Raw genomic sequence first — 230,686 nt, 5'->3', positions numbered from 1 at the left:
CATCAGGTATTTGAGATCAACAAATTACCGCCAAGAGCGAGTTTTTTTGCCCATAGTAGTGTGCCTGCAGCCATGCTCAAGCAGCCACACAGTAGTGATCGCTACCTTAATCTAAACGGCATTTGGCAATTTCATTTTGCTCGCAATCCGCAGCAAGCCCCAAAGCACTATAACGCGTTAACCTTGCCCGCAACCAACCCGTCAAACACCGCTTGGCAGTCGATAAAAGTGCCCGGTAATTGGGAGACACAAGGCTTTGGTCAGGCAATTTATCTCGACGAGCGCTATCCGTTTACGACACAGTGGCCTAAGGTCCCCACAGACTACAATCCTACCGGCAGCTACCGAAAACACTTTAGCTTGCCAGAGCATTGGCATGGTCAGCAGGTCATATTGCACGTGGGTGCAGCACGATCGGCCTTAACGGTTGCCCTTAATGGCCAGGAAGTGGGTTATAGTCAGGGCGCGAAAACGCCTGCGGAATTCGACTTAACCCCGTACCTAAAAAGCGGGGATAACCTGCTGGCAATGCAAATCATTCGCTGGAGTGACGCAAGCTATCTAGAAAGCCAAGACATGCTGCGAGTCAGTGGTATTGAGCGCGACGTTTACCTGTATGCCCGGCCTTTGACCCATATCGCCGATATCGATGCAAACTATCAGTTAAACAGTGACTTTAACCGCGTTGATTTTGACTTCAAGGTGGCACTAGCAAGCCCATCAAAGCACGCCACCAAATTAAACTATCAACTACTTGATCCCTATGGCAAACAGGTCAAACATGGCAGCCAAACATTGGCGCTTGATAGTCAAGCGCAAGTGCAATTTAAAGATAGCTTAACTGAGCCACGGCTTTGGTCTGCAGAAACCCCTGAACTCTATACGCTATTAGTCAGTTTACATGATGCTGATGACACCCTTTTGCAAGCAAGCAGCATAGATATAGGCTTTCGCGATGTGCGTATTGCCAACGGACAACTGTTGGTAAACGGAAAAGCCATTACCATACGTGGTGTTGACCGCCATGAAACCGATCCCGAAACCGGTCATGTGGTCAGTCGAGCCAGCATGCGTAAAGATATTCAATTGATGAAACAAAGTAATATCAATGCAGTGCGCTCTAGTCATTACCCCAATGACCCCTACTGGCTAAGCTTGACGGACCGTTATGGCCTGTATGTGATTGATGAGGCAAATATCGAATCCCACCCACTGGCCGTCAATGAACAGACCCAAATAGGCAATGAGATGAGTTGGTATCCAGCCCACCTTAGCCGAGTGCAACGCATGATGGAGCGAGATAAAAACCACCCCTCTATCATCATTTGGTCAATGGGAAATGAAGCGGGTCACGGTCAGTTATTTAGCCAGCTTTATCAGTGGATGAAGCAGCGCGATCCTAGCCGTCCAGTACAGTATGAACCCGCAGGTAAGGCAGAATATACCGACATTGTCGCCCCTATGTACCCATCAATCGATAAACTGAAAGCTTACGCCAGTGAGCCGCAGCAGCGACCCTTAATTATGATTGAGTACGCCCATGCCATGGGGAACTCGGTCGGGAATCTGCAAGATTACTGGGATGTGATTAATGCCCACAAACAGCTACAAGGTGGGTTTATTTGGGATTGGGTCGATCAATCTTTGGCATTTACCAATGCCCGCGGTCAGCGCTATTGGGCCTATGGCAAAGACTATCATCCCGATATGCCCACAGACGGTAACTTCCTGAACAATGGTCTAGTCAACCCTGACAGAGAGCCACACCCACACCTTGCCGAGGTCAAAAAGGTGTATCAGCCCATCGGCATAGATGATGCTAAGTTAGTGAACAATCAACATAGCACTGCTCGCCAAGTTAAGCTCAGGCTCAGCAATCGTTATGACTTCATCGACACCCGCGGGCTGCAACTGCAATGGCATGTGCAACAAGATGGACAAACCATTGCCAGCCACAGCCAACCTATGCCCACTATCGCAGCAGGCGCTGCATTGGACTATACCCTTGCGCTGCCTGCCCAAGTTTGGGATCAGCACAACGACTACCACTTGCTGGTTGAAGTGACGCAGGCTAGCCAAGTGCCACTCATTGCCGTCGGCCACCGCATTGCTTTTGAGCAATTTGAGCTGCAAACCGCCAAAGTAGATCCGCAGCAACTCGTCACCGCTGCCCTCAAAGGGGATGCAACCGCGCCCAATAGTAGCTTGAACCTAGAAAGTGGCCAGACTCAATATCAATTCTCCACTAAAAATGGTTGGCTCACCCAGATCCTATCGCAGGGCAAGCCGCTGTTAAAAACACCGTTAATCAATCAATTCTGGCGCGCCCCCACAGATAACGATCTGGGCAATGATATGCCCCAATGGGCAGGTGTGTGGCAAGACGCAGCCAAGCAACTTGAGTTGCAACAGATCACTGCCACTGATGGCGTGATCAGTACCCGCCATTATCATCCGCAGCTGCAATTTAGTATCAGCAACCGCTATCAACTTACCCAAGCTGGCGCGCTACAAATAAGCAGCCACTTCCAACCGGGGCAGCAGGCATTGCCCGACCTGCCCAAGTTTGGCTTCAGCACGCAACTGCCGTTCTCACAACGTTTTGTCAGCTACTTTGGCCGCGGCCCCGATGAAAGCTACGCCGACCGAGCCTCTGGCAACCCCCTAGGCTACTACCACTACCCGGTTGAATCAGGTTTTCATCGCTATGCGCGGCCACAAGAAACCGGCCAACGTACTGCAGTGCGTTATGTGGCTGTGCGTGACATTCACCAGCAGGGCTTGTTGGCTGTAGCTGAGCAGCAATTGCAAACCAGTGTTTGGCCCTTTGCACTCAGCGACATCGATTTTCGCCCCAATGATGCACAAGCTTCTGCTTCGGGCTTAGTGCCCGTGACCACCAATCACGGCAATGAAATCCCTTTTCGTGAATTTGTCACTTGGAACATTGACGCCAAACAGATGGGGGTGGGCGGTGATACATCTTGGGGACGTCCTGTACATGAGCAATACCGTATCAAACCTCAAGCCATGGACTTTAGCTTTACGCTGATGCCCATAGATGCAAGCCACGATATTCGTCAACAAGCCAGACAATCGGCCAACAAGGAACACTAATCGTTATGCAACAGCACATTCAGTTGGCTATATTCATTGGTCTCACGGCGTTAGTCGCTTTGATCACCTATCTCAAGTGTCGACGCATCAGTCGCGACCCTAACGACAGTAAAGATTACTTTCTCGCCGGTGGCGGTCTCTCTTGGGTGGTTGTCGCAGGCTCACTGATGATGACTAACATCAGTGCAGAACAGATTGTCGGCATGAATGGCGCCCAGGCATTACTGGTCGCCTGGTGGGAAATTGCCGCAGCTGTTGGCTTAATCATTTTAGCCAAATGGCTTATCCCTATTTACTACCGCTATAACTGCACAACCACCACAGAACTTTTGGAGCGCAAATATCAAGATAAAGGTATTCGCGCCATGGTATCGGTCCTATTTATGCTCGGCTATGCATTTATCCTACTCCCTGTGGTGTTGTATACCGGCTCGTTATTTATGAAGTCGATGTTTGGCTGGCAGATCTCCATTACCGCACTCGCCGTTATTTTTGCCATTGTCGGTGCCATTTACGCCATCTTTGGTGGCTTGCGCGCCATCGCCATATCCGACAGTTTAAACGGTATCGGTTTATTGGTGATGGGCGTGGTTGTGTCGATGTTGGCAATGAACGCTATCGACTGGGATCTATCTGGCATTCCGATTGAGCGTATGACCTTAATTGGTGATGCACAGTCGAGCATTCCCTGGACCACCTTGCTAACCGGGATGATTTTCATCCAAATTTTTTATTGGGGCACTAACATGGTGATCACCCAACGCGCATTGGCCGCCAAATCAGTCAAGGAGGCGCAAAAGGGCCTGTATGCCGCGGTGGTATTGAAGCTAATCATCCCCTTAATCGTCGTACTTCCGGGCATTGTCGCCTTTAAACTCTATGGGGATGTTGGTGATGTCGCCTACGGCAAGCTTGTTAGCGAGCTATTGCCGCCATGGTTATCTGGCGCTTTGGCCGCGGTAATGGCTGGCGCGGTATTAAGCTCGTTTAATTCCTGCTTAAACTCTGCTGCAGCGCTATACACCTGCGATATTCATCAAAATTACATTAATGCCAATGCTGATGTGAGAAAAATTGGCACCCGGGTAGCATTGGTATTTACCTGTGTGGCGGTGGCATTGGTGCCGCTGTTTGCTCAGTCTGACAGTATCATCGCCCTGCTCCAGCAATTAAATGGCCTGTATTCAATGCCGGTATTGGCAGCCTTTATCTGCGCTTTAGCCTTTAACAACGTGAGCGCCGCCGCCATTAAAACCGGCTTAGTATTTGGCGTCATCATCTATGCCATATTTACCTTTGTATGGACACCGCTGCACTTTATTCACTTAATGGCCATTACCTTGCTCGCCACAATCCTGCTAACGCTGTTGCTAAACCGCACCGTATTTAGTCATCACAGCAGCCCCAACTTTTCGGCAGTAAGGTCATGAGCAGCATCAGCGACCGCCATAGCAGTGCTAGGGACAGTGCTGTGCAGCAATTTGATAGTAGCGAGCACTCTCACCGCCGCTACAACCCACTGACCGGCAATTGGGTAATGGTGTCGCCACACCGAGCCAAACGTCCATGGCAAGGACAACAAGAAGCCAGACAGCCGCTACCGAGTCTTGCTTATGATGAGCATTGCTATCTCTGTCCAAGCAATAAACGCATTAGTGGTGAGCACAACCCCCACTATCAACAGCCGTTTGTATTTACCAATGACTTCGCCGCATTGCAGGCTGACTCACCAAATTTTAGCTCTACAGATCCCTTGTTTGCGTTGCAAGCGGTCAATGGCACCAGTCGGGTGGTCTGTTTTAGCCCAGATCACAGCAAAACTTTGCCTTTACTTAGCCAGCAACAAGTCATCCAAGTTATCGACACCCTTTGTGACCAAGTCGCTGAACTAGGCCAACAATACCCATGGGTGCAGGTGTTTGAAAACAAAGGGGCTGCCATGGGGTGTTCCAACCCCCATCCACACGGACAAATTTGGGCTGTCAGTGAACTTCCCAATGAAGCAATCAACGAGACCACGCATCAGCAGCAATACTTTGACAAACACGATCGACCACTGCTGCTAGATTATGTTGAGCGAGAAATACGCCAAAACCAGCGCGTTATCGATGTGAATCAACACTGGGCAGTCATCGTACCTTGGTGGGCCAGTTGGCCATTTGAAACCTTGTTACTGCCGCGCTTTGCCGTAAATCATCTAGATCAGCTCAACAGCAACCAGCGCGAGACATTAGCCAGCATACTGCAAGCGATTACCTGTCGTTATGACAACTTATTTAACACCAGCTTTCCTTACTCTATGGGATGGCACGGTGCGCCATTTGATGGCACTCCCCACCCAGAATGGCAACTGCATGGCCATTTTTACCCACCATTATTGCGCAGCGCCAGCGTGAGAAAGTTCATGGTGGGTTATGAAATGCTGGCAGAACCGCAACGCGACCTGACCCCAGAACAAGCCGCCCAGATGCTGGCACAGCAACCCATAGAACACTATTTAATGACTTAGAGATAAAAACCGGGTTACAGCCTAGATAAAGTCGTGATATAAATTTAATTAGTATTGTTAACAACAATGCTAGGCAAGCGGTCAATAAGTACCGTCACGTAAACTACTGCCTGCATAAGGCATTTTTTAAGAGAAGCTTTTAAGCATGTCTAATCCCGCACAGCGCGCGAACAAACTTTTTGTGCAAACCTTTGGCACCAACGCCGATGATCTCTACCTGGCTCCGGGTCGAGTCAATTTGATTGGCGAACACACCGATTATAACGATGGTTTCGTGCTGCCTGCCGCCATTAATTTCCATACCATCATTGCGGTAAAACGCCGCGATGATGATAAATTTCGCGCCGTATCTGACGCCTTTGCAGGCGAGATAAAGTCATGGCAGTTTGGTCAAGAAGGCCAACCTAACCCTGATGATGGTTGGGTTAATTACCTCAAAGGCTTCACCTCGGCATTGGCCACATCGGGATTACCTGCCAAAGGATTAGATCTGGCCGTGGTGGGCAATGTACCACTCGGCGCCGGACTATCTTCATCTGCGGCACTTGAGATAGCCTTTGGCACCGCTGTTAATGATTGCAGTCAGTTAAGGCTATCACCTTTGGCGGTGGCGCAAATGGCCCAACGCGGTGAAAACCAATATGTTGGCTGTGCTTGCGGCATTATGGATCAGATGATCAGTGCCCTTGGCGAGCAAGATCATGCCCTGCTTATCGACTGTGAAGACCTAGACAGTGAACCTGTGCCTATCCCTGAAAGCTTAAGCCTGATTATCATCAATTCTAACGTACAACGCGGCCTCGTTGAGTCAGAGTACAACCTAAGACGCGAGCAATGTGAAGCAGTGGCCGATCACTTTGGCGCAGACAGTTTACGCCATGTCAGCTTAGGCCAGCTCGAAGCTGCTAAAGCACAATTAGATGAAACCGCTTATCGTCGCGCACGTCATGTATTGACTGAAAATCGCCGTACCCAACAAGCCAGCCAAGCATTAGCCAGTAATGATATCGCCAGATTAAGCGAATTAATGGCCCAGTCTCACCAATCCATGCGTGATGATTTTGAGATCACCGTTGAGGCCATCGATCAGTTGGTCGACATGATAGCCAAGGTGATTGGTAACCATGGTGGCGTACGGATGACAGGTGGTGGATTTGGCGGCTGTGTGGTGGCCTTAGTCGATCACGATTTAACCGATGCCGTGGTGGAAACCGTTGAAACTAATTACGCTAAACTGACCGGCCTAGAAGCAACCGTTTATTTATGCTCTGCCAGTGATGGGGCGACACGTATTGACGAAGATCTGTATTAAAGCGACGTCACATACGTATTCATCCTGATTGCTATGACAAATATGACATCATTTGCCAACGCCAGTTATTAACCTAAATTAGGCCCACAAGGATTGAGAATATGATACGAGTTCGCCCACTAAGTCCATGGCAAGACCCGCGCGGTGGCCAAATAGAGCGCGTATATATCGACAATGGCACTATCGCCATGGAAGTGATTAGTCTAGGTGGCATTATTCGTTCTTTGTGGGTACCGAATAACGCCGGAGACCGCGGTAATGTGGTGTTGGGTTGCGACAATGCTGAAGACTATTTGCAGCAGCAAGCGCATTTGGGCGCCATTGCGGGTCGATACGCCAATCGAATTGCAGGTGCGCGCATGCAGTATCAAGGTCAAGACTACGCGCTTAGCAATAATCATCAAAGCAATTGCCTGCACGGCGGTGAGCAAGGTTTTAATCGCAAAAACTGGCATATGGGCGTCTTGCCCGATGGCGTCAGGCTGAGCCTGCTAAGCCCCGACGGTGATATGGGTTTTCCAGGTAACTGCAATGTGCAGTTAGACTATCGTTTGGTGGGCAATAACCTCTATGTCGAGATTTTTGCCGCCACAGATAAGGCTTGTCCCATTAGCCTTACACAACACAGTTACTTTAACCTTGGCGGCATCTTAGCAACCAGCAATCAACAGCATCAAATACAGATTAACGCCTCGCAGTGCTTGGCACTCAACCAAGAAGGCATCCCGTATGATGTCAATGATGTTGAAGGTTCGATACTGGATTTGCGCCAGCCACAGTGTTTAGGTAGCCGCCAACAAGCCAGTGAGCTTGCTAGCACCAACGGCTATGATCATTGTTACTTGCTCGAGGGTAATAGTGATGAACTGACTAAAGCGGCGGTACTCAGTGAAGCCAGTCAAGGCCGCAGTATGACTTTATACACCAATCAACCTAGCGTACAACTATATGGTGCTAACTTTTTGGCCGGTACACCGGGACGCAAAGGCAAACAGTTGCAAAGCCATCAAGGGGTATGCCTCGAACCACAACAATTGCCTGACGGGCCCAACCAAAGTGATTTGCCAGGCAAACCATGGGTAGAGCCGAATGAGTGCTACCATCATATCAGCCGGTACCAATTTGATACCTTTTAGTCGCATAACAGGCTAGCACTGTGGTGGCGCAATACGCCAAGTGGTTTTGAGTTGCCGGTAACGTCTGTCACCGCTGTGAATTAATAAGCACCACTTAACTAAGTGTTAAGTGGTGCTCTTTTGGTCGGTCAAGCGAGTCGATTGAGTTAGTCGGCTATGGTTAGTCCGCTGTGTTAATCATCATCGGTGGACCAGCTATCATCAAAGTCGTCATCAATACTGTCGACTTCAAGTTCTGGCTCGTCACTATCTTGGGCCACAGGCTCTTCAACTACAGGTTTAGCTTTTTTGGCAACCGGTTTCGATTGCGTTGCTTCAACCCATCCTTCATGCTTTTGCATAAACGCTTCACGAGCGGCTTGCCAAGCTAAACCATACTCTGCTTGAGCAGCTTCAAGCTCAGCACCATCAAGGTCATGTAAGTTAGCCGAGACGATATCTTCGGCGTACTCTATGATTGCGTCGCGCGTTGTATTGTAAAAATAAACACGCCCCTGACTGGCCTCAGGAAACTGCTTGTCGTGGACTAATACCGTGTTACCACGCGGTGTGCGTAGTTCACCGAACCACACTGGATCTTGTGATGTGTTATACATATATGCCAATACCCTCAAATCAACACATACCTGAAATTAATGAGTGTGCAACTCATGTAGACACATTAATTAAGCAACTGATGTTGCTCATCAATATCGCCCTACTTTTGATTAAATGATTTAAAAAATCAATAGTGAAATGCTGAAATTTGCGCCGCTTCACTGTTGATTGAACAGCCTTAAACCACTTGTATCGAAATTTAGCCGAAAGAGTCATTTATTCAAGTTTTATTTGTGAAAAAAAATCTCAATTTCACGTAATTTTTAAGGATACTGGACAAGATAATTGACATTGCGATGGCAGCAATATGGCAAATTGATGACAATTATCTGTAGTTACACGGCTTCAAAGCCATGGCAAACCAGTGTGCAATCACTTGGTTAGTTCACTTTGAGTACCAACTTACCTTTGTGCTGCCTAGACTCCATCAGTTGATGGGCCAACGCTGCTTCGGCAAGTGGATAAATTTTTTCTATCGGTGGCACGAGGGCGGCCTGTGGCACTTGAGCAAACAAAGGCCATACATGCGCTGAAAGCTCGGCAGTAATTTGCGCTTTAGCGGCATCAGACTGCGGGCGTAAAGTGCTGCCAAACCAAGTGATGCGTTTGGCCATAATGCGAAAAACATCGACCTGTGCTTTCGCGCCCCGTTGCAGCGCTATCGACGCTAACCTGCCATCGCTGGCCAACATCTTCAGATTAAGGTTAACGAAATCCCCGCCAGCCATATCCAATATCAGATCAACCCCACGCTCTTCGGTCGCACTATGCACCTGTGCTAGCAGCTCATCAGATTGATAACTAAAACTAAAGTCAGCACCGAGCTTACGGCAGTAATCAAGTTTAGCGGCAGTTGAGGCGGTCGCAATCACAGTGGCACCAAATTGCTTGGCTAACAAAATCGCCGTAGAGCCGATGCCACCCGACCCACCATGCACTAAAAAGCGTTCACCACGGCAAAGCTGGCCGCGCATAAATACGTTGCTCCAAACGGTAAAGAAAGTCTCGGGTATTGCTGCAGCTTGAGCCATTGACACCCCGCTCGGAATGGCTAAGCAATGCGAGGCATGAGTCAACACATATTCGCTATAGCCGCCACCAGGTACTAAGGCACATACCTTATCGCCCACTTGCCATTGATTCACCGCATCACCACAAGCTACCACTTCACCTGAGACTTCAAGTCCCAATATGGCACTGGCCCCTGGTGGTGGCGGATATATCCCGCGCCGCTGCGCAATATCGGGACCATTCACTCCCGCATAATGCACTTTTATCATCACCTGCTCATCCATAGGGGCCGCAACCTCAGTATCTGTGAGGTACAGTACATCGGCCTCTCCCGCCTTATCAAAATGTATTGACTGGCAGCGAATGGGAGTTGCTGGCAGGGAAATATCAGACATAAATTAACCTCTTGGGTAAGCAGTACCCTCAGAGTTTACTGTGCAAAACCTCATCGTCAATGTCTCTCGGCTGCGGTCAGCTCGCGAGATGCCCCTGCTGGCCTAACATCCCCTTACCTGTGTCCGCACAAACTTTTCATGTCAAAAAAATTTGACACATAACTGAATGAAATTCAGGCAATTACCGTTATCCCCTCACCAAACTGCTGCTAAAACAAACAATTTTATATTGTATATTTTATTTAAATGACTATATTGTTACATTATTGTTAAAAGTGAAGTGTGTGGTCTAGTAGTCAGCGTGGTCGCTTCATGAGTTAAACCCTAAAAGATCTGCTCAGCAGACAAAACTATCGGCAGATAAACGCTGCCGCTCTATACAAGCTAATGGAGATTTCATGAAACTTAATACCCTGGTCGTCGCGTTGGGCTTAGCCACAAGCCTCAGCGCCCACGCTAACACGTCGATAACCGCACATCAGACGCCTTACCCTGAAATGCGATCGGCAATTAACAATAACCATCAGCAAGCTTTGCCTCTGGCCGCATCAGGTCCTATAGGTAATGTTGGCCCACAGGCTGAAGCGGATTGCAGTAGCTTTGTCGGCTTAAATGGCTGGCCGTTGATCGATAAACTTGCAGCTTCTGACCCACAATGTGTCAGCCCGCTCTACAACCTTAAAGGCGCAGATGCCACCGCACTATTTAGCGAGTCAAATATCCGTATTGCTGCCGCAGCCGTGCGCGATAGAGCTTTAAATTACACCGGTACCGATACTACTGGCATCGAAGCTATCATCTACTACATCCGCGCAGCGTTGTACGTGCAATTCTATAGCCCTGAAGACGTGGCGCCCTATTCTTCAGCGGCTACTGCAGACTTTAAAACAGCGTTAACTAACCTGTTTAACAACGGCAATATCTGGACGGTATCTACCGAGAACTCCGGTGTGCTAAAAGAGGCGTTGATCTGGATAGACTCGGCTCATTTAGGCGCTGACTTTAACTATGTCACTAAGCGAGTGCTTAGCGAATACAATGCCGACTGGGAAGTGAACTGGGGCATGAATGCGGCAGCCAACTCAATTTTCACCACGCTATTTAGGGCGCAGTGGGATGACCCAATGAAGGCCCTGTTTGCCACAGACCAATCTATCTTAGATTCGCTCAACAATTTTCAATTGGCAAACCGACACTTGGTAGGAACCGACGCTGAATACGTGCTTACTAACGCAGTCCGTGAAATGTCGCGTTTGTACTACATTCCTGAGATGAAAACCCGAGTAACCAGCTTAGTCAAAGCGGTGCTTGATAGCTCCAGCAAAGATGACAGCTCACGCGTCGTGTGGATGGCAGCGGCAGGTATGGCCGATTACTATGATCGTGCTAACTGCAACTACTATGATATCTGCGGTTTTAAAGCGCAGCTTGAAGCTGAAACACTGGCCTTTAACTGGCAATGTTCTAATACCCTAACCATGCGCGCGCAGCACATGTACCAAGATCAAGCCAAGTGGGCTTGTGATGTGCTTGGTGATCAAGAGGTTTATTTCCACAGTAAATTGGCCACCAACAACACCCCGGTTGCCAATGACAATAACAGCGCGCTTGAGCTCGTGGTCTTTGATAGCTCTAGCGACTACCAATCTTATGCCGGCACCTTCTTTGGTATTGCCACTAACAACGGCGGTATGTATCTAGAAGGCTCGCCAGCGGGCCTCAAAAACCAAGCTCGCTTCATCGCCTATGAAGCTGAATGGCGTGTACCTGATTTCCATGTTTGGAACCTACAACATGAGTATGTGCACTACCTTGATGGCCGCTACAATCTACAAGGTGACTTTGGCCGCAGCATTTCTGCTAACACCATTTGGTGGATTGAAGGCTTGGCTGAGTACATCTCATACCGCGATGCCAACACACGTGCAATTGAAATGGGTGAAACCCAAGAGTTCGATCTGTCCACCATCTTTAAAAACAACTACGATTCAGGCCAAGATCGTATCTACCGCTGGGGTTACTTAGCCGTTCGATTCATGTTTGAAAATCATCGCGCCGATGTCGATCAAATCCTCGCATATTTGCGTAACGATCAATATGAAGAGTACCAGACCTTCATCAACAACATCGGCACCCGCTATGACAATGAGTGGCGTGGATGGCTCACTAGCGGCCTAAGCATTGCTGATGATGGCATTGTTGACCATGGCCCATCCGATGCTGAAGCGTTAGCGAGCGGTACCGAAGGCAACTGGGCAGGTCCAGTATCAACCATCAGCAAAGACTATGCACCATGTACAGTGAGCAGCGAAGCCTATCGCTATTCTCCTGATGCCAGCTTGATCATCGATCAACCCATGGAGTGTATTGACTCACAAAATGGCCGTGCTAGCTTTGCCTTTGCTAACGTCGATGGTAGCGCCCAAGAGTTGTGGATTAAAGTGGGTGATGGCTGGGGAGATGCTGACATTTACTTTAGCTCGCAAGGCTGGGCAAGTGGTGAAAGCAATGAAGGCTATGGTATTGGCAACGGTAACCATGAAGTCATTAAGGTACAACTAAACCCGAATGAATACTGGCACTATCTCACGCTATCAGGCGAATTCGGCGGTGCCGATCTATTGGTCAGCACCACTGAAGTGGTTGCTGATGAAGATCCCGCTCAAGGCGGTGGTGATGGCGGCGGTGACAATGGTGGTGGCGACGGCGGTGGCGATAACGGTGGTGGAACTCCAACACCTGATTGCGGCGCAGCCACCATTAGCAGTGGTCAGTTAACCTATGGAAATGATGAGTGTGTCAGTGGCGGACGAGGCAGCTTTTATGTCTATGTCGACCAAGACAATACCACGCTGAGTATCACTACCTCAGGCGGTAGCGGCGATGCGAATATTTACTACAACGCTGACACTTGGGCAACCAGTAGCAACGCACAAGCCAGTGCAACCAATGCGGGCAATGAAGCCAGTGTTCAAGTTACCGCTAATCGCGGCTGGCGCTATATTAGTGTTGATACCGACACACAATACAGCGGGGTAACTTTGAGTGTCACCACCGGTGATACAAGCACTCCCATTGACCCACCGGTTGGCGATATTGAAGATATTTGTCAAAGCCAAGGGGCACAAAGTGGTGGACGCTTAACGGCAGGCCAAGCAGCGTGTTCAGCCTCTGGCACCAACTACTTCTCGTTGTGGGTTGATGCCGGCACCAGTGAACTTACGGTAACCACCGGACACGGCAATGGCGATGTTAGCCTTTATGGCGGTCGTAGCTGGCCAAATGCCAGCAGTTACGAGCAAGCCTCTGTGACCAGCAATAGCACATCAGAGAGCTTTAGCGTCACTAACCCGCAATCTGGTTGGTACTACATCACGACTATCGATGAAGGTAATAGCAATGGCGTAGCCATTAAAGCTACCTTGCAATAAGCCTAAGGTCTGCACAGGAGTGTGAGTACTCCTGTGCAGCACTGTTTTCGATTTCCCATTGACTTAAGTTAGCCGACAAGGAGACGCCATGTACCTAAGACGTTTATCCATCCTAGTATTACTCTGTTGTGCTGCCAGTACACTCACTCATGCCAGTCCACGCCTCAACGCGCAGCAGTTAAGCGCTGCAGCAAGCAGCCACCAAGCCGCAGCCAAAGCCCTATTGCAGGCCACCTATGCCGAAGATGTTATCGACCAAGCTCTCTATCAACTCAAGTCTAGTTACGCCCATATGCTTAAAGATATGCCTCTTAAACGCCAACACCGCGAACTAGAAACCGCTTACCGACAACGGGCGTTTGACCTCGCTAAACAGCAACTCGATTGGGCCAGTATAGAACCCGCATTCATTGAGCTGTACATGCAAACCTATAGCGAACAAGAATTACTTGAGCTCAGCGCGTTTTATCGCACCGAAACCGGTAAAAAGTACCTTAAACATATGCCTGCTACACTACGCCAAACGAGTGCCATCGTGCAGCAGCAGATGCAAAGTATTAATCAACAGTTTAGTCAAATCGTTACCGAGTTGGCCACAGCAACGGGGATCGAAGCCACCACTAAGCACCAGCATCAACACTAGCCTTTAGCTAATACCAATCAGCCTCAGTACCGCTAAACTCTCGCTGAGTGACTAAATGTTTATACTGATTGGTATAAGTATTTACCCATAAAAAAACACCGCATTTACTGCGGTGTTTTAAATGTTATACCCGCTAACAGCATGGGGCTAATGCAAGCTGGCCATTAACGTGACTTTTCTACCATACGTTGGATCACTTTCATATGAGTGACGTCATCAGGAGCTTGACCAGTAGCCGTGATCTCATCACTGCCATGACAAGCTAAGCACGTTCCAACTCTTTGAATACGTTGCATCTCGTCCTTATTGAACGGTCTAGCGCCGTCATGCGAGGTTGATTGCAACTGATTACCCTCTTCATCAACAAAGCGCTCTAATTCAAAATTAACTGGCGCCTGACCATCAGGAAAGTTACGCGCTATATCGTACTGACCTGAGCCCAAACCTAGCACTTTAGGATTGGTATGACACTCTTCACAGGTACGCGATTTTTTACTCATAGTATGGGGCTGAATAGGGTTGTGTGATAAACCGCTAGTGCCGTCTTTAGTGACATAGGTTTTATTGGCTACTATCGCTTTGTCACCATTGACCTGAGTAAGGAACACCTGACATCCGGGTACAAAAGTAGACACCTTTCCTCGGTGGTTAATACCAAGTGCCGGATTTTCCCAACGAACATAAGAACGGGACTCACTCCAGCTAAAGGCTTGCTTATCTAAATTAGCCTTCTTACCTAATTGTGAGATATCACTGTGAGAACCACTTAACCAATCACCATTAGGTTTGCCAACATCTTGTTTCGCGTGGCAGCCATAACATTGAGGCGCCCAGGCAGCGTGACAAGTCGAGCACTCCATTTTCTCCATGTGGCTAGCAATTTTTACCATTGCTACTTCACCTTCAGGCGATAACTCAGCTCCATTAAGCTGTGGCACTTTAAGCTGCTTGCCATCAATTTTAGTTGTCAAAGTTACGCTATCGCCAGATCGAAATAAATTGGTCATCGGATTACCGCGAGCAGTTTTTAATGTCGCATCTTCACTGATCGTGCCGTGACAAGTTTCGCAGCGCACCTCTAATGCAAACTCTTTTTTAGTGTATAGATAGCCATCGCCGTGCATCTCATCTTTGGTATGGCAATCAATACAGCTCATGCCCGCATCATAGTGCAAGTCAGCCTGCAAGAAATTGTAATGCTTACCATGCAACTTACCTTGCTTACTGCCATCTTCTTTATACGGCGTACCGTAGCCATCTGATTCCATCATCCCCATGTAACTAACACCAGTACGACCGCCACGATTATGACAATGCTGGCACTGCTCAACCGAAGGCGCTCGGGTCATTTTGTGTTGTCTTGGGCGATCTTTTTGCGTTTTATCAATGGCTTTATCGCCACCTTCATAGGTTGCGGCATTACTATATTCGACATGACATGCGGCGCAGCCTGACGCGCGATAATCACCATCTCGTTGGTGACCATCACTCCATAAGTGACAACGCAAACATTGGTTACGCAAATAGTCATCGCCAGGAGAGTTAGTATCTGACTCTGGTTGGCTAGGATCGTAGCTTGGCAGTTGTGTCAGCTCAGCCACCGTACCTTCACGCCCAGTTTTGAGCGCTTTCACATCATAAGTAGCATGAATTGAATCACGGCTTTGACTACCAAAATTATAACGCGTGCCAGATATCATCCCTGACATCGTGGCATGAATAGAGGTTTTCGCATTATCTACTTCTTCGTTATGGCAAGTACCACAGGTCTTATCAACAACCCGCAGATCAGTCGGGTTCGACCACATATCCTTATGAGCCGTAGCCAACGTGGTCGCATCGCCGTCACCATTGTGACAATCAACGCAAGTTAAATAGGCCATCGTATCAATATCAGAAAACTGCTCTATGCCCTCATGGCAAGTTAAGCAGCCCTTATTTTCATCCCACTGCGCAATAGCATTTGACATCCCTATGCCTAAAATAACCGGTATAGCGATGAGAAAGTGTCTTTTCTTCATCATCTTCATCTCCATTTCTTGTACCTCACAGTACAAATAACCTTATTATTTATGTGCCTATTACATTTTGATACTTAATGAGAGGTGTGTAAAAAATCAGTTAACTAGATGTGACCTCGATCCGAAGTTGTTCGACAAAATGCGCTAGGGGTTACAGAAGCAAAAAATAATTGAAATTAATGAAATTTTTTTGGAAATGCTCAAATATTACTTTGCGAATCATCCTTGTATTAACATTAGAAATTCACAGCTAATTAATCACTCAATAACAATTCAAGCTGCAGCAATAACAAGTATAAAAAATGCTTTAAATATAAGGACTTGAAAACAGATAGCTCAACACGTTAAGATGCGCGCTTTCATCAAGGATAGAGACTTAAACCAATGAATAATAAACCGATTGTGGCGGCATTACTGGCCATTTTTTCGAGTTACCCAATTCACGCTACAGCTGCTCAAAGCATCGACGCGATTGAGTTCGCTGACGCCAATTTCAAACAGTGCGTGCAAGTCCATCGCGTGACTGACCCTAGCCAAACCAGAAAGCTCAACTGTCGTCACTTGCCGATGCAAAGCCTTGCAGACCTGAAGTATTTTCCAGCGCTTGAATCAGCCACCTTTGCCGGGCCTGAGATCAGTAATATTGATTTGAGCCACAACCCTGTGCTTAAAAGCCTATCGGTGAGTAGTAAGCAGCTCAGCAGCATCGATTTGAGCCACACACCGCAGCTTGAGGTGCTAAGCCTTGATGCCAAACAAATCAGCAAGATTGATCTGAGTAATACGCCTAAACTGAAAGAGTTGGCGGTTATGTCAGCGCAGCTGCAAAGCATTGATTTAAGCCATACCCCTATGCTCGAAGAGCTAAATGTCTCTTTCAATCAGCTCAAAAGCCTTGATTTAAGTGCTACACCAAAGCTGACAGACCTCAGTGTCGTCGGCAATCAATTGACTCAGCTGGATGTTAGCCATACACCGGCATTACGCTACTTATGGGCCAAAGAAAATCAACTAACCACTATGGATTTCAGTGCTAATAAATCACTGGTTCAAATCGGTTTAGACAGCAATCAGTTAACGGCGCTGACCTTACCTGCCAATAACCAAATTTCTAGCCTAGGCGTGATGTACAACCAATTGACAAAACTCGATGTCAGCCAAAGCCCTAAGCTTAGTAAGCTGTATATCACTGACAATCAAATTAGCAGCCTCGATGTCAGCCACAATCCAAAACTACGTAAGCTCTGGGCGACAGGTAATCCAATCAAAGCCGTAGACATTAGTCAAAATGACAGTCTCAGTGATTACGAGTTTGATGACAGCACCCAAGTCAGCGAATAACTGAGCTAAAAAACGATGACTAAAGGCCGCCATACCGGTGGCCTTTAATTTATGTCCCATCTGAGCATTCTTCGATTTAGCACTTGCTGTTCAAAAAACAAACTTGTTTACATTCAATTAACTGGCTTACAATCAAGTAATATCAAGCGGTGTTTCTGCTTCAACCAATCTGAGATGGCCACCAATGACAAGAACAATATGCGCGTGCCTACTTTCACTTTTACTGATCGCCTGCAGTAGCCAACCCGAGCGGATTGTCGCGCCTTCTCAACCTGACTCCATCACTCACTTGCTCAACGACCCGACGATACGCCATTGGGGGGATGTGCCATTTACCATCGAGCAGCACACCAACAATGAAGCCCAACGTCAGGATACTTTTGATATTTCGCTGCTGGTCGATGAGCACAACAAGCTTAAAGACCAACACCACCTCACAATCTCAGGCGGTGGCGCCAACGGAGCCTATGGCGCTGGATTACTCAACGGCTTAACCCACAGTAAAACAAGACCTGAATACCGACTCGTCACCGGAATAAGTACTGGAGCAATCATAGGCTTATATGCATTTTTAGGGCCAGATCACGACGATAAACTAACCAGCTTTTACACTCAGCTATCAGATAAAGACCTGTACGAGAGCCGCTATATTTGGCAGCTGTTTTCCAGCTCTTCACTGCTTAATACCGCCGCTTTTGAAGCTAGAGTCAGAAGCGAGATAAACCGGCCACTACTCGATAAAGTGAAACAACAACACTTACGCGGTAGAACCTTTCTGGTAAAAACCACCAACCTTGATGAGCAAAGACCGGTTATTTGGAATATGGGTGCCATCGCCATGCATGAAACAGCAGAGGCTGAACAGCTGTTTGAAGATGTGATTTTAGCTTCCGCCTCAATCCCCGGCATATTCGAACCTGTCCTCATCCCAACCTTAGTTGATGGTAAATCCTTTGATGAAATGCATGTGGATGGTGGCGTCGTAGCTCAAGTATTCTTCATGCCAGAGGATATGGATATTGAAGCGTTCGAACAGCTTGAAAACCACAACCTCAGCCAACTTGGCCACCAAAATCAACCCCGTGTCAAAAACCATATTTGGCTTATTAGTAACTCTCGCATCGCTGCCAATTGGCATCCAACCAAGCTATCGATTACTGACATCATGGGACGTTCTATTGCCACCATGATCAAATATCAAGGCAGAAGTAATATCGCGAAAATATATCAACAAAGTCAGTTAACTAACTCATCGTTTAACTTGTCTTACATGGACATTAAAGTGCCATCAGGCCCTGCAAGCGCCCCTTTTGATCAACAATATATGCAACATATCTATTGCTATGGCTATGCCCAAGGCCTCAATGGTCAGCATTGGAGCAATCGCACACCCGATTATGGCAAGCTGCAAACCGCCAATGGCAAACTCACGACAGAAAGCTTGCAGGTTAACAACGCCAATATCAGCCAGTTTAACTGGGAAACTGTCGACATTGGGTTATCGGCGAAAATTGCAACGTGTTTAAAAACCCTTAAAAACGACTGATCTCTGCAGCGCTTAACCACACTGGTATTTATTGGCTACTACTGGATGAGTTAAGCGCTTGCCTGTTCAACATCTTCGCACTAGGTGTATAACTACATACCATTCGATCTTTTATATTGTTTAAATTCAACGTCTTAATCTTAACCTTGTATTAGCAAATGCAAAATTGAATAGCTCTTATTCGTTGTCCCTCAGCGGCAAAACTTTATCATCCTCACATCGCTACAGATAACACCATATCTGTAAACCAACTAGCCAGTGAGCCGACAACATGAAGCCATTTTCGCAACTTAACTTAGCTAAAGCACAATCTAAAGAAGCCATTTCTCAAGCTAAGGCCGTTAAGCGTCTAATGCTTGCCACGGCTGCGCTACTCGGTTCGGTTGTCTATGTCCACGCTGACGATACAGAGTTGGTCATTCATGCAAGTCATGACACTGAGCAAACGAAAGAGACCGTGATTATTCCCATTATTGGCGCAATGGAAAGCACAGGGTTATTAGCAGGCTCCGTGGTCGCCGTAACTGGCCTTGGTCAACCGCAAGCTCAAGCTGTCGGCTTTGGTGCATACTCTGTCAACAACAGTTATATCAGCTATTTAGGCTACTTCAATTACGCATTGTCAGCGCGTTGGACATTCGATATCTCAGCCCTACAAGCGGACTTTACCGATACCGAAATGTACTTAGGTGAGCAACCTGATGACCCTATCGATGTACCAGGCGACGCATCTTACTTACAGCGCGACTGGCAAATGACGTTTCGCTATTTGATTAATCAAACACCCGCTAAGCCGGTGAATACGATAACGGGTGTGCAAGCGCAGCCAGTGACAAGGGTATTAGAGGTTGAACCCTTCTACAAAAGTCGTGAGTTCCGCTCAGATAACGTCGCCAATGTAGCGGGTGAAACCTACGGTATTAGCGTAACGCTAGATCAAGACGCACGAGACTACACGCCCTCGCCTAGCCGCGGTTATCACAGCTACGCCAAGGTACTAAGAGATTGGGGCGGCAGCGAACGAGCCAGCTACACGCGCTGGGAAGTCCAACACAGCCAGTACTTTGATCTGGGCAGTAATCGCATCAACCAACAACAAACACTGTCGTTAACCGGATACCTCTCTGATATCCCCACTTGGCAGAACGATAAAGCCCATCGTCAACCCGATTGGTTTGCCCAATCTGTGTTAGGTGGCCCCGATAGAATGCGCGGTTATGGTGACAATTACATGCATGATCGCAGCGCGTTGTTTTATGGTGCAGAGCTTAGAATGATCCCTAAATGGCAACCGCAAAGCCGTGTGCCTGTATTGAGTCGTTATGATTTTCCGTGGTGGCAAACTGCCGTCTTTGCTGAGCTTGGCAACGTCAGTGACAAGCTCGACTTTAGCGCACTACACAACAACATGAAGTGGAGCGCCGGTGTCGGCATTAGGGTATTTATTGAGAACATCATTGCCCGAGCAGATTTCGGTTTTAGCAAGGATGATTCCATTTTCCGTTTTACCGTCAACCAGCCTTTTTAACCAAACATAAAAAAGCCGCTAATTAGCGGCTTTTTTATGTTTAGCAATAACGGACGTAATTCCTAGAATGGAATATCGTCATCCCAACCATCGTCAAGATCTGGGGTAAAGTTTTGCTGCGGCGCTGCTTGTTGCTGTGGTTGCGGCGCTGGACGCTGCTGTGGCGCTGCTGGTGCATTTTGTGGCTTAGGCGCGTAAGCAGGTTGTGCTGCAGGGGCAGCTTGCTGCTGTTGACCGTAACCACCTTGCTGTTGTGGCGCTGGCGCTGCAGGTTGCTGTTGACCATAACCACCGCTCTGTTGTGGAGCGCTAGCTTGTGGTGCAGCCTGTTGTGGTGCTGGACGTTGCTGCTGTTGCGGTGCGTTGTAACCACCACCTTGCTGCTGTTGACCGTAACCACCGCCACCTTGCTGACCACCTTGACCACCTTGACCACGGCTATCTAGCATCTGCATTTCACTCGCATTAATCTCAGTTTTATAGCGGTCTTGACCCGTTTGCTGATCTTGCCACTTACTGGTTTGCAGTTTACCTTCTAAATAAACTTTTGAGCCTTTTTTCAAGTACTCACCAGCCACTTCGGCTAAGCGACGATACATCACGATGTTGTGCCACTCTGTGCGTTCTTGTTGTTGACCCTGTTGGTCTTTCCAAGACTCACTGGTAGCCACTGTAAAGTTGGCTACGGCATTGCCATTTGGCATGTAGCGTACTTCAGGGTCTTTCCCTAAGTTACCGACCAAAATTACCTTATTGACACCACGACTGGCCATTGAAATCTCCTGCGATATTCTTTCAAAATCTAATATACATACTCATGGGACACGCCAACATGAGTTAATTGACAGAGCCTAACACAGCTCGCGCCTCACTCAAATCGAAATGCTCATCTACTTTTAAATAGGCGACTTTTTCTTCTAGCACCACAATGGCTTCGGCCACCCCTTTTAGCTGAGATAGCTCTGTGGCCATCGCCTGTGCTTGGGCTTTACCTTCAACCACAGCTTCTAGTGTATAACTTTTTAATAGCACGGGATTTTTCATGCCAATCGTTAATACTAGCCACAATGCCATTAGTACAAATGCCACGGCAAATACACCGGCTGCGCCCAGTAATTGATAGGCGCCGCCACCTAATAAACCACCGCAGAATGCCCCTAAAAATTGGCTGGTTGAATAAACGCCCATCGCCGAGCCTTTATCACCAACCGGACAAAATTTGGCAATCAAGCTAGGCAGTGATGCTTCTAGGTAATTAAAGCCGGTAAAGAACAACACCACCGCAATACTCAGCACCACTAAATTGTTGGCATACATCGCCATTGCCGCTAATGCCAACATCATGATCATCAGCGCCACTTGAAAGGTCGCTTTGGTATTTTTCTTCTTCACGCCAATAATAATCAGCGGCACCATCAAGAAAAACGCGCCCATAAAGGCGGGGAAATACAACATCCAGTGTTTTTCTTTGGCTAAACCGGCATCGACTAAGTCCAGCGGTAGCGCCACAAAAACGGCGGTAAGCACTAAATGCAAGATAAAGATGCCCGCATCGAGGCGAAACAGTTGTGGGTCAAACAACATGGCTTTTAGCTTAGCGGGGGTAGCGACCGTGTCGCCTTTTGGCGCTTGGCTAATGGGTGTGGGCACCATTAACTGCACAATCAACATGCCCACTAGCGCTAACCCTGCCGTCATGGCAAACAGGCCAGACAGTCCAACGGTTTGTGCCACAATAGGGCCAACTAGCAGTGATAGTGCAAACGAGAAACCAATGCACATGCCGATAATGGCCATCACTTTGGTACGTTGTTCATCACGAGTTAAGTCAGCAGCCAGTGCCAGTACCGCAGCGGCAATCGCCCCCATGCCTTGCATCGCCCGCCCTGCTACCACGCCGTAAATCGTGTCAGCCATCGCGGCCACCACACTACCAACGGCAAATAACAACAGACCGGCCATAATGATCGGTTTACGGCCATACTTATCGGACAAGATGCCCATTGGAATTTGTAACAGTGCTTGAGTTAAGCCGTAAGCACCAATAGCAATACCCACCCACAAAGGTGAAAAGCCTTCGAGGTGCTGACCATAAAGTGCAAAGACAGGCATGATCATAAACAAGCCCATCATGCGCAAACCAAATACACTGGCTAACGAAAAGGCGACTTTTTTCTCAGTCTTTGAAAGTCCGTTATTAGCCATTTCCCGCCCTGATCTGAATACATAAATAAGTGGCGCATGTTATCACGAAGCATTTAGGCAGCTCAAAAGAAAATCTAAATCTAATGCACCTATAGGAAACTGGCTGGGTCATGACATGATTTTGATCACGTTTAGATAGGATCTATTCCTGCTTTTGTGCGATAATTACGCTCTTTTGTTTTCGGTAGGATTGACGATTTAGATGGACACCATTGAAGTACGTGGCGCACGAACCCACAACCTGAAAAATATCAATTTAACCATACCCAGAGACAAGCTTATTGTGATCACTGGCTTGTCGGGTTCGGGAAAATCATCACTGGCTTTTGATACACTCTACGCCGAAGGTCAGCGTCGCTATGTTGAATCATTGTCGGCCTATGCACGTCAGTTTTTAAGCTTGATGGAAAAGCCCGACGTTGATCATATTGAAGGTTTGAGCCCCGCCATTTCAATTGAACAAAAGTCCACGTCCCATAACCCACGTTCAACCGTGGGAACCATTACCGAAATCTACGATTATCTGCGACTGCTGTTTGCCCGTGTCGGCGAACCACGCTGTCCAACCCATCAACAACCGCTAGCGGCACAAACCATCAGTCAGATGGTCGATAAGGTGCTGGAGTTACCGGAAGGCAGCCGTCAGATGTTACTCGCCCCAGTGGTCAATGATCGCAAAGGTGAGCACGTCAAACTGCTGGACAACCTCTCTGCCCAAGGGTTTATCCGTGCCCGTATTGATGGCGAAGTCTGCGATCTCACCGATCCTCCAGAGCTTGAACTGCACGTTAAGCACACCATTGAAGTGGTGGTCGATCGCTTTAAAGTGCGTGATGATTTAAGCCAACGTTTAGCCGAGTCATTTGAAACCGCGCTAGAACTTTCTGGCGGCATCGCCACCGTCGCGCCAATGGAAGCCGGTAGCAGTGAAGAACTGCTGTTTTCAGCCAACTTTGCTTGCCCTCAGTGTGGCTATTCAATGGCGGAACTTGAGCCGCGCATCTTCTCGTTTAACAACCCAGCGGGCGCTTGCCAAACCTGTGATGGCCTTGGCGTGCAGCAGTTTTTTGATGCTGATCGCGTGATCACTAATACCGAACTGTCACTGGCCGGCGGCGCAATCCGCGGTTGGGATAGACGCAATTTTTATTACTTCCAGATGTTAAGCTCGCTTGCTGAACATTATAAATTTGATGTTGAAAAGCCGTTTAAAGATCTGAGTAAAAAAGTCCAACAGATTATTTTGCAAGGCTCGGGCAAAGAGAGCATTTCGTTTAAGTACATTAACGATCGTGGCGATGTGGTGGTACGTAAACATCCATTTGAGGGCATCCTCAATAATATGGATAGACGCTACCGCGAAACCGAATCGAATGCGGTACGTGAAGAGCTGGCCAAATACATCAACACCCAGTCATGTAATAGTTGTGGCGGTTCGCGCTTGCGCGAAGAAGCCCGCAACGTATTTATTGAAGACTTAAATCTGCCGGTGCTAACCCAATGGTCAATTGGCGAGGCGATGGACTATTTCAGTCAGCTACAGCTCAGTGGTCAACGTGCGCAAATTGCGGAAAAGATCCTCAAAGAAGTGCGCGATCGCTTGGGCTTTTTGGTCAATGTCGGTCTTAACTATCTGAGCTTATCGCGCTCTGCCGATACCCTATCAGGCGGTGAAGCGCAGCGCATTCGCCTCGCCAGCCAAATTGGTGCCGGGCTTGTCGGCGTGATGTACGTACTGGACGAGCCTTCAATCGGCCTGCACCAACGTGATAACGAGCGCCTACTGAAAACCCTCATCCATTTACGCGACTTAGGTAACACCGTAATTGTGGTTGAACACGATGAGGATGCCATCCGCATGGCCGACCATATTATCGATATCGGTCCCGGTGCTGGCGTACATGGGGGTGAAGTGATTTGTGATGGGCCGCTACAAGCGATCACCGATTGCAAAGCCTCGGTCACCGGCCAGTATATTTCTGGCAAAAAGAAGATTGAGATCCATGAAAGCGTGGCGAAGTACGACGGCAGCAAACTTATTGAGCTGTTTGGCGCATCAGGCAACAACCTCAAAGATGTGGATCTGCAAATTCCAGTGGGCCTATTTACCTGTGTCACCGGTGTATCAGGCTCAGGTAAGTCAACGCTTATCAACGATACTTTCTACAAAATTGCCCATCGCCAGCTAAACGGCGCCACGGTCGATGAACCCGCGCCTTATAAAGAGGTTAAGGGCATGGACCACTGTGACAAAGTGGTCGATATTGACCAAAGCCCCATTGGCCGAACACCGCGTTCTAACCCGGCTACCTACACAGGTATTTTTACGCCTATTCGTGAACTGTTTGCCGCCACACAGGAGTCCCGTGCCCGTGGTTACAAACCAGGCCGGTTCTCGTTCAACGTCAAAGGCGGACGCTGTGAAGCCTGCCAGGGTGATGGTTTAATTAAAGTTGAGATGCACTTCTTACCTGACGTGTATGTGCCCTGTGATAGCTGTAAGAGTAAGCGCTACAACCGCGAAACGCTTGAGGTTAAATTCAAAGGCAAGAGCATCCACGAAGTGCTCGAAATGACCGTTGAAGAAGCCCGAGTATTTTTTGATGCAGTGCCCGCCATCGCCCGCAAACTGCAAATGCTGATGGAAGTTGGCTTGTCTTATATCGGCCTTGGTCAAAGTGCCACCACTTTATCCGGTGGTGAAGCCCAGCGGGTCAAGTTAGCCAAAGAGCTGTCTAAACGTGACACAGGTAAAACCCTGTATATCTTAGATGAGCCCACAACCGGCCTACATTTTGCCGACATACAACTACTGCTTGATGTACTCCATCGCCTCAAATCCCATGGCAATACTGTGGTGGTTATCGAGCACAATTTAGATGTTATCAAAACCGCAGATTGGATTGTCGACCTAGGCCCAGAAGGCGGCTCAGGTGGTGGCACCATTTTGGTTACTGGTACCCCAGAGCAAGTGGCGGAGCATCCGACTTCGCATACAGCGAGGTTTTTGAAACCTTTGCTTGGTTAAGCTGCTTTTCCTTCATCAGTGGGGATGATTGTCATCCCCACTGATGACTATAGGGCAAACTTTCGCCTCCAGCGGGGATTGGTAGTCATCCACCTGATGAATCACGGGGAGTATTTCGCCTGCCCGGCGAGGGATGTGCAGATGTGACTGCGACTCGCCGTGAACCCATCCATGGGGGCTCTGCGACCACGTCCTGTGGTCGAAGGTCGCAGACGCATCTACACTGGGTTAACTGTTTCTTCGATTTAAGTGTGCTTGTTGCTGCTGTCTAAACAGTTACTAAATGGGATTATTGATAACCTGCTGAGAGCTGGCAGGCTTTCGCCTCCAGCGGGGAGTTGGCAGTCATCTACCCGATGAGTAGCGTGTTGGTTTTCGCCTCCAGCGGGGTATGTGCAGATGCTATATCGGGACGCCTATTTGTTTTCAAGAGAATCCATTCATGGCCGGTTGACGGTGGCATCTGATGTGAATGGATTCACAAATGCCGCGGTGACATGGATGTCAAAGAGCGGCCATGCCACCAACACCCTCAGCCGCATCTACACTGGGTAAATTATCTCTTCGAATTGGCATTTTAGTTGCTGCTGAGTTTTAGGCACAAAAATGCTAGTGCAAGAAGCCTATAAGTAGACTTAAGGTGAGTAAATCAAAAGACTCGAATGAAGTTGAGACTGACCCCCACATATCTCCTTTTTATAGCGCTTTAAGCCAACACATTAAGCGGTTTCCTGCTCTACTACGGTATCAACTTTGGCGCTTGCGGTAGTAATGAAGGGCTTATCGAGTGTGCCATCAGTTAACTGCGGTGTTGACGCTTGGGGCGTATAATCAGTCAATGACACTTGCTCCATCACCCGTTGCTGGGTTTTATTAGCCGCCTTGCGCCACTTCTTGTATTTATCTGAGCGATCCACTCGGTGATTAAAACGCACCACTAAAAAGTGGTTTTCATCCAACCCCAGACAATACATGTCTGTGCGACTGTGCTCATACGGTTTCACTAATTGATGAAACACCCATTCAACCCCCTTAATGTTGACAGGGCTGGAATCGGGAATAGGCGGATAACCCCAATTATTAATTGACCCCTCCAACTGTGCAGCCATCACTTCATCAGAAAGGGTCGTATGTTTACTCATATCCTTTCTTAGATAGGTATTTCTTCCCTGTGAATTTTCACCCTCTATAGGGTGGTTATAGTGCTCATCGTATTCACGGTTAAGCCAGTCCCCTAACGCCTGATTATCCAGCGCATTGACCCTATCAGGGGTTTGTTTAACCCTGAACACACAACTCAACATGCCGTATTCACAGCTAGGTAAAATAGGGATAATTGGCAAGTACATCCATAACTCAGTGTAAATGTGCACATAGGTCTCATGGGTGTGAGTTCTTTGCTGTTCACTAAACCAGTGGCGATTACGATATGGATAATTAATCTCTTTTGGCGGCTCCACAGAGGCAATATTACTGGCGGGTAAAGTAATGGTGAGTAATTTATCTTCTAAAATAAACCGCTCGGTCACCTGATAATTGAAATCAGCGCCGCCCAAAAAGCCTTGCCATAGGGCTTTCAGCCAACCCATTAAGCGGTTTCCTGTTCTACAACGGTGTTTGCTTTAGCGCTTGCGGTCGTAATGAAGGGCTTATCAAGTGTGCCATCAGTTAACTGCGGTGTTGACGCTTGGGGCGCATAGTCAGTCAACGACACCTGCTCCATCACCCGTTGCTGGGTTTTATTAGCCGCCTTGCGCCACTTCTTGTATTTATCTGAGCGATCCACTCGGTGATTAAAACGCACCACTAAAAAGTGGTTTTCATCCAACCCCAGACAATACATGTCTGTGCGACTGTACTCATACGGTTTCACTAATTGATGAAACACCCATTCAACCCCCTTAATCTTGACAGTACTGGCATCGGGAATGGGAGGAAAACCCCAATTATTAATTGACCCCTCCAACTGTGCAGCCATCACTTCATCAGATAAGGTCGTATGTTTACTCATTTCTTGGCGTAACTCAGTATTCCTTCCCTGCAATTTTTCCCCAATTTCAGGGTGATTATAATATTCATCGTATTCAAGGTTAAGCCAGTCCCCTAACGCCTGATTATCCAGCGCATTAATCCCTTCAGGGGTTTGTTTAACCCTGAACACACAACTCAACATACCGTATTCGCAGCTTGGTAAAATAGGAATAATAGGTAAGTACATCCATAACTCAGTGTAAACGTGCACATAGGTCTCATGGGTGTGAGTTCTTTGCTGCTTACTAAACCAGTGGCGATTACGATATGGATAATTAATCTCTTTTGGCGGCTCAACAGAGGCAATATTACTGGCGGGTAAAGTAATGGTGAGCAGTTTATCTTCTAAAATAAACCGCTCGGTCACCTGCTGATTAAAATCAGCGCCGCCCAAAAAGCCTTGCCATAGGGCTTTAAGTAATCTTTTCATCATCATGAGAGGCTCCGCTCTGTTTGATTAATATACTTTTTAACCTGCGCAGCACGCTTATGGTCACCTATCATCAACAACTGTTGATGATAGGTTTTTATCCCTAAATAAGGCAAGGTGTGAGGGCTCACGCCCGGATCAGCCAATAACGCGCTAGCAAACTTAACAGATCGGGCAAAGCTACTTCTAGATAAATCGTTTCTACCGGCAATATTGGGCACCGCATCAAAGGGGTTATTGCGCGCTTGATGGGTTTTTAAGCCTAACTGTTTAGCCGTGTGTACTAATGTTGCTACATTGGCGCCGCTACCGTGGATCGCCAGCTCCTGCCCAGTAAGAGCACCTTGGTAGTTAATCCGGTAATACTGCAACGCCGATAAAAAAATAATCGCCCCTTGACTATGGGCCACCCATTTAACCTTTTTACCTTGCTGCTGGTTTTGTTTCAGTACTGCGGCCAAGTGTTGGGCATTGTGGGAGGTGTTACTGTGCTTTTTATCAAACGCGCACTCAATTAAGTCCCGCACCGCTTTATCGCTGGGGTTATGAAACAGGGTATAGGCTTTAATGACGTCACTTTGGTAGGCGGTGTCTAAATGGGTGCCCATTAACCACTGCGCCTTAGTTAACTCATTGAGCATACCATTGACTGCCGCATGCGGGGTATGTACTTGAGTTTTAGGTGCTGCACCTCCCCATTCGGCAGTCAGTTCTTGTATTTCATCTCTCGTTTTAGCACCGTCATATTTGGCACCGCTACCAGTCCTTTGCACTTGATACAGCATAGTGCGCTCATCGGTATGGCGATCCTTTTTACCATATAACTGCTTATCAAACAAAATATCGCTGATTTGTATTTGCCCTGAACTTGCTAATTTGTAATCGATAAAATAATGATAGTTGCGAAACGGGATATCGGTGCGGCGCATATGCCTAAACGGGTTGCGGCTTTGTTTGATGGATGAAGCAGCGCTAGGGTGCAAGCTAATAAACTGTATCTCCTTAATCACTAGACGTTGGTCATAGTCATTGAGGCTTTTTAACATCACCAAGGCTTGGTAACTAAATTCTACTTTTTGAGTATTAAAGTCATTAGGCAGTTGAATACCATGCTCTAAAGCCATTTGCTGGTCGAGCCCCATTAGACTATAGGGAGATTGCGGTTGTTGCGCGCTGGCAACAGCACTGCGTTTTGTCCAGGTCATAATTATCATCCTTGATAATGAAAACCCCATGATAATAGGTATTGGCTTTTTCTGGTATAGCTCCAAATAATGGCTTATTAAGCAAACTTATTCCCAAGGGGAGCGTCATCACGGTATTTATGAATCCCTTCACATCAGATGTTTTCGTTAAGCGGCTATGGATGGACTCTCTTAAAAACAAATAGGCGCCCCGAAATAGTACCTACACAACGCTACAAAGAAAAACCGCCCTCAGCTTGAACCAATAACGTTAATTCGAAGAAGCAATTAATCCCGTGTAGATGCGGCTGAGACCGTCCGTGACATGACCGCTCTTTGACATCCATGTCACCGCGGCATTTGTGAATCCTTTCACATCAGATGCTCACGGCAGAGCCCCCATGGATGGGCAGATCTGAAAAAATAAGGGCGAGTCGCAGAAGCATCTACACATCCCCCGCCGGGGGAGGCGAAATTCTCCCACCAACTCATCGGGCAGATGAAAACCAAATCCCCTGCTGGAGGCGAAAGTTGAATACCCCCCCCCTCATCTGGCTGATGAAAACCAATCACTTTCCCTTATTACCAATTAGTCGCTACACTGAAGCAATAACAGTGCGTATAACCATTTGGTATAACAAGGAGATAGTGACAATGGGGATCTGCAGGTATCGACCACGGATACTAGGCGCACTACTCATATGCTGTATGAGTACCTTACTGGGTTGCTCCAGCCGTCCTCCCTGCCCGACCGAATTTCAATTGCAATGGACACAACCCAAGCAACTGCAAACCGATATTGAGCAACTCGCCTCGCCCGCCATGCAAGGGCGTAAAACCGGTACAGCGGGCTCCTTGCAAGCGCAGCAATACATTATCGAGCGTTTTCAATCAGCAGGTCTCAGCCCTTGGCAAGGCAGTTTCAGTCATCCCTTTGAGTATCAACAAAACTTCAGCAGCAAAACTGGCACTAACTTGATTGCGGCCCATTATGCACAGCGACCTAAACAACCTTGGCGGATCATTTTGGCCCACTATGATCACTTAGGTGAAAAAGCGGGCAAGGTACACCACGGCGCCGATGACAACGCGTCAGGCGTTACTGCCTTACTCGCGCTCGCCGCCCATATCTCACAGCAAGCCAGTGACGTGAATGTGCTGTTTGTTGCCACTGATGCCGAAGAGCCCGGCTTGTTTGGCAGCTATGCGTTAGTGGAGCAGTTAAGCCAAACAAATTCACCCATAGCCCTTAGCGATATTGAACTGGCTATTAATCTCGACATGATAGGTCGCCCAGATCGCCCGCATGCTATTTACTTAGAAGGCCGACGTAACTTTGCACAGTTTACCAGCATAAAACAGCAGATCAGCCAGCCATTAGGGCTTTGTATTCGTAGCCATCGTGCACCATTGGCGGGGCGCAGCATCGAAAAAATTGATTGGTTGCGTGCCTCAGATCACTATCCTTTCCACCGTGCCGATGTACCTTGGCTGTACTTTGGCGTGCCCACTCATGGTGACTACCATCAACCTTCAGACACCGCTGACAAGATAGATATCACATTTCTGGCGGCTGTCACCGAATCTGTCTACCAACTGGTAATTATTGATAGTTATCTTCTACAAAATAACTCATAAGCTACAAATTGGCATTAAAATTGAAATATTTAACACATTGTTTTTAATTGATTTATTTATTGATTGGTTTAAATTACAAGCAAAACGTGCTTTTTTAGATGGCGAATATTGAAGTTTATTGTTATACTAGCGGGCTTACTGATAAGTTTCGGTGCGGGAAGTCGACACGGGGTTGATTTTCTGTCTATAGAACCTGTAAGTGCATCAAACGCACTTTGTTATACCACAAGGCTACAACCCATGTCATCCAGTGAAAAAACTTTCCGCGAACTCGGTCTTGCCGAGCCTTTGTTGCGTGCTCTTGACGAGCTAGGCTACGAAAAGCCAACGCCAATTCAATCTGCCAGTATCGATCCATTAATGGCAGGTAAAGATATTCTTGGTCAAGCGCAAACCGGTACCGGTAAAACAGGCGCATTCGCCTTACCGCTACTTAATGCGATTGATGCTACTAAGAATGCCCCACAAATTCTTGTCCTTGCGCCTACTCGTGAACTTGCTGTGCAAGTTGCCGAAGCGTTTGGTAGCTATTCAAAATTCATGAAAGGTCTGCATGTACTGCCAATTTATGGCGGTCAAAGCATGCACCAGCAGCTCAATGCACTGCGCCGTGGACCACAAATTATTGTCGGTACACCAGGCCGTGTTATGGACCATATGCGTCGTGGAACGCTTAAGCTTGAAACACTACAAGCTATGGTACTGGATGAAGCTGATGAAATGTTGAAAATGGGTTTCATCGACGATATCGAGTGGATCCTAGAGCACACCCCACAAGAGCGCCAACTTGCTTTATTCTCGGCAACCATGCCAGAGCAAATCAAGCGTGTTGCTAACAAGTACCTCGATAAGCCGACGCATATCAGCATCGCGGCCAGCCATACTACGGTTGAATCAATCGAGCAGCGTTTTGTACAAGTGTCACAACACAATAAGCTTGAAGCATTAGTACGCGTTCTTGAAGTGGAAAACACTGAAGGGATTATCATCTTCGTACGTACTCGTAACAGCTGTGTTGAACTAGCAGAAAAGCTGGAAGCCCGCGGTTACGCTTCTTCACCACTACACGGTGACATGAACCAACAAGCCCGTGAGCGTGCCGTTGAGCAGCTTAAGCGTGGCAAGCTAGATATCCTTATCGCAACTGACGTTGCGGCACGTGGTCTAGATGTTGAGCGTATTGGACACGTAATTAACTACGATATCCCATACGATACTGAAGCTTACGTTCACCGTATTGGTCGTACAGGTCGTGCTGGCCGTACCGGTATGGCAATCTTGTTTGTGACTCACCGTGAAATGCGTATGCTACGCACCATCGAGCGTGCCACTAAGAGCCGTATTTCGCCAATGAACGTGCCTAGCCCAGAGACTGTGACCGAGCGTCGCTTATCTCGTTTAGGTGAGCAAGTCGCTGAAACTATTAATACCGATCTCGATTTCATGAAAGATGCCGTTGCACAACTGTGCCAACAGCTGGAAATCGATACTGATCTGCTTGCAGCCGCGTTGCTACAGCAAGTTCAGAAAGAGCGTCCACTACAACTGCCTCCAATCCAAGAGCGTCAACGTGATAGCCGTGATGAGCGTAACAGCCGTGACCGCAATCGTCGTACTACGCCAACGGATATCGGTAAAGCTGAGTCGCTTAAAGATAACCCAGATGTGAAAATGTGCCGCTACGTACTCGATGTGGGTCGTGATAATGGCGTTGGTGTGGGTAACATCGTTGGCGCAATTGCTAACGAAGCGAATATCGACAGCCGCTATATTGGTCAAATCCAATTGTTCGACCAAATGACCTCGATTGACCTGCCTGACGGCATGCCAAAAGATGTATTACAGCACCTTAAGAAAGTGCGCGTGTGCGGTCGTCCATTGAACATTCGTGAAGCCTCTGGCACAGAGAACGTATCGAACTCAAACGATGGTCGACCACCACGCCGACGTAAGCCGTCTGGTGATCGTCGTGACCGTCGCCCTGGTGGCGGTGAAAAGCGTTCTCACCGCAAAGGCAATAGCAGCCGCGACAATGGTTAATCTTTAAACTTAATCAGTTTAGAGCAAAAGAAAAGGAGCCTTATGGCTCCTTTTTTGTTGCCAGACAAATCCCACTGCTCAACCTCTGTTGTACCAGCAAGTCGCACTATTCCACTACCGGAAAAAGCATTAAGGCAATGTCTGTTAGATTTAACACCCGACCTGTGTAGGCAATAATGCAACATAAACACGAAAGCAAAACTTGTACAAAACATAAGCAAATCAAACATAAAAACAATAAATAACAACTGTTTAACCTAGTGACTTTTAACGTGATCCAGATCACATTTTAGCTGTAACAAAGCTTAACAACTCAAATTAAGTCTTTAGGATGGCGGCCGCAATTTAGCCAAGGCCATTCGCAAGGACTGATTAACATGTTAACACTGCATGAAGATGTACGTATCGACAGCTGCGATATGAGTTATCAATATCATATTGTTGATCTCAGTAAACCTGTGGTGCTGTGCTTTGCGCCTGGCAATAGCGGTACCGACCGTATGGATATGCAGCAGAATCTGTGGGGATTCGACTATCTAAAATCACGCAAAATGAATGTGCTATCTATCACCCATAATGGCCAACAGAACTTCTACCAAAGCCAAGCTTGTATGGACATTTTCAGCGCTTTAGGCGAGTGCTTAGCGGTTTTTCCAGAGCGAATTGCCTACGGTTCTAGCCGCGGTTGTTTTGCCATTGGATTACACGCGAAGCGTTTAGGCCTTGATAGGGCACTGATGATGATGCCTGTCAGTTCAATGAATGCCGAGCTTGCCCCGCAAGAGCCTAAAGTTAAGCAGTATGGTGCGCATCCAAACTGGCAAGGCCCCCATAATGACGCCGCGATTTGTGACATTCCACTCACCGTCATTTGCGACTCGCTCTACCCTGCTGATCACCACCATTGTCGCCGTTTTAGCAATGTGGTGCAGTTCTTACGCCTGCCGGGCGTGGGTCATCGTGTCCCAAGTGTACTGAATAAAATGGGCATGCTCAGTAAGGTCGTCATCGACTACTTACACAATGAGATTGATACACAGGCTTTCTATAAAGAGGCGAGAAAGCGACGCCAGCTCAACGTGTATTACCGCCAGCTGCTGCGTGATCCAACCGGTAAACTCACCACAAAACGTAAGTTTATTTTACGCAAACACCAAACCCATGTTGCCGTTAGTAATTTAAGCCAGCAGCTGAGTGCCAAAGGCAGCGCTAAAGTGAGTGCTGCAAAACAGTGGTTAATTGCCAAAAAACCTAACTTGTCACTTATCAAGTAACCGAGCGACATATTCGGCAATCGCTAATGATGCGGTTAACCCCGGCGACTCTATGCCAAACAGATTAACCAAACCGTTTAATCCATGGGTTTGGGCACCTTGAATGATAAAATCATCGCTACCATTACCTGCGCCATTATGTAGTTTGGGCCTCACGCCACTGTACGCCGGAACTAATTTACTGCCATCAAGCTGGGGAAAATAATCGCTAATTGCCTGGGTGAACTTTTCTTGCAACGCGGCGGGCATAGCATAATCTACCGGCAGATCAGGGTTCACATCGATATATTGGGTATCTGGGCCAAACTTAAGCTGACCACCCAAATCCAAAGTACTGTGAATACCCAAACCGCTGCCATCACTAGGTGGCAAGGGGTAAACTAAATGCTTAAACGGCGACGGTGCCTGATAACTAAAATAGTGGCCACGGCACCAATAGGCCTGAGGAATATGCGTCGATGCTAACCCGGTTATGCGCTGCGATACACTTTGCGCCCACAGTCCGGCGCAATTAATCAGCTCGCGACAATGCAATTGATAGCGCTCGCCATCAGTTTCAAGCTCAACATCAAATCCGTCATTTAACGGCCTTGCTGTGATGAACTCTGTTTGGCTAACCAGATGCCCTTGATAGCGCTGCAGCTGCCCCAGCAGGCTGGTCATAAAGCCGTGGCTATCGATAATCCCAGTTGAGGGTGACCACAATCCACCACAAGCGTTAATCGCTGGCTCTTTAGCATGCACTTGCTCAGCAGTCAGCAGCTGAGTGTCCATCACCCCGTTGCGCTGTGCTTGTTGCTGCAATGCCGCTAGCTGTGGCAATTGCGTGGTTTGCTGCGCGACTACTAGTTTGCCTAACCGACGATAGCCAACCTGGTTGCGCTGACAATACGGGTAAAGCAACTGATTACCGCGAACACAAAGCTGAGCTTTGAGACTCGCAGTCGCATAATACAGCCCAGCATGGATCACTTCGCTATTACGGCTACTGGTTTCCATGCCAAACTGCGGCAATCGTTCAACCACCACCACCTCGCGACCTTGCTTGGCCAACTCTGCGCCAATGGCCAATCCCACGACGCCAGCGCCAACCACTAAGGTGTCGATGCTATCGCTAGTTTTTTGCATATTTTATTTTTCGCTTAAACAACATCTTAAATGACCCTAAGCTAATACTTTGGTTTACATGGTTGCTCAATATACAAGCTGTTCTATACTAAAAGACCCTATATCATCATACGAATTGACGACAACAAATAGCATATTTACCTATTTGGGTAGGCAAGGAGGCCATATGTACCAGCTTAGTTTTGGCTGTGAAATTAATAAAATAGAGCAAAATATTGCGTCAGTCACCATCAATGATGGCGTTGAGATTGATTTAGATATGATCACAGAATTTGATCAGTGCCTAGAACAAATTTTCAGTGGTCCCTACGGCTTACTTATCGATAAACGTCACCACTACACCTATAGCTATGAAGCACAACTGTGCATGGCCTCATCGCCCAACTTGATTGCCACCGCTGTCGTCGGCCACGCCCCGGTTGAACCTAAATTGCCACCGGCTTTCTATACCGTACGCCAAGTGGATCGCCTTAATACTCGGGTTTTCCGTGGTCAACCACAGGGCAATGCCTTGGCTATTACTTGGCTCAAATATCAACTTGCCAAGGCCCAGCCCACTTTCAACTAATCAGCGGTTAATAAAGTACTGATAGGTTAACGCTTGTGTTGGGTTAATGCTTGAAAGTAATCCGCTAAGTAGCGCTTGCCTGTCGCAGGCGCGACCGCGTTGTCCCCCATCATAGTCAAAAAGAATTCCGGCGGGCCGACCCACTTTTCCGGCAAGTGTTTTATCATCCATAAGGCTACCCGCCGAACGGTATCGGGAATATAGCAGATGTTAACCTGCTTTCCTTGCGCAGCAAATGCCTGTTCGGCAATCTGCTTGACCGACAACACCTGTGGACCGCCGATATCAATTTGTTGCTGTGTTGAGGCCATTGCCTCAACACAAAACTTGGCTAAATCCACTCCGTGGATAGGATTAAGTTGCATCTCTCCATCACCAAACAGATATACCCGCCCCTTGTCTGCCATGTGATAAAACTCCTGTAGATCGGAAAAGAAGCCATTGGGTCTAATCACACACGGCTGCAATTGGTTTGATGTTAGCAATCGCTGCGCAAAACGCTCTTTAGCGGCCAATAAACGCACCTGAGGGTATCGCGGGGCGTTAAATGCTGAGATATAGATAAACTGCTTTACCCCGGCTTGTTCTGCTTCGTTAAGCAAGTTGAGATTGGCTTGATAGTCCACCTCTTGGTAACTCAAACCATCTTGTTGCTTAGTAATTCCAATGCAACTGATCACCACATCGATGTGCTGACAACAGCCCATTAAGCTGCTCGGCTGCGTCACCTGTGCGTTGATAATCTGTTGCTCATTGAGCCCTAAGGCGCGTAACTTATCGGGCGATCTTGCCAATGCCTTAAGCTCGTAATCGGTATTCAGCAAGTATTTGACAATATGTGAGCCTAAATAGCCGCTGGCACCGGCAACCAAAATCCGCGGTTTATCTAACATAAATATGTTCCTATGGGTCAAAGTGACTCTGCATTAGGCCGATAAGGTTCTTCGCGCAATAGATGGCTTATCAACAATTTGAGATAGAACAGCGGTAAAAACCATTCCAGCCCAGCTGGCACGGTTAAGTAGTAGCTTGAAAGCACAATACTGCCCGCGTAAAAGATCAGCGCCACAGGCCGTTGTAAGTACAAGTTGGTTAATAAAATCGCCATACTCGCCAGCAGCATATAACCGCCCGCAACCAGTACCCACTGGAAGTCAAACTGCAAAAACGCCCAGCTAAATAACGCTAGCTGTGCAAAGTGGATGCTAATAAATTGCATATGCTGCCACAATCCTTGCCCAGTTCGATGAAACCAGCGTTTTGCCGTCGATGTAGCATTAGTGATAATTCCACCGACAATATCCACGGTTAATATCACGGCGACAATCACTTGCCAAACTTGCCAATCCCATTGACCTAGATAAACACAGGCTAACAGCACGCCCGCTGCCAGTAGCGGCACAATCGACTGCAAATACTTCTCTGCAGCGGTTGCCCCAGGACCGATTAATTTATCAATGTTGGCGTTAAAACCCTTACGTAATGGCGGAGTTGACCACTCAATTTTCATGTTCTCACCTTAAATAGACCATGCGGTCTTTTTAAGGTAGCGTGAAAATTGACCGGAGTAAAGTTTTATTGACCGAACGGTCTAAATAAATAATACTGATATAATCACCGAACTTCCGCACCTATGTCAGCACAGAGCTCAGCTATGCCAAAGATCGTCGACCACAATGAGAAACGCCTACATATCGCCATGAAAGCCACTGAGATATTTTTGCAACAGGGGTATAAGAACGTGGGCATGCGACAGCTATGCGAATACCTCGGTATGAGTAAGAGTGCGGTTTATCATTACTACAAAAGCAAAGATGAGCTGTTTATTGCGGCCACAGAAGCGATCATTAATTATGATGCCAGCGCATTTGCAAGCCCAGTCTTGACAGCGGATGCCACCCGACAACAAAGAGTCGACAACTTTATCAGTTTATTCGCAATGCTCGCGCCGAGATTTTTTCAAGAAATGAAACTGGTTGCGGACTATATGGAAGTGATTGGCCTAGACAATGTCAGCGATGATCCCTGTATGAACATCGCCAATGACAAGTATCTTAGATTGCTATCCGACTACGTTAGCGCTGAACATTCAGCGCCGTTATACACCTTACTACTTGGCCTATTGAACCATCAATTGATGCTAGGCAAGCCATTGGAGCCCAATTATATTGCTGAGCAAGTGGGCTACTGTTTAGCACAACCAAGTTAACATCATCATTTTATATTAGTGAGTTACCACAATATTGTTAACTCACTAACCGGTTGCGATGTGTGACGGGCTTTACATCACACACTCTTTGGCTGCCTCGGCTTTTTCGACGCTTTTCTCAATCAAGCTCAGTGCATTTTCATCGCTAATGGAGGCGGTAACCTCATTGATGATCTTTTCAGCCGTTGATTCCGATGATGCGTCCACTAAGCAACGGTAAGCGTTGGCGATATGCTCTTTGGCTTCGGTGACAACCTGAGGGTTAGCCAGATCAGACTCGAGCGCTTCCTGCACGCTGGAAACTAACTCTTTGGCCTTATCTGCAGCATCACCAAATTGGCCGAGGTTCAGCTCATCTAAGTTAAACTGTTCTAGGTCGATAGCTTCCATTTTCTGCTGAACACTATCTACCGCTTCATTGGCAGCTTGTTGCGCATCATCAATCGCTTTGGCGGCATCTTCACAGCCGATCAGTGCGCCGCCACACATCATCGCTAACATTAACTTTTTCATCATCGTCCCTTTAGGTATTACTCAATTGATAGTAAGTCAACTTGGGCATGAGGCCAACACAAATAGTCTTAACAAGTGTTAATCAACATGGTGACCCAGCCCTAATATGTCAACAGCCTGCACCCAGTGAAGATGGCTTTGCTTAGTCTAAGCGTTTAATCCCTTGGCTGGCCTCTTCAAGTAATCTCTGCACACAAGACTGGCATAAGCACTGCTGTGACGGCAAGTTACGCCCGGCCAGTGTCGCTTTAGCTGGAAACGTTTGCTGCATACACCAACACTGTGCAGCGGGCTGTTGCTGCGTTAAGGCACAGCGGTTATCTTGCTGGCATAACGGACATATTGATGATGACATAATATCCTTAAGCTAATCCATTGTTAGCAAGTTGATTGAGCACCGCGGCGGTTCATAGTCGATAAGTATAGAGTATCGATATTAACCGCTTAGGAGTAATGCCATTCAACCAACCTTGATAGAGACAAAAAACCTCGCACGGTGGCGAGGTTTGAGTATTCATAGATTCAAAATGCCTGCTATTTAGCTGGACGAACCCCAAGAGTGTGGCAAATTGCGTAGGTAAGTTCGGCTCGGTTTAGGGTGTAAAAGTGGAAATCTTTCACGCCTTCGCGCGACAAGACTTTAACCATATCAATCGCCACGTTAGCGCCAACCAACGCGCGGGTCGATGGGTCGTCATCTAAACCTTCAAATTGCTTATGCAACCAGCCAGGAATCGACACATTAGTCATGCCTGCAAAGCGCTTCAATTGCTTAAAGTTAGTAACCGGCAGGATGCCAGGTACGATTTCCACGTCAATACCAGCGGCAACACAACGGTCGCGGAAACGTAGGTATGACTCAACGTCGTAGAAGAACTGAGTAATCGCACGGTTAGCACCAGCATCAATCTTCTTCTTGAGGTTAATCAAATCCGCTTGGGCATTGGTGGCATCAGGATGCACTTCTGGGTATGCAGCAACTGAGATATCAAAATCAGCAACCGAGCGCAACAAGCGCACAAGGTCATTGGCAAAACGCGTCGGTTTAGGGCTGCCATCAGGTAAATCACCACGCAAAGCAACAATATCGCGTATACCAGAATTCCAGTAATGTTTCGCCAACTCAATCAGCTCTTCATCGCTGGCATCAACTAATGTTAGGTGAGGCGCGGCAACCAGATCAGTCTCTTTTTGGATACGCTCAATCACCCCGTGGGTTCTATCACGTACGCCAGAGTTTGCGCCGTAGGTCACTGACACAAATTTAGGGTTTAGCGGCTCTAAACGACGAATTGAGTTCCACAGTAAGGTTTCCATTTCTGGATTAGCAGGCGGGAAAAATTCAAATGACACATTAATATCACCATTAAGCTCAGATAAGCTCTGGTTTAACGACGTTGCATGTTGTGCGTGATGAAATGCCATTTCTTTTTCCTCAAACCGACTAATTTAATTACATATGGACGTTTGGACGTCTATATGTCCATATACTAGAGAAACTGAGGTTGAAGTCAAGCGTAAAAATGCCTGATTGGTGAAATATCTATTCATTAGACAGTACAACGATTGGTTTATACTGATTGCTATTACTGACCTTAGCGGAAAAATGGCATAAAAAAAGGATGCCGCAGCATCCTTTTCAATAGTTTGTATCGCTACTCTTGCAGTAGATCGCGACAGATCTGCGCCAGATCCGACTGCACCGCAGCCGCAGTGACCTCTCGGCCAGCACCTGGTCCGCGAATAATTAACGGGTTGTCTTGGTAGAACGCACTGCGCACCACAAACACGTTATCTCCCGGTGTGAGGTTGGCATAAGCATGATCCCTATCAACCCACTGGATACCAACGGCCGCTTTAAGCTCGCCATCGATTTGATCCAACGAGGCAACATAACGCAACACTTTATCTTGCTCGGCAGCCGCTTGGAATTGCTGCAGCATCTGCGCATCCAGTTCACCAATACGTTCGATAAATTGCTCAGTAGAAATATCAACCAGCTCGGGTGGGACTAACGAATTAAGTTCAATATCCTCAAGCTCAATTTCATGGCCGATCTCACGAGCTAAAATAAGCAGTTTGCGCTGCATATCACGGCCGGAGAGATCATCGCGAGGATCGGGCTCTGTGATGCCTAAACCTTTGGCTTCTAACACCAACTGCGAAAACGGCTTGCTGGCATCAAAATGCTCAAACAGCCAACATAGGGTGCCAGAGAAAATCCCGCCAACCGCTTCAATTGAATCCCCGCTGTTATGCAGATCATTGAGCGCATGCTGTACCGGCAGCCCGGCACCGCAACTGGCATTGTAACGCCAAAATAAGCGACGATTACCCAGCTGCTGCTTCAGTTCACGATAAAACGCCAGTGGGCCAGAACCGGCTAACTTGTTGGCACTGACCACATGGATTCCACGGGCAAAAAACGCAGGATATTGCAGGGTTAAATCTGCGCTAGCACTGATATCGAGCGCGACAATCTCATCGCACTCTAGGCCTTGTAGCTTGTCAAACAACTGGCTGTATTGCCAAGCTTCAGCTTCGCTATCAAACCGCTGTTGCCAACTGTCTAGGTCAATGTCGGTATCTGATAGCAGTGCCTTGCGCGAGCTGAGCAAACCGATGAGTTCAACGCTGGCCTCTAGCTCTTTATTGAGGTTAGGTCTGGCCTGTTTAAACAGATCAATCCACGCTTCGCCGATATTACCCACACCCAACAGCAACACGCCAATGCGCTTTCTTGGCCCAGCACAGCGACGATGCACCTTTTGGGTCAACAGGTTAACCTGTGACTTCGGCACTAAAGTGACTAAGCTCAAGCCATCATTGCACAGCGGCCGAGCTTCGCGACTCAACAAGCGGGCAAAACCACGGCGATACAAATTGGCGTCAGCGCTCACTAATGCCACTAAGCCTAAATCTTGCTTCACTGATACTTCGCTCACAGCCAATTCGTTGCTGTTAGACTCAATCACTGCCAGCGCTTGTTTCTCGTTTTCATGGGTAAAAGCTAGCTCAACACGGTTTTGCGTGAGCGGCCAATGCGCTAAAGGCGTAAGCCCTGCTTGAGCAAAGCTTGCTAGCAGCTGTGGCAGTGGTGCACGGGCAGTTAATTGCAGTAATGACACTGAAGGTAAGCTAGTCACCACAGGCGCACTTGCTTGCGAGCTTTTCGGGGCAATTAAGGTAAAGTCAGTATGCGGTGCGTAACTTGAACGTACCGCTAAGCTAACCTCTGTATCGAACAGCGGCTGTAAGGTGCGATTATGCAGCACAGGAGAGCCTAAATGCGCTAAACGGTTAGCTTCGGTTAACGACATGCTCTTAAGTAGTTTGGCATCATTGATACGGTTAGGGTCTGCATTGAACACCCCTTCCACATCGGTCCAGATAGTGACGCGTTCAATATCCGCTAAGCTTGCTAACAATGTGGCACTGAAGTCTGAGCCATTACGGCCTAGCAGTAATGTATCGCCACTGTCGTTGGCACAAATAAATCCGGTGATTACAATTCGTTGATTGGGGTGAGCGCTCAGCGCGGCCTGCACTTTGTCTTTCGACTCTTGCAACCGAATTTGCGGCACCGCTGCTTCATCAGCCACGAGTAAAGTGCGCGCGTCTACATCAACAGCCGCCACGCCAGATTCACGTAGCAATGCCGCCAATAAACAAGACGACCAGCGTTCACCAAAACTCACCACTTGGTTGCTTTGATATTCACTTAAGCGCTCTAATGACAACAAGCTGATTAGCGTTGCTTTGTCGGTGGCTAAACGTTCACGTAGGCTGCGGGCTTGCTCATTGGATAGCAGTTGTTCAATCAGGTTTTGCTGATAACTCATCAGCACCTGCAGCTCTTCTTGCCACAGTTCACCATTGTCACGTAGCGTAAGCAGTTTATAGAGAAAATTAGTACTCTTGCCCGCTGCTGATACCACAATTAAATCATCGCTGTGACCATGAGTCAGCAAAATATGCGCGACACGGCGATAGCAATCAGCGTCAGCTAGGCTAGAACCACCAAATTTATGTAAATGACATCGTGTCATCTGTTACTCCTACTAAACGAGCTTAACAACTAGCCGCATTGGCGGCATCTAACGCTGCGCTGATATCAGCCACTAAATCTTCGCCATCTTCAATACCGACAGATAAACGGATGAGGGTATCGTGTACGCCCGCTTCTGCGCGCGCCTGTGCATCCATCGCTCGGTGTGTCATGGTGGCAGGCACAGCCACTAAGCTTTCCACACCGCCTAAACTTTCGGCCACAGAGAAATAGTTTAACGCATCCAGGAAGGCAACAAGTTGCGCTTCGCCACCTTTTAATTCAAAACTGAGCATGGCACCAAAGCCTGCTTGTTGTTTAGCCGCAATTTTATGTCCTGGGTGATCAGGCAAACCTGGGTAGTACACAGTATCAACCGCATCATGACGTGTTAATACGGCCAGGACTTTCTCTGCATTAGCTTGGTGCTCACGAATACGCACGGCTAAGGTGCGTATACCGCGCAATGTCAGGTAACTATCAAAAGCAGATCCAGTTAAACCTAAGGTATTTGACCACCAGTGCAGTAACTCGCCCACTTCTGCATCTTTAGCCACCACGGCACCACCGACAACATCACTGTGGCCGTTGATATACTTGGTGGTTGAGTGGATCACAATATCAGCACCCAATAATAAAGGCTGCTGTAGGATGGGCGAAAGGAAAGTGTTGTCAACAACGACTTGAGCTCCCACGTCGTGGCTGGCCTGGGCAATCGTCTCAATATCAACAACACGTAAAAGCGGATTAGAGGGGGTTTCTAGCCACACCATTTTAGGCTTTTTACTAATGGCTTCGGCTAATGCAGCCTCATCGGTTTGATCGACAACCACTAATTTAAACGCGCCCTTTTTGGCCAAATTAGTAAACAGTCGATAACTGCCACCATAACAATCATGGGGAACCACCAGCAGATCATCTGGCCCCAATAAGCTAGTAACTAGGGTAATGGCAGCCATACCTGTACAGGTCACAACGCCAGTCGCGCCCTTTTCCAGTTCGGCGATGGCATCACCTAAAATACAACGGGTAGGGTTACCTGAGCGACTATAGTCAAAATCGCGTGGATTTTTATGCCCATCAAATGAGTAGTTGGTAGAAAGATAAATAGGCGGTACAACTGCACCGTGCTGAGTATCGGACTCAATACCTCGACGTACTGCTGCGGTGGCCAATTTACGCTCTGTCATCATCTACTCCTAAAATATGAAAATAGACACCTAAGAGATGTCTGGACGTCTAAATGTACCGAAGGTGGTGGCCCTCGTCAACCAATTTTAGCCATTTAGACGTCCAAACATGTAGAAATCTATTTGCAATTAACAAAAATAAGAGGCAATAATTTGACTGTAGTTTGTAAGGGTATAAAATCTGCCCCGAATTTGAGAATTTACAGGTGAGTCGATGACTGAATGGAATGGCGATTATATAAGCCCATATGCTGAACATGGCAAAAAAAATGAACAGGTAAAAAAAATCACTGTTTCAATTCCGCTTAAGGTTTTAAAAGTATTAACTGACGAACGTACTCGCCGCCAAGTTAATAACTTACGCCATGCCACCAACAGCGAGCTGTTATGCGAAGCATTTTTGCATGCTTATACTGGCCAGCCATTGCCTAACGATGAAGACTTGTCTAAAGATAAGCCCGATAGCATGCCAGCAGAAGTGAAACGCTTGATGGACGAAATGGGCATCGAGTGGGAAGAACTAGAATAGATCAACCGCGTTTGCTCTAGTTTACCTACTGAGTTTGAAATGTTAGCCAGGCCATCTCGGCTGACGTTTCAACCTGTTCACGTTCCACGTTTTAGTTTTCCACCGCAGCCAATCACAGCAAATAGTCGTACTGAAAGATCAGGCTCTACCTGATCGCTCATTTATCTGCAGAGGCGCTCTATGTTCGACTTGATTGATCCGACAACCTTATTACTCGCCTCATTGATTATTTTTGCTGGCGCGTTAACCCAGAGCCTCATTGGGTTCGGCTTAGCCGTGGTAGCCTCACCTTTGCTGTATCTGGTCGATCCCCAGCTTGTGCCGGCGCCGGTGATTTTGATGGGCTTTTCTATTTCTCTACTCACTTTGATGCGAGAGCGCGCCTCGCTGCAGTTTAATGGTCTTCAATATGCTTTGCTGGGGCGTGTGCCCGGTGGCTTTATTGGCGCAGCCCTACTGCTGTTTGCCCCAGCGCCGATATTGGGATTAGCCATTGCCACCATTGTATTAGTTGCGGTATTGCTCAGTGTGCTGCGGTTTAATTTGGCAATTAACAAACAGAGCTTATTTGCTGCGGGCGTATTATCTGGGGTGTTTGGTAATATCGCTGCCATTGGTGGACCGCCGATGGCGATATTGCTTGCTGGTAAAGATGCCAAACAGTTTCGTGCTGCCCTATCAGCATTTTTCATTTTCAGTTCGATGATTGCACTGGCTATTTTGGCTGTCACGGGCCTGCTCACTTGGCAACATATCAGTGTGTCGGTATTACTGCTGCCATCGGTCGTACTTGGCTATCTTGCGGCAAATAGAATGGTGGGCCATGTCGATAAAGACAAAACTCGTTCAATGACGTTGCTGTTATGCTCGCTCAGTGCATTGATATTAATTGCAAAATCAATATTTGAACTCGCGAGCTAAGCCGCGATTATCGAGTAGCTGAATCACAGACGACAAGCAGCCGCGTGGCGACACTGATTTTATCGTGACGTCTTGCTGGTGAGTTAGAAATAATAAGAAGTTTTAAGCACGCCGCCGACTGCAGCATCACTATCAACCAAACCGGTGAAATCAATACTAAAGCTAGGCCCGAATGACATGCCAGTGCCAATGGTGTAAATATCTGCTTCGTGCTCAAGCATATCATGTCGATAGCCTAGGCTAACGGAAAGCCAGTCAGTGGCCTTTAATGCCCCTGCAAAACGAACATACTGACTATCTTCGATATCGGTAAACCCTTGGTTGGCATTAAGGTCGATGTCAGAACTGACACTCAATGCGCGCCACTGGTAAGCGATACCCGCGTTATACAGCGGCGCTAATTGATAGTCATACGCCTGCACACTAAAAGGGTTATCAACGCTGATGGTTTGCGGGACTAAATTACGCCCAGATACGCCCACAACCAACCCATCAACAGGTTCGAGTGCGAGGCCAACATCAAGGTTGGATGTCACTTGGCTATCGCCTGCTAGCGTATCGCTGTTACTTCGGTATGCAGACAGGCTATCGGCGATTGTATAGCTTTCTATGGTTTGCAGTTTGGGAGTGACCTCTACTGCAATCGGTAAATTAACGATCGACAGCGGCATACTCATCGTCAGATTATGCTCTGTGGTTTTTGCTGCCGCCAATGCTGGCTCAGCACTTAATTGGCTTTTGATATCACCACTTACCGCCCCGGCGTTGATCCAATCAACTGGTGGCTGCTCAATATCATATTGCAGCGACAGGTTAGCTGCATAAGGCCAAGACTGACTGTGACTGACTGTGGCAGAGCGCTGCCAAGGGTTATCTGATGTGTTTAGTGTGCTGACTAGGTTCACCCCATTGGCTTGTGGCTGAACACTGAATATTTGATGCGCTAAAGGCGAGTGCTTTAAGTGCTGAGTGTTGGCATAATCTCCCCCTTCGGCATACAAATTTGCCGAAAAAATCAGGGTTAACGCCATGCTAAAACAAAGATGAAGTGATCTCATTTCATTCAGCCCTTATATTATTTTTGTTGTAGTGATGTCTTTTACTACGCATCGAATTTAAAGATAGTTCATCAAAACTCACTACGGCAGAAAATTTTTATTATTTCAGCCAAAAATGATCACCAAAATCGCTGCAATCCGCCACCTAAAAGGCGTACAGCGAAACGATCATTTTTTGCGGTAATTCTCCTCACTATAGCGCTGAAATTCTTCGACCACATACTGAGCAAACATGTTAAACCTCAGGGCACGATGGGGATCTTGGTGGTAAACCAAGTACACAGGGGTATCGGCCACTTTCCAGTCACTAAAAACCGGAACTAAGGTTTGATTGGCCAGCTCGTCAGGACAGTACAAGGTGGGTAGCCTGACAATACCATTGCCAGCGATCGCACTGGCGATCATCGCTCGGCCGTTTTTGCATTTAAATCCGCCTGAAATCGCCACCTCAGCATGCAACTTAGGATCGCTGATGTGTTGATAATGCCAATGGTCGATACTGCCCGTAATGCAATAATGCTGCTTTAACTCTTTGGGGTGGCTCGGCGTCCCTCTTTGTTGCAGGTAAGCTGGCGCAGCCATGGTTTCATTGCTCAGAGTAAGCAGTTTTCTCGCGATCAAGTTAGAGTCAGGTAAACTGCCCATTCGAAATACAAAATCAAATTGATCCAACAGCAGATCCACCCGTTGGCTGCTGAAATCCAGCTCGACCTCAATATCTGGGTAACGTTTTACGAAGTCACTGACCAACGGCGCGACAATTTCCTCACCAATGAAGCCGCCCACCGAATTGATTTTGATTTGTCCTTTTGGCGAGTTAGTTATGTCCATCGCTTGGGCGCAGGCAGCATCAATGATATTCATCGCTTGACGACACTCTTGATAAACCAACTGCCCCTGCTCTGTCAGCCTCTGCGCCCGCGTGGTCCGCATGATCAGGCTCACCCCCAACACTTGCTCCAATTTAGTCAGTTGCTTGGATAAATGGGAGCGGGAACAATTAAGAACCTCAGCAGCATGGGTAAAACTGCCTGATTCCGCAATCACCAGAAAAGTTTGTATTAATGATAGGTCCGGTGCCATAACGACCTCAATTTGCAATCATATGTAAACAATCATATTCCAATGAGGCCATATATCAACAATAAGCTTTTCTATAATCTTGTCTGCATTGAAATACAGTCAACAAGTGAGACAACAATGAAATCATTAATCGTTATTACCGGCGCCTCATCAGGCATAGGCGCCGCGATGGCAAAAGCCTTCTGTGCCAAAGGCCATCCATTATTATTACTTGCTCGCCGCCTCGAGCCTATGCAAGCGTTGGCATTAGATAACTGCATGACCATCAGTGTTGATGTCACCGATGGCGCGGCCATTAGCGAAGCAATTGCCCAAGCTGTGGCTAAATTTGGCCCAGTTGGATGCCTAATCAACAACGCAGGCGTCATGCTACTTGGCCAAGCAGACCAACAAGATCCAGCGGAATGGTCGTGTATGCTCAACATCAACGTCATGGGCGTTCTCAATGGTATTCACGCGGTACTTGCTGATATGAAACAGCGCAAAACTGGCACCATTATCAATGTAAGCTCGATTGCCGGTCGCAAGACTTTCCCAAATCATGCCGCTTACTGTGCCACTAAATTTGCAGTACATGCACTAACGGAAAACATTCGCGAAGAAGTGGCAATGGATGATGTTCGCCTCATTACTATTGCGCCTGGTGCAGTAGAAACCGAACTACTTAGCCATACCACCAGCGATGAAATTAAAGCGGGTTATGAAGACTGGAAGCAAGATATGGGCGGCGTTGTTGCGCCAGAAACCATTGCTGATGCCGCCCTGTTTGCCTATGAGCAACCGCAAAGCGTTTGCGTACGTGAAATTGTGCTCGCTGCGACACGTCAGCAACCTTAATGGCAACTTAGGCTGATTTTGTTCAGTTAGCTAGCCAGCAAAATACGCGGTGAAGCAGCAATGCTCACCGCTTTTTTATCCCTCTAATGACTTAGCGTTTATTTCTCCAGCAGTAAATCTTTAAAATCCAGCAAAAAACAGTACAAAAACATAGCGCTTTGACTAAAGTTACTGTTAACTTAGTAGCAACAATTGCCTAAAAATTGTTCCCATAATCACGCCACTGACCCCATAACAAGGAAGTAAGCGATGACAGAGAACTTTAGTCTGCTAGCAAAAAACCGCGCTTGGGTTGAGCTGCTGTTTTCCTCCACATTTATCAATTTACTGTCATTGGCACTGCCATTTACGATGCTGCAGATATACGACCGTATTCTGCCTAATCAAGGTTATGGTACCGCAAGCGTGCTGGCATCTGCGGTAGCGGTCGCAATTATACTGGAGCTACTACTGCGGTATGCCCGCAGTTGGATGCTCGCATCCAGCGCCGCTAACTTTGAGCTACAGAGCACGACCCAAACCGTCAGTGCCCTACTCAATTCTGATTATCGTAAGATTGAGTCTTTAGGCTCTGGCGTGGTATCCAATGGCCTCAACAGCATTGCCACCATGCGAGAAATCTATTCAGGGCAAGCGTTGGTCGCCTTGATGGACTTTCCCTTTGTACTGATATTTTTAGCGCTTGTTGCCTACATTGGTGGCCCCTTAGTGTTCATTCCTATTGCAGTATGGGGGGTTATCGGCGCACTAGTGTATGTGATTGGCAAACAGCTAAATCAAGCGACTCAGGCTTTAGCGTTAACTGAAGGTGAGCGCTCACGTTTGTTAATTCAGGTGCTGTCGGGACTCACCACTGCCAAAGCGCTAGCAATGGAGACCAAACTGTGTGGAATGTATAACGATATAAACTATCAACGCTTGGCAGAACAGCACCGAGTCGACTGGCTGTCATCTAAGCTACAAGAGTTGATTCAAGGTGCTTCGCAAGGAACTACCTTACTGATTGTATTAATTGGTTGTTTAGCAGTGTTAGATGGCGAGCTGACTACAGGTGGACTGGCGGCCTGCTCCATATTGGCCGGTCGTGCCATAGCACCGCTTAGCGCCATTATCAGCCTGCGCTCACGTTTAGCTGTAGCCAAAACCGCAATGTCTCAGGTAGCAGAATTAAGCGAGCTGCCACCAGAATTATTTACCGGCACCAAGCAATATCAACAAAAATTGCCCCTAGGCCCAATCCGCTTTGAAGCTGTCAGTATTGAGCAAACCGCTGCCAAGTTAAATGAGGTCAATATTGAAATTGCCTCAGGCAGTCTGGTGACGGTGACCTCTAATCCATTAACCCAAGCCAGCTTATTGTTAAGTTGTATTGGTGCTTTTCATCGCGTAAGCCAAGGTGAAATTACCATAGCGGGTATTGAGCAAAGCCAGCATAAGCGCAATGAGTATCGACAGTCTGTTGCTTATGTCGCACCTTGGCCAATCTTATTGAGCGGTAGCTTAATGGAAAATATGACCTTATTTTCTGCCGATAAAGAAGCCGAAGCAATGGTGGTTGCCGAAGCGCTGGGACTAACGGATACCATCGCTCAACTACCTGCAGGTTACCAAACTTTAGTCGGTAGCAGTGACAATCAGTCACTCAACAAAGGCGCCATTAAGTTGATTGCACTGGTGAGAGCACTGGTGCAGTCGCCGTCTATTTTGCTGCTTGATGAGCCCATGGTTTCTCTCGATGCTGACTCGCAGCAGCGTCTTATTAACGTGCTGCAGGCACAACGTGGGCAGATGACCATTATCTGCGCCAGTTATTTTGACAGTATCAAGGCTATCAGCGATATGCATATCCACCTTGATGCCGAAGGTCATAACCATAATACGGCCAAGGAGGTATCAGTATGAATAGCGCCAACGCTACCTCAGCAACCTCAACACCAAACGAGCTAAAACTTGCCGCAATAAGCTTGTTTCAACAATTGGGACTGTACGCCCAAGCCACTCACCTTCTAAATGATGCTAAATCACAGGAGTTTGACACCTTAGCGTTAAACCAACTTCTTAAACATCATCAATTACGTTTTAGAGTACTGAACTTTGCTCCACACGTTATGGCCCAAACGAGTCACCCCGCGATACTGGTGCCAAAGGATGCCACAGCCAGTGTTATTAGAAGACGAGGTGAGCAGCTAGAGCAACTTGATGGCAATGATCAGTGGCAAGCCGTCACTTCTGCTATGAGCGGCCATGTCATAGTGATAGATGGCCTCCCTTCTGATAAACAAACCAGTAAAGCCTTTGCCAGCGAACTGAGTAAAAAGAGTAAATGGTATCGACCGGTGTTTTGGCTCAGTTTGCTCTCTAGTATTACTGGGCTAGCCGTGCCGTTGTTTACCATGGCGGTTTATGACCGCGTTATTGGGGGACAAAGCCCGAGTGTACTCCCCACTATCGCACTGGGTGCGGTATTGGCTGTGGTTATTTTAGTCTCTAGTCGACTATTACGCGCCAATGTATTAGCCAGCACGAGCAATCGCTTTGCGCGAGATTTATCTAATATGACCTTTGGGCGCTTACTCAATATGCCGTTAATGGTGTTGTCACGGGTAGGGCTGTCGAATCATATTGCGCGTATGCGTAATGCTGAAAAGGTTCGTACCTTGCTTGCAGGTCCAGGCGGCGCCGGATTGGTCGACCTGCCCTTTACCTTGATAGCTTTAGTTACCATTGCGCTGCTCAGCGGTTGGTTAGTGGTTGTACCCTTGGTGATGTTAGTGCTGTTTTATTGGGTAATGAAACTGCTCAATAAGTACACCCAATCGGCGTCTCCCACCATAAGTTCAGACTACCAGCAATCACTCAATGAACTCGCCAAGAACTTACTCCAAGTGAAAACCAGTGGTAATAGTGATGGTTGGTTTACTGAGTTTTCTCGCCAATGTCGAGAACATTGCCGGCAGAATTTCATTTATGCCAAACGTAACGGCCTCAATGCTGCTATGGCCCATGCTATGAGTTTGTTTACCGCACTTATTACCGTATTTACTGGGATATTTTTAGTATTAAATCAGAGCATTAGCCCAGGAGCACTCATTGCCTGCGTCATGTTAATTTGGCGTATCACAGGTCCAGCACAATTAGCATTTTCATCGAGTCAAAAAATCACCATGATGCGCGGCGCGGCGGAGCAGTTTGATCGCTTCATGTTAGCGGGTACCGAGCATAATGAGCTGCGACTGGATACTCCTAAGACAGATCAAGCCCCAAAGGTGAGCTTTCAGCATGTGACTTTACGATACAGTGCCGAAACAGAACCTGCTTTATCTGGCATAACCTTAGATATCGAACCCGGTGAAAATGTGGCTATTATCGGCCCGAATGCCTGCGGCAAGACCTCCTTATTGCTGGCAGCAATGGGGGTTGTAGAAGCCCAAGCGGGGTTCATCACGATTAATGGCAAAAATCTCAGGCAATACGACCCACAAGCCTTCAGACAATGGGCGGCTTACTGTCCGGCACAAGCTGATTTATTGCCCGGTACCCTGGCAGACAATATTCGTATCGCGAAACCTAATGCCACTGATGAAGAGTTGATCAACGCACTAGATGCCGCCGGTGGCAAAGCGTTATTTGAAGCACTTGGACAAGACATTCATTGCGAGCTGTTTAAAGATGGCCATAGCCTGCTATCACCCGTTGAAGGCGGATATATTAGTTTAGCCAGAGCACTGCTAAAACAGTCGCAATTGCTGATACTCGATGAACCGATTGCCAACCAAAACCCCTACGCCAAAGCGCAGCTGTTGCAAACCTTTGCCAAGCTAAAGGGCAATACAACAGTGCTGTTTACCAGCCACGACTCCCAGTTAATTCAACAAGCTGACAAAGTGGTCATTTTAGATAAAGGCACAGTGGTTTACGCCGGGCCAGTACCTGATACAAACACACCGAATTCGGCCAACAACAGCCACGCGACTCAGCAGGAGACTCACAACCATGGATAATCGTCAACTCGCCAATCGCACTTGGCCGGCCCATGAATTTGCTGAAGCAATTGAAGCGCCATCAGAAAGAAAGCTGATTAAGCGCATCATCATGCTAATTGCCGGCTCAGTGCTTATTATGTTGCTATGGTCGATATTCACTCATGTTGAAGAGATCTCGAAATCTAAGGGCCAAGTTGTGCCATTAGGCCATAGGCAGGTGATCCAAAGCCTTAGTGGCGGCACCATCGCTTCTGTGGTCGTAGAAGAGGGAGATGTCGTTAAAAAAGGCGATGTGCTCGCAAGTTTTGTTGCCATCGATAGTCAATCGGCTGAAGAGGAGCTGGAAAGTAAACGCGCCAATTTATTACTACGCATAGAGCGTTATGATGCTTTCATTGGCCAGCGTGATGCTGACTTTTCACCGTTTAGCGACAACTACCCGCAACTAGTCAAATTGCATACGGCTTCACTGTTACGTATGAATCAAGAGCGCGAAGCCATGCAACAATTATCAGCCTCTGAGGTTGCCAAGTCTCAAGCAGAACTTGATGGTTTGAAAACCGAAATCCCTCCACTTCGCGACCAAATTGATACCGCTGAACAGACCTTGAAAATGATGCTTTCAGTCACTGCAGAACAAGCCGTATCTAAGCTACGAATTTTAGAGTCACAACAAAAATTGGATGCCTACACTCGCGAGTTAAAAAGCATGCAAAGCAAGCAGCAAGTGTTGGCAAAGAACCTAGTAAACCTAGAGCAGCAACTTAAACAGAAACAGGCCACTCAGCTCAAAGAAGTGGAAGAAAAGCGCACCGAAACACAAGCACAACTGCTGGGAATTATTGCCCAGTTAAAGTCTTCTGGCTCATTAGTATCGCAAAACACCGTTACCGCCCCCGTTGACGGCATCATTCAGTCGATTCCCTCATCATCAACGGGCAGTGTCATTCAACCCGGCGGGACAGTCGCAGTTATTGTTCCTATGACTAAAACAGGGCTAATGGAAGTCAAGTTATCGCCCAGAGATATTGGTTTTGTGCGTGAAGGCCAAGCAGCAAGAATTAAAATAGATGCGTTTGATTATAGCCGCTACGGCGCATTGGACGGCGTAGTAAAACGTATCTCACCCAGTACCGACACCGATGAGAAAGGTGGTGTGTTTTATAAGGTACAAATTAGCATCGACAAGCCTTATTTTGGGCCACAACCCGGCCAATTTGATTTAATTCCTGGCATGACTGGCGAAGCTGACATTGTCACTGGTGACAAAACCGTATTTCAATACCTTTGGAAGCCAGTATTTACCAACGTAACAGAAGCTTTTGGTGAGCGATAGGAGTCTAGTACTATGTCCCAAGATGATAATCGTCCACAAAATGAGCGCGCTAACACTAAGCATGACGATGATGCTAAGCAGCAAAAAAAACGCGAGCAAGTTGCCAAAAGTAAAGCCAGCAAACATGACCGCGATGTGGCAAACCTTAAAGCCAAAGAGTTCCGCGATAGCCGTACAACTCAGATAGGTAATAAGGATTTAGTTGCCGATAAGTCATGGCAAACTCAAGTGACTAGCACAACAGAAAAACCAACTGATGCCGAACCTTTATCATCAGAAATTACGCAGTCGGATACTAACACGGCTAAGCAAACAACGGATGCTGACCAAGTTGTCCATGAGCCAGCATCAACAGCAAGTAACCACGCTAACCAAGCTAACGAAAGCGCCAAAATTACAGTTGCCGCCAGCCCTTTGGTGGTCGAACATGGCAGTAGCGAAACCACAGGTATTGAGTCACAGCAAGTCAGTATCTCTCGCGGACAAGCACCTGAACTATCATCGATTAGCCTCACACTAGCACCCAGCCCACAGACGCCTGCTAGCTTTACCGTTTCAATGACACCAGATCTGACAGAGCCTATGGTTGGCGCACCGTTAACCACAACTGACCATACTGGCACTGGCACTGGCACTGGCACTGGCACTGGCACTGGCACTGGCACTGGCACTGGCACTGGCACTGGCACTGGCACTGGCACTGGCAGCCATGAGAAGCCACTTGTTGTTGATAGTCAACAACAAACTCAACAAATTAAAGAAGATAGCTCAACAGATACCGTTCAAGGCACCCTAGTAGCCCACGGTGAGGGTAGCCAAACCGTAACCTGGTCAACCACACAAATACAGGGGCAATATGGCTATTTGCAACTAGATAGCACCACCGGCCGATGGCAATATCATCTCGATAACACCTTAGCCAGCACTGACGCATTAAGCGAAGGCGAACACCATACCGAGCAATTTGTCATTACCGCTACAGACAATCAAGGCAATCACATCGATAGCCTAATAGCCGTAACGGTGGAAGGCAGCAATGACCTACCGACGATCTCCGGCAGCCATCATGCCTCAATCAGTGAACAAGGCAGCGTAGATACCGTCACGGGGCAATTGCTAGCAACCGATGTCGATCACAATGATACTGCAAGCTGGTCACTCGCTAACACTCAAGGGCAATTTGGGCAACTCACTATCAACCCACAAACTGGCGAATGGCAATATCATCTAGACAATCAGTCAGCCCATACTCAGGCGCTTAAACAGGGCGATAATGCGCGAGAACAGTTCATCGTCAATGTCACTGATAGCTCAGGGCAAAAGGTTAGCCAACAGGTCACTATCGATATTCACGGGCACAATCAGGTCGCTCAAATTCAAGGGGTCAACAGTGCCAGTATCACTGAAGATCTGCACTTAGATAGCCGTGGCATGTTACATACCCAAGGGCAGTTATCAATCGTCGATCCTGACTCTGGTGAAAACCAATTTACCGCGAGTAGTCTGCAAGGACAATTTGGCCAGCTCAGTATCGATACCAATGGCCATTGGAGCTACACCGCAGATAATTTCCAGACGGCAATTCAAGAGCTAAAAACAGGCGAGTTACTGACTGATACCCTACTCGTTCGTAGTGTGGATGGTACCGAGCAACAGGTTACCATCACAATTAATGGTACTGATGATAAAGCGGTGATTGCTGGCACCAGTACTGCTACGCTCACCGAAGATAAAGACGTGCATAGTGGTCAACTGCGTGTTGATGGCGCACTTAATGTCACCGATGCTGACAACGGCCAAGCTCAGTTCCAAGTCAGCTCACTGCAAGGTCAATTTGGCTATTTATCAATAGATAACAGAGGTAATTGGACTTATACCGCCAACAACTCAAACCCGCAAATTCAGGGGCTCAAAACTGGCGAGTCACTCACCGATACCCTAATCGTTCACTCAATTGATGGCACTGAGCAACAAGTGACTATCAAAATCAATGGCACAGACGATAAGGCTGTCATTACCGGCAGCGCAACAGCCACAGTAACCGAGGACAAAGATGTTCAGCAAGGTCTACTACAAACCCAAGGCCAGCTAACCGCTACAGATACAGACTCGGGGCAAGGGTATTTCTTGGCTCAAACGAGTACAACCCAATATGGCCAATTTCAAATCGATGTCAATGGTCATTGGCATTATCATGCCGACAATAGCCAATTAGCCATTCAATCTCTCGCCCAAGGGCAAAAGCTCACTGATTCCGTCATTATAAAAACGGCTGACGGTACAGAACAAACCTTATCGGTAGATATCCTGGGCAGCAACGATAACGCTGTAATCAGTGGCAATCATAGCGCTACCATTACCGATGCAGCCAATGCGCCTAATATCTTACTCGCTAACGGGCAATTAACTGTTACCGACACAGACGTTGGAGAAAATCACTTCCAAGCTCAAGTGATAGCTGGCAGTCATGGTAGTTTCTTAACCATTGATGCAGCCGGTGCTTGGACATACAGTGTCGATAGATACAACACCGATATAGTCAGTTTAAAAGCAGGCGAAAAGCTCAATGAGAGCTTCACTGTAACCAGTGTCGATGGGACTTCTCAAGTTATCACGGCGACCGTATTAGGCAGTAATTCTCCAGCAATTATTACCGGCCAAAACGTGGCGCTGCTCAAAGAAGATACGGCGCAATTATCGGCTAATGGGCAGCTTAATATATTCGACCCAGATAAAGGTGACATGCAGTTCACAGCTGAAACTCTGCAGGGAAAATATGGTCAACTGCTGGTCAATGATAAAGGAGAATGGCACTACCAACTCAACAACAGCTCGCAAGCGGTTCAGTCATTACAAGAAAACCAGCTCGGATTGGAAACCTTTTTTGTAAAATCTACTGACGGCACTCCTCATGGTATACAAATTCAAGTCCTTGGCAGTAATGACAGAGCCGATATTCAAGGTGTTGATACCGGGACAGTGACCGAAGATAAACTCACTTCAGGATTATTAACGACCTCAGGGCAACTGACGATTACCGATGTAGACGCCGGGCAGAACATTTTCCCGTCAGGGACTCAAGATGGCCTATTTGGGCAGCTCGTCATCAGTAATGATGGTCATTGGCAATATCTCGCAAATAATCAACAAAATGCCATTCAACAACTCCCAAAAGGTGCCACCCTTCAAGAAACATTTATTGTTCACTCAATTGATGGGACCGAGCATAAAATTCAGGTTAATGTCGCCGGGGAAAACGATATTGCCACAATTAGTGGTGATAAAACGGGTTCAGTGTCGGAAGATTTACACGTTAATCATGGCTACCTGCAAACCGATGGGCAATTAACGGCTTTAGATGTAGACATCGGGGAGTCGCAATTTATTGCCGCCTCTTACACTGGCACTTATGGCACAGTAAGCATAAATACTTCAGGCCATTGGCAATACACAGCTGACAACGCACAATCTGCTATTCAAGAGTTAAAAGCCGGTGAATCACTAACAGAAAACATTTTGGTTAAATCAGCTGACGGAACCGAGTCCCGTCTTAGCATTACTATTAACGGCACAGACGATAAGGCAACCGTCACAGATGCTCAAACAGACAGTAATTTACGCGGCGTTACTGAAGATCGCGGCTATATAGATACCCATTACGATCTGCACTATGACGGTCAATTAAACATTCAAGATCCCGACAAAGGCGATAACAGTTTTGACCCTAATATAGGTCCGCAAACTTTCCAAGGGATTGGTTACGATACTAAACTCGGTGGGCATATCTTACTCATGCAAGATGGCCACTACACCTATACGTTGGACAATCGCCACATTCAAGACCTTGCCGCCGGCGAAACAAAAACAGATTCGGCGATTATCCGCACCGCTGACGGCACTGAGCATACCATCGAACTTAGTGTACACGGCACCAATGATACCCCCACAGTGAGTGCACAATCACACTCTGTCACTGAGGGTGGCGCCATCCTAAATGGGCAGATGATAGGCCATGATATTGATACTGGTGCACAACTGCGTTATTCAGCACCACAGGTAGATGGACTCACATTAAACCCCGACGGCAGCTACAGCTTTGACCCTAGCCATGCAAGTTATCAATCACTAGCCTCTGGGGTAACAAAAACACTTACGATTCCTGTCACCGTCACTGATGAACATAATGCCAGCGCCACACAAAACCTTTCTATTAGCGTAACCGGCACCAATAATGCCGCCGTCATTGGTGGAGTTGATACTGGCGATGTCAGCGAGGGAACTGCTGGACAAGATATGTCGCCAGATTATGCTCAGCCAGGCATGGCTAAGTTAGGTCAAGCAGCACTAACAGCTGATGGCAAGTTAGATATTGTTGACCCCGATACAGGAGAGTCTCAGTTTGATCCTAAAGGCGGTGCCTGGAATAACTCTTACCATGGACAATATGGACACTTACTATTAAATCCAGATGGAACGTGGCATTACGATGTTACCGTAGGGAGTGTTGACTGGGTCGGAAATAGTAAGACAACAATCGGCACTGCCATTGATAAATTAGGTGAGCATCAAACGTTAACGGATACCATTACTGTATACGCTAAAGATGGTACATCTCACGACATTATTATTACCATTCATGGTGATAATGACCGCCCATATTGCTCTTCAGAAGTGCTGCTAGCTAGTGGCAAAGAAGATCTAGCGCAGACCATCTCTGCCGTTGATCTGTTAGCAAACACCATAGACGTGGATGCCAATGATGCAGGCAAACTCACCATTGCCAATCTGCATGCTGATCATGGCTCTATTCTCACTAACCAAGATGGCACCTTTACCTTTACCCCAGACAAAGACTACAACGGTCAAGTCCATTTCAGTTATGACGTGAAAGATGCCCACGGTGGCATCACCCACACCGGAGCGACAACAACGCTTAGCGCGGTGAGAGACAGTGCTGTCATCACAGAGGTCAGTAGTGGCAGTATTACTGAAGATGGGGCCCACAGTAGTAATGTTAATGGCACCGTCACCGAGATTGCTAATGGTACCCTCAATGTCGTTGATCCCGATAGCGGTGAAAATGCATTTAGATATAGTCAATTTGGCGAAACAAAAATTCATGACCCGTTTGGTGGTCAGCTACGCATTGACAGTGCTGGTAGCTGGGCCTATAGCGTTGATAACGCCAACCTGCAGCATCTAGCACAAGGTCAAACTGAAATCGTAGTATATCGTGTGCATAGTAAAGACGGTACGCCTTACGATCTGCATATTAATGTTACCGGAACCAATGATGCACCAACGATCAATCAGGTACATTTAACCAACGGTACTGAAGATGTCAGTTACCAGATGCAAGCAAGTCAGTTTGGCTTTACTGATATTGATACTGGCGACACCTTACAGGCTATTACCTTAACTAACTTGCCAAGCTTAGCAGCAGGTAAATTTGTACTTGATGGACGTGATGTGTCTGTAAATCAGATTATCGATGCCGGAGATATCAGTAAGCTGCAGTTTGTTCCAGCGAAAGACTTTAATGGTGATGTTCATTTCAGTTATACCGTGAATGATGGCCATGCCGATTCCGCTCCCGCTCAGGCATCCATCAATATCGCAGCAGTGAATGACCCATTAACTGACAGTGGTGCCCGCAATTTAGGCACAACGGATGAAGACCATTCGATTCATATTACACAGGCGCAGCTACTTCAACATTTGTCGGATCCTGACGGTTCACTGCAGATTGTTGGTACCCCAACTTCATCCCACGGAACCTTTAGTGGCGACGCAATTCACGGCTACACGTTTACGCCTACTGCCAACTTTCATGGCGACAATGTCGATATTATTTACCAAGTTACCGATGGCACCAGCCAGAGCACTGCTCTGGCAAGTATTGATATTACCTCAGTGACCGATCCTGCTACGGTAAGTCTACATATTTCTGCAGAACAACAAGTCATGAGCTTTGGTTCTGGTGATAAAACAGCTTATGCCAAAGTAGATGGTATCGATGCCGGTGGCCCCATGCATGCAATGTCAGCCGAAATCACCTTCGTGCTCGACAATGGCCATCCGCCAAGCAATGCAGCGGTGCTATTGAACTACTCTGTACCCGGTGGCCATGATCAACAAAATACTATTACTTTTTGGAATGCCAGTAATCTGCAGTTTGCCTTTATGGGGCCGACAGTAGACACGGGAGTGAACTTACTTGATGGCAATACACATCGCTTAACGATGACATGGGATTCAGGTAGTGGTCATTTAGTGGTTTTTGATAACGGCCACATAATAAAACAACAAACGGTTAATCAAGGCGGTACATTCCCTAACGGCGGTACTTTTATCGCTGGCACACGAGACAATTCCGCGGGGGCTGATAATCCAACAGATTATACCGCTAGCCTTTCAGCAGGAGGCCGAGTGTTTTCCGCAACCATGGTCGATCATGCCGTGACGCCTGCATCTGTTGCTTTAGGTACCATAGCCCATGAGCCTAGTGGCGTTCTAACCAATATTATGGCCGATGGTAAAGGTAACTTTATTGATACCACGGGCCATCATACTGTAACAAGTGGCCCAGGTGCTCATACCGTAGTTGTGCCTGTTGATAGTAACGCAGGCACTATCCCTAGAGGTGCGTTATTGCATCTACACCCTAACGCAGCTGTCAATGCCCCTGACGATGTTGTCACTAAACTCGAAATTAGCGGCTTAATTAAAGGCACACTCTTATCGGATGGTCACGGGCATCAGCACACAATAGCCAGCCTCAATGATAAGGTGGATATCCATGGCTGGAATACCGCATCGTTAACTGCGCAGTTGCCCCATGATGCCGCAACAAACATGAACGTAGCCCTTACTGCAACAACCCAAGCTCCTGATGGAAAAGAAGCGATTTCAATTGAACATGAAGGATTACAACTTGATCCTAACAAGCCCATTCCAGATGCAACAATCACTGGTGATTCAACCGGTAATACCGATGAAGATCACTCAGTAAGCGGACAGCTTACGGTCATCGACAATGACGCGAGCCAAGCACACTTTGCAGCCAACGATATTAGTGGCACCTATGGACACTTAGCTATTAATTCAGCTGGCCAGTGGATCTTTACTCCAAATGCCACCGCTAATGCGTTAACCAAAAATGATCAGGTACACGAAACCTATACCGTTTCTAGTATTGATGGCACCCAACACCAAATCACCATCAACATTGATGGCCGTGACGATAACCCAATCGTTACTGAACTCGCAGCACCTAAAACCGTTATTGAAGACGGCGGACACGACCACGTTCGCACTTCAGGCATGCTAAGTATCAGCGATCCAGATACTGGCGACACCCATAGCATTACCGAACAAACCGATGTGTTGGGTACATATGGACACTTTACAATTGCAGCCAATGGCGGCTGGCATTACGAACTTGATAATGCTTTAGCTGCTACTCAAGCCTTAACCGAAGGGCAACACGTTACCGAAACATTTAATGTAGTCGTTACCGATAATGAAGGTGGTCAAACAACTCACACCATGCACTTTGACGTACAAGGTAGCAATGAAGCACCAACGATTGCGACACAAGTCATCCATGCTATTGAAGATGTTAGTTATCACTTTACTGATGTTGACTTTGGTTTTACTGACAGCGATGGCGGCAGTTTAAGCAGTATCACCATTACGGAATTACCCGCTGCCAGTTTAGGTGTGCTGCATCTAAATGGTGCTGCCGTAACGGTTAACCAAGTCATTAGCCAAACGGATATTGCTAACCTGATATTTACCCCTGAACAAGACGTTAACGGTAGAGTTAACTTTAAGTACTCAGTTAATGATGGCCATGACAACTCATCGGTAGCAACGGCTGAAATTGATATTGCAGCAAGAAATGATGCACCGACCTCAGTTCATCTAAGTGTTAGGGATATTGAAGACCATAGCCATACTTTCAGTAAAAATGAATTCAGTTTTGCTGATGTTGATACGGGCGATACATTGCAGCACATTACCATCACTCACCTGCCCAACCCTGCACACGGTAGTTTATTATTAGATGGTCGAGCAGTGGTTGCTGGCCAGCAAATTGATGCTGATAACATTGATAAATTGGTCTTTACGCCAGTAACAGATTTTAATGGCGAGTCTGCGTTTAAGTACTCAGTAAGCGATGGCAGCCTAGACTCGAAAGAGTACACTGGCGCAATCCACATTTCAGCAGATAACGATGCGCCAACTTTCTTAGCAGGTGGGCAATTTGCATCACTGCCCATCTCGGCGGCTTACGAATTTTCGGGTAATCAAGGCACCGATCTATCAGGCCGAAATAATCATGCCGTGCTAAGTGGCACCATCACTGCCACCACAGGTGCTGATGGCACGCCAGATTCAGCAGTGCAATTTCATGGTGATAGCGGTGCCAAAATCGAAGTCCCGGATTTACAATATGGCCAAGGTATTACGGTATCCGCCAGGGTAAAATTTGACTCAATAGCTGACAGTTATTCCAGAGTGTTTGATTTTGGTAATGGCCAAGCCAAAGACAACATTTTGCTCACCCATAGTGGCACCACCGATACACTACAGCTCGAATTCATCGACGCTGCGGGTCAAAAGCATGACCTAATGGTGCCTCATGGGGTCACCCCGGGCCAATGGATGAAACTGACCGCGACCATTAGTCATGATGGTCATATGGCACTGTATAATAATGGCCAGCTATTAGGGGAAACCGATAGCGGCGCAGAGCTTCCCGCTACCGCTAGAAGTCAAAATTTCATTGGCAAGAGCCACTGGTCACAAGATGGTAACCTGCATGGTGCTTTTGATAATTTTGCGGTGTTTGATCAGGTCATTTCTCCTGCACAAATTAAAGCACTTGCTGCAGCAAGTAACTTGAATGATCTGCTACATAAGTACGATCAAATAGACCACGACCAATTTCACGCAACAGTTAACGTCAATCAAAGCTTTACCATCAATCAAGATGATATTTTAAACCAAGCCACTGATATTGATGGTGATACCTTATCGGTATCCCACGTATCCATTGCTGGGAATCACGGCACGATTCACGATAATGGTGATGGCACCTGGACCGTTACCCCTCAATCCAACTATCGCGGTGAATTGAAAATCGAAGTCGACGTGACCGATGGGCAAGAAACACTACCTGCGCACCTAACAGTTCAAGTGGGGAATGCCAGCATCACCGGTGATAGCAAGCTAACTACCGACGAAACCCATGCCGTTTCGGGTCAACTTACGGTGACCGACCCCGATACCAACCAAGATCACTTCATCGCTCAAGTGCTGCCTAGCAGCCACGGGGAATTCAGTATCGATACCAGTGGTCATTGGCAATATACGCCTAACAAAGCCGCACAAGCGCTGTCACAGGGCCAAAGTGCCACCGATATCGTTACAGTTAAGACTGCCGATGGCACCCAACATCAAATCAGTGTCGACCTCACTGGTAGCGACACCGCGCCAACCACCGTCACCACCGATTTAGGCAAGGTTGAATCTGGCCACACCCACGATTTTCAAGCAACTGATTTACTTGCTAATGTTACCGATGTCGATACCAGCACCGCGGGATTATCGATTGTGGCAGGTTCAATGATCTCACCCCATGGAACGGTAGTAACCAATCCTGACGGCAGCTATAGCTTTACTGCAAATCCAGGCTTTGTTGGTAACGATTTAGCCATTAGTTTCAAAGTCAGCGATGGTCATAACACGATTGATGCCAACGCCATAATTGATGTCACGCCGCCTCTGGCAATTACCCGGTTAGAATATGATACCGGTGTCAGTGATAGTGACTTTGTTACCAGTGATGGCCACATTATCTTATATGGTACTGGCGAGCCCGGTAGCACTATCATGGGCAGTGGGGTTCTCAGTGGCCCTAAAGCAATTGTCGATGCAAATGGTCATTGGAAATTGGATGTTAGCGCAACAGATCGCGCCGACGGTACCTATACCATGACCGTATTTGAAGCCAAAGCCGACGGCAGTTATGCCCAAGTCCATCATAAAATCACCATAGATACAGCTAAACCCACTCTATCTATCGACCCGATTTCGGACGACGATTGGGTCAACCACCATGACCACCAGCAGGATTTAACCATTACAGGCACCACGACCCATGTGGCAGATGGCAATTCGGTTGATGTGATTGTGGCAGGCACACACTATAACGCCACCGTAAGCAACGATCATTGGCAACTGATCATTCCTGCCAACCAAGTTGCTAATATTGGTGACAACGCCTATCAAGTTCATGCAGAGGTGGTCGCGACAGCAACTGGCGATAGCGCTCATGACCAGCGACAACTGGTGGTTTCAGCCGATCTCAGTACGCTGATAAAAACTCAAGCCGTCGAGGAGGACAGTAAGACGACTGCGGCGGGAACGTTATTTGCTGTTGGCGACAGTGAAACCGTGACCACTACCGGGGTGCTACAGGGCAACTATGGCACGTTACACATGAACGCCGATGGTAGCTATCACTACACATTGGACAACCAAACTGCCGCGATTCAGCAAATGGGGCAAACCGATAGCCACGCAGATAACTTTTTCATCAGTTACACCAATAACCATGGCGACACCAAGCATGCCGTGGTCAATATTGGTATTCATGGCACCAACGACGCGCCGCTACTAACAGGCACTTTTGAGATATCCCGTTCAATTACCACGGGCTCAATGACCAACACTCACTCTTACGGCTATATCAATATTGATGACATTGATAACGCTGACAACCTCAACGTCGAGTACATAGATAGTCAAGGTGGTCACCATCAATTGGATTTCACGCCAGGCAACCGCAATAAAATTGATGTGCAGGGCATTGGTCACTTTAATATTGATGCTGACGGTCGCTGGGATTTTACCTTTAGTCACAGTGGTCCAGAACGAGACAAACTCAATCAGGAGGTGGCTGCAGGTAAAATTCATACCGAAACCGTCACCATCAAAGTGACCGATAGCAGCGGTGAGAGCCGGGAAGAACATCTGACCGTGCATATTGGTGACGGTAAAACCGGTCCGCAAATTTTCGGCGCTTCGGAGTCTGTAGTCACTGAAGATAAAGTCACACGCTCGCACGGTTTACTCGATTTATTAGTGAGTGATGTCAAAGTCGCCAGCGGTGTCACATGGGCATTGCAAGCCGGAACACGTCCGCAATATGGTGACCTAACCTTAAATAGCGATGGCAGTTGGCAATATCAGGCCCACAACGATTCGGCTCGTGTGCAGGCCTTGGCTCAGGGTGAGCGACTTGAAGAAACAGTCATGGTGACAGCAACCGACTCCCTTGGCCACAGTGTTGATCAAGCCATGAAGTTAGTGATCATTGGCACCAATGACATGCCCGTTATTGGCCACGCGCTTTCGGGTACTGTAGTTGAAGATCATCTGCTGACACTGAACAAAGCTGATTTACTGGCTAACGTAAAAGACGTCGATAGTCTTGATAGTTACTCAATTAGTCAATTACAGCTTGAAGGTGGCGGCAGCATCAAACCCCAGGGCGATCACTGGATAATTAACCCTGGAGTTAACTTTAGTGGTGAATTAAGACTGACTTACAAAGTTTCAGATGGCCACGCATCAGTCGATAATAGTATGGCTGTCCATGTGTCACCTGATGCTGACACGCCCACCATGATATTCACTAAACATGTCGGAGACTTATCGGCACCATTGGATAGTTTTGCAATTCAAGGTAATCAAAATACCGAGCTTGCACTAAACATCAATGTGGCCAGCCCAGATAGCAGTGAAACGCTTACTGTAGAGATAAGTGGCCTTCCCTCAGGTGCGAGCTTATCTGCCGGCACAGAACATAATGGCGTATGGACCCTACAACAAAGTGAGTTGACCAACCTGAAACTGGTACCTGAAACAGATTTTAGTGGTCATTTTGATATTCAAGTTGTTGCCACAGCCCACGATGGCAGCTCAACGGCAACCAGCAGTCAGGCGCTTGGTGTCGATGTGCTTCCGACTATCGCGGCTGTTGCACAAGCTTCTGCAGCTGACGAGCCTGCCGAGCAAAGCCAAACCAACGTTGTTATTGATGAGGTAAGCGCCGCCATTGAGCCTAGCTCACCTGTCGATCATTACTTCCAAATGCTCGGAATCACCCCGACAGAGGATACGCTTACACCCGCTAATTCACCAACAGAACCGATAACCGAGTTGACCCATTTAGTCCAATCGGGTGCAGATGCGGATATGCTAGATGTGACTCAATCAGATGGATTTGAAAACCCGTTGGATGACGACCACCATCATCAAGCGAGTGATCATCTAATGGACAATGATCCACAAATGGATCAGCCAGATCACTACGCCAACGATGATGACTTGCTGCATCAAGCGCTCAATGACATGCACAATCAAATCTAGTCGTAACGGCTTGCCGATGGCTAACCTGCTATTGGCAGCACCTCACTGACTTACCTAATATTGATAATCGCTTATTAGCGATTATCAATATTAGTCGCCTTGTCCCACCCCAATCCATAAGTGCGTCAACTTGTCTCACTATAAGGTGAGTTAATGGTGCCATAACACTGTAATACCCTTGTTTTTACTGGGGTATTGAAACTGGCATTTATCTTGCTATCACTAAAGTGATCTTTTTCCACGGCAAGTTATATGACATGTAAGTATTCTTTTTTAAACCGTTGTGACCGTTTAAGTGGTGAGTTCAGTGGCGCATTTGCTGATCTCGGCACCTTCCTGCCTTTAGTGCTGAGTTTAATTGCATTAAACCAGTTTTCGCCCCAAGGTATTTTTATGGGGTTTGGCTTATTCGCATTGTTTATCGCGATGTATTATCGCCGCCCAATTCCCGTACAGCCCATGAAAGTGATTGCCGCCTTGGTCATCGCCCAGGGGTTAACACCCGGCATGTTGCAAGCCAGTGGTATTTTAATGGGAATAATTTTGCTGGTGTTGGCGTACTCTGGCGCCATTACTTGGATGGCGAAGCAGCTTTCTCCAGCCGTCAGTATTGGTATTCAACTTGCTATTGGTTTGCAGCTCATCTGGATGGGCGGCCTGATGATGAGCAATACTTGGTCTATCGGCCTAATTGCCCTAGCCGTTATCTTCTTTAGCCGTTTCTTACCGTTACGTTATCTCGCCATGCCCGCAGTGTTAATTGGCGCCATGTTGTGGCAGTACTACACTGGCAGCGCAGATAGCTTTACCCCAGTAGTGCAGTCCCAATGGCAGTTAGCTTGGCCAACCATCGATGAATGGACCGCAGCAGCCGGCCTGTTAGTATTGCCACAGCTTGCTTTAACCTTAACTAACGCCGTAATAGCCACCTCGGCTATGGCTAAAGAAAAGTTCCCCGAAGATGGTGACAGACTGGCGCCAAAACAGCTCGCAAAAACATCAGGTTGGGCTAATTTATTGCTGGCACCATTTGGGGCAACCGCTATGTGTCATGGCGCAGGAGGCTTAGCGGTGCAGCATCACTTTGGTGCTCGCACTTGGATTGCGCCAGCCATTTTTGGCAGCAGCTGCATTATCATCGCGCTTGCATGGGGAGACGGAATGGCAAGCTTACTCGCGCTTATTCCGTTGGCGGTACTTGGTAGCTTACTCACCATTGCTGGCACGCAATTAGCGTGGTCGCGCCGTTTTATTGATGGCAGACCATTCTGTATTTTTGTGATTTTTTCAACTGCCGCAGTGTGCTTGCTAATCAATACAGCAGCAGGATTAGCGGTAGGGGTCGTGCTAGAGATGGGTCGTCGCCAATGGCTGACCGTATCGGATCTTAAGTCTTAAAAGCCACACGTAATATTGAAAACTAAACCGCAACTGCGACAAGGTGTCGCAGTTGCGGTTTTTTCCTTTGCCAGCTTAGGCTTAGATTGCAACAATCTCAATTAGGCCTCGGCCAAGTATTGAAAATTTTGGGAGCTTTACCACTGCAATTACCCACCCCGAACCGGTCTACTCTCCTCTAAGATAGCCTTCGGGGTTCTTTTCAATGAACCTTATCGATTACATAACACTATTCATGCACGGGTTTTTTTAACAGTTTTCGCTGCAATGTACGCCGATGCATTCCTAGCTGCCTAGCGGTCGCTGATACGTTACCACTGTTAGCCGTCAGCACTTGCTGAATATGTTCCCACTCCACCCGTTTAGGATTAAGCGGCGTATCATCAAGTTCGCTCGCGGCCAACTCATTAGGTGAAGCATTGAGTGCGTTAAGTAAAGTTTGGGTATCGGCCGGTTTAGCTAAATAATTGTCAGCCCCAAGCCTGATTGCTTCAACAGCAGTGGCAATACTGGCGTACCCAGTTAACAGCACCATAATGACATCGGGCAAAGAGCGCCGAAGCGGCTCGATTAAGGCTAAACCATTGTCTTGCGCCAATTTCATATCTAAAAGAATATGGCTAGGCTTAAACTGCCGAGCCAGCAATAGGCCTTGGCTCGCATCATGACAAAACTGACACTCAAATCCCTGTTTGCTCATTCGCCGCGCTAATACGCCAGCCAAAGCAACATCATCTTCAATAATGAGTAGTTTTTTTGCTAACTTTCCCATACTGGTAACTCCACTTGGGCCACGGTGCCGCCATCTGGAGGACTACTCAGTAACAGCCGCCCACCTAAACGCTCAAAACTGGCATGACTCAACATTAACGCGATTCCCATCCCCTTTGGCTTTTCGACAATCTTATGTCCTAATTGCGTCAAAAGCGCAGGCGGGATCCCGCAACCATAATCTTTTACCGACACCACTAATTGCTGAGTCACATCATCGTACTGCAACGTCACTTCAACTTGATAATGACCGCGATTCTCAAAACTGGCCCGCGCACCGTTCTCAATTAATGACAGCAATGCGGGTAATAAGCTTGCATCACTACTTAGCTGTAATCCTTCGCTTTGAACTGGCGCTGTGAGCGACAGCTGCACTTGGGGCATTAACAATGTGACTTGCTGTTGTAAATCTAAACCAAGATCGTTTATCGCCTGTAACTGTGGCTCACTTTCACGGATAGACTCAGTGGCAATGCGCAGATCCGCTAAGGTCTTTTCGCACACGCCTAATGCTGTATTCATATCGGACAACATAGGATCATCTGCGGGCAAGTCATCCCCAAGCTCGTCCACTAATAGTCTTAAGCTGGCCAATGGAGTGGCGAGCTGATGCGCCATCTGCGCTGATGCCGTCCCTAACGCCAGTAACTTTTCTTGGCGTAATTGCGCCTCACGCATATAAGCCAGTTCGGCATCTTGGCGCCGCATACGCTTAGCAATATAGGCCACGGTAGTGGTTAACACGAGCGATGAGATCACAAAGTTAAACCACATACCCAAATAGTGTGAGCTCATGTCCATACCATGATGATTCATGGTCGATTCCGGAATAGAGAACACCATAACCGAATAAGCTAACGTCGATAAACATGCCAATATCCATGGCGCCCAATAAGGCAGTAATATGGCAGAGATGGCGATGGGCATTAGCAATAATGAGATAAATGCATTGGTTGCCCCACCAGAGAAATACAACCAGCTAATCCAAAAACAGCTATCAATCGCTAAGGCAATAAACAAGCGTTTATCACTACTTAGCAGTGGCTTTCTATTCCAAATCACGACCACCAAATAGATGGCTTCAATCGATAAGGTCAAGTTAAGCAGCGGGCTGTGCAAAGACAAACCAAAGGTGTCAGCAAAAATAAAGGTCAGACATAGTTTAAGCACTAACCCCATGGTCCAGAGCAGCGCTAACTGCTCGCCACCACGATAGACATTACTCAATTGCATTAAGCACCCTCTGCATTAGTGAGCTGCAGGCCTATTGCCGCCAAAGCTTGCGAAGACTGCGTCAAAGCATCGGTGGCACCTTGAACAAAATCTACATCGCTGCGAATATTTAGTGCCTCAAGGCGTTGGCACAACAAGCTGCAATCTCGTGGTCGTTTGGCACTATCATTGGGGGCATCCGCGGGTAAAATGTGCTCGCTTGGCTTACCGACCAGTTTCGCCAATGTGAGTAACATATCGTACTTTGTCATACGCTCACGGGCGCTAAAATGATAGATACCATGCACGGGTGTCTGGTTGGCTTTATGACTGGCCAGCTGCAATATGGCTTGCGCAATATCAGCGGTACTGGTTGGTGAGCGTATCGCCCAATTATCAATGTGTTGCTGGGAGAGATGATTAAGCTGGTTAAGCAGCACCAATACTGCTGACTCATCGACACGCTCAACCTGGCCATACAAAATGGGGAGCCGCAAAATGGCAAAATCGTCGCTGACGGTTTGTACGACTTGCTCCCCCTGCCATTTAGATTGACCATAAAAATTCACTGGATTTGGCAAATCGGACTCAGCATAGTTTCCCCGCTGACCATCAAACACATAGTCGGTAGAAACGTAGAGTAGCCAGACGTTGTGGCGCTGAGCCGCATGAGCTAAGTCTGCGCTTGCCTGTACATTGAGGTTCAATGCCGCCTCGGGATTTTGCTCTGACACATCAGGCCGCCGCTCGGCAGCGCAGTGGATAATCATATCCGGTTGCACCTCAGCCAAACAGGCATCAACAGCCTTGCTGTCGGTAAGATCTAACCGATAATCCCCTGCATTTGCACGGCTAAAAGCCGCGGCTACCACTTGAAACTGAGCTTGCTGCTTAAAGGCGGCTACAACCGCCCTGCCCAACAAGCCACTGGCGCCGGTCACAAGTAATTTTGTCATGAGTTTTCCCTAATTAGGCTTTCCATGACGCTAGTTTAGGGCGTTTACGCGCCAATGAATAGCCACGATTACCACGGATGTGACCAGCCGCTTATGCGCATCATTACCAAGGCAGATATTGGAAAATCCGCAATCATGGGTTGCTCAGCGGTACGAGTTAACATCAGCTTGGCAATGCGACCTGCTCAAACTCACCCCATGAAATAACTGCGTTAGCCAGCAAGACTAGTCAATAGCGCTAGCGAGTATTGGCTTTCAAAGCTGAACATTTTTTATTCAATTCAGAAGGATGACTCACAACCAAAATTAATGTATACAATATTTAAAATACAAAAATAATAAAGATTGCTATGTTTAATAAAATTAAGTCTTCAATCGTCGCCCAATTAACCTTAGGTTTGTGTATCGCCTTGTTTAGTATTACGGTGCTCAATGGCGCCATTAACTTACAACGCGTCACCGAACAAACCGAGTCGTTTTACCAACAGGCGGTGCAGCAGTCTTTGGATCGCGTGACCACTGAACTAGGTAATATTTTATTAACTAAAAAGCTGCAGTCAGATGCGTTATTTCTAAACCCCACCAGCCTGGACGCCATTGCTAGCCTTAAGATACGCGGTGCCTCGTACGAGGATAATACGCAGATCACTGATCTACTTGAGTTCATCAACCAGATAGCAGCGATGGATCCTCTTATCGTGACTCCCTATTTTTCATCGGCGGTGACCCATGAATACTATGATATTTATGGTCGCTACCTAGATAATGATTACAACGTATCGACTCGCCCATGGTGGCAAGAACTGTTAAAAATCAATCGCCTCTATATTGAAGATCCGCAGCGAGATCTTTCCGGGCGATTGGCTGTTGCTATGCGCCAGCCCCTTTATCGAGACGATGTTTTACTTGGTAGCGTTGGCCTAGATATAGAAATGACAGGATTTACTCAGGAGTTGATGCACAAGGCTAAAATTAACGGTGTCGGCGAAGCCTTTCTAATGACCGACAAAGGCACTGCTGTCGCCTTTCCAGATATAGATCAATTTACCGGTAATAAGTTACGAATTGCAGATGTCGACCAGCATTTCAAGCAAGCTAAAGGGTTTAATGATTTACAACAAGCAATGCTCGCCGGTACTGTTAGTGACTTTCCTGTGCAGTGGCAGGGCCAAGCCTATCGAGTATATAGTCAAGCCATTACACTCACAGCCCCCAAGCTTGACTGGCAAGTTGCTGTCATGCTTCCAGAAAGCGCGATTAGCCAACCGCTGGAACAAGCACAGCTATCTGAATTGCTGCGAATCGTGGTTATCTTAGTCATTATGGCACTGGCTATTGCTTCATATAGTCGTTGGCAACTTAAACCTATAAAACAATTACTTGATGGCCTACAAACCATCGCTAGCGGTGATGCTGATCTATCGCAACGGATTAAATTAAATCGCCAAGATGAACTCGGTGCACTCGCGCAAGCCTTCAACCAATTCGTCAGCCAACTGCAAAACTTAGTACAAGACACCCGAGACTCAGCTGGCAATGTCAAAACTCAAACCGAGGAGGCGCAATCCTCAATCAATCAGTCTCAGCAACACATTACTAGTCAGAAGCAGCAAATAGAGTCTGTTGCGAGTGCTGCAACGCAGACAGCACAAACCTCTGAGCATGTCTCAACACGTATTGGCAGTGTTTACGATATTGCGCAGCAAACTGATAGGCAAGTGCAAAGCGGTCTTAAGGTGGTTCGCCAATCTGTACAGGGGATTGAGCAACTAAACAACCAAATTAGCCAAGCTTCCGATGTGGCTAGTCATTTAAAGGCTGAAACAGAGAATATCTCTGAAGTGCTGGATGTGATTAAGGCCATTGCCGAACAAACCAACTTATTGGCACTTAATGCGGCAATCGAAGCTGCAAGAGCCGGAGAACAAGGGCGAGGTTTTGCAGTCGTGGCCGATGAAGTACGTTCTTTGGCATCAAAGACACAAGATTCTACCTCTCGAATCCAAGATATTATTGTGCGTTTGCAAAGCAGTGCAAACGACACTGTAGAGGTAATGAACGCCAGCCAACAAGACACCCGCCAGTGCATGCAGCACAGTGATGAAATTGCCGATACCTTCAATGCAATTACCGATGCACTGGGTCAATTCCAACAACAAACCAATGAAATTGCCAGTGCCATTACTCAACAAACAGCAGCAGCGCAGCTGATCAGCGAAAACATTTGCGCTGTTAGTGACAAAGCCGATGAAAGTGTCAATCAAATTCAACGAGTGACACGATCGATTGGCACCGCTGAATCACAAGCCACTCAATTACAACAGTTGCTCGGCCAATTTAAGGTGTAACACACTAAAACATCATCACCAAAGACAATAGCAATAACGCCGCCATGGTAATATTAAACCCGCGTAAACGCTGGTCGCAACTGAGCCAGCGTTGCAGTTTTTGCCCAGCGTATGCCCAAATACTCACTGAGGGGATGTTCACCAGTGCAAAACACATTGACACAATCAACACCCCTTGCCAGGTGCCACTAACGTTATAAACACTCACCGCAGTCAAGGCCATTGACCAAGCTTTGGGATTGATCCACTGAAAATTTGCCGCAGCAATAAAGCTCATTGGCTTATAGGCGCAATCATGACGACTGGGTTTGCTTAAGGCGATTTTCCCTGCCAAATAGATAAGATAACCAATACACAATACTTGCAATATTTGCTGTAGCAGCGGCCACTGCTGAAACAACTGCATCAGACCAACGCCAACTAAAACCACCATAAAGCTAAAGCCTAGGGTGATACCCAACATGTGCGGAATAGTGCGAACAAATCCCACATTGGCACCCGATGTCATCAACATAATATTGTTGGGGCCTGGCGACACCGTTGAGGCAAACGCAAAAGTTAATAATGCAATGAGACTTTGTAGCTCCACAGTGATTCTCTCTCGGTAAACAGTAGAGATTGAATTTTACCGCGTATACAGGTAAATTTTATTCCTTATTGACGACGATTACGTGCTTTTAAGCAACAAATTAACATTATGGATAGATTTGACGAAAGAATATTGCAAGCGCTAAAAGTGAATAGCAAATTGTCTAATGTCGACTTAGCTCAACAAGTGGGTTTATCGCCATCTGCAACGTTAAGAAGAGTGCAAGAACTCGAACGCAGTGGCGTGATAAAAGGCTATCGGGTTATTTTAGATGCGGGGAAAATGGGCATTGGCTTTATCGCCTATGTCACCATTGGTCTGTCTAATCACAGCAAAGCAGCGCAAAAGGCATTTGAAAACGACGTAATGCGAGCAACTGAAGTCACTGAGTGCCACAACGTCACCGGCGCCAATGAATATTTACTTAGAGTTGAGACCCGTGATCTTAACGCCTATAAGCATTTTCATACCGACATACTCGGTGATATTGCTAACGTGAATGCCATCACCACATTGGTGGTAATGGATACCCCCAAAGATGAGCGTTAAACCCAAAAACGCTGAGCAGCCCACCATTGCCTTTTTTGATTTTGACGGCACTATCACCGATACCGACTCGTTTACCGCATTTATGCGATACAGCGCTCAGCCATGGCGTGTTGTCTGTTTTGGTCCTCTGCTTTTGCCACTTTATCTTGGTTATAAAGCCGGCTTTGTTCCAGCCAGCCCACTACGCCGTTTAGTATCACTGCTCGCACTGCGCGGCCGACACTATCGAGAGTTGAAACATATTGGTCAGCAATATGCCGCGCGTTGCCTGCCTAAGTTTATCCGACCAACGATGTTGGCTAAGTTAGAGTGGCATCTAGCTCAAGGCCATGAAGTGGTTGTGGTCTCTGCCTCATTAGATTTGTATTTGCAGCCATGGTGCCAGCAACATCAACTGGCGTTACTGTGCAGCGAAGTTGAACAGCAGCAACAGCGACTGACCGGCAGCTATGTCAATGGCGACTGCTGCGCACAGAGAAAAGTGAGTCGAATTCAGCAGGCGTATAACCTCAGTCACTACCAAAAAATCTATGCCTACGGCGACACCGATGAAGACCTGGCAATGCTTGGCCTCGCTGACGAGGCCTACTTAAATAATAAGCTTTATCAATCCAAAGCTTAGCGCATGGTATTGCGGGCAATGTCATTGTTAATCTGGTCATATTCTGTGACGATTATTATTTTGCAAAACCAGCCCAATTCGCTAACCTGACAGCATAGACCCGCACTTTGCTAGGATTTGACTCGGCATGACGCCAGATAATTTACCACTTATCATTGCAGGCCCCATTTTACGTCACTGTGATAACCATCATTTTACTTTGTGGTTTGTTAGCCGTGAGCCTCTTAGCAATTTAAGTGTCGCGTTAACTCAGCAAGGCGATACCCCTGTTGAGCTTTTTCAACAAACATTGACCGAACAGCAGTATTTAGCCCTTCCCTTGGGTCAGCGCGCCTACCAGTATCTAATTCAGCTCGAACAACCTGAGTTACTCCCCAGCAATCAATCGATTGCTTATCAGGTTTATGCTGATGATGCAGCCTTGTTTAGCGAGATCGATGACATACAGTACGACGAGCAAACACCAGTCAATTTTATAGTCAAACCTAAGATTGAGCATATGCTGCATGGATCTTGTCGCAATGCACATCATCACAGTGGTGATGCTTTGGTGGCCGCCGATACCCAACTAGGCCAAGATTTAAGCCTAGCCGCCAGACCAAGTCTGTTAATGATGAGTGGCGATCAGGTCTATGTGGATGATATTGCTGGACCTATGTTATACGCCATTGGCAAAGTCATTGAGCTACTCGGTTTGCATGATGAACATATTGACGCGCAAATGCTTACCCACAGCAAACAGATTAGCTATCAACCTGCTGCGCTGTACCAACGTCATCAAAAGCTGTTACCCCATACAGAATATCCTGCTAAAACGGCCCTAGGTCGCTGGTATCGTAACCACCCAGTGTTCACTTCATCACTGGCCGAAAACCACCTTGTCAGCCTGTCAGAAGTGATGGCGCTATACTTACTTACCTGGTCACCTGAGCTGTGGCAGCAAATTGATATCCCCAAAGAAGTGGCAGGATTAAGCCCGAAGTTGCAGCAACGTTGGCAGCAGGAGTGGCAGCATTTACTTGAATTTAAAGCCGGCTTACACCAGGTCAGACGTTTGCTTGCCCATATACCCACCTATATGATTTTCGATGACCATGATGTCACCGACGATTGGAACCTAACGGCTAAATGGGAAGAAGCCGCCTATGGCCACCGGTTTTCTAAACGGATTATCGGCAATGCACTGATAGGCTATACCTTGTTTCAAGGGCTAGGTAATGCGCCAGCCGTTTTTCAACCCACAATAGCTACCAAGCTAAAGCAATTTCTTAGTGACTATGATGAGGCCAGTCACGACAGTCTGATCGACGATCTACTTAAATTTGAAAACTGGCACTATCAACTCAACACTAGCCCCAAAGTCGTGGTACTTGATACCCGCACCAATCGCTGGCGCAGTGAATCTAACTTGGCAAAACCTTCCGGCTTAATGGATTGGGAAGCCTTAATGGAGTTTCAGCAACAATTAGTCGGCGAAGACAAAGTCATTATTGTCTCTGCCGCCCCCATGTTTGGGGTAAAACTGATTGAAACAATACAAAGAACGGCCACAGCTTTTGGCGCGTCATTATTGGTTGATGCTGAAAACTGGATGGCCCACCCCGGCACCGCAAATACCTTGCTTAGTATTTTCCAGCACCGCAAAACCCCACAACAATTTGTGATTTTGTCCGGTGATGTACATTACTCTTTTGCTTACGACATCCGCATCCGATTCCGCAGAGGTGGACCGAGGATCTATCAAATTACCAGCAGTGGTATTCGTAATCAGTTTCCTGAAAAGTTACTGCCCTGCTTCGATAAGCTTAATGGGTGGCTTTACGGGCACTTCTCACCACTTAACTTCTTTACTAAGCGTAAACGCATGTCTATTCGTGGGCGCATGCCCAATGGTGAGCGCAGTCAGCGTTTGGTGAACAACAGTGGAATTGGCCATGTCTATTTTGGTGAGAATGGTGAACCAACAAGCATACGGGTTTTACATGCTGATATGAGTATCACTCAGTTTGATCCGCCAAGAAGTAAGCGCTAGTCCTTTTTGGCACTAGCGCTGCTATCAGAGATAAGTGGGCTTACTGCTCTGGCTTAGGCATAGGGCGACTAACAGGTGCACTGGTGGCTTGTTCACTACTTTGATGCTTGTGATAAGCGTAGTCTTCAGGGCTATGAGGTGGTTGAGTTGGTGCCCGCTGAGCACTAGGTGCATCTGGACGAGGCACGGGTGCTTTATGTTGACGCTGTTGCACCACTTGTTGCTCAAACCCATCTTCATTAACCACTCGACTTGGACGCTGCTCAACCGGCGCCGTTTGCGATACCGGAGCGCTAATAACCTTGGCCGCCACTGCAGGGGTTTGTGCAGAAGGAGCTGGCTTTTGGGCACTCGATACTGGCGAGTCTGCGGTTGAGGATAGCTCAGCGGCAGGTTCTTGCTGGCTATAGAGTGCCACGGCAGCTAACGAAACGGCCACCACGGCAATAGAAATCAGTCCTGTTTTATTCATATTATTATCCTTTTTATAGGCATAAACTCAGGATAGCGATGCCTTCAGTGTCAAATCAGCATAATCTGATATGGTCTAAAAAACAACAATAGAATATTTTATACAAAACTACAAAGTCAACGGCTCACAGCTGACATCGATGGGTTTAGCTGTGATAGGGTCGTTAAATTGTAGACGTTGGGCCAATAGTTGTAGCGGCTGGTTATAGTCGTCATCCTGCGCAGCTTGCAGTTGCGGATAGCATAAATCATTAATAATTGGCATGCCTAAGCTGTGCATATGCAGTCGTAATTGATGGGTTCGACCAGTAATTGGCGCTAGGCTAAATAGTCCAAGTCCTGCCTTCACTTGTTCAAGCTTAATGATCGAATGGCTATTGGGTTCGCCATCAACCACTTTGCGGGTAAAACTCGGTGTGGCTTTGACAATACGATTACGCACCTGCCACTGTAGCGGCAGTGTCAAAGTGTTATCTTGCCAGCACTGAGATAACTGCGGCGTGAGTGGCGCAATTGCCTGATAGGTTTTAGTAATTTCACCGTCGCGAAATAATCGGTGATAGGCATCACGCCCAGAAGCGGTTTTACTCAGCAATACTAAGCCACCCGTAGCCCTATCAAGCCGGTGCGCCGGTTCAATATCCATCAACCCAGTTTGCAGGCGTAGTCGGTTGACTAAACATTCGTTGATCACCTTGCCACTTGGATGCAATGCCAAAAACGGCGGTTTATAAGCAATGATAATCTGCTCATCTTGATAAACGATGCGATGTTGCAGCGGTATCTTGGCTTCAACGGCCACTTCTCGGTAGTAGTAAAGGCGTTGGCGACGACGCACCAAACTGTCAAGCGTAACCGGCTGTTTATCATGCCAATACACGTTATTGGCCTTGATTCGCGCGCGCCATTGCTCTACATCGATATGTGGAAAGCGCTGGCACAAAAACTCCACCACAGTTAAAGAAACTGACGCGTCGGCTGGCACCGCGACATAAGATGCTTGTTGGGCACGCACAGTAGAATGGGTTGCAGCAGGGGAAGACTTGGACATGACTCGCTCAAATAACCGTTAACGCCAACATTGTAACAGCAATCATGACATTATGATCTGCAAGCAGAGGTACTCGTTCAGACAATGGTTTGCAACAAGCCAAACCAGCTAGGTCGCGTGAGATTTGATTAACTCTAAAACAAAATCCATCGTCTTATGACAATCAGGTTGGCTCAGTAATAGCTGCTTGTCTTTATTGTACAGAGGTAACACCTCTAGCCAGCGCTGACTCACCCAAGTCGCATCATCAAGATGCAAGTGCACATACAAACCGAACAACTCAGGATTCACTTCATAAAACTGCGCTAAAGCCTGACTAATGAGCTCAAATTCGCCTTCAATAGGTTCATGCTGCCAATTATTAGATGCCAATGTACGGGCAATCCATGCACCATCACGGCGCTGGGCGGCAGACAACACTTTTACTCGCTGTCGTCCCTCAAGCACTAAACCTAAACTGTCGTCATCAAGTAAATTAAAGTCGATAATATCGCACTCAGTCGCCAGTGGATAACAGGGTATGACTTGCTGCTCTCGTTCCATAGCAAAGGCTAATCGGTAGTCGCCTTTTAACACTTCGGCTATCACCGCAAGCTGGCCGGGTTCGACCACGCGGATCTCGATACGACCGCCAGGCAATAGCAGATCATCTCGCGCTATTAGCGCCATCTCATGAGTTAGCATCACTACCCCCTTCCCGCTTTGGGTCGGCTACAGTGTATGAATTAATCGCAATAAAAGTTGCTTAGCTCAGCCTTTGTTTGTCGCTTTGCTATGACAGCGATAGTTAATGCAGCCGCTGCAATTGAGTTAATCATTGCAGTCCTTGGCCTCGCAAACACGCCATTACTTAACCAGCGGCACCTTTAAACGATTAGTACAAAAATCAGACAAATTTAATCGATCATGTAAAGTGTAGCAGCTTCATTCAAAGCTGCTTAGACACAGTAGGCCAACGATATCGCCGCGGCGATCATCCATCGTCACTACTTAATTAGACAGGGGATATTACGATTTCATTTCATGATGCAGCGTGAGTGCTAGTACAAGTCCTCTAGATAATCACTTACATTGCCTTTAACTACGACTTCGGCAAACTCATCGGCAAGTTGCTGGCTCATTTTTAGTGCCGATTGCCAGTATTGAATGCGCTCATCGCTACTGAGGCGGCTAAAGTCTTCACGGTCGGGAAGCTTGCCATAAGGCAAACTGTCGATAAATCCTTGGCTGGGCGCTAGCACCAACGCATCGTGATAATTGCTTGATGCACGGCGCCAACCGAGTGCTTTATCAAACCAACCAGGTTTCATATGGGGATAGAAATGCGGATATAAGGTGAGTCCATCGCGTCCGGTATGGGGAATATCAAAATGATAGTCACTGATACCACCATCAAAATAAGCCCCCGCAGGTGCGCCACTGATATTGTGTACTGGGGCAATCACCCAAGGTATTGCCCCGCTAGCCACAAGCACTTGCTGTACATTGTCTGCGGTTAACGCGACCGTTGTTGTCGGTAGATCTGCCAATTCGCTAAACGGCGACGTGTTAGGGCTAGTGGCAAACACTGTACGCTGAAAATGTAGCGCGATACTGCGGCGGCTCAACAAATTACTTGCTGCCGCCCCCAGCAAACCCGCGGCCAGTTGCGCTCGATGCTGCCCGCCATTTAGATGCCGGCCACGGCAGGCAATAAAATGGCTATTTACCAGCGGCTGAGTCACGATATCGGTCCCGGATTTAACGCCCACGATGCCGCTAATAATCTTCGCGACATTAGCACTAATTTGCTCCGGTGAGGGTTTAGTATCGTAACGCTGATTAATGTACAGCGCCTCAAAGCGAGAATAAGCAGCATCAATATCATCTTGGGCAAAACAGCATAAACGCCACGCGCCAGATGAAGCACCTAAGGTATCGATAACATGCTGACGATTAGCTAAAAACTGACTAAAAATATACCGGTCTAGTGCAGCAATCCCTATCCACTTAGGTCCACCGGATGCGGCTAATAGTCGGGTAAACAATTGCGGATTTAAGCCTTGTTGTTCAATGACTTTTCGCGCTGTCGGTCCAACTAAAAATCGTAATGACGCCAAAACTACTCCCTGATATGATGAGTGCTAAATACCTATCTGCCGCAATGAAAAAGGACTTTTTATGGCTGACCCAAATTGCCCTGCATCAATTATAATTCGACCTTTTCGCCAGTTTACACTGGGCTTTGCTATTTTCTATTTATTTTTACTCGGATTGATGTTTATCCAGCGGCTAGGTAGTAGTTGGGCAGAGTGGCTTAATTGGGCTGTTTTCCCCATTATGGGCATCGTCGCTGTCAATTATATGTGGCATAAAAGAATGGTTTTCGATCCGTCTCAACTCCACTTTATCAATATGCCACTTGATCATGGTCGCACTACAACTAAGAATCTTAGCGTCCCTTATCACGATATCGGCTCAGTACGCTTACTCGGTGACCAACTTTATATCGATACTCGTCAAGGAAAAGTCAGCTTTCCACTTAAACCGCAAAGCCGAGTCGCCACAGAGCTTCAGGCTGCATTTGCACAATTTGATATCACAATGATTGTGCAGTCCTCATTGGTCACCAGTGATGATTAAAGCGGGCTGTGGCTCTCTAGACGATATGTGCCATCGGTACGTATATAAATAATGCTTGCTTCACCATTTGCTGCCACTTCATGGCTAAAGTTACCTTGAGATGCAAAGTAGCTACCACTGTTCAAACTGACCTGCCCGTTGGACTCCACGGATTGATAGTTAAGTTGACCTTGAATCACTACAGCACGAAATTCAGCAGCATCGACTGTAATCCGCCCCTGATAATCCGCAGGCAGTTTCAACAGCAATCCGCCAAGTTGCCCGTCAATGGGGCTGCCCCAAAGTTGGCTTAATTGCACATTAGAGTCTTTGCTAGCACTGGTGTTACTTACGGGTTGCCAAACTAAATTATCCCGGTGCATATTCAATGCATGCTCACCACTAACAAACTGCTCTGCAGATGGTTTAACCAAATAAGGCCCCGCGTCGATTTCTAAGTAAATTAGATTACTTTCGCTGTTTGCAGCTGTTATATGGTTCTCACCCGCTGGCTGGGTCCAAAAAGAGCTGACTGGCATCCACGCTTTAGCCGCTGCGGGATCATCGTTATGTAATTCACCTTCAATCACGATACCTCGGTAGCTGATATTATGAATGTGTGGTGGTGAAGCAAAGCCACGATTAAATCTCACCAACATACCCGTTGCTTTATTCTGGGTGCGATCTCCCCATAAATTAGCAGCCGCGGGACTTTTATCTCCTCTTAACGGATTAAGGTATCCCCATTCAATCGCATCGCTGCTTAGCCAGGATGACTGCTTATACTCAGCGATAGGAACAGCGTCATTAGCAAATGTTAACTGGCAGCCAAATGTCACCACCAACAGCACAGCTTTAGCGATTACGCGCCTAATCTTCATCATTCCACCTTAATCTCATCCCACATATTCAAAACAAACAACATCATAAGCGAACCAAAACAGTTGATAAATGCCGCCTGACTTTAAACACTATCAATAAATTATTGATAATTTCCCTGGCTCAAACCACTGTCAACTTCCGTTGCCATACACAGTAAATGTGATCTTGATCAATATCACCAAACTGCTAATATAACCAAATCGAATTAGTTATCACCAAAAGAAATAAAAGAATAGGTGATGAATTAAACCCACATAACCATAAGAATAAGAGTTACCCATGAGCCAAAGCCAATCACTGAGCCAAATTTACCTTGATGCTAACGCTACCACCCCAGTACTGCCCCAGGCAGCAGACGCCGCAGTAGCTGCAATGCAGGAGTTATTTGGTAACCCAAGCAGTAGCCACATTACGGGCCTGAAAGCCAAACACTTGATGGAGCAAACTCGCCAAAAGGGGCAGCAATTACTCGGCAGCGGCAATGGCAAATTGATCTTTACCAGTGGGGCGACAGAAGGTATTCAAACTGCAATCCTGTCGGCACTGATAGCCGCCAAACAGCAGATGCAAGCCGACAAAAGCTATAGCCTACTTTACGGCGCGACAGAACATAAGGCGGTGCCCAACTCACTGGCACACTGGAATGAGATCCTTGGCATCAACGCTGAAATAAAAGCCATTCCGGTAGATAAAATGGGTAATTTGGACAATGACTTTATTGCCGAGCATGTGCCTTCGGCATTGATGATTTGCACCATGGCGGTCAACAATGAAACTGGCGTGTTTCAAGACCTCCCCGAACTCGATCGCTGTATTCGTCAGCATAATCCTGACGTATTTTGGATGGTCGATTGTGTACAGGCGTTAGGAAAAAGACCACTAACACTCGCTAACACCAGTATCGACTATGCCCCATTTAGCGGTCATAAGCTCTACGCGCCTAAAGGCATTGGTTTTGTATATATCAGAGACAACGCCCCGTTTACGCCTTTTATTGCCGGAGGCGGTCAAGAAGGAGGGTTACGCTCCGGAACTGAAAATCTGCCAGGTCTAGCAGCATTATCGGTGATCTTTGATATGCTACTTCAGCCAACAAATAGCCCTTTTGCCGATTTGCAAACCCTTGATAGTTTTCGTCAGCAGTTAGCTGATAGCCTCACTCAGGCTTTCCCTAGCATTGTGTTTAATCACGACTTTAGCAACAGCGTGGCAACCACATTGAATTTCGCGATTCCTGGATTCAGTAGTAAAGAGATCATGGATCTCTTTGATGCGGCCCATATCCGCGTCAGCTCCGGATCAGCGTGTAGCTCAAAAGTCACCCGCAGTTTCGTACTTGATGCCATGGGACTGCCGACCTGGCAGAGCGAAAGCGCGATAAGAATGTCTTTTGGACCCGCCATTAGCCAACAAGAGATAGACGCTGCATGTGCTCGCATTCAAACGGCGGCAAATGCGTTAGGCCAAAGCTGCTTGCGGATTAACCCTGAGCAAATCGATGACAAATCACCACTCAACGGCCTAGTAGAACTGCGCGCTGGGGCGAATTGTTGTTGGGTATATACTGACCAAGCCAGTCAACAAGCCGTGGTCATTGATGCCGTGCCGGAGCTGGTTGAGCGAATTGACACGTTATTGCAATGCCAGCAGCTACAAGCTGTTGCCATACTCGATACCCACGGCCATGCCGACCACGAATCTGGCCGCGTTGCGCTGGCAAAGTTACACTTAGCCAAGCAAGATTGTGATCACTTAGGCTGGCCAGCAGACAGCGATAAACTGGATTTACAAAACAATCGTTTTGACATGATGAAAGTCGGCACCCTAAAACTAATTAAGGTGCCCACTCCCGGCCATACCGATGATAGCGTGACTTTTCTTCTAGCCAATGATGAACGGATTCACTTTGCCTTTTGTGGTGATACGGTATTGATGGGCAGCCTTGGGCGCACTAACTTTGATAGCAGTAGCGCCGAGCAGATGTTCGACAGTCTCAAATCTTTGTATGCATTGATAGGCCAAGATACTTTGCTGTGCGCCAGCCATGATTATCACAACGAGTTCACCACCAGTTTCGCGGCGGAAATGCCCCGAAATGCGCTTTTAAAAGCGGTGTTAACCGAATCCATTGACCGTAATGAGTTTGTCAGTCGTAAGCAGCAACTTGATGCCCACCTATGCGATGAAGTTGGCCAAACCATTATGTGTGGCGCCTACACACAAGATTGCCAGCAACAACACATCATTGAATATACCAGCCAGACGCTAAGACAGGTGCTATCGCAACCTAACGATCTGAAAATTGTTGATATACGTGAGCCCCATGAATACGCGTTGCAACATGATCTGGCCGACTTAGATAACTGCGATCTCAACATCCCGCTAACACGCCTAGTGCAATTCATTGAAGAAAATAGCAACGCTAAACAGCAGCAGTGGGTATTAGTGTGCCGTAGTGGCAGCCGATCAATGGTAGCTGCACAGGCCATGCATCGCCTTGGCTTCAGTCAAGTGGCCCATTTGAAAGGTGGCTATGCCCTAAGCGCCTAACCCTATACAGCTAAAAAGGGCTAGAAGCATTCAGGACAATAGGTGCTTCGCCCTAATTTGCTTTCTAAACTGGCTAGGCGTACAGCTCTTTATCGATAAAAACTGTCGGTTAAAATTGGAGATGTTGTTAAAGCCACATTTGTCACTGATAACAGCAATGGGGTGATTAGAGGTGATCAGTAATTTACAGGCTTTACCGATACGCAGTTGATTAATAAATTCGGTCAATGTGCGTTCGGTGCGGCGTTTAAAAAAGCGATGAAAATGATTGGTGCTCATATGAGCAAGCTTGGCCATATCATCAGCATAAAGCGCTGAATCGAAGTTCTTGTAGATGTATTCAATCACCCTATCTAGCTTATCAATGCCGGCATCGGTTTTATCCCCATAGCTAAAAAAGCTACTCGACAACGGCTGAGGGTCTTCATCTTGCAGCATGATATTAAACAGTTCCAAGAGTAAAATATAACGCTGGAATGTATCTTCTTGGGTCATGCGCTCAAACAAAGCCTTAGCACGCTCGCCGCTATGACTAGAGAATAAAAGACCGCGCCCAGAGCGCTTCAGCATGGTTTCTAGTGCGGTCATTTCTGGATGATCTGCACTTAAATTTTCAATCCAAACTTTGGGGATTTGCGCCACATGGACAACTTGCATAGAGCCATCTTCATTAGGGCTACTATGCCAAGTATGGGGCATATTAGGCCCCACTAGCACTAAGTCGGCATCAGCGTAATCAGCAATATTATCACCAACATAGCGTAAGCCTTGACTGTTAAGCGTCAAACAAACCTCGTACTCAGGATGGTAGTGCCAATTAAAGTCAATTTGAGGGATATCATACTTAACGTACCGCCAAGAGCTATTGGTGGACGGTATCACCTTCTCGCACATGGGTTTCATCGTAAAAATCCGTTTATTTGTAATCCGACCTTGGTGCTAATTCAATAAAAAGTGAAGCGCTCTCTCCAGAAAGCTTAGCCAGTTTATCTAAATACCAAAGCAATGATATTAGACCTTAATATTATATTATTCTACGCTGTTCGCTAGCCCGCAACTCATCGTACCAGCACCACTTTGCAGATAATTTGACATATTTAATTATTATTTAAAATATACAAAAAACCACCAGTAAAAAGTAACATCAATAAACCTAGAGCAGACAAGCCATTCAGCGATAAAATTAATAAAAGCCCGTCAAAGTAACAAGTTTATTATCCGATATTTAAAAACACTGAATTACAATATTTAATATAAGAATAACTTGATAGAATAATATACCAACAACCTTGATTCGTATAACTGACCCTCACATAAGTCGATAGGTTATTTATGGCCAAACATATAAAAAAATATGGCAATGAATAATTACCCTGAAAACAATAAGGACGATTTACTGTGAATATAAAACCCCTAGTGACCGCACTCACCCTTGGCTTAGCAACATTGGGCCAAGCAAACGCCGCCGATAAAACTATCTACCTCACTTTTGACGATGGCCCAATGAATGCTACACCAGCACTGCTTGATACCCTCAATGCCGGTGGCATCAAAGCTACATTTTATGTCAATGCTTGGCACTTAGACGGGATTGGTGATGAAAACGAAGATTTGGCTTTAGTCTCTCTTATCGATACCTTAAAAGGTGGTCACGTGGTTGGTAACCACAGCTACGATCATATGATCCACAACTGTGTAGAAGAGTTCGGCCCCACCAGTGGCGCAGACTGTAATGCGACCGGGAATCATCAAATCAACTCCTATCAAGATCCTGTGTACGACGCATCAATGTTCGACAAAAACCTAACGGTGCTTGAGTCATATATTCCTAACATTCAGAGCTACCCTAACTATAAAGGTGATACGTTAGCACGCTTACCGTATACCAATGGCTGGCGTTCTAGCGGCGAGCTAAAAGGTGATGGCTTATGTGCCACCTCTGATGACTTTAAACCATGGGAGCCAGGTTATGTGTGCGATCCTGACAACCCATCAAATAGCTCAGCAGCAGCCATTGAAGTGTCCAATATTCTGGCCAATAAGGATTATCTCATCCATGGTTGGGATCTTGACTGGGCGCCGGAAAACTGGGGGATTGCTTTCCCCGCTAACAGCTTAACGGAAGCATCGGATATGTTGGCCTATGTTGATGCCGCCTTGAATGCTTGTGCACCGGTCACAATTAACCCGATTAACTCTAAAACTCACAACTTCCCATGTGGCGACGCGTTACATGCAGATAAAGTGATCATCCTTACCCATGACTTCTTATTTGAAGATGGTAAACGTGGCCAAGGCGCAACGCTTAACTTACCTAAGTTAGCGGAGTTTATTGAACTGGCTAAGGCTGCTGGTTACGCCTTTGATACCATGGATAACTATGCTCCTAAATGGCAAAACAACGTTGACTACCAAGTGGGTGATTATGTCACCTACCAAGATGTGGTCTTTAAAACAGTGATTGCCCATACCGCACAAGATAACTGGGCACCCACAGCTAACTCTAACCTTTGGGTGAAGAGCACACCTAGCGCGGTTTGGTCGGCTAATGTCAGTTATCAAGCAGGTGATTTAGTGACTTACATGGGAACTGAATACACGGTTATTGCTGATCATGTATCTCAAGCGCTTTGGACACCGGCTGCGAGCGATACACTGTTCGCGGTTAACTAAGTCCCAGCGTTTTAGCGTACTAAAAGTAAAAAAGGCCAACAGTTTTCGCTGTTGGCCTTTGTCTATTTGTCTTATTAGTTGCTGCAATAAGTTTGTAGACACTGTTGATATAAATGATTGAACAGTGGCTCACTAGCAGCACAGGCTGATTGTTGACCTGAACACATGGTAATTTGCTGTTGCTGAGCGGTTATAACACAAGAGTCAGCACATGATGCTGCAAACGCGATACTTGCCTGTGCGCCCAAAAACAACCCAAAAGAAACCATCGTAAGTTTTAGTCTATTTATATTATTCATTTTGTTTCCTTATTAATTTAGCTTCTTCATGAAGCATAAAAAACCTACATTCAATATTTTATAAACATCAACAACTAATATTAAATTTGATATTTACCCATCAGCAATCAATAGAATAATACAACTCCCCGATATTAATGTCGGTTTCATTTTTTGCAGCAAGATGGCTGCAATAGAAAAGTATTAGTATTTGATAGTTGTGTATATCACAGACTCCTGAATCCTGTGCACACTAAGTTTGCTAGTCAATTAGCGTTGATAACTATCACTAGGAACTGTCACTAGGTAGGCAAGTGTTTTGCTAACTTAGCTTGCTCAACCAAGGAATTACGGGTCATGAAGACAAACAAATTTATCGTAGCGTTAGTGCTAGTCACTTTTTTTGTAGTGTCTTTTATCACCAATATTATCGGCCCAATCTTCCCGTCACTGGTTACCGATTTCGACATCAGTCTCGCCCTCGCTGGCTTTTTACCGTTTTCCTTCTTTGCCGCCTATGGCGTCATGTCGATTCCCGCGGGTATTTTAGTTGATAAACACGGCGAAAAGCCTGTCATTATTGGCGCATTTTTGCTGGCTTTCAGCGGCTCCTTACTGTTTGCACTGCTACCGACTTTCACTATGGCGATGTTGTCGCTCTTTTGCATCGGCATGGGTATGGCCATGCTTCAAGTGGCGATTAACCCGCTATTGCGGGTAGTGGGTGGAGAAGAGAATTTTGCATTCTATTCAGTATCCGGCCAACTGCTTTTTGGTATAGCAGGCACCTTAAGTCCCATTGTTTTTAGTTACTTTGTCACAGAACTCAATGCCCCCGCAGCAAGCGGTTTTACCTCAGTTGCCCAATCCGTTATTCCTAGCAATATGCCTTGGTTGTCGATGTATTGGTTGTTTGCAGCAATGTCCATTTTTATGGTGGTGTTAGTCAGTAAGGTACGTCTGCCTAAAGTCAGCCGTAATGATGAAGAAGCGACCGGTACCTTTGCTGTCTACAAACAGTTGCTGAGCAACAAACAAGTCATGCTATTTTTTATCGCCATTGCCGCCTATGTGGGGTCAGAGCAAGGCATTGCTAACTTTATGTCGCTGTATTTACAACAAGCCCATGGTATTGACCCTCTCACCCAAGGTGCCGGTGTTGTCAGTCAATTTTGGTTGATGCTCACAATCGGCTGCGTGTTAGGTTTAGGATTAGTGAAAATTCTCGATAGTCGCATCGTACTTATTCTATTTTCAACTGCAGCAATTGCTGCACTCTGTTTCGCCCTCTTCGGTTCGGTAGAAGTAGCCTTGATCGCTTTCCCTTTGACAGGCTTTTTCCTCTCCGTTATGTGGTCAATCATCTTTTCACTGGCACTTAATTCAGTAAAAGCGCACCACGGATCCGTTGCGGGCATTTTATGCACAGGTATTATTGGTGGTGGCCTTGCGTCACCGCTAGTGGGCCTGATTATTGACCTCACCGGAAACTTAAAATCGGGGATGGTCGTGGTATTTGTGCTACTCGCCTACATCTGTAGCATTGGCTTTTGGGCTAAACCATTAGTCGCCAACAAAACCATTAAACTGTTCAACAAACGCGCCACACCGGTCAGCTAGCTACCTGTTATATAGCGCTAACTCTATAGGTTCCCTATGCGATCATCCCCTATTGTCACTTTAGATATCGGTGGCACAACGATCACTGTTGGTCGCTACGACCAACAGCAAATTACCGCTAGCGAAACGTTGGCTTTTCCGGCAACGGCTGAACTCGACACCATTACCGAGTTCATTATCCACTGTATCGACAAGTATTTTGAGACCGATACTCAAGCCATCACGATTGGGGTGCCCTGCATCGTTAATACCCAAAAGGGCATCATTTACGATGCGGTGAATATTCCTGCATGGCAAGAATTTGCGCTCAAGCAGGTCTTAGAAGGTCACTATCACTGCCCGGTTTATATCAACAATGATGTCAATTGCTTTACTGCAGGTGAGCACCGCTTTGGCGCAGGAAAAAGTTACCACGACATTATCGGACTCTGTTTAGGAACCGGTGTCGGATCAGGCTTTATCATCAATAATCGACTCCATGAAGGCCATAATTGCAGTGCCGGCGAAGTGGGTGAAGTGAGCTATAAAGATGCCACCATCGATGATTATGCGTCAGGGCGTTTTTTTGATCGTTATATCGGTGATAAAGGCGCAGTGTTAGCGGATAAAGCACGCCAAGGAGATGCTGACGCTCAGGCAGCCTTCGAACAATTTGGTGAGCACGTCGCTTACGCTATATCGCAGTTATTACTCATACTCGACCCACAAGTGATAGTGCTTGGCGGATCTGTGGCCAAATCTTTTGATCTGTTCAGCCACAGTGTATGGCAGTCGCTCACCCAGTTCCCCTATCAAAAGGTGATTGATAACCTGCAAATCGTCACCGCCAGCGAACCCAATAGCGCGCTACTTGGGGCGGCACAACTGTATTTAGATAGTCAGTCAAACTCAGCGCCAGTATCGATGGCGAGCTAACAATAACTTATCGTTAAAAATAACAATAAAGAGATTAAGATGATAAAAAAGACACTCACACTTATCGCCAGCTTACTCAGTTTGTCCGCCAGTGCACAAACCAGCGTCACGCTACTCAGTGAACAACTGGACATCGACTATCAGCTGGTTGATAGTCAGCCACAGCAATGCCCCGATGCAATTTCTAAATACCATGGGATCAGCAGTTGCTACCAATCAAAGTTGCACCTCACTTTGCCTAACACACTCACAGCAACTAATTGGGACATTTACTTCAGCCACCTCATGCCAGTTGTTGAGGTGCACTCACCAGCGTTTACCATTGAGCACATCAACGGCGATTTACACAAAATCAGCCCTAAAGCGACATTCAGCGGTTTTAATGCGAAACAAACTTACACCATCGACTTTGTCAGTGGTGGCAGCCAAATTACCCGCAGTGAGTTTATGCCTAACTTCTTTGTGCATAGCTCAGGTCAGCCAGCGCAAATTATCGATAGCACCAGAATCAGCATCGACCCTGAAACGGGACTCGAACTGCAACCCTATTTGCTGCCTTTTACCGACAGAGAACACCAATTTAGGCTCAGTAGCGATGACAGGACCACTTGGGCCGATACTCAAACAATCTATCAAACTCAGCCTCAGTTCAAACAGCCAATCGATGTTCGTCATCGACTCATTCCGACCCCCAAGAAGCAAGCTTTACTCAGCGATGTTAAAGCCGGCGACTTGAGCAACGGCGTTGCCGTACACGTAACGGGTATTGACCAAGCAGAGCTACAAGTCGCTTTAGAACGCTTGGCGAGCCTTGGGGTGGTGCAACATCCACAAGGGCTAGCGCTCAATGTCATCGTTGATAGCAAAGCCAACATGGAAGCTGAAGGCTACCAACTGGATATATCTGCAGATGAAATCAACATTCGCAGTAATGACAAAACTGGTGCTTTCTATGCGCTGCAATCGATATCAGCCCTACTCACTAAAGGCGACTTAAGTCTGCCAGCAATGAGTATTGAAGATGCGCCACATTATCCGTTTCGTGGCCTACATGTCGATGTGGCACGGAACTTTTTAAGTAAAGCGTTCATCTTGCAAACCTTAGAGCAGATGGCTGCTTATAAGCTCAACAAACTACACTTACATCTCGCTGACGATGAAGGTTGGCGCCTCGCGATTGATTCATTACCGGAACTGACTGAAGTAGGAAGCCGCCGCTGCTTTGAAACCACCCCCAAAAACTGCTTACTGCCCCAATTAGGCAGTGACATTGAAACCAGTGATAAGCAATATTTCAGCCAGCAAGACTACCTAGAAATCCTCGCATATGCTAAGGCTAGACATATCCAAGTAATCCCATCTTTAGATATGCCTGGTCACAGCCGTGCAGCTATCCATGCAATGGAAGCTAGGTATCAACATTATTTGCAACAAGGCGATAGCCAAAAAGCCAATGAGTACCGTCTGGTCGAGCCGCAAGACACCACCCATTACTACTCCATTCAGCATTACACCGACAATACTTTAAACGTATGTATAGATAACACTTATAAGTTTATCGATACCGTGATAACTGATGTTCAAGCTATGCATCAACAAGCCGGTATGCCTCTGGATATTTATCATATTGGCGCGGATGAAACCGCCGGAGCATGGCTTGAATCACCGGCATGTAACCAGCTAAAAAAGCGCCTAGGGGACCAGCTCGCAGGCCTAAACACCTTGAACGGTTATTTTATTGAACGAGTCGCCACCATGTTGCAGCAAAAAGGCATTCAAGTTGCTGGTTGGAACGACGGTATGGGTGAAACTCGCCCTGACAACATGCCTGCCAAGGTGCAAACCAATTCTTGGTCACTACTATACAGTGAAGGACATATCCCAACCCATGAGCAAGCCAACAGAGGTTGGCAAACTGTGGTATCAACCCCTGAAGTGACCTACTTCGATTTCCCTTACCAGGCACACCCCGAAGAGCCGGGTAACCATTGGGCGGCTCGTCATATAAGCACCCAGAAAATTTTTGAATTTATGCCGGACAACTTACCAGCCCATGCGGAGATTTGGCGAGATACTAAAGAACATGCTTACCAAAGTGACGATAGTAAGACACAGCTAAAACAAGGCAACGAATTTAAAGGCATTCAAGGGCATTTATGGAGTGAAATGATCCGCACCGACGAGCGGGCGCAATACATGCTCTACCCACGTTTATTAGCGCTTGCAGAGCGGGCTTGGCACCTACCCGAGTGGGCATTAGCCTACGATTACCAAGGCAAGCACTACCATGAAAAATCTAACTATTTTAGCCAAGATTCACAAAAGCGACGCGACCAACAATGGCTGGCATTTGCTACCACGTTGAGCCTAAAGGCATTGCCTAAATTAGAGCAAGCTGGGGTGCTGTATCGTATTCCAACCGTGGGATCGCAGCGTGAGGGTAACACGCTCGCCACCAGCACCAGCTTACCGCAGCTACCTATCGAATATCAGGATAAACAAGGCAAGTGGCATCAGAGCCCACCGCCGCTAGAGATTATTCAAGCTGTGCGTGCCACCAGCCATGATGGTTCTCGAAAAGGACGCAGCTTAAAGCTATAACAGCCTGTGGTGGCTCAATCACTTCGCGTTGGGCCACTATCAGCCATTTAACATGGCTCTGCACTGGGGCTGCATAGGTTTAGGCTTAGCTTTGGGCTTTTGCACCGTTTCCGTTTGGGGCTTTTTTGGGGCAGTGATTTGTTGCTGCCACCAAGCTAACTCGTCACAACCGTTACCCGCCGATATCTCAGCTTGATTTTGACATAACGCATCACCAGCAGGACACCGCAGCCTCACGTGCATATGTAGTGAATGTCCCCACCATGGCCGTACTCTTTGCAACCAACTGTCATCTTGCCACTGCATAGAACATAACTGATGTTTTATCGCGGGATTAACAAATATTCTGGCAACTTTTGGATTGAGCGCCGCTTGGCGAATCATATCCGCATGCGACTGATGCCAGTATTGATTCACACTAAAGGTACCAGCTTGCACTACATCTAACTTGCTGGGCTGCTCTCGCTCATCATCGGACAATAATCCGCCGGCCTGACGAAACCATATATCAACATCTAAACCACTTTGATGACTACGGTGCCCTGACTGAAAGCGCCCACCTCGAGGCATCGACATATCACCTATCAATAAATATCCGTCATTGCTTTGATGTAGGGTTTTACTTAATTGCTCAATAAAATTTACCAAGTCTGGGTGACCATAGTAACGGCCTCGCTGTGTGCGAATCACTTGATAGCCCTCCCCCACCAATGGCAACGCCTTAGCTCCACTAATGCAGCCGTTCGCATAGCTGCCGATACTCGCTGCCTCGCCACTTACAGGCGTGTCAAATGTATCCCATGATCTCGCCGTGACGTGTGAGGGCAATAATCCAGTCAGCAGCATCAATAGCATTGTGCGAACAAACACTCGATATGAGCTGATATCAAACATACAAGGCTCCTGTTGTTCAGGCAGAGACTCTTCAAAGTGCAACTTATCTCAGTACGGATTATGAGCAAAAAAAAAGGCCATCTCAATGATGGCCTTTTTCTGTCATAAACTCAAAATGGATTTGAGCTCAATGCCAGCTTGTCTCTGGTGAGTCGTTAACTGCTTTTTAGAAGTTAACTACTTGCTCGTTAGAACATGCACCTTCAAGCTCGCAAACTTGATAAGTTACGCTGGTCACGTTCTCGTCTCTGAAGCGGTCGGTATAACGAGATGAACCCGTAGTACCCACTTGTACACCGTCACGTAGCACAACGACATCACCTGCAGCGCCGCTCCACTCTAGGCTCACACGGACTGAACCGCGACGAGACTTGTTCGCACGCGTCACTTCAAGATCAACGGTCATCGCTGGTACTTCGACATCATATGCCGTAGTCACTGAATCAGTTGCACCATCATCATCGGTCACGGTTAGCGTCACGCTGTAGTTACCAGACATAGTGTACTGGTGCGATGCCATTGCGCCGCTGCCCATGCTACCGTCACCAAAGTCCCAGCTATAATCTACAATCGTACCGTCACTGTCAGTACTTGTGCTAGTAAATGTACCAACACCTAGCGCGAACGCGGCATCAAATGAAGCCTCAGGGCCCACATTAGGTACTTCATCACCAACAAAACTACCCGTTAGAGTGGTATCAGCATACGCTGACCAACCGTTTAGCATTACCCAGTAAGTGCCGGCTTGAGCTGGGTCGATGTCACAGGTTTCTTCGTTACCCGCAGCATATGGACGGCAATCGTAATCACCTGTAGTCGGTGCTTCACCAAAACGTACGTACATGTCAGCGTCACCGCTACCGCCTGTCATAACAAAGCTAAGATCCGTTGCGCCAGCAGGAACCTCAAGTGTGTAATAAGACTTTTGACCCGCACCACCTGATGACATTACGCCTACGCCATTTTCAAGAACCGTTGGCTCCGGTAGTGGCTCTGGCTCAGGCTCAACACAAGCCTCAACACCTACGGCTAAGAATGCGGCTTCAACATCTGTGACCGTGTAACCTAAATCACTTGCTGCTGTAGTCACACCACAAGCACCATCCCAAAACTCACTATCGGCAGTCCAATAAAGTTGGTTAGCAAGTACCATTACGTCAAAGGCTTTACGCGTATCCCAGCCCGCTGTGGTAGCCAGTAAATAGAAGGCTTTATTGAATACACCCGAGCTGTAATGCACATCTAGACCATCATAGTAGTCATCTGCATGGCCAATAGATACACCATCTAAAGTTGGATCATCCATGTAGCGCAATGCACCAGGCGCTTTAAAAATATCCGCACCCACTTGCCAGTCATTCACACCGTGCATGAAGAACTCAGCAGCTTCACCGGCCATATCCGAGAACGCTTCGTTCATACCACCTGACATGTTGGAATAGATAAGGCCAGAGTTTTGCTCAGTGAAACCATGGCTAACTTCATGTGCAGAAACATCAAGACTTACTAACGGGTGGAAAGTGTTTTGACCATCACCAAATGTCATGGCCGCACCATCCCAGAACGCATTCTCATAGTTGTTGCCGTAGTGAACACGCATGGTCAATTGGAAGCTCAGCGGCGCGGTGTTGTACCACTCGCTATACATGTTATAAACCACATTACCAAAGTAGTGCGCATCGTTTAATGGTGAATATGCACCATTAATTTCTTTCACTGTGTTACGCGGGCATGTGTATTCAAACGCTGTTGTACCGCTAGTACCATGATTCAAGTTAACAGTTTTCACGTTAGGCGAATTCATAGTACAAGTATCGACGTTTTGCTCAACGTCTAAGAAGCCAAAATCAGTACCGTATTCATACTGACCTACTTTCTCGTTACCACCTGGACCTGTACCAATTTCAGCATGGGCGATACCATCCCAACGTTTTAGTACTTCACCACTGTGTGCATCAACAATCGTAAATGGACGTGATGGTGAATCACCGTACTCAACATAAGAGGTGATATAAACTAAACGTGCTTGACCCGCATCGTCTTGATAAACGAAAAGTTCGGCCTTTTCATTGTGACGAGCTTTGCTAACAACGTTTTTTTGCTCACGTACCGATGCGCGCATGGCATCTTCGGCTGACAATTTAGCTTGGACAAACGCTTCACCCTTGCCAATGTTGTTAAGTACTTTACCTTTTAAATCACTGTAAAAACCCATTTCTGACTTAGCAGCGCTAATGCTGTGACCGTATACTGGCACACCATGAAAATACTGTTGTAAACGCTGTTTGCTACCAGACTTAAGCTTAACTTCTTTTGCCACTTTGAAATCGCTGCCCGCTTCAAGAGAAACGACGCTATTGATGTTGTTGCTTGCAGAGAGGTTTCTCAAAGACGATACGTCTGTACGGTCAGCTGCCATAGCTTGTGAGCTAAGTGCCGCTGTCACCGCGAGAAAAACCAAAGATGTTTTGTTTTTTAGCATCATGCTGTTTACCCATTATTTTGAATAATCAAGAGAGTGTAGAGCGGCTTTGCCGCACTATGTCCTTTTCTCAGATGACTTCCATGCCACAGACACAACGTAAAACAGACTGTTGAACACAAACTCCATCGATGTCCCCCACTCACATCCTCATCACTCATTGACGTAAATGTTAGAGATGCACTCATGCTATAGAGCTAAGATTTGCCAAACAATTAGAAGAAGGAACTAACTTAAGGGGCTTTTACAGCGTGAAATATAAACTTTTGGGTAATAGCAGGATTTAACACCTCGCTAACATAGCTGTGGCGGGTGTTTCGATTTATCACTCATCAAGCCACTACAAACATGAGCAAAACTAAAGTATGAGTACAATAGACACATTTGAACCGTTGAAGCGATTACGATAGTTGATGGCAATTCAAATAGGCATACATAGAACAAGCCCGCACCAATTTGGGGCGCGGGCTTGTGTTAGACCTATGCTTCACAGCGAGTTAGTATGTATAGCTAAACTGCAGCGTGTACTCAGTGCCAGGATCTTTGGCGTATACCTTGATGCCTTGCTGCTCATACTCGGTTTGTTCACCTAAGATATTTTTCGCTTTAAACTTAATCGCAAAACTCTCTGCGGGAAAAAAGCTATAGGTAAAGTCCAAACTATGGAACGGCTTTTCGTACACATCATCAAGGCCGCCGCGACCGCCATAGGCGATACGTTCACCAAACACGTTATACACTAGCGTTGCACTATGATAGTCATCTGGCGAATCAAAGCTAAGCTGCAAATTAGTCACCCATTCTGAATGGCCCGTCATGCGACGCGTTTCATTGGTGGGGTCAATCTCACCATTAGGTGAAATATCAATTTCAGAGTCACTTAGGGTTAAGTTACCGGTAATGAAAAAGCTTTCCCAAACACTACCATCATCGCCAAAGAAGCTCAGATCTTTAAGGAATTCAGTTTCAATACCATAAATATAACCCGAATCAGCATTGTAGAACTTAAGTTGACGACCTGCCTCTGAAATACGTTGAATCGGCTCAATCGGTGCAGCAATGTCTTTATAGAAACCGCCAACACTGAGGTTAGTACCCGACTCGGCATACCACTCCCAACGTACATCAAAGTTGTAGATGTCCGAACTTTCCAGCTCTGGGTTACCAAAGAAATCGAAACCTGTGACTGGGTCTTGGAAACGTACTGGCGAGACTTCACGTAAATCTGGACGCACAATCGTTTTACTTAGACCTAAACGCCATTGGGTAGTATCGGTATCTTTCCAAGTTACTGACAACGATGGGAACCAGCCATCTTCGGCAATAGCATAGTCACTCATGTCGTAACGGCCGCCCTCATCGGACACTTCGCCTTCTGGATCTATGGGTAACGTGACTCGTCTAAAGTCTTCATAGCGTACGCCAGCATAAAGTCGCCATACATCATCAAAGTCGATATCCACACTCACAAACGCGGCATCATTCTTCTCTGCGGCAACATAATCTTCGGTGTCGGTAGAAGCATCTTTGAGCTCAATATCTAAGGTATCATTGGCAATATTTTCATCGCTGAAAATCTGGTCAAAGTCACCTGATAGAATATCGCCATTTGGATCGGTTGGGCTCAAGCCCACATCGAAGCCTAAACGAGTAGCATAGCTCTCACGCGTGCGTTCAAAATACTCATAACCCGCCTTAATGGTCGCCACATTATAACCAAACTCGATAGGCAGCGCCGCACTCCAGTTATAGTTGACCGTGTCATCTTCAAGCTTGCTATAGACATACTTAGGCGCATCTTGGGTATTGAGGTTCCGCGAAGTGAGATTGCCGCCATCATCAAACAAAACATTGTAGGTGTAAGACAGCTCGTTTGGCGCGTAGCGCTCAGAGCTCGCATCAGAATACATCCACTCAACTTGCAAGTCCCATAACATCTCAAAGAAGTGATGCCCTTTGATCTGATTACTTAACAGTTCACGTTCTTCGTAATCAACTTGGTAAACCTGCAACGCGTTAGGCTCACCTAGGGTGTCAATGGTCTCTTCAATCGCCACCGACACATCATCAGAAGTGTCGCGTAAGTAGGTAGTGAAAGTCTCAATCTTATGGTCTTCGGTAAATTCAAAACCTAAGTTCAGCATCCCAGATAACTGCACAATAGAATCGGTGCCCACCACATCTTTGGCATTTTCTACTTGTGCTTGAGACTCATCACCGTCAAGTTCCACATCTAACTTAGTGTAGTTTTCCGCTTGCTCTTTGTATGAAGCAGCCGCCATCACGCCAAAAATGGCATCTTCACCGATGTCCCAGTTACTACCTAGGGCGATATTGCCGCGAAACCCTGGATCGGTTGACTCGGTTTTTACCGTCATGTCACGGTAAATGTCACCGGCCAAATCACGGTTCATCTGTTGCGCCGAAGCAAAATCAATCTGGCCATTTGAACCAGTTACAATATCAATCGGGCTAATGCCGCCATATTGATTAACTGTTTGAGTGATGCTCCCTGGCATTGCTCGGGTGCCATCATCTTTACCTTGCCAGTCGTCACCGCCACCATTGTAGGTGTAGGTATCTTGACTGTCGTTGGTATTGTATCGGCCACCTACCGACACCTTAAAGAAGGTATCTGCTGGAATCGATTTGGTACGAATGTCCACATGACCACCACCAAAAGCAGCAGGCATATCGGCTGTACTGCCTTTTTGCACCGATAATGACTCAATAATAGATGCTGGGAACATATCCAAAGGCACCACATTACGGGTCGGATCCGGAGACGGAACGGTAGCACCGTTGAGTGAGGTGCTCGAGTAGCGCTCACCCAATCCACGTACATAAATAAATTTGCCATCTTTGAGCGTTAAACCGGTTACACGTCGCAGTGCTGCGGCAGCGTCGCTATCACCCGTTCTCGCAATCTGTTCTGCGCCCATTAAATCGGCTACCGCAACTTGTTCGCGGCGCTCTTCCATGGCGGCTGAAGCATGGGCACGTAATCGGCCAGTAACTTCAATGACCTCAATAGGGAAGTCTTCACCTGGGTCAACATTGTTTTCATCTTGTGCAAAAGCAGGCGAAGCTGTAAAAAGCGTGGCCGCTGAAATCGCCGATGCTACAGCTAGACTTAGCTTACTTGCAGTAAAACGCGGCTGAGTTTTCATAGAATTTCAATCCTGTAGGAGTTCAAGGAATAGAATCAATAAGTGCAACAATAAAGGGGGGAGCACTGGCTCCCCCGTGCTATCACTTATTGTGGGTAGTAAGCCCAACCTTGACGCCAGTCAGTCTGACCATCGAATGCACCAATGTAATCAGTTGACTCAAAGAAGCTATCTGCCGTGCTCATGTCAGTACCCGTACCTAACAACACAGTATCGGTGCCTGCTGGCATACCATCTGTTAAGCTCACAGCACTCGTGCTGTTACCAGTCTGACCAAGGAACCAAGTTTCAACGTTTACCGCATCTGCTGTTTCAGTATTGTCAGAACTATACTTAAATGGCTCATTACAATCGATGATTGAGTGGGTCATCACCAGCTGGGCATTGTTAACGTTATCAACCAAGTCAGCATAAGTACCATCAAGCTCTAAACACTCACCTGTTTCAGTCTCAGCAGTCGCACCTTTACGGCCTTGTACAAGCACATTGTGCAGTTCACCCGCTGTTGCTACGCGAAGTAGAATACCTTCGCCTTTGTCACCGCTGGCGTTTTCGATATCCATACCAGGTAAAATAGTCACGTTTGATAGCGTCGGTTTAGATACTGGCGTATCACCGCTGCCTTTATGGCTGTCCGCTTCAATACCACGGTTAGCAGCACCGTCTTCGTGAGTGATATAGACAAACTGCGCCTTACCTTGCCAACCGTTAGTCCAATCTAGGCTGTCATCGAAGTTTTCAGTCAGGTAGACATATTTAAGGTTGACCGCACCACCCCAGAACTCAACACCATCATCGCCGTTGGCGTGAACTTGGATATGGTCAACTTGTGTGCCGCTACCTACCGCTGCAAACGAGATACCGTTCATTTCCTGAGTATCGTTAACTTTGAAACCAGCGTACTTAACTACGACATAACTTAGCTGACCACTGCTGTCGGTGTTGTCATTACCACCATATGGGAAATCACCCACTTCGAAAGCAACATCACAGCTGGTGGCATCTTCACACTTGTTTGTCAGACCATTACCCAGCAGAACTAGACCGCCCCACTGACCACGTTGACCTTCTGCCCCCATAATCACGTCTTGCTCAGAGGTCATCACAATAGGATGTTGTGCATTACCCTGTGCCATGATTTTTGAGCCACGGCTCACTGCAATGTAGCTGTTATCTGTGGCAAACAAAGAGGCACCCGCCTGAATCCCAAGTGTTGCTGAATCCGTGTTGTCACCGCCAACCACGACAGCTCCGCCATCAATTTTGTACATGACGTTTTCACCGGCAAGCAGGGTGATATTTGAAGTGACGTTACCTTCTAAGGTACATACTAGGTTAATGTCTTCATTCTTGTAGATACCTGCTACAACGGTTTCAGCAGCGGTGCCTACCGGGCAAGAGGTCAGGGTCGGCAAACTTGTTACCGGTGGAGTCGTATCGCCATGGATGGCGGTTGTCCAACCTGTAGTCCAATCGTTGCTGCCATCAAATGCACCAATGTACTCGGCATCCACCAAACGGTCATCCATGTTGCTCAAATCGCTTGCACCACCCGTCAGAGCGACTGAAGAAGCATTTGGTATGTAACCGTCAAGGTCAGATGCACCGGCTAAGTTGCCATTTTGCTCTAAGAACCAAGCTTCAACATCTAACGCTAATGTGCGGCCTTCTTCAGCATCAGGCTTAGCATCTTTAAATGGCTCAACACAATCAATTAAGCTGTTTTGCATGGTCAAGTTAGCATCTTGCGCACTCACGACTGTGTTGTCATCGTTGATTTCTAAACATTCACCTGAATCAACGCCACCTTTAACCAGTACGTTATAGGCATGTGCGCCGGTGCCTTTACGGAACAAAATACCTTCGGCAGCATCACCACCTGCATTTTCACCGTTAGCCACTTCAATTGTCACGTTAGCCAGTACCGGCATTGACTGTGGAGTCGCGTTAGCATCACTGTTGCTATCCGCTTCGATACCACGGTTAGAACCGTTATCGGCTTGGCGGATGTAAACGTGCTGGGCAGTCCCTTGCCAGCCGTTTGTCCAATCGAGAGAATCATCAAAATTCTCGGTGAGAACCACGTTAGAAATGGAAACGTTACCGCCCCAGAACTCAACGCCATCATCGTTGTTCAAATGCACTTGGATGTGGTCTACAACAGTCCCGCTGCCAACCGCACCAAATGAGATACCATTCATTTCTTGGGTATCGTTAATTTTAAAACCACCAAACTCAACGCGAACATACTTCAGCACGCCAGAGCTATCTTCAGCGTTGTTACCACCATAGTTGTGGCTACCAACCTCAAAGGCCGCATCACAAGCATCCAAATCAGGGCAAGTGTTCACTGGCGCATTACCGAGTAAGACCAAACCACCCCATTGACCCGCTTCACCAGCTTGGCCAATCGCGCTCTCTTTTGAGGTAAATACAATCGGTTGAGTTTGCGAGCCTTCAGCGTGAATGCTTGAATCACGGCTCACTACCAAATAAGAATCACTGCCGCCGATAATTTTTGTACCCGCTCGTACTTCAAGCTCAACGCTGTTTTCTTTGTCGCCACCAGCAACAACAGCGCCATCAAGCTCCCAAACCACATCGTTGCCTAAAACGATTTTGGCTGCATCTTGTCCACCGGTGTCGCCAGAGCCCATAGTTGAAGCATCGGTTGTTGGCAGTAACGAACCTTTCAACGTCCATACTTCTTTACCATCAACAGATAAACTGGTGTTACGCTCAGCAAATCCACTATAAGCGGCCTCTTGGTCACTTACCGTAGGTGTAGTTGGGTTAGTTGGGTTAGTTGGCGTCTGCGTTTCTTCATTGCCAGTATTGATATTAATATCACCACCACAACCCGCTAAGGCTAATGCTGTAGAAAGCGCACCAAGTTTAAAAATATTTTTCAGGTCCATTGTCATCTCCGGGGACGGATTAAAGCTATTGAGTAATTAGGCAGCAAAACCTAACGATCAAAAATGACAAAAAGACTGCGCCAAGGTGTCAGAAACATTTCATTAACATGTCAAAATTAATAAATCCTTATTGAGCAAGGGATTGCAAGGTGATCGGCAAGTAAAAAAAACAGCAATTGATTAACAAAAGTTTCATGACGTGCAAAAAAAAATCAGCTAACAACTCATTATAAACAGTTTATTTTGGCAATTATTAGCCGGTCATAGTCCTAGTTGGTGATGCTGGTTTACGGTCTAATTTAAGCCGGTTCTGCATAGCTAAACACCCAAATAAAACCATGGCTAAACCAACCTATGTGACAGGGTGAATGACTACCTAAAAGCAGCATTTATGGCCTTTTTTGCCCACCAAAAGTAGGAATCATTGCACCGACAATAGCCTTAGCTGTAATCACTAAGCTACCATCGCATTCCCTGAGTAAAATCGCTTTAAATATAAGGATATAGAATGAATAAACCGACTCTCCTACTTGCCGCTATCGCTGCATTATCACCACTCTCTACAGCGCAAGCTTTAATGTGTGCGCCTGGTGAGCAATATTTACTATCAGCATTTGCAGTAAATACCTCCGAGCCGAGCACGCAGCCCAGTAGTTTTAGCTCTGATGAGCCCAATGGATTTGTCAGTGAGTTTGGTCAACTCAATTTACATATGATCGATTGTCATACCGTGGAAATCACCACTTTCGGCGAACAGGAAGAAGTGTTTACTGTCCGCTCGCCTAAGCTAGATTTGTGTGACAGTAATAACATGAAAGGCAAGATCACCCTTAAGGGCAAAGACGCCAAGCTCACCATTGATGTCGCCAATGGCAAACAACCGCTATATCAATTTAGCTATCGCTCTTATACCGATGAACAGCAAAAGCACTTATTTGCCAACAATGTCATCAAAATCAGCCAATAATGACAGTGATATGACAATGGCTTTAAGCTAAAATAACTAAATGAGCCGATAAAAAAACCCAGCATATGCTGGGTTTTTTTATCGTTATTTAGCAGCTATAAACCGGTTAGTTTTTGGTTACCGTTAGTCGCGGAGCTTTAGCATCCGGCCCAGTCACGGTGAAGCGATAACTGCCCGCTTCAGCAACATCAAGGTGCATATTTGCCCCTTTTACCGCTAAGGTTTGCCCAACATTCAAACTGACATTTTCTTGCTCGGCTGCCGCGCCCAAATCAACCGTGCTCCAGTCACCGGTGGCAATTTTGAACTCATTGTCGCCAGCTGCTAAGTCAATATCAACGCTATACACTGACATGCCTTGGTAGCTCAATACATCCACCTCACCCCAGCCGTTCATGCCACCGCGAACATAAACCGTATTGCTGCCGAACATTTCCGCTTCATACACGGTCAAGGTCGGTTCATTGCGGTTTGATGCATCAAAGATGAACGCATAAGTGGTATCAACCGGCGCATCAAAGGTCATATTTGCGCCGCTCACCGCCAGTAGCTTCTCTTGCATCAAGGTCACCACACCATCGGCTTCACCTGAGCCGTAATCGACAGTAGACCAGTCGCTTGATGCAATTTTGAACTCCTGTGAACCTGCCGCTAATGTGATATCAGCACGGTAAATACCGCCGCCCATATAGCTCAACATGTCATCGGTGCCCCAGCCATTCATGCCACCACGCAGGAACACCTCAGTGCCAACAAACGGCTCTTCATTGAACACAGTTAATACCGGAGCTTCTTTATCTGAAGCATCAAAAGAGAACACATAAGTGGCGTCGATTGCTGCGCTAAAGTGCAAGTTAGCCCCTGAGCGAGATAACGGCTCGGCAACTCCCTCTTCTACCTGAGCTTCAGCCGCTGACAGGCCACCAAAATCAACACTGCTCCAATCGCTCGATGCAATCTTAAATTCATAGTCACCGGCCGCTAAGGTAATAGCAATGCGATATTCGCCATCACCAACATAAGTCAGCATGTCGGTTTCGCCCCAACCGTTCATACCACCACGAACAAACACTTCGGTACTACCATAAGGCACCACATCCGGCGCGCCAACTGTTGCATTGGCAGCCAGACCATAGCCGCGATCCGCACCTTGCGGTTTAACAAACACCGCAGTGGTATAAGCTGGTACGGTAAAGGTGCCTTCCTCTTCGCCGGCACTAAAGCTAGCACCTGTGACAATGGCATCAATAGAAGCGCTTAACGTTGGATGAAGCTCAAAGCCTGCCGCAGTGGGGATCGTATGGCTGACGGTTTCGGCGCTAGCGTTAACCATCACCACCATGGCATCGTGCATCATATCTACGTCTGCTAACTGCTCGCCGTCATCAATGCTCATGACAATCACGCCCTGAGTCTGGCGTTTACCGACATTATGGAAACCAACCCGCTCGATAATATCCATCTCATTGGTGAGACGCATAAGTGGGCTATCGCGGCGAATACTTAAGAACTCATTAAATACCTTCGATGCCATCTCAATCTCACTCATTGAGGCAGCCGCATTAGGGTTAGCGGAAATGCCCGCTATCATATCCCACTTTTCCCCGTTGTCTTGCTCACGCGGTAAGCCAACATTCCAGTTATGGCTTTGTTTGGTAAAGTCTACCCAGTTAAACCAATCGCCCGAATCATAGCTGTTACGATCCATTGATTTAGAGCGCAGCAAATCGCCGCCCATTTGTAAGAATGGGATCCCTTGGCTAAGCAGTGGAATGGTGGCAGCTATGTTCTGCACCCGAACGCGCTCGTCTAAACTCATGCCCACTGGGTTTTTATATTGCAAGTTGTCCCACAGGGTTTCATTGTCATGTTTAGAGACATAGTTGACGCTGTCGGCCGGATCCGCTGCATAAGCGGTTGGCTGACTGTTCCAACTAAAGCTACTGCCTTTAGCTGAGTTGCCATTAAAATCTTTTAGAATAAAGTTTTTAACGTTACCCGCCATAGAAAGGCGCAGGGTATCTTGGTCGCGAAGTGCTTCATCACTGGCCTCGGTTTTAAAGATATTGGCGCTGCGGACACTTTCACGAATACGGTCATTGAAGGTACCCACTTCACTACCTGCCATGTTGGCTTGTGTGGCTTGTTCAAACAAACGGTTATCGGCCACTTCGCCAAAGTTCCAACCTTCACCATAGAAGTAGTTATCTGGGTCGACTGCTTGCACAGCATCACGCGCATTTAAAATGCTCTGTTTAGGCATATGCCCCATTACATCAAAACGGAAGCTATCAAAACCGTACTCTTTGGCGAGTATCACCATAGAATCACTGACAAACTTATCCATCATACGATGTTCAGTGGCGGTGTTTTCACAGCACGTAGAGCGCTCAATATCACCACTCTCTTCGTTATACCTGTGGTAATAACCCGGCACCATTTTATCCAGCACTGAGTTGTCCCACAGCCCTGATGAACTGGTATGGTTATAGACCACATCTAGCACAACGCGTAGCCCCATATCATGTAGAGCCTTGTTCATTGCACGTAGTTCAAGCACTCTTGCGGTACCTTCTGGCGAGCTAGCATAGCTACCTTCAGGGGCAATGAAATGGTGTGGATCGTATCCCCAGTTAAATCCATCATAGCCGCGCATCCCCTCTACAATCGCTTGCGCATCGGCCGAACCAGGCAAGGCATCGGCCAAAATGCTCTCAATGGTGGCCGACTTATCTTGGGTACTGCACGCATCTGCATTGTCTTCTATCTTGTCACACAACATGCCTAGCGTATCGGTCATTTCGACCCGCTCGCTGACATCTTCATTAATGCTAGCAATATCGGTTACTGGTAATACGTGGAAATGAGTTAAACCATGTTCAACCAAAGATTTCAAATGCATCACTGGGGCGCTGTTCATCTCGGTAAACGCTAAGTACTTACCGCGATTAGCCGCTGAAGTGGTTTCATCCCGAACACTAAAATCTCGTACATGACCTTCATAAATCACCGCATCTTCAGGGTTAGTGATAGTGGCGACTTGATGACCATCCCAATCTTCTGGCTTGAGATCTTCATCAGCTAAATTAATGAACTGACTATAACGGCCATTAGTTGACACGTTTAGCGAGTATGGATCGGTGGACTCTATGGTTTCGATCTGCTTGCTGACTGGGTGATACACCGTCACTTCGAAACGGTAATACAAACGGTCGACACTCATATCAGTGTTATAACCCCAAATGCCGGTGGCCTCATCTAGGCTCATCGCTTCACTGCGGTTTAGTGTCTTGTCACTGTTATAAATATTCACACTGACAGATTTAGCCGTGGGCGCCCACGTTGATAACATAATGCCATCGTCGCTATACACCACACCAAGGGTGGCTTCGTCAGCGTCATTTTCACCTAGGGTATATAAGGCATCTAACACCTTGGCGTGCTGCACATAAGTCGCCGCAACAGGCGTATCGTCGCCGTTGTAAGCCGCGACCACTAACTGAGCTTTTGCCACAGCCTTGGCCTCATCTTGGCTCAGGCCAGTGCTATAAGCAGGCCAGTCGGCTAAGTGGGGCACCAGCGCTTTTTGCTCATCAGTTAATTCAACTGCGGTGAGCTCCACCGATTGACTGTTAACAATACGGTCTGGCTCAGCCTCAACGGCTAAATCACCATTTTGACTATAGTGCAGTTTGAACATGCCAATACCGGCATCGTCTTGATTCCATACGAGTGTATCGGCATCAAGCCAGTGAGCACTCATACCACTAATAGATAATGGCTGCGCACCTAAGCTTAAGATTGGATATTCGAAAACCGAAGGCTCGCCATGCAAGGTAAAGTTCATTCGCACAAAGGTTTCATCATCTTGCATTAGGGGCATTTTTAAATCGACATCCCCCATGGCTTTACCCGAACCTTCAGTGCCAATATGGACAATAAAGTTAGCACATTCGTTGTAGCCATCTTTTAGCTCAACAATCCAGTAGGCGCCGTAGTTAGGATCAATCCCATCAAACTGATGACCATTGGCCCAATCTGTTGCATCAAATGGCGCCGCGTAAGCATCACACTCGTCGTTATTCCAAGTATGTAATTTATAACCGTCATAAACGGGATCATTTGCACTGTTGGTCGCGTCATTAGGGCGGTTGTAGTACACCACAGCTTGATTGTCACCGGGAGTAAACACCGGGTCGGGCAGCGTGGGATCGGCGCCGACGATACATTGCTCATTATTTTCATCGGGCACGGTAGGAGCTGGGCAGCTTATTGGCTCTGGCGCCACACAACTTGTACCCGCAGCATTGGGCACCATAGGCACATTACAGGTCAGTAAAACTTCGCCAGGCTCTGACGAATCGCCGCCACAACCGCTTAAGGCCACAGCACTGACAGCAAGCGCCAGTAAAGAAACCGAGTTAGAGATCCTCATCATGAGTGATGTCTCCTAAGTAATTAATTAAGTTCAACAACGGACTGTGCTTTGTATTTATATGCAGTGCTCAGTCCGCAGAAGCTGATGTTCGTCGCGTTTATAGTGCGAAGGTCATACCGAGATAGAATTCACGTCCAAAGTACTGCAAGGTGCCGGTTTTACTTTCGGTACCAAAGTAACTTTTAGTGGGTTCATCGGTGACGTTATTCACTTGGAACAACACGCCTAACGCGTCGGTTATTTGGTAAGAAGCTTGATAATCAATCACCGTCTCTTCGGCAAAATTGACCACCTGCTCATTAATGGCCACTTGCTCAGAAACAAACTCGTCACGATAGCGGGCACTGACACGGGTTTCGAAACCTTCATAGGAATAAAACAGCGTGGCACTGGCAACGTTATTTGATAATCCAGGTAGTGACTGAGTCACGCTCTCACCACCTAAATCAGTTTGAGACTCAACTTCACTTTCGGTGTAGGAATAACTGAGGTTCAAGCCAAGGCCAGACCAAACTTCAGGCAAACTAGTAAATACTTGGGTGTAAGCCAATTCGAGACCACGAATATAGCCACCTTCCGAGTTGTTGACTGCGGTGGTATAGGTGCCATTGGTGGTTTCAATTTGCTCGCCGCTGACAGGGTCAATGATGTAGTCGGGCACGTTGAAACCATTGCCCTTAAAGTCAAAATTCTCTATGGCAACGGTATCGATAAACGAATCGATATTTTTGTAGAACAGCGCCGCAACTATCGCGCCATCATCAAGGTAGTACTCGTATGAAATATCATATTGGTCAGCGTAGAAAGGACGTAGGAACGGGTTGTTAGTACTCGAACCATTGATTTCACCATCATCATTGACCGAAGCGCTCGCATCACCTGCCAAACGGTTAATCGGTGGACGAGACATCACTTTAGCCGCAGCAAAACGAATTTGTGATTGATCGGTGATTAGGAAATTAAGGTTTAACGAAGGTAAATAATCGGTGTACTTCTCACCTTTAACCGTCGGTGCATACAAGTTATTAATGATGCCCACTTCATCGATGATATTTTGCGAGCCCAGTTCTGGATCGCCACCGACATTTTCAAGCAAGGTTGCAGATTGATCGGTTTCTACCGCACGCACACCAAAGTTACCCGTAACCGGAATTCCGCCAATTTCAGCATCGATATTCACCATCACGTAGGCAGCAAGAATTTTCTCGTACACTTCACCACTTTGCAGTACCGACCATGAATAGTTGCTGGTGTAACCTTTAGCATCGCTCACGCCATCTGCATTACCCCAAGTTTGCACCGGCTGAGGCACGCCTTCTGGGAACCACGCCGCCAGCGCTTTATCGAGATCAACCGCTAAATAGTCAGGGAAATAATTGAAATCGCCTTCCCAGCCAACCACGGTGGTCATATCGTCGGTTAATCTTAATGGTGGCTCGGTAGATGAAAAGTCGCCATCATTGCCGTACTCGAATACGGAGCGGTCGTTAGAATAGGTGCGATCAGAATAGCGCGCCCCCACTTCAATCGACGCAATGTAGTCGTTATCCAAATCATATTTAAAGTCTAAACGGTAAGCATTGACCTCATCTTCATTCACAAACGGGTAAATACCGTATTTACTCACCATGACTTTATCAATATCAGAAAAAGCCGCCGCCTGATTGAAACCGACATTGGGCAAATCTAAGCCGTTAAGCTGATAGTTAATCGCCACATTTTTATCAAAGATTGGCGTTTCTGCAGTGGCATCTTCCGCAACATTGGCCCACAACAAACCGTTACGGAAATCACTTTTGGCTGACGAGTAAGAGATATCGGCAGACACACTTAAACGCTCTGTTGCTTGCCATGTGCCATTAATACCAAAGCTGTCGACTTCATCAAAGTCTTGATTGTCATCATTAACAATCTCAACCCGAGTAAAGCTTTGCGAGGTGCGGTTAAAGTTGCCACCAATCACCGCGTTGCCATCAAGCACGGGATTGGCAACTGCTGCAGACGGGCCGCCTAACTTTACCCGGTAACCGCGGGCAAACGCTTCACTGTCAAAGCGTGAAATGAATGCATCGGCCTTTAAAGTAAAGGTATCGGAAGGTGCCCACTCCAGCGCGCCCATATAACCATTACGGGTTTCAACGCCGCCTAAATGCTGTACCTCAAAGCCTTCACTGATGTACTCATTTGCAGGATTATCTTCTGGGCCGTTGGTATCATTCGCTAAGCCATCAACATCTTTATTGCCGTTATAAGCCAGACCAATAAACTGGGTGGCAACACTCGGTTGCTCTAGCCTTGCATAGCCTAATGCCACACCTAAGGTGTCATCCAAGTACTTACCTTGATAAGAAAAGCTCAAGCGATGGCCGTAGTCTTGTGCGCCATAGACTTCATCGGCGCGGTCGTTATACATGCCGCGGGCGTTGGCAATAAAACTGTGCTGTTTATCAATCGCTAACGGGCTCGCTGTCGCCAGCTCAACGGTACCGGCCACGCCGCCCTCAATAAGCGATGCTTTTGGCGATTTGTACACTGCTGCTGAGGTAATTAACTCTGAAGGATATTGGTCAAACTCGATGCTGCGGCTACCACTGGTAGAGACTTGCTCACGACCATTTAAGGTTGAAAAAACAAAGCCACCTGACATACCACGAATATTAATTTCAGCCGCTTGCCCACCGGTTCGTACCGCAGAGATACCGGGCAAACGTGTCAGTGCATCAGCCATCGACACATCCGGCAATGCCCCTAAATCATCGGCGCTAAGTTGCTCAGATACGGTATCGCCATAACGCTTTTGATTCAGTGAGTCTATTAAGCTACGGCTATAGCCGGTGACCGCAATCCGCTCGATCTCTTGCTCACCATCCTGAGCGTCATTGCTCGCTTCTGCCGCTGTCGCGTCAGTAGCCTTGTCGTCAGCAGATACCGTTTGCGGCGTTGGCTCTGCGGCAAGTGAGTTCAGTGGATAAAAAAATCCGCCTAATCCTGCCGCTGCTAGCGCTAAAGTGAGAACACTTGGTTTAAAGTGTGACATTGGTTTAATCCCCTTGGTCTTGCGACTTTTATTACCCAATATCCACTTATACGGCTCGGACTAATCTGACATTAGGCTTATAATTTATCAGCCATACTAGCCAAGGTTGTTTTTTGAGCACAACTTAATGCATACGTATTCATAACATAGAAGCAACATTGCACAATCACGAAAACCGACTCAAACTATTGATTGGAAGTGCTTTATACCAGAAATACAGAACAAGTTAATTGTAACCAAGTTGTGAATGGTGAATTGGACTACTGACATCACACGAAGGGAAGATTGTTAGAATGGACGCTTATAGCAAAGAGAGCGAGTAATAAACTGGGAGTTAAACAGCTGAGCCTCGCTAGCAGCGCAGTAACTTAATCGCATTGTTTATGCATAGTTAGCGCTGCTAAAGGTCAATAGTAAATGCGATTTATGACTTTAGAAAAAGCTAAGCGTTAGACGCTAAGTTTATAGGCCTTAATTAATCGCAAGTACATATTGCACTTGCGATAAATAACTAAATTAAAACGCTGCCAGTTCTTGCTTAACCGCCTCAACCACGGCTTGCGGATCATTAAGGTATTTAGAGTGGTCGATAAATATCGCGTTGTCATCTTGGGTCATGATCAGTGCGGGGAAGTGCTGGGTGCCAATCATCTGCTGGATTTCAGCAATATCACCTAAGGTGATTTCTGCATCGACACTCAGTTCATCTTTAAAAATTTTGTTTGATGGCGACAACTTAAATTGGCTGACAATGTCATTAAAGTTGTGCTTACCTTCCAGTGGGTTACCTTGGGTAAAATGGGCTTGCTGCAAGGCATTAAGCACAGCAAGTTGTTTTTCTGGCTGTTTATTTTGCAGCCATTTCATTAAGTTGGCGGTTTTAACCGAGTTTTTCGGGCTATTCACATAGCGCATATGCTCATCGGTAAATTTGACTCGGCTAACTTTTTTAACCGCATTAACTTGCTGCTCACCGGCACAATCCTTACCAATATAATGAGCCGCATGTAGCAAATTAATTGCCATATCGGGAAAAGCTTGCTGCAGTGCATTGACCAATGGGGTTGTTGCGTAACTCCATGGACAGTGAGAATCGTAGATAAAATAGAGCGCTTGAGTCATAGCCTATACAGATATTAGCTTACAGATGGGCCGATCCTAATGAGTTTGCCGCCAATATTCAATCACGGTAACGCTTTTAACAGGCTGCCAAGGTGCAGCAGCCTAACTCATGGTGACTAAACTACAGGCACAAATATTGGTACTGGGTAGAAAATACAGTAGCGCGGTATTGTCAGCCTCATTACGACTAACAATTTGCACCGTGAGATTGTGCACGCCTTGCTTACTGATATTTCGATTGGCAAATGCTTGCAGGTGTTTGGCATGCATCGGCAAAGACAGCTGTTCATGGTGACGTACCAGTTCACTGCTCACTAAGTTGAGAATGTAGGTATCTTGTCCCTTGTTGGCACTTAAAATATCGCCACTGAGGTGCAAAGTCGCTATGGGTACACCGTCGGAAGTAAAATAACGATAGCTGATACTAGCCGAACGCTTTTGTAACGCAAAATCAGCAATTAAGGCGTGGTGCTCTATCTGCTGAGTTTGTGGGTTGGTTGCTACCAGCTCATTACGGCAGGACAGTACAATGTCTACCTCGGTGGCGCGAATATGTTGATAGATAATGATAACCGCAATCACCAATATGCCTATCGCGAGACCGCTTTTAAGTGTCGATTTAGTCACAGAGCGATACCTCACTCAGCCATTGCTGACTAATAAATTTTGGATTTAAGCTAAAGTCACTGGTTTTGATATTACGCACCAGCAGCTGACCTTGTTCGCCTTTGCCCATCATAGAAATATTGAGAACTTGCATGTCGTTCGACAACGCCAAGTACACTTGCTGCCACGTGACCTCAGGGCAGGTATTGATTGCCGCCACCACCTTAGCTTCAATGGTTTTCCCTTCCCGCGGTTGAATAGACGGCGACTCTAGCCACGTCACGGTAAGTGGCTGTGAATTATCCAGTATCACCGCTTTGTGATGCTTAATCGGCATGGGTTCTTTTTTAAACCAAATATACTGATGCATGGCCATCACGCTGACTGTTAGCAGCAAGATAGCCATAGTCGCAAAGCCAACCAGCATGCGCTTACGTTGCTGCGCCTTAATGGCCCAATCACTTTTTGGGACTTCAAGATTTAGCCGATAACCTTTACGAGGTAAAGTTTCAATCAGCTCAGCATGGGCTTCGCCAAAATGTTTACGCAGGGTAAACACCGCCTTAGCTACCGCCGATTCGCTCATCAAGGGCTGTTGTGAACCGGCACAGGCAAGCTGACTTTTAGACATAACTTGATTGGGGTGCAGTGCCAATTGCTCAAGCACCTGGCATTCTGTACGCGTAAGATGAAACAAAGATTGAGTTTCACTGTTGTATAGCTGGCTATTTGCTATATCAAACTCAAAAATTTTTAACCGCATGTCTAAGATGCCTAACAAGAATTATCGTCATTATTTTACGCCAATTATCAACCCGCAAATATCAAGCTAGTCACGTTTTAACTATAACAACACCACATCTATTATCAGTTATTAACCCTGCATGCTGACCACTAGCCGTATACCTCATGTGTTGATTGCAACAAAGCAAACAACTTAAAAATGTCACCATTTGGCATTAGTTTGATTAACATCAACTTTAATTTTGCATAATCGATTTCGTAAAAAGCCGTAATCAGCATTACATACCGCAAAACAAAAATACCCGATATATCACTTCAAAAATCAAGCGAGGTAAAGACAAAAAACCTAAAAGCATTGCATGCAAAAAATCTAATCTTAGGTGCAAAAATTACTTTGATCTCGGTCTCAATAGCGCGGCTTGCCGTCTGTCATTGTTAACTCAAGCCACATCGCGGCAAACATGCATCACCACCCACACTATTTGGGTATCGCACTGATGAAAGTGTTGCCAAGCGAGCGGTAAAAAAAAGAAAACACTAACTTTAGGATGTGATGACAATGAAAACCTTAAACAGAAGACAAGCACTCAATCGTATTATCGGCATCTCTTCTGCTGCGGCAGGAAGTGTATTAGTCGCTAACCCATTACTTGCAGCCACCGCTAGCGAAGGAGATTGGAAACTCGAAGTCGGCACTCGCCTAGCTTACGCCAAATTAGACCCGATGACCGTTGCTAAACTCGCCTATGAAACCGCAAACGGCTGTATGTACCAAGTATTTGATAGCATCATCAAAAGCTTAGCTGCGTCAGATTCAGTCGATGCCGATAAGTTTGCCCAAGTGCCTACCGCAATGGCGCACTACGGTTACGCTGGCATCCTCGGCGAGGGCACAGTATGCGGTAATATCAATGCCACAGGTATGCTCGTTAACATGCTGTCCATTAATGGTGAGCCAGCCAACGCCTTACTTAGTCAAACCATGCGCTACTACGAGAGTGAAGCCCTGCCCTTACAAACAGCAGAATTTATCAGCGGTATTGGCGCGGATATGACCGAAACGCAGACGCAAGTGGGCACGCCAACGGTGGCCAATAGCATCCTATGTCACTCTTCTATCAGCTTATGGGCCAGTGAAAACGGCAAATCATTTAGCCAAAAAGGTATGCGTTGCAAACAGTTATCAGCATCAATCGTGTATGAGCTTGTGACCATGCTCAACAAAGCTTTCGATGGTGAGACGGTTAACGATCACCCGGTTTCAGACACCGTTGAAAGTTGCCAATCTTGTCACACTGCAGAATCGACATTTGCGCCAAGTGTGAAGACCAATATGTCATGTGATACCTGCCACGGCGGTCATTAATCAGTAGGAGGATTCACTATGAAACCGACGACACGCTATTTAGCTGTGGTACTAAGTTCAGTATTATTATTTGGCTGTAACAGCTCAGATGATGATGACAACACCACACCCGTACCGCCACCAGTGGATGACACTATTGGCATTAGTGACACCACCACGTTAACCGCCAGCATGCAAGCTGCTAGCGACTTAGAAAAAGGCCAAGTCACTGTGCAATTGCTGGGTGATGGCGACAAAGCCGTCACCGACGCCAGCGCATTTAACCTGATTGTGATGGGCTATCCAAAAGATGGGCAGACCACCAAATACAAATTAGCATGGCATCAAGCAGAGCAAGGTAACTGCATTGATACCGAAACCTGCAGTTTGGCCATTGATGAAACCGATGCTGGCATATATCAGTTAACCTTAGACAGTGTTGATTGGAGTCAAGATGTTGAAAGCTATCGCGTTGCCATTGAAGTGAAGGGTGAGCAAGCTCATCTACCACTGGACTTTATGGAGTAAAGTTCAGCGCCGCAGCCGCGACAAAAAAGCACAGTGTTTTTCATCTGCAAAACACTGTGCGTACTAAAGATGTGTTCTCTTTGGTGCCGCTAAAACCGGCAGGTTAGGCAAACTGTTTTAGCTCATCTCCATGACGCAAACAACGCCACTGGCGCACCACTTTTTAGGCCACAAACCGTAACTAAAACTCGCGAATTCATGGTATTTATTTGCCATGAATTCGCACTTTTTTTTACCACATGTTACCGCTGATGATGGCGGTCTTGGTAAATCCAGTGATAAACCGTCGGCAACACCAGCAAGGTCAACGCCGTTGAACTGAATAATCCGCCAATAATCACCACCGCCAACGGCTGCTGGATCTCGCTACCAACTCCCGATGACAGCAAAATGGGAATCAAGCCCAATGCAGAAGTCAGCGCCGTCATCAGTACCGGCCGCAAACGGCCCACACTGCCCTCATAAACACTTTGACTCAGCCCTTCACCGGCGGCGCGGCGTTGATTGATGGCATCCACCAGCACCACACCATTTAACACCGCCACCCCAAATAGGGTAATAAAACCAATGGAGCTAGGGACTGACAAATAGGTACCGCTAACATAAAGCGCCACTACCCCGCCAATCAAGGCCAACGGCACGTTGGCCATAATTAGCCCTACCTGCTTAATCGAACCAAACGATAAAAACAGCAGTAGCGCGATCAAGCCGATGGAAACCGGCACCACCAACATCAGTTTTTGCTGCGCACGCTGCTGATTTTCATATTGGCCGCCCACCACAACGGTATAGCCTGGCGGCAACTGGGCTTGTGGCACCGCCGCATAAATGTCTTCAACCACCGAGCCCATATCTCGCCCCGCGACATTAGCCTGCACTACCACACGTCGCTGCACATCATCACGGCGAATATTCGGCGGTGCCATCTCAATGGCCACCTCTGCCACTTCGCCAAGGCGAACCGTCGCCCCAGTTACACCGCTTAACAGCAGATCTTCTAACGCATCTGGCGCATTGCGATAACGCTCGGCAAGACGAACATTGATATCATAACGAGCATTACCATCAATCACTTGCCCGGCGCTAGCACCGCCCACACCTTGGCTCACAAGACTCATCACCTCATCGACGCTAATGCCGTAACGGGCCAGTTGATCGCGTTTAGGGCGCACCACCAACTGCGCCTCACCGCTCACCTGCTCTAAAGACACATCAACCGCACCGGGGATTCGCGCCACAATATCGGTAAGCACCTGACCGCGCTCAGATAATACATCCAAATCTGGACCGAATATCTTAATGGCAAGTTGCGCCTTTACCCCAGACAGCAATTCATCCACGCGGGTGGCAATCGGTTGGGAGAAGGTAAACAGTAACCCGGGAAATGCACTGAGCTTCTGCTCCATTAAGCGTTGCAACTCGAAACGATTTGCGGCGCTCTGCCACTCGCTCACCGGTTTTAGGCCAATGTAGATTTCTATGTTACTGACAGGCTCTGGATCGCCGCCCAGCTCGGGCGCACCGATACGGCTAAGCGCATAGTCAACCTCTGGAAATTGCAGTAATATTTGCTCCAGTTTCGGCGCCACATCAAGTGAGGTAGCTAAACTGGCTGTGGGCGCTAAGGTAACCCGTAAATTGATGGTGCCCTCTTCCAGCTCAGGGACAAACTCAGTGCCTAGGCGCGGCAGTAACGCCATGCTCATGGCAAACAGCAACGCCGCTGCAGACATCACCCGTTTAGGCTTAGTCATCACACTCGTTAAAATGGTGCGATACCCCGCCTCGATAGGTCGTAACACGATACTTGGCTTCAACCTTACACCGCGGTTAAACAGCAATACTGCTAATGCCGGCACTGCTATCAAGGCCACCAACAATGCTGAGATCATCGCCAAAATAATACTTACCACCATCGGCTGAAACAGCTTGCCTTCTACGCCCTCTAACGCAAACAAAGGCGCAAACACCACAATGATAATTGCCGTAGCAAAGAAGATAGGACTGCACACCTCCTTAGCCGCCAGCTTAACTCGCGTAACAATGTCACTACTCAGCGGTTTGGCCGCGCTATCGCTGTGACCACTACGGCGCTCGGTCTGGGTGAGGTGTTTAAAGATATTTTCCACCATCACCACCGAGCCATCGACCAACATACCAATTGCCACCGCAAGCCCACCAAGGGACATCAGGTTAGCCGACATACCAAAGTAAGCCATCACCATCAGCGCTAAGCCAATCGAGACCGGGATCGACAACAACACCAGTAACGTGGCGCGGATGTTGACTAAAAACAGCGCCAAAATCACCACAATAAACACAAACGCCATCAACAGCGCATCGCGAACCGTTTTAACCGCCTGATTGACTAAATCAGCTTGATCGTAAAACACTTCAAACGACACACCATCAGGCAAGGCTTGTGCTATCAGTGCGCTGCGCGCGTCAATATCATCAATGGTCGCTTTAGTATTGGCGCCCATCCGTTTTAGTACGACCCCAGCAACCACCTCACCAAGCGATTCAAGCTGGCCATCATTGCCGCGGCGAGTCATGGTCACTGCGCCGACACGAATTTCACTGCCGTAAGCCACATTGGCGACATCAATCACTCGTACCGGGGTACCACCCGCTTGAGTCAATGGGATTTGGCCAATGGCTTTTAACCCCGCTTCACCGGCTGGCAACAGGCCATAGCCACGTACCACCAGTTGCTCTTGCCCTTGGTCCATAAACCAGCCACCGGCATTACGGTTATTACTCTCTAATGCACTGGTCACCTGTGCCATCGATAAGCCATAACTGCGAAGTTTATTGGGGTCTATCTGCACTTGGTATTGGCGAACCTCACCGCCAAATGACAGCACTTCGGTGACCCCTGCCACCGGCATCATAATCAGCTTCACCAAGTAATCATTAAGACTTCGAAGTTCAGCCGCATTGACACCAGAATCTGGCGTGGCGCGCAATATGTACTGATAAATTTGTCCTAAACCTGAAGTATTAGGGCCAATCTCGGGCACACCAACGCCATCGGGAATCATCTCTCTGGCGGCTTGTAACTGCTCAAACACCTGCTGACGGGCAAAGTAGATGTCAGTCCCTTCATCAAACACCACGGTGACAATTGATAAGCCGGTACGCGAAAGTGAACGCACTTCATTCACCGCAGGCAGCGCATACATCGCCGACTCCACCGGATAACTGATCAGCTTTTCAACTTCTTCAGCCGCCAACCCTTCAGCAGCAGTATTCACCGTCACCTGAACGTTAGTCACATCAGGAAAAGCATCAAGGTTGAGTTTAGGTAACATCGCAAGACTGGCGATCACCGCGCCTAGCAAACCAAGTACTACCAGCAAACGCTGCCTCAAGGCAGCATCTATGAGTTTATCTAACATGCTTGCCCCCTAGTGGTTGTGAATATCAAAGCCAGATTTCGCTTGCTCTGATGCCAGAAAAAATGCCCCCGAAGTGACCACCTGGCTGTTGGGCACAATGCCTTTCACCAGGTTCATCCCCCGTTGACGTTCCACCACTTGCACCTCTTGGGATTGATAACCTTCGTCAGTCAAAACAAAAACTTGCCAATCGCCATCACTGCTTTTGGTTAATGCAGCATCGGGTAATATCACCCCGCCACCAATCGCACTCGGCAAATACAGCTCGGCAAACTGACCGGCGTGGATAACATGGCCGGGATTTTCTAGGCTGACTAAGATTTGCTCGGTGCGGGTGACGCTATCTAACTCATGGGAGCGACCAATCACCGTGGCTTCCAACATGCGACCATTGATACCCACCAGCGCTTTACCACCCACTTTGACAGATTCAGATTGCGTCGGTGTCACTTGGGCTTCCACCCATAAGTGCGACTCATCGGTGAGTTGCATCAGCGGCATTCCCGCAGCAATCACTTGGCCTAACTTGGCTTGGTCTTGCTGCACTCGGCCACTGATGGGGGCAAGCAATTGATAACGACCTATGGTTTCAGGCTTGGTAGCAAGCTGCGCAATCTGCTGTGGGGTCATTTTCATCGCCTCCAGCACCGCCCGTTTTAACTCAGCGTCAACTTGCGCTTGTAAGCGCCTACTCGCACTAACAGCGCTTTGGCTCATACGTTTGACTCGGTCCCACTCTGCTGCGGCATTAATAAAGTCCGCCTGCGCTTGTGCAACCGCTACGCCACCTAAAGTCAATAATGGTTGGCCGGCGTTGACCTCTTGTCCGGGGACCACATGTCGCTGCTCAACACGCACATCGAGTTGAGGCACTAAGGCCATGGTTCGGTCACGGTCAACCACCATAGTGGCAGTGGCGACAGCCTCAAGGTTGAAGCTTTGCTCAGACAAGGTCGATACTTTAATACCAGCCAACTTTTGTTGTGCTGCTGATAAGCTGATGCCATGAGACGCTTCATCACCATGATCATCAGCGGGGCTATTTTCAGCACCAGTGAGCACTGCACTTGGTGGGTGTGCATGGCCCTCACCAGCACGGGCTTCACTGGGCACCAATGCTATTACCGATAAACTGACCACAGCGGCAAAGCCCAGTGCTCGCAAAATGGCAGCGGAGACGGTGTTCAAAGCTTGAGGATATTGGCTTATTGATTGATTGTTCATGTTACTCACCTAAATTGTTCATCAACACTGCATCCGCCGCTGATGGCGTACCTACAGTAGAAAGTTGTGACTTGAGAAAAGTTTCTAACTGGCCGCTTTGTCCCATCCAATCGAGCCAACTGCGATACAGAGCCGACTCCAGCGATAGTCCAGCCAAATAGCTGCTGGCGAGCTGACGCTGACCCGTCAGGTAGTCACTGGTACTGATATCGCCTGACTGCCACTGCTGATCCATTGCTTGGTCGGCGCCCTTAACAGAAGTAAGTACTAACTCTCGCCAATCACTATAACGTTGCTGTAATCGTGGTAAGCTCAGCGAAAATAAAGCATGCCCTTGGGCAATTCGACGTTCATCAATCAGGTAGGTGTGCTCTGCCACTGCAATACCTTGGCTTGCCACGGCGATATCTTGCTTGTAGGTGTTACGAAATTGCAGAGGAATAGACACGCCAATGCCAATCTTATTCTCATCACCTTCGCGCTCAGCACTGAGGCTCAGCGTTGGATCGGCTGCGGTATCGGCTTTAGCTTGCTCTACAGCGAGTCGGCTCAACATCACTTGTTGATAAGCGCTCTTTAACGCAGGCAGCTGCGCGGTGACCTGCGCGGCAGAATCAGACAACGACAGTTGCTCAATAAAGTCATCAAATGCGATATCTTGACGGCCAAAAATCATCACAACTTGAGAGTCAGCACTAATAGATGCTTGCTCGGCGAGGGCAAAATCAGCCGCTTTACTGGCCAAGTCAAGTTGCATCATTTGCAGTTCAGCCAGCGATAAATCGCCCACTTGCACTTGCTGCTCAGCAATATCTAGCTGCTGCATAGCGGCATCAAGCTGGCCTTGTTGAAACGCCAATTGCTTGCGGCTTTGTGACTGCTCGACCAAGGCGAGTAATGCCTGCGCTAATGACTCGCTACGTGACACTGCAATCTCAGCTAATTGGATCTGTGCTTGTAGCTGCGCGCGACGAGTAGCGATACCGCGTTTATCGCCCCAGTCCAGCGTTTGGCTAATATCCAGTGAATAGGTGTCTTGGTCTGCGTTTTGGTAACCCAAACCTAGTTCGGGGTTGTAGACAGCCTGGTCGGCGGCCTGCACCATTAACTTAGCTTGTTGGTACTGCGCTTGCTGCGCCTTAATTTCAGGTTGTTGCTCAAATTGCTGCAACATTTGTGGCAACCAGCGCGCAAACGTTGGGTTAGCACTGTGTGCCTTAGCAGCGATGGGGGGCTCAGCTGCTACAACGGCGATCGACATACTTGCCGGCATTAATAGGCCTAACATTAGGCCCGTGATGATATTGTGTTTCATCTTAAATCCTAGCGCTTATATTGCCTTTTAAATCACCGCCACAAAGGGCTGTGGAAGATAAAAAGCAATCAATACGAGATATCACCGCAGCTGAGCACGCACGCGAACGCGCACATGACCGGCTAAGGTAATAGTGGTTTTTTAGTTAGGATTTAAGCTATTGGGGGGCGGTAAGTAGGTTGCTGCTCCGGCGGGAAATAATCTTCAACTAAATTATTGTGCCCCTGCGACAGCGGTACCGATGGCACCACAACCACTTGTGATATCAGTGTCAGATGGCCACCGTGGCATTGGCAATCTAAACATAAGTCGAAGCTTTTAGTTTCGACTTTAGTCACTAGATGTTGATGCTGCTGGGGTTCAAGCTCTGTGGCTTCACAAACGCAATCAACGCACTGCTGCAGGCTTTCCACTTGTGCTGTAAATTGCAGGTGTGGGTGATTGTCTTCCTCTTGGTCATGGGTTCCCAAATGCAATTGATGCGCGCCTAAGTTAGCACCAGCAAATTGCAGTGCCACTATCGCGACCATAGCAATGGCGATTTTGTGGAATAGTTGACGCAAAAAGTAGCTCAAACAACACCTTTAAGGAGTGGTAGTAACTAATGAGTGTTCATTAGCAATGTTATTCAATCTGACAGGTAGTGTAAATGTAAGTTCATTTAGCGCAAACAAATTTGCGCTAAAAGTGCCAATTTGTGATGCAATTGGCACTTGCACATCAAGCCACAATCACTGTGTTAAAATACGCAGTGCTTAGTGTAATCAGCGGCCTCATTGGCAGTCCAATCACCTTTGGGCTTTTCATCCATCTGCTTACACCACTTCTCGCTGCCGACTTCAGGTGCGCAGCCACTTAAGCTCAGCGTTAACAGCGCGGCAGAGGCTAAAACTGTAGATTGACGTACAAACGAAGATAAACCTGACATGATATTCCCTTAATACTAAAAATTGTCGCGCAGTAACGACTGCGACATACTAGACGAGTGGCTGTTTAGCACTGATCCAATCGATGGCGAGCTGCTTGTCATCCAGTGGATACCAAGCCACCTCAGCTTGCATAAATGGCCCCATTAATCTGACCGCATTACCAAACCAGTCGGGCCCACCGACGAGCACCAATGCATCACATGGCGGTAATTGTACCTCACCTACACCAGAAAGTGAGTCACTTTGCCAACCTTCTAACAATACGTCAGCCTCAATATACAAACACACCTTGCCGTGCTCTTGTCGATACTGGTCAATAATGGGCACAATTTGCTTACCATAGTCTTCGGTCGACAAACGGCCGCTGGCAAATAAACTCAGCACGCCTTTGGTAATATCGGCGATTTGACATAACATAGCTGCACTCCCACAGGGATAACGAAACGGGCTGCCCAAAAGCAGCTTAACCGGCCTTAGGTCAAACAGGGTAAACTAAAACCGACATCGAACACCATGATAAAAATCACTAATCGAGTACAACTGGCAGACAATGAAATCGAATGGCAGTTTATTCGCTCAAGCGGCGCAGGCGGCCAGCACCTCAACAAGGTATCGACGGCGGCGCAGCTGATTTTTGATATTCGTCAATCGTCACTGCCTGAGTTCTATCAGCAAGGTTTACTCAACAAGGCTGACCATCGCATCACCAAAAGCGGCAAAGTGATCATCAAGTGCCAAGCCAGTCGTAGCCAAGATGCCAACCGCCAAACTGCCCTTAATCAATTTATCGAACTTGTCGCCAGTGTGGCGCAGGTGCAAAAAAAGCGCATCGCTACTAAGCCAACCAAAGGTAGTCAAAAACGCCGAGTAGAAGCCAAAAAACAGCGTGGTGCCACCAAAGCCTTACGACAAAGTAAGCCCAAATACTAAACCGCTACTTGCTATCACCACGAGTTGCGCCGCCCCACTGACGTCAATATCCCTTGTTATGATAAAAATTCAAAACCTGCTTGAAATGGCTGCGATTTATTAGCAAATAACGTACATTAGGGGTAATACTAGAGTTAACTTAATAACGTACAAAGGGATGCACAATGAGCAGTCAGGCTAAAATATTATTGGTTAATGGCCCAAATTTGAATTTACTTGGCCGACGTGAACCCGATGTATACGGCCACCAAACCTTAGATGATATTGTTGAAGAGCTAAAACACAGTGCCCGTGAACGCGGTGTGGTGCTTGAACATATACAGTCTAATGCCGAACACATGCTGATTGATGCCATTCACGGCACCGATGCGGATTTTGTCATTATTAATCCCGCCGCCTTTACCCATACCAGTGTAGCCCTGCGTGATGCACTGCTGGGCGTTGCTATCCCGTTTATCGAAGTGCATTTATCTAATGTCCACGCCCGTGAGCCCTTCCGCCACCATTCCTATTTATCTGATAAGGCCATCGGAGTCATTTGCGGTTTAGGGGCTAAGGGTTATCACTACGCCTTAGATAGCGCAATTGGCCAACTTGATACAGCACCAACGTTAACGGCGCAAAGGTAACTCCATGGACATTCGTAAAATTAAGAAACTCATTGAGCTGGTCACCGAATCAGGGATTGCCGAGCTAGAAATTACTGAGGCTGAAGGCGCAATTAAGATTAAAAACCAGCCCAACAGCGCCCTACGAGTCACGCCTCAAAGCGTGCAGACAAGCACTGATGATCAGCTTCAAGAACCTGAGTTCGGCAGCAAACAAGTGAGCGTGGATGATGCCAATGTGGTGGTATCCCCTATGGTTGGCACTTTTTACCTCGCACCAGAACCCAACGCCGAACCAGTGGTGGCCATTGGTGACAGTGTTGAGGTTGGCGATACCTTGTGCATTATCGAAGCCATGAAAATGATGAACCAGATCCAAGCCAAGTATGCCGGTACCGTAGCAGATATCTTGCTGCAAAGTGGTGATGGCGTAGAGTTTGACCAGCCACTGATGATTATCACACCACGTCAGTAGCAGCGAATATTGCATGGATAGCTTAGCACCAATCAAACGAGTACTGATTGCCAATCGCGGCGAAGTGGCCCTGCGTATTCTACGCGCATGCCACCAGCTCGGTATCGAAACGGTGGCGATATATTCAACCGTTGACAAAAACCTGCCCCATGTGGCGCTGGCCACATACTCGGTATGCATTGGTAACGGCCCCAGCCAACAAAGTTACTTGAACTCGCAAGCCATTCTCGCTGCGGCTGACTTACATCAAGTGGATGCCATCCATCCGGGTTATGGCTTTCTGTCAGAAAATGCCGAATTTGCTGAGCAAGTCGAGCAATGTGGTTATCGCTTTATCGGCCCCAGTAGCGATGTGATCCGCACCATGGGCGATAAGGTCAGTGCCATTGCCACAATGCAAGCCCATGGCGTTCCCACCACACCGGGTTCAGATGGCTTGCTGGGTAACGATTTAACCAGCAATAAGCAGTTGGCAACCGACATCGGCTATCCAGTGATCATTAAGGCCACTGCAGGCGGCGGTGGCAAAGGGATGCGGATTGTTAACCACAGTGATGAGCTCGGTGCGGCCATTGAGCTAACGCGCGCCGAAGCTGACGCAGCCTTTGGCAACAAGGGGATTTATTTAGAGAAATACCTCACCCAGCCTCGCCACATCGAGCTGCAACTGTTAGCCGATAAACACGGCAACGTTCTGTGTTTAGGGGAGCGTGACTGCTCTATGCAGCGCCAGCAACAAAAAGTCATTGAAGAAGCGCCCGCCATCAATTTTAGCGAAACACTGAGACAACAGATCAGTGAGCTGGCCATCAAAGCGTGCCAAGCCATTGGCTATTGCGGCGCAGGAACCATAGAGTTTCTCTATCAAGATGGCCAATGTTTCTTTATGGAGATGAATACCCGCCTACAGGTCGAACATCCAGTAACTGAGCTAGTGAGCCATATCGACATTGTTGCCGAGCAACTCAACATTGCATCAGGTAAGCCATTAGCGTTATCTCAGCAGCAAGTCAGGCTTCAAGGCCACGCCATTGAGTGCCGCATTAATGCCGAACACCCACAGAGCTTTTTACCCAGCAGTGGTAAAGTGACTCACTTAGTCATTCCCGGCGGAATAGGCGTGCGTTGGGACAGCCATTTATATACTGGCTATGTGGTGCCCCACCATTATGATGCCATGGTGGCTAAGTTAATCACCTACGGTGACAGTCGTCAGCAGGCCATCGAGCGTATGCAACAGGCCTTGAGCGAATTACACATCGCCGGAATAGACACCAATATTGCCCTACTACGCAATTTACTCACCGACCCAGGTTTTATTGAAGGTGGGCAAGCTATTCATTATTTAGAGCATTGGTTGGCAAATGTTACTCACGCTTAACCACCCAAGCAGCCTTTTGAGTTGCGGCCTGCTGAAAAACTTAGCTGCAATGTTGCTACTGTGCATGCTAATAAGCTCACCGCTATCGCTCCACGCCGCTGTTAATAAACCCGACCCACTGCAACAACTCAATATCAGCGCCTATGATGGGGCGGCTAAAGACTATGTTGATGACAAGGCCTGTGCTACCTGTCACGCCAAACTGTTTGAAAGCTATCAAGATGTAGGTATGGCGCGCTCTTTTGCTGCCCCCGCTGATGCAGTGTTAATGGAGCGCTTTGGCGAAGAGTATTACCACGCTGAGTCATCACGCTATTACCGCATCGACAATCAAGACCGTGAGCTTATCTTTCACCGCTACCAAAAAGATGACCAAGGCAATCGCATTAATCACTTCAGCGTTGGCATTGACTGGATTTTGGGTTCGGGCTATCGCGCCCGTAGTTACCTCTATCAAAATGATGCCGGTGAGCTGTATATGTTGCCCCTAGGCTGGTACGCACAAACCCAGCAATGGGCCATGTCGCCAGGATTTGAAACCAAACACCATTTTGGCGTACAGCGCCAAGTTAAGCGCGAATGTATGTTTTGTCATAACGCTTACCCCGATGTCGAAGCAAAGAGTGATAGTCCTTTCGCCGCGCACTTGTTTCCAGAGCAATTGCCACAAGGTACAGGGTGTCAACGTTGCCACGGGCCTGGTGCCAATCACATTCGCGCCGCATTAAACGCACAACCAATTAGCCAAATCCATGGCAATATCATCAACCCGGCAAAGCTGGCGCCAGAGCAACGTGACTCGGTCTGTTTTCAATGTCATATGCTACCTGCTGTGAGTATGGTCGGCGTACGGGATTTCGACAGCCCAACCTACAGTTTTCGAGCCGGTGACAAACTCAATGATTACCTTGCCCATGTGGAAGTGACCCAAGCCAATGCCGACAAGAAACAGCATTTTGAGATTAACCACCATGGTTACCGTTTTTGGCAAAGTGAGTGTTACCAACAAAGCCAAGGGCAATTGGCTTGCATCAGCTGCCACGACCCCCATGTTAAACCTCAGTCACAAGCCTTTCGAGCCCAAGTCTCACAAACCTGCCAACAATGCCACCAAGGCATTGAAGCTAAGCATCCCACTGTCAGTGAGCAGAAACACATTAGTACTAGCAGCGATTGCGTCAGCTGCCATATGCCAACAACCAGAACTCAAGATGTGATCAACGTGACCATGACCGATCATAAAATCAGTCGCGGCCCGTTTGATCTTAATGCGCTGATCGCACCGATCAACAAGCAAGACCCGATTATTACCGATATCAATTTATTGCCATTTGGCGAGGTGGCAACGGGCGTAAACGCACAGTTAATCCGGGCCACAACCGTACTAAGAACCAAAGCCAATGCAGATGCGGCGGATGCGTTAAAGCACCTGTTAGTCAAACACCAGATTGACTCGTTTGTCCCTTATGTCGATTTGTTGGCTGCTGAGGTAAAACTTGAGCGCTATCATGCAGCTATCAACACCGCCAAGCACATATTAAACCAGCCCAATGCACCGCAATTTACCACGCTATCTTACCTTGGCATCGCCCTACTTGCAGAGGGGCAAACTGAGCAAGCCATCAAGGTGTTGTCACACGCCATCACCTTAGAGGACGATCCTAAAAACAACTACAATTTAGGCGTCGCGCTATTCAATCAGCAGCAATTTACTACGGCACAAACTCAGTTTGAACGTACCATAGAACTGCGCCCAACCATGCACAGTGCCTGGCTGTTTTTAGGTAAAGTACACCAGCAACAAGGCCAAGTCGCATCCGCCATAGCCGCCTTTAAACAAGCCCTGGCAATTGCACCCGACTTTGAAAAAGCCTACGCCGAACTGGTTCAGCTTTTAATCAAACAACAGCAACTGAGCGAAGCAAAACGCTATCTACAGTTGGGGCTGAAATCAGCACAATCAACAACTAAGCTGCAGGATCTGCAAGATAGCCTTTAACTAGGTTTCACCACGGTGAGATTATCCATAGCCTGAAGGGTAGTTGCAGGGAATCGCCCTCCCAACGGGGTTTGGTAGTCATCTACCTGATGACTATCGGCAGGTTTTACCTCCAGCGGGGTGGGATTATCCATGGCCTGATGGATAGTGGCAGGTTTTCGCCTCCAGCGGGGGTTATCCATGGCCTGATGGATAGTGGCAGGGTTTCGCCTGCCCAGCGGGGAGAGTTTTACCCATGACCTGATGGATTGTTGCAGGTTTTCGCCTAGCCAGCGATGGGGTTATCCATAGCCTGATGGATAGTGGCAGGGTTTCGCCTGCACGACGGGGAGAGTTTTACCCATGATCTGATGGATAATTGCAGGTTTTCGCCTCCAGCGGGGTGGGATTATCCATGGCCTGATGGGTGGCTTCAGGATTTCGCCTCCAGCGGGGTATGTGAAGATGCTATTTCGGGTCGCTGCAAGCACTTCCATGTGCGCTCGACGGTGGCATCCATGCCACCAACGCCCTCTGCCGCATCTGCACTGGGTTAATTGTCTCTTCGAAGTGGGCCTTATGATTGGAAAGGCGCAAGGCATAAATTTATGCTTGCCCTGACCCAACATATCATCGACACTTACTAAAGTTAAAAAGTTATCGAGAACGGAACTTACCCATTCGATATTGATTTAACGAGCTAGAGGCTGCTATTTCATTTAGCGCTTCTCCAACCTTTTCGGCCAGTTCTTTACTACCGGATGAGAGTAGCATACAAGCTCTTATATAAGAGGTTAACTCTTCACCCTTAAAGCCTTTAAATAGCTGGACAAATTGCTCAGATGAGAGCTTATTTAGCACTTCAACTTCTGACAAGTTGTAACTATTAGAATCTTTTCTAGACTCTAGAATATCCATCACAGTAGGCTCTGGCTTGAGCTCTAAATATGCCTCTCTTAGCTTTACTACAAATTTTTCGTCCTCAATTCCAAAAGGATTTGTAATAATACTATCAACATTAAATATTTCAGGGTTATCACTTCTTACCGTTATAAAATAATTTATAAGCTCATCAGATTTTTCATCTTGACTTAGAATTCTTAGAAGTTTTAGGCCTGTTGCATATTGGGAGCATGAAGTAGTTGAAGCAATATCTCTCATTCCCGCCTCCAACGCCTCCACCACAATTTCTTCATCGTCATCAAAAGATCCGTGAAGAATATTCCAAGCCTCGTCCCACTTTTTACTTTCCTTTCTAATATTAATTTCACGCTGTCTATGGTCACACAATGGGACTAATGATTCATGATCTAAAAAGCCTTGCTCAATTCCCTTTGCAACGGCCAAATCAATTTCATCAGCAAATATGTATCCATAAGATTCAAGAAGAGTATTCCACTGTTTAGTTTTTTCTTCAGTCCATCCCAAATTATCATTTGACTTTCTTAAACCTGATTGAGCTGCAAATTGGAACTCCGGAATAGACTCCTTATCAGCTCCATTACAGTAATAACACCAAGCAAGAACTATTGTTGTATGAATTACTTGCTTTTTAAGCTCTTCATCATACTTATCAACAAAGCCTAAAAAATCATCAACGTGTTCAAGTACTTTTTTGATCACCCTTTTGTTCTTGATAGCCAAACCGACACAACAATCGCGAATGTATTCTTTAAAGTCAATGCTGTAGCCTTCCGACATTGTATCGAAACACTGTTCGGCAGTTGGTTCAAAATGCAGCTGTCTATCTACAACCTTTTCCTTGTATTTTTTGTAGTCTTCAAAAGTTTCATCATCAACGTTCTCATTAAGCAGTAAAACAACTTTACAGTCTTTGCGTTCCTTAAAATATGAAACAAGGCCCATAAAGTCCTTAATTGATATTTTTTCACTATGGCGTTCTAAGTCATCAAAACAAATAATCGTCTTATTCATTGCTAACTGAGAAACGGACTCAATAAAACCACCTATTCCCCCAACATACTTACTTAGATAGGGAATTTTACTATCTTTAACCAATTCAGCTACTTTACTCGAGTAACCTTTAATATTAGGTGATTCTCCAACTTTTTTTGTATCAACAGCATTTAGAAAAGCAACTTTCTTGATTTCATCAATAGAGTGAATACCAAACAAAGACACATAAGAGTATGAGTTTAAAGCACACTCCCCCTTAAACTCCTCTATATACTTATCCCAGCTATATGTTTTTCCAACTCCCCACCCACCTTTTATCGCAAGAACTTCAGGTGTATCTGAAGCAAGAAATCGTCGTATTTGCTGCTCAACTAAATCAACTGACATAAAAAAATATTCCCTATAAAACAGAGTCATATTCAAAGTTGAATATTTGTAGCCAGAGTAAACTTTATTTAGCTTGAAGACACTACCTATTTCAAAAAACCATTCCTCATTCTTTAAACTAGCACATTACTACGTACAAAAGTTCAATCGAAGAAAGTTAATCATCCAGTGTAGATGCGGCTGAGGCCTTCGACAGCATGGATGCTGTCGCAGAGCGCCCATGGATGGGTTAACAGCGAGCCGAAAAAGCATCTGCACATCAGCCTGCTGCAGGCAATAGTGACCAATGAAGGTCACCACCTTCTAATACATTCCCCGTAGGAAGCGTCGAACTCCTGCTACACCTATCAAACTATGATTAATCTACTGTACTAGGCAATAAGCCTCGAGTGGCAAATGAAGCTAAATCGAAGAAACAAGTAATCCAGTGCAGATGCGACTGAGAGTATCGAAAACATGGATGTTTTCGCTAAGCGGCCATGGATGGCGCAAAGCGTCCCGAAGCAGTATCTGCACATCAGCCTGCTGCAGGCAATAATTATCAATAAAGAGAGCTACCATCAAACACATCCCCCACTGGAGGCGAAAATCTGCCATACCCATCAGATCATGGGAAACATATATCCCATCAAACCATGGGTAACCTATCCCCCCTTTACAAACCAAACAGTTAGGCACTTTTGGCCACTGGCAGTGGTTGCAAATATTTATCAACATCCACCTCATCAATTTGGCTGGGGTCTAAAAACTTATGGGCATAGTCGAGGTAAATGCCACTGCTGAGAAACAGCTTAAATAAATCCATATCTAAGTGTTGATCGAGTGCCATCTTGTGCAAGATATCCACCGCGACACTAATAGGTTTGGCTTTCTTATAAGGTCTGTCTGCGGCGGTGAGTGCTTCAAAAATATCTGCAACAACTAAGACCCGTTCTGGTATCGATAGATCATCTGCGCTCAACTTACGCGGATACCCAGTCCCTTTTAGCGTTTCATGATGGGTAGATGCGTAGCGTGGCACCCGCGCTAGCTCTGGTGGGAACGGTAGATTTTCTAACATCTTAATGGTACTGGTAATGTGTTCATTAATTTTAAAGCGATCTTCGGCGGTTAAGGTACCGCGGGATATCGCTAAATTATGTAGCTCACCTTGGTTATAAAGGTGTTCTGGCACCTCCATTTTAATGCCAAATTTGGCATCAAACTCCACCGGAAAATCACGTTTAATAATATGTTCTGGCTTGTTACTTAACAGCATTTCAGTGACCGGCAGCGGCTGGGATGCCTGTTGATAGCGCAGCTCTTCCACCGGAGAGAGGCCGAGCTGGTCGTCAAAGTGACGCTGCCAGGTTTGCTGAGACAACTGCTGTAACTTGTCGACATGTGCTTGGCTCATAAACTCGCCTCCCACATTGGCGTTAGCGATAAACTCAAAGTCCTCACTAAGTTGCTGGTAACGCGCCTGCAACTCAGTATCGAGTTGTTGGCGGTTATCAGGGTTTTGCGCCAATTGCTGTAGGTAGTCAATATGGGCATCGCGTCTTAGCACTTCAAAGCGCATTCTGATCTCATGAATGCGGTTATAGATGGCCTCTAATTTACTGCCCTTATCGACAATATGTTCAGGTGTGGTGATTTTTCCGCAATCGTGCAGCCAAGCGGCAATCCGAAACTCGCGCTGTTCATCTTCGCAGGTAATTTTAAAGTCTTTAAACGCATCTAGGTCACTGTCCGATGCCTGCTGCACTAACATTAAGCCCAGTTCAGGTACGCGGTTACAGTGTCCGGCGGTGTAGGGAGACTTATCATCAATCGCCTGTGCAATCAGGCGAATAAAGGCCTCCATTAACTCTTTCTGGTCGGCTTCATATTGCTGTATCGACGATGACATAGACACCATTGAACTTGCCAGCTCATCAATTTCAGCAATATTGGTCTCTATATGTTTAACGCTTTTAAATCGGCGGTGCTTAATTTTCTCATTTTCAACCGCTAAGGCATTGATGGGTCGAATGATGGGCGAGGCAAACAGCCAAGAGATGGGCATGACGATAAATAAACAAGCGACGGTGATCAGGATTGAAGTGCGAATTTTTTCATCACTGGAGGCAAACAGCTTACTTGCCGGCACAACCACAGCATACTTTTCACCACTTTGTTCGCTACCAAACGAAGTGACATAAACAAAGGTATCAACGCCGTTTAGCTGGGTTTTAATCAGCTGGTTTTGCTGAGACTCATCTTCTGCAATCGCAATTAACTGCTCGTAAGGCACGGTTCCTTGTGGTTTAAAACTATCTTGATCGCCTTTAGCAAACCACTTGTCCGCCAGTGCACGACGTTGGCTATCAGAAATATTGTCTATAGCGGCATTTAGTATGGGAATAAGCGGGGTGTTTTTGCCTTGTAGCACCATGTAAAGGCCTGTCGGCGGCACTTGGTCACCAAAACTCACTTGTTCGTGATACTGCAAATTATCGATAAAATAGCTCTGAGCGGTATAGTGCAAAATAATGCTGTTATCTAGTGCAGCAAACACTTCACCGGCCTCAACGGCTAACAAAATGGCTTGAGTAGAATCCAATTCGACGATTTCAATCGCGGGAAATGATTGCTTAATCACCTGAATAATCGACCATCCCCGTGGTATGGCTAGCTGCTTGCCTTCAAGTTGTGCTAAATGGGTCACCTCGGCCTCGTTGGGCTGGGTGACGACCGCATAATGTAAATCGAGAAAAGGTTGCGTAAATTCACCTAGGCTTTCATTTTGCTCAGTTAGCATAATGGAGTGCAGCATATCGAGCTCTTCCAGCATGTAACTGTCAACCAGCTCGTTCCAGGTATAGCCATTAACAAAGTTAAACTGCAGCCCAGTCATTTCCGCGACCATTTTCAGCAGGTCAATACTGTAGCCCTGAGGCTCACCCGAAATAGTAAAGTCAATGGGCGCCCAATCATTCTCGTTGGACACCATTAGCTCACCGGTGTTGAGTACAACAGCTTGCTGCTCGACACTTAGCAGAAGCTGTTGGCTCTGCGGCAATACAGTGTTGAGCTGCGGTTGGCGATTTGAAGCGATAAGCTCACCACTGTTTTTGTACAAGTAGCTTTCTAATTGAGTTTGATCGCCTTGAGAAATGAGGTAATCACTTAAAGTAGACAGGGCAATATCAACCGCTAATACGGCGCCCGAGTCGGGCAGTTTGATGGAGTAAGTTTGCCCCGGTGCTTGCAGGTTTTGAAACAAGTAGGGTTCGGTTTTGTTCACCCTGTCACGCAAAGCACTGCTAAACCACGGTCGCAGGCGGGCGTCGTACTCTGTTACTTGTTGATGACTGGTGCGCGGCTTAAATTCACTGTCTAAGTATTGATAATTCTGAATCCGTTCACCGCCGTCTTCGGTTACTGTGATCACCACCCAGCGGTCTAAATGCGACGCTTGCAACTGGGCGCGTACAATCGGATGCGCATCAAGGTTGATCAACTCATAAAAGCTGCCGTCCGCTAAGCCCACATATATGGCATAAAACAGTGGGTTAATGGTCATCACTTCTGCAAAGGTATTATAGGCTTCGGGATTGAAGTTGCCGTCGATCACTAGGTTATCAACACTGGCGAGCAGCTTAGCGACGTTATTGGCCTGAATATCGATTTGGGTAATGTACTGACTGGTGCTGTCTGCCGCTTGGTTGTAGTGCTTTAATGCAGACTCGGTGGCCATCTTGTGAGAAAAGTAATACTGCAAACCGATGGCGATGGCGGCCGTCATACAGGTGGCCAATACAAATATCCCTACTACGGTAAACCGAATGGTAAACCGTTTACGCTTGCCGTTCCCCTGCACGCTCATGTTATCTCCCTATAGTTCAAGGCAATCCTTGAATACTATTTAGTCTATTGAAAGAATAACATTTGGTCAATTTAGCCTTTATTCGCGTAATTATCCAAAAAAAAGCCGATTTAATGCAGTTTTCAGTTGGTTAGACTGCCCCTTGATTCAGCCAATACTACGGACTTTTTTTGCGCCAGCTTTCAGGTAACTGCATCTGTCCCCAAAGCGAATCACACAATTGCTGACGTTCGTGCCAGCGCCCTTGCAATAGCCAAGGTACCAGTGAATCTCCCACTTGCGGATAATCGATTGGCGCAGGCATGGGTGACTTAAGCCAGCGCCGCAATGCTTGGCTGTCGAGAAAGGTCATACTGTCTGCGGCGCCGAGTAGCTCTAGCGCCGCCACATTTGAAAGCTGTTCAAACTGGCCATGTAGTGGCTTCACCAACAATTTTTTGCCCAAAGTAAGCGCTTCGCTTGCCAATTCGAACCCAGCGCTGCTAATCACGCCACCACTTTGGGCCAGTTTGTGTTTAAAGCCATCGCGATTAAAACCCGACCACTGAATATGTTCGGGCGGCGCCTGACTAGGTTCACTGCCATGAAACACTGCAAACTGATAATCATCAAAGGGGCTTAATAGCGCCACAATATCGTCGGCCGCCTCAAAAGGCAGATAAACAATGATCTTTTGCAGGCAATGACTGACATCGCCATCAACTTCAACAAACGGCGGTAAGATAGGAAAACCAAAGTGATGCCAATGACAACCTAGCGCGATATCCACTGGGGCAAAATAGTTCAGCAACATGTCGTTAAACCAGTTGTCGCCAACTTTAGGCACCGCAAATTTCAATGCCGCTTGATGACTCACACCAATTGAGGGGATCCCCTGACGTTTAGCCGCCCAGGCAGAAACAGGTTCAAAGTCATTGAGTACCACATCATAGCGGCTCAAATCGAGGGCGCGAATATCATTCATTAACGCCAGCAGCGAGTTCTGCATTGCGGTTTTGGGCACACTCACTCGACCACTTTGGGTAGCAAAGGTCAGCCCGGATTGCACTTGATAGTCACCAAAACATTGCATATCAAAAAATTGTGATGCTTGGCGACCAGAAAAGAAGAAATCGACGTCAACGTTATGTTTCTTCAACGCTTTAGCCATCACTCTGGCGCGACTTAGATGGCCATTACCCGTCCCTTGTACACCGTACAATATACGCATAGTTACAGTCCTGATTATGAAGCTAGAAAGGGAAAAGCAAGATAGACGCTAGTGATGCCTAATAGCGCACCGGCAAGGATATCTAATGGGTAATGTACCCCTAAAATAATGCGAGACAAGCCAATGACTGCTGCCCAAGCAAAGGCTAGAACACTCCAATCTGGATAGATCAGAAATACCACGGTAGCCATGACAAACGCCGCACCAGTATGACCTGAAGGCAAACTAAACTTATCTGATGGCTCAAATGCGGCTAGCTGCACGTCAAACTCATCTGACATAGCAGCGTGGCAAGGGCGAATTCGTCTGATGCTATTTTTTAGCAAAAAGTACAGCGGTAGCTCCAACATAAAAGCCGCGAGGGCTAAACCGAAGAAGTTTTCACCTTGGTGGCTGAGCAGTAACAGTACCGTACTGATATAGAGATACATAGGCCCATCACCGGTCGATGAGATCCGCTTGGCGAGTGGACGCAACCCATGGCGTAAGCCAATTTGAGTTACTTGGCAATATATGTGTCTATCAAGCTTGGCGACAGACTCAAACATAAAAGGCTCTCAACTAATTGCAGTTATTAGTTGAGAGCCTAAAAAATGACCGTGACGCCGAGGTGACAGGCAGTCTAAAGTTTTGTGACAGTCTTTACGCCGTGGCGACGGCTTTATGTGAACGCTCGCGGTACAACTTAATGAGATGATAGATATTAATGCAGGCAACAAAGGCATTCATTCCCGCTACAGGCCATGCTGAGATGTAGACTCCGTAAATAACGAAAAGTGTACAACCAGTAAAGTTAAGGCAACGTAACCAGATGATATCTTTCATCATTAACGAGATAGCCACCATCACTGACGCAGAATAACCAATGAGTTCGATTGTTGAAGCTTCCATAAGGCACCTTTTTCGAGGCCCTCTGCCATCCCTAAGCTAACTGGGGGATCCGTGCCCCTAAAGCGAGTAAGTTAATTCAAGACTGCAAACATTCTAACAAACGATCAACTAAGTTGTAATTAAAATACGTTATTTAATGACCTAAATCATGTTTTTTGCCCAATTAAACACCAGTGGGTAAAAGTTAACAACATCGAGGCAAAACTCAGGGTGGATCGGCCATAGCGTGATTGATAACGCTTTTCTTTTTAAGAAACGCTTATATACTGGCAGTAATTAAAGAAATACTGCGAAAACTCAGTAGATTGCCTTTCAACAGGAGTATGACTTATGGAATACAACACCTCAGAACTTTGCGATAGCAACTTAGACTCAGTCGATGTTGTCGAACCCATGTTCAGTAATTTCGGTGGTTGTAGCTCTTTTGGTGGTTCTATTAGCACAATCAAATGCCACGAAGACAATGGCCTTATTGCCGATGTATTAGAGCAAGAAGGCGAAGGTCGTGTGCTGCTGATTGACGGTGGCGGCTCTCTACGCCGCGCATTAATTGATGCCTCTTTAGCTGAAATAGCAGTGAACAATAACTGGGAAGGTATTATCGTTTATGGTGCAGTGCGCGATGTTGATGCCTTGGAAGATTGCGATATTGGCATCCAAGCGTTAGCTTCTATTCCGGTTGGCGCTGATGGCCATGGCATTGGCGAGTTAGAGATTCCGGTTAACTTTGGTGGCGTCACTTTCCTACCACTCGACCATGTCTATGCAGACAACACAGGAATTATCCTGTCGCAAGATCCGTTAGATATCGACTAATCTAACCGCAAAAACAGTAAGGATGACGGCTTTCTCACAGCTTGGTCATCCTTTTTTTGCACGATGATTTTTACTATAAGTGTTTACTCAAAAACGCTTCAAATGCTTTTAGCGTGGCCATCCGGTTTTGCTCTATTTCTAAATGATGGTTGCCATTTTCTAGCTCTAAATACTCCACATCTTTATCATAATCAGTCAGCTCATCAAACATTTCCCGACTATGGTAAACATCCACGATTCTATCTTTATCGCCATGAATTAACAGCATAGGAATATTAACTTGCTTAGCAAAGTTAACCGGGGATTGCTGTTCTAATTTATCAGAGTCATCGCCTAGCTGCTTTTTAACGACTTTATAGTTAGTGAATTTGCGCGCTTTTCTAATAATATGCTCTAGATCTGAGACCCCTGCAAAACTGGCGGCACATTTAAATGGTTGTTGTTGCGTCACCGCAGCTTGCATGGCGGCATATCCACCATAGCTGATCCCAAGTATACAGATCTTATCTTTATCAATGGGATAATGCTCTGCTAACCAGAATGCTGCATCAGCAAGGTCGTGCTGCATCGCCCCGCCCCACTGCTGAATCGATGCCATTTGAAACTCGAAACCATAACCCGATGAGCCTCGAAAGTTGGGTTCAATCACGGTATAACCGCGGCTGGCAAAGAACTGACTGAACCAGTTAAAGCCACTATAGTTTCTCGCCATTGGTCCGCCATGGGGGATCACCAATGCTGATTGCTTAGCCTTTACGTTGCTTGGCGGCAGAGTGACATACGCTTCCAATTCAAGACCATCACGGGCCTTAAACACCACTTTTTGCTTATCAGATAACGGCTGGTCCACTAACAGCGGGTATTCATCAAGAATATAGTCAAGACTTTTAGCTTTGCGGTCTCCAAGGTAGAAAGCACCGGGGGAGCGTGGGTTACTGGTGTACAAGATATAACGGTTTCCATCAGCGCTTAAACTCATGATGTTGTTGTAGGCATCGGGAATCGCCTTATTTAAGGCTTGTTGAAAGCGTGCATATTTTTCATCAAAAAACACTTTACCGTTAGCGGCTTCACCATGGCGCACTCCGATAACCTCTTTAGTCTTCTTAGAATAAATCAGTGACCCTTCTACGTCATAGTTTTCATCGGCATAAACCAGTTCACGTGGCAAATCAGCCTTAGCCAAGTCAACGGTAAAGATGGCGTAACGGCCATTATGCAGCGCGCGGATATACAAGGTATTAGGGTCAACCCCAAAGCCTAGCGGGGTAATATCTGGGTTATCAAATAATTCATATTCCCAGATTCTGTGCCACTCCTTGCTATCGATATCATAGAGACGAAAAAACACTTTGGTGTCGTCGATACCATAACCAAGTCTGAGTCTATGCTGTTGATCTGTTATCCAATAACTAATCCCTGAGCGCCCTTTTTGAATCAACTTGCGTTTAAGCCTGGAGTTGATGTTCACCTTATATACGTCTGGTTGATTGGGCGCCTTCAAATCTAGGGCCATCAAAATATGGTCGGGCTCATCGGGGAGTATATCAATGATGGTATCCTGAAATTGCGGTCGATGTTCTCCATCTTTCAATTTCAAAACGGTACGAATTTTTTCTCCGCCACTGGCAATCACCTTCAACAATCGAGATTCGGAATATTTTACGCCCATTTTATCAATAGGGTAGCTCGCGCTTACCAATAGCACTTCGTCATTGGCCCACACGTACCAATTTATTTTGAACTTTTGATTGTCAGTAGAGAGTATGTAGTTAACATCATGACTACCAAGGCTTTTGATACCTAAGTAGCTATTACCCTTATTATGGAAAATAAAAGCAAATTGGTTACCATTAGGTGCAAGTTTTACCTGCTCTGCTTGCGGCAATAACCCAAAGGCCTCAACTGGTAGGGGTTGTGCCTGTATTGTCGCACTTATCGACAATAACCACACAATAATGACTATTCTTAGCATCCTTTCCTCGTACAATTTTCCCTGCTTGCAAGCAAACAATAGTAACAACCTCGATGAGGTAAATCACTATCAAAGCCAAAAAACTCTTTTTTTACAACTAGGTAAGTAGGTAGTGGTTTCAAAAATGAGCGCCAAGATAAGATTCAATTGCACATAAGCGTGCAGATCCGCCACAATACCGCTATCTAGCCTTTCAAGATAATTTGTGACTATGCCACTACTTTTACCTTTTACCGACCACGAAGTTAATACCTTACTTAGCCCTAGAAGTGGTGAACAAAAACTCGGTCAAACCCTCAGCACATTCCCATGCGCCTTTGACGATATTGCCAGCTATGTTGCAGCCCTAGAACAAGCCAAAGCGCAAGGTATTCGGTTTGTTATTATTGGTATTGGTGAAGATATTGGCCCACGAGCGAACTTAGGTCGCGGCGGAGCCAATGATGCTTTTAATGCGAGCATGGCGCAATTTGTGAATTTGCAAGCTAACCGTTTTTTAGATGGCAGTCAGATTTTAATTGCCGGGCAACTTGATACCAGCGCTATTCATGTTGGCAGTGATCTCAATACTGATGCGCTGCGTAATGCAGTAGAGCAGCTAGATGAATTAGTGATTCAAGCGCTCAGCCCAATATTCAGTGCTGGACTTGAACCTATAGTGATTGGTGGCGGCCATAACAATGCTTTCGGCCTACTGACTGCCGCTAAGCAAGCAACAGCGAAAAAAGTAGCCGCGGTCAATTTAGATCCACATTCAGATTTCCGCCCCCGTGAAGGGCGCCATAGTGGCAATGGCTTTAGCTACGCAGCAGCGTCTGGGGCACTGGGGTTTTATCATGTACTAGGACTACATGAATTGAAAAATAGCGAGCAGACATTTGCACAATTGGAAGCATTTGGTGGTAGCTGGCATTCATTGCAATCTATATGGGTAAGACAAGAGTTGAGCCTTAATCAAGCACTGGATGAGATTGTCGGCATGGTCAAAGACAGTCAGTTACCCGTCGCGATTGAGTTAGATTTAGATGCCATAACCAATATGCCAAGCAGCGCTGCTACCGCAGCAGGCATACCTTTACTGGATGCACTGAGGTATGTGTATCGCCTGGCTAATGAAACTGGCGCCCATTATCTGCACCTCGCAGAAGGCGCTCCACAATGCCATGCTGCGGGCGTTGATGCAGGCTATAGAGAGGTGGGACAAAGTGTCAGCGAACTGATATTTGCTTACATTCAAGGCCGCAACGCTTGCCAATATTTAGGCTAGCACGCAGTTATCCATCAACCGGATTGGCTTTATCACGTTTCTATGATGTAATGCGCAGTCCAAAAATTTGAAACTCTGCGCTAAGCCGCATTTTTTCAAACTAGTTAAGGTTTTTATTAACTTCGATCACAATGTGACCGACAACAGATTCAGTAGGGTGTATCAATCACATACACTCGCTACTTACATTTGCCATATACAGGAATACATAGATGTCTGAGGGTCCACAAAACAGTACACATTTTGGTTATAAAACTGTCGACACTGAGCAGAAAGCCGATCTGGTTGCTGACGTATTTCATTCTGTCGCTGCAAAATACGACATTATGAATGACGTGATGTCATTTGGTATTCACCGTATGTGGAAACGCTTTACTATTGAAGCTGCCGGCGCACGTCCGGGCATGAAAGTATTGGATCTTGCCGGGGGTACTGGTGACTTAACGGCAAAGTTCTCTCACCTTGTTGGCCCTAAGGGCGAAGTGGTATTGGCTGATATTAATGATTCAATGCTTAAAGTAGGCCGTGAAAAGCTACGCAACAAAGGCGTGGTAGGTAACGTGAACTACGTCCAAGCCAATGCCGAAGCACTGCCATTTCCAGACAATCACTTTGACATTATCACTATCGCGTTTGGCTTGCGTAACGTAACGGATAAAGATTCGGCGATTCGTTCCATGCTACGTGTACTCAAGCCGGGCGGAAAGTTACTTATCCTTGAGTTCTCTAAGCCTCAGCACGAAGTGATGCGTAAGGTTTACGATATGTATAGCTTTAAAATTCTGCCAAAAATGGGCGCATTAATCACCCAAGATGCAGACAGCTATGAGTACCTTGCTGAGTCGATTCGTATGCACCCAGACCAGGAAACCCTTAAGGGCATGATGGTTGAAGCGGGCTTCGAGCAGGTGGAATACACCAACATGACCGATGGTATTGTCGCCCTTCACAAAGGCTACAAGTTCTAATTTGAGCAGTAATATTGGGTTAACCATGAAACGCGACGTATCTTTACTGGTCTGTGGCGCTATAGAAACTGCGCTCGATAAAATCTTAACCCAATCCCATGAAGCCTATGCCAAGTCGCATACGCTTCATGGCAAAGTGCTTTGCTTGCAGTTAAGCCAATTAGATTGGCCAATCTATCTCATTTTCTCGAAAAACGTTCAAGTCTACAGCCGCTATGCCGGTGACGTGACCACCACGGTTTATGCCGATATCACCACCTTATACCAGCTTACTGAAGGCGCTAATCTTACTGAACTCATCAAACAAGATAAGCTGCGACTTGAAGGCGATTTAAACTTACTGCAAACCTTCAGTCATCTATTGCAGAATATCGACATTGATCTCGCGGAGCCTATTTCCAAGTATCTCGGTGATGCCCCCACCCACCTGTTGCAACACGGGTTTTCGCAGGCTAAGCAGACCTTAACGCAAGTTTTTGTCAAAAGTCGTGACCATGTAGGGCAATTAACCACCGAAGAATACCGCTTAGCACCGCATAAACTCGAATTTATCCATTTAAGTGATAGAATCGATGAGCTTGTGGCGGACGTAGATGCCATAGAGCAACGCATATCAAGGTTAACTAATAGGACGTAACTCTCGACATGACCACCACCAGTATCAAGCGCGCTTATCAGGTCGTCAAAATCGCCCTTCAATATGGCTTAGATGACATTATTCCCGCTAAACTTAAGCCTTGGTACTTCAAACTATTGCGTGGCTGCTTCTTTTGGCTAGGCAATAAGCATAAAGACAAAGCCGGTGGTGAACGTTTAAAACTGGCAATGCAAGAGCTCGGGCCGGTTTACATCAAGTTTGGCCAAATGCTATCCACCCGCCGCGACTTACTCAGCGACGAATGGGCTGAAGAGTTAGCCATGCTGCAAGATCGCGTGCCGCCGTTCGATACCGCCATTGCTCGCAGTATGATTGAAGCTGAGCTCGGCACAGATATCGATACCTATTTTGAAGACTTTGACGATGTGCCATTGGCATCGGCGTCCATTTCTCAGGTCCACACCGCGACATTAAGGTCCAATGGTAAGCCAGTGGTGCTTAAGGTGTTGCGCCCCAATGTGGAAGAGAAGGTTCATGCTGACATTCAGTTGATGTCTCAAGCTGCAAACTTTTTAGAAACCTTGCTAGGCCAAGGCAACCGCTTACGCCCTGCTGAGGTTGTTGAAGATTACCGTACAACCATTGAAGGTGAATTAAACCTCAAACTTGAGGCCCTCAACGCCATTAAGCTGCGCAATAACTTTCTCGATTCTGGCGCGCTTTATATTCCTTACATGTATGAAGACTTGTGCTTTACAAGGCTTATCGTCATGGAGCGTGTTGACGGCATTCCGGTTTCGGACCGTGTTGCACTGGAAGCGCAAGGCACCAATTTAAAACTGCTGGCCGAGCGCGGTGTGGAGTTGTTTTTCACCCAAGTATTTAGAGACAACTTCTTCCACGCCGACATGCATCCTGGCAATATTTTTGTTAGCCGCGACCACCCAAATGATCCGTATTATATCGGCCTCGACTGCGGCATCATGGGGACCTTAACCGATGAAGATAAACGCTATTTAGCCGAGAACTTCTTGGCCTTCTTTAATCGCGATTATCGCCGCATTGCTCAGCTATATATCGAATCTGGTTGGGTGTCACCGGACACCGATGTCAGCGCGTTTGAGCAAGCGGTAAAAGTTGTCTGCGAACCCATGTTTAACAAACCACTGGATGAAATCTCCTTTGGTCACGTGCTGTTAGAGTTGTTTAGAACAGCCAGACGCTTTGACATGGTGGTTCAGCCGCAACTGGTATTACTGGAAAAAACCCTACTTTATATTGAAGGCTTGGGGCGTCAGTTGTATCCGCAACTCGATTTATGGCAAACCGCCAAGCCGTTCTTAGAGCAGTGGATGTCTGAGCAAGTTGGCCCTAAGGCTATGGCAAATAAGATTAAAAAAGAGCTGCCATATTGGGCGGACAAACTGCCAGAAATGCCTGAATTGATTTATGACAACCTGAAGGTTGGTAAAAATTTCGTCAATTCACAAAACCAAATGCTTGACCGCTATCTTAAACAGCAGCAAAAAGCACATAAAAGTAACTTCCTTTTGCTCACATCAGCTGTTTTAGTGATCTGCGCCACTATATTGTTTAGCCAACAAGTTACACTAGTGGCCTCTTATGGCGCAGGTGGTCTTGGGGTCGTACTCTGGATACTCGGATGGCGATCTAGGCCAAAGAATCGCAAATTTTAGCTAGCACTAAATAACCAAAGGTTCATAATAGAACCAGAATCAAATTAATGAGGATCGTTTCATGGGTGGCATTAGTATTTGGCAACTTCTAATTATTGCTTTAATCGTGGTATTGCTTTTTGGAACAAAGAAGTTACGTTCGCTAGGTGGTGACCTAGGCGGCGCAGTTAAAGGCTTTAAGAACGCCATGTCTTCAGATGAAGAGAAAAAAGCACTAGAAGACACTAACGCAGAAAAAACTGCTCAAACTGAGCAGAAGAAAACTGAGTCCAAGGATAAAGAACAGGCGTAATCCCTTATGTTCGACGGTATCGGCTTTATGGAGCTACTGTTGATTGGTATTTTGGGGCTAGTGGTACTTGGCCCTGAAAGACTACCAGTTGCAGTGCGCTCAATTACAGGCTGGATCCGCGCCATGAAACGTATGGCGAACTCGGTAAAAGACGAACTTGAGCAGGAGCTTAAAATTGAGCAACTGCACTCAGATTTAAAAAAGGCTGAGAATCAAGGACTCAAGAATCTTTCTCCTGAGTTACAGGATTCAATCGATCAATTAAAAGAAGCAGCTCAATCTGTGAATCGCCCCTATCAGGTCGAGGACGTGGCTACTGGTGACAAAAAAACCAGTGATGACGCACCAACGACTCAGGCCGCGCCAACGAAGCAGAGCGCTAACTCTGATAAACCTAACGGGTAATTATGTCGCAACAGCAGCCCTTAATTAGCCACTTGCTAGAGCTCCGCAATCGTTTGCTTAGGGCGATAGGAAGTGTGCTTCTTGTTTTTATCTGCCTAGTCTATTGGGCAAATGACATTTATCACTACATGGCCACACCGCTGATGCAGGCGCTGCCTGAAACCAGCAGTATGATCGCAACCGACGTTGCCGCGCCATTTTTTGCTCCGTTTAAACTGACTTTGGTCTTGGCATTTTTTATCGCCATTCCTTATGTGCTTTATCAAATCTGGTCGTTCATTGCACCGGGGTTATATAAGCATGAAAAGCGCTTGATGATGCCACTGCTAGCAAGCAGCACACTGTTGTTTTATTTAGGTATCGCTTTCACCTACTACATTGTCTTTCCGGTGGTATTTGGCTTCTTTACCAGTGTTGCACCTGAAGGCGTTGAAGTTGCTACCGATATCAGTAGCTATTTGAGTTTTGTACTGAAACTGTTTTTCGCATTCGGCCTTGCCTTTGAAATCCCCATCGCGGTGATCTTATTGTGTTGGGCAGGCGTCACGACTCCAGAAGAACTCAAAGCTAAACGCCCTTATATTGTTGTCGGAGCATTTGTGATCGGCATGATGTTGACTCCTCCAGACATCATCTCGCAGACCATGTTAGCCATCCCTATGCTGATATTATTTGAAGGGGGATTGATTGCAGCGCGTTTCTACAGTAAAAAGGACGATGAAAACGAAGAGCAGCAGGATGTTCCTGAGCAATAGGCCCTAGCTTGGCACTGTTGTAGCGCTCTGATAATAAAATAAAAGGAACTTTTTATGCGCTCAGTTAAGCCATTGCGTCTACTTTTTATCGCTGTATCATCGCTAGTCATTACCGCTCAAGCCCAGGCCGGGCTTGAGCAAAATCTTGCCCAATGTGCCACCATCACCGACAAGTTAGACCGACTAATTTGTTATGATAATTTGGCAAAAACGGTGAAACCTCAAAAAGCTATTGCTGCTCAGTCAACTGTACCGACTTCAACAATCCAAACCACAAATAATATTGCAACACCTCAAACCAATGTTGCAGCCCCCGCTGCAGAATCCGTATCTACAGTAGAACAGCAGTTTGGCAACTTAAAGCCCGTTGAGGAAGAAAGCATCGACAAACTCTATTTTACAGTCAGTAAAGTTGAAAAAGATGCATACGGAGCGCTGAAAATTAGCTTCAACAATGGTCAGGTGTGGAAGCAAACTGATAGTAAAAGATACAAAGTAAAATCAGGTGAAAGGGTCTATGTTGAAAAAGGTGCCTTGACCTCATTTTTCCTCGGGAGCGACAATAAGAATGCAACCATTCGAGTAAAACGCCTCAAGTAATGTCTAGGTATATGGATATCGCTGTTAACTTAGTTGGCAGCGCACTTGAAAAAGATCTCCAAGGTGTTGTCGCTAGGGCGGTGCAAGCGGATGTGTCGCCACTTATTGTTATTGGTAGCAACATAGAAGAAAGCCAGCAAGCGCTACAAGTTTGCAGCGATTATCCGAGGCAGCTGTATGCAACAGCAGGCATTCACCCACACCACGCGAAAGAATGGGATAATCAGTCAGAAGCAACAATTAAGGCCCTAGCGCAAAGTCCATCTGTGCTCGCCATTGGCGAATGTGGACTGGATTATAATCGCGACTTTTCGCCTAGGCCTCAACAACGACAGGCATTTGCTGACCAACTGGCTATAGCGTGTGAACTCAATATGCCGGTATTGATGCATGAGCGCGACGCCCATCAAGACTTTATTCGCATTCTTAGCGAATACCGCCCTCACCTACCTAAAGCCTTACTACACTGTTTTACCGGTGATCGCGATGCGTTAATGCAATATATTGATATGGATTTATACATTGGCGTAACAGGCTGGGTCTGCGACGAGCGCCGTGGACAAGAACTGGCACAAATCGTCCCAGATATTCCAAATGATCGTATACTGATAGAAACAGACAGCCCCTATTTACTGCCGAGAAGTATGCGACCTAAACCTAAGTCGAGTAAAAATGAGCCACAATACCTGCCCTATATTGCAGAGTATGTGGCGAACCTTAGGCAGCAACCGCCAGCGGTGTTCGCCAACCAAACGTATCAAAACAGCTTAGACTTTTTTGGATTAGCACAATGATGGCGAAGTCTTGGTGCTGGCTGCTACTCTCTATCATGACGAGTGCCCTGCAACTCGCCCATGCCGAAGTGGTTTTGGCGATTGATACCAATGAGGAACGCGGGCTTAACCTATCCCAGTGGGCCTATTACACCAATGATATACCTGAGCTTAATATCCAGCAGGTATCCAGGCTAAGTTCCAGTCGTTGGCAAAAACTAACCCCAGATGTCACCAATCACGTTGGCAAGCCAGCCTACTGGGTTAAATTTACCCTATACAACCAAACACCCGATATAGTGCGACGCTTTATATCGATAGAGAATCCGCATATCGATAAGCTCGATCTCTACCACCTTGTCAATGATACGCTGTATAAACAAATCGCCATGGGTGATAGCCTGCCATTTGATCAGCGGCCGATTATTAACAACAATTTTCTCTACCCATTTGAGTTATCCCAAGACCAAATGCACAGTTTTTACATTCGCGTAGAAACTCAAGGCAGTGCCAACTTACCCCTTAATTTATACAGCCCCAACGAGCTTGCGAAACGCACTGAAGCACAATCTCTCACCCACGGCTTTCAATTAGGCGCCTTGACCGCCATTGGCTTGTTCAGTTTGTTTATTGCAATTACCACAGGCTCTTTCAGCTACAGTTACTATTCTGGTTATGTGCTCAGTGTGACTCTACTGGTGGCGACACTGCATGGATTTGCTTTCCGCTTTTTGTGGCCAAACTGGCCGCATGTGCAACAGCTAATGCTCCTGTTGTTAATCCCATTAACTATCATGTTTGCCTTGCTGTTTACTGAAAAAGTGCTGCAACTCAAATACCACGGGGTGAGATTACTGAGAATGTGCCGTTATGGCGCTGCAATTGCGGCGCTGATGGTTATCATCACACCGTTTTTAGACTATAGCGTCGCGTTAGTATCTTATATCAGTGCCGTGCTTATCTCTTCGGTTCTATTGATGGTCATCGCTATCATTCAAAGTTTAAAAGGCCATAAACTGGCGAAGCTATTTACCTTAGCTTGGTCTGGATTGCTGGTTGGCTCTTTTATTACTGCATCTATGTATCTTGGGTTGTTGCACCTGCCTATCGCTCATCAAACTCCATTAATGATGGGACTGAGCTTTGAGATTGTATTTATGGCGGCGATTTTAGCCATTCGCTACAACGATGAACGCAAAGCCAAAATGCGCATACAGCAAGAGGCACTTAAACAAGCAGAACATCTGCGCCAAAGCCGTGAAGAATCTTTGCGTATGGAGGCACAGTCCAATGAAAAGCTTGAGCAAATGGTTCAAGAGCGCACCCTAGAGTTAGAAATCGCCCTGCGAGAGCTCAATGAAGCCAATCAAAAGCTCACTGAACAAACCACCATTGACAGTTTAACCGGCGTCAAAAACCGCGCGGCGTTTGACAAGCGATTGCAAGCCGAAGGCCGATTAAGCCGCCGTCAGCAAACGCCAATGGCAATTTTAATGTTGGATATCGACCGTTTTAAATCCATCAATGACAATCATGGCCATTTGGCCGGCGATCAGTGTTTACGTTTAATCGCCCAAGCATTAAAAGCAAAATTAAAACGCCCAGCGGATCTGGTGTCACGTTTTGGCGGTGAAGAGTTTGCTATCATCTTGCCTAATACAGCACAAGATGGTGCACTGCAGGTGGCGGAATCTATCCGTGAAGCCATCGATGAGTTGCCGCTAAGTTGGGATAACCAAACCATCCCTTTAACCGTCAGTATCGGCGTTTGTGCTGAAGTCGTTGAGGATGAAGACCATACTCAGCTGCTACTTGATCATGCTGATAAAGCGCTTTATCAGGCAAAGAACGAAGGCCGGAACAAAGTCGTATTATTCGGGTCTGAAGAAGAATAAATCACAACCCAACCCTGTGTCAGGCAGACAGAGTCAAAAATGCCATGCTGTCTTCACAAGGTATTTGCAGGAGTCAAAAGTGAATATAATCACCAGTGCTTTCCCACAGCGTAGAATGCGTCGTATGCGTAAACATGAGTTTAGCCGTCGACTAATGGCTGAAAACCAATTGTCAGTTAACGACCTAATCTACCCAATGTTTGTGCTTGAAGGTAACAACCGCACAGAGCAAGTGGCTTCTATGCCAGGTGTTGAACGCTACTCAATCGATTTACTGCTTAAAGAAGCGGAAGAGTTAGTAAAATTAGGCATCCCACTGATTGCACTTTTCCCTGTTACTCCAGCTGAGAAAAAAACCTTACTTGCAGAGGAAGCCTATAACGCCGATGCACTCGCCCAACGAGCAGTGCGTGCGCTTAAAGAGGCATTCCCGGAGCTAGGCGTGATGACAGATGTCGCACTGGATCCTTTCACTACCCATGGCCAAGACGGCATTATTGATGACGACGGTTATATTCTTAACGACATCACCACTGAGATCTTAGTTAAACAGGCTTTGTCACACGCAGAAGCAGGCGCAGACATCGTTGCCCCATCTGACATGATGGATGGCCGTATTGGCGCGATTCGCCAAGCGTTAGAAGAAGCAGGTCATGTGAACACCCAGATCATGGCGTACTCAGCGAAATACTCGTCGAACTATTACGGACCGTTTCGTGATGCTGTCGGATCAGCCGGTAACCTTAAAGGTGGCAATAAACACAGCTACCAGATGGATCCTGCCAATAGTGATGAAGCACTACACGAAGTCGCCCTCGATATTCAAGAAGGCGCTGATATGGTAATGGTAAAACCTGGTATGCCTTACCTAGATATTGTTCATCGGGTTAAAACTGAACTAGCAGTGCCGACATTTGCCTATCAAGTTAGCGGTGAGTATGCGATGCACATGGCGGCGATTGAAAATGGTTGGTTAGCAGAAAAGGCCATCGTGATGGAATCACTACTGTGCTTTAAACGCGCTGGTGCCGATGGCATTTTGACCTACTTTGCTAAACGCGCCGCACAATGGTTGCAAGAAGAGCAAGCCAAATAAATTAGCAATCCAGATACATAGCCCCCTCAAATAGGGGGCTTTTTTATACCTAGCCTTTATTCACATGGCTTTCAAATAGTTAACTATACTTATTTCACTATCTCAAACAGCAAATTGAGTTGTAATCCTGACAATTCCTCATAGAATAGACTTGAGCTGCTAGTTTTTTAATCAAAACTAATGCTGATGAGGATTTGTACACGAATAAGGAAGTGACTATGGCGTCAACCAATGGTGCGCAAGTATTGTACTACGTCCAATCAGGGGAACTGATTTGGGCTATCACAGCTGACGGCCGCTGGCTACCTGTTGATGCCAGTCAACTTTCTGATGCCATTGTTATTCACTTCGTCACGCCTGAACAGTTAGCTGTCATCATCAATGGTGAACAAAACCAGATAACCATTGATGGCAATAGCATCGATATTTCTACCAGCACCGTCAATGAGTTACGCCAGTCAACATCTCATACGCCCGCACTCAATCCGGCAGCCAATCAAGTTGTCGGTCAGCAAGGTATCAATTTGGGCTTTCAGCTCGTTAACCGCGATGGTGAAATCTCACCTCCAAGCTCAGGTTTTGATACCTTTTCAGACCAACAAAACGCCACTACCGGTACCTTATTTAGCAATATTACGGAAGACAGTTTTGCGACACTCACACTGACAGTCAATATCAACAGTAACGGTGATATCTATATCAATCGCTTTGAAAGTCCGGCTGTTGATCTTGCAGGTCTCGCACTTGATGCAAGTGACGGCCAACAATTAACCCTGTCGTTAACAGACATCAAAGGCAAGCAATTACTCTTTGAAGTGAGCGTCGAAAACCAAGCTTGGACTCTTGCAGATATAGACTGGAGCCAACTTGAAGAAGGGCAAGTTATTGCTACAATCACCGCCCCGCTCTATCCCGGTGAGGTCAATAATGGGATCGATGACGCAATAAAAGATACCTTGGCTGATATCAGCATCACGGTAGACTACGGTTCAGATAATGTGATCAATGCCAGCGAGGCAACGGTGACTCGGCTCTTTGGCCAGGTACAAGATGTACAAAATGGTCAACCCGTTACGGTCGAATTAACCGATGAACAAGGACACTCGCAATCGTTTACCACCACCGTTAGCAATGGCCAATGGGAAATTATAGACGCCGATTTGTTGGCCTTTGATAGCAATACCTTAATAGCACGGGCAACGACCATCGATATTGCGGGTAACCCAGCAGTTGTAGAAACCACCATAGCCCTCGATGTTGCTGCCAGTATCACTATTAATGTTGATACCGGAAATGATCAAGTTATCAATGCAGTCGAAATGCTGGCTACTGATATATTCGGTGATGTCAGCGATATTGAAAATGGTCAAGATGTGGTCGTAACGGTCACCGACCAATTAGGTGCAACTCTAAGCTTTATTACCAGCGTTGTTGAACAATCATGGCAACTTAACAACGTTGACTTGTCTTCACTAGCTGAAGGCCAACTTATTTTTACTGCGACCTCGAGCGATCTTGCTGGTAACCCAGCTCAAGATCAAATCAATTATCTAAAAGACAGCTTAGCCAGTATTACTATCGAATTTGTCGATGATGATGGCGTACTTAATCAGCAGGAACTTGCCCACACCCAAGTCCAAGGTCAAGTCGCTAACATCGAAGATGGACAAGCGGTGACTGTCACCTTTAGTGACGCCAATGGCCAGCAATCGAGTGCAACAACAGTCGTCGTCAATGGAAGTTGGCAACTTAATGATGTCAATCTATCTGATTTTGATAGTGCGAAGCTGATTGCCACCGCATCATCAGCAGATATTGCCGGCAACCCCGCACAAGCCAGCACCGATATACTTGTAGATAACCTTGCAGTGATTACCATTAATGTTGATACCGGTAATGACGACATCATCAATGCAATGGAGATGCTAGCTACCAATATATTCGGTGATGTTATCGACATTGAAAACGGTCAAGATGTAGTCGTGACTGTCACCGACCAATTAGGTGCAACTCTAAGCTTTATTACCAGCGTTGTTGAAGAATCATGGCAGCTTAACAACGTTGACTTGTCTTCACTAGCTGAAGGCCAACTTATTTTTACTGCGACCTCGAGCGATCTTGCTGGTAACCCAGCTCAAGATCAAATCAATTATCTAAAAGACAGCTTAGCCAGTATTACTATCGAATTTGTCGATGATGATGGCGTACTTAATCAGCAGGAACTCTCGCAAGCTACGGTCCAAGGCCAAGTCAACAACATCGAAGATGGCCAGCCCGTTACAGTAACCTTTAGTGATGCGAGTGGCCAACAATGGAGCACAACGACCAATGTCGTCAATGGCGGTTGGCAACTGAGTGATATTGATTTATCTGCTTTTGCTGCTGATACCCTTATTGCTACGGCTTTATCAATGGATATTGCGGGTAACCACGCCCAAGCTAGCACGCAAATAAATGTTGATGACCTTGCTCAAATAACCATCAACGTCGATAGCGGTGAGGATACGGTATTAAATGCCACCGAAGTCGTAGCGACAGATCTCTATGGTGACGTCACTGATATTGAAAATGGTCAAATTGTTACCATAACCGTTACCGATACATCAGGGAATAGTTTGAGCTTTTCGACCATCGTGGTAGACCAAGCATGGTCAATTGACGCTGTCGACTTGTCAGAGCTTGAAGATGGGCCACTCATCTTTAACGCATCTAGCACCGATATTGCCGGTAACACTGCTATCGCAGAAACTGACGTATATAAAGAAACCAAAGCATTTGTTTCTATCAACGCTATCGATCTCGACCAAGTGCTTAGCAGCGCAGAGGTCAGTACGGCGACGCTTGCGGGGCTGGTTCATAACATCGAAGATGGGCGACCCGTTGCCGTTACCGTCACCGATAGCCAAGGCAACAGCTTGAGTTTTAATAGCACGGTGCGCAATGGCACCTGGATTATCGATGATGTTGACCTCTCTACACTGGCAGACGGAACATTACAGCTGTACGTCACTAGTTCAGATTTTGAAGGAAATATCGCTGAAAATACTTCAAGTGTTCTCAAAGACACTCAAGCTAGCATCAGCATAGAAATCATTGATAATGATGGGGTTATCAATGCCAGCGAACTATCTAAGGTCAGCGCTAGAGGCAGCGTGGCCAATGTAGAAGATGGTCAACAAGTTACCATTACCTTTACCGATTCTATCGGCAATATTGTCACTGCAGTTTCCGTAGTCGTCGCCGGGCAATGGCAGATTGATGATGTTGATTTAACCACATTGGTTGACGGCACAATATCAGCCTCTGCCTTGGTTTCAGATCAAGCGGGTAACTCAGCACAAGCCAATACAACAATTGAAATAGACACTCTCGCCAGTGTCGGTATTTTTGTTGAAACTGGCTCTGATATTGTCATTAATCAAACAGAAGTCATAGATACCAATATCTATGGTGTGGTCGACAATATTGAAGATGGTCAAACGGTCATCATCATAGCCCGTGATATCAACGGCGATGAACTATCCTTCACCGCCCAAGTCATAGCAGGGCAATGGCAACTGCTGGGGGCAAACCTCGCGAGTCTCGCCGAAGGACCATTAATTTTTACGGCTTCGGCGTCTGATGCAGCAGGCAATCAAGCCAGCTCAGAAACCGAAGCTTATAAAGAAACCAAAGCTAACATCACCATTGCTGCCATCGATGCCGACGGAGTGCTGAATAGCTTAGAAAGTGAAGAAGCTTTATTAGCAGGCTTTGTGCTCAATGTTGAAGACGCCAGTCCAGTATTGGTAACCGTAACCGATACAGCCGGCACGAGTTTGACTTTTGAATCTGTTGTGGTCAATGGCATTTGGCGTGTAAAAGATGCCGACTTATCATCATTACTCGATGGCACGTTGCAGCTTTTTGTTACCACTCAAGATTTTGAAGGTAACGTCGCTGAGGCCAACAATACGGTCGAGAAAGACTCTAGCTTTGTTGAGATACTCATCAGAATTGAAACTGGCGAAGACAATACCCTCAATCAGTTCGAAACGCCACTGAGTCAGATATATGGGCGAACTTTAAACATTGAAGATGGCCAAGTCGTCACAGTATTGGTCAGTGATATCAATGGCCAACAACTGAGTTTTCAAACTACCGTGACTGACAATCGTTGGCAGTTGGATGACCTTGATCTTAGCAGCCTCGCTGATGGCGCAATAACCGCCACTGCCAGTGTTGATGATATCGCCGGAAACTCTGCGACCTCAGTCGATATCAAAAACAAAAATGTGGTCGCTGATATTGATTTCAGTGAACGCTCTAGCGACAAAACTCTTAATGCAGACTCTATCAGTAAAGCCATCTATTTTGGCCAGACCAACGACGTTGAAAGTGGTCAAACGGTCAATATTGTGTTTACCGACAGCGCCAATAATAGCTTAAGTTTTGAAGCGATAGTTGTCTTAGGTCGCTGGCTATTTACTGGACTTGATTTAACTAGCTTAATTGACGGTGAAATTAATGTATCGGTCAATACTATCGACAGGTACGGCAATGTGGCATCACAAACCACATCACTTCAAAAAGACACACTCGCCACCGTCAGTATCCAGTTTGATGACAACGACAATGTCCTCAATAGCGACGAAGTTAGCGCGGCAGCCTTAAGTGGCGAAGTCGTCAATGTCGAAGATGGTCAAGTCGTCAGCGTCACAATAACCGATGGTACAACGGAGTTAACATACACTGCCGAGGTAACCGGCGGTCAATGGCAGCTGACAGATTTAGATCTATCCAGTTTGGCACAAGGTCAGATCACAGCAAGTGCGGTGGTTACTGATTTGGCGGGTAACCTAGCCCAAAGTGATACCAGTATTGAGATTGATACATTAGCGCAAATAGCAGTCAGTGTGGATACTAATCAAGATGTTGTTGATAACATCCTCAATGCTGCAGAAATGTCGCAAGTGACCCTGTTAGGCACGACTCAAGATGTTAATAATAATAGCCAAGTAAGCATAACCGTTACTGATATTAATAATATCAGCCTAACCTTCGTCACCACCGTATTTGATGGCAGTTGGCAGTTTGATGGGGCCAATCTGCAATCATTAGCCGATGGTGCACTTACGGTCACAGCGACGACTACGGACAATGCAGGCAATACAGCAGTTGCGACCACCCAAGTCATTAAAGACAGTCAAGCTCAAGTATTTATATCTATAGGTAGCGGAGATGATGAGTTAATCAATGCTGCAGAACTCAGCGCGTTAGTGATATCTGGTAGCAGCAACTTCATTGATGTAGGCCGGCAAGTGACTGTCACTATTACTGATAGTGCAGGTACAACAATGAGTCGCACTGCCACAATCGATAACAACGGTAACTGGAGTTTAGCCGCTGAAGACTATCTAACACTTGGCTTTGTAGATGGCGTGATTAGCGCCACAGCCACGGTGAGCGATAGCGCCGGCAATCCAGCTTCTGCAGTAGATACCGCGACGATAGATAGCCAAGTCAGTATTGACATCGACACTGGGGCAGACGGCTTCAACGCAGCGTTATTTATTTATCAAATTCAAAATAGCCTGTCAGGGAGTAGTAGCGGCGTAGAGCAAGGACAAGATGTCACTTTAACTATCACCGATGGCGATCAGACCTTAGTTTTTGTTTCCCAGATAGACAATGACGGTAATTGGTCATTTACCAACCTAGATACCAGTAGTTTGGATAAACTTGCTAGCTGGGATGTCGTCGTTAGCACCGCTGACCAAGCAGGCAACACCACCTCCGATGCCATGCCGACACTGGTTCAGCCCCACCCTGCATTGCTTTTTGAACTGCTACTCAATTTTCAGTCGACAACCAGTGTTAGCGTGCCGTTTGCCATAGACAATGCCGATGTCAGTATCAGTTTGGACCAAGCAAGATTGACAAGCCTCACTTCAGAAGGTCAAGCACTCACCGTCGCGGTAGATGGCGATGGCCAAGCATTTACGCTAACGCGCACAGACGGCGAGATTGTCATGCAGGGACAGCTGGTGAACGATCAATTGCAAATTACTCTACTGCAGCCTCTCGATGAGTCATCCGGTGTCAGCACCACCACATATGTGCAGTTAGAAGCGCTACAAATTGACGATGACGGTACGCAAGAAAAGGTATTAACCTATGCAGTATTGACCATCACCGACACCTTCTCATATGTTGCCAACGACCAATACCGCGTAGCAGAGCAATCAATTACCTCGGGATCATTAATTGCCAATGATTACACGATTGAAGGGCCGCTCACGGTCACTAAAATTACGATCGATAATGTTGACTATCAAGTCAATGCAGCTGGCCCAACGGTTGTTAACACCGCTTATGGGCAATTGTCGGTCAGCGCTAACGGCGTATGGCAATTTGTCGCCGCAAGCAATCTAGATAACAACCTGATTCAACAACTTAATTTTGTATATCATGCAGTCGACATTGACGGCACACCAGGGTCGGCGAATGTCAGTATTGATATTGTTGATGGTGATGCAGGCTCAATGGCAACGGCGACAACGCAGACTGAAGAAGCCATAATTGGTAATGCGGTATCACAAACTAAAACCTTCGTCATTGAAGCTGGCTCAGATACCGTTATTGCCGATAGTGTCGAATTTGGCGCATTAACCCCATTTAACCTTGCCAATATGCAATTAACCAGCAATGGCTTGCTAATTAAATACAGCTTATCGGCTGACGGCAAGACCCTAACGGCATCCACCAGCTCTCCCGAATTAACCATATTTACCATTGATTTATCCGCCGTAAATGATGGAGACGATGTCAACGTTAGTGCCATCCTTAATTTATTCAGGCCACTAGATCATAACCTTGATGATGTCATCAACTTAGCCTTGACCATTGTCGCAGAAGATCTCGATGGCACTGCTATTAATAAAGGCATACTCAACTGGCAAATCGCTGACGGCGACAACGCGAGTATCAGCAATATTACTTCGGTCAGCTTTGATGAAAACAATGTGTCAGCGACACCACTGAGTCAAACGGGCAACTTTGATTTGTTCGTAGGTAGTGATGCTATCAGCGATGTAAGAATAGCCAGTGTTGATGAGCAACCTCAATTAACTGCGGCCAATCAAACTATTATTTATCATCTGAGTGCTGATGGCCTGACACTCACAGCCCATACTGGTGATGTTGGCGACCCAGTTTTCGTGCTTTCACTTTCTAATAGTTGGAGCAGTGAGACCAATAGCTTAAATCAAGACTATACCTTTACTCTCTATAAAGCCTTCGATCAGACCGATACTGAGAGTTTTGATTTTGCCATGGTCGCCACAGATAAAGATGGCGATATGAGTCAGGCAAACATTACCGTGACGGTACAAGATGCCGATGCGGCTAACATCGACGATATCAGCTTGACGGTCAGTGAAGATCCCAGTGTCACTGCGTTTGATGATTCAGATAGCGGCCAGTTTAATGTTAGTGCCAGTAAAGATCCCATTGTTAACGTGCTATTTAATCTAATCGACGGTGATGAAGTACAAAACAGCCTTGGCGCAACCCTCACCCATAACGCGAGCAAACTCTATTGGTCGATTTCAGACACCGGGGCAACAGCAGAAGCGAAAACTGCAGACGGCCTAGTAATCTTTAGTCTGTCATTACCCAGCACCATCCATATTGATGCTGAAAGCTCAGCAAATATAGATATTAGCTTTGATTTACATCACCCTATTGATCACCTCAACAGTGCAAACCTCCTTGATACCCTCAATGTGGGCGTCAGCGTCATCGACAGCGATAATACTGCCGCAACCGGGAATGTAGCCATTAACATTTATGATGGTCAAAATCCTAGCTTGCCAGATGCACTGACCCTCAACCTCATAGAAAGTGGCTTACTGACCTCGACACCAATAAGTACCACACAAATACTTGAAACCCTTGCTGGCAGTGACGATATCGCAACAATTGAACTCACACCGGGATTTAGTTTAGGCACATTTTACAGCGCCGGCCACTTGATCAGCCTCAACACCACTGCGAATGAGAATGGCTGGTATGTCGCCAAACGTGACGGCGATAACCAAAAGGTGTTTCAAATTAAGTTCGACAGCAATGGTAAAGTTGAATTCAAACAGTTTTTGCCGCTTGATCATAGTTATGGTGACAATGGTGAGAACCTACTGAATATCGATTTTAGCGTAACAGCCACCGACGCAGATGGTGACCCTTCAAATAACCAGACCGTTACCGTCAAGATTACCGATAGTGTTCCGCAAGATACCAGCCGCGAACTCAGTTTCACCGAGGCAAGTAACGAGTCCTACAGTATTGAGCTGTTTAGCGCATTTGAGCAAGGTGCTGATGGCGCAACGGTCACTCAAATAGATTACCCAGGCGGCCCTTACTTCCCTGGTGATGTCATCGATTTGATGACCGATGCCAACCCCGATGTGGTCAAATATGGTGAGTTAGTGGTCAATAGTGACGGTACGGCCACTGTCTCCACTTTCATCTTTGAGTATGCGGCTCCCTCCTTTAGCGAAAATATCGTCATTACGTTTACCGATGCTGACGGAGACGTCGCCACCAGCACATTGTCACTAACCGCTCGTGATGCGGAAGGCTCAATTAAAATATTCACGACTGAATTTGTTGAAGACACTACTGCAACTGTGGCGATCCAAGCTTCTCCAGGCGATCTTGATGATGGTGAACTGATTACCAGCATAGTGTTTAACACTGCTGCACTACAAGGTGGTGTACTGGCATTAGATGGCATCGAACTCCCCAAAGACGGCAGTGGAAATTATATTCTCCAGGGAAGTGACCTATTAATCGATATTGAGGGCGTGGCAATTCCCAACGGTGATTTGACCTACACTCCGGCAGAGGATGCCTCAAACGCGACCGTTAGCGCCTCATTTGATGTCACCGTCAACATTGTTGGTAAAGGCGGCATCGACACATCAGTTGCGATTAATATTGAATCAGTAGCCGATACCCCTCAATGGGATGGCGACAGTGTCTTTAATTATGAAATGCTAGAAGATGCCGCAGCAATCGGATTAAATCTCGGTGCCAGCTCTAAAGACCAAAACGGCGTAGATCCGCAAGGCTCAGAAACCCTCAGTTACATCATCGACAATATTTCCGACGGGCTAAACTTAGTCGCCTTTGGCATCACCTTAACCAGCGGCACGAGTATTAGCCAAGTCCAACTTGATGCCATACAGCTGCATATCGATGACAACCTAGCAGGCGAGTTTAGTTTTACCATCCAAGCAAAAACCCAAGAAAGTGACAATGCCGATACCGCCTTGAGTACAGTCGAAACTGTATCAATTATTGTCACGCCAGTGGCAGATACTCCTAGCGTATCTGCGCGGGATATACGCAGCCAAGAAGATCAGCCCATCGCCATACAAGATATTGTTTCTGGGGAGCTGAGCGATACATCTGGCAGTGAGAGTTTGAGCTTTGAATTTACTTTACCTGTAGGCTGGTCAATACAAGCGCCCTCAGCAATAGATCTTGGCGGCGGTGTTTGGACAGTCTCGGCCGACGATGTCGACGCTAATAATGCTTGGCTAATTCCGTTAAATGACGCCAGCTCAGCAAACCTAGGGACGTTTAACCTAAGCGTACGCAGTTTTGCTACCGAATCAAGCCAAGATGGCGTTGCACCGGACAACACCCCTGCACACCCAAATCCGGCTTATAGTGATAGCGAACAGTTAACCATTCAACTGTCGGGTGTGGCCAATGATGCGCCAAGCATAGTCGATAATCAGGGCAATTGGAGTATCGATAGCACCAGCAATACTATTAGCAACCTTGCCCAGTTTGATGAAGACCAAGATATTGCATTAGATTTCACCATCGTGAGCTCAGATATCGACGGTTCTGAGTCGTTAGACCTGCGCCTATCTGGCGTACCTGATGGGGTTATTTTTGTTGATTCTAATGGCATGGAAGTGCAATTAGATGTGGTTGGCTTTAATAGTGGCCAACCTATATATGCCGTTTCAGCTGCGCAATTAAGTACCCTGAGTTTGCGTCCAGTGGCTGATTTTAGTGGTACTGTCAGTTTAACTATTTTAGCCCAAAGCACTGAACTTGATGGCGACAGTAGTGACTACCAGATGACACTCAACATTGATATTACTCCGGTTATTGACGCTGACAGCCAATCACTAACCACCTTAGTTAGCGGCCGAGAAGATCAAGCGATAATTTTAGATCTCAGCCCCAGCATGCTGGCAGACATGGATGGTAGCGAAACCGTTGTCGGCATCATCATTCCAGCGCAAATCAATGGCTTAATTTTATTACTCGATGGCGCACCCGTTGATATTGGTCCACAAGGTATTGATCTTGCCAATTTAACTGACACGACTAGCCCAACATTAGATGCGCTAATCAACTCAGGTCGGTTGGCTGTTTTACCACCTGAAGATGCGGATGGTATTTTCAACCTTGCTATTCAATACCAAGTCCAAGATACCTCAGATTCTGGAGAAGTCGTCACCGAGTTTGTGTCATCACAGGTGAGTATCAATGTTGATGCGGTGGTCGACCTTGCAACCAATTTACAGCGTGAGCAACGAGTATTAACCAGTGCTGATGGCAGTCCAATCGACTTAACCCAACAAGTTACCTTTAATGAGCAAGATATTGATGGCTCAGAAGTGCTCGACTATGTAGTGATCATCGTACCGGATAGTGATGGCTGGTATGTTGAACACCCGAATGGGGCAATAAATGATGGTGACGGCCGCTGGATCATTCCACTATCCAACCTGACCAACGACAGCACTCAAGAATGGGGCTTATCTATCCTCGATGGCGCAACCATCAGCAGCGCGTCAGCGACTGGATTAGAGAAAATAACCATTGAGGCGCGCGTACTCGATAGAGATGATGCCGATATCATCAGTACTGATTTCTACGTCCAATTTGATCAAGGCAGTGGCGCGAGCGATGCCTCTAACGTTAACAGCCTACAACTTTCTACAGTAGACGCTATTGAAGATAACACTATCGACTTTGCTGGCCACCTAAACGCTAATATCACCAACGACAGTAACGACATTGTCAGTTTCAAAGTCTTGGCGGCGGACCTCCCCCAAGGCGGCTACTTTAGCGGCAGCGATGTTATTGCCGTTTATGACAGCAGTGGTATGAATGTCATTGAGTACGTTTTCACTAGCCAATCATTGGCTAGCCTGAAATTGCATAACATTAGCGATGATTACGCCGGTGACTTAACTATCCCAATTACTATCATTGCAACTGACCCAATCAGCGGTGATACCCTAACCGATACGAGCCAAAACTTAGACATCAATATCAGCCCTGTCGTTGATGGCGCAGAGTTAACGATTGCCAACGACACTATGCTGGAAGATCAGCCCATTCCTTTAGGCATAAGTTTGCTATTTGCAGACGCTGACTCAAGTCCCGCCAGCGGCGGACAAGAACAATTGCTCATTGGTGACCCCACGCAGCCCATCACGTTGACCTTGCTTGATGGGGGCACGATTAACGATCCAACGGGTTTTTGGGTCGCACCGGCTGGCAGTAGCAATACTTGGCAATTTAAAGGATTTACTCAAGCTGATTTAGACGCCGCGCTTGGATTGGTAGAGTTTGTGCCGCCAACCCATTTAAGTGGTGACTTCCAAATTCAAATCAGCGGAACCATCGAAGACACCGCCAACATTGATGGCAGCCCAACGACAGCAACTGATACGTTTAGCACCACCAGCACCATCACAGTGCTACCTGTCGTGGACGCAGCCAATACGCCAGGTGGTATTGCTACTTTTGTGGGCGCCGAAGATAGCGATATCGACTTATCGGGGTTAAGTAGTAGCAATCTTGAATTGATTGACCAAGACGGCTCAGAAGTTATTTACCTCACCGTTCAGGGTGTACCTCAAGGTGCAGTCTTGTACTATCAAGATGGTGGCAACTTGGTCCAACTGCCGAACAATGGCGAAGATGGCGGGACCTTCGCTGGCAAACCAACTTTTTCTTGGTCGGTCACCGAAGCACAGCTAGCCAGCTTAGTTCTGCGCCCTCCCTTAGACTTCAATGGCGATATTCCGCTGACGGTACAAGCAATCACCCAAGAATTAGGCACAGATCAGTTTGCTACCACCACGACAGAGCTGATTGTGGGAGTCACTCCCGTTGCTGACGGCGCACAAATCATCCAAGCGCCTGATGCACTCTATAACAGCGTAGAAGATGACATTATCAGCATCGATTTAAATGCAGAAATTCTCGACACCAGCGGTGATGAGCTAGTGCAGTTAACGATAACCATTACCTCAGATCAAGCCAGCGCTTTGGTCGACCTTGACGGTATCGCCATCGGTGATCGCTTCGCCTCATTTACCTACAATGCCAGTGACGATAGCTATAGCGCGCAAATCACGACTAACAGTGCATCACTGTCTCAATTTGAACTGCACCCGGGACCACTGGCCTTTGGTACGCTCAATGTACAAATGGATATTAGTTCAGTCGACGCCGCAATCGTATTAGGAGTGGCCTCGATAGATACTAGCGATGCGCAAACCGTGCATTTCGATATCGAGATTGAGCCACAAGTCGATCGCCCCATTTGGACTCAAGCAGCCGATGTGGTTGCCACTGACCCCAATAACGTCTTGCTCAACTTAGGTTTGGAACTACAAAACCCTGCAGCAACAGAAGCCGGTTTATTAACTATTTTTGGTTTACCGGATCACCTCACCCTGTCTCACGGTGACAAAGTAGGCAATAAGTGGCTAGTCAATATTGATGATGTGGCGGCCTTGAGTGTAAATGGCGCCAGTGATGGCGATAATTTCACCCTCTATATGGAGCCCCTCGCCACCTACGAAGGTGAATTTGCACTGGGGGCGTTGAAAATCATAACGGTAAGCGTAGACAGCAGCGCAACAGTATTTAGTACTGGCAATCAACTCCTAGATGATGGTTCTGAGTTCTTGGGCGAAATAAGAGACATGAGAGTATCAGCTATCGAGACGCCACCGGCTATTCAATTTTCACAGTCTAGCGATATGATCTATAAGTTTACCCATTGGATAACACCGATAAAGTTGACGCCTTATCAATTTGAAGCTGACTATATTACGCCTATAAACACCAATATAGACATTACCAACTACCCGCTATATGACGCTAACTCAATGCTGATCCGGTCCAATATTGAACTTTCACTCTCTTATTTGGAAATTGATACGCAGCGAGATATCGGACTAAGCTTGCCGAGTGAAATCCATAAACTCAAAGGAGATAACATCACTCCGATCAAGTCTATTGAGAGCGAGCTATTAGCACTAAATGCGGGTCGCGGTCATCAAAATATCGATTCTATGGCTCTTGCCTCATCAATGGCTGTTACAATAAATAATCTTCCGCTTGTATCAACAGAGATTGCCCATTTAAATCCAATTTATCCACTATTGTTCGCTGACGACACGCCCCCTAAAGGCGATCACATTACGCCGATAAAGCCAGAAGCAGACAGCCACAGCGAAGAGCATGTCACTAGTCAAGCAGCCAGCGAAAATGACACTGGTCTCAGCAACAGTCATGAGCGGCTTGCGCCGATTAATGATGAGCAGACGGCAGAAGCCCATCAACTGATAGCAGACATTACCACGCCGCCCAAAGGCGATCACATCACCCCAATAAACCCAGAAGTAGACAGCCACAGCGAAGAGCACGTCACTAGTCAAACAGCCAGCGAAAATGACACTGGTCTCAGTAACAATCATGAGCGGCTTGAACCGGTTAATAATGAGCAGATGGCAGAAGCCCATCAACTGATTGCAGACAGTATCACGCCCCCCAAAGGCGATCACATTACGCCGATAAAGCCAGAAGTAGACAGCCACAGCGAAGAGCATGTCACTAGTCAAGCAGCCAGCGAAAATGACACTGGTCTCAGCAACAGTCATGAGCGGCTTGCACCGATTAATGATGAGCAGACGGCAGAAGCCCATCAACTGATAGCAGACATTACCACGCCTCCCAAAGGCGATCACATCACCCCGATAAACCCAGAAGTAGGCAGCCACAGCGAAGAGCACGTCACTAGTCAAACAGCCAGCGAAAATGACACTGGTCTCAGCAACAGTCATGAGCGGCTTGAACCGATTAATAATGAGCAGATGGCAGAAGCCCATCAACTGATTGCAGGCAGTACCACGCCTCCTAAAGGCGATCACATCATGCCTATTTCAACCGAGCTAAACGCTGAACAATTACAAACCTTAACCACGGCCATTCGCCAAGCCGCGGAAAATCTATCGGAGCCCACGTACCTGTCCGCCACCCTTGATACTCAATCCGATATCAATGCCGTTGACAGTATTAGTCAGCTCGAAGATGAGCAACAATTATTGGGGCAGAACTTATGAGTAATACCAAGCCCAATGAGACATTGTTGTTAGCTCATGTTATTTGCCGGCACCTGGCGGTTTACGCCGATGACAACCAATTGCTCAATGGCTTACCCACATCCCAAAGCGCCCTCGCCCCGACACTCTTACCCCAAGCTTTAGCGAACGTAGGGATTGACGCTGCGCAGCAACAACTACCAATAAATAAAATGGCCCTACCTGCGCTGGTCATTGGTAATCAAGGGCAAGCCGCGGTGCTGATAAGTCGTGGTGATAACGGTCTTGAGATACGACATAGTAATGGCAGTACAGAAACCATTCCCGCAGCCGATTTCAGCCAACATTATCAAAAAAACAGTTGGTACTTGTGTCGCCAAGCCAGTTTGGATGATCGCGCAAAAGAACATAGTTTTAACCCCCACCGCCATTGGCTACTCCAAGCATTTGACGAAGTGAAACCGTTTTATGCCAGTTTTCTGCTGGGATCATTTGCCATTAATATCTTAGCGGTCGTCACACCGCTTTTTACCATGAATGTGTATGACCGAGTGGTGCCTAACCAAGCCATCGATACCCTATGGGTGTTGGCCATTGGAGCCTCTATCGCCATCATGTTTGACTGGTTGCTGCGCCAAGCACGCACTAAGCTGGCCGATGTTGCGGGCAAACATATCGATATTTCCATGTCGAACTTGTTGTTTAGTCGGGTACTCGGTATGAAGCTAACCCACCGTCCAGCTTCCGCTGGCGCATTTGCAAAGCAGTTACAGGAGTTCGATAGCATTCGAGAGTTTATCACTTCTGCTACGCTAGTCAGTGCAGTGGATCTGCCATTTACACTGCTATTTTTGGCCTTAATAGCTTGGCTTGGTGGCCCCATGGTATTGGTGCCGCTAACCTGCATGGTGGTGTTATTAGTCATCAGTTTTGTAATGCAAAAAAGGTTAGTGACCACCATAGAGCAGACCTCTAAATACTCTACACAACGTCAAGCACACCTTGTTGAAACCTTGAACCTACTCGTCGAGACCAAACAAAATAATGGTGAAGCACGGGCCAAGCGAATTTGGCAAGATGCCGTTAGTCATCTAGCAGATTGGCAAAATGAATCCCGCATCGCCTCAAACACCTTGACCCACAGTGTCATGAATGCCCAACAGCTGGTAACAATTGGTCTTATCATTAGTGGGGTATATCAGATTCATGCTGGCAACCTCAGTATGGGCGGTCTAATTGCAATCGTTATGTTAAGTGGCCGCGCTGCCAATGCGATTAATCAAATTGCCATGCTGGTGCTTAAATATAAGCAGACTCAATCAGCTGTGGTCGCGGTTGAATCAATCTTGGCACTTCCGCAGGAGAACAGCCAAACCCTGCAAGCCAACAACCAGGTTAGTTTTAACGGCGAGTTTAGGCTTAGCCATGCCAGCTTTAGCTATCCAGAGCAAAATATGCCGGCCTTTAATGATATTGATTTACTGGTGAAGCCGGGCGAACGCATTGGCCTTTTTGGTGCAGCTGGCGCAGGTAAATCGTCGCTTATAGCAGCCATTGCTGGCCAATATGAACTTAGCTCTGGACAAATTAGTTATAACAACTTAGCGGCGAGTCAGTGGCCAGCACATCGCTTACGTCAACATATAGGCTGGATGTCGCAGCAGCCCCAGTTGGTGTATGGCTCAGTACTTGAAAACCTGATATTCGGCTTACAGCACGTTGATGAAAATCAATTAGCCAAAACCTTAATGGCGACCGGCATCGACAAGTTAATGGCTCGCTTGGGTAGCGGCCTTGAAAGCCAAGTGGGTGAATTTGGCCGCCAGCTTTCTGGTGGCCAGCGTCAAGCGGTCGCATTATGCCGCGCACTATTGAGGCAGCCTAAACTACTGCTGCTCGATGAACCCACCAGCGCAATGGACGAGCGTGCCGAAAACCAAATCCTTGCTTGCCTTAAATCTCAACCGCGAAATTGCACTATGGTAATTGCCTCCCATAGCCCCAAAGTGCTCAGTTTATGTGACCGTATTATCGTGATGGAAGCGGGAAATATTTGCGATGAACGCACAGCAACAGACATGCAAGATAGCCAAAAAAGACGCATTAAAGCTGTCTCAATCAATAAGCGCGCGCCTCAACAAAGTTCAGGAGGCGACTCATGAGTGCTCAACTCCATATTAAGCATCTCGAAGGTGCAAGACGGGCCAAACAGCTTATTTTACTGGTGATGCTATTAATTATCGCCACAATCACATGGGCTCATTTTGCCACATTAGATGAAGTGGTCGTCGGTGAAGGCAAAGTGGTGCCAACCCACTCGGTGCAGCAAATAGAAAGCTTAGATGGCGGCATTCTAAAATCTGTTGCTGTTACCGAAGGCCAATCCGTAATAGCAGGGCAAACGCTATTAGTACTTGATGAGTTACGCTTTGCCTCGGCCTACGATGAAGCACAATTAAGCCGTATTGCGCTCAAGCGTCAACTCGTGCGTTTAGAAGCTGAGCTCGCATCAGTGCAGATGCAACCACAGCATCAAGATTGGCGCCAACAAGTGCAAGTACAGATACAAGCCTTACCGACAGCCCAAGGGCAAATCAGTCCCCGCAGCCAGGCTATCTATCAAGCTAGGATGTCGCAATTAATCTCACAGCTCGCTCAGGCAGAACAAGCTGTCGCACAAAAAATAGAAGCCAGAGAAGAAGCACGCATTACCACTGAGGCCCAACTTAATGGCCTTAAGCTCGTTGAGCAAGAGATCAACATGACCCGTGAAGCCGTAGAAGAAGGTGCAGTTGCTGAACTTGAGCTACTTAAGTTAGAGCGCGACGCGATTCGTTTACAAGGTGAACTGGCGGCCTCTAAAGCCAATGAGCGCCAGTTAAAGGCTGCACAAAGCCAAGCGGTTGGTGAACGGCAGTCATTGGCACTAGAGTTTTTGTCTCGCAGCGAAGCTGAACGCAATGAAGTGAGCAATGAGCTAGCAGGCCTACAGGAGAGTATTAAAACTCTCGCTGACCGCTTAGAGCGAACTAAAATTACCTCGCCTATCGATGGCAAAGTCACCAACATTCTTGTGCGTTCTATGGGAGCGGTTATCGAACCTGGGGAGCCCATTATGGGCATTGTACCAAGTGACGGCGCACTCATCGTCGAAAGTCGCATCGCCCCTAAAGATATCGCCTTTGTCAGAACGGGACTAAAGGCGACGGTGAAGTTCACCGCCTACGATTTCGTTATTTATGGGGGTCTTGAAGGTGAGGTTATTTACGTTAGCCCAGATGCGCAGCAACTTGATGATGGCAGCACCTATTATGAAGCTCATATAAAAACTCGCGAAAACGTATTAAATGGCTGGCCGATAATTTCCGGCATGCAGGCAAATACGGATATTTTAACGGGCAACAAAACTGTTTTGAATTATTGGTTAAAACCGCTATTACGAGCGCGTGCAAATGCACTACGTGAACCTTAAGGTAAGGATACTATGCGACAATTGTTACTGATCCCCATACTCGCTTTAGCACCACATGTTCAAGCGTTAACACTTGAACAGTCTGTGGCAGAGGCGATTAATCATCACCCTTCTTTGCAGCAAAAATATGCCGCATTTGAAGCCGCCGTTCGTTACCGACGCGCTGCCGTAGGCGACTATTTACCCCAAGTTAAGCTCTATGGTGGCATTGGCTATGAAGATGTCAGATATAACAGTGGCCAACGCATCGATTCTGAATTAACCAGAACAGAAATCGGTTTAAAGGTGTCGCAGCTATTATTTGACGGCTTTCGCACCACATCAGAGATCGACCGATTAGAGTTTGAAAAAGAAGCAGAACGCTTTGGATTGCTGTCAGCCGCTGAGAATCTTTCTCTAGAGGTCAGTCAAGTTTATCTAGAACTGGTGATGGCGGATAAAGTGACGGAACTGGCACAGCGCAACGTTGAAGAACACAAAGAGATTCTGGCAAATATCGACTCTCGCCTCAATAAAGGCCTGAGTAGTGAATCAGACGTGGCGCAAGTTAAGGCCCGACTGGCGACCAGTCAATCGGGTTACCTAGCAGCACGTAACAATCAGATGGATTTACAGGCTAAATACTACGACCTTGTAGGTCAGTTTCCACAAGACCTCATCAGTCCACAGCCAGATTTTGACTACGTACCCACCTCATTGTCACAAGCTTTGGAGTTAGCCAAGAAAAATCACCCTGAAATTGATGCGGCAACCTCAGATGCACAAGCGGCCAGTGCACAACATGAAAGGGAAAAAAGTGACTTTTGGCCTAAGTTATCTATCGAGCTTCAAGCTAACAAGAACGACAATATCGGCGGCATTGAAGGCCCAGATGAGGATGCCCGTGCAATGTTAATGCTGAGCTACGATCTGTATAACGGCGGCTCAACAGTGGATCGCACCGAAGCGGCCGCATGGCGCTATCAGCAAGCTATTGCGGTAAGACAAAGCACTGAGCAGCAGGTAGAAGAAGGCACCCGACTTGCTTGGAACGCATTTGACTTTGTCGGCCAGCAGCGCAGTTTTTATCGCGAAAATGTCGATCAAGCCGTGAAAGCCGAACAAGGTTATCGTAAACAGTTCGATTTAGGTCGGCGCTCATTACTCGATGTACTCGATGCTAAAGTTGAGGTATTTCTTGCACGAAAAAACTACCTTAATGCCCATCACAACTACTATATTGCCGCCTATCGATTAATCAATGCCACGGGCTACTTAATGGAGTCGTTCCGAATTGACCAACCTCAACCTTGGTCACAGGAGAAATAGCATGAGAAACTTTAACTTATTAATATTAATTGCTATTTGTACGATACTTTATGGCTGCGCTGATACCGCTGCCCCCTATGAGCAACAGCAACAGAGCCGCAATCTTAATGACCAAGACTTCGATGGTGTTGTGAATGCCCGTGACGAGTGTGCTGATACACCTATTGGCGCCATTATTGATAATAAGGGCTGCAGTACCACAGAGGTGGCGTTCGCTGAACAAACCAAAATCATCATGTTTGGCTTCGATCAAGATACGCTTAGCACCGCTGAGCGCAATAAGGTTGCCGAGCTTATCGACAAGCTTAAAGGTTTGCCACAAGCAAAACTGCTGTTAGTCGGTGATACCAGCTCGGAAGGCAGTGACAACTATAATCACCAACTGGCATTGCGACGTATCGAAACGGTTAAGCAAATTGCTTTAACACAAGGCTTCCCGCTACAACGCATTGAAAGCGAGACTTATGATGAGTTACGCCATATTGCTAATCCGGTTAGCGGCCGCCAGCATCGGTTAATTGCTATAGGCCAGTGGCAGCACGACACCGTTGCTAAACAATGGAATATTTTCAGTTCTGAACAAAAATAGTGCTTTACGGCTCACAGATTAACTCAAACTTAAACCTAGCGTTGATTCTGTGAGCCACCTAGCTAATTAGCTTATTGGTCAGTGATCAAGCTAACATCCTCTCGCCTCGCCCCTTTCACCTCAAGCTTGCTCATTAGATAATGCTGATAGAATAAATTTAGCTAAATTTCTGTGACCTGAGGTAGTATCATGACCAACAATATCAAAGCACTTATTGCCACCACTGCATTAATTTTCAGTACTCAAGCCATTGCTAACAGTGGTTGCGCCTTTGAAGACGAAAACGGTGGTTTCATGGCAACATGTAGTGAGGAGAAACAGGAAGTGATTTTAACTGGTCTAGTAGACACTAACACCATGATGGCGGAAGTAGAAGAAATGACCGCGGGTTATGAAGAGTACCAAGTCGATACCGCAGCTATTACCCCGCTAAAGAATCTACAAGAGCCCACTGAAATAGTGGTCATTATCGGTACTTGGTGTCCAGATTGTCACCGCGAAACACCGCGTTTTATGCGCATAATGGAAGAGATCAATAATCCAAATATCACCGTTAAGTACATTGGTGTTGACCGTCAAAAAGCCGATCCAGAAGGTTTAGCGGCGAACTACGAGTTTACTCGTATCCCCACCTTTATCGTGATCCAGCAAGGTGAAGAGATTGGTCGTATCGTTGAGAGCCCAGAAGTCTCTTTAGAAATTGATTTAGCAAAAATCCTTAACTAATCTAATGGGTTGTTAAATAATAAAAAGGCACTCATAAGAGTGCCTTTTTTTGATGCTAAACCAACAAAATCAGCTTAGAATGTCTGGGTAAATGACACCCAATATGAACGACCAATTGTGTCGTAGATTGAACGGTTGTAGTCACCGTTGGCTTGGAAGCGCGGCTCTTCGTCAGTCAGGTTGTTGATACCCGCTGAGATAATATTGTTCCAAGGCATGTTATAAGAATAACTTAAGGTGTGATAAACCACTGAATCAATTGAGTAGCTTGAACCATCTTCATTCTCATCCGTTGTAGACTGTGAATCAATGTAGTCCGCTTGATAGTAAAGGCTATGATCGCCGACCAAGTAATTGGCAGTAAAGTTAACGCGATCATCAGGATAATCCTCAGTGCCCGCCCAGTTGCGCGATACCGTTCTTACACCACCTTCTGGCATCGAGTCGGTGTACTTCAAGTAATGCGACCAAGCTAAACCAAGTTTGAAATCACCAATATCTGTTTCAAATGTCGCTGCAAATTTAGCATCAACACCTTCGCGCTCACTTAAACCAATATTTTGCATTACATTGGTCATACCCGTCAGTTTGCCAATACCATTTTGGCTAATTGAAGTTCCAGGATATACCGCACTAATATCTGGACGAGGTTGACCCGCTGCATCAGCGCTTTCCCACAACTGTGCTTGAGTATAAGTAATTTCGTTGTTATCAAGCGTAGCAATTAAACCATCAGTTTCCAGTGACCAGTAATCAACAGTCATGTTGAAATTATCAGTAATATCCCACACAACACCAAAGTTATAACTTTCTGACTCTTCTGGGCCTAGATTTTCGTTACGATCTATCGAAACCGGTACATTATCTTCAATTGAACAACCATCGATGCCTAAGCCATCTTCATAGCATTTCATGTAGTTGACTACATCGTTATAACCAACACTGGTAGATTGATTTAACTGCTCAAGAGTTGGTGCACGGAAACCGGTACCCCAAGACGCACGCAGTAGTACTGGCTCCAATACGTTATAGCGAACAGACACTTGTGGGTTGAAGGTACCACCAAAATCGGAATATTCATCATAACGTGCAGCAAGGTTAACTTCTAAGTTATCCAGTACAGGGAATGCCATTTCCATGAACACAGCTGCGACATCACGATCACCGCTTCCGCCGGCTCCGCCACTACCACCAACAATTAAACCTGCTTCATCAAGGGCATCGACTGCCGAGTCAAGTTTCTCTTCACGGTAAGAAGCACCTAAATAGAGGCCTGTTGCACCACCAGCAAGTTCAAACAGTTCCATGCTGATACCGGCATCAACTTCAAAGGTGCTGCTGGTTAATTTAGCATCTGAGTTAGCTGTCGCGCCGCCAGGAAGTTCAGAATTAGGATCACGTGGATCCCAGCCTTCGAAACTATTGGTATCATCATTCCACGAACCAACTAAATCTGTCGTTGCACCTTTAAGTTGGTAGCCCGTACCCCACTTAAATACGTCATATTTGTTATATGATGCCGATGCATTCCAATCAAAATTATCTGTGGTGCCATCTAAACCAATTAAGAAGTCATAGATGTTATCGGTACTTTCACGTACACGATTACCGGCGGTATTGAAACGGAACAGCATTGCGCCGCCTTCTGGTACAGCGCGCAGGTTAAGACCATCGGCCGTGGTATAAGCTGGCATCGCCTCATCAAATGTAATGTAACCCGGTACTGGCGCAGATACATCAGTGGTGGTATTCGATGCCCAATATGCACGTGCAGTTAGCTCGATATCATCATTAATGTTGTAAGAGTAATTCAACAAGGTTGAGGTACGCTCTTGGTCCACATCGTTGTACGCCGCTTTGGTGTAATCAAATGAACAAGAGGTGTCACCAGGATACTTACTATCGTTCAGTGGGCCAACAAAGTTTGCCCCATAGACTTCACTACAATCTAAATCGTTAGTGTAAGGCGTGGTGTATAACCAACCGCCATTAGGTCCCATATCGATAGTACGACCAGTTTGGCTCAAACCAATCCAGCTACGGAAATCACTTGGATCTTGACCATCTTTTACGTGCGCTGCTGTATATGGACGCTCAGAAAATAGAATGCCACTCTTTTTGAAGTGCTCAGCGGTAAAGACAAAGCTCCCCATGTCAGAGCTTAGGCCACCAGTAAATGACGCTGAGTGATTGTCTCCGCCACCTTCTGCATCAGGCTCTTCTGCGCGTACTTTCACTTCAACACCCTCAAAATCTTTCTTGAGGATAATGTTAATAACACCGGCAATTGCATCAGTACCGTAAACCGCCGATGCGCCGTCAGAGAGGATTTCAATACGCTCTACAGCTGCTGTAGGAATGGTATTGATATTAGTTGCACCGCCACCTAAAACTGGGGATTTTGCCATACGCTTACCATCAAGTAGCGTTAATGTATGGCTCGGGTCTGCCCCTTTAAGCTGAATCGTAGCTTGTGATGACCAGCTATTGTTAGACGTACCACCGTATGAGCCAAACGAGTTTAAGGTTGACGCACGCAAAGCTTCACCCACAGTTGAAAAACCTGCGGTAGCCATATCGTCAGCGGTAATAGTAGTAACCGGTGAAGCGCCTTCCATATCCACACGCTTAATACGCGAACCAGTAATAGAAATACGCTCTACCGTATCAGCGCCGTCTTCGGCAGCTAATACAGCAGGTGCGGTAAAGGCCAAAGCCCCACTACACGCTAAGCTCACTAGCTTAGCAATTTGATTAAATTTCATGGTGATCTCCCAAATATATGCTTTTTGTTATACCGGTGAATCTCATGAGCTACAGCAATGAAAAAACACATGGTTCACACAAGTTGGCAACGTTTATATCACATACTTTATTTTGTATGCAATATACATATCTGGAGGTGTTTTGACTAAACTGGCGTTAATTAGTCATAAATATTCATATGAAAAATTAGCGAAATAGAGACAAAAGTCTTTATAAACAATGAAGTTGAAAGTTGTAGAGCTGGAAGGGTATATCGAGATTATCGCTATAAAGTCATTTAAACCAATTTGTAATATCTGTTATCAAAATGTAATTAGATTTGTTTACATCAGAAAAAGAGGCCGCTTATGCGGCCTCAAAAGTAGGTTTAGCAATGACCTATAAACTAGAACTCGTAGCGGGCTACAAGAGAGAAGTAACGCTCTTCTTGACGCTCGGTAGTCATCCCATAGTTTGGATTAAGCACTAAGCCATCATCCCCGTAGGCTGCGCGCTCTTCATTGATATTAGTGGCGCTATCAGAGTTCAGTACGTTATAAACCGTACCCTTAATGCTGAAATTGCCATCGAATAGCTCTGTCATATACATCAATGATAGATCGACCTTAGCAACCCAAGGTAAGTTACCCGCTTCACCACGTGGCGCAGGATCACCATTTTCATCATAGTGACTTGCTTGGCCATAATAGCGGCTAATACAAGCATCCCATGGACTACCTTCAGCACAACTATCAACACCAGATGGATGCACTGAGAAGTAACTCTGAGGACGACCAGAACTTACACTAGTAACAAAGCCAAAGATCCACTCATCAGTAATGTTATAGCTACCATTAAGTTTAAACACGTGAGTATGATCATTGGGCAGATCACCGTAACCATGGTCCATCAAATCACCGTAATCATACGATGTTGTCCAGCCTGGGTCGGCTTGGTTATTATCGGTTTTAACTAAGCCTTCGGTGTTACCCCAGTTGCGAGATAAGGTGTACGATGAGTTAATACGAAAATCTTCTGTGACGTTGCCATCTAAGGTCAGCTCCAACGCTAAATAATGACGCTGCATTGAATCGAGTGCCAACTCCTCGGCCGACAAATTCACATTATCAACTTTACCATCACCATCAAAATCGTAGCTTAAGTTAACCGCGTTACCTGGATTGTGCAGTACATAATAAGATCCCTGGCCGACATTATCTTCAATGCCCATCTCAGCGAGCTTTTTACTCAACACAGGCCCAACATCAGTGTCCTCAACACCACGACCCAGATCGCGCCAAATCACTCGCGCACCAGCTGACATGGTATCGAACACTTCTTGCTGATAACCCAAAGTAAACTCGTCTGAGAACATAGATTCTAGTGATGATGAAGCAATCAAGCCCGGCTCAGTAATACCTTGCTGGCGAACCCAAGTATCGCGAATCGCGGCACCACGACTCGGTGAACCATCGGCTGTGATTACTGGGTGGCCATTGGCATCAACTTGGTCCAATTCGAAATAGTCAAATACTTCACGCTGTGAGCCACCCTGCTTGATGTTCATGTTGACTGAAACAGGCTGGAAGTATCGACCATAAGTCGCATAAACTTTAGAACTGCCATCGCCATGAATATCATAAATAGCTTGCAGTCTAGGTGCGATTTCATTTTCAAACTCAACAAATGCGCGACCATCTGAGACGGTATTTTCATAGTTGTTAACCCGCACACCGGCGTTAATCACTAAGTTATCCGTCGCCTGCCAAGTGTCATTGACGTAAAAAGACAGCGAGCTGACTTCTGAATCATTGCTGGCGAATGTTGAACGGCGACGACGCTCAATATAGTCACTACCTTCAGGTGCACCAGAAATATCCCCGGCACCTGCCGTTGCAATCGTCCACCACCCTTGCGCTTCACCCAATCCATTTTGGTATTCAGTGTAATCAACTTCAACACTATTATAATCCACACCAAAACTTATTGCGTGATCTTCCAAATCCCAATTGAAATCAATACGCGCTTGATCGCGTACATAATGCTGCTCTGATACTGTAGAGTTGGTATGCTGACTTAGCGTTACAAAGTTACCATTACGCTCATCCCAGACACCTGGATTGCTCGAGGCTACACGATTCTCTACATCTTCATTTGTTCTTCCTATAACCGCCGATACTGAAAAATCATCGGTGATATAACCGTTGTAGTTAAAACTGTATAAGCCGCCACCATCTTCACCCGGTGCAGCGACACCTTGCTGCTCGCCCACTTCATTGGTTTGCCAGTCATAAGCGTAACTGGATGTATCCCAGGTACGTTTGTTGTTCATGGCCATAAAACCAAATGAGTGGTTTTCAGTCGCAAACCAATCTAACTTAGCAAACCAACGATCCGACTTACGCTTACGGTCGCTGTATACCGTCTGACCCGCCCAACTATCATCTTCTTGATTGGGCTCATACAAGCCATAGTAGAACAGCTTATCCTCAATAATCGCGCCACTGGCCCACAGCTTGATATGCTTGTATTCTGTACTGTCCTGTTGAGTATTTCCATACTCATCAATGGTGCCATCGGCTTGATAAACTGAATCATGGCTGGAACGTAGCGAATCCGGATCCCAGCGCCCTTCAGCACCAAAATGGAACTCATTGTCGCCTGATTTAGAAACAGCGTTAATAATGCCGCCAATTGCTCCACCAAACTCTGGTGAGATAGCGCCTGTTTTGATTTGGGTTTGACCAATCGCTTCCCAAGGTAAGCGTAACGCGCCTAAACCCGTACGAATATTAGTGACATTTAAGCCGTTGAGATAGTAAGCATTTTCAGCTGATGATGACCCCCCAAAACTTGAAGCACCATTAAAATTAGATCCCCCCGCAGCGGCGGTACCAGGTGCTAACAAGGCAATGCTTTCAAAACCTGCATCCACCGGCATAGTGTTGAGCTCATCTTGGTTAAAGGTGACACCAGCAGTCGATGAAGCCATATCAACCCGGCGAATTCTGCTGCCAGTCACCGAAATACGCTCTACATCGCTGCTACCAACAGCAAGCAATTGACCATCAAGAATAACTGGCTGGCCAATACTCACACGTACACCATTTTCTTGAGTGGTCTCAAAACCATCCTTAGTGATAGTGATGTCGTAGTCACCTACCGGCACCTTCCGCAAAAAGTAGGCACCTTTATCGTTAGTTTCTACTGTATAGGTAAGGCCTTTGGTTTTGTGCTTTAGCGTTATCAAGGCATTAGCAACGGTTTCACCCTGTTGGCTAACAATATTACCTTTAACAATACTGGTTTCAGCTGAATATGCTACCGGCGCTGACAACATCAGCACTGAGCCTACGGCAATGGCCGCCAAACTGGGGGTAAATCGCTTTATTGCGTTACGTCCAGACATAGATCTATCTCTCCCGAAAAATGATTTATTAGGCATCTGGTCATTAATATTTTTTGAATAAATAGGGTACAGAGAACCAGATGCAACAAAACCATAACACTAATTACATATTTTATACAATCTACAAAATGCAAATTTGTTGGGATTTTAGTCACTACAGGATAAAAAACAGCCAAAGTAACGTGTTAACAATTGTTTAAAAAACAGGCTATTTGGGGGGAGTTAACTGGAATAGAGAAAGCAGATCTTGGCAAGAAAATGAGTAATAAAAAATGATGATGTTTTAGCTACATCTGGATGATAGTTGTTGCGAAGCTGATAACTAAGTTTGCAAGAGATAATTTAAGTGGGAGCGCGATTACTGCGCGGTGACCTGATTGGCTAGCTGTTGTAAAACCCCTTCGCGGAGTGCGCCACCAGAAAGGTTGAGCTTATCAATCTCTAATAAGGTAAACAGTGCTTGGAGTATCGCCACCCCCGCTGCAAATGTTGGTGCACGCTCAGGGTGCAGCCCTTCAATGCCAAGCATAGATTGCTCGGGTTGGGACAAGATTTCTAGCTGTAACTGTTGCAATACCTGCGGCGTGATCGTTGCCGTCATACTACGATGATTAAGCAGTTCGATCACCGATTGTACACTACCTGAGGCTCCAACAACCCCATGCCACCCCAAACGACGAAGCTCTTGGGCGTAGTCACCTAAGGTTTGCTGTACTTTGTCTGATGCGCTATTGAAGTCAAGCTCTTGGTAAGGAAAGTCATTGAAAAACAAACTATTAAAAGTCACACATCCGATAGGAAGGCTTTGCTTAAACAGCACGCTATCGCCATCACCAACAATGAATTCGGTACTGGCACCGCCAATGTCAATCACTAAACGGCGGCCTTCACCAGCAGTGGTGGCAGCCATCCCTTGGTAGATCAACTCAGCTTCTCGCAATCCGCTAATGATCTCTATCGGTTGCTGCAAAATCGGTAACGCAATATCACTGAATGCCTGAGCATTTTTAATACTACGCAATGTTGCAGTGGCAATGACTGCAACATGCTGACGTGCGACACCTTCTTTATCGAGCATGTCTGCAAACATTTTCAGACAATCAATGCCGCGGTCAAATGCCTCATCACTGAGTACACCATCACTGCCAATACCTTGAGCTAAACGCACCTTGCGCTTGTATTTAGCAATAACATTCGGTTTGCCGGCAACGGTTTGCGCAACCAGCATATTGAAGCTATTAGAACCTAAGGTAATGGCCGCATAACGCGGCGCTGATTGAACGTCAGTCATTTAGCTGTGTCTGCGAGTCCTGTCATGACGTCTTGGACGCGCGTTGCGATTACCTTGAGGTGGGCGACCGCTACCTGAACGCCCTTGCGGACGGTTGTTATGCTTACGATGTACCCGAATTGGCGCTGGGATATCATCAAGCAACGCTTCACTGTCATAATTACTGACAGGAATTGAATGCTGAATATAGCTCTCAATGGCAGGTAAGTTAAGGGCATACTCTTCACAAGCAAAGCTGACTGACACCCCTTTTTGACCAGCACGACCTGTACGACCAATACGATGCACATAATCTTCGCAATCGTCCGGAAGATCATAGTTATACACATGCGATACATCTGAAATATGTAAACCACGCGCTGCCACATCCGTGGCCACCAAAATGTCTAACTGACCATTGGTAAATTGCTCAAGAATACGGATACGTTTCTTTTGCGGCACATCACCAGTCAACAAGCCAACACGATGTCCATCACCTTCTAACCATGACCACAAATTCTCACAGCTATGTTTAGTGTTAGAGAAAACAATCGCTTTTTCAGGCCAATCTTCTTCAATCAGGCTCAACAACAAGCGCATTTTTTCATCCATCGATGGATAAAAAATCTCTTCCTTGATGTTTTTAGAGGTTTTCTCATCCGGCGCGATTTCGACTTTCTCTGGCTCGTTCATATGATCGTATGCCAGCTCTTGCACTTTCATCGACAAGGTTGCCGAAAAGAGCATATTCAAACGCGATTTAGCATCAGGCATGCGTCTAAACAAGAAACGAATATCTTTAATAAAGCCCAAATCGAACATGCGATCAGCTTCATCTAACACCACCGCTTGAATGGCGCTGAGATTAATCACACCTTGACGAACATAATCAATAATTCGCCCTGTGGTACCAATAAGAATATCGACACCTTGATCCAGCACTTTACGTTGCACATCGTAGCTTTCGCCACCATAGACGATACCCACCTTTAGACCGGTGTGTTTCGCCAACAACTTCGCATCCTTAGCGATCTGGATCGCCAATTCACGTGTTGGTGCCATTACAATTGCACGTGGCTGATTGAGCTCGCGCCCCTCAGGGATTGGTGTGCTAAGTAAATGGTTAAATGTGGCAACTAGAAAAGCCAGTGTCTTACCAGTACCGGTTTGGGCCTGGCCAGCAATGTCTTTCTTTTCTAGTAAAATAGGGAGGGAAAGCGCTTGAATTGGTGTACAAAATTCAAAACCGCTCTCATTAAGTGCTGTTTTTATCTCTGGATGTAGAGAAAAGTCGGCAAACTTCTGATTTGATAAATGTGTTTCGCTCATAGGCGCCAGCATACCAGTTAGGGTTGCAATAAGAAACTCAATCGTTTGAAATAACGATTATTAAAAACTGTACTGAAAACTGCTTAAAAAAAGTCTTGAAAAGCGAATTTCAGACCCAATATACAGGTTAAGCCATTAACAAACCAGCAATGGCAACCTAACTGGAGAACATCATGAGCGATAAAATCATAACCTTGAGCGACGACAGCTTCGACACTGACGTAATTAAATCTGATATCCCTGTAGTAGTCGATTTTTGGGCAGAGTGGTGTGGCCCTTGTAAAATGATCGCGCCAATTTTAGATGACGTCGCTGAAGAATATGAAGGCAAAGTCAAAATTGGTAAGCTAAACGTTGACCACAACAATGCCTCTGCTGCTAAGTACGGTGTACGTGGTATTCCAACACTGCTTATCTTTAAAAATGGTGAGCTTGCCGGTACTAAAGTTGGCGCACTATCTAAAACTCAATTAAAAGAGTTTATTGACGCCCAGCTATAATGCGCCCAAAACTGCATTATAAAGTGATTCCCGACACAGCTTTATCAATAAATTGTGTCGGGGCTTGCTAAATTTCTAGACGCCCCGCGCTGTTAGTGCTACTTTAATAACCAAATTAATGTTATTAACCCACATCTCGCTATCCGACTAATATCCTAAACACACTTTATCCTATTATTCGGCGATAGCATTATCTCGCATATACAAGACCCACCACGATGAATTTATCAGAATTAAAAGACAAGTCGATTTCAGACCTCGTTACCCTAGCCCAAGAGATGAAAATCGATAATATGGCCCGCGCTCGTAAGCAGGACATTATTTTCGCCATCCTTAAAGCCCATGCCAAAAGCGGTGAAGACATTTTCGGCGGCGGCGTATTAGAAATTCTCCAAGACGGCTTCGGTTTCTTACGTAGTGCAGATGGTTCTTACCTTGCGGGCCCTGATGACATTTACGTTTCACCAAGTCAGATTCGCCGCTTCAATATGCGAACGGGTGATACCATTTTCGGTAAGATTCGCCCACCTAAAGATGGCGAACGCTATTTTGCTCTACTGAAAGTTAATGAAGTTAACTTTGACAAGCCTGAAAACTCTCGTACTAAAATCCTCTTTGAAAACTTAACCCCACTGCATGCTGAAGACCGTCTTCGTATGGAGCGTGGTAATGGTTCAACTGAAGATATTACTTCGCGTATTCTTGACCTATGCTCACCCGTTGGTAAAGGTCAGCGTGGTTTGATTGTGGCGCCGCCAAAAGCCGGTAAAACTTTACTGCTACAGAACATGGCGCAAAGCATCACCTATAACAACCCAGAAGTGGTGTTAATGGTATTGCTAATTGATGAGCGTCCAGAAGAAGTGACCGAAATGCAGCGTATGGTAAAAGGTGAAGTTATTGCTTCTACTTTTGATGAGCCAGCAAGCCGTCACGTACAAGTTGCCGAAATGGTCATTGAAAAAGCTAAGCGTTTAGTTGAGCACAAAAAAGATGTGGTTATCCTGCTCGACTCTATCACTCGTTTGGCACGTGCTTACAACACGGTAATTCCATCATCGGGTAAGGTACTTACCGGTGGTGTTGATGCCAACGCTCTGCACCGTCCTAAGCGCTTCTTTGGTGCTGCACGTAATATTGAAAATGGCGGCAGTTTAACCATTATCGCGACCGCGCTTGTAGATACAGGTTCGAAAATGGACGAGGTTATTTACGAAGAATTTAAAGGTACTGGTAACCAAGAACTGCACCTATCTCGTAAAGCAGCAGAAAAACGTGTATTCCCTGCAATCGACTTCAACCGCTCAGGTACTCGTCGTGAAGAGAAACTGACTACGCCAGATGAGCTGCAAAAGATGTGGATTTTACGCAAAATCCTCAACCCTATGGATGAAGTCAGCGGCATGGAGTTCCTCATCGACAAACTGGCAATGACCAAAACCAATGATGAGTTCTTCACTGCGATGAAACGCGCTAAGAGCTAATCAATCGCGTTGATTAAAAAGGCCACTGTTTTACAGTGGCCTTTTTGTTACCTCAAATACAAAGGTTACCCAAAAAAAGCCTGCATATATGCAGGCTTTTTCTATTGATTCCAAAGCGCTACACTAAAGTAACGGCCATCTTACGGCGCAAATAAGCAATTTGCTGCATATGCGGCAGATCTTTAGGGCAGTTGTCTTGGCAGCCAAGCAAGGTCATGCAACCAAATACACCGTCTTGGTTACCAATTACATGATAGAAATCTTCTGCACTGCGTTGGTCGCGGCTATCTAGCTCAAAGCGGGCAATTTTCATCAGGCCAACAGCACCCACAAAAGTGTCACGCATCTGCTTAGTGGCACAAGCAGAGACACAAACGCCACACTCAACACAGCGTTCCAGCTCATACAGCTTGGCCGCTTCTTCAGGCGACATAGGCGCTTCTAAGCGGTGAATGTCGCTGTCTTGCTCATTAGGATGCAACCACAGTTTTAAGCGCTCAGCAATCTCGCGCATAAACTTGCCCGTATTCACTGAGAGATCGCCAATCAGTTCAAAGCCAGGCAGTGGCATCAAAGTGATTTCACCCTTAGAGTACTTGCTGGTTAACGTGCGGCACGCCAGGGTAGGCATACCGTTTATCACCATGGCACAACTGCCACAAATACCCGCGCGGCAGACAAAATCAAACTGCAATGACGGGTCTTGTTGTTCACGCAACATATTTAAGGCAATAAATACGGTCATGCCAGGCGCTTCTTCAAGCTGGTATTTTACCATCTTAGGTTTATCACCCGGCTCTTGTGGGTCATAACGAAAGATATTAAAGGTTAACATGCGACCTTGGTTCATTTTGCTTGTTCTCCAACCTGAGTTTCTTGTTGCGCGAGCACATCAGCTAGACGCTCATTTTTAGCCACTAACGCTTCCGGCAGTTCAAATGGCATGATTGCCTGTTGTTTCTGGTGACGATCAGCATCCTCTGGCAATTGACTGAGGATCTCAGCAATCTGCTGCTCTCGTTTAACCGTATCAGGATGGGCGATGGCATTATCGATACCATAGCCACGGTACCCTGGTGGTAGCTCCATCTTCATAACATCGAGCTGCTCATAACTGATTGTCGGCGCTAAAGCCTCTTCATTTGGCCAACTCGTTAAGGTGCGGTTTAACCACTCTTGGTCATTACGCTGCGGATAATCTTCACGGGCATGGGCACCACGGCTTTCTGTACGTGCTTCAGCGCCACAGGCGACCGTTAGCGCCACTTTTAGCATACGTGTAACCCTTAGCGCTTCGACCAACTCAGGATTAGCATGACGCTTCTTACATTTAAGACCAAGATTACGCGAACGCTTCAACAATGCTTGCAGCTCATCAATGGCTTTTTGTAGCTCAGGCCCATTACGGAAAATCCCCACATAGTCCATCATGATGCGTTGCATCTGCTGCTTAATCTCAAAGGCAGATTCAGTGCCTTGGCCCTCAATTAAGCCATCGATTTCATTACGCACTTTGTCGACAAATTGCTGCGCTAGACCAGTGTTGATTTCCAAGGTTTCTTGCTGGCAGAAGTCGGCAACATACTTGCCAATGATCATGCCACCAACCACGGTTTCAGCTAAGGAGTTACCGCCTAAACGGTTAAAACCATGCATGTCCCAGCACGCCGCCTCACCCACACTGAACAAACCTTTTAAATGTGGGCTTTGACCGGTTTTGTCGGTACGAATTCCGCCCATAGAGTAGTGTTGCGTAGGTCTAACCGGAATCCACTCTTTGGCTGGGTCAATACCCAAGAAGTTTTCGCAGATCTCTTTAACTTCACGCAAGTTAGTCTCAACGTGCTTACGGCCTAGTAAGGTAATATCTAACCACAAATGCGGCCCATATGGGCTATCCACGCCTTTACCTTTACGCATGTGCTCAGTCATGCGACGTGATACCACATCGCGAGAGGCAAGTTCTTTCTTTTCAGGCTCATAGTCTGGCATGAAGCGATGACCATCTTTGTCTCGCAACAAGCCACCATCTCCCCGGCAGCCTTCTGTGGTCAAAATCCCTACAGGGACAATCGCTGTTGGGTGGAACTGTACCGCTTCCATATTCCCAAGCTTAGCCACGCCTGTTTCTAACGCTAACGCTTGACCAACACCCTCGCAAATAATGGCGTTGGTAGAGACTTCGTAAATTCGACCATAACCGCCGGTAGCGATGGTGGTCGATTTAGCAATATAAGCTCGCAACTCGCCAGTTATCATGCAGCGCGCCACAACACCTTGGCAGCGTTTGCCGTCATGGATCAGCGCTAAAGCCTCAACTCTTTCATGGACAGGAATGTCCATCTCAATCGCTTTGTTATCTACCGCATACAATAATGAATGACCGGTGCCATCCGCGGTGTAACAGGTGCGCCACTTCTTGGTGCCACCAAAGTCGCGGGCATTGATTAAGCCGTGAGCTTGCTCTGCCTCTTCAATAGTGACTTTTTCGGCATTAACTACCACTTGGCGAGGGCCTTTGGTGACTCGTGTCCAGGGTACGCCCCAGTTGGCCAATTCACGCACGGCCTTAGGAGCACAATGAGCAAACATGCGCGCGACATCTTGGTCGCATCCCCAATCTGAGCCTTTTACGGTATCTTGGAAATGCACATCTTCATCATCTCCCATACCTTTGACCGTATTACCCAAACTCGCCTGCATGCCACCCTGCGCTGCGGCAGAGTGAGATCGTTTTGCAGGAATCAGAGACAGCACGACAGTGTCGAGCCCGCGCTCTTTTGAGGCAATGGCAACCCTTAAACCGGCCAACCCAGCACCGACAACTAGCGAATCGGTATATATCAGTTTCACGCTTGCTCCTTTTGAGGGATAAATTACTTCTGGCTATTTAGGTCATGTGGCGTGTGGTAAAAAGGCGAGTAATGCCGCCAGACCGACCAACACAAACACAATGCTCACAATGGTTTTTATCTTTCTTATTCGACTTCTACTGCTCAGGGCACTCTGTGCGCCCCATTTAATGATCACTCGGTACACACCAATGGCAGCGTGCAGCTCCACACATAACAACAGTGGCACATAGACCATCCATACCCCATCATTCCAGATGCGATCAGCACTGCCGACTGGACCGATGGTTTCTGGTGCACTGCCAATAAGCCATAAATGCAATGGCAGCAATAACAATATGCCGACCCCAGTTACCGCTTGCCACACCCACAACTTGGTATCGCCGTGGTGAATCACTTGCATCTGTTGCCGTAAGGCGCGCTGCTGTTGCAGGTTCAGTGGCAATTTATGCACCGCTGCAAGCACATGCACCAAAGTGATAATTCCAATCACTACCGCAATGACCGACACTACCCACGGGTAGCCATGACCATCAGCACTGAGGAAGCTCAGCTCCATGGTTTTGGCCACCATAGTCATCGCATCTGCGCCTAATAATATCGACGCCACTAGCAACAAGTGTGTCCATAAAAATAGGGCTAATATGATGCCCGACAGGCTTTGGCTGACATCGAGCCAACCGCCGAAATAATTGATTTTTTTGGTCAACGACATAACTCCTCCCCTCTATGGGCTGAGACAGTAAACGAGCTGTCTAATTACAACTCTGTTCACTAATGTCGCTCACATTTTCGGCAAATTCCGTGCGGCAGATCAAAGCAGCTTAGATTAAATTACTCATCACTAAATTAATCTAAGCAGTATTACCTAGGGAACGTATGGCGTGACGGGTAACGTCAGCTCTTGGCCAATGAACATATAAGAGATCAAACTAAGTAGGCCGATTACCATTAAGTACACAATCAACACCTTCGCGACTTTTCTAAGCCCGGCACGATTATGGGTAAAGCCCCATTTAACGGCTACTCGGTACAGACCAATCATGGCGTGGATCACCACTGCTGGTAGTAGCAAAATGTACAGCAGCCAAGCATTGGCATGGTAAACACGTTCGGCTGACAAGTGCGGGCCAATTTCAGGATTAGTGATCATAGTAAAGATGTGTACCGGCGCGAGGAAAAACAAAATAAAGCCGGTCACTAACTGCCAGAACCAGGCATGGCTATCTTTATGGTTGATACCATGCATGTGTCTTCTCAGTGCTCGCCATTGGCCCAACTGCGCAGGAAAGCGGCGTAACGCAACGGCAGCGTGGATAATCACCACCGCCATAATGAAAATAGAGAATACTTTAGTGACGACAGGGAAACCGTGGCCTGTGCTGCTGAACATGCCACCTTCTAAGAATTGCACCACATGAAAGAAGGCCTCTTTGCCCAGCAGAATGCTTGACTCAAAATGTAAATGAGCCAACAAAAAGCAACCTAGCATAACGCCTGTCACACTTTGGACTTTATCGGCTTTGGCCGACCAAGGGCTGCCTAAAGATGCATAGTGATTGTGATGAGATAGCAAGCTTTTAACGTTCATGATTTCATTGCGTCTAATATCGGGATCTACACCATATCAGCCCCAATCCATCTGCCTATTTACTGACAAACAAAGCGTGAGCAAGCTCACTGACTAACTTGTTACTATTTGAAGCAGATCACAAACAACCCCTTACAATCAAAACAAAGGTAAAACCTTTTTACCAAAAATATTCAATCACTTACAACACCTATTCAAACAAAATAATCATCAACAAAATAAGTGCGATAAGCTCAACCACACTTAATAATGCCAATATTTTCCCACGACCTAGCTATCTAAGTGATTAAGTTGTATTGATTTTCAACGGCATTTATTACGATTAAAACCGCATCATTGCCACAGCAATCCGTGCAAAATGCAGCTATTTAGCCTTATTGGTATTACAATAGCGCCATTATTGAACTGTAGAGAACGCTTTCATGGCTTGGATTCAACTCAAAATCGATACCGATAATCAACACGCGGATGCCCTTAGCGATATGCTAATGGAATTAGGCTCGTTATCGATCACCTATGAAGATGGTAAAGACACCCCAATTTATGAGCCGACATTGGGTGAAACGCCACTGTGGAATCACACCGTGATCACGGCACTTTTTGATGCCGACTATGATTTAGCCCCTGTAGTCGCCATGCTCAAACAACTGCCTTACTTGGGTGATGACTTCAGCCATAAAATCGAGCAGGTCGAGGATAAAGATTGGGAACGAGAATGGATGGACAACTTCCACCCGATTCAATTTGGGCGCCGGTTATGGATCTGCCCAAGTTGGCGCGAAGTCCCCGACCCACAAGCGGTTAATGTCATGCTGGATCCTGGTTTAGCTTTTGGTACCGGTACTCACCCCACCACAGCATTGTGTTTAGAGTGGCTAGATAGCCTCGACCTTACCGATAAACCTGTTATCGACTTTGGATGTGGATCGGGCATTTTAGCGGTAGCGGCATTAAAACTCGGTGCCAATAACGTCACCGGTATTGATATCGACTACCAAGCTATTGAAGCCTCAAAAGCCAATGCTGAGCGTAACGGGGTTGCAGACAAACTGGCACTCTACTTACCAGAAGATCAACCTGAGAACCTGCAAGCCGAAGTGCTGGTCGCCAATATCTTAGCCGGCCCACTGAGAGAGCTGGCCCCCTTAATTGCCGAAAAAGTCGCCCCGGGCGGTTTGTTAGCCTTATCAGGCTTATTAAGAGAACAAGCCGAAGAGATTTCTGCGCATTATTCACAATGGTTCAACATGGACGAGCCTGCTCACAAAGACGACTGGAGTCGCTTGACAGGCACCCGCAAATAGCGCTATTGGCGGGCGGCGTCTAGGCTGCCCGTTACTTCTCACAAGTCAAAAGTCAAGCAAAAAAGTTGCTCTCAGGTCATTTATTGACCTTTTCACGGGCTTGAAAAAGGCGTACTATAGCGCCCCTTTATAGCGCAAGGTGTACTGATAAATGCAGATAGGACCCTATCAACTGAAAAATCAGCTGATCGTGGCTCCAATGGCAGGCGTCACGGACCAGCCCTTTCGAAACCTTTGCTTACGCTATGGCGCAGCCTTAGCCGTATCAGAGATGCTTTCTTCGAATCCTGATGTTTGGGATACCGATAAAAGCCGCCACCGCATGAGTCATGCTGGTGAGGACGGGATACGCTCTGTACAAATTGCAGGTTCAGATCCTGAATTAATGGCGCAAGCTGCTGTTGTCAACGTACAACAGGGAGCACACATCATTGATATCAACATGGGCTGTCCGGCAAAAAAGGTGAATAAGAAACTAGCAGGGTCAGCATTGCTTCAGGACCCAGTGCAAGTAGAAGCGATTCTGCGGGCCGTGGTTGCTGCTGTTGATGTACCTGTGACGTTGAAGATTCGCACCGGGTGGGCTCCAGAACACAAAAATGGTGTTCAGATCGCCCAGATTGCTGAAAATTGTGGCATCGCCTCGCTCGCCGTACACGGCCGAACGCGTCAATGCATGTATAAAGGCCATGCCGAATACGACACCATTAAAGCAATCAAGCAACATGTCTCGATACCTGTTGTAGCAAATGGTGATATTTGTACTCCAGAGAAAGCACAGTTTGTGCTGGAACATACGGGTGCAGATGCCATCATGATAGGTCGAGGCGCCCAGGGAAGGCCTTGGATTTTCCGAGAAATCCAACATTACTTGGAAACAGGTAATAAGCTAGCGCCCGTTGAAGTGGATGAAAAGCGTCAAGTGATGCTGGAACACCTCAAAAACTTATATGCATTGTATGGCGAGTACAAGGGTATCCGAATCGCCAGAAAGCATGTTGGATGGTATCTGGACCAAGATGTACAGCGACCATTACGCGCTGAATTTAATCGGCTGGAAACTGTAGAAGAACAATGTTCCATTTTGGAACGTTATTTTGATGAATTAGTAAAGAATTAATAAAGAGCAGAATACGAATGTTTGATCAGACAACTCAACCAGAAGCTCATCAGCTTACCGTAGGCAAAATTGAGACCGCTAACGGCACTATTAAGCCACAGTTACTTCGTGACGCAGTAAAGCGCGCAGTAACCAACTTTTTCGCTCAAATGGACGGTCAAGAAGCTGAAGAAGTTTATGAAATGGTGTTAAGCGAAGTTGAAGCACCTCTACTAGATATCATCATGCAGCACACTCGCGGTAACCAAACTCGCGCAGCAAACATGCTAGGTATCAACCGTGGTACTCTGCGTAAAAAATTGAAAAAGTACGGCATGAACTAAGAAGCAATTCTTAACATGATGTATTAAAACGGGTTTTCCAGAGATGGAAAGCCCGTTTTGCTTTATATGCTACTCAACTTGCTATTCAGAGGCTTTTGGTAAACCCAGCCCCCACATTTGGCCGCATACAATTACCCGCATACAATTAATAGACAAACCTATCTAGGCCTCGCTCTTCAAATTATATGAACACCTAAGATTAAGTGATCCCTTTAGGACGCAATTCAAGGTTAACAATGTAAAACATAAGAAACCCCTTAAAAACAAACTTACGAAGTATAAACGGATCGTTTTATCGGTTTCGTTTTGAACCAAGATGATCCATTTTTGATCCAAAAAGGTGTAAAGGAAGAATTCTGGCAAGCGAGCTCCGCTAACAAGATTGCTCCAGTAAACTAGCGGCGGCCTGTAAGTTCATTCTATTACTGCAACTATTTGGGCTATCTCTTCTGAAGTTGGTGCAGCCCCAAAATTCACCGTAGGGACCTTTTTTAAGCTTCATATCACCACCACAAACACTGCAAACTGGTGCAGTATGACTACAGGTATCATTTAGACATACTTTAAAGCCAGTAAAGCGGCTACGAGTCATAGGGCTACCACAAAGCTCACAGCCCTCCTCCTTGTGGTCACACATGGGAAAATGAGAGCATGAAAAGAAGGATTTGAAGTTACCTACTCTTGGTTTCAGCGTGCCAGTGGTACAGCGTACACAACTTATCTCTTCAAAGATCTGCTGTACTAGGGAGGTACTGAACTCCTCTTGCTCAATGGCATAGTTTTCCTTGAGTAGTTCGACCACAAATGGGCTAGCATCTGTCATATCGGCAAGTACATATGCGCGATGTTTTGCACGAGTTAAGGCTACATAAAATAGGCGCCGCTCTTCTGCAAATTCAAATGCCTCAGTCTTAGGTAAAAATGCATCAAGTATTGGTGGGGTAACTTTCATTGAAGGGAAGCCATGTTTTCCCGTATTCATCCCCATAACCACCACATAATCAGCCTCTTTGCCTTTTGATGCATGAAAAGACTGACATTCAATCATTAGCTTTGGATACTGCATGTTTAACTGCTTCAATCCAATCCTATCGGGTAGTTGAAACCAGAAGCGAGCAAGCAGGTACACAACAGGCTGGGCTTTTGACTTAGTGCTAAGTTTATCTTCAGCCTTGTCAACACGCTTGTTAATCGCATTTAAAGCTTGTTCAAGAGCATTAGGGCTCGGCTCATCTGTAGTTGCAGGCTCTTGCTCACCTCGTCGTATTAATGAAACCGCGGGGTAATCAACCTGCGATAGGGAGCGTATATCTTTCTTTAGCTGCACTGGGTTCTTAGTCACAAACTGTGTTGCGACATTACCAATGCTACTGTTGAACCTGAACGTCTGATCTAAGTACGTTTTAGTCGTAGGGCCGAAATACTCTGTAAACTTTGTGGTTAAGCTGACATCTGCACCGCTAAAACGATAAATCGCTTGCCAGTCATCGCCAACACAAAACAGAGATGCTTTTGGCTTACTGCCTGGTAAGCTCGAATCCCTTAGCGCTTTAACTAACCGTGCTCTGGGCTCTGAGATATCTTGAAATTCATCGACCATGATATAGCGCCATGAACTGATAAAATGTCCATGTTGAAGATAGCTAAGTGCTTTGCCTATCATATCCTCAAAATCTATATCGCCAGAGGCTGATAGGTGTTGCTGGTAACGATTTAGTATCGGCGCTAGTAGCTCAAATGCCTTACGGGTCTGCTTAGCATCTTCTGCATTATTAAACACCTTCTCTAGCCCGTTATCATCTAAACAGGCTGATTTATACAAGCCAATTAGCTTGCTGAACAGCTTTGCTAACTCTGTAACGCGACCAAGTTCATTAAGGGTTGCCAGTATTGCTTCATCGGGTAGAGGTGGTTCTTTAATCTCTATAGCTTGAATAGCCAGCTCAAGCTTTTCAATGAGCTGACCCTTTTTATGTTGATGATAAAACAGTTCGAGGCAAACTGTTTCATGCTCTTTATGCAATTGTCGCTTCCACTCCATCGACTCTAAATATTTTTGGTTATCGATATAGGGGGCGGTACTATCATCTTCATCAGTGCCGTAATACTCAATATACACACCGTAGTCAGGCAGGTAAAAGTCAGGTTGATATTGTCGAAAGTCAACACTACTTACATCATGCTCATACTTAGCTTCATATTGGTACTCAATGCCATTACTGAATAACCAGTTGGCAATGTATAACTCACCGAAACTCTTTACCCGCTCCCCTTTTAAAGTGCGAATATCGTTATCAGTTAAGTACTGGAAATATTCACCCTTTGACTCAAAGTCAAAGGGACTTTTTTCAACATAATAATATTGGCTGAAGTACTCAAACAGCTGTTTGCGATAGTTCCCATCTTCAATCAAGGTTTCGAGGGTATCCTGTACCCACTTGTCTTTGGCTTTTTCATCCTCAGCCCAAGGAGACAAGCTAGGAGCCTTGCCTTCAACCTCAGCAATAATCCTTAAACCTAAGCTGTGGAAAGTGCTAGCTTTAATATCGTCAGTACCAAGCTTCTCTTTAATGCGTTCGTCCATCTCATCAGCAGCTTTTCTGCCATAAGCGAGCAGCAAAATATCATCAGCTTGTGCCTGACCACTTTTGACCAAGTAACCAGCACGCCCCACCATTACGCTGGTTTTTCCTGTACCTGCACCTGCTAATAACAAGTTGTTGTTATCATCAATCACGCAGGCTCGTCGCTGCTTATCGGTTAGAGGGTTGGATTCAACATGCTCAAAGAAATTGGCATATTTGCTCAACTGAGTTTGTACGTAGTTTTCACGTAGCCTTTCTATATCGGCTTTACCCCAGCTATGCATCTGCTTTAACTTGGTTAGTGCAGTTTTTATGTCATTAGGCAATGCCATATTTTCACACCAAGGGAACCAGCGCTTATATTCACGCTTAATTCTGGCGTGTATCATTTCTATACGAGACTGACGCAAATACTCCGTTGCAATGGTGCGCTCAACTCTGGCCACCAGCTCACAGATACTTTGCCCATTACCAGTAGCCCACAAAAGTGCGGATTTTTTGCCAAATTGATAGTGAGCCAGATAGGTTAAGTAGGGCAATTGATAAGCCTTACCCGATACGGTAAAGCTAAGTAGATAACCTAAAGGACTAAAGATAAATGCTGGTGGGGAATCTAGCTGCTGCCACGTGAAACGAACTTCATCACTCGTGTTATTTATTACGGGATGCTGTGTCGTAAACAAGCCTTTACCACGATGATAACTAATGCCACTGTGAGTAAGTTTCACAGCATCAGGCTTACCCATATAAAAATGGCCAAACCAACTGTATTTAATGCTTTGTTCAGACTGCTTTGATGACAATGGGGTAACCTACTTCAATTGATGGCTTTTAGCGTCCACCAGCTCGGACTTAAATAATCTACCACTAACTGTTTTGAATTAGTTGCTTTAGCTTTTCAATACTCATCGTTGGTGTTTCTGTATGTAGCATCCCGTGGCAGTTGAGGCATACAGGAATGAGGTCATTAATAGGGTCAACTTGTTAGCTTACTATCGATATATATTACCTGCGCAATCGGTGCATCAAAGCCCGTTAACAGCATATCTTTAACGATAAGGAAGGCGGTGATATCAAACTTCTTATTATTCTCTTCAGCAGCCTATTCATCGATTCCGAAATGCTTTTGAAGTTGCTGATAACTTTCTTTTGATAAACCTTATCTGTGTATTTAGTGATATAAGCTTTGTCGTTATGGTCACCAGAGATAATCACTTCAGATGGCTGTGCTCCCTGCTGATCTCAGGTCTGCTTAAAAATGGCTGCGGCATGGCGGCTCCCCAATACTATCTTGGCATTAAAGCTCACTATAGTGCTTAAGCACATCGATACACACCCGACGAATACGAGCTGGCGCTTCTCGCACTGCACCATATTTATTTTTGGTTTCACGCTGCTCTTCTGCGGTGTATTCACCAGAGTATTCTTCAAACAGCTTATCAAGTGACTCCCCTGCGACTTCTGAGACCACTTCACGCACTTCGTACAACAGCTTAACCGTTTGCCCTTTACCTCCCTTACCTTAGTCCTTCTCTCCGGAGAATTAGCTAACCAAGGTTTGATAAAAGCTGTGGTTATACTCCATTTACATGTTCTGGGGAGAGTACCTTACCTGGAATATAATGCCAGCCCAAGCTAACTAGCTGTCAGATAGCAGGCGCTTCTACTTTGTCAAATTCATTATTTTGCATTTAAACACCATTGTCAGCACTATACGCAGAAACTGCTTCTTGTGTTATCAAAAGGTATTGATCTATTTTAGCCTTGACGGTATGAACACCACTATCACTCATCAACAAATTTAAAGGCACTTCAAAGCCTGCAGTGACAAATTTATGATCTAACTGAACGTCTATCGAATCACTATAGTCAGAATAACTAATCGAATTCCACTTCTTATAAAAGTCTGAATCTTCATCTTGTACTGCACGATAAACGGCAAGTTTTAGAATACTTCTAGCCTCATTAACACCTACTTTCAACGTTAATGCATCTGGTTGGCTTTTACTTTTTTCATCGTCTATCCCAGAATCATTAACAACCAAAAACTCGATGATGTAATCTCCCTTAGTGATTCGTTTTAAGTCATTTACATGCTTAAAAACATAACGAGTCACAACTGCAGGAAGTAGATCCCACTGCCACTTTTTAAATGGGTTTGCATTGCTTTGACCAGGAGGCGAAAAACGATGAGGCGACCAAAAATAGAATTCAGTATCTGCTTCAAGTGCGATACTTTCTATGACGGGCAGTAAACGTTGATAATAAGCTGCAAGTAACCGATGGGCAGTTCTGATCTGTGTAAAAAGATCATCCATTTCACTATTGTTCATTTTGACTCCTTTCTAATTGTAATAGCCCATGATTAAGAGATAGCTTTTGTATTGAGTAAGCTTTGAACTGTGACCACTTAAAAGGGGTTACCTGTAAACCATAAAGACTTAACCCTTCTAAAATATCCTGCAAAATAAATCTATCTTGATTAGACACAATGGAGTTATTGTCCACGTCATCACTACTGGTTACTGTAATCATATGCTCGGCTACACTAGCCCACTCCAATGCTGCAACCGCTTTTAAACAATCAACATCTCTCAAAAGAGGAATCGCCCAATCTCTTGCATCAGCTTGGCTAATTCGGCCTATAGCCAAAAAGTACAATGGCTTCTCTTTTCCACTCTCTGACTGCAAAAATGATTCGATCTCTTTATGCCATTGTTCATAGTATTGGTCGCCACCAGCTGGTGGTTTAACCTCAACCAAAATATTGCATTGATCAAAGTGAATGATGAGATCTGGCTCAACTTGATTCTCGCCCTCATCATGCTCATGAATATAGCGAGGCCAATAATTAATGCTTTTAAACTCACCGAAAACATCAGGAATAATCCCCTGATAAGTCTTAAACCAATGTTTTAATAAACAGGCCTGCACAGCCTCAGACAAGTAAGCAAAGCGCTCAAATATGGTAGATGTCAGTAAATCTTCGCGGGCTTGAAATAGGCTAGACCAACTCACCGACTCATCTTCATTATGCTCAATGCGTCCTGCCTTACCGTGCAAAATCGCTTTTAGCATATTATTAACCCCTTAATTACAGCCCTTTAACTTAGTTATTGATACTACACTGAGTTACCTAGCGAAACAGCCAGTCAACTCTAGATAACTTAAAAAACTTTCAAATAATTGCAATTTGGACAATCTCCCCCCCGCGGCAAGCACAAAACAATTTGTCATTATCTCTCTCGTTAGCAGGGGCTCCTGTTAATAAAACTAAGAATTTGGAGATTCAACATGAGTAAAAACAAAACACCAATGACACCTCAAGCAGCCGCTCGTATTCAAGGTGCTACTGCAAAGCAGAATGGTGGTTCCGTAGCAAAAGGCAGCTTTGCCGCTAAGGCTCAAAGCGCAGCAGCTAACAACTCTGGCAGTGGTAAGCAAGGAGGTAAGTAACATGGCTAAACATGACGATGATAACCGCTCACAGCAACTTAACCCTGAGCATGATGCATATTGGCAGAGTCGCGGCGAAGATGAACGTCCTGATGATTGGCAAGAGCAGCTTGATGATTACCCCTCGTTAACTTAGCAACAAGGCTCAAGTAGACGTGCAAAAAGCTACACTATTTGCACGTCTTTAGTTGTATAGTTTTGCTTATAATGCTCGAAATACCTTGTGTATTCAGCTAATACTTCGGCAATTATCAAAATGGCTCTTTCATCTTTCGCCTGCTCATTGCTCCTTGCAACTAACGTATCAATCCCCCTTGCAATCCGAAGGTAAATTAAAACTGAATCCACATCATTACCACCTAGGGCACTCATCAAATTAGATACAAACCGACGCAGTTTATTGGCAGATGGCATATCTTCCCCATTCCGCCAGTAATTAAGCTGCCTATATTGTTTATCACTTAAGAGCTCTACACCGTGACCAGCCTCTTCAATATCAATGTAAGCCGCCAATGCGCGCCAACTCGACTCTAACCCGTTCTTAGCCAAAATAGTGCGTAGCTCATTTAGCATTGCGCTAAAACAAGTACATTTCTCATCCGCAACGGCATAAGTATGTATAGCCGAAGAAAATAGGCTGCGATGTGGCTCATTCACCTCTTTAGCTCCACAGCGCATGTAATAAAGTGAGAGTCCTAGCTCAAAGTGTGCAATCGCTGACAAATAGAAGTCGAAAGTAAGGTGAAACGCCGCCTTTAAAACTGCGATCCCCTCTTGTTCTGTTTTAAAGGCAGGAGCATCTGGAGTGGCTGCATATAAGGAGTAACACACTAACTGCTCGGCTGACACTAAGCTGTGTTTTTGCCAACTAGCAAGTTGTGCTTGCCAAATCCCATTTGAGTCATCCTTGTCTATTATCCTTTGTTTAATTTGATGCTTTATGCCCTTCACCATCTGATAATCAGCTTTAGCTCTGGCATCAATAAAATCAAATAAAGTCGTTAACTCGCTATCATGACTAGAAAGCCCCAAACCGTAAGAAGCCGAATACCAAGGCCCAGCATTAGAGCCTACAAGCATTGCTCGATATGTTTTCAACATAGTTGGTACATGAGTCATCCTTTTTAGTGGAATGGGCAATAATTCCAGCCACTTAGATAATTTTTTGATTGTTGGCTTAGCAACGCCTTGCCTAGTCATTTCTGCCCGAGAGCTCCGACTAACATTTAAAGGAAGCTCATAATGAGCTTCTATCGCGGGGAGCATTTTTACAAAATTATCAGGCAAACCTAGTAACTGACAAACATCTGCAGGTGAAGGCAGAAAAACACTGGCAAAATTAATCGATTTAAAGATGTATTTCCCATCGCTGTTAGGTTTCATCGGCAGTCACCTTTGGCAGTTCACGCTCCATGCAACGCAAGTAATACTCAGCATACCGACTCAGCTCCGCCTTCAACACCAAGTCCAAATCATCATCAGAATATTTGACGTTAACGAAAGGATTTTTTATCTCAGTAAGTAGCTTATCTAGCGCTATAGCTATGTGGGCATAGGATAAAAATACAACCATGCAATCGATGTCATCAGCTCCCACTAAACTGGCAAAAAAACGCTGTAGCTTCTTAGCTGAAGGCATATTCTTGTTATTACGCCAGTCCTTCAACTGCTTATATTGCTTATCGTTTATTGTTTCAGCACACTCACCCGACTCATCAATAACGATATGTGTAGCGAGTTGCCGCCATTGACACTTACTACCCGGCTTAATGCTATAAACTCGTACCATTTCATGTAGTAAACCATCGAAGCAATTTTTAGCTGCGCCTTGGGTATAAAACAAAATCCCTTTTGTTAAGAGACCGTCAGGCTTCAACACTAAGTTCGCATCTGTCGTAGTCGATAAAATATTACCGACTTCATAATGTGCGGTGGCTTCCAGATAAAAATCCAATTGCAGCCTAGCCAAATACCTAAAGGCTAATAGCTCTGACTCTTTATCTGTTATCGATTGCTGCTCATGCTGTAGCAATAAACTACTGAACGTTTGCCACGTTGAATGTTCAACCTCTGAATACTTTAACCAAAAAGGAGATTTGAGCTGCAGCTTATCTGCCAACGTCATAGCCTCAAAGCCCTGCTCATCAACTTGCTGCTTGATACGCTCAAAGCACTCAATATCATGTTTGCAGCGTTGAGTTAAAAAGCTGAGTAATGGTTTAAACGCATCAAAATCGACAGCGGTATTTGCTCGCTTCATATCCTCTGAGTTATTGAGTAACGAGTACCAGCCTAATGCATTAGAACTAACTAGTGCACTTTGCGCAATAGCATGCTCATTAAAAATAGAGCTATCAGTAACCACTCGACTGAACAGCTCTCTTGTCCAATGGTACATTTTTTTGACTGACGGCAATCCAACACCTGAGGTAGTTAACTTGTGTCGACTACTGGACATAATATCAAGCGGTAAGTTTAAATCTTGCTCTGCAACTTCAATACCGAATAGCGTTGGGCTACTAATGCCAAATAGTTTAAGCACTGCATCTGGAGGAGGTAAAAATAGGTTACTGGTATATCCAGTAAAAAATACTACTGGCTGACCTGCTTGATATTCAGATTCAAGCTGTTTAAATGAGTCGTCCAATAAAGCTATCAGCGATTGTTGCGGTAAAGCGTCCTTGCTCATGATTATCCTTTGTTATGTACTGTTGTTTTTATCTAGCTATTTTTAGCCTGCTATTTATATCCTGCTGAGTGCGCAGTCCCTAAACTCTCGACACAGCTGTCAGACTATCTACATCATTTCGAGCGACTGTAGATGAGGAAGCAGGTTCTTTTTTTGCTTGCTGTTTCTTTTTTTTAATCACATCAGGGCTTTTAGGGCATTTGGAAGATAGGTGTATAGCTAATCGCTTTTCATCTTTGAGTATCTCTGAACAGTGCGGGCATATAGGCTTCTGTTCAACCTCTTTATAAGCCGTTACTAAACTAGCTTCCTTTACCTTTTTTTGATTGAAATTTATCAACAACAAGCATTTGTTTTTATTTGGGTATCTGACAGCACATTCACTCAGCAAATGACTTTGGAATTTAACCGAATCGATAAGCTTTAAACATGAAGAACACACTTTCGTAGACATTCAAAACCTCGCCCCCCATAATAAAGAACAAATATTGTACGACACTCAATCTTAACCCATACAGCATACACTGGAGATCTATGCCATAGAGTTTATATTCTTCACCAAATGACGCTACAACACTGCATTGCTATTTGTTGTCATAAAAATCTATTCTACTGCAGGAGTAATTTTTGGTCTGAAATGGTTTTTTTCTTTTCCTGCAGCTTTAGCTAAGTAACTGATGCGATAAACTACCTTCAGCATCACATCAAAATCCTCTCGAGTGACGTTATAGTAACAATTCTTTAGGGTATAACTATATCCAGCCATATCACTCCATACTTTATCAACTATTGCTAAAACCTTTTGTGGGTATTGGATGCAACGGCCATCCAGAAATAATACATAGTGATAGCGCTGAGCTGCAGCATTGACTTGCTCCCTGACCCAGCAGTAGCCAATTTTACTTATTTTATACTGTCGTTTTAAGCGCTTAAACAATCTACGTTTAAATACCGTCATACGCTGATTATCAGGATTATAGTCACGTTGATGAAGATCAAATCTAATTACATGTACACGTTTGTAGTGACTAAGCATATTGATAAATTGCTCCGCCTAACAATCATGCCTAATCAGCGAGATACTCAGCACTATTTATCGAGTCGGTTTATCTTCTTTGTATAGTGTGCTTAACTCAGTATTGGTATGTACAAATAATGATCACTGGCGGTTTGTGATATTAGTGCGTTTCAACTCTGGGGGACAAATGAACAAAGCCGGTATATTCACTGCCGCGGACGGCACCACCTACGTGGATAAGAAACGTCACTTTTGGTGGTTTTCGCTATTAATTCCTAGTATCGCTGTCGCGGGTCCCCTGCTCTATCAAAGCTACCAGCAGGAAGTGTTTTTGTGGTTATTCTTTATTGTGGTGTACAGCCTTTTTCCTTTAATCGACTACCTGATGGGAGAAGACACCAGCAACCCACCAGAATCGGTGATTGTCGCCCTTGAAGCCGACCCCTTCTATTCCAAAATTATTCGACTTAATGTCCCTGTGGTGTTAGCCACCTTTATCTATTGCGCTTGGTTTGTTGCTAACCACTCCTTAAGCTATTCAGGATATTTAGCAGTGGCGTTATTAGCCGGCAGCATTGGCGGTCACGGGCTAAACATCGGCCATGAACTGGGACATAAACGCAAAAAAATTGATATTTGGCTGACTAAGTTAGTGCTGGCGCCCGCGGCCTATGGTCATTTTTTTATTGAACATAATCGTGGTCACCATAAACATGTCGCCACGCCTGACGACCCAGCCTCTGCCAAAATGGGTGAAACCATCTATCAATTTGCATTAAGGGAGCTGCCCGGCGCGATTAAGCGGGCGCATCAAATAGAAAAAACACGTCTTAATAAAGCGGGACGTTCCGCACTGAGCCTAGACAATCAATTTCTACAGGCCATGTTACTGACGCTTTTGTTGTTTATCGGCTTGGTGGTTTGGTTGGGGCCAGTGGTCATTCCCTATTTGTGCATCTGCGCCTTCTGGTCCATGTGGCAATTAACTTCTGCAAACTATATTGAGCATTACGGCTTACTGAGACAAAAACTGGCTAACGGGCGCTACGAGCGGCCACAACCACATCACAGCTGGAACAGCAATCACATCTTCTCCAACTGGGCGCTATTTCACTTACAGCGTCACTCAGATCACCATGCCAATGCCACTCGTAGTTACCAATCACTGCGCCACTTTGACAACTTACCCACCTTACCGAGTGGATATTTTGGCATGTATGTGATTGCCTACCTGCCTTGGCTATGGTTTCGCATCATGGACAAACGACTGCTGGCAGTGACTAATTACGATATAAACAAAATCAACATGTTGGACGACAAACGTCAGCAGCTCATCGCTAAGTATCAGCTAAGCTAGCGGTCAGCGGCCTACGAAGGCTCTGTGGCGCCATTATCGCCACGACAAGATACAAACATCCGCTGCGCTATTAAGTCACTAAGCCACTAAGCGATTAAGTCATTAAGCCATGAAGCCATGAAGCCACTGAGAGTTGCAGCTAAGACTTTATCGCCTGCTTAACCGTGCTTTTCAACTGTTGCATGAAGGCTTTAAAGTGAGGCATGAAATCAACAAACAGCGGATGCTTTCGCTGCTCTATCATTAGCGGACCCAGTAAACGTAGCGCTAGCGCCATTTTTGTAGCCTGCTGTGCTTCAAGGCCGCTGCCTTGTTTGAGCTTATCTATGGTATTGAACAGATCTTCTCGGTCCTGGTACTCAAACTGCACGTGCTCAGCAATCTCGCTGTTAATCGCTTCAACTGTAATACGATAATGTTTAATAGACATGGCAACTCCTAGTATGACTTTGTAAATTGGGGTTCTACAACCAATTGCTGAGACCACTTTAACGACTCGCTAGGTGATCATTTGGGGTTAAGCGCAACAAGACAAAACGTTAACTTCGTAAGTAACGCTCAACTCTTGGCTTAATGGTTAACGACACCAGTAGCATTAACACTACCGCAGCTGGCAGCGCACTAATGAGTGTCGAAACCCAAGATGACAATAGTAGTTGTGGCTGCTGCCAGCCCACGTGATGCAAGGTGGTCACCAGTGCTAAGCCAGATTCCATTATCAAGGCCATCAGCAATCCAACAATAATGCTGCGCATCCTCGATGTTAAATGAGCTAACCAAAGGTCAGCGAGCTTAGTGAGCGCGGCCATCAGTAGCATCCCCGCTGGCATTATCGTCATGACTGCCGTACTAAAGGCACTGAACCACAAACGAGTAAAGTCATCCGTTGAACCCACACTGACATAGGTCATGACCGCTGTTAAACTCGCAGCCATCGATAACATCATCGTCAACACTAGCGCCGCTTTGCGCAGCCAAATGCTAACTTGGGTAATATTAGGTAGACGAAATTGGATTGTTTGAGCTGACATAGTTTTAACCTACCCTTGAATGGCGTAACAATATAGTTGATAATGTCAATTATATTTATTTGATTGACAATGTCAACTACATTCTTAAAGGTATTACTATGTCTGATAACCAGTCATTAGAAGGTCTACTGCAATTGGTTCATGGATTGAAGCGAAACTTGCACGAGCAAATAGAACAATTACAACTAGATATTGCTCCTATGCACGTGCGCGTATTGAAAATTATTAGCCGTAAACCACAATGTACCGCTGTCGATATAGCCGGATATTTAAATCGTGATAAAGCACAAGTGACGCGGCTATTAAGTACGTTGATTACCCAAAATCTCATAGAAAAGCACGCTAACCCACAGGATAAGCGTAGCCAATATTTGCAGCTCACCGCTGCGGGTCAAGCCATTATGGATCAGGTAACAGGGCTCGATGCCAACATCTATCGTAAAATGACCCAAGACATTAGCGCGAAAGAACTGCAAGATTTCGAACAGATAGCGCAAAAGATGAACAGTAATCTCAGTAGTTAGCAAGCCAATACATCTACAAAATATAAACCCCGCTTTCGCGGGGCTTAATACATGACACACTAGCCGCTAAAGAGGCTAGTTTGCTTTGGCATCACGGCCATGAACCCACTGATACAACACCGGCAGTACAAACAGCGTTAAAATGGTCGACGAGATGATGCCACCAATCACCACTGTGGCAATCGGCCTTTGCACTTCAGCACCCGTGCCAATATTAAGTGCCATGGGCACAAAACCTAGCCCAGCCACCAGCGCAGTCATCAATACAGGTCTAAGCCGAGTCATCGCACCGTCAATAATAGACTGCAGTAACTCGCCGCTTTGCAAAAAGCGCTGACGGATAAAGCTCAGCATCACTAAGCCATTCAATACAGCCACACCAGATAACGCAATAAAGCCAACTGCGGCGGATATCGATAACGGCATGTCTCGCAGCCACAACGCCATCACCCCGCCGGTAAGCGCCAGCGGAATAGCGGTAAAGATGATCAACGCGTCACGAATAGAGCCAAAGGCCATCACTAACAAACCAAGAATAATTGCCAGCGTAATGGGCACCACGATAGTCAGCTTTTGGCTGGCCGACTCAAGCTGCTCAAAAGTGCCACCATACTCTAACCAGTAGCCTGCAGGTACATCAACTTGCTGCGCTATTGCGGCTTTCACATCAGTGACAAAGGTGCCTAAATCACGACCGCGGACATTAGCAGTAACCACAATACGTCGCTTACCATTCTCGCGGCTTATCTGGTTTGGCGCCGGCGCGATATCGAGTGTTGCCACTTCTGATAACGGTACATAGCGACCATTGGGCAATACAATTGGCAGTTCGTGTAAGCGCTCCACATCTTGGCGAATTGGCTCAGGTAAACGTATCACCATGTTAAAGCGCCGATCGCCTTGATATAGCGTGCCGGCGGTGTCCCCCCCTATGGCTGTGGCAACAATCGATTGTAGCGCAGCCACTGTTAAGCCATATTGAGCTAAAGCCTGCCGCTTAGGCGTAATCGAAAGCACTGGGAGTCCGGTCACTTGCTCGACTTGAATATCAGCGGCACCCGGGATGGCTTCAATCACTTCATGAATGGCATTCGCGGTTTGCAGCAAGGTATCTAGCTCATCCCCAACTACTTTCACGCCCAAGTCTGCTCGCACACCGGAAATGAGTTCGTTAAAACGCATTTCAATGGGTTGCGTCAGCTCAAAGTTATTGCCCGGTTGCATCGATACCGCGTCCATCATCTGTTTAGCCAGCGCTTGATGGCTAAGGCGCGGATCAGGCCATTCATCTCTGGGCTTAAGCATAATAAAGGTATCGGCAATATTGGGCGGCATTGGGTCATTGGCCACCTCGGGAGTCCCCACCTTAGAGAACACATTTTTTACTTGCGGAAATTTGGCAAGCTCAACTTCCAAGGCTTGTTGCATCTCAACCGATTGATCTATACCTGTGCCGGCAATACGAATGGCCTGCAGCAAGATATCTTCTTCATTGAGCTGCGGAATAAACTCAGTGCCCAAGCTACTCGCAAGCCAAATTGCAACGGCAACGAGCGCCGACGCGGCCAATACCACCAAATAGCGTAATTTCAACGCTAACAGTAATAATGGTTGGTACAAAGATTTACTTAAGGTAATGACTTTACTTTCTTTTTCACTGATTTTTCCGGTCATAAATAGTGCAACGGCAGCCGGAACTAAGGTCAAAGACAGCACTAATGCCGCCAATAATGCCATAACTACCGTGGCGGCCATTGGGTGGAACATCTTGCCTTCTACACCCGTTAAACTAAACAACGGAATATAGACCACAGTAATGATTAACACCCCAAATAAGCTCGGTCTAATGACTTCATTGGTCGCTTCGAACACTAACTGTAAACGCTGCTTTAGCGGTAAATTAACCCCATGAAGCCCCTGCGCTTGCGCTAAACGGCGAGTTGCGTTTTCAACGATGATAACCGCGCCATCGACTATCAGGCCAAAATCCAACGCACCTAAGCTCATTAAGTTAGCCGAAACACCGGCTTGTACCATGCCGGTCATTGTGGCCAACATCGCCAGTGGAATCACCGCTGCGGTGATCAATGCCGCACGTACATTGCCCAGCAACACAAACAATACCGCAATAACAAGCAAAGCCCCTTCAACGAGGTTTTTTTGTACTGTCGCCATAGCCTTGTCGACTAAGTCTGAGCGGTCATAGACTGCTTCAACCTTAATGCCATTAGGTAATGACGCTTTAACAGCCTCAAGCTTGGCCGCTAATGCTAGCGATACTTGACGAGAGTTTTCACCCACCAGCATCATGGCACTGCCCAATACGGTCTCACGACCATCTCGGGTCGCAGCGCCGGTCCGCAGTGCTTTACCAATCGCCACTTCGGCAACATCACTAATAAAAACCGGCGTATCACCGAAGTACTTAACAATAACCTGGGCGATTTCATCCATGCTTTGTAACTGCGCCGCTGAACGCACAGTTAATTGCTGACCGCCACGTTCAATATAACCCGCACCGCGATTACTATTATTGGCTTGTAGTGCCTGTTTAATGTCAGCAAAAGACACTTCATAGGCCAGCATTTTTTGTGGATCAGGGGTAATGTGGTACTGCTTGTCGTACCCGCCAATCGAATTGATTTCGGTGACCCCATCCACTTGAGCTAATTGCGGTTTAATGATCCAGTCTTGGATCTCCCGCAATGCGGTTGCATCATAGGCGGCACCATTGGGTTGGCGAGCATCGGGCATCGCCTCAATGGTGTACATAAAGATCTCGCCTAGCCCAGTCGATAACGGTGCCATTTGTGGCTGCAGCCCGTTAGGAATACTGGCATCAATTGCACTTAAACGCTCATTAACCAGGTTGCGGGCAAAATAAAGATCGGTACCCTCGTCAAATACCACGGTCACCTGTGATAAACCGTACCGAGACAAGGAGCGGGTATAGGCTAAATTGGGCATTCCCATCAGCGCATTTTCAATAGGGTAAGTAATTCGCTGCTCGGTCTCTAGCGGCGAATAGCCATCTGCGCGAGTATTAATTTGCACTTGTACATTGGTAATATCTGGCACAGCATCAATGGGGAGCTTCTGATAGCTCCACAACCCAATACCCACCAAAATGAGGCCAAGGCACATCATTAACCAGCGCCGGTCAATCGACAGACGTAATAATGATTCAATCATGGCTTAACTCCTTAATGCACATGGGCGGCTGACGATTTTTCAAGATCCGCTTTTAACAAAAAGCTCTTGTTCACCGCATAGGCTTCACCGGCCGTCAGTCCTGACAACACTTCGGCATAGCGGTTATCTGTTGCACCAATGGTAACCACGCGCTTTTCAAAACCTTCGCCATTTTTCACAAATATCACCTGCTGGCCTTCCATCTCCTGCAGCGCACGGCGATCGAGTCTTACTGCCACAGTTTGTTGACTGAGCACCACTTCACCCGCCAATAACATGCCTGCATGCCACTGCTGGGTATTGTTTTCAAGTTTCACTCTAACTACGGTGAAAGGTTGTGACTCTAGTGGGGTGATAATCGCGCCGATGGCAGAGGAGATGTATTGCCCATCTTGACTGGTCAGGCGCACAGATTGGCCTTGGCTGAGTTGGCTAAATTGGCCTGGAAATGCCTGTAGCTCCGCCCACAGTTGTTGCTCATTAACAATAGAGACTAATCCAGTGGCTTGGGTGAGTTCTCCCGCGTTGGCATGACGAGCCACTACCTGACCACTAATCGGCGCTTTAACAGCATAGCGTTTAAAGCTGCTATTGGATTCCACCTCAGCAATGACTTGGCCGGCTGTGACAGTATCACCCACCGAGACATTGAGCTGAGTGATCAAACCGCTAAACCGCGCTTGAACTAAACTTTGATTTTCAGCAGCAATCACGGTTTTACCGTATAAGGTAATTGTTTGCGCAAGCGTGCCTGCTTGAGCCGTAGATACGCTAATCCCCGACGCCGCTATTTGACTGTCACTGATGTGCACTTGGCCCTCTTCGTGCTCATCGTGGTGGTCGCCATGTTCGTCACCATGACCATCATGGCTATCACCATGCTTATCGTGGTCATCATGGTGTGTGTCTTCATGGGACTGTTGGTGTTGATGCTCACCACTGGCAAAGGCATAAGTCATACCGGTGATGGCCAATGCAAAAGCCAATGATGAATATAAAATGGTACGCGTGTTGAGTAGTCTAATGTTCATTGTGCAGACCCTTGGAAAAATTCAGAAGACGCATGCTGCGAGACGGGGAGTGGTTCGGCGATAAGCTGCTCAATATCCACGCCAAAACGTAGCGCCGAAGTAGCAGCATCAAGCATGGCGCGCTTGGCAAAAAGTAGCTCTTCGCTGGCCGAAAGGTAGGCGAGATAACTGTAATTACCTTGCTCATAAGCCAGCTCGCTGTCAGCCATCGCCGCCGTCAAAGTAGGGATTATTTGTTGCTGTAACTGTTTAACCTGGGCAATGGCCAGCTTGCGACTTGAGTAGGCGCGATATAGTTCATTGCGCAGTGCCAGCAAAGCGATATCACGATTGAGGCTCACTTCTGCTTTGGCGGCAATAGCGGCATCAACCGCCCCTTGATTTCTATCGCCACTAAATAACGGCATGCTAAAACCGGCACTCAAAGCAACATCATCACTGGACTGATGCTGTTTAACCCCCACCGACCAACTGATGTCGGCACTCGAGCGCGTTTTAGCGTAGCGTAGTTCTGCCTGTCGAAGTTGTGATTGACTGGCAAAGGCCATAATTGCTGGGCTGAACTTCACTTTTTCAAACAGACTATTAAAGTCGATATCATCTGAAAAATGTAATAGCTCGCCTTGCACCTGCTGAAACTCAGCATGACTGTCCCCCCACATCATCGCCAATGCAATTAAGGCATAATCACGTTGCTGCTGTTGGTTTTGCCATGTTAACTGCGCGCGATAAACCGCCGCTTGAGCACGGTTGATGTCCGCGTCGCGCATCACACCTGCCGCCGCTCTTTTCGCAACGGCGTCATAGGTTTTCTTGGCTAAAGTCACACTTTCATCGGCAAGAGAGAGCTGGGCTTGCGCAGCCAGTACATCGATATAGCGGCGGGTGACTTCACCCAAAACGGACAACGCCTGTATCTTCTGTTGCGCCAATAACACCGCGCGCTTTTCATTAATCACCGCACCGCGGGCGGCCAACTTGTCACCCATCTCTAGCACTGATGACAATGACACACTGAATTCGGCGCCATCAATACCGCTAAATTCACCACTACCAGCGGCATTTTCGACTTCGAACCCTAACTCATACCCAGGAGAAAGCGCGGCAGTGCGGCCCTCGGCATCAATTGCGGACTGACGAATGGTATAAACTTGTAAACTTGGATGTTGCTGCATTGTCCGTTCAATAGCGGTAGCTAAAGAAAGACTTTCAATCTCATTGTTAGATGATGCTTGCACACTGAGAGCTAGCGTGCACGCCCCAACAAATACAGACGTTTGACCTAAAGCACGTAGTACTTTAGGCACAAAGAACTCATAAGACATTCATTTTGCCTCAAACAGAATTTTGGAAAAATCATCACACTGCGGTCACAGTGATGACGAGTTTAGATCAACAAAAATCTAGGCTTGGGGCGGGCGTAATAGTGAATACAATGGTGAGCCTGCATAGGTCAGCGCGACAAAAACAGGCTGCGAATCGGGGCTAATTTGCGGTAGTAACTCAAGTTGTACGGTTTGCACTAAATTGACACAACAGGCACAGCACTGACTATTACAATCATGGCAATCGTCTATATGCTCTGACTCACATGCCTCGCTATCACTTGCGGTGTCTGCAGACCCGCAGTCGACTGCAACGCTATAGTTGCTGGCTGCCTCAGTGGCATGATTATCTGACTCACAGCTAGCCGCCATCGCAATCACAGATTGAAATGTCAGCGCCAAAATCAGTAATAGTCGACCTAGTTGGCCACTTTGACGAATCAAAGCAGTCAAACCACGTCTTAGCAGGCAATTCATGCTTATTGGTGATAACCGTTAAATAACACAACTGAGTTATTACAATAGTAACACTGAAAATACGATAAAGGTTAAAGCTTTAAGTGCAGTATGTGCCAATTATCGCAAATAAGTCGTCAGATATGCCTTTCAGATAAATGCCAATTACATTTTAGTCAGTTATAGCAACAGGCTACACGCTCGACTTTAAGCGACGACTAAGCGCTCCTTGAGAAATTCCCAACATGTTCGCAGCAACGGTTTGATTGTAATCAGCACGTCGCAACGCTTCATGAATGAGCAGCTGTTGTACCTCTGACAACGTCGGTAAAGATTCAGAAAACGTTACTTGGTGACTTGGGCGCATTGTAGCTTGATCACTTGCAACCTCTTCCAGCAAAGTATCTAGGCATAATTGCCCATTCGTCCCCTTAATTACTGCTTGATAAATTCGCGCCTGTAACTGGGTAACATTTCCCGGCCAAGGTAAGGAAGTTAATTGGTTAATTACTTCAAAAGACAGTGGCGGAAATGTAAGGTTCATGGATGTTGCGATCCGCTCTAAACACTCACTTGCCAATAAGCCTATATCTTCTTTACGTTGCCTTAATGGCGGTAAAACCAGGTGGTGGGTTTGTAGTACACTGAAGTGTGCCAGAGAAATACGTTGCTGCTGCCAAGCGACTGTTAGTGGTAATTGCGTCAGCAACACCACTCGACAATTTAGCGCTGTAGGGCGATTTGAACCAACACGGTAATATTGACGCCGCATCAGTACATCAAGCAAGGGCTCCAACCAACTCGCCTCATTCTCTAACACCCCTTCTAGTATCACTAGTCCATTCTGACATTGCTCAAAAGTACCTATTTCCGCAGGCTCCCCAAGGGTTCTAGCGCCTCGAACTTGACCATATAGCAAGCGCGATACCTGTTGCTCAGTCATATTTTTCAGCGATAGAAACACTGTTGACTCTGTCACATCAAGATGCTCGGCATAACATTCAAGTAAAGTTTTTTTCCCAGTGCCACACTCTCCTTCAACGACAATAGGGTACGGGGTACTCGACAGTGCACTCAAATAGTTAATGCTGGCCAGTACTGTGGGGTTTAGCGAAAAAATTTTGTCAAAACAGTGGCTAGGCCCTGTCGATAGCAAAGAGTCCTTGAGCTGCCTGTGTGTGATTTCCAAGCTTGCAATCTCAAGTGCTCGCCGCACGCTGGCGATCAAGTGGTCTACTTGGCCACCTTTGACATAGTAATCATATGCACCAGCTTTAACGCAGTTGACCGCCGTGGTGGTCTCATTCACTCCAGTGACAATTATTACTCGAGTATAAGGCGATTGTGCACGTATTTGCCCCAGTAAAGTTTCACCGTCGATAAAGGGCATATTCAAATCCAGCAACACCAAATCAATCTCATACTGCAATATAGTGTCTACTGCTTGACGACTATTCTCACAACAGAAGATTTTTGCTTCAGGAACTTCCTGTTTTAAAGTCATGGTCATGGTTCTTAGCCAACGTGTTTCGTCATCAACCACCAAAATAGAACGATACAACTTCATAGAATAGCCTCATCAAATATTACTCGCATCTGCGTGCCTTTATCTAGTCTCGACTCAACAACCCACTGGCCACGATGCTCTTGAATAATGCGATCGCAAATTGCTAACCCAATTCCAGTACCACCAGCTGCTCTGCGTGTTGTGAAAAAAGGTTCTTTCATTCGTTTGATCACACTGGCGTCCATACCACACCCATTGTCTGTAACACTAAACCATATCTTGTCATCTGTTTTTCCGGCACTGATCACCAACTTTGGAGAGCTCACTTGGGCAACCGCATGACAGGCGTTTTGAATGAAGTTAATCACAATAAGCTGTAGCTGCACTTCATCACCCAACAGATATAAAGACGGCTCATCTATGGAGCGAATAAGCTCTACTCGTTTAGTTTTGTTAGCAGTCATTCGCAGTGCACTATCAATCACGGAGTGCAGGGTGACCAAATCAAAATTGACCGCAGCTTTCGGGCGCGACAGGCTTTTCAAATCTTGCACAATTCGGCTCATATGCTGCACAGCTTGAACGATGGCCTCGCATTGATACTCCACTTCATCAACGGCTTCTTGAGGAGCAAGACCGAGTAATTGCCAATTAGGATCCTTGTGCGCCATTTCTTCTACCACAGGTACGGTATCGACCACGTAATGCTGTAGGTGTCTGATGGACTGAGAAATAAGCCCTAGTGGATTGTTAATTTCATGGGCAATACCAGCAGAGATTTCCCCTAAGGCTATCAATCTTGAGGTCATATCAGCTTCAATGCGAAGCGCAACGCGCTCGGTCATCTCTTCAAGCATAACCAGAACTCGCTCTTCAGCAACTGAATGCAGCTGCAGCTGCCAATATTCACCTTGATACTTAATTTCATGAAATTGCTTTTGGGGACGTTCAAAGAACCGTTGAATTTGCTGATGAATATCGAATGACAGGCCTTCCATATCAGTTAGAGTGCAGCTCTGATACAAATGGCTAAGCTTGCCATTACTCCATATTTCGCCCTCGTTAGGATGCCACACTGCTATTCCATGAGGTAAGTCATCCAATACCGATTGAAATAGGCGTGAAACTTCATTCACCTTAGCTTCAGCCCGCTTTCTTGTATCGAGTTCTATCTGTAGTTGTTTGCCCTTGCGATAGAGCTTGTAACTGACAATTAGCGTCAGCATCAAGCCGATAAGCGATAGCGCGCTCACCACAATTGCAGCGACAAATGTACGCTGTTTAATCGAACCTAGATCCAAACGCTCTTTGCCAAACGCCATCCATTTCATCACTAAAGCATCTGTTGCGCCGGTGCGATATAAGCTCGCTGTAAACTGGTCTATCTGCGCCGCAAACTCAACATTTTTTCGATGCGACATTAAATAAAAGTTGGCGTTTAGCAAAGGTGGGCTCGCCGTTTTAATATGACTATTAAGTTTTAATAATCGCCACGAACAATAGAACTCTGATACCACAACATCAATATCATTTTTACTCAATGCCGCAAATGCTATCTCGTTGCTGGTATAGGAAAAGAGTGTCATCGTCGGATAAGTAGTTTTTAGATAATGCTCAATAAAGGAGCCTCGCTTGACCCCTATTCGCATCGGTAGTAGTTGCTCAATCCTTTCAATTTGCATCGCTCCGACAAGATTATAGGCACTGGCATAGGTAGGTAGTAATGGCATTGAGCGAGCTAAATCCAATTGTGCTATGGGAGTATCGGCAATGAAGGCCATTGCAGATGAGGGATCTTGAGTGAGCCTTTCTATGACGCTGTAAAGTGGTAGGCGCTCAACTGCAACTGACGCGCCTAATGAGTCAGATAATAAACCTGCAACTTCTAAGTTGAAACCTTGTTCATGACCGTTTTCTTGCCACTCAAAAGGTGGAGTATTGCTGTGTACATACAAGGTAATAGCATCACTTTGCCAGGGCAGTAGCGCTAAAACAACGAGCAACAATGAAAATCGTTTCATATTCATTACGGTTGATAGAAATTAACTGCCTGACACGCTAGCACTTACTGAACCTTTATATTGCCTGCGATATCACACTGCAAAACAATGTAAAACTAAATTCACTCTACTCGAACCTATATTGTTATGACCAAATGCATAATTCCTTGGTCAGTGATCTTAAAACCATGATTGTTTGAATAAACCATCACAAAAAAACTAATCAATCCAACAAAAGAAGCAACTCAAATCTTATATTCATTCCACAACCTTATCGTATCTACCCCTTGGAGTGAGTGAATATGACTGATAAAAAATTGGACACACAACGACGTGAATTTTTGAGTAAAAGCGCGTTGCTTGCAGCAACTGCAGGCTTCACCGCAATGTCAACATCAGCTAGTGCATCGCCAATGGCAGTCGCCGCTTCAAGCACCTCCGCTAAAGCCGTAAAGGGCTATATACCTAACCCAGAAAATCTAAAAGATGTACTTACCAACGCTAAGAAAATCATGGATACCTGCGCTGCCTGCGACATCGCTGGCCCAGGTCGTTGCAATGGTAAGGGCCCTTGTGGTGAAACCGTCCCAGGCATGGGCGGCAAGCGGCAGTCATTTATCAACAATGTCGAAGCTTTTGAGAAGGTCCACTTTAACCTTAGCACTGTGCACAATGTGACATCACCGGTGACCGAGATTGAACTGTTTGGTGTCAAACTTAGTATGCCAATTCTAACCGGCATTACCGGCGGTCTAACCTACAATATGGGAGCAAAAGGCAAGCTCGCATTTGATGGAACTGAAATGACCGAGGCTAAATTTGTACGCGGAATTGTAGAAGGTGCATATCAAGCTGGCACCCTTGGGTGGGCTGCGGATGGCATTGGCGATCCCATCGAGACCTACAGAGAGCGGTTAACTGTGGTGAAAGAGTTTAAGGGTCGTGCGGTAGCACAAATTAAACCCCGTACACAAAAAGAAATTTTTGAACGCATTGATGCGGTACAGCAAGCAGGAGCTCCTTTCTTTGCGATTGATATCGACTCTGCTGGTCGCGCCGCTCGCGCTCTACCCGGCCGAACTGTCGAGCCCAAAGATGTAAAAAAACTCAAAGAAATTGTTAAATATGCCAAGATCCCCTTCATCGCCAAAGGCATTATGACGGTCGAAGAAGCGATGATGTGCGTTGAAGCTGGCTGTGCCGGAATCGTAGTTTCCGATCATGGTGGACGAGTACTCAGCTCGACACCGGCTTCCCTTGATGTACTGCCAGCCATTGTAAAAGCAGTTAGAGATGCTAACTCAGATATGGCCATATTGTTTGACTCCGGAGTACGTGATGGCGGAGATGTACTTAAGGCTCTGGCATTAGGTGCACAAGCTGTATTGGTGGGCCGTCCCTTCTTAAGGGCTAGTTTAGGCGGTGGGGCTGCAGGTGTTGAAATGATGTTTAAGAAAATGCATACCGACCTCGTCTCTAGCATGGTGCTAACAGGAGTCGCCAATGTCAATAACGTCCCAAAAGATATTATCTATAAGGAGGCGTAAATGTGCCTCAAAGCAATCATGTGCGGTTTCGCTGCAGTTTGGATGATGGTATTCACCAATGTCGTCGCCCATGCCACACCACATGAGCAAAACCGTGAATACGGTGGCGGGGACAAAGGCCCCGTGGTCTTCAGCTACCAACAACATGCCGACCTTGGTCAACTCGTTTGCGAAGACTGTCACGCCACAGATGGCAGTGGACTGTTCGAGCCGCAAAGATATGAATTCACCCTAGAGCAACATAATAAGGGGCAATTATGCTGGGCTTGTCACAATGGAAAACAAGCACCAAGAAGCTGCGATAGCTGCCACTATTAATACATAGTCGCTGCTAAACGAGATCTAAAAAGGGCGAATATTATATTCGCCCTTTTTGTTAATTTAGCTAGCGTATAAACAGCACTAGTTAATATCAGCCTAACCCCGAGAGTTGTTGTAATTGGTCAATATTGGAAAACTCAATATGAGCTAGCTGGCCCTGCTGGGGCGTAATTGCCTCACGCCCAACTGCTGGGTTAAGCCAGGCGGCTTGGCAACCTGCACGGCGTGCTCCTTGTACATCAGCAGTATAACTGTCCCCTACATGTAATAACTGTTTATGGGAGATATGTAATTGACGACAGGCTTTGTAAAACAGATCCGGATAAGGCTTCATGCGCATACCTTCACCAGGATGCAAAACAAACTCAAAGACCTCTCCTAAGCCAATACGGTTAGCATCGACATTACCATTGGTAATGCCCACTAAGCGATACTGGCTTTGCAAACTCTTTAATTGCAGCAACACCTCGCTGGGCACGGTAAAGTCAGAGCGTTTATCTAAAAACAGTGCTAAGCCCTGCTGCGCCCCTGCAGTTGCTTGTGATTTGTCATAACCTGCTATCAGCAAACCTTGTTCAAGTGTCGCCAACCTTGCGGCGGTAGTGTCGTGTCCTAATAGTGGTTTTGCTTTAACCAAACGCTGCTTTAAGTTAAGCCAGTCTCGGCTATGCCAAGCTTTAGCTCTAGGAAACTGCAGCGCTAAGAAGTTGAGTAAGGCTTGCTCAGCCGCTTGAATATAACCACGATTATCGTACAAGGTATCATCGAGATCGAAACTGATGGTATTGATAAACGCGGGGCGAATATTGATTTTCATTAACGGCTCCGCTTTTTGGCTCGTGGATGAGCGCCATCATATATTTTAGCAAGATGTTGGAAGTCGAGACTGGTATACACTTGGGTGGTCGACAAATTGGCATGGCCCAGTAGTTCCTGCACCGCCCGTAGGTCTTGACTGGATTCCAGCATATGGGTAGCAAAAGAGTGGCGTAATTTATGTGGGTGCACCGGCACATTTAATCCCTGTTGCTGGCCCCATTTTTTCAGCCGTGCTTGGATAGAACGATGCGCTAAACGACGACCTTTACTGGTGACAAACAGGGCGTCATCGGCGCAAACGATAGCCTGTTTCTCGGCCAACCAATGTTCGATAGCCTCAATAGCGATACTGCCAATGGGCACGATCCGCTCTTTGCTGCCCTTACCCATAACTTTTACTTGCCGCTGCTTAAAATCGATGTCGGCCACATTCAAAGCGGCCAACTCGGCTAAACGCAAACCAGATGAATAAAACAGCTCCATCATGGCTTTATCACGGATACCTAATGAATCCTCAGCATCAATACTCAGTAGGTGACTGACTGAATCAAGATCCATATTTTTTGGCAAAGACTTGTGTTGTTTGGGGGCGCTCAGGTTAGCGGCGGGATCATGGGTTATCGCCTGCTCTAGTAATAGAAACTGATAAAACTGTTTAATTGCTGATACAGATAATGACAGCGAGCGCGGACTTAGGCCGCGGCGATGCAGTTTATTCAATACCTGCTGCAGCTGCTCGGCGCTGACGCTAAGCCAATCAATGTCACCACCCAAAACCTCATTGACGCGAGAGAGTTCAAACAGGTAATTGTGCAGGGTATGGGAAGAGAGTTGGCGCTCAGCACTTAGGTGCAATTGAAATTGCTCAATCCAGTTTCGCGCCATAGTTTATCCTATTAGAGTTTCGGCAATAAATGGTCAAGTAATTGCTTAACTTGATCTAATAATAGGTGATCCATTTCAGGATGGAAATGTGATGGGTCTTGACTGGCAATCGCAAATATTACTTGGCCACAGTCATCAGCTAAACGAGATAGTGCCACCGAACCGACATCGCTACCAAACAAACGCTTAGATTCACCTTGAGTCAACCGCCCAAAATAATACCCAAAGCGTAAACGTTCACTCCAAATACGTGACAAGTCACTATCGATATCATGCACTGTGATAAGGCGAACATGAGTGAACTCAAATTGCTTTTTCAACAGGGCTGAGAGTGTCTGCCTTAGCTCGCCTAAATCTTCCGCTTCTAACAGCTTTAGTGACAATTGGGTGTTAAACAGATAGATACTTTCATTGCGGCTGGCCATAGATAATAGCGCAGTGATCTCTTCTTCTAACTGGGTCACTCGGCTGCGGAGCATCTCTTGCCGACGCTCTACCAGCGACACCGCACCACGCTCAGCATGGGGAATGCGCATTGCTAACAATAACTCTGGGTAGCGCGCAAAGAAATCGGGGTTGTCGAGTAAATACTCACGAATCAATACTTCATCAAATGGGACGTCTGTTTTTTTAGTCATTGCGTCTTTCATTATTATATTTGTCCATCGTACACTTGTTCAGCGGGACCGGTCATCCATAACGGTTTGCCTTCACCATCCCAATTAATGGTTAACGACCCGCCGGGTAAATCCACCCGCACACGTCGATCGAGTTTGCCTTGCAAACAACCCACAACTACAGCCGCACATGCACCGCTGCCGCAAGCTAAGGTTTCAGCAGCGCCACGCTCATACACTCGCAGCTTAATATGGCCACGATTAATCACCTGCATAAAGCCAACATTCACGCCCTTAGGAAAACGCTCGTGGGTTGTCACTATGGCTCCAATTCCAGCCACATCAGCGGTAACGACATCATCAACATCAAGCACGCAGTGCGGATTGCCCATCGACACGGCACCGCATAAATGGGTCTGCATTTCGCCATTGATGTTGGTTTGCAATAAGTAGGTTTTTTCCTGACGCTTAGCGGTAAATGGGATGCGGTTTGGCTCGAGTACCGGCACACCCATGTTGACGGTCACATTGCCATCGCGCTCTAACCGTAGCGTCATTTTGCCTGCTGAAGTGCTGACTTTAATTTTGTGCTTATTGGTCAAGCCTTTATTTTTGACAAAACGTGCGAAACAGCGCGCACCGTTGCCACATTGCTCAACCTCACTACCGTCAGCATTAAAAATACGGTAATGGAAATCTAAATCTGGATCATAAGGCGGCTCAACCAACAAAAGCTGGTCAAAGCCGATACCAAAATTTCTATCCGACAAGCGTTTAATTTGCTCAGGCGAAAAAAACACACTCTGGGTCACGCCATCGACCACCATAAAGTCATTTCCCAGACCATGCATTTTGGTAAATTGGATCAAGATATTTCCTTAACTAACCAGCGATGGCGGCTTTAGCCACCATCAAATTTATATTCACGACTTAGGGCAAAAGCTGCTCGCCCTGCCACAATTGTTCAACCGTTTCACGGGCGCGAATTTGGTGATGCTCGGCGCCATCAACCATCACTTCCGCAGAACGAGGACGGGAATTGTAATTCGATGACATGGTAAATCCATAGGCACCAGAAGACCGTACCGCTAAGAGATCGCCCGCTTGCAATGCTAACTCACGATCCTTTCCTAAAAAGTCACCGGTTTCACATACTGGTCCCACAATATCATAGTTTTGTGTGGTCTCATCCCGTGGCTTCACTGCAATAATGTTTTGCCACGCACTATACAAAGACGGCCGGATTAAATCGTTCATGGCACCATCGACTAAGGCAAAGTTCTTGTCGCTGTTCTCTTTGAGATACAGCACTTGAGTGACAAAAATCCCGGCATTGGCCGCAATGGCGCGTCCAGGTTCAAATATCAATTGCAAGTCACGGTCGGCAATTTTGGCCAGCAATGCGGCGGCATAGTCACTAGGTTGTGGCGGCACTTCATCATCATAAGGCACCCCTAACCCGCCCCCCACGTCGAGGTGGGAAATGCTCACCCCTTGCGCGGCCAAACGGTCGATAAGACCCAGCATTCTATCCATGGCGTCTAGAAACGGTTGGATTTCGGTTAGCTGCGAGCCAATATGACAGTCGGCACCCTTAACCGCTAAACCGGGTAGTTGCGCAGCGCGTAGGAAAATAGTCTCAGCTTCTTCCATCGCAATGCCAAACTTATTCTCTTTCAGCCCTGTCGAAATATAGGGATGGGTACCCGCATCAACATCTGGGTTAACGCGCAAGGAAACCGGCGCAACTTTACCTAGGCGCAGCGCTACCTCGTTAAGCTGTTCGAGTTCGGCGGCCGACTCCACATTGAAACAGTAGATGCCGACATTCAGTGCCATTTCCATTTCAGCAACAGTTTTACCGACACCGGAAAACACCACTTTGGCAGGATCTCCGCCTGCTTGGATAATCCGAGCCAGTTCACCACCAGAGACAATATCAAAGCCACTACCCAGACGTGCCAATACATTGAGCACGGCAATATTGGAGTTAGCTTTAACCGCATAGCAGATCATATGCGGGTGGTCGGCCACGGCGTTATCAAATGCACGCCAATGGCGTTCTAATGTGGCCCGAGAGTACACATATAAAGGGGTACCATAAGTGGCTGCTAGCTCGGCAACCTGACAATCTTCAGCCTGCAATTCGCCATTTTGATATAAAAAATAATCCAAGACGCTATTCCTTATTACTTTGTTCTGTTTCTGTTGGTGCTTGTTGTGTCGACTGAGCTTGCTCAGTTTGGTTGTCTTGTTTTTCAGGCGATTTATAAAGGGCACCTTTTTGACCACAAGCAGTGATCAATAGGCTACCAAGCAATAACAGTGAAAACAGTCTCATTTTTTTCAACATCTGTAATTCCGGCAATAGATCAAAGTGACGTCAATCGGTTAAGCCACATCATGTTATAGGGGATAACCCCTGATGTTTGCAGAGACCGACGCTAGCAGTCAAGCAAATAACGGCCTAATACTTATGAATAGTGAATTTTATTGTTGCTCAGCTGCAGATTTACGATTTTGCGGGCAATTATTGCAACTGAAATGATATATCACCCTGCAATTGATAATAAAAAATCAATTGAGGCCTGCCAAGACAGTGGTAGTATTAGCGCTATACATACGATCCAATTAAAGGACAGATAACATGGCCATGACCGACTCTCAATACCACCAACTCGCTGACGAGATGTTTAAAGCGATTGACGATGCGATTGAGTTAGCCATTGATGAGCAAGATGCAGATATCGATATTGATGCCTCAGGCAATGTGCTTCAGCTTGAATTTGAAGATCAGTCAAAAATCGTTATCAACAAACAAGAGCCTTTGCATCAAATATGGGTTGCCACATTACAAGGTGGTTACCACTTTAGCTATGTAGAAGGTAAATGGATTGATGAGCGCAATGGCGGTGAGTTTATGCCATTTGTACTTGAATCAATCTTCCGCCAAGGTGGCATTAAACTCGATATCTAGACCAAGCTGTTCCGTAGCGTGATTAATACGATTGCGCTGCGTTAACTAGCTTATCAAAAATTACATTGTGCCTCAGATTCAGTCACGCCGAAGGGCAAAATAGCTAATTCGCCATCAACACGTTCGAGTTTAAAGAACTGCGGTAAGTTAAAACGTTCACTGTCATTTTCTGGTTCTTCAAAGGCGTGATATTGGCTCACCTGACTCACCAAATCTTCAATGCTGCTCCCCGCCTGCACATAGTGTTCTAACTCATTAGTTTCATTCAGAATGAACACATCTAATCCGTCGTCACCTTGACGTAAAAAGTACTGTATTGCACCTCGGGCGGCAAAATCTTGAATAATTTCAGGGATTTTACTGAAAGGTTCGTTGCCTAAATTAGGCCGTGGCAATTCCAGTACCTGACGTTTGCTAAGTAACTGATAGAACGCCTTAGCATCATGTAAGTCTTGGTATTCCATCCCTTTAGAGTTAAAAAATAACCCATAGCTCGCACGCCCTACTTTAAGTGGATAAACCATGGTTGAGGAGGTTTGTGCCAGTTCACTCAACCTGACGGCACGAGCAGCTAAATTACGTACGCTTCGCTCAAATTGTGATTTCAATTTCTTGGAACAACTGATCACTTCAACAGATAACTGCTTACCCGCTCGCTTCATGCCTGGGGTCATATATTCAAGCGCCACCAAAATAGCATTGTCCCCCTCAAAGTGGTGACAGTGCCATTCACCCCAGCTGTTTTGGCAAATCACATCGATAGACTGCAATAGGTTGCGTTTTTCTCGGCCAAGAGAAAACACACTCGCATTCATATAGTCGACCATGATCTCTTGCCCAGTCCACTCTTCGGTTGGGTCGGCGTTGAAGTTCAGCAGAAAAATCGCTTTGCGGTAGTGCCAAGGTTGGCACAAGTCCAGCTTAGATACCTGCCAATTGTCTTGGCCAAAAAAGGATACAAGTCTCGCACAAGCATGCTGCAAGCGCTTGCCTTGTTGCTCGCTTTCGCCATATTCAAACCACTGGGTTTTAGGGTGCGCTACACCATTGAGTGTCGCCCAGACCAAAATTTTAGCCTTACTATGGGATTGATACACGGGACGCTGGCCAATAAAGCTCTTACGATCGCCATTGCAGCGATACAGAAAATAGGTTTTGCTTTGGCTACCGTACACTAAAGTCAGGTGCGCCTCGGCCACACTGTGGCTCCAAAGTCGGTTGAGACTAATAATTTGCTGCGAATCATCACTAAAATAGGTGTGCAGTTTACGCGTTAGTAACCCTAAATCCGCTATTTTGAGGCTTTCACTAAGCTTATGGGTTGAAGCAAATTGCAGTAACGTTTGATAACTCCCTAGCATCAACTCATTGAGTTGCTGATTAAACCACTGCAACTGACCACAGTCCCATTGCTCACAGGCATCTAAGGTTTCAAGCAAGCTATCAGACCATTGCCACTGTTTTACTACCGCTGCCAACTTGTGATAGCGCCAATCTTTGGCTTGCTGTGCATGGGTCAGCCTGATACCACACTTAAGATAAAAGCAGCGCCTTGCGACTTCTAATCGACGCATGTCGCCCTTTTTAAGCAGATAATTTTCTATCGCTTCAAACAATAACAAATAGCTATCATTGGCCGCAGAAAAGTTACCTTCAAGCGTGTATTGCCATACCTGTTCGCTGACCAATTGCGTATTGGGATAGTCACTTGCGTACGCTTCGAGCAACAATACTTTTAGCAAGGCTTTATGGGGTTTATCTAAACCTTTATATAGTTGCCATAAAGAAGCACCAAAGTACTCATTGGCAGGCAACTGCGAAATATCGCCTAAAAAAAGGTGGTGTTCGCTCTCCACCGCTTTAGGCCACCACGCCACACTTTTACCCGCCAAATGAATATGACTGCGATAGAACTCTTCTAAAAGCAGCCAATGCTGGGCACTACCACTGTGCTCCACCCCCAATCGCGCCTGATTGCCCTGCGCGGCCTGTTGAGCAGTAAACTGCTGCGGATGTACTAAGTAAATGTTGACCTCAAAATCAAACTTGAGGAACCATTGCGAGATCAACTGCGACTTTTCCTGTAACAAGTTGCATTCTTGCGGGCTTAATAAACGGTCGTGTACCAGCCAGACATCAATATCACTATTGGGGTTTTGCCCGAAACTGGCAGTACTCCCCATGCAATACACACCTTCCAATGCGGGTTGATGGACAAAATGAGTCACTGGCTCAACCAAATCTAAAGTTTGACAAGCCTTAAGGGTATCTTCATCTATTTGATAATGATGGATACCTGCAGGTGTCATCGGGCCGTTATAGCCTGGGTAACCTGCGCGATGATAATGGAACAGCAGCGGAATAAGTTTAAACAGGTGACGTTGCAGCGGTGAAAGTAACGCGGCTGCTCGAGCAATACGCACCTTATTTAGACGTTGTGCGGTTTCAGTTTGTTGCAAGCCTCGGTCCAAAGTTAAGCAACTCCTTAATAAAACGCCCTCATTTTCAATGCTATCACTCTGGCCAAAAACAGCAAGCAAATGAGATCTACATCACACTTTTTAATGAGTAATAAGTGGGTGGAGTTCAAAGATTTAATACCGCTTTCTTACATCTACGTAAAAGCAATGTTAGCATTACCGCAATTAAGGCCTTTGATGGAATATCAAGCATGTCGCAAAATGTCGTTCGAATCGCAACACGTAAAAGTCCACTTGCAATGTGGCAAGCAGAATTTGTAAAAGCGGAATTAGAGCAAGCTCATGAGGGCTTGGTTGTTGAATTATTGCCAATGAGCACTAAAGGCGATGTGATCTTAGATACTCCACTGGCGAAAGTCGGCGGCAAGGGCTTATTTGTTAAAGAGCTTGAAGTCGCAATGCTAGAAGGCAAAGCAGACATTGCTGTGCATTCAATGAAGGATGTACCTGTCGATTTCCCTGAAGGCTTAGGCTTACAAGTCATTTGCGAACGTGAAGATCCACGCGACGCATTTGTATCTAACACATACAAGACAATTGCAGATTTGCCTCAAGGGGCTGTAGTTGGCACCTCAAGCTTGCGTCGCCAATGCCAAATTCGCGCAGCCCGTCCTGATCTCGAAATTAAAGATCTTCGCGGCAACGTCGGTACACGCTTAGCTAAACTCGATGCGGGCAATTATGACGCCATTATTCTTGCCGCTGCCGGCCTTAAGCGCTTAAAGCTTGAAGAGAGAATCGCGAGCTTTATTTCAGCGGAAGAATCACTACCAGCTAACGGACAAGGCGCCGTAGGTATTGAATGCCGTGTAGATGATGAGCGTGTTAAAGCATTACTTGCACCACTAGAGCACACTGAAACTCGCCACCGTGTGCTTGCCGAGCGCGCAATGAATACACGCCTTGAAGGTGGTTGCCAAGTGCCTATCGGTGCCTATGCAGAAATTGATGGTGACACGCTGACATTACGTGGTTTAGTGGGTAATCCTGACGGCAGTCAAATTATCGAAGGCACCACTTCTGGGAATAAAGCTGATGCCGAAGCGCTCGGTATTGCCTTAGCTGATGATCTACTCAGCCGTGGCGCTAAAACCATTCTTGATGCGGTATATGCAAAATAAATGACCGTATTACTGACGCGCCCGCAGGGGCGCAATCAGTCGATGGTTGAGGCACTTACCTCAAAAGGTGTGCCTCATTTCACTACGCCCCTACTTACCGTTGAACCTTACCTAGATAGCGCCAAAGCATTAAGCGCCTTTAAGCAAGCTGAACTGATTATTTTTATCAGCACTAATGCAGTGACCTATGCGGCACAGCTCTGTGAAGACTTCCCTCAAGCGCGTTATTTTGCCGTTGGTGGCGCAACCTATGATGCACTCGCCGCACTCGGAATTGAAGCTGAGCAAGCACCAAGTGACAACCAACAAACAGAAGGCTTACTTACCCTACCGACACTGCAGCGATTAACCGACAGCAAAATATGTATTGTCAGAGGTGTAGGTGGCCGAGAAACCTTAGCCGAACAGCTCAGCGCAAGAGGCGCTCAACTGAGCTACTGGCAGGTCTATCAACGTCAATGCCCAAAGTTAGATGGCGCCAAGTTAGTCAAAGACTGGCAGCACCATCAAGTTGATACTATTGTTGTCACCAGTGGTGAGATTTTGGCAAATCTAATTAATCTCGTCCCAAAAGAACAGTTTGCATGGCTGCAAGCTTGTCATATCATAGTGCCTAGTATACGTGTATACCAGCAGGCACAAGCGGCTGGTTTTAGCCAGGTAACCAATGCCAAAGCCGCAAACAAAGATGCAGTACTTGGCGCCTTAGGGTTATAATTCACTCTGTTACCAAGCCCAATTTTTAATGCTTTTTGCTTCCAAGGGATCATTACATGGACAATAAAGATCAAGATAGTACTGTTGTTGAATCCAAAAATGATGTGCCGAGCAGCATCGATGAAGCGCCGCACACCCCTGATGTAACCGACACTCCTGATGTCACGGACAAGCTTGATGCCAAAGGTTCAGCTGCAACCGATAGCCTAAAGCAAACCGCAAAGCCCGCAGCTAATTCTGCCCCAGCTCAAGAGTTACCACCCGCCACGGTAGTTAAACAAGGAGTCTCTTGGGGGGTGTTTATTAACCTATTCTTGATACTGATATTAGCGTTTGCCATGACAGCAGGCGGCTACTTTTTTTATCAAGAACAAGCTAAGCAGCAAACCTATGCCAGTGAACTTGCCCAACAGGTCACCGTCGCATTAAGTGATCCAGCCAAACGCATTACTCAGTTAGAGCAGCAACTTAGGCAAGCTCAACAGCAAAGTAATCAAGCCATCCAACAGATGGACAGCCAACAACAGCAGTTACAACAAAGAGTGGAGAAGTTAGCACTACGCTCACCTAATCACTGGATGGCAGAAGAAGCTAAATATTTAGTCCGAATGGCTGGCAACAAACTGTGGCTTGAAAATGATCCACGCACTGCAGCAAGCTTGCTAACGGCTGCGGACGAACGCATTGAATCGATGAAAGACCCAGCATTGATGCCGATAAGAAAAGCCCTCGCGGCCGATTTACGCGCCGTGGGTGCGGTTAAATCTACCGATGTTGCCGGCACCGCACTTACGATAGATAGTCTGATAGAAAATCTACATAATTTGCCGCTCAACCGTGCTGATTTAGATAATGAGTCAGCCAGTGACAACCTTGATCAAATGACCGATTCAATTGATGACTGGCGTGCTAATCTGGCACATTCTTGGCAGGCATTACTTGAAGAGTTTGTGGTGATTCGAAAACGCACCGCGGATCATGGTCCACTACTAGCGCCGGACCAGCAATGGTATTTAGTTGAGAATATTAAGAGCAAACTGCTGCAATCTCAGTTAGCACTATTTAGACAAGATGAAGTGAATTACCGACAGTCAATTCGCCTAGCGCGCCAATGGATATTTCAGTATTTCAATCTTAAAGATGCGAGAACTGAAGAAACGCTTGCAGCATTAGATGCATTAGCGACCTTAGAGCTACAAACACCTAGCATAAATCGTTTTGCGTCAACGCCTTTACTGCAACAATTGGTCAATCATGGCAACCTCCTTGCAATTGAGGAGAAAGCCTTATGATGAGAGCCTTGTTTTATCTAGTCGTTATATTGCTGGGGCTGTGTGTTAGCCCCTATTTAGCAGGCGCCAATGGCTATGTGTATCTTGCCTTTGCTGATTATGAAATAGAAACCAGCTTAGTTTTTGCCATTCTAGCTGCGATTGTGTTTTACACCCTATTGCAACTGGTTGAATGGGTAATTGTTTTTCTAGTTAACTTACTGCTAAGCAGTCGTCTACTCCCTGAGCGCTGGCGCAGAAAAGCTGCTCGTAAACACACATTAAACGGTGCGCTTTCACTCGCAGAAGAAGATTGGCCTGCCGCAGAAAAAGCCATGGCCAAAGGGGCTGAGAAAGGGGAAATACCCACGCTTAACTTGCTTGCTGCAGCTCGGGCTGCGCAACACCAAGGTAATACCGAACAGCGCGACAACTATTTACTTGAAGCAGATAAAGAGCCCACAGCTAAAAAAGCAGTTGCCACTACGCGAATGCGTTACCTGTTGCAACAAGGTAAGCTCGACGATGCCCGCGCAATACTAGATGAGCTAAACCCGTCAAGTAAGAGCAAATCTCCTGTATTACTGCTGGCACTCGAACTATATCAAAGCCAACAAGATTGGCATGCGATAAATTTGCTATTGCCTATCCTCAAGAAACGCCAATTATTAACTGATGAAAAGTGGCAAGCGATAGCGCTGCAAACCAAGACAGCCATGCTTAATCATGCCATTGATACCAATGAACAAGAGCTAGAAAAAGTGTGGCATTGGCTTACTCGTGCAGCAAGAAAGCAACCTCAGTACATCGCCATATACGCACGTGGCTTGGCCAAGTTTGATCGTAAGCCTGAAGCGTTAAAGCTACTATTAAAGCAAGCAAAGGCTTCGGTTCATGGTGATATTTATGCCGCACTAGCAGAGTTAGTCACAGCAGCTGATGTTGATACCAGGCAAATACTGTTCGCTTTAGAAAAGAAGTTTGCCGACAATGCTGAGTACCAACTTTGTATAGCGCAGCTCTATTTAACCAGTAAAGAGTACCGCCTCGCGAAACCTTGGTTACAAAAAGCCTGTGACCAAAATCCACAAAGTAGTAGCTGGCAATTGTTGGCAGAAACTTGTGAGCATTTAGGTGAACAAAATGCGGCAATCCTCAATTACCGCAGAGCGCTCAGCTAAGCGTACTGTCAGACTAATTAGTTCTAATAAAGCCACCTTTTAAGGTGGTTTTATTATTTATGCAGATTAATAATATCACACATAATATATTGATTATTAATAGCTTTATCTCTCATTCATCCAATATACTTGAATCAGTCACCGTTTAGTCACCTTCCACTCGAAAGACTTTTTGCTACCTACTGTGCCCATTTTAATCTTAAGCAACAATTTTGAAGAAAATGAGCCAAATTCAGGTAATTTTTTTCGCTTTTCTCTAGGTAAAATATAAAACCAAACCACTACATATAGTGGTTGACCTAAAGAGCGCCAAATACCGTAGCACTTTAGTTGCAAAGCCCCGTCACAGCTAGGTTTCAGCGATGTCAAAAAATTGACTTGAGCAAATACGATTGTTAAAATTTGTAGTCAACCTGTAAAATTTCATCCTTAAAATAGCACATAATTTGCACTTTAAGGTCACACTGCTCGGGGGCAGCTATGAGTACTCTAACTATTGAAAAACAAGGACAAGTTACACTTGTCAACGGCACAGCGACAGTCACAATCAACGGTCAACAACGGCCTATTGAGCAAGGCGAGATACTTGTTCCGGGTGCCGTTATTGATTTTACTGATGATAGTCAGTTAGAGATCGCTTATGACGATGGCAGCGCTTTCTCTAGCAATGAGACCAGCTCAGCCCAAGTTGACCTAGGTGAAATACCCGAAGATTTAGCCGCCCTTGATGAGATCGAGCAACTACAGGCGCTTATTGCATCTGGTGAAGACCCAACCGCTGAGCTACCTGATACCGCAGCCGGTGGAGCCACAGGTAACGAAGGTGGTTCAGATTTCGTTTCATTATCTAGAGACGGCTCTGAAACCCAAGCCGCAGCGCAATATGATACTAGCTTTGATGCAGCAGCCCCCACTGCAGCGTTATCTATTGCCCCTGCCCCGCTAGATACAGTTGGCTACAACATTGCTCAGTTTACCGATAGCTTTGTCAACGGCGTGGCCTATACCACTTCATCCGGTTTAACAGGTTTCACCGGAGATTTAGGCCCTGCAGGCTCCTTTGCATACAATGCGGGAGACACTGTTACCTTTTCCATCGGGGGCGTGATTATTGCTGAATTCAGCGCCGATGTTATTCAAGGTGAAATACTGTTTTTACAAGACATTGCTGGCACTGCGCTATCAGATTCAAACCTCAACTATGTTGAGAATATGGCGATCTTTTTACAAGCATTAGATAGCGATCTAAGTGACGGTGTTGATGACGGTGTACTGCAAACCAATAGCTTGATTAATACCGATAGTGCATTTGCCAACAACATTAATATTCTCAGTGCAGTCCATGATGCACTGGCAAATTATGTCGACCCTACCACAGGTCAACCATTAAATTTGGCGACGGCAGGTAAGGAAATGCTGTCGATGGTTCTCAACGAATTAGGCATCATTTTCACCCGCGAATCAGAGCTAAGTGAAACCGGTGAAAACATCTTCGAAACCATTGCTATGCAGCATGTTGCCGATACCATTGATGAGCTTGCTGGCGATCGTGCTCCTGGGTCTCATGATGACCGTCTTGCCGATATTATTGAAGTACCAGGTGGGTTGATTACCTACAATTACAATGAATTAGATGGAAAGATTACATTTTCAAGTGACGATCTGCTTGCCGGCGCCGTTGGCCATCAGGTGATCACCGAAAACCTCGTGGTTAAAAACGTCCAATTAGGCGCAGAGTTTGCTGATATTGGTACCTTAGTCGATCTCGGTGACGGTAACTACGAAATCATTCTTAATGATGGCATCAATCAGTACGATCTCGAAAACTTATCAATAGACTATCGTGTTGAAGATTGGACGGCATTTAGAGAAGTAACTTCATCGACGCAAGATCAGTTCAAATCCCACTTATCTGCTGATATTCCTGATGTATTAGAAGATGTTGGCTTTAATCAGTTTGCGCTTAATAGCCAGCTGGTATTTGATGAAGATCAAGAGCTATTTATTAACTTCACCAGTGAATTACTTAGTGAGCAACTGGGTTTCCCAATTGCAGAGTATGCCGACGATTACATCGTTCCTATCGAATATTCAAACGATGGCGGTATTACTTGGCAAACGATGACAGTTGAATCCATTGATTATAGCGGCACAATTCCTCGTCCGATCTTTGGCTTTACTTTAGCAGCAGGCAATGAAGCGGTACTGATCCGCGTGCCAATCTTTGATGATGCTCATGTAGAACCAACTGAGTATTTTAGGGCCGATGTCACCGGCGAGAACTTCTATGACGAAGTCCTACAGTTTGCGATCTTTGATAATGATGGTGGGTCGGGTAATAACTTGCCGATTATCGACATTGACTATGCAATCGCTATCGAAGGCATGGAGTTTGCCACCTTCACTCTAACGTTAAGCAGCCCAAGTAGCGAAGTTGTCACCGTCGACTTCAGCTCTCAAGAGCTAACAGCGCTATTTGGTGAAGATTTCATTAATGTCTCTGGTACGGTAACGTTCCAGCCAGGGGAAACCACAGCGTTCATTAATGTGCCAATTGTCGATGACTTAATTATTGAAACCGACAACCCAGAGTTTGCGTTAATCAACTTGACCAATCCAACTAACGCATTGCTCACGGATCCTCAAGGCACTTTGCGGATATTCGACAACGATTTGCCTAGTAACACTGCGATTAGTATTGATTTAGACCCTATCACAGGTGATAACGTCATCACGACTGAAGAAGGCGAGCAGCTTATTACTGTAACCGGTACGGTTACTGCCGATGCCGCCATTGGAGTGGGCATCGTAGTCGTCACCATTAACGGCCAAAATTATCAAACGGTGATGGACGCCAATGGCAACTTCTCTATTCAAGTAGAGGGTAGTGAGCTTGTCTTAGACAGTGACACGATTGTCGACGCTGTAGTATATGGTTATGGTCCAGGCGATGTTTATGGAACCGCAACAACCACTGAGGAGTACGATTTAGCCTCAGTATTAATTGACGATGTTTCAGTTATTGAAGAAGACAGCATCGCAACTGGCAACGTATTAGATAATGATAGCGACGGTGATGATGTACTCACTGTTGCAACGTTTGAAGTTAATGGTGAGCAATACAACGCCGGAGACTCTGTTACTTTAGAGGGCGGTGTCTTAGTTATCAACGAAGATGGTAGCTATACCTTCACACCAAACGAAAACTGGAATGGCAACGTTCCTGTTATCACTTACACAACCAATACTGGATATAGCGCAACGCTAACCATCCAAGTCGAAGCCGTCGATGACGAAAGTGTACTTGCCGATGACATACAAACCATCGATGAAGATACTGTTGCTGTTGGCAATGTCTTAGACAACGACTCCGATGTTGATAATGATCTAACCATTGCAGGTTTTGAAGTCGATGGCCAAGGTTACCCTGCTGGAGCTGCGGCTCAGCTCGCAGGTGGCACACTTATCATCAACGAAGATGGTAGCTATACATTTACACCAAATGAAAACTGGAACGGTGTTTTACCTGTCATCACTTACACCACCAATACTGGCTCTACAGCGACGTTAACACTTGATGTTACCCCTGTAGATGACCCAAGTGTGCTAGAGAATGACACAAATACGATTGACGAAGATACGATTGCAACCGGCAACGTATTAGACAATGACTTTGATGTGGATGATGACCTCACCGTCGCCAGTTTTGAAATCGATGGGCAAAGCTACACTGCAGGTACAACTGTAGAGCTAGAAAGCGGCTCAATAGTTATTAACGAAGATGGTAGCTATACATTTACTCCAAATGAAAACTGGAACGGCGCTTTACCTGTTATCACCTACACCACCAATACTGGTTCAACTGCTACGCTGACATTAGAAGTCACCCCTATAGATGACCCTAGTCAACTAAACAATGACTTCAATGTGATCAATGAAGGCGGTGTAGCAACAGGTAATGTGCTAAGCAATGACAACGATATTGACGATATACTTAGCGTCGCAACCTTTAGTGTTAATGGTCAAACACTTGCAGCCGGTGGCTCAATAGCAGTAGAAGGCGGCACCTTAACCATTAATAGTAATGGCAACTATACCTTCATCCCAGCTAATGATTGGAATGGTAGCGTACCAATAATCACTTACACAACCAATACAGGTGTGTCTGCGACTTTAACCATTTCTGTACTACCGGTTGATGATCCGACTAATGCTTTAAATGACTTCAATACCTTTGCTGAAGATACCACCGGGTCAGGAAATGTACTACTCAATGATAGTGATATTGACAATGCCCTATCCGTAGTCAGCTTTAATGTTGAAGGCAATACGTATTCAGCTAATACCACTGTTACGGTCAATGGTGGCCAATTGACCATTAACTCTAATGGTTCATATACTTTCCAACCAGAACCTAACTGGAACGGATCTGTACCTGCCATAACCTACACAACAAATACAGGAGCAAGTGCGGCACTTACCCTCACTGTGACACCAATCGCTGATGGCGCACCTCAAGTAACGATTACAACGGATGAAAATAATGATGCTTTCATCAGCAACCAAGAGATTGGTGATGCTACAGAAGTTGCTGTCACTATTGGTCTTGAAGGTACTGGAGCAGTTGCTGGTGATACGCTAACTGTGAACGGATCAGATATGATTCTGACACAAGTAGACATTGACAATGGTTATGTGAACATCACTCTCCCCAGACCAGAAGAGGGTGCTGAAATCGTAGTGACAGCTACTATCACAGATCAATCAGGCAACACTTCTGCACCAGGATCCGACTCTGCTGTATTGGATACTACAATTGCAGCGAGCATAGATTTAAACCCGATCGTGATTGGTGATGACAATGTAATCAACAGTGACGAAGCCAGCAATGGCACCATGGTAACATTATCGGGTACCGTCGGTGGCGACGTGCAAATCGGTGACACTGTCACCTTAACCTTAGATGGTAATATCATTGCAACAGCATTAGTTATCGATTTAGGTGACGGCGTGCTTGGCTTTAGTACAACTGTCGACGCCAGTGGATTGACAGCGGCTCAACTCACCACAATCACTGCTAGTGTTACAACTACCGATACTGCGGGTAATAGCACTACCAGCACAGACACTGAAACCTACAGCGTCGACACCTCAGTCATCAATGCACCAACTGTCACGATTGAAAGCGACATCAACAATGATGAGTTACTGTCTATTGCAGAGCTTCAAGGCCTTGACGGTATTGAAGTGTCAATCGCTATTGATGGAACGAAATTTGAGGCTGGCGGTGTAGTCTCCATTACTGTCGTAAACGGCGATAGTACTGAATCATTTGAGCTACAGCTGGTTAATGGCCAACTCCAATTCGGTGATGGTTCACCAGCCACCGATTACATATACAGTAACGGGGTTATCTATTTACTAGAAAGTACTCCTGCTAATGGCGAAACCATCACTGTTACAGCAACACAAACTAATTTAGCCGGCAACACCTCAGGCTCTGATAGCGATACAGCAACTGTTGATACAGCCATCGCTGCAAGCATAGATTTAAACCCAATCGTGATTGGTGATGACAATGTAATCAACAGTGACGAAGCCAGCAATGGCACCATGGTAACATTATCGGGTACCGTTGGTGGCGACGTTCAAATCGGGGATATTGTCACCTTAACCTTAGATGGTAATGTTATTGCAACAGCATTAGTTATCGATTTAGGTGAAGGTGTACTTGGCTTCAGCACAACTGTCGACGCCAGTGGGTTGACAGCGGCTCAACTCAACTCAATTACAGCCAGTGTCACCGCTATCGATACTGCGGGTAATAGTGCTACTGCAACGGATGTTGAATCTTATACTGTTGATACCTCTGTGATCAGCTCACCAACTGTCACAATTGAGAGCGACATCAATAATGATGAGCTACTGTCCATTGCAGAGCTTCAAGGCCTTGACGGTATTGAAGTGTCAATCGCCATTGATGGAACGAAATTTGAGGCTGGAGGTGTAGTCTCCATTACCGTCGTGAACGGCGATAGTACTGAATCATTTGAGCTACAACTTGTGAATGGCCAGCTGCAGTTCGGTGATGGCTCACCAGCTACCAATTATTTCTATGACAATGGGGTGATCTATCTACTAGAAAGTACTCCTGCTGACGGCGAAACCATCACCGTTACAGCAACACAAACTGATTTAGCCGGCAACACCTCAGGCTCTGATAGCGATACTGCAACTGTTGATAGTAACTACCCGAATACCCCAACGGTCTTGATTGTGGATGATAACAACCCTGATGATGGCGCACTCACCCAAGCAGAGCTGGGCAATGACGGCGTGCAGTTGCAGGTCAACATCAACCATGCGGACTTTGCTGAAGGGGGCTTTGTCACCCTCACCGTCAATGGCGGCAGTGCCATTGTGCTGCGCCTCAGTGACTTCACTGACAACGGCAGCGGCGTACTGACGTATAACGGCTACACCTACGATGGCAATGGCGTCATCACTTGGGATGAATCCGCCCCTGCGGAAGGTGAGTCGATCACCGTCACCGCCACCCAAACCGATGAAGCCGGTAACACCTCAGAGCAAGCGAGCGACACCGCGACCGTTGCCGATGAGACCAAGCCGAATACCCCAACGGTCTTGATTGTGGATGATAACAACCCTGATGATGGCGCACTCACCCAAGCAGAGCTGGGCAATGACGGCGTGCAGTTGCAGGTCAACATCAACCATGCGGACTTTGCTGAAGGGGGCTTTGTCACCCTCACCGTCAATGGCGGCAGTGCCATTGTGCTGCGCCTCAGTGACTTCACTGACAACGGCAGCGGCGTATTGACGTATAACGGCTACACCTACGATGGTAATGGCGTCATCACTTGGGATGAATCCGCCCCTGCGGAAGGTGAGTCGATCACCGTCACCGCCACCCAAACCGATGAAGCCGGTAACACCTCAGAGCAAGCGAGCGACACCGCGACCGTTGCCGATGAGACCAAGCCGAATACCCCAACGGTCTTGATTGTGGATGATAACAACCCTGATGATGGCGCACTCACCCAAGCAGAGCTGGGCAATGACGGCGTGCAGTTGCAGGTCAACATCAACCATGCGGACTTTGCTGAAGGGGGCTTTGTCACCCTCACCGTCAATGGCGGCAGTGCCATTGTGCTGCGCCTCAGTGACTTCACTGACAACGGCAGCGGCGTATTGACGTATAACGGCTACACCTACGATGGTAATGGCGTCATCACTTGGGATGAATCCGCCCCTGCGGAAGGTGAGTCGATCACCGTCACCGCCACCCAAACCGATGAAGCCGGTAACACCTCAGAGCAAGCGAGCGACACCGCGACCGTTGCCGATGAGACCAAGCCGAATACCCCAACGGTCTTGATTGTGGATGATAACAACCCTGATGATGGCGCACTCACCCAAGCAGAGCTGGGCAATGACGGCGTGCAGTTGCAGGTCAACATCAACCATGCGGACTTTGCTGAAGGGGGCTTTGTCACCCTCACCGTCAATGGCGGCAGTGCCATTGTGCTGCGCCTCAGTGACTTCACTGACAACGGCAGCGGCGTATTGACGTATAACGGCTACACCTACGATGGTAATGGCGTCATCACTTGGGATGAATCCGCCCCTGCGGAAGGTGAGTCGATCACCGTCACCGCCACCCAAACCGATGAAGCCGGTAACACCTCAGAGCAAGCGAGCGACACCGCCACCGTTGCCGATGAGACCAAGCCGAATACCCCAACGGTCTTGATTGTGGATGATAACAACCCTGATGATGGCGCACTCACCCAAGCAGAGCTGGGCAATGACGGCGTGCAGTTGCAGGTCAACATCAACCATGCGGACTTTGCTG

At 46.5% G+C, this 230,686-nt stretch carries 158 protein-coding genes (2 of these 158 running past the window's edge); 77 read left to right on the top strand and 81 right to left on the bottom strand.

The genetic code is table 11. The annotated features are described in order from the left end of the window. The 5 genes from FLM48_RS03050 to FLM48_RS03030 all read left to right on the top strand — a co-directional run. On the top strand, positions 1-3,117 hold the 3' portion of the coding sequence (locus FLM48_RS03050; protein WP_256871030.1) for a glycoside hydrolase family 2 TIM barrel-domain containing protein. Its footprint begins 105 nt before the window's first position; only the last 3,117 of its 3,222 coding nucleotides appear in the window; its start codon lies beyond the left edge, outside the window; it ends in the stop codon at positions 3,115-3,117. 5 nt (positions 3,118-3,122) lie between these two features. Beyond that, positions 3,123-4,547 carry a solute:sodium symporter family transporter gene (locus FLM48_RS03045; protein ID WP_179023373.1) on the top strand — a complete coding sequence of 475 codons (1,425 nt, stop codon included), beginning with the start codon at positions 3,123-3,125 and terminating at the stop codon, positions 4,545-4,547. Continuing rightward, on the top strand, positions 4,544-5,626 hold the full coding sequence (locus tag FLM48_RS03040; protein WP_179023371.1) for a UDP-glucose--hexose-1-phosphate uridylyltransferase: 1,083 nt from the start codon (positions 4,544-4,546) through the stop codon (positions 5,624-5,626). Before FLM48_RS03045 ends, FLM48_RS03040 begins: the two co-directional genes overlap by 4 nt. 145 nt (positions 5,627-5,771) lie before the next feature. Continuing rightward, the gene (gene galK / locus FLM48_RS03035) at positions 5,772-6,938 is read left to right on the top strand and encodes a galactokinase (RefSeq protein ID WP_179023369.1); all 1,167 of its coding nucleotides are present in this window, start codon (positions 5,772-5,774) and stop codon (positions 6,936-6,938) included. 101 nt (positions 6,939-7,039) lie between these two features. Then, complete coding sequence (locus FLM48_RS03030) at positions 7,040-8,074, top strand: aldose epimerase family protein (RefSeq protein ID WP_179023367.1); 1,035 nt, start codon at positions 7,040-7,042, stop codon at positions 8,072-8,074. Positions 8,075-8,247: 173 nt separating this feature from the next. Here FLM48_RS03030 and FLM48_RS03025 read toward each other — a convergent pair whose 3' ends face one another. Continuing rightward, a complete protein-coding gene (locus FLM48_RS03025; RefSeq protein ID WP_179023365.1) occupies positions 8,248-8,670 on the bottom strand; it encodes a hypothetical protein in 423 nt (140 codons plus the stop codon). Between the two features lie 381 nt (positions 8,671-9,051). Next, positions 9,052-10,062, bottom strand: a complete 1,011-nt coding sequence (locus FLM48_RS03020) for an NAD(P)H-quinone oxidoreductase (RefSeq protein ID WP_372847467.1) — start codon at positions 10,060-10,062, stop codon at positions 9,052-9,054. A 413-nt stretch (positions 10,063-10,475) separates the two neighbouring features. Between FLM48_RS03020 and FLM48_RS03015 the strand changes: the two genes are divergently transcribed. Continuing rightward, positions 10,476-13,508, top strand: coding sequence for a M9 family metallopeptidase (locus tag FLM48_RS03015; protein ID WP_179023362.1), 3,033 nt, complete (start codon positions 10,476-10,478; stop codon positions 13,506-13,508). An 88-nt stretch (positions 13,509-13,596) separates the two neighbouring features. Continuing rightward, a complete protein-coding gene (locus tag FLM48_RS03010) occupies positions 13,597-14,151 on the top strand; it encodes a DUF2059 domain-containing protein (protein ID WP_179023360.1) in 555 nt (184 codons plus the stop codon). 164 nt (positions 14,152-14,315) lie between these two features. Here FLM48_RS03010 and FLM48_RS03005 read toward each other — a convergent pair whose 3' ends face one another. Next, on the bottom strand, positions 14,316-16,175 hold the full coding sequence (locus FLM48_RS03005) for a multiheme c-type cytochrome (protein ID WP_256871029.1): 1,860 nt from the start codon (positions 16,173-16,175) through the stop codon (positions 14,316-14,318). A gap of 381 nt (positions 16,176-16,556) precedes the next feature. On the opposite strand from FLM48_RS03005, the gene FLM48_RS03000 reads away from it, so the two are divergent. The 3 genes from FLM48_RS03000 (at position 16,557) to FLM48_RS02990 (ending at position 20,587) form a co-directional block, all read left to right on the top strand. Continuing rightward, positions 16,557-17,513 (top strand): leucine-rich repeat domain-containing protein, encoded by a 957-nt coding sequence (locus tag FLM48_RS03000; protein ID WP_179023359.1) that lies wholly within the window; start codon positions 16,557-16,559, stop codon positions 17,511-17,513. A gap of 184 nt (positions 17,514-17,697) precedes the next feature. Then, a complete protein-coding gene (locus FLM48_RS02995; protein ID WP_179023357.1) occupies positions 17,698-19,059 on the top strand; it encodes a patatin-like phospholipase family protein in 1,362 nt (453 codons plus the stop codon). A gap of 271 nt (positions 19,060-19,330) precedes the next feature. Further along, entirely contained in the window at positions 19,331-20,587 is a 1,257-nt protein-coding gene (locus FLM48_RS02990; protein WP_179023355.1) for a BamA/TamA family outer membrane protein, read from the top strand. Positions 20,588-20,649: 62 nt separating this feature from the next. On the opposite strand, the gene FLM48_RS02985 is transcribed toward FLM48_RS02990, so the two are convergent. Together FLM48_RS02985 and FLM48_RS02980 are read right to left on the bottom strand one after the other, a co-directional pair. Continuing rightward, positions 20,650-21,360, bottom strand: a complete 711-nt coding sequence (locus FLM48_RS02985) for a single-stranded DNA-binding protein (protein WP_179023353.1) — start codon at positions 21,358-21,360, stop codon at positions 20,650-20,652. Between the two features lie 64 nt (positions 21,361-21,424). Beyond that, positions 21,425-22,792 carry an MFS transporter gene (locus FLM48_RS02980; RefSeq protein ID WP_179023351.1) on the bottom strand — a complete coding sequence of 456 codons (1,368 nt, stop codon included), beginning with the start codon at positions 22,790-22,792 and terminating at the stop codon, positions 21,425-21,427. A gap of 202 nt (positions 22,793-22,994) precedes the next feature. On the opposite strand from FLM48_RS02980, the gene uvrA reads away from it, so the two are divergent. Beyond that, positions 22,995-25,820 carry an excinuclease ABC subunit UvrA gene (uvrA, locus tag FLM48_RS02975; protein WP_179023350.1) on the top strand — a complete coding sequence of 942 codons (2,826 nt, stop codon included), beginning with the start codon at positions 22,995-22,997 and terminating at the stop codon, positions 25,818-25,820. 719 nt (positions 25,821-26,539) lie between these two features. On the opposite strand, the gene FLM48_RS02970 is transcribed toward uvrA, so the two are convergent. The 3 genes from FLM48_RS02970 to FLM48_RS02960 are packed head-to-tail and all read right to left on the bottom strand — an operon-like array spanning position 26,540 to position 29,486. Further along, positions 26,540-27,409 carry a hypothetical protein gene (locus FLM48_RS02970; RefSeq protein ID WP_179023348.1) on the bottom strand — a complete coding sequence of 290 codons (870 nt, stop codon included), beginning with the start codon at positions 27,407-27,409 and terminating at the stop codon, positions 26,540-26,542. Beyond that, positions 27,409-28,287, bottom strand: coding sequence for a hypothetical protein (locus FLM48_RS02965; RefSeq protein WP_179023346.1), 879 nt, complete (start codon positions 28,285-28,287; stop codon positions 27,409-27,411). The genes FLM48_RS02970 and FLM48_RS02965 overlap by 1 nt, the downstream gene beginning before the upstream one ends. Then, positions 28,284-29,486, bottom strand: coding sequence for a hypothetical protein (locus tag FLM48_RS02960; protein WP_179023344.1), 1,203 nt, complete (start codon positions 29,484-29,486; stop codon positions 28,284-28,286). Before FLM48_RS02960 ends, FLM48_RS02965 begins: the two co-directional genes overlap by 4 nt. A 510-nt stretch (positions 29,487-29,996) precedes the next feature. On the opposite strand from FLM48_RS02960, the gene FLM48_RS02955 reads away from it, so the two are divergent. From FLM48_RS02955 to FLM48_RS22665, 3 genes are all read left to right on the top strand, one after another. Further along, positions 29,997-31,103, top strand: coding sequence for a M28 family peptidase (locus tag FLM48_RS02955; protein ID WP_256871028.1), 1,107 nt, complete (start codon positions 29,997-29,999; stop codon positions 31,101-31,103). A 240-nt stretch (positions 31,104-31,343) separates the two neighbouring features. After that, positions 31,344-33,143: a DEAD/DEAH box helicase gene (locus tag FLM48_RS02950; RefSeq protein ID WP_028773703.1), complete on the top strand. Its 1,800-nt coding sequence runs from the start codon at positions 31,344-31,346 to the stop codon at positions 33,141-33,143. A 377-nt stretch (positions 33,144-33,520) separates the two neighbouring features. Next, a complete protein-coding gene (locus FLM48_RS22665; protein ID WP_256871027.1) occupies positions 33,521-34,417 on the top strand; it encodes a hypothetical protein in 897 nt (298 codons plus the stop codon). Here FLM48_RS22665 and FLM48_RS02940 read toward each other — a convergent pair. Then, positions 34,403-35,545 (bottom strand): NAD(P)/FAD-dependent oxidoreductase, encoded by a 1,143-nt coding sequence (locus tag FLM48_RS02940; protein ID WP_179023342.1) that lies wholly within the window; start codon positions 35,543-35,545, stop codon positions 34,403-34,405. The genes FLM48_RS22665 and FLM48_RS02940 overlap by 15 nt on opposite strands. A gap of 166 nt (positions 35,546-35,711) precedes the next feature. Between FLM48_RS02940 and FLM48_RS02935 the strand changes: the two genes are divergently transcribed. Further along, the gene (locus tag FLM48_RS02935; protein WP_028773706.1) at positions 35,712-36,113 is read left to right on the top strand and encodes a hypothetical protein; all 402 of its coding nucleotides are present in this window, start codon (positions 35,712-35,714) and stop codon (positions 36,111-36,113) included. A 26-nt stretch (positions 36,114-36,139) separates the two neighbouring features. Here FLM48_RS02935 and FLM48_RS02930 read toward each other — a convergent pair whose 3' ends face one another. Together FLM48_RS02930 and FLM48_RS02925 are read right to left on the bottom strand one after the other, a co-directional pair. Further along, positions 36,140-37,006: an SDR family oxidoreductase gene (locus FLM48_RS02930; protein ID WP_179023340.1), complete on the bottom strand. Its 867-nt coding sequence runs from the start codon at positions 37,004-37,006 to the stop codon at positions 36,140-36,142. A 17-nt stretch (positions 37,007-37,023) separates the two neighbouring features. Further along, positions 37,024-37,623, bottom strand: coding sequence for a hypothetical protein (locus FLM48_RS02925; protein ID WP_179023338.1), 600 nt, complete (start codon positions 37,621-37,623; stop codon positions 37,024-37,026). 144 nt (positions 37,624-37,767) lie between these two features. Between FLM48_RS02925 and FLM48_RS02920 the strand changes: the two genes are divergently transcribed. After that, positions 37,768-38,322, top strand: coding sequence for a TetR/AcrR family transcriptional regulator (locus FLM48_RS02920; protein WP_179023337.1), 555 nt, complete (start codon positions 37,768-37,770; stop codon positions 38,320-38,322). A gap of 72 nt (positions 38,323-38,394) precedes the next feature. Here the strand turns inward: FLM48_RS02920 and FLM48_RS02915 are convergent, their stop codons facing one another. The 5 genes from FLM48_RS02915 to metB all read right to left on the bottom strand — a co-directional run bounded on the left by FLM48_RS02915 (position 38,395) and on the right by metB (position 44,073). Further along, a complete protein-coding gene (locus tag FLM48_RS02915; RefSeq protein WP_218645324.1) occupies positions 38,395-38,838 on the bottom strand; it encodes a hypothetical protein in 444 nt (147 codons plus the stop codon). Between the two features lie 139 nt (positions 38,839-38,977). Next, the gene (locus tag FLM48_RS02910) at positions 38,978-39,190 is read right to left on the bottom strand and encodes a cysteine-rich CWC family protein (protein ID WP_051484603.1); all 213 of its coding nucleotides are present in this window, start codon (positions 39,188-39,190) and stop codon (positions 38,978-38,980) included. Positions 39,191-39,369: 179 nt separating this feature from the next. Next, the gene (gene metF, locus FLM48_RS02905) at positions 39,370-40,260 is read right to left on the bottom strand and encodes a methylenetetrahydrofolate reductase (RefSeq protein ID WP_028773711.1); all 891 of its coding nucleotides are present in this window, start codon (positions 40,258-40,260) and stop codon (positions 39,370-39,372) included. A 230-nt stretch (positions 40,261-40,490) separates the two neighbouring features. Beyond that, positions 40,491-42,884: a bifunctional aspartate kinase/homoserine dehydrogenase II gene (locus FLM48_RS02900; protein WP_179023335.1), complete on the bottom strand. Its 2,394-nt coding sequence runs from the start codon at positions 42,882-42,884 to the stop codon at positions 40,491-40,493. A gap of 22 nt (positions 42,885-42,906) precedes the next feature. Then, a complete protein-coding gene (gene metB, locus FLM48_RS02895; protein WP_179026250.1) occupies positions 42,907-44,073 on the bottom strand; it encodes a cystathionine gamma-synthase in 1,167 nt (388 codons plus the stop codon). Positions 44,074-44,287: 214 nt separating this feature from the next. Between metB and metJ the strand changes: the two genes are divergently transcribed. Next, positions 44,288-44,602, top strand: a complete 315-nt coding sequence (metJ, locus tag FLM48_RS02890; RefSeq protein ID WP_028773715.1) for a met regulon transcriptional regulator MetJ — start codon at positions 44,288-44,290, stop codon at positions 44,600-44,602. A gap of 180 nt (positions 44,603-44,782) precedes the next feature. Further along, the gene (locus tag FLM48_RS02885; protein ID WP_179023333.1) at positions 44,783-45,523 is read left to right on the top strand and encodes a sulfite exporter TauE/SafE family protein; all 741 of its coding nucleotides are present in this window, start codon (positions 44,783-44,785) and stop codon (positions 45,521-45,523) included. Between the two features lie 83 nt (positions 45,524-45,606). Here FLM48_RS02885 and traF read toward each other — a convergent pair whose 3' ends face one another. Together traF and FLM48_RS02875 are read right to left on the bottom strand one after the other, a co-directional pair. Beyond that, complete coding sequence (gene traF / locus FLM48_RS02880) at positions 45,607-46,581, bottom strand: conjugal transfer protein TraF (protein ID WP_179023331.1); 975 nt, start codon at positions 46,579-46,581, stop codon at positions 45,607-45,609. Positions 46,582-46,749: 168 nt separating this feature from the next. Beyond that, complete coding sequence (locus FLM48_RS02875) at positions 46,750-47,664, bottom strand: LysR family transcriptional regulator (RefSeq protein WP_179023329.1); 915 nt, start codon at positions 47,662-47,664, stop codon at positions 46,750-46,752. Between the two features lie 117 nt (positions 47,665-47,781). Here FLM48_RS02875 and FLM48_RS02870 point away from each other — a divergent pair, with 117 nt between their 5' ends. From FLM48_RS02870 to FLM48_RS02845, 6 genes are all read left to right on the top strand, one after another. Further along, positions 47,782-48,501, top strand: a complete 720-nt coding sequence (locus FLM48_RS02870; RefSeq protein WP_179023327.1) for an SDR family oxidoreductase — start codon at positions 47,782-47,784, stop codon at positions 48,499-48,501. Positions 48,502-48,750: 249 nt separating this feature from the next. Further along, complete coding sequence (locus FLM48_RS02865; protein ID WP_179023325.1) at positions 48,751-50,403, top strand: ABC transporter transmembrane domain-containing protein; 1,653 nt, start codon at positions 48,751-48,753, stop codon at positions 50,401-50,403. After that, positions 50,400-52,502, top strand: a complete 2,103-nt coding sequence (locus tag FLM48_RS02860) for a peptidase domain-containing ABC transporter (protein ID WP_179023323.1) — start codon at positions 50,400-50,402, stop codon at positions 52,500-52,502. Before FLM48_RS02865 ends, FLM48_RS02860 begins: the two co-directional genes overlap by 4 nt. Beyond that, positions 52,495-53,820 (top strand): HlyD family type I secretion periplasmic adaptor subunit, encoded by a 1,326-nt coding sequence (locus FLM48_RS02855; RefSeq protein WP_179023321.1) that lies wholly within the window; start codon positions 52,495-52,497, stop codon positions 53,818-53,820. Before FLM48_RS02860 ends, FLM48_RS02855 begins: the two co-directional genes overlap by 8 nt. Positions 53,821-53,832: 12 nt before the next feature. Next, positions 53,833-66,264 carry a VCBS domain-containing protein gene (locus FLM48_RS02850; RefSeq protein ID WP_179023319.1) on the top strand — a complete coding sequence of 4,144 codons (12,432 nt, stop codon included), beginning with the start codon at positions 53,833-53,835 and terminating at the stop codon, positions 66,262-66,264. A 252-nt stretch (positions 66,265-66,516) separates the two neighbouring features. Further along, complete coding sequence (locus FLM48_RS02845) at positions 66,517-67,662, top strand: putative sulfate/molybdate transporter (protein ID WP_179023317.1); 1,146 nt, start codon at positions 66,517-66,519, stop codon at positions 67,660-67,662. 229 nt (positions 67,663-67,891) lie between these two features. Here the strand turns inward: FLM48_RS02845 and FLM48_RS02840 are convergent, their stop codons facing one another. Genes FLM48_RS02840 through FLM48_RS02830 form a run of 3 tightly spaced genes read right to left on the bottom strand, consistent with a single transcriptional unit; the run spans position 67,892 to position 70,601 of the window. Continuing rightward, positions 67,892-68,434 carry a response regulator transcription factor gene (locus tag FLM48_RS02840; protein WP_028772740.1) on the bottom strand — a complete coding sequence of 181 codons (543 nt, stop codon included), beginning with the start codon at positions 68,432-68,434 and terminating at the stop codon, positions 67,892-67,894. Next, positions 68,422-69,666, bottom strand: a complete 1,245-nt coding sequence (locus tag FLM48_RS02835) for a sensor histidine kinase KdpD (RefSeq protein WP_179023315.1) — start codon at positions 69,664-69,666, stop codon at positions 68,422-68,424. Before FLM48_RS02835 ends, FLM48_RS02840 begins: the two co-directional genes overlap by 13 nt. Beyond that, entirely contained in the window at positions 69,666-70,601 is a 936-nt protein-coding gene (locus FLM48_RS02830; RefSeq protein ID WP_179023313.1) for an SDR family oxidoreductase, read from the bottom strand. Before FLM48_RS02830 ends, FLM48_RS02835 begins: the two co-directional genes overlap by 1 nt. A 350-nt stretch (positions 70,602-70,951) precedes the next feature. Here FLM48_RS02830 and FLM48_RS02825 point away from each other — a divergent pair, with 350 nt between their 5' ends. Further along, a complete protein-coding gene (locus FLM48_RS02825) occupies positions 70,952-72,949 on the top strand; it encodes a methyl-accepting chemotaxis protein (protein ID WP_179023311.1) in 1,998 nt (665 codons plus the stop codon). A 4-nt stretch (positions 72,950-72,953) separates the two neighbouring features. On the opposite strand, the gene FLM48_RS02820 is transcribed toward FLM48_RS02825, so the two are convergent. Next, positions 72,954-73,538, bottom strand: a complete 585-nt coding sequence (locus tag FLM48_RS02820; RefSeq protein WP_028772743.1) for a LysE family translocator — start codon at positions 73,536-73,538, stop codon at positions 72,954-72,956. A gap of 108 nt (positions 73,539-73,646) precedes the next feature. Between FLM48_RS02820 and FLM48_RS02815 the strand changes: the two genes are divergently transcribed. The 3 genes from FLM48_RS02815 to FLM48_RS02805 all read left to right on the top strand — a co-directional run bounded on the left by FLM48_RS02815 (position 73,647) and on the right by FLM48_RS02805 (position 76,741). After that, positions 73,647-74,087 carry an Lrp/AsnC family transcriptional regulator gene (locus tag FLM48_RS02815; protein ID WP_028772744.1) on the top strand — a complete coding sequence of 147 codons (441 nt, stop codon included), beginning with the start codon at positions 73,647-73,649 and terminating at the stop codon, positions 74,085-74,087. Continuing rightward, the gene (locus tag FLM48_RS02810; RefSeq protein WP_179023309.1) at positions 74,077-74,709 is read left to right on the top strand and encodes an HAD-IB family hydrolase; all 633 of its coding nucleotides are present in this window, start codon (positions 74,077-74,079) and stop codon (positions 74,707-74,709) included. Before FLM48_RS02815 ends, FLM48_RS02810 begins: the two co-directional genes overlap by 11 nt. A gap of 127 nt (positions 74,710-74,836) precedes the next feature. Further along, positions 74,837-76,741 (top strand): alkaline phosphatase D family protein, encoded by a 1,905-nt coding sequence (locus FLM48_RS02805; RefSeq protein ID WP_179023307.1) that lies wholly within the window; start codon positions 74,837-74,839, stop codon positions 76,739-76,741. A gap of 40 nt (positions 76,742-76,781) precedes the next feature. On the opposite strand, the gene FLM48_RS02800 is transcribed toward FLM48_RS02805, so the two are convergent. From FLM48_RS02800 to FLM48_RS02785, 4 genes are all read right to left on the bottom strand, one after another. Beyond that, the gene (locus FLM48_RS02800; protein ID WP_179023305.1) at positions 76,782-77,213 is read right to left on the bottom strand and encodes a hypothetical protein; all 432 of its coding nucleotides are present in this window, start codon (positions 77,211-77,213) and stop codon (positions 76,782-76,784) included. 108 nt (positions 77,214-77,321) lie between these two features. Further along, entirely contained in the window at positions 77,322-78,263 is a 942-nt protein-coding gene (locus FLM48_RS02795; RefSeq protein WP_179023303.1) for a pseudouridine synthase, read from the bottom strand. Positions 78,264-78,371: 108 nt separating this feature from the next. Beyond that, complete coding sequence (locus tag FLM48_RS02790) at positions 78,372-78,947, bottom strand: LON peptidase substrate-binding domain-containing protein (protein ID WP_028772749.1); 576 nt, start codon at positions 78,945-78,947, stop codon at positions 78,372-78,374. 356 nt (positions 78,948-79,303) lie between these two features. Next, positions 79,304-80,362, bottom strand: coding sequence for a patatin-like phospholipase family protein (locus FLM48_RS02785; RefSeq protein ID WP_179023302.1), 1,059 nt, complete (start codon positions 80,360-80,362; stop codon positions 79,304-79,306). Positions 80,363-80,423: 61 nt separating this feature from the next. Between FLM48_RS02785 and FLM48_RS02780 the strand changes: the two genes are divergently transcribed. Further along, on the top strand, positions 80,424-80,885 hold the full coding sequence (locus FLM48_RS02780; RefSeq protein ID WP_179023300.1) for a hypothetical protein: 462 nt from the start codon (positions 80,424-80,426) through the stop codon (positions 80,883-80,885). On the opposite strand, the gene FLM48_RS02775 is transcribed toward FLM48_RS02780, so the two are convergent. Next, entirely contained in the window at positions 80,882-81,748 is an 867-nt protein-coding gene (locus FLM48_RS02775) for a DUF4437 domain-containing protein (protein WP_256871026.1), read from the bottom strand. The two genes, FLM48_RS02780 and FLM48_RS02775, sit on opposite strands and share 4 nt — an antisense overlap. A gap of 277 nt (positions 81,749-82,025) precedes the next feature. Here FLM48_RS02775 and FLM48_RS02770 point away from each other — a divergent pair, with 277 nt between their 5' ends. After that, positions 82,026-84,296 carry an aminotransferase class V-fold PLP-dependent enzyme gene (locus FLM48_RS02770; RefSeq protein WP_179023298.1) on the top strand — a complete coding sequence of 757 codons (2,271 nt, stop codon included), beginning with the start codon at positions 82,026-82,028 and terminating at the stop codon, positions 84,294-84,296. 30 nt (positions 84,297-84,326) lie between these two features. On the opposite strand, the gene FLM48_RS02765 is transcribed toward FLM48_RS02770, so the two are convergent. Beyond that, positions 84,327-85,199, bottom strand: a complete 873-nt coding sequence (locus FLM48_RS02765; RefSeq protein ID WP_179023296.1) for an AraC family transcriptional regulator — start codon at positions 85,197-85,199, stop codon at positions 84,327-84,329. A gap of 495 nt (positions 85,200-85,694) precedes the next feature. Here FLM48_RS02765 and FLM48_RS02760 point away from each other — a divergent pair, with 495 nt between their 5' ends. The 4 genes from FLM48_RS02760 (at position 85,695) to FLM48_RS02745 (ending at position 92,383) form a co-directional block, all read left to right on the top strand. Further along, complete coding sequence (locus FLM48_RS02760; protein ID WP_179023294.1) at positions 85,695-86,969, top strand: carbohydrate-binding protein; 1,275 nt, start codon at positions 85,695-85,697, stop codon at positions 86,967-86,969. A 635-nt stretch (positions 86,970-87,604) separates the two neighbouring features. Next, a complete protein-coding gene (locus FLM48_RS02755) occupies positions 87,605-88,867 on the top strand; it encodes an MFS transporter (protein WP_179023292.1) in 1,263 nt (420 codons plus the stop codon). Positions 88,868-88,903: 36 nt separating this feature from the next. Then, a complete protein-coding gene (locus FLM48_RS02750; RefSeq protein ID WP_051484519.1) occupies positions 88,904-89,782 on the top strand; it encodes an ROK family protein in 879 nt (292 codons plus the stop codon). Positions 89,783-89,821: 39 nt separating this feature from the next. Beyond that, positions 89,822-92,383, top strand: a complete 2,562-nt coding sequence (locus FLM48_RS02745; protein WP_179023290.1) for a family 20 glycosylhydrolase — start codon at positions 89,822-89,824, stop codon at positions 92,381-92,383. Between the two features lie 39 nt (positions 92,384-92,422). Here the strand turns inward: FLM48_RS02745 and mepA are convergent, their stop codons facing one another. The 4 genes from mepA to FLM48_RS02725 form a co-directional block, all read right to left on the bottom strand. Then, a complete protein-coding gene (gene mepA / locus FLM48_RS02740) occupies positions 92,423-93,277 on the bottom strand; it encodes a penicillin-insensitive murein endopeptidase (protein ID WP_218645323.1) in 855 nt (284 codons plus the stop codon). Positions 93,278-93,443: 166 nt separating this feature from the next. Further along, complete coding sequence (locus FLM48_RS02735) at positions 93,444-95,762, bottom strand: M4 family metallopeptidase (protein WP_179023288.1); 2,319 nt, start codon at positions 95,760-95,762, stop codon at positions 93,444-93,446. A 494-nt stretch (positions 95,763-96,256) separates the two neighbouring features. Beyond that, the gene (locus FLM48_RS02730; protein ID WP_179023286.1) at positions 96,257-98,929 is read right to left on the bottom strand and encodes a TonB-dependent receptor domain-containing protein; all 2,673 of its coding nucleotides are present in this window, start codon (positions 98,927-98,929) and stop codon (positions 96,257-96,259) included. Between the two features lie 86 nt (positions 98,930-99,015). Next, complete coding sequence (locus tag FLM48_RS02725; protein ID WP_179023284.1) at positions 99,016-101,847, bottom strand: hypothetical protein; 2,832 nt, start codon at positions 101,845-101,847, stop codon at positions 99,016-99,018. A gap of 508 nt (positions 101,848-102,355) precedes the next feature. Here FLM48_RS02725 and FLM48_RS02720 point away from each other — a divergent pair. Then, positions 102,356-102,814 carry a hypothetical protein gene (locus FLM48_RS02720; RefSeq protein WP_179023282.1) on the top strand — a complete coding sequence of 153 codons (459 nt, stop codon included), beginning with the start codon at positions 102,356-102,358 and terminating at the stop codon, positions 102,812-102,814. A gap of 106 nt (positions 102,815-102,920) precedes the next feature. On the opposite strand, the gene FLM48_RS02715 is transcribed toward FLM48_RS02720, so the two are convergent. The 5 genes from FLM48_RS02715 to FLM48_RS02695 all read right to left on the bottom strand — a co-directional run bounded on the left by FLM48_RS02715 (position 102,921) and on the right by FLM48_RS02695 (position 112,780). Continuing rightward, positions 102,921-107,252, bottom strand: coding sequence for an alpha-1,6-glucosidase domain-containing protein (locus FLM48_RS02715; protein ID WP_179023280.1), 4,332 nt, complete (start codon positions 107,250-107,252; stop codon positions 102,921-102,923). A 97-nt stretch (positions 107,253-107,349) separates the two neighbouring features. Continuing rightward, positions 107,350-110,289, bottom strand: coding sequence for a TonB-dependent receptor (locus FLM48_RS02710; protein WP_179023278.1), 2,940 nt, complete (start codon positions 110,287-110,289; stop codon positions 107,350-107,352). Positions 110,290-110,805: 516 nt separating this feature from the next. Continuing rightward, positions 110,806-111,411 carry a protein-disulfide isomerase gene (locus tag FLM48_RS02705; protein WP_179023276.1) on the bottom strand — a complete coding sequence of 202 codons (606 nt, stop codon included), beginning with the start codon at positions 111,409-111,411 and terminating at the stop codon, positions 110,806-110,808. 102 nt (positions 111,412-111,513) lie between these two features. After that, entirely contained in the window at positions 111,514-112,038 is a 525-nt protein-coding gene (locus tag FLM48_RS02700; protein ID WP_028772769.1) for a hypothetical protein, read from the bottom strand. After that, the gene (locus FLM48_RS02695) at positions 112,031-112,780 is read right to left on the bottom strand and encodes a helix-turn-helix domain-containing protein (protein WP_028772770.1); all 750 of its coding nucleotides are present in this window, start codon (positions 112,778-112,780) and stop codon (positions 112,031-112,033) included. The genes FLM48_RS02700 and FLM48_RS02695 overlap by 8 nt, the downstream gene beginning before the upstream one ends. Positions 112,781-113,320: 540 nt before the next feature. Between FLM48_RS02695 and FLM48_RS02690 the strand changes: the two genes are divergently transcribed. Together FLM48_RS02690 and FLM48_RS02685 are read left to right on the top strand one after the other, a co-directional pair. Next, positions 113,321-114,127 (top strand): cytochrome c3 family protein, encoded by an 807-nt coding sequence (locus tag FLM48_RS02690; RefSeq protein ID WP_028772771.1) that lies wholly within the window; start codon positions 113,321-113,323, stop codon positions 114,125-114,127. A gap of 18 nt (positions 114,128-114,145) precedes the next feature. Further along, positions 114,146-114,634, top strand: a complete 489-nt coding sequence (locus FLM48_RS02685; protein ID WP_179023275.1) for a hypothetical protein — start codon at positions 114,146-114,148, stop codon at positions 114,632-114,634. 242 nt (positions 114,635-114,876) lie between these two features. Here FLM48_RS02685 and FLM48_RS02680 read toward each other — a convergent pair whose 3' ends face one another. The 6 genes from FLM48_RS02680 to FLM48_RS02655 all read right to left on the bottom strand — a co-directional run bounded on the left by FLM48_RS02680 (position 114,877) and on the right by FLM48_RS02655 (position 121,920). Then, entirely contained in the window at positions 114,877-118,035 is a 3,159-nt protein-coding gene (locus FLM48_RS02680) for an efflux RND transporter permease subunit (protein WP_179023273.1), read from the bottom strand. Positions 118,036-118,044: 9 nt separating this feature from the next. Next, positions 118,045-119,259, bottom strand: a complete 1,215-nt coding sequence (locus tag FLM48_RS02675) for an efflux RND transporter periplasmic adaptor subunit (RefSeq protein WP_179023271.1) — start codon at positions 119,257-119,259, stop codon at positions 118,045-118,047. A 1-nt stretch (position 119,260) separates the two neighbouring features. After that, on the bottom strand, positions 119,261-120,574 hold the full coding sequence (locus FLM48_RS02670; protein ID WP_179023269.1) for a TolC family protein: 1,314 nt from the start codon (positions 120,572-120,574) through the stop codon (positions 119,261-119,263). 152 nt (positions 120,575-120,726) lie between these two features. Beyond that, the gene (locus FLM48_RS02665; RefSeq protein WP_256871025.1) at positions 120,727-121,149 is read right to left on the bottom strand and encodes a hypothetical protein; all 423 of its coding nucleotides are present in this window, start codon (positions 121,147-121,149) and stop codon (positions 120,727-120,729) included. 164 nt (positions 121,150-121,313) lie between these two features. After that, positions 121,314-121,502: a DUF3012 domain-containing protein gene (locus FLM48_RS02660; RefSeq protein ID WP_179023267.1), complete on the bottom strand. Its 189-nt coding sequence runs from the start codon at positions 121,500-121,502 to the stop codon at positions 121,314-121,316. Positions 121,503-121,551: 49 nt separating this feature from the next. After that, positions 121,552-121,920, bottom strand: coding sequence for an STAS/SEC14 domain-containing protein (locus FLM48_RS02655; RefSeq protein WP_028772778.1), 369 nt, complete (start codon positions 121,918-121,920; stop codon positions 121,552-121,554). A gap of 96 nt (positions 121,921-122,016) precedes the next feature. Between FLM48_RS02655 and arfB the strand changes: the two genes are divergently transcribed. The 5 genes from arfB to FLM48_RS02630 all read left to right on the top strand — a co-directional run bounded on the left by arfB (position 122,017) and on the right by FLM48_RS02630 (position 126,896). Next, positions 122,017-122,433, top strand: a complete 417-nt coding sequence (gene arfB / locus FLM48_RS02650) for an alternative ribosome rescue aminoacyl-tRNA hydrolase ArfB (RefSeq protein ID WP_028772779.1) — start codon at positions 122,017-122,019, stop codon at positions 122,431-122,433. A 164-nt stretch (positions 122,434-122,597) separates the two neighbouring features. Then, on the top strand, positions 122,598-123,062 hold the full coding sequence (gene aroQ, locus FLM48_RS02645) for a type II 3-dehydroquinate dehydratase (RefSeq protein WP_028772780.1): 465 nt from the start codon (positions 122,598-122,600) through the stop codon (positions 123,060-123,062). 4 nt (positions 123,063-123,066) lie between these two features. Then, positions 123,067-123,516 (top strand): acetyl-CoA carboxylase biotin carboxyl carrier protein, encoded by a 450-nt coding sequence (gene accB / locus FLM48_RS02640; protein WP_179023265.1) that lies wholly within the window; start codon positions 123,067-123,069, stop codon positions 123,514-123,516. Between the two features lie 13 nt (positions 123,517-123,529). After that, positions 123,530-124,897 (top strand): acetyl-CoA carboxylase biotin carboxylase subunit, encoded by a 1,368-nt coding sequence (gene accC / locus FLM48_RS02635; protein WP_179023263.1) that lies wholly within the window; start codon positions 123,530-123,532, stop codon positions 124,895-124,897. Beyond that, positions 124,881-126,896 carry a tetratricopeptide repeat protein gene (locus FLM48_RS02630; protein ID WP_179023261.1) on the top strand — a complete coding sequence of 672 codons (2,016 nt, stop codon included), beginning with the start codon at positions 124,881-124,883 and terminating at the stop codon, positions 126,894-126,896. The genes accC and FLM48_RS02630 overlap by 17 nt, the downstream gene beginning before the upstream one ends. A 636-nt stretch (positions 126,897-127,532) precedes the next feature. Here the strand turns inward: FLM48_RS02630 and FLM48_RS02625 are convergent. The 5 genes from FLM48_RS02625 to FLM48_RS02605 all read right to left on the bottom strand — a co-directional run bounded on the left by FLM48_RS02625 (position 127,533) and on the right by FLM48_RS02605 (position 135,130). Continuing rightward, positions 127,533-129,179: a hypothetical protein gene (locus FLM48_RS02625; RefSeq protein WP_179023259.1), complete on the bottom strand. Its 1,647-nt coding sequence runs from the start codon at positions 129,177-129,179 to the stop codon at positions 127,533-127,535. Positions 129,180-129,849: 670 nt separating this feature from the next. Beyond that, positions 129,850-133,029, bottom strand: a complete 3,180-nt coding sequence (locus FLM48_RS02620) for an HD domain-containing phosphohydrolase (protein WP_179023257.1) — start codon at positions 133,027-133,029, stop codon at positions 129,850-129,852. Between the two features lie 157 nt (positions 133,030-133,186). After that, positions 133,187-134,239: an MJ1255/VC2487 family glycosyltransferase gene (locus tag FLM48_RS02615; RefSeq protein WP_028772786.1), complete on the bottom strand. Its 1,053-nt coding sequence runs from the start codon at positions 134,237-134,239 to the stop codon at positions 133,187-133,189. 14 nt (positions 134,240-134,253) lie between these two features. Further along, complete coding sequence (locus FLM48_RS02610) at positions 134,254-134,787, bottom strand: phosphatase PAP2 family protein (RefSeq protein WP_028772787.1); 534 nt, start codon at positions 134,785-134,787, stop codon at positions 134,254-134,256. Between the two features lie 94 nt (positions 134,788-134,881). Further along, a complete protein-coding gene (locus tag FLM48_RS02605) occupies positions 134,882-135,130 on the bottom strand; it encodes a YgjV family protein (RefSeq protein WP_028772788.1) in 249 nt (82 codons plus the stop codon). Positions 135,131-135,460: 330 nt separating this feature from the next. Between FLM48_RS02605 and rraA the strand changes: the two genes are divergently transcribed. Beyond that, a complete protein-coding gene (gene rraA / locus FLM48_RS02600; RefSeq protein WP_179023255.1) occupies positions 135,461-135,946 on the top strand; it encodes a ribonuclease E activity regulator RraA in 486 nt (161 codons plus the stop codon). A 73-nt stretch (positions 135,947-136,019) separates the two neighbouring features. On the opposite strand, the gene FLM48_RS02595 is transcribed toward rraA, so the two are convergent. Then, positions 136,020-137,921 carry a S9 family peptidase gene (locus FLM48_RS02595; RefSeq protein ID WP_179023253.1) on the bottom strand — a complete coding sequence of 634 codons (1,902 nt, stop codon included), beginning with the start codon at positions 137,919-137,921 and terminating at the stop codon, positions 136,020-136,022. A gap of 211 nt (positions 137,922-138,132) precedes the next feature. Here FLM48_RS02595 and FLM48_RS02590 point away from each other — a divergent pair, with 211 nt between their 5' ends. The 17 genes from FLM48_RS02590 (at position 138,133) to FLM48_RS02510 (ending at position 168,776) form a co-directional block, all read left to right on the top strand. Further along, the gene (locus tag FLM48_RS02590) at positions 138,133-139,188 is read left to right on the top strand and encodes a formimidoylglutamase (protein ID WP_179023251.1); all 1,056 of its coding nucleotides are present in this window, start codon (positions 138,133-138,135) and stop codon (positions 139,186-139,188) included. Between the two features lie 212 nt (positions 139,189-139,400). Continuing rightward, complete coding sequence (ubiE, locus tag FLM48_RS02585) at positions 139,401-140,156, top strand: bifunctional demethylmenaquinone methyltransferase/2-methoxy-6-polyprenyl-1,4-benzoquinol methylase UbiE (protein ID WP_028772792.1); 756 nt, start codon at positions 139,401-139,403, stop codon at positions 140,154-140,156. Positions 140,157-140,181: 25 nt separating this feature from the next. Beyond that, a complete protein-coding gene (locus FLM48_RS02580; protein WP_179023249.1) occupies positions 140,182-140,793 on the top strand; it encodes an SCP2 domain-containing protein in 612 nt (203 codons plus the stop codon). Positions 140,794-140,801: 8 nt separating this feature from the next. Further along, positions 140,802-142,451, top strand: coding sequence for a ubiquinone biosynthesis regulatory protein kinase UbiB (ubiB, locus tag FLM48_RS02575; RefSeq protein ID WP_179023247.1), 1,650 nt, complete (start codon positions 140,802-140,804; stop codon positions 142,449-142,451). Positions 142,452-142,512: 61 nt separating this feature from the next. Next, on the top strand, positions 142,513-142,743 hold the full coding sequence (gene tatA, locus FLM48_RS02570; protein ID WP_028772795.1) for a Sec-independent protein translocase subunit TatA: 231 nt from the start codon (positions 142,513-142,515) through the stop codon (positions 142,741-142,743). A gap of 6 nt (positions 142,744-142,749) precedes the next feature. Further along, positions 142,750-143,148 carry a Sec-independent protein translocase protein TatB gene (tatB, locus tag FLM48_RS02565; RefSeq protein WP_179023245.1) on the top strand — a complete coding sequence of 133 codons (399 nt, stop codon included), beginning with the start codon at positions 142,750-142,752 and terminating at the stop codon, positions 143,146-143,148. A gap of 2 nt (positions 143,149-143,150) precedes the next feature. Further along, complete coding sequence (tatC, locus tag FLM48_RS02560) at positions 143,151-143,903, top strand: twin-arginine translocase subunit TatC (RefSeq protein ID WP_028772797.1); 753 nt, start codon at positions 143,151-143,153, stop codon at positions 143,901-143,903. A gap of 54 nt (positions 143,904-143,957) precedes the next feature. Next, positions 143,958-144,503: a hypothetical protein gene (locus tag FLM48_RS02555; protein ID WP_051484522.1), complete on the top strand. Its 546-nt coding sequence runs from the start codon at positions 143,958-143,960 to the stop codon at positions 144,501-144,503. Further along, a complete protein-coding gene (locus tag FLM48_RS02550) occupies positions 144,503-145,297 on the top strand; it encodes a TatD family hydrolase (RefSeq protein ID WP_179023243.1) in 795 nt (264 codons plus the stop codon). Before FLM48_RS02555 ends, FLM48_RS02550 begins: the two co-directional genes overlap by 1 nt. Continuing rightward, positions 145,294-147,171, top strand: a complete 1,878-nt coding sequence (locus FLM48_RS02545; protein WP_372847445.1) for a diguanylate cyclase — start codon at positions 145,294-145,296, stop codon at positions 147,169-147,171. The genes FLM48_RS02550 and FLM48_RS02545 overlap by 4 nt, the downstream gene beginning before the upstream one ends. A 79-nt stretch (positions 147,172-147,250) precedes the next feature. Continuing rightward, positions 147,251-148,267 (top strand): porphobilinogen synthase, encoded by a 1,017-nt coding sequence (hemB, locus tag FLM48_RS02540; RefSeq protein ID WP_028772801.1) that lies wholly within the window; start codon positions 147,251-147,253, stop codon positions 148,265-148,267. 218 nt (positions 148,268-148,485) lie between these two features. After that, complete coding sequence (locus tag FLM48_RS02535) at positions 148,486-162,702, top strand: Ig-like domain-containing protein (RefSeq protein ID WP_179023241.1); 14,217 nt, start codon at positions 148,486-148,488, stop codon at positions 162,700-162,702. Then, positions 162,699-164,843, top strand: coding sequence for a type I secretion system permease/ATPase (locus tag FLM48_RS02530; protein WP_179023239.1), 2,145 nt, complete (start codon positions 162,699-162,701; stop codon positions 164,841-164,843). Before FLM48_RS02535 ends, FLM48_RS02530 begins: the two co-directional genes overlap by 4 nt. Further along, the gene (locus FLM48_RS02525) at positions 164,840-166,153 is read left to right on the top strand and encodes an HlyD family type I secretion periplasmic adaptor subunit (RefSeq protein WP_179023238.1); all 1,314 of its coding nucleotides are present in this window, start codon (positions 164,840-164,842) and stop codon (positions 166,151-166,153) included. The genes FLM48_RS02530 and FLM48_RS02525 overlap by 4 nt, the downstream gene beginning before the upstream one ends. Positions 166,154-166,165: 12 nt before the next feature. Then, on the top strand, positions 166,166-167,461 hold the full coding sequence (locus tag FLM48_RS02520) for a TolC family outer membrane protein (protein WP_028774816.1): 1,296 nt from the start codon (positions 166,166-166,168) through the stop codon (positions 167,459-167,461). A 1-nt stretch (position 167,462) separates the two neighbouring features. After that, complete coding sequence (locus FLM48_RS02515) at positions 167,463-168,050, top strand: OmpA family protein (RefSeq protein ID WP_179023236.1); 588 nt, start codon at positions 167,463-167,465, stop codon at positions 168,048-168,050. Between the two features lie 189 nt (positions 168,051-168,239). Next, positions 168,240-168,776, top strand: coding sequence for a thioredoxin family protein (locus tag FLM48_RS02510; RefSeq protein ID WP_028774818.1), 537 nt, complete (start codon positions 168,240-168,242; stop codon positions 168,774-168,776). A 74-nt stretch (positions 168,777-168,850) separates the two neighbouring features. On the opposite strand, the gene FLM48_RS02505 is transcribed toward FLM48_RS02510, so the two are convergent. The 4 genes from FLM48_RS02505 to rhlB form a co-directional block, all read right to left on the bottom strand. Beyond that, entirely contained in the window at positions 168,851-171,541 is a 2,691-nt protein-coding gene (locus tag FLM48_RS02505) for a TonB-dependent receptor domain-containing protein (protein WP_179023234.1), read from the bottom strand. 386 nt (positions 171,542-171,927) lie between these two features. Further along, positions 171,928-174,930, bottom strand: coding sequence for a TonB-dependent receptor (locus FLM48_RS02500; RefSeq protein ID WP_179023233.1), 3,003 nt, complete (start codon positions 174,928-174,930; stop codon positions 171,928-171,930). A 358-nt stretch (positions 174,931-175,288) separates the two neighbouring features. Continuing rightward, positions 175,289-176,221, bottom strand: a complete 933-nt coding sequence (locus FLM48_RS02495; protein WP_179023231.1) for an exopolyphosphatase — start codon at positions 176,219-176,221, stop codon at positions 175,289-175,291. After that, positions 176,222-177,529 carry an ATP-dependent RNA helicase RhlB gene (gene rhlB, locus FLM48_RS02490; protein WP_179023229.1) on the bottom strand — a complete coding sequence of 436 codons (1,308 nt, stop codon included), beginning with the start codon at positions 177,527-177,529 and terminating at the stop codon, positions 176,222-176,224. Positions 177,530-177,702: 173 nt separating this feature from the next. Between rhlB and trxA the strand changes: the two genes are divergently transcribed. Further along, complete coding sequence (gene trxA, locus FLM48_RS02485) at positions 177,703-178,029, top strand: thioredoxin TrxA (protein ID WP_028774759.1); 327 nt, start codon at positions 177,703-177,705, stop codon at positions 178,027-178,029. Between the two features lie 218 nt (positions 178,030-178,247). Next, positions 178,248-179,513, top strand: coding sequence for a transcription termination factor Rho (rho, locus tag FLM48_RS02480; protein ID WP_028774760.1), 1,266 nt, complete (start codon positions 178,248-178,250; stop codon positions 179,511-179,513). Positions 179,514-179,631: 118 nt separating this feature from the next. Here rho and FLM48_RS02475 read toward each other — a convergent pair whose 3' ends face one another. The 4 genes from FLM48_RS02475 to FLM48_RS02460 all read right to left on the bottom strand — a co-directional run bounded on the left by FLM48_RS02475 (position 179,632) and on the right by FLM48_RS02460 (position 183,956). After that, entirely contained in the window at positions 179,632-180,363 is a 732-nt protein-coding gene (locus tag FLM48_RS02475; RefSeq protein ID WP_179023227.1) for a fumarate reductase iron-sulfur subunit, read from the bottom strand. Beyond that, a complete protein-coding gene (locus FLM48_RS02470; RefSeq protein WP_179023225.1) occupies positions 180,360-182,366 on the bottom strand; it encodes a fumarate reductase flavoprotein subunit in 2,007 nt (668 codons plus the stop codon). The genes FLM48_RS02475 and FLM48_RS02470 overlap by 4 nt, the downstream gene beginning before the upstream one ends. Positions 182,367-182,408: 42 nt before the next feature. Continuing rightward, entirely contained in the window at positions 182,409-183,080 is a 672-nt protein-coding gene (locus FLM48_RS02465; RefSeq protein ID WP_179023223.1) for a fumarate reductase cytochrome b subunit, read from the bottom strand. A 153-nt stretch (positions 183,081-183,233) separates the two neighbouring features. Then, a complete protein-coding gene (locus FLM48_RS02460) occupies positions 183,234-183,956 on the bottom strand; it encodes a fumarate reductase cytochrome b subunit (RefSeq protein WP_051484680.1) in 723 nt (240 codons plus the stop codon). Between the two features lie 422 nt (positions 183,957-184,378). Between FLM48_RS02460 and prmA the strand changes: the two genes are divergently transcribed. The 3 genes from prmA (at position 184,379) to fis (ending at position 186,703) form a co-directional block, all read left to right on the top strand. Further along, positions 184,379-185,260, top strand: a complete 882-nt coding sequence (gene prmA, locus FLM48_RS02455) for a 50S ribosomal protein L11 methyltransferase (RefSeq protein WP_179023221.1) — start codon at positions 184,379-184,381, stop codon at positions 185,258-185,260. Positions 185,261-185,411: 151 nt separating this feature from the next. After that, the gene (gene dusB / locus FLM48_RS02450) at positions 185,412-186,380 is read left to right on the top strand and encodes a tRNA dihydrouridine synthase DusB (protein ID WP_179023219.1); all 969 of its coding nucleotides are present in this window, start codon (positions 185,412-185,414) and stop codon (positions 186,378-186,380) included. 17 nt (positions 186,381-186,397) lie between these two features. Next, positions 186,398-186,703: a DNA-binding transcriptional regulator Fis gene (gene fis / locus FLM48_RS02445; protein ID WP_028774417.1), complete on the top strand. Its 306-nt coding sequence runs from the start codon at positions 186,398-186,400 to the stop codon at positions 186,701-186,703. Between the two features lie 373 nt (positions 186,704-187,076). Here the strand turns inward: fis and FLM48_RS02440 are convergent, their stop codons facing one another. The 5 genes from FLM48_RS02440 to FLM48_RS02425 all read right to left on the bottom strand — a co-directional run bounded on the left by FLM48_RS02440 (position 187,077) and on the right by FLM48_RS02425 (position 192,366). Next, positions 187,077-190,091, bottom strand: coding sequence for a UvrD-helicase domain-containing protein (locus tag FLM48_RS02440; RefSeq protein WP_179023217.1), 3,015 nt, complete (start codon positions 190,089-190,091; stop codon positions 187,077-187,079). Between the two features lie 173 nt (positions 190,092-190,264). Further along, positions 190,265-190,333, bottom strand: coding sequence for a hypothetical protein (locus FLM48_RS22875; protein ID WP_372847466.1), 69 nt, complete (start codon positions 190,331-190,333; stop codon positions 190,265-190,267). A 252-nt stretch (positions 190,334-190,585) separates the two neighbouring features. Beyond that, positions 190,586-190,777, bottom strand: coding sequence for a hypothetical protein (locus tag FLM48_RS22660; RefSeq protein WP_256871024.1), 192 nt, complete (start codon positions 190,775-190,777; stop codon positions 190,586-190,588). 202 nt (positions 190,778-190,979) lie between these two features. After that, positions 190,980-191,621 (bottom strand): hypothetical protein, encoded by a 642-nt coding sequence (locus FLM48_RS02430; RefSeq protein WP_179023215.1) that lies wholly within the window; start codon positions 191,619-191,621, stop codon positions 190,980-190,982. Continuing rightward, positions 191,611-192,366 (bottom strand): hypothetical protein, encoded by a 756-nt coding sequence (locus tag FLM48_RS02425; protein ID WP_179023213.1) that lies wholly within the window; start codon positions 192,364-192,366, stop codon positions 191,611-191,613. The genes FLM48_RS02430 and FLM48_RS02425 overlap by 11 nt, the downstream gene beginning before the upstream one ends. A gap of 216 nt (positions 192,367-192,582) precedes the next feature. Here FLM48_RS02425 and FLM48_RS02420 point away from each other — a divergent pair, with 216 nt between their 5' ends. Further along, entirely contained in the window at positions 192,583-192,744 is a 162-nt protein-coding gene (locus FLM48_RS02420) for a hypothetical protein (RefSeq protein ID WP_179023211.1), read from the top strand. Between the two features lies 1 nt (position 192,745). Then, positions 192,746-192,880: a hypothetical protein gene (locus FLM48_RS22655; RefSeq protein WP_256871023.1), complete on the top strand. Its 135-nt coding sequence runs from the start codon at positions 192,746-192,748 to the stop codon at positions 192,878-192,880. Between the two features lie 29 nt (positions 192,881-192,909). Here FLM48_RS22655 and FLM48_RS02415 read toward each other — a convergent pair whose 3' ends face one another. The 4 genes from FLM48_RS02415 to FLM48_RS02400 all read right to left on the bottom strand — a co-directional run bounded on the left by FLM48_RS02415 (position 192,910) and on the right by FLM48_RS02400 (position 196,469). Further along, entirely contained in the window at positions 192,910-194,127 is a 1,218-nt protein-coding gene (locus FLM48_RS02415; RefSeq protein WP_179023209.1) for a hypothetical protein, read from the bottom strand. After that, a complete protein-coding gene (locus FLM48_RS02410) occupies positions 194,117-195,433 on the bottom strand; it encodes a hypothetical protein (RefSeq protein ID WP_179023207.1) in 1,317 nt (438 codons plus the stop codon). Before FLM48_RS02410 ends, FLM48_RS02415 begins: the two co-directional genes overlap by 11 nt. A 79-nt stretch (positions 195,434-195,512) precedes the next feature. Then, positions 195,513-195,887, bottom strand: a complete 375-nt coding sequence (locus FLM48_RS02405) for a hypothetical protein (RefSeq protein WP_179023206.1) — start codon at positions 195,885-195,887, stop codon at positions 195,513-195,515. Between the two features lie 150 nt (positions 195,888-196,037). Next, complete coding sequence (locus FLM48_RS02400) at positions 196,038-196,469, bottom strand: inovirus-type Gp2 protein (protein WP_179023204.1); 432 nt, start codon at positions 196,467-196,469, stop codon at positions 196,038-196,040. 169 nt (positions 196,470-196,638) lie between these two features. Here FLM48_RS02400 and FLM48_RS02395 point away from each other — a divergent pair, with 169 nt between their 5' ends. Next, on the top strand, positions 196,639-197,808 hold the full coding sequence (locus FLM48_RS02395) for an alkane 1-monooxygenase (protein ID WP_179023202.1): 1,170 nt from the start codon (positions 196,639-196,641) through the stop codon (positions 197,806-197,808). A 139-nt stretch (positions 197,809-197,947) separates the two neighbouring features. Here FLM48_RS02395 and FLM48_RS02390 read toward each other — a convergent pair whose 3' ends face one another. Both FLM48_RS02390 and FLM48_RS02385 read right to left on the bottom strand, forming a co-directional pair. After that, positions 197,948-198,238 (bottom strand): DUF3861 domain-containing protein, encoded by a 291-nt coding sequence (locus tag FLM48_RS02390; RefSeq protein WP_179023200.1) that lies wholly within the window; start codon positions 198,236-198,238, stop codon positions 197,948-197,950. Positions 198,239-198,347: 109 nt separating this feature from the next. Beyond that, positions 198,348-198,839: a DUF2798 domain-containing protein gene (locus FLM48_RS02385; protein WP_179023198.1), complete on the bottom strand. Its 492-nt coding sequence runs from the start codon at positions 198,837-198,839 to the stop codon at positions 198,348-198,350. A gap of 98 nt (positions 198,840-198,937) precedes the next feature. Here FLM48_RS02385 and FLM48_RS02380 point away from each other — a divergent pair, with 98 nt between their 5' ends. Beyond that, positions 198,938-199,363 carry a MarR family winged helix-turn-helix transcriptional regulator gene (locus FLM48_RS02380; RefSeq protein ID WP_179023196.1) on the top strand — a complete coding sequence of 142 codons (426 nt, stop codon included), beginning with the start codon at positions 198,938-198,940 and terminating at the stop codon, positions 199,361-199,363. 75 nt (positions 199,364-199,438) lie between these two features. On the opposite strand, the gene FLM48_RS02375 is transcribed toward FLM48_RS02380, so the two are convergent. The 6 genes from FLM48_RS02375 to FLM48_RS02350 all read right to left on the bottom strand — a co-directional run bounded on the left by FLM48_RS02375 (position 199,439) and on the right by FLM48_RS02350 (position 208,895). Further along, positions 199,439-202,555: an efflux RND transporter permease subunit gene (locus FLM48_RS02375; RefSeq protein ID WP_179023194.1), complete on the bottom strand. Its 3,117-nt coding sequence runs from the start codon at positions 202,553-202,555 to the stop codon at positions 199,439-199,441. 11 nt (positions 202,556-202,566) lie between these two features. Then, on the bottom strand, positions 202,567-203,586 hold the full coding sequence (locus tag FLM48_RS02370; protein ID WP_179023192.1) for an efflux RND transporter periplasmic adaptor subunit: 1,020 nt from the start codon (positions 203,584-203,586) through the stop codon (positions 202,567-202,569). Beyond that, positions 203,583-204,911 (bottom strand): TolC family protein, encoded by a 1,329-nt coding sequence (locus tag FLM48_RS02365; RefSeq protein ID WP_037471483.1) that lies wholly within the window; start codon positions 204,909-204,911, stop codon positions 203,583-203,585. The genes FLM48_RS02370 and FLM48_RS02365 overlap by 4 nt, the downstream gene beginning before the upstream one ends. A 78-nt stretch (positions 204,912-204,989) precedes the next feature. Then, positions 204,990-205,364 (bottom strand): hypothetical protein, encoded by a 375-nt coding sequence (locus FLM48_RS02360; protein ID WP_179023190.1) that lies wholly within the window; start codon positions 205,362-205,364, stop codon positions 204,990-204,992. Between the two features lie 196 nt (positions 205,365-205,560). Then, on the bottom strand, positions 205,561-206,934 hold the full coding sequence (locus FLM48_RS02355) for a sigma-54 dependent transcriptional regulator (RefSeq protein ID WP_179023189.1): 1,374 nt from the start codon (positions 206,932-206,934) through the stop codon (positions 205,561-205,563). Continuing rightward, positions 206,931-208,895 (bottom strand): ATP-binding protein, encoded by a 1,965-nt coding sequence (locus tag FLM48_RS02350; protein ID WP_179023187.1) that lies wholly within the window; start codon positions 208,893-208,895, stop codon positions 206,931-206,933. The genes FLM48_RS02355 and FLM48_RS02350 overlap by 4 nt, the downstream gene beginning before the upstream one ends. A 281-nt stretch (positions 208,896-209,176) precedes the next feature. Between FLM48_RS02350 and FLM48_RS02345 the strand changes: the two genes are divergently transcribed. Together FLM48_RS02345 and FLM48_RS02340 are read left to right on the top strand one after the other, a co-directional pair. Then, the gene (locus tag FLM48_RS02345) at positions 209,177-210,421 is read left to right on the top strand and encodes an alpha-hydroxy-acid oxidizing protein (RefSeq protein WP_179023185.1); all 1,245 of its coding nucleotides are present in this window, start codon (positions 209,177-209,179) and stop codon (positions 210,419-210,421) included. Then, positions 210,422-210,739: a c(7)-type cytochrome triheme domain-containing protein gene (locus FLM48_RS02340; protein WP_179023183.1), complete on the top strand. Its 318-nt coding sequence runs from the start codon at positions 210,422-210,424 to the stop codon at positions 210,737-210,739. Between the two features lie 94 nt (positions 210,740-210,833). Here the strand turns inward: FLM48_RS02340 and FLM48_RS02335 are convergent, their stop codons facing one another. The 6 genes from FLM48_RS02335 to FLM48_RS02310 form a co-directional block, all read right to left on the bottom strand. Next, positions 210,834-211,559, bottom strand: a complete 726-nt coding sequence (locus FLM48_RS02335) for an HAD-IA family hydrolase (RefSeq protein WP_179023181.1) — start codon at positions 211,557-211,559, stop codon at positions 210,834-210,836. Then, complete coding sequence (gene xerC / locus FLM48_RS02330) at positions 211,559-212,446, bottom strand: tyrosine recombinase XerC (RefSeq protein ID WP_179023179.1); 888 nt, start codon at positions 212,444-212,446, stop codon at positions 211,559-211,561. The genes FLM48_RS02335 and xerC overlap by 1 nt, the downstream gene beginning before the upstream one ends. 11 nt (positions 212,447-212,457) lie before the next feature. Next, positions 212,458-213,084: a DUF484 family protein gene (locus FLM48_RS02325; RefSeq protein ID WP_157577657.1), complete on the bottom strand. Its 627-nt coding sequence runs from the start codon at positions 213,082-213,084 to the stop codon at positions 212,458-212,460. Positions 213,085-213,098: 14 nt separating this feature from the next. Next, positions 213,099-213,932, bottom strand: a complete 834-nt coding sequence (gene dapF / locus FLM48_RS02320; RefSeq protein WP_028774427.1) for a diaminopimelate epimerase — start codon at positions 213,930-213,932, stop codon at positions 213,099-213,101. A 61-nt stretch (positions 213,933-213,993) separates the two neighbouring features. Further along, the gene (lysA, locus tag FLM48_RS02315; RefSeq protein WP_179023177.1) at positions 213,994-215,238 is read right to left on the bottom strand and encodes a diaminopimelate decarboxylase; all 1,245 of its coding nucleotides are present in this window, start codon (positions 215,236-215,238) and stop codon (positions 213,994-213,996) included. A 4-nt stretch (positions 215,239-215,242) separates the two neighbouring features. Beyond that, a complete protein-coding gene (locus FLM48_RS02310; protein WP_169732707.1) occupies positions 215,243-215,416 on the bottom strand; it encodes a lipoprotein in 174 nt (57 codons plus the stop codon). Positions 215,417-215,710: 294 nt separating this feature from the next. Between FLM48_RS02310 and cyaY the strand changes: the two genes are divergently transcribed. Continuing rightward, positions 215,711-216,040 (top strand): iron donor protein CyaY, encoded by a 330-nt coding sequence (gene cyaY, locus FLM48_RS02305; protein WP_028774429.1) that lies wholly within the window; start codon positions 215,711-215,713, stop codon positions 216,038-216,040. A gap of 53 nt (positions 216,041-216,093) precedes the next feature. On the opposite strand, the gene FLM48_RS02300 is transcribed toward cyaY, so the two are convergent. Next, a complete protein-coding gene (locus FLM48_RS02300; RefSeq protein WP_179023175.1) occupies positions 216,094-218,511 on the bottom strand; it encodes a class I adenylate cyclase in 2,418 nt (805 codons plus the stop codon). A gap of 200 nt (positions 218,512-218,711) precedes the next feature. On the opposite strand from FLM48_RS02300, the gene hemC reads away from it, so the two are divergent. The 5 genes from hemC to FLM48_RS02275 all read left to right on the top strand — a co-directional run. Next, complete coding sequence (hemC, locus tag FLM48_RS02295) at positions 218,712-219,641, top strand: hydroxymethylbilane synthase (protein ID WP_028774431.1); 930 nt, start codon at positions 218,712-218,714, stop codon at positions 219,639-219,641. Continuing rightward, positions 219,642-220,358: a uroporphyrinogen-III synthase gene (locus FLM48_RS02290; protein ID WP_179023173.1), complete on the top strand. Its 717-nt coding sequence runs from the start codon at positions 219,642-219,644 to the stop codon at positions 220,356-220,358. It abuts the gene before it with no gap. Positions 220,359-220,414: 56 nt separating this feature from the next. Further along, positions 220,415-221,650: a uroporphyrinogen-III C-methyltransferase gene (locus FLM48_RS02285; RefSeq protein ID WP_179023171.1), complete on the top strand. Its 1,236-nt coding sequence runs from the start codon at positions 220,415-220,417 to the stop codon at positions 221,648-221,650. Further along, positions 221,647-222,810, top strand: coding sequence for a heme biosynthesis HemY N-terminal domain-containing protein (locus tag FLM48_RS02280; protein ID WP_179023169.1), 1,164 nt, complete (start codon positions 221,647-221,649; stop codon positions 222,808-222,810). The genes FLM48_RS02285 and FLM48_RS02280 overlap by 4 nt, the downstream gene beginning before the upstream one ends. 480 nt (positions 222,811-223,290) lie before the next feature. Next, positions 223,291-230,686, top strand: the 5' portion of a protein-coding gene (locus FLM48_RS02275; protein ID WP_179023167.1) for an Ig-like domain-containing protein. Its footprint extends 10,523 nt past the window's final position; the window shows 7,396 of its 17,919 coding nt (coding positions 1-7,396); it begins with the start codon at positions 223,291-223,293; its stop codon lies beyond the right edge, outside the window.

The sequence above is a fragment of the Shewanella sp. Scap07 genome (assembly GCF_013394145.1).
GTDB classification, from domain to species: domain Bacteria; phylum Pseudomonadota; class Gammaproteobacteria; order Enterobacterales; family Shewanellaceae; genus Shewanella; species Shewanella waksmanii.
The sequence above is the reverse complement of the archived record's forward strand: the minus strand, read 5'-3'. Positions and strand labels throughout refer to the sequence as shown.

What these genes read in the sequence shown, in the direction of transcription:
- FLM48_RS03045 (WP_179023373.1), top strand. Translation starts at nt 3,123, where the DNA reads ATGCAACAGCACATTCAGTTGGCTATATTCATTGGTCTCACGGCGTTA.
- FLM48_RS03040 (WP_179023371.1), top strand. Translation starts at nt 4,544, where the DNA reads ATGAGCAGCATCAGCGACCGCCATAGCAGTGCTAGGGACAGTGCTGTG.
- galK (WP_179023369.1), top strand. Translation starts at nt 5,772, where the DNA reads ATGTCTAATCCCGCACAGCGCGCGAACAAACTTTTTGTGCAAACCTTT.
- FLM48_RS03030 (WP_179023367.1), top strand. Translation starts at nt 7,040, where the DNA reads ATGATACGAGTTCGCCCACTAAGTCCATGGCAAGACCCGCGCGGTGGC.
- FLM48_RS03025 (WP_179023365.1), bottom strand. Translation starts at nt 8,670, where the DNA reads ATGTATAACACATCACAAGATCCAGTGTGGTTCGGTGAACTACGCACA.
- FLM48_RS03015 (WP_179023362.1), top strand. Translation starts at nt 10,476, where the DNA reads ATGAAACTTAATACCCTGGTCGTCGCGTTGGGCTTAGCCACAAGCCTC.
- FLM48_RS03010 (WP_179023360.1), top strand. Translation starts at nt 13,597, where the DNA reads ATGTACCTAAGACGTTTATCCATCCTAGTATTACTCTGTTGTGCTGCC.
- FLM48_RS03005 (WP_256871029.1), bottom strand. Translation starts at nt 16,175, where the DNA reads ATGATGAAGAAAAGACACTTTCTCATCGCTATACCGGTTATTTTAGGC.
- FLM48_RS03000 (WP_179023359.1), top strand. Translation starts at nt 16,557, where the DNA reads ATGAATAATAAACCGATTGTGGCGGCATTACTGGCCATTTTTTCGAGT.
- FLM48_RS02995 (WP_179023357.1), top strand. Translation starts at nt 17,698, where the DNA reads ATGACAAGAACAATATGCGCGTGCCTACTTTCACTTTTACTGATCGCC.
- FLM48_RS02990 (WP_179023355.1), top strand. Translation starts at nt 19,331, where the DNA reads ATGAAGCCATTTTCGCAACTTAACTTAGCTAAAGCACAATCTAAAGAA.
- FLM48_RS02985 (WP_179023353.1), bottom strand. Translation starts at nt 21,360, where the DNA reads ATGGCCAGTCGTGGTGTCAATAAGGTAATTTTGGTCGGTAACTTAGGG.
- FLM48_RS02980 (WP_179023351.1), bottom strand. Translation starts at nt 22,792, where the DNA reads ATGGCTAATAACGGACTTTCAAAGACTGAGAAAAAAGTCGCCTTTTCG.
- uvrA (WP_179023350.1), top strand. Translation starts at nt 22,995, where the DNA reads ATGGACACCATTGAAGTACGTGGCGCACGAACCCACAACCTGAAAAAT.
- FLM48_RS02970 (WP_179023348.1), bottom strand. Translation starts at nt 27,409, where the DNA reads ATGGGTTGGCTGAAAGCCCTATGGCAAGGCTTTTTGGGCGGCGCTGAT.
- FLM48_RS02965 (WP_179023346.1), bottom strand. Translation starts at nt 28,287, where the DNA reads ATGATGATGAAAAGATTACTTAAAGCCCTATGGCAAGGCTTTTTGGGC.
- FLM48_RS02960 (WP_179023344.1), bottom strand. Translation starts at nt 29,486, where the DNA reads ATGACCTGGACAAAACGCAGTGCTGTTGCCAGCGCGCAACAACCGCAA.
- FLM48_RS02950 (WP_028773703.1), top strand. Translation starts at nt 31,344, where the DNA reads ATGTCATCCAGTGAAAAAACTTTCCGCGAACTCGGTCTTGCCGAGCCT.
- FLM48_RS22665 (WP_256871027.1), top strand. Translation starts at nt 33,521, where the DNA reads ATGTTAACACTGCATGAAGATGTACGTATCGACAGCTGCGATATGAGT.
- FLM48_RS02940 (WP_179023342.1), bottom strand. Translation starts at nt 35,545, where the DNA reads ATGCAAAAAACTAGCGATAGCATCGACACCTTAGTGGTTGGCGCTGGC.
- FLM48_RS02935 (WP_028773706.1), top strand. Translation starts at nt 35,712, where the DNA reads ATGTACCAGCTTAGTTTTGGCTGTGAAATTAATAAAATAGAGCAAAAT.
- FLM48_RS02930 (WP_179023340.1), bottom strand. Translation starts at nt 37,006, where the DNA reads ATGTTAGATAAACCGCGGATTTTGGTTGCCGGTGCCAGCGGCTATTTA.
- FLM48_RS02925 (WP_179023338.1), bottom strand. Translation starts at nt 37,623, where the DNA reads ATGAAAATTGAGTGGTCAACTCCGCCATTACGTAAGGGTTTTAACGCC.
- FLM48_RS02920 (WP_179023337.1), top strand. Translation starts at nt 37,768, where the DNA reads ATGCCAAAGATCGTCGACCACAATGAGAAACGCCTACATATCGCCATG.
- FLM48_RS02915 (WP_218645324.1), bottom strand. Translation starts at nt 38,838, where the DNA reads ATGATGAAAAAGTTAATGTTAGCGATGATGTGTGGCGGCGCACTGATC.
- FLM48_RS02910 (WP_051484603.1), bottom strand. Translation starts at nt 39,190, where the DNA reads ATGTCATCATCAATATGTCCGTTATGCCAGCAAGATAACCGCTGTGCC.
- metF (WP_028773711.1), bottom strand. Translation starts at nt 40,260, where the DNA reads ATGGCATTTCATCACGCACAACATGCAACGTCGTTAAACCAGAGCTTA.
- FLM48_RS02900 (WP_179023335.1), bottom strand. Translation starts at nt 42,884, where the DNA reads ATGACACGATGTCATTTACATAAATTTGGTGGTTCTAGCCTAGCTGAC.
- metB (WP_179026250.1), bottom strand. Translation starts at nt 44,073, where the DNA reads ATGACAGAGCGTAAATTGGCCACCGCAGCAGTACGTCGAGGTATTGAG.
- metJ (WP_028773715.1), top strand. Translation starts at nt 44,288, where the DNA reads ATGACTGAATGGAATGGCGATTATATAAGCCCATATGCTGAACATGGC.
- FLM48_RS02885 (WP_179023333.1), top strand. Translation starts at nt 44,783, where the DNA reads ATGTTCGACTTGATTGATCCGACAACCTTATTACTCGCCTCATTGATT.
- traF (WP_179023331.1), bottom strand. Translation starts at nt 46,581, where the DNA reads ATGAGATCACTTCATCTTTGTTTTAGCATGGCGTTAACCCTGATTTTT.
- FLM48_RS02875 (WP_179023329.1), bottom strand. Translation starts at nt 47,664, where the DNA reads ATGGCACCGGACCTATCATTAATACAAACTTTTCTGGTGATTGCGGAA.
- FLM48_RS02870 (WP_179023327.1), top strand. Translation starts at nt 47,782, where the DNA reads ATGAAATCATTAATCGTTATTACCGGCGCCTCATCAGGCATAGGCGCC.
- FLM48_RS02865 (WP_179023325.1), top strand. Translation starts at nt 48,751, where the DNA reads ATGACAGAGAACTTTAGTCTGCTAGCAAAAAACCGCGCTTGGGTTGAG.
- FLM48_RS02860 (WP_179023323.1), top strand. Translation starts at nt 50,400, where the DNA reads ATGAATAGCGCCAACGCTACCTCAGCAACCTCAACACCAAACGAGCTA.
- FLM48_RS02855 (WP_179023321.1), top strand. Translation starts at nt 52,495, where the DNA reads ATGGATAATCGTCAACTCGCCAATCGCACTTGGCCGGCCCATGAATTT.
- FLM48_RS02850 (WP_179023319.1), top strand. Translation starts at nt 53,833, where the DNA reads ATGTCCCAAGATGATAATCGTCCACAAAATGAGCGCGCTAACACTAAG.
- FLM48_RS02845 (WP_179023317.1), top strand. Translation starts at nt 66,517, where the DNA reads ATGACATGTAAGTATTCTTTTTTAAACCGTTGTGACCGTTTAAGTGGT.
- FLM48_RS02840 (WP_028772740.1), bottom strand. Translation starts at nt 68,434, where the DNA reads ATGGGAAAGTTAGCAAAAAAACTACTCATTATTGAAGATGATGTTGCT.
- FLM48_RS02835 (WP_179023315.1), bottom strand. Translation starts at nt 69,666, where the DNA reads ATGCAATTGAGTAATGTCTATCGTGGTGGCGAGCAGTTAGCGCTGCTC.
- FLM48_RS02830 (WP_179023313.1), bottom strand. Translation starts at nt 70,601, where the DNA reads ATGACAAAATTACTTGTGACCGGCGCCAGTGGCTTGTTGGGCAGGGCG.
- FLM48_RS02825 (WP_179023311.1), top strand. Translation starts at nt 70,952, where the DNA reads ATGTTTAATAAAATTAAGTCTTCAATCGTCGCCCAATTAACCTTAGGT.
- FLM48_RS02815 (WP_028772744.1), top strand. Translation starts at nt 73,647, where the DNA reads ATGGATAGATTTGACGAAAGAATATTGCAAGCGCTAAAAGTGAATAGC.
- FLM48_RS02810 (WP_179023309.1), top strand. Translation starts at nt 74,077, where the DNA reads ATGAGCGTTAAACCCAAAAACGCTGAGCAGCCCACCATTGCCTTTTTT.
- FLM48_RS02805 (WP_179023307.1), top strand. Translation starts at nt 74,837, where the DNA reads ATGACGCCAGATAATTTACCACTTATCATTGCAGGCCCCATTTTACGT.
- FLM48_RS02800 (WP_179023305.1), bottom strand. Translation starts at nt 77,213, where the DNA reads ATGAATAAAACAGGACTGATTTCTATTGCCGTGGTGGCCGTTTCGTTA.
- FLM48_RS02795 (WP_179023303.1), bottom strand. Translation starts at nt 78,263, where the DNA reads ATGTCCAAGTCTTCCCCTGCTGCAACCCATTCTACTGTGCGTGCCCAA.
- FLM48_RS02790 (WP_028772749.1), bottom strand. Translation starts at nt 78,947, where the DNA reads ATGCTAACTCATGAGATGGCGCTAATAGCGCGAGATGATCTGCTATTG.
- FLM48_RS02780 (WP_179023300.1), top strand. Translation starts at nt 80,424, where the DNA reads ATGGCTGACCCAAATTGCCCTGCATCAATTATAATTCGACCTTTTCGC.
- FLM48_RS02775 (WP_256871026.1), bottom strand. Translation starts at nt 81,748, where the DNA reads ATGATGAAGATTAGGCGCGTAATCGCTAAAGCTGTGCTGTTGGTGGTG.
- FLM48_RS02770 (WP_179023298.1), top strand. Translation starts at nt 82,026, where the DNA reads ATGAGCCAAAGCCAATCACTGAGCCAAATTTACCTTGATGCTAACGCT.
- FLM48_RS02765 (WP_179023296.1), bottom strand. Translation starts at nt 85,199, where the DNA reads ATGAAACCCATGTGCGAGAAGGTGATACCGTCCACCAATAGCTCTTGG.
- FLM48_RS02755 (WP_179023292.1), top strand. Translation starts at nt 87,605, where the DNA reads ATGAAGACAAACAAATTTATCGTAGCGTTAGTGCTAGTCACTTTTTTT.
- FLM48_RS02750 (WP_051484519.1), top strand. Translation starts at nt 88,904, where the DNA reads ATGCGATCATCCCCTATTGTCACTTTAGATATCGGTGGCACAACGATC.
- FLM48_RS02745 (WP_179023290.1), top strand. Translation starts at nt 89,822, where the DNA reads ATGATAAAAAAGACACTCACACTTATCGCCAGCTTACTCAGTTTGTCC.
- mepA (WP_218645323.1), bottom strand. Translation starts at nt 93,277, where the DNA reads ATGTTTGATATCAGCTCATATCGAGTGTTTGTTCGCACAATGCTATTG.
- FLM48_RS02735 (WP_179023288.1), bottom strand. Translation starts at nt 95,762, where the DNA reads ATGATGCTAAAAAACAAAACATCTTTGGTTTTTCTCGCGGTGACAGCG.
- FLM48_RS02730 (WP_179023286.1), bottom strand. Translation starts at nt 98,929, where the DNA reads ATGAAAACTCAGCCGCGTTTTACTGCAAGTAAGCTAAGTCTAGCTGTA.
- FLM48_RS02725 (WP_179023284.1), bottom strand. Translation starts at nt 101,847, where the DNA reads ATGGACCTGAAAAATATTTTTAAACTTGGTGCGCTTTCTACAGCATTA.
- FLM48_RS02720 (WP_179023282.1), top strand. Translation starts at nt 102,356, where the DNA reads ATGAATAAACCGACTCTCCTACTTGCCGCTATCGCTGCATTATCACCA.
- FLM48_RS02715 (WP_179023280.1), bottom strand. Translation starts at nt 107,252, where the DNA reads ATGATGAGGATCTCTAACTCGGTTTCTTTACTGGCGCTTGCTGTCAGT.
- FLM48_RS02710 (WP_179023278.1), bottom strand. Translation starts at nt 110,289, where the DNA reads ATGTCACACTTTAAACCAAGTGTTCTCACTTTAGCGCTAGCAGCGGCA.
- FLM48_RS02705 (WP_179023276.1), bottom strand. Translation starts at nt 111,411, where the DNA reads ATGACTCAAGCGCTCTATTTTATCTACGATTCTCACTGTCCATGGAGT.
- FLM48_RS02695 (WP_028772770.1), bottom strand. Translation starts at nt 112,780, where the DNA reads ATGCGGTTAAAAATTTTTGAGTTTGATATAGCAAATAGCCAGCTATAC.
- FLM48_RS02690 (WP_028772771.1), top strand. Translation starts at nt 113,321, where the DNA reads ATGAAAACCTTAAACAGAAGACAAGCACTCAATCGTATTATCGGCATC.
- FLM48_RS02685 (WP_179023275.1), top strand. Translation starts at nt 114,146, where the DNA reads ATGAAACCGACGACACGCTATTTAGCTGTGGTACTAAGTTCAGTATTA.
- FLM48_RS02680 (WP_179023273.1), bottom strand. Translation starts at nt 118,035, where the DNA reads ATGTTAGATAAACTCATAGATGCTGCCTTGAGGCAGCGTTTGCTGGTA.
- FLM48_RS02675 (WP_179023271.1), bottom strand. Translation starts at nt 119,259, where the DNA reads ATGAACAATCAATCAATAAGCCAATATCCTCAAGCTTTGAACACCGTC.
- FLM48_RS02670 (WP_179023269.1), bottom strand. Translation starts at nt 120,574, where the DNA reads ATGAAACACAATATCATCACGGGCCTAATGTTAGGCCTATTAATGCCG.
- FLM48_RS02660 (WP_179023267.1), bottom strand. Translation starts at nt 121,502, where the DNA reads ATGTCAGGTTTATCTTCGTTTGTACGTCAATCTACAGTTTTAGCCTCT.
- FLM48_RS02655 (WP_028772778.1), bottom strand. Translation starts at nt 121,920, where the DNA reads ATGTTATGTCAAATCGCCGATATTACCAAAGGCGTGCTGAGTTTATTT.
- arfB (WP_028772779.1), top strand. Translation starts at nt 122,017, where the DNA reads ATGATAAAAATCACTAATCGAGTACAACTGGCAGACAATGAAATCGAA.
- aroQ (WP_028772780.1), top strand. Translation starts at nt 122,598, where the DNA reads ATGAGCAGTCAGGCTAAAATATTATTGGTTAATGGCCCAAATTTGAAT.
- accB (WP_179023265.1), top strand. Translation starts at nt 123,067, where the DNA reads ATGGACATTCGTAAAATTAAGAAACTCATTGAGCTGGTCACCGAATCA.
- accC (WP_179023263.1), top strand. Translation starts at nt 123,530, where the DNA reads ATGGATAGCTTAGCACCAATCAAACGAGTACTGATTGCCAATCGCGGC.
- FLM48_RS02630 (WP_179023261.1), top strand. Translation starts at nt 124,881, where the DNA reads ATGTTACTCACGCTTAACCACCCAAGCAGCCTTTTGAGTTGCGGCCTG.
- FLM48_RS02625 (WP_179023259.1), bottom strand. Translation starts at nt 129,179, where the DNA reads ATGTCAGTTGATTTAGTTGAGCAGCAAATACGACGATTTCTTGCTTCA.
- FLM48_RS02620 (WP_179023257.1), bottom strand. Translation starts at nt 133,029, where the DNA reads ATGAGCGTGCAGGGGAACGGCAAGCGTAAACGGTTTACCATTCGGTTT.
- FLM48_RS02615 (WP_028772786.1), bottom strand. Translation starts at nt 134,239, where the DNA reads ATGCGTATATTGTACGGTGTACAAGGGACGGGTAATGGCCATCTAAGT.
- FLM48_RS02610 (WP_028772787.1), bottom strand. Translation starts at nt 134,787, where the DNA reads ATGTTTGAGTCTGTCGCCAAGCTTGATAGACACATATATTGCCAAGTA.
- FLM48_RS02605 (WP_028772788.1), bottom strand. Translation starts at nt 135,130, where the DNA reads ATGGAAGCTTCAACAATCGAACTCATTGGTTATTCTGCGTCAGTGATG.
- rraA (WP_179023255.1), top strand. Translation starts at nt 135,461, where the DNA reads ATGGAATACAACACCTCAGAACTTTGCGATAGCAACTTAGACTCAGTC.
- FLM48_RS02595 (WP_179023253.1), bottom strand. Translation starts at nt 137,921, where the DNA reads ATGCTAAGAATAGTCATTATTGTGTGGTTATTGTCGATAAGTGCGACA.
- FLM48_RS02590 (WP_179023251.1), top strand. Translation starts at nt 138,133, where the DNA reads ATGCCACTACTTTTACCTTTTACCGACCACGAAGTTAATACCTTACTT.
- ubiE (WP_028772792.1), top strand. Translation starts at nt 139,401, where the DNA reads ATGTCTGAGGGTCCACAAAACAGTACACATTTTGGTTATAAAACTGTC.
- FLM48_RS02580 (WP_179023249.1), top strand. Translation starts at nt 140,182, where the DNA reads ATGAAACGCGACGTATCTTTACTGGTCTGTGGCGCTATAGAAACTGCG.
- ubiB (WP_179023247.1), top strand. Translation starts at nt 140,802, where the DNA reads ATGACCACCACCAGTATCAAGCGCGCTTATCAGGTCGTCAAAATCGCC.
- tatA (WP_028772795.1), top strand. Translation starts at nt 142,513, where the DNA reads ATGGGTGGCATTAGTATTTGGCAACTTCTAATTATTGCTTTAATCGTG.
- tatB (WP_179023245.1), top strand. Translation starts at nt 142,750, where the DNA reads ATGTTCGACGGTATCGGCTTTATGGAGCTACTGTTGATTGGTATTTTG.
- tatC (WP_028772797.1), top strand. Translation starts at nt 143,151, where the DNA reads ATGTCGCAACAGCAGCCCTTAATTAGCCACTTGCTAGAGCTCCGCAAT.
- FLM48_RS02555 (WP_051484522.1), top strand. Translation starts at nt 143,958, where the DNA reads ATGCGCTCAGTTAAGCCATTGCGTCTACTTTTTATCGCTGTATCATCG.
- FLM48_RS02550 (WP_179023243.1), top strand. Translation starts at nt 144,503, where the DNA reads ATGTCTAGGTATATGGATATCGCTGTTAACTTAGTTGGCAGCGCACTT.
- FLM48_RS02545 (WP_372847445.1), top strand. Translation starts at nt 145,294, where the DNA reads ATGATGGCGAAGTCTTGGTGCTGGCTGCTACTCTCTATCATGACGAGT.
- FLM48_RS02535 (WP_179023241.1), top strand. Translation starts at nt 148,486, where the DNA reads ATGGCGTCAACCAATGGTGCGCAAGTATTGTACTACGTCCAATCAGGG.
- FLM48_RS02530 (WP_179023239.1), top strand. Translation starts at nt 162,699, where the DNA reads ATGAGTAATACCAAGCCCAATGAGACATTGTTGTTAGCTCATGTTATT.
- FLM48_RS02525 (WP_179023238.1), top strand. Translation starts at nt 164,840, where the DNA reads ATGAGTGCTCAACTCCATATTAAGCATCTCGAAGGTGCAAGACGGGCC.
- FLM48_RS02520 (WP_028774816.1), top strand. Translation starts at nt 166,166, where the DNA reads ATGCGACAATTGTTACTGATCCCCATACTCGCTTTAGCACCACATGTT.
- FLM48_RS02515 (WP_179023236.1), top strand. Translation starts at nt 167,463, where the DNA reads ATGAGAAACTTTAACTTATTAATATTAATTGCTATTTGTACGATACTT.
- FLM48_RS02510 (WP_028774818.1), top strand. Translation starts at nt 168,240, where the DNA reads ATGACCAACAATATCAAAGCACTTATTGCCACCACTGCATTAATTTTC.
- FLM48_RS02505 (WP_179023234.1), bottom strand. Translation starts at nt 171,541, where the DNA reads ATGAAATTTAATCAAATTGCTAAGCTAGTGAGCTTAGCGTGTAGTGGG.
- FLM48_RS02500 (WP_179023233.1), bottom strand. Translation starts at nt 174,930, where the DNA reads ATGTCTGGACGTAACGCAATAAAGCGATTTACCCCCAGTTTGGCGGCC.
- FLM48_RS02495 (WP_179023231.1), bottom strand. Translation starts at nt 176,221, where the DNA reads ATGACTGACGTTCAATCAGCGCCGCGTTATGCGGCCATTACCTTAGGT.
- rhlB (WP_179023229.1), bottom strand. Translation starts at nt 177,529, where the DNA reads ATGAGCGAAACACATTTATCAAATCAGAAGTTTGCCGACTTTTCTCTA.
- trxA (WP_028774759.1), top strand. Translation starts at nt 177,703, where the DNA reads ATGAGCGATAAAATCATAACCTTGAGCGACGACAGCTTCGACACTGAC.
- rho (WP_028774760.1), top strand. Translation starts at nt 178,248, where the DNA reads ATGAATTTATCAGAATTAAAAGACAAGTCGATTTCAGACCTCGTTACC.
- FLM48_RS02475 (WP_179023227.1), bottom strand. Translation starts at nt 180,363, where the DNA reads ATGAACCAAGGTCGCATGTTAACCTTTAATATCTTTCGTTATGACCCA.
- FLM48_RS02465 (WP_179023223.1), bottom strand. Translation starts at nt 183,080, where the DNA reads ATGTCGTTGACCAAAAAAATCAATTATTTCGGCGGTTGGCTCGATGTC.
- FLM48_RS02460 (WP_051484680.1), bottom strand. Translation starts at nt 183,956, where the DNA reads ATGAACGTTAAAAGCTTGCTATCTCATCACAATCACTATGCATCTTTA.
- prmA (WP_179023221.1), top strand. Translation starts at nt 184,379, where the DNA reads ATGGCTTGGATTCAACTCAAAATCGATACCGATAATCAACACGCGGAT.
- dusB (WP_179023219.1), top strand. Translation starts at nt 185,412, where the DNA reads ATGCAGATAGGACCCTATCAACTGAAAAATCAGCTGATCGTGGCTCCA.
- fis (WP_028774417.1), top strand. Translation starts at nt 186,398, where the DNA reads ATGTTTGATCAGACAACTCAACCAGAAGCTCATCAGCTTACCGTAGGC.
- FLM48_RS02430 (WP_179023215.1), bottom strand. Translation starts at nt 191,621, where the DNA reads ATGAACAATAGTGAAATGGATGATCTTTTTACACAGATCAGAACTGCC.
- FLM48_RS02425 (WP_179023213.1), bottom strand. Translation starts at nt 192,366, where the DNA reads ATGCTAAAAGCGATTTTGCACGGTAAGGCAGGACGCATTGAGCATAAT.
- FLM48_RS02420 (WP_179023211.1), top strand. Translation starts at nt 192,583, where the DNA reads ATGAGTAAAAACAAAACACCAATGACACCTCAAGCAGCCGCTCGTATT.
- FLM48_RS22655 (WP_256871023.1), top strand. Translation starts at nt 192,746, where the DNA reads ATGGCTAAACATGACGATGATAACCGCTCACAGCAACTTAACCCTGAG.
- FLM48_RS02415 (WP_179023209.1), bottom strand. Translation starts at nt 194,127, where the DNA reads ATGAAACCTAACAGCGATGGGAAATACATCTTTAAATCGATTAATTTT.
- FLM48_RS02410 (WP_179023207.1), bottom strand. Translation starts at nt 195,433, where the DNA reads ATGAGCAAGGACGCTTTACCGCAACAATCGCTGATAGCTTTATTGGAC.
- FLM48_RS02405 (WP_179023206.1), bottom strand. Translation starts at nt 195,887, where the DNA reads ATGTCTACGAAAGTGTGTTCTTCATGTTTAAAGCTTATCGATTCGGTT.
- FLM48_RS02400 (WP_179023204.1), bottom strand. Translation starts at nt 196,469, where the DNA reads ATGCTTAGTCACTACAAACGTGTACATGTAATTAGATTTGATCTTCAT.
- FLM48_RS02395 (WP_179023202.1), top strand. Translation starts at nt 196,639, where the DNA reads ATGAACAAAGCCGGTATATTCACTGCCGCGGACGGCACCACCTACGTG.
- FLM48_RS02390 (WP_179023200.1), bottom strand. Translation starts at nt 198,238, where the DNA reads ATGTCTATTAAACATTATCGTATTACAGTTGAAGCGATTAACAGCGAG.
- FLM48_RS02385 (WP_179023198.1), bottom strand. Translation starts at nt 198,839, where the DNA reads ATGTCAGCTCAAACAATCCAATTTCGTCTACCTAATATTACCCAAGTT.
- FLM48_RS02380 (WP_179023196.1), top strand. Translation starts at nt 198,938, where the DNA reads ATGTCTGATAACCAGTCATTAGAAGGTCTACTGCAATTGGTTCATGGA.
- FLM48_RS02375 (WP_179023194.1), bottom strand. Translation starts at nt 202,555, where the DNA reads ATGATTGAATCATTATTACGTCTGTCGATTGACCGGCGCTGGTTAATG.
- FLM48_RS02370 (WP_179023192.1), bottom strand. Translation starts at nt 203,586, where the DNA reads ATGAACATTAGACTACTCAACACGCGTACCATTTTATATTCATCATTG.
- FLM48_RS02365 (WP_037471483.1), bottom strand. Translation starts at nt 204,911, where the DNA reads ATGTCTTATGAGTTCTTTGTGCCTAAAGTACTACGTGCTTTAGGTCAA.
- FLM48_RS02355 (WP_179023189.1), bottom strand. Translation starts at nt 206,934, where the DNA reads ATGAAGTTGTATCGTTCTATTTTGGTGGTTGATGACGAAACACGTTGG.
- FLM48_RS02350 (WP_179023187.1), bottom strand. Translation starts at nt 208,895, where the DNA reads ATGAAACGATTTTCATTGTTGCTCGTTGTTTTAGCGCTACTGCCCTGG.
- FLM48_RS02345 (WP_179023185.1), top strand. Translation starts at nt 209,177, where the DNA reads ATGACTGATAAAAAATTGGACACACAACGACGTGAATTTTTGAGTAAA.
- FLM48_RS02340 (WP_179023183.1), top strand. Translation starts at nt 210,422, where the DNA reads ATGTGCCTCAAAGCAATCATGTGCGGTTTCGCTGCAGTTTGGATGATG.
- FLM48_RS02335 (WP_179023181.1), bottom strand. Translation starts at nt 211,559, where the DNA reads ATGAAAATCAATATTCGCCCCGCGTTTATCAATACCATCAGTTTCGAT.
- xerC (WP_179023179.1), bottom strand. Translation starts at nt 212,446, where the DNA reads ATGGCGCGAAACTGGATTGAGCAATTTCAATTGCACCTAAGTGCTGAG.
- FLM48_RS02325 (WP_157577657.1), bottom strand. Translation starts at nt 213,084, where the DNA reads ATGACTAAAAAAACAGACGTCCCATTTGATGAAGTATTGATTCGTGAG.
- FLM48_RS02310 (WP_169732707.1), bottom strand. Translation starts at nt 215,416, where the DNA reads ATGTTGAAAAAAATGAGACTGTTTTCACTGTTATTGCTTGGTAGCCTA.
- cyaY (WP_028774429.1), top strand. Translation starts at nt 215,711, where the DNA reads ATGGCCATGACCGACTCTCAATACCACCAACTCGCTGACGAGATGTTT.
- hemC (WP_028774431.1), top strand. Translation starts at nt 218,712, where the DNA reads ATGTCGCAAAATGTCGTTCGAATCGCAACACGTAAAAGTCCACTTGCA.
- FLM48_RS02290 (WP_179023173.1), top strand. Translation starts at nt 219,642, where the DNA reads ATGACCGTATTACTGACGCGCCCGCAGGGGCGCAATCAGTCGATGGTT.
- FLM48_RS02285 (WP_179023171.1), top strand. Translation starts at nt 220,415, where the DNA reads ATGGACAATAAAGATCAAGATAGTACTGTTGTTGAATCCAAAAATGAT.
- FLM48_RS02280 (WP_179023169.1), top strand. Translation starts at nt 221,647, where the DNA reads ATGATGAGAGCCTTGTTTTATCTAGTCGTTATATTGCTGGGGCTGTGT.